General features: G+C 71.2%; 207 protein-coding genes, 1 tRNA gene, 1 pseudogene and 3 riboswitches (1 of these 212 only partly in view). Of the genes and pseudogenes, 127 read left to right on the top strand and 82 right to left on the bottom strand.

Annotated elements, in window-relative coordinates; all coding sequences use genetic code 11:
- A protein-coding gene (locus tag J2S22_RS12170; protein WP_272776707.1) for a cobalt-precorrin-5B (C(1))-methyltransferase crosses the window boundary here: on the top strand, positions 1–899 show its 3' portion. It extends 193 nt beyond the left edge of the window; 899 of the gene's 1092 nt are visible here — the last part of the coding sequence; its start codon lies off the left edge, out of view; the stop codon is at positions 897–899.
- Entirely contained in the window at positions 900–1703 is an 804-nt protein-coding gene (locus tag J2S22_RS12165) for a cobalt-precorrin-6A reductase (protein ID WP_272776708.1), read from the top strand.
- Here J2S22_RS12165 and cobJ read toward each other — a convergent pair.
- From cobJ to J2S22_RS12135, 6 genes are all read right to left on the bottom strand, one after another.
- Positions 1664–2446 (bottom strand): precorrin-3B C(17)-methyltransferase, encoded by a 783-nt coding sequence (cobJ, locus tag J2S22_RS12160; protein ID WP_272776709.1) that lies wholly within the window; start codon positions 2444–2446, stop codon positions 1664–1666. The two genes, J2S22_RS12165 and cobJ, sit on opposite strands and share 40 nt — an antisense overlap.
- On the bottom strand, positions 2443–3168 hold the full coding sequence (locus J2S22_RS12155) for a precorrin-2 C(20)-methyltransferase (protein WP_272776710.1): 726 nt from the start codon (positions 3166–3168) through the stop codon (positions 2443–2445). Before J2S22_RS12155 ends, cobJ begins: the two co-directional genes overlap by 4 nt.
- A gap of 157 nt (positions 3169–3325) precedes the next feature.
- Positions 3326–3952: a precorrin-8X methylmutase gene (locus J2S22_RS12150; protein WP_272776711.1), complete on the bottom strand. Its 627-nt coding sequence runs from the start codon at positions 3950–3952 to the stop codon at positions 3326–3328.
- A 145-nt stretch (positions 3953–4097) separates the two neighbouring features.
- On the bottom strand, positions 4098–7409 hold the full coding sequence (gene cobN / locus J2S22_RS12145) for a cobaltochelatase subunit CobN (protein WP_272776712.1): 3312 nt from the start codon (positions 7407–7409) through the stop codon (positions 4098–4100).
- 16 nt (positions 7410–7425) lie between these two features.
- Positions 7426–8466 carry a cobalamin biosynthesis protein CobW gene (gene cobW / locus J2S22_RS12140; protein WP_272776713.1) on the bottom strand — a complete coding sequence of 347 codons (1041 nt, stop codon included), beginning with the start codon at positions 8464–8466 and terminating at the stop codon, positions 7426–7428.
- Position 8467: 1 nt separating this feature from the next.
- Positions 8468–8896: a DUF1636 family protein gene (locus J2S22_RS12135; protein WP_272776714.1), complete on the bottom strand. Its 429-nt coding sequence runs from the start codon at positions 8894–8896 to the stop codon at positions 8468–8470.
- A 111-nt stretch (positions 8897–9007) separates the two neighbouring features.
- Positions 9008–9219: riboswitch (cobalamin riboswitch) on the bottom strand.
- A 121-nt stretch (positions 9220–9340) separates the two neighbouring features.
- Here J2S22_RS12135 and cobO point away from each other — a divergent pair.
- Entirely contained in the window at positions 9341–9949 is a 609-nt protein-coding gene (gene cobO / locus J2S22_RS12130) for a cob(I)yrinic acid a,c-diamide adenosyltransferase (RefSeq protein ID WP_272776715.1), read from the top strand.
- Between the two features lie 178 nt (positions 9950–10127).
- A complete protein-coding gene (locus J2S22_RS12125; RefSeq protein ID WP_272776716.1) occupies positions 10128–11618 on the top strand; it encodes a cobyric acid synthase in 1491 nt (496 codons plus the stop codon).
- 16 nt (positions 11619–11634) lie between these two features.
- Here the strand turns inward: J2S22_RS12125 and J2S22_RS12120 are convergent, their stop codons facing one another.
- From J2S22_RS12120 to J2S22_RS12110, 3 genes are read right to left on the bottom strand one after another with little or no spacing between them, the layout of a single operon-like run.
- The gene (locus J2S22_RS12120; RefSeq protein WP_272776718.1) at positions 11635–12243 is read right to left on the bottom strand and encodes a hypothetical protein; all 609 of its coding nucleotides are present in this window, start codon (positions 12241–12243) and stop codon (positions 11635–11637) included.
- Positions 12244–12247: 4 nt separating this feature from the next.
- Positions 12248–13000, bottom strand: a complete 753-nt coding sequence (locus J2S22_RS12115) for a CbtA family protein (RefSeq protein WP_272776719.1) — start codon at positions 12998–13000, stop codon at positions 12248–12250.
- 16 nt (positions 13001–13016) lie between these two features.
- On the bottom strand, positions 13017–13241 hold the full coding sequence (locus J2S22_RS12110) for a CbtB domain-containing protein (RefSeq protein WP_272776720.1): 225 nt from the start codon (positions 13239–13241) through the stop codon (positions 13017–13019).
- 62 nt (positions 13242–13303) lie between these two features.
- Positions 13304–13409: riboswitch (cobalamin riboswitch) on the bottom strand.
- A gap of 22 nt (positions 13410–13431) precedes the next feature.
- On the opposite strand from J2S22_RS12110, the gene J2S22_RS12105 reads away from it, so the two are divergent.
- A complete protein-coding gene (locus tag J2S22_RS12105; RefSeq protein ID WP_272776721.1) occupies positions 13432–13998 on the top strand; it encodes a histidine phosphatase family protein in 567 nt (188 codons plus the stop codon).
- A gap of 22 nt (positions 13999–14020) precedes the next feature.
- Complete coding sequence (gene cobD / locus J2S22_RS12100) at positions 14021–15061, top strand: threonine-phosphate decarboxylase CobD (RefSeq protein WP_272776722.1); 1041 nt, start codon at positions 14021–14023, stop codon at positions 15059–15061.
- Here the strand turns inward: cobD and tcuB are convergent.
- Both tcuB and tcuA read right to left on the bottom strand, forming a co-directional pair.
- Positions 15032–16153 carry a tricarballylate utilization 4Fe-4S protein TcuB gene (tcuB, locus tag J2S22_RS12095; protein WP_272776723.1) on the bottom strand — a complete coding sequence of 374 codons (1122 nt, stop codon included), beginning with the start codon at positions 16151–16153 and terminating at the stop codon, positions 15032–15034. The two genes, cobD and tcuB, sit on opposite strands and share 30 nt — an antisense overlap.
- A complete protein-coding gene (gene tcuA / locus J2S22_RS12090) occupies positions 16140–17477 on the bottom strand; it encodes an FAD-dependent tricarballylate dehydrogenase TcuA (RefSeq protein WP_272776724.1) in 1338 nt (445 codons plus the stop codon). Before tcuA ends, tcuB begins: the two co-directional genes overlap by 14 nt.
- 137 nt (positions 17478–17614) lie before the next feature.
- On the opposite strand from tcuA, the gene J2S22_RS12085 reads away from it, so the two are divergent.
- Positions 17615–18130 carry a bifunctional adenosylcobinamide kinase/adenosylcobinamide-phosphate guanylyltransferase gene (locus J2S22_RS12085; protein ID WP_272776725.1) on the top strand — a complete coding sequence of 172 codons (516 nt, stop codon included), beginning with the start codon at positions 17615–17617 and terminating at the stop codon, positions 18128–18130.
- A gap of 352 nt (positions 18131–18482) precedes the next feature.
- On the opposite strand, the gene J2S22_RS12080 is transcribed toward J2S22_RS12085, so the two are convergent.
- The 8 genes from J2S22_RS12080 to J2S22_RS12045 all read right to left on the bottom strand — a co-directional run bounded on the left by J2S22_RS12080 (position 18483) and on the right by J2S22_RS12045 (position 28365).
- A complete protein-coding gene (locus J2S22_RS12080) occupies positions 18483–20915 on the bottom strand; it encodes a TonB-dependent siderophore receptor (protein ID WP_272776726.1) in 2433 nt (810 codons plus the stop codon).
- Positions 20916–21020: 105 nt separating this feature from the next.
- A complete protein-coding gene (locus J2S22_RS12075) occupies positions 21021–21995 on the bottom strand; it encodes a FecR family protein (RefSeq protein ID WP_272776727.1) in 975 nt (324 codons plus the stop codon).
- Between the two features lie 85 nt (positions 21996–22080).
- On the bottom strand, positions 22081–22575 hold the full coding sequence (locus J2S22_RS12070) for an RNA polymerase sigma factor (RefSeq protein ID WP_272776728.1): 495 nt from the start codon (positions 22573–22575) through the stop codon (positions 22081–22083).
- A 178-nt stretch (positions 22576–22753) separates the two neighbouring features.
- Complete coding sequence (locus J2S22_RS12065) at positions 22754–23572, bottom strand: ABC transporter ATP-binding protein (protein ID WP_272776729.1); 819 nt, start codon at positions 23570–23572, stop codon at positions 22754–22756.
- Positions 23569–24561 carry a FecCD family ABC transporter permease gene (locus tag J2S22_RS12060; protein WP_272776730.1) on the bottom strand — a complete coding sequence of 331 codons (993 nt, stop codon included), beginning with the start codon at positions 24559–24561 and terminating at the stop codon, positions 23569–23571. The genes J2S22_RS12065 and J2S22_RS12060 overlap by 4 nt, the downstream gene beginning before the upstream one ends.
- Positions 24558–25454: an ABC transporter substrate-binding protein gene (locus J2S22_RS12055; protein ID WP_272776731.1), complete on the bottom strand. Its 897-nt coding sequence runs from the start codon at positions 25452–25454 to the stop codon at positions 24558–24560. The genes J2S22_RS12060 and J2S22_RS12055 overlap by 4 nt, the downstream gene beginning before the upstream one ends.
- A 23-nt stretch (positions 25455–25477) precedes the next feature.
- Positions 25478–27646: a TonB-dependent receptor gene (locus J2S22_RS12050; protein ID WP_272776732.1), complete on the bottom strand. Its 2169-nt coding sequence runs from the start codon at positions 27644–27646 to the stop codon at positions 25478–25480.
- Entirely contained in the window at positions 27643–28365 is a 723-nt protein-coding gene (locus J2S22_RS12045) for a hypothetical protein (RefSeq protein ID WP_272776733.1), read from the bottom strand. The genes J2S22_RS12050 and J2S22_RS12045 overlap by 4 nt, the downstream gene beginning before the upstream one ends.
- Positions 28366–28906: 541 nt before the next feature.
- Positions 28907–29102, bottom strand: a riboswitch (cobalamin riboswitch).
- A 177-nt stretch (positions 29103–29279) separates the two neighbouring features.
- On the opposite strand from J2S22_RS12045, the gene cbiE reads away from it, so the two are divergent.
- The 4 genes from cbiE (at position 29280) to J2S22_RS12025 (ending at position 33142) form a co-directional block, all read left to right on the top strand.
- Positions 29280–30527, top strand: coding sequence for a precorrin-6y C5,15-methyltransferase (decarboxylating) subunit CbiE (cbiE, locus tag J2S22_RS12040; protein WP_272776734.1), 1248 nt, complete (start codon positions 29280–29282; stop codon positions 30525–30527).
- Positions 30527–30907 (top strand): cobalamin biosynthesis protein, encoded by a 381-nt coding sequence (locus J2S22_RS12035; RefSeq protein ID WP_272776807.1) that lies wholly within the window; start codon positions 30527–30529, stop codon positions 30905–30907. Before cbiE ends, J2S22_RS12035 begins: the two co-directional genes overlap by 1 nt.
- Positions 30904–31665 (top strand): precorrin-4 C(11)-methyltransferase, encoded by a 762-nt coding sequence (cobM, locus tag J2S22_RS12030; RefSeq protein WP_272776735.1) that lies wholly within the window; start codon positions 30904–30906, stop codon positions 31663–31665. Before J2S22_RS12035 ends, cobM begins: the two co-directional genes overlap by 4 nt.
- Before the next feature lie 124 nt (positions 31666–31789).
- The gene (locus J2S22_RS12025) at positions 31790–33142 is read left to right on the top strand and encodes a cobyrinic acid a,c-diamide synthase CobB (RefSeq protein WP_272776736.1); all 1353 of its coding nucleotides are present in this window, start codon (positions 31790–31792) and stop codon (positions 33140–33142) included.
- 21 nt (positions 33143–33163) lie between these two features.
- Here the strand turns inward: J2S22_RS12025 and J2S22_RS12020 are convergent, their stop codons facing one another.
- From J2S22_RS12020 to J2S22_RS11990, 7 genes are all read right to left on the bottom strand, one after another.
- The gene (locus J2S22_RS12020; RefSeq protein WP_272776737.1) at positions 33164–33598 is read right to left on the bottom strand and encodes a BLUF domain-containing protein; all 435 of its coding nucleotides are present in this window, start codon (positions 33596–33598) and stop codon (positions 33164–33166) included.
- 113 nt (positions 33599–33711) lie between these two features.
- Positions 33712–34401, bottom strand: coding sequence for an ABC transporter ATP-binding protein (locus J2S22_RS12015; RefSeq protein ID WP_272776738.1), 690 nt, complete (start codon positions 34399–34401; stop codon positions 33712–33714).
- Between the two features lie 10 nt (positions 34402–34411).
- Positions 34412–35545: an ABC transporter permease gene (locus J2S22_RS12010; RefSeq protein ID WP_272776739.1), complete on the bottom strand. Its 1134-nt coding sequence runs from the start codon at positions 35543–35545 to the stop codon at positions 34412–34414.
- Positions 35542–36699, bottom strand: coding sequence for an efflux RND transporter periplasmic adaptor subunit (locus J2S22_RS12005; protein ID WP_272776740.1), 1158 nt, complete (start codon positions 36697–36699; stop codon positions 35542–35544). Before J2S22_RS12005 ends, J2S22_RS12010 begins: the two co-directional genes overlap by 4 nt.
- Before the next feature lie 12 nt (positions 36700–36711).
- Entirely contained in the window at positions 36712–39975 is a 3264-nt protein-coding gene (locus J2S22_RS12000) for an efflux RND transporter permease subunit (protein WP_272776808.1), read from the bottom strand.
- A gap of 20 nt (positions 39976–39995) precedes the next feature.
- Positions 39996–41144, bottom strand: a complete 1149-nt coding sequence (locus tag J2S22_RS11995; RefSeq protein WP_272776741.1) for an efflux RND transporter periplasmic adaptor subunit — start codon at positions 41142–41144, stop codon at positions 39996–39998.
- Positions 41141–41509, bottom strand: a complete 369-nt coding sequence (locus J2S22_RS11990) for an ArsR/SmtB family transcription factor (RefSeq protein ID WP_272776742.1) — start codon at positions 41507–41509, stop codon at positions 41141–41143. Before J2S22_RS11990 ends, J2S22_RS11995 begins: the two co-directional genes overlap by 4 nt.
- An 84-nt stretch (positions 41510–41593) precedes the next feature.
- On the opposite strand from J2S22_RS11990, the gene J2S22_RS11985 reads away from it, so the two are divergent.
- Positions 41594–41797, top strand: coding sequence for a YgaP family membrane protein (locus J2S22_RS11985; RefSeq protein WP_272776743.1), 204 nt, complete (start codon positions 41594–41596; stop codon positions 41795–41797).
- A gap of 103 nt (positions 41798–41900) precedes the next feature.
- Complete coding sequence (locus J2S22_RS11980; protein ID WP_111357509.1) at positions 41901–42251, top strand: carboxymuconolactone decarboxylase family protein; 351 nt, start codon at positions 41901–41903, stop codon at positions 42249–42251.
- Positions 42252–42384: 133 nt separating this feature from the next.
- Here J2S22_RS11980 and J2S22_RS11975 read toward each other — a convergent pair whose 3' ends face one another.
- A complete protein-coding gene (locus J2S22_RS11975; protein WP_272776744.1) occupies positions 42385–43572 on the bottom strand; it encodes a YbfB/YjiJ family MFS transporter in 1188 nt (395 codons plus the stop codon).
- A gap of 70 nt (positions 43573–43642) precedes the next feature.
- Positions 43643–44602, bottom strand: a complete 960-nt coding sequence (locus J2S22_RS11970) for a sulfurtransferase (protein ID WP_272776745.1) — start codon at positions 44600–44602, stop codon at positions 43643–43645.
- Between the two features lie 212 nt (positions 44603–44814).
- On the opposite strand from J2S22_RS11970, the gene petA reads away from it, so the two are divergent.
- Positions 44815–45348 (top strand): ubiquinol-cytochrome c reductase iron-sulfur subunit, encoded by a 534-nt coding sequence (gene petA, locus J2S22_RS11965; RefSeq protein WP_272776746.1) that lies wholly within the window; start codon positions 44815–44817, stop codon positions 45346–45348.
- 9 nt (positions 45349–45357) lie between these two features.
- On the top strand, positions 45358–45768 hold the full coding sequence (locus J2S22_RS11960) for a NifB/NifX family molybdenum-iron cluster-binding protein (RefSeq protein WP_272776747.1): 411 nt from the start codon (positions 45358–45360) through the stop codon (positions 45766–45768).
- Positions 45769–46081: 313 nt separating this feature from the next.
- On the opposite strand, the gene J2S22_RS11955 is transcribed toward J2S22_RS11960, so the two are convergent.
- Entirely contained in the window at positions 46082–46273 is a 192-nt protein-coding gene (locus J2S22_RS11955) for a YgaP family membrane protein (RefSeq protein WP_272776748.1), read from the bottom strand.
- Between the two features lie 196 nt (positions 46274–46469).
- The gene (locus J2S22_RS11950; RefSeq protein WP_272776749.1) at positions 46470–47147 is read right to left on the bottom strand and encodes a Crp/Fnr family transcriptional regulator; all 678 of its coding nucleotides are present in this window, start codon (positions 47145–47147) and stop codon (positions 46470–46472) included.
- 178 nt (positions 47148–47325) lie between these two features.
- On the opposite strand from J2S22_RS11950, the gene J2S22_RS11945 reads away from it, so the two are divergent.
- Positions 47326–47742, top strand: a complete 417-nt coding sequence (locus J2S22_RS11945) for a DUF3830 family protein (protein ID WP_272776750.1) — start codon at positions 47326–47328, stop codon at positions 47740–47742.
- Positions 47743–47805: 63 nt separating this feature from the next.
- Entirely contained in the window at positions 47806–48957 is a 1152-nt protein-coding gene (locus J2S22_RS11940) for an FAD-dependent oxidoreductase (RefSeq protein WP_272776751.1), read from the top strand.
- On the opposite strand, the gene J2S22_RS11935 is transcribed toward J2S22_RS11940, so the two are convergent.
- Positions 48911–49795 carry a TonB family protein gene (locus J2S22_RS11935; protein ID WP_272776752.1) on the bottom strand — a complete coding sequence of 295 codons (885 nt, stop codon included), beginning with the start codon at positions 49793–49795 and terminating at the stop codon, positions 48911–48913. The genes J2S22_RS11940 and J2S22_RS11935 overlap by 47 nt on opposite strands.
- Before the next feature lie 206 nt (positions 49796–50001).
- Here J2S22_RS11935 and J2S22_RS11930 point away from each other — a divergent pair, with 206 nt between their 5' ends.
- The 5 genes from J2S22_RS11930 to J2S22_RS11910 all read left to right on the top strand — a co-directional run bounded on the left by J2S22_RS11930 (position 50002) and on the right by J2S22_RS11910 (position 54073).
- Positions 50002–52185 carry a TonB-dependent receptor gene (locus tag J2S22_RS11930; RefSeq protein WP_272776753.1) on the top strand — a complete coding sequence of 728 codons (2184 nt, stop codon included), beginning with the start codon at positions 50002–50004 and terminating at the stop codon, positions 52183–52185.
- A 213-nt stretch (positions 52186–52398) separates the two neighbouring features.
- Positions 52399–52632 carry a hypothetical protein gene (locus tag J2S22_RS11925; RefSeq protein ID WP_272776754.1) on the top strand — a complete coding sequence of 78 codons (234 nt, stop codon included), beginning with the start codon at positions 52399–52401 and terminating at the stop codon, positions 52630–52632.
- A gap of 10 nt (positions 52633–52642) precedes the next feature.
- Positions 52643–52846: a hypothetical protein gene (locus tag J2S22_RS11920; protein ID WP_272776755.1), complete on the top strand. Its 204-nt coding sequence runs from the start codon at positions 52643–52645 to the stop codon at positions 52844–52846.
- Between the two features lie 196 nt (positions 52847–53042).
- Entirely contained in the window at positions 53043–53486 is a 444-nt protein-coding gene (locus tag J2S22_RS11915) for a response regulator (RefSeq protein WP_272776756.1), read from the top strand.
- 167 nt (positions 53487–53653) lie between these two features.
- The gene (locus J2S22_RS11910) at positions 53654–54073 is read left to right on the top strand and encodes a phosphate-starvation-inducible protein PsiE (protein WP_272776757.1); all 420 of its coding nucleotides are present in this window, start codon (positions 53654–53656) and stop codon (positions 54071–54073) included.
- A gap of 99 nt (positions 54074–54172) precedes the next feature.
- Here the strand turns inward: J2S22_RS11910 and J2S22_RS11905 are convergent, their stop codons facing one another.
- From J2S22_RS11905 to J2S22_RS11885, 5 genes are all read right to left on the bottom strand, one after another.
- Entirely contained in the window at positions 54173–54511 is a 339-nt protein-coding gene (locus tag J2S22_RS11905; RefSeq protein ID WP_272776758.1) for a hypothetical protein, read from the bottom strand.
- Positions 54512–54687: 176 nt separating this feature from the next.
- Complete coding sequence (locus J2S22_RS11900; RefSeq protein ID WP_272776759.1) at positions 54688–55146, bottom strand: hypothetical protein; 459 nt, start codon at positions 55144–55146, stop codon at positions 54688–54690.
- Positions 55147–55508: 362 nt separating this feature from the next.
- On the bottom strand, positions 55509–55775 hold the full coding sequence (locus J2S22_RS11895) for a hypothetical protein (RefSeq protein WP_272776760.1): 267 nt from the start codon (positions 55773–55775) through the stop codon (positions 55509–55511).
- Positions 55776–55886: 111 nt separating this feature from the next.
- Entirely contained in the window at positions 55887–57704 is a 1818-nt protein-coding gene (locus J2S22_RS11890; protein ID WP_272776761.1) for a thiamine pyrophosphate-binding protein, read from the bottom strand.
- Between the two features lie 75 nt (positions 57705–57779).
- On the bottom strand, positions 57780–59039 hold the full coding sequence (locus J2S22_RS11885) for a lytic murein transglycosylase (RefSeq protein ID WP_272776762.1): 1260 nt from the start codon (positions 59037–59039) through the stop codon (positions 57780–57782).
- 304 nt (positions 59040–59343) lie between these two features.
- Here J2S22_RS11885 and J2S22_RS11880 point away from each other — a divergent pair, with 304 nt between their 5' ends.
- Positions 59344–61323, top strand: a complete 1980-nt coding sequence (locus J2S22_RS11880; protein ID WP_272776763.1) for a methyl-accepting chemotaxis protein — start codon at positions 59344–59346, stop codon at positions 61321–61323.
- Positions 61324–61519: 196 nt separating this feature from the next.
- Here the strand turns inward: J2S22_RS11880 and J2S22_RS11875 are convergent, their stop codons facing one another.
- Positions 61520–61951, bottom strand: coding sequence for a CBS domain-containing protein (locus J2S22_RS11875; RefSeq protein WP_272776764.1), 432 nt, complete (start codon positions 61949–61951; stop codon positions 61520–61522).
- A gap of 250 nt (positions 61952–62201) precedes the next feature.
- Positions 62202–62936 carry a rhomboid family intramembrane serine protease gene (locus J2S22_RS11870; RefSeq protein WP_272776765.1) on the bottom strand — a complete coding sequence of 245 codons (735 nt, stop codon included), beginning with the start codon at positions 62934–62936 and terminating at the stop codon, positions 62202–62204.
- 393 nt (positions 62937–63329) lie between these two features.
- Here J2S22_RS11870 and J2S22_RS11865 point away from each other — a divergent pair, with 393 nt between their 5' ends.
- The gene (locus tag J2S22_RS11865) at positions 63330–63905 is read left to right on the top strand and encodes a PAS domain-containing protein (protein ID WP_272776766.1); all 576 of its coding nucleotides are present in this window, start codon (positions 63330–63332) and stop codon (positions 63903–63905) included.
- Here the strand turns inward: J2S22_RS11865 and J2S22_RS11860 are convergent, their stop codons facing one another.
- The gene (locus tag J2S22_RS11860; protein ID WP_272776767.1) at positions 63906–64667 is read right to left on the bottom strand and encodes a TetR/AcrR family transcriptional regulator; all 762 of its coding nucleotides are present in this window, start codon (positions 64665–64667) and stop codon (positions 63906–63908) included.
- 519 nt (positions 64668–65186) lie between these two features.
- Here J2S22_RS11860 and J2S22_RS11855 point away from each other — a divergent pair.
- On the top strand, positions 65187–65801 hold the full coding sequence (locus tag J2S22_RS11855; protein ID WP_272776768.1) for a PilZ domain-containing protein: 615 nt from the start codon (positions 65187–65189) through the stop codon (positions 65799–65801).
- A 587-nt stretch (positions 65802–66388) separates the two neighbouring features.
- On the top strand, positions 66389–67006 hold the full coding sequence (locus tag J2S22_RS11850) for a transglutaminase-like cysteine peptidase (RefSeq protein WP_272776769.1): 618 nt from the start codon (positions 66389–66391) through the stop codon (positions 67004–67006).
- 499 nt (positions 67007–67505) lie between these two features.
- Here J2S22_RS11850 and msrB read toward each other — a convergent pair whose 3' ends face one another.
- Positions 67506–67919, bottom strand: coding sequence for a peptide-methionine (R)-S-oxide reductase MsrB (gene msrB, locus J2S22_RS11845; protein WP_272776770.1), 414 nt, complete (start codon positions 67917–67919; stop codon positions 67506–67508).
- 233 nt (positions 67920–68152) lie between these two features.
- On the opposite strand from msrB, the gene J2S22_RS11840 reads away from it, so the two are divergent.
- On the top strand, positions 68153–69478 hold the full coding sequence (locus J2S22_RS11840; RefSeq protein WP_272776771.1) for a DUF2336 domain-containing protein: 1326 nt from the start codon (positions 68153–68155) through the stop codon (positions 69476–69478).
- Positions 69479–69662: 184 nt separating this feature from the next.
- On the opposite strand, the gene dctP is transcribed toward J2S22_RS11840, so the two are convergent.
- Positions 69663–70658, bottom strand: a complete 996-nt coding sequence (gene dctP / locus J2S22_RS11835) for a TRAP transporter substrate-binding protein DctP (RefSeq protein WP_272776772.1) — start codon at positions 70656–70658, stop codon at positions 69663–69665.
- A 172-nt stretch (positions 70659–70830) separates the two neighbouring features.
- Between dctP and J2S22_RS11830 the strand changes: the two genes are divergently transcribed.
- The 3 genes from J2S22_RS11830 to J2S22_RS11820 all read left to right on the top strand — a co-directional run bounded on the left by J2S22_RS11830 (position 70831) and on the right by J2S22_RS11820 (position 73496).
- Complete coding sequence (locus J2S22_RS11830; protein ID WP_272776773.1) at positions 70831–71781, top strand: LysR family transcriptional regulator; 951 nt, start codon at positions 70831–70833, stop codon at positions 71779–71781.
- 131 nt (positions 71782–71912) lie between these two features.
- The gene (locus J2S22_RS11825; RefSeq protein ID WP_272776774.1) at positions 71913–73004 is read left to right on the top strand and encodes a class I SAM-dependent methyltransferase; all 1092 of its coding nucleotides are present in this window, start codon (positions 71913–71915) and stop codon (positions 73002–73004) included.
- Positions 73005–73028: 24 nt separating this feature from the next.
- Positions 73029–73496: a nucleoside deaminase gene (locus J2S22_RS11820; RefSeq protein ID WP_272776775.1), complete on the top strand. Its 468-nt coding sequence runs from the start codon at positions 73029–73031 to the stop codon at positions 73494–73496.
- A 238-nt stretch (positions 73497–73734) separates the two neighbouring features.
- On the opposite strand, the gene J2S22_RS11815 is transcribed toward J2S22_RS11820, so the two are convergent.
- Genes J2S22_RS11815 through J2S22_RS11800 form a run of 4 tightly spaced genes read right to left on the bottom strand, consistent with a single transcriptional unit; the run spans position 73735 to position 77427 of the window.
- A complete protein-coding gene (locus J2S22_RS11815) occupies positions 73735–74901 on the bottom strand; it encodes an ABC transporter permease (RefSeq protein ID WP_370878203.1) in 1167 nt (388 codons plus the stop codon).
- The gene (locus J2S22_RS11810; RefSeq protein ID WP_272776776.1) at positions 74898–75866 is read right to left on the bottom strand and encodes an ABC transporter ATP-binding protein; all 969 of its coding nucleotides are present in this window, start codon (positions 75864–75866) and stop codon (positions 74898–74900) included. The genes J2S22_RS11815 and J2S22_RS11810 overlap by 4 nt, the downstream gene beginning before the upstream one ends.
- A complete protein-coding gene (locus J2S22_RS11805; protein ID WP_272776777.1) occupies positions 75863–76660 on the bottom strand; it encodes an HlyD family secretion protein in 798 nt (265 codons plus the stop codon). Before J2S22_RS11805 ends, J2S22_RS11810 begins: the two co-directional genes overlap by 4 nt.
- Entirely contained in the window at positions 76657–77427 is a 771-nt protein-coding gene (locus tag J2S22_RS11800; RefSeq protein WP_272776778.1) for a TetR/AcrR family transcriptional regulator, read from the bottom strand. The genes J2S22_RS11805 and J2S22_RS11800 overlap by 4 nt, the downstream gene beginning before the upstream one ends.
- Positions 77428–77649: 222 nt before the next feature.
- Here J2S22_RS11800 and J2S22_RS11795 point away from each other — a divergent pair, with 222 nt between their 5' ends.
- The gene (locus tag J2S22_RS11795; protein WP_272776780.1) at positions 77650–78507 is read left to right on the top strand and encodes a DUF1206 domain-containing protein; all 858 of its coding nucleotides are present in this window, start codon (positions 77650–77652) and stop codon (positions 78505–78507) included.
- Positions 78508–78520: 13 nt separating this feature from the next.
- On the opposite strand, the gene J2S22_RS11790 is transcribed toward J2S22_RS11795, so the two are convergent.
- On the bottom strand, positions 78521–80677 hold the full coding sequence (locus J2S22_RS11790) for a heavy metal translocating P-type ATPase (RefSeq protein ID WP_272776781.1): 2157 nt from the start codon (positions 80675–80677) through the stop codon (positions 78521–78523).
- Positions 80678–80740: 63 nt separating this feature from the next.
- On the opposite strand from J2S22_RS11790, the gene J2S22_RS11785 reads away from it, so the two are divergent.
- Positions 80741–81181, top strand: a complete 441-nt coding sequence (locus J2S22_RS11785; protein WP_272776782.1) for a MerR family transcriptional regulator — start codon at positions 80741–80743, stop codon at positions 81179–81181.
- A 195-nt stretch (positions 81182–81376) separates the two neighbouring features.
- On the opposite strand, the gene J2S22_RS11780 is transcribed toward J2S22_RS11785, so the two are convergent.
- A complete protein-coding gene (locus tag J2S22_RS11780; RefSeq protein WP_272776783.1) occupies positions 81377–82498 on the bottom strand; it encodes an LLM class flavin-dependent oxidoreductase in 1122 nt (373 codons plus the stop codon).
- A gap of 355 nt (positions 82499–82853) precedes the next feature.
- On the opposite strand from J2S22_RS11780, the gene J2S22_RS11775 reads away from it, so the two are divergent.
- The 6 genes from J2S22_RS11775 to J2S22_RS11750 all read left to right on the top strand — a co-directional run bounded on the left by J2S22_RS11775 (position 82854) and on the right by J2S22_RS11750 (position 89050).
- Entirely contained in the window at positions 82854–83816 is a 963-nt protein-coding gene (locus J2S22_RS11775; protein ID WP_272776784.1) for an AraC-like ligand-binding domain-containing protein, read from the top strand.
- Positions 83817–83966: 150 nt separating this feature from the next.
- Entirely contained in the window at positions 83967–84965 is a 999-nt protein-coding gene (locus J2S22_RS11770) for a sugar ABC transporter substrate-binding protein (RefSeq protein WP_272776785.1), read from the top strand.
- A 26-nt stretch (positions 84966–84991) separates the two neighbouring features.
- The gene (locus tag J2S22_RS11765) at positions 84992–86563 is read left to right on the top strand and encodes a sugar ABC transporter ATP-binding protein (protein WP_272776786.1); all 1572 of its coding nucleotides are present in this window, start codon (positions 84992–84994) and stop codon (positions 86561–86563) included.
- Positions 86550–87512: an ABC transporter permease gene (locus J2S22_RS11760; protein ID WP_272776787.1), complete on the top strand. Its 963-nt coding sequence runs from the start codon at positions 86550–86552 to the stop codon at positions 87510–87512. The genes J2S22_RS11765 and J2S22_RS11760 overlap by 14 nt, the downstream gene beginning before the upstream one ends.
- Complete coding sequence (locus tag J2S22_RS11755; protein ID WP_272776788.1) at positions 87509–88492, top strand: ABC transporter permease; 984 nt, start codon at positions 87509–87511, stop codon at positions 88490–88492. The genes J2S22_RS11760 and J2S22_RS11755 overlap by 4 nt, the downstream gene beginning before the upstream one ends.
- 21 nt (positions 88493–88513) lie before the next feature.
- Positions 88514–89050 carry an NAD(P)H-dependent oxidoreductase gene (locus J2S22_RS11750; protein ID WP_272776789.1) on the top strand — a complete coding sequence of 179 codons (537 nt, stop codon included), beginning with the start codon at positions 88514–88516 and terminating at the stop codon, positions 89048–89050.
- 162 nt (positions 89051–89212) lie between these two features.
- Here J2S22_RS11750 and J2S22_RS11745 read toward each other — a convergent pair whose 3' ends face one another.
- The 5 genes from J2S22_RS11745 to J2S22_RS11725 all read right to left on the bottom strand — a co-directional run bounded on the left by J2S22_RS11745 (position 89213) and on the right by J2S22_RS11725 (position 93786).
- The gene (locus tag J2S22_RS11745; RefSeq protein WP_272776790.1) at positions 89213–90337 is read right to left on the bottom strand and encodes an acyl-CoA dehydrogenase family protein; all 1125 of its coding nucleotides are present in this window, start codon (positions 90335–90337) and stop codon (positions 89213–89215) included.
- A complete protein-coding gene (locus J2S22_RS11740; protein ID WP_272776791.1) occupies positions 90334–90882 on the bottom strand; it encodes an OsmC family protein in 549 nt (182 codons plus the stop codon). Before J2S22_RS11740 ends, J2S22_RS11745 begins: the two co-directional genes overlap by 4 nt.
- Positions 90883–90944: 62 nt before the next feature.
- Positions 90945–91778 carry an ABC transporter permease gene (locus J2S22_RS11735; RefSeq protein ID WP_272776792.1) on the bottom strand — a complete coding sequence of 278 codons (834 nt, stop codon included), beginning with the start codon at positions 91776–91778 and terminating at the stop codon, positions 90945–90947.
- Complete coding sequence (locus J2S22_RS11730; RefSeq protein WP_272776793.1) at positions 91775–93022, bottom strand: ABC transporter substrate-binding protein; 1248 nt, start codon at positions 93020–93022, stop codon at positions 91775–91777. Before J2S22_RS11730 ends, J2S22_RS11735 begins: the two co-directional genes overlap by 4 nt.
- A gap of 41 nt (positions 93023–93063) precedes the next feature.
- Entirely contained in the window at positions 93064–93786 is a 723-nt protein-coding gene (locus J2S22_RS11725) for an ABC transporter ATP-binding protein (protein ID WP_272776794.1), read from the bottom strand.
- A 952-nt stretch (positions 93787–94738) separates the two neighbouring features.
- On the opposite strand from J2S22_RS11725, the gene J2S22_RS11720 reads away from it, so the two are divergent.
- Positions 94739–94915, top strand: a complete 177-nt coding sequence (locus J2S22_RS11720) for a hypothetical protein (RefSeq protein ID WP_272776795.1) — start codon at positions 94739–94741, stop codon at positions 94913–94915.
- 71 nt (positions 94916–94986) lie between these two features.
- Here J2S22_RS11720 and J2S22_RS11715 read toward each other — a convergent pair whose 3' ends face one another.
- The 3 genes from J2S22_RS11715 to J2S22_RS11705 form a co-directional block, all read right to left on the bottom strand.
- Positions 94987–97428: a tetratricopeptide repeat protein gene (locus tag J2S22_RS11715; protein ID WP_272776796.1), complete on the bottom strand. Its 2442-nt coding sequence runs from the start codon at positions 97426–97428 to the stop codon at positions 94987–94989.
- Position 97429: 1 nt separating this feature from the next.
- Positions 97430–98434 (bottom strand): HAD family hydrolase, encoded by a 1005-nt coding sequence (locus J2S22_RS11710; RefSeq protein WP_272776810.1) that lies wholly within the window; start codon positions 98432–98434, stop codon positions 97430–97432.
- 77 nt (positions 98435–98511) lie between these two features.
- Complete coding sequence (locus J2S22_RS11705; protein WP_272776797.1) at positions 98512–100137, bottom strand: arylsulfatase; 1626 nt, start codon at positions 100135–100137, stop codon at positions 98512–98514.
- Between the two features lie 1024 nt (positions 100138–101161).
- On the opposite strand from J2S22_RS11705, the gene J2S22_RS11690 reads away from it, so the two are divergent.
- Complete coding sequence (locus J2S22_RS11690) at positions 101162–102079, top strand: recombinase family protein (protein WP_272776812.1); 918 nt, start codon at positions 101162–101164, stop codon at positions 102077–102079.
- Here the strand turns inward: J2S22_RS11690 and J2S22_RS11685 are convergent.
- The 3 genes from J2S22_RS11685 to J2S22_RS11675 all read right to left on the bottom strand — a co-directional run bounded on the left by J2S22_RS11685 (position 102030) and on the right by J2S22_RS11675 (position 105030).
- Positions 102030–102106, bottom strand: a tRNA-Arg gene (locus tag J2S22_RS11685). The genes J2S22_RS11690 and J2S22_RS11685 overlap by 50 nt on opposite strands.
- Positions 102107–102249: 143 nt before the next feature.
- The gene (locus J2S22_RS11680; protein WP_272776798.1) at positions 102250–103566 is read right to left on the bottom strand and encodes a GGDEF domain-containing protein; all 1317 of its coding nucleotides are present in this window, start codon (positions 103564–103566) and stop codon (positions 102250–102252) included.
- 162 nt (positions 103567–103728) lie between these two features.
- On the bottom strand, positions 103729–105030 hold the full coding sequence (locus tag J2S22_RS11675) for a GGDEF domain-containing protein (RefSeq protein WP_272776799.1): 1302 nt from the start codon (positions 105028–105030) through the stop codon (positions 103729–103731).
- Between the two features lie 223 nt (positions 105031–105253).
- Here J2S22_RS11675 and J2S22_RS11670 point away from each other — a divergent pair, with 223 nt between their 5' ends.
- From J2S22_RS11670 to J2S22_RS11660, 3 genes are all read left to right on the top strand, one after another.
- On the top strand, positions 105254–106381 hold the full coding sequence (locus J2S22_RS11670; protein ID WP_272776800.1) for an S-(hydroxymethyl)glutathione dehydrogenase/class III alcohol dehydrogenase: 1128 nt from the start codon (positions 105254–105256) through the stop codon (positions 106379–106381).
- A gap of 210 nt (positions 106382–106591) precedes the next feature.
- Entirely contained in the window at positions 106592–106894 is a 303-nt protein-coding gene (locus J2S22_RS11665; RefSeq protein WP_272776801.1) for a hypothetical protein, read from the top strand.
- A 79-nt stretch (positions 106895–106973) separates the two neighbouring features.
- Positions 106974–107873 (top strand): NAD(P)/FAD-dependent oxidoreductase, encoded by a 900-nt coding sequence (locus J2S22_RS11660; RefSeq protein WP_272776802.1) that lies wholly within the window; start codon positions 106974–106976, stop codon positions 107871–107873.
- A 6-nt stretch (positions 107874–107879) separates the two neighbouring features.
- Here the strand turns inward: J2S22_RS11660 and J2S22_RS11655 are convergent, their stop codons facing one another.
- The gene (locus tag J2S22_RS11655) at positions 107880–109808 is read right to left on the bottom strand and encodes an FUSC family protein (RefSeq protein WP_307155829.1); all 1929 of its coding nucleotides are present in this window, start codon (positions 109806–109808) and stop codon (positions 107880–107882) included.
- A 239-nt stretch (positions 109809–110047) separates the two neighbouring features.
- Here J2S22_RS11655 and J2S22_RS11650 point away from each other — a divergent pair, with 239 nt between their 5' ends.
- From J2S22_RS11650 to J2S22_RS11620, 7 genes are all read left to right on the top strand, one after another.
- Positions 110048–110941 (top strand): LysR family transcriptional regulator, encoded by an 894-nt coding sequence (locus J2S22_RS11650; RefSeq protein WP_272777734.1) that lies wholly within the window; start codon positions 110048–110050, stop codon positions 110939–110941.
- 256 nt (positions 110942–111197) lie between these two features.
- On the top strand, positions 111198–111590 hold the full coding sequence (locus J2S22_RS11645; protein WP_272777735.1) for a UxaA family hydrolase: 393 nt from the start codon (positions 111198–111200) through the stop codon (positions 111588–111590).
- A 35-nt stretch (positions 111591–111625) separates the two neighbouring features.
- Positions 111626–112786, top strand: a complete 1161-nt coding sequence (locus J2S22_RS11640; protein ID WP_272777736.1) for a UxaA family hydrolase — start codon at positions 111626–111628, stop codon at positions 112784–112786.
- Positions 112787–112797: 11 nt separating this feature from the next.
- A complete protein-coding gene (locus J2S22_RS11635; protein WP_272777737.1) occupies positions 112798–114054 on the top strand; it encodes a nickel pincer cofactor-dependent isomerase, group 22 in 1257 nt (418 codons plus the stop codon).
- 298 nt (positions 114055–114352) lie between these two features.
- Complete coding sequence (locus J2S22_RS11630) at positions 114353–115660, top strand: MFS transporter (RefSeq protein ID WP_272777738.1); 1308 nt, start codon at positions 114353–114355, stop codon at positions 115658–115660.
- Between the two features lie 42 nt (positions 115661–115702).
- Positions 115703–116893 carry a mandelate racemase/muconate lactonizing enzyme family protein gene (locus J2S22_RS11625; RefSeq protein WP_272777739.1) on the top strand — a complete coding sequence of 397 codons (1191 nt, stop codon included), beginning with the start codon at positions 115703–115705 and terminating at the stop codon, positions 116891–116893.
- A gap of 318 nt (positions 116894–117211) precedes the next feature.
- Positions 117212–117535, top strand: coding sequence for a hypothetical protein (locus tag J2S22_RS11620; RefSeq protein ID WP_272777740.1), 324 nt, complete (start codon positions 117212–117214; stop codon positions 117533–117535).
- An 80-nt stretch (positions 117536–117615) separates the two neighbouring features.
- On the opposite strand, the gene J2S22_RS11615 is transcribed toward J2S22_RS11620, so the two are convergent.
- The 9 genes from J2S22_RS11615 to J2S22_RS11575 form a co-directional block, all read right to left on the bottom strand.
- Positions 117616–118002, bottom strand: coding sequence for a DUF5615 family PIN-like protein (locus J2S22_RS11615; RefSeq protein WP_272777741.1), 387 nt, complete (start codon positions 118000–118002; stop codon positions 117616–117618).
- Complete coding sequence (locus J2S22_RS11610) at positions 117990–118223, bottom strand: DUF433 domain-containing protein (protein WP_272777742.1); 234 nt, start codon at positions 118221–118223, stop codon at positions 117990–117992. Before J2S22_RS11610 ends, J2S22_RS11615 begins: the two co-directional genes overlap by 13 nt.
- Before the next feature lie 94 nt (positions 118224–118317).
- Complete coding sequence (locus tag J2S22_RS11605; RefSeq protein WP_272777743.1) at positions 118318–120006, bottom strand: peptide chain release factor 3; 1689 nt, start codon at positions 120004–120006, stop codon at positions 118318–118320.
- A gap of 296 nt (positions 120007–120302) precedes the next feature.
- Positions 120303–120836, bottom strand: coding sequence for an invasion associated locus B family protein (locus tag J2S22_RS11600; RefSeq protein ID WP_272777744.1), 534 nt, complete (start codon positions 120834–120836; stop codon positions 120303–120305).
- Between the two features lie 26 nt (positions 120837–120862).
- Positions 120863–122623: a ShlB/FhaC/HecB family hemolysin secretion/activation protein gene (locus J2S22_RS11595; protein WP_272777745.1), complete on the bottom strand. Its 1761-nt coding sequence runs from the start codon at positions 122621–122623 to the stop codon at positions 120863–120865.
- A 278-nt stretch (positions 122624–122901) separates the two neighbouring features.
- A complete protein-coding gene (locus tag J2S22_RS11590; protein ID WP_272777746.1) occupies positions 122902–127734 on the bottom strand; it encodes a S8 family serine peptidase in 4833 nt (1610 codons plus the stop codon).
- A gap of 238 nt (positions 127735–127972) precedes the next feature.
- A complete protein-coding gene (locus tag J2S22_RS11585; protein WP_272777747.1) occupies positions 127973–130204 on the bottom strand; it encodes a tetratricopeptide repeat protein in 2232 nt (743 codons plus the stop codon).
- Positions 130205–130379: 175 nt separating this feature from the next.
- Positions 130380–131276 carry a polyphosphate kinase 2 family protein gene (locus tag J2S22_RS11580; protein WP_272777748.1) on the bottom strand — a complete coding sequence of 299 codons (897 nt, stop codon included), beginning with the start codon at positions 131274–131276 and terminating at the stop codon, positions 130380–130382.
- Between the two features lie 129 nt (positions 131277–131405).
- Complete coding sequence (locus tag J2S22_RS11575; RefSeq protein ID WP_272777749.1) at positions 131406–132383, bottom strand: GDP-mannose 4,6-dehydratase; 978 nt, start codon at positions 132381–132383, stop codon at positions 131406–131408.
- Between the two features lie 455 nt (positions 132384–132838).
- Here J2S22_RS11575 and J2S22_RS11570 point away from each other — a divergent pair, with 455 nt between their 5' ends.
- The 41 genes from J2S22_RS11570 to J2S22_RS11370 all read left to right on the top strand — a co-directional run bounded on the left by J2S22_RS11570 (position 132839) and on the right by J2S22_RS11370 (position 170915).
- The gene (locus J2S22_RS11570) at positions 132839–133561 is read left to right on the top strand and encodes a response regulator (RefSeq protein WP_272777750.1); all 723 of its coding nucleotides are present in this window, start codon (positions 132839–132841) and stop codon (positions 133559–133561) included.
- Entirely contained in the window at positions 133558–135045 is a 1488-nt protein-coding gene (locus J2S22_RS11565) for an ATP-binding protein (protein WP_272777751.1), read from the top strand. Before J2S22_RS11570 ends, J2S22_RS11565 begins: the two co-directional genes overlap by 4 nt.
- Before the next feature lie 949 nt (positions 135046–135994).
- Positions 135995–136510: a 50S ribosomal protein L10 gene (gene rplJ / locus J2S22_RS11560; protein WP_272777752.1), complete on the top strand. Its 516-nt coding sequence runs from the start codon at positions 135995–135997 to the stop codon at positions 136508–136510.
- Between the two features lie 46 nt (positions 136511–136556).
- Complete coding sequence (gene rplL, locus J2S22_RS11555) at positions 136557–136931, top strand: 50S ribosomal protein L7/L12 (protein WP_272777753.1); 375 nt, start codon at positions 136557–136559, stop codon at positions 136929–136931.
- A gap of 239 nt (positions 136932–137170) precedes the next feature.
- Entirely contained in the window at positions 137171–141292 is a 4122-nt protein-coding gene (rpoB, locus tag J2S22_RS11550; protein WP_272777754.1) for a DNA-directed RNA polymerase subunit beta, read from the top strand.
- 172 nt (positions 141293–141464) lie between these two features.
- Complete coding sequence (gene rpoC / locus J2S22_RS11545) at positions 141465–145667, top strand: DNA-directed RNA polymerase subunit beta' (protein ID WP_272777755.1); 4203 nt, start codon at positions 141465–141467, stop codon at positions 145665–145667.
- 356 nt (positions 145668–146023) lie between these two features.
- A complete protein-coding gene (locus tag J2S22_RS11540) occupies positions 146024–147691 on the top strand; it encodes an alpha-amylase family glycosyl hydrolase (RefSeq protein WP_272777756.1) in 1668 nt (555 codons plus the stop codon).
- Between the two features lie 445 nt (positions 147692–148136).
- Positions 148137–148508 carry a 30S ribosomal protein S12 gene (rpsL, locus tag J2S22_RS11535; protein ID WP_008385443.1) on the top strand — a complete coding sequence of 124 codons (372 nt, stop codon included), beginning with the start codon at positions 148137–148139 and terminating at the stop codon, positions 148506–148508.
- 17 nt (positions 148509–148525) lie between these two features.
- Positions 148526–148996, top strand: a complete 471-nt coding sequence (gene rpsG / locus J2S22_RS11530) for a 30S ribosomal protein S7 (protein ID WP_272777757.1) — start codon at positions 148526–148528, stop codon at positions 148994–148996.
- 37 nt (positions 148997–149033) lie between these two features.
- Positions 149034–151106, top strand: a complete 2073-nt coding sequence (fusA, locus tag J2S22_RS11525) for an elongation factor G (RefSeq protein ID WP_272777758.1) — start codon at positions 149034–149036, stop codon at positions 151104–151106.
- Positions 151107–151169: 63 nt separating this feature from the next.
- A complete protein-coding gene (gene tuf, locus J2S22_RS11520) occupies positions 151170–152360 on the top strand; it encodes an elongation factor Tu (protein WP_272777759.1) in 1191 nt (396 codons plus the stop codon).
- A 106-nt stretch (positions 152361–152466) separates the two neighbouring features.
- Positions 152467–152775, top strand: coding sequence for a 30S ribosomal protein S10 (gene rpsJ / locus J2S22_RS11515; protein ID WP_008385434.1), 309 nt, complete (start codon positions 152467–152469; stop codon positions 152773–152775).
- A gap of 37 nt (positions 152776–152812) precedes the next feature.
- A complete protein-coding gene (gene rplC / locus J2S22_RS11510) occupies positions 152813–153556 on the top strand; it encodes a 50S ribosomal protein L3 (protein ID WP_272777760.1) in 744 nt (247 codons plus the stop codon).
- 1 nt (position 153557) lies between these two features.
- The gene (gene rplD / locus J2S22_RS11505) at positions 153558–154178 is read left to right on the top strand and encodes a 50S ribosomal protein L4 (protein WP_272777761.1); all 621 of its coding nucleotides are present in this window, start codon (positions 153558–153560) and stop codon (positions 154176–154178) included.
- The gene (locus J2S22_RS11500) at positions 154175–154474 is read left to right on the top strand and encodes a 50S ribosomal protein L23 (RefSeq protein ID WP_272777762.1); all 300 of its coding nucleotides are present in this window, start codon (positions 154175–154177) and stop codon (positions 154472–154474) included. The genes rplD and J2S22_RS11500 overlap by 4 nt, the downstream gene beginning before the upstream one ends.
- Before the next feature lie 10 nt (positions 154475–154484).
- A complete protein-coding gene (rplB, locus tag J2S22_RS11495; protein ID WP_272777763.1) occupies positions 154485–155321 on the top strand; it encodes a 50S ribosomal protein L2 in 837 nt (278 codons plus the stop codon).
- 11 nt (positions 155322–155332) lie between these two features.
- Positions 155333–155611 carry a 30S ribosomal protein S19 gene (gene rpsS, locus J2S22_RS11490; RefSeq protein WP_272777764.1) on the top strand — a complete coding sequence of 93 codons (279 nt, stop codon included), beginning with the start codon at positions 155333–155335 and terminating at the stop codon, positions 155609–155611.
- A gap of 16 nt (positions 155612–155627) precedes the next feature.
- The gene (rplV, locus tag J2S22_RS11485) at positions 155628–156011 is read left to right on the top strand and encodes a 50S ribosomal protein L22 (RefSeq protein ID WP_272777765.1); all 384 of its coding nucleotides are present in this window, start codon (positions 155628–155630) and stop codon (positions 156009–156011) included.
- An 11-nt stretch (positions 156012–156022) separates the two neighbouring features.
- On the top strand, positions 156023–156727 hold the full coding sequence (rpsC, locus tag J2S22_RS11480; RefSeq protein WP_272777766.1) for a 30S ribosomal protein S3: 705 nt from the start codon (positions 156023–156025) through the stop codon (positions 156725–156727).
- A 36-nt stretch (positions 156728–156763) separates the two neighbouring features.
- Positions 156764–157177, top strand: coding sequence for a 50S ribosomal protein L16 (rplP, locus tag J2S22_RS11475; RefSeq protein WP_272777767.1), 414 nt, complete (start codon positions 156764–156766; stop codon positions 157175–157177).
- Between the two features lie 14 nt (positions 157178–157191).
- Positions 157192–157398, top strand: coding sequence for a 50S ribosomal protein L29 (gene rpmC / locus J2S22_RS11470; RefSeq protein WP_272777768.1), 207 nt, complete (start codon positions 157192–157194; stop codon positions 157396–157398).
- A gap of 11 nt (positions 157399–157409) precedes the next feature.
- A complete protein-coding gene (gene rpsQ / locus J2S22_RS11465) occupies positions 157410–157655 on the top strand; it encodes a 30S ribosomal protein S17 (RefSeq protein WP_272777769.1) in 246 nt (81 codons plus the stop codon).
- Positions 157656–157694: 39 nt separating this feature from the next.
- A complete protein-coding gene (gene rplN / locus J2S22_RS11460; RefSeq protein ID WP_272777770.1) occupies positions 157695–158063 on the top strand; it encodes a 50S ribosomal protein L14 in 369 nt (122 codons plus the stop codon).
- Positions 158063–158380 carry a 50S ribosomal protein L24 gene (rplX, locus tag J2S22_RS11455; RefSeq protein ID WP_272777771.1) on the top strand — a complete coding sequence of 106 codons (318 nt, stop codon included), beginning with the start codon at positions 158063–158065 and terminating at the stop codon, positions 158378–158380. The genes rplN and rplX overlap by 1 nt, the downstream gene beginning before the upstream one ends.
- The gene (rplE, locus tag J2S22_RS11450) at positions 158373–159077 is read left to right on the top strand and encodes a 50S ribosomal protein L5 (protein ID WP_272777772.1); all 705 of its coding nucleotides are present in this window, start codon (positions 158373–158375) and stop codon (positions 159075–159077) included. The genes rplX and rplE overlap by 8 nt, the downstream gene beginning before the upstream one ends.
- A 44-nt stretch (positions 159078–159121) precedes the next feature.
- On the top strand, positions 159122–159427 hold the full coding sequence (gene rpsN / locus J2S22_RS11445; RefSeq protein ID WP_272777773.1) for a 30S ribosomal protein S14: 306 nt from the start codon (positions 159122–159124) through the stop codon (positions 159425–159427).
- A 13-nt stretch (positions 159428–159440) separates the two neighbouring features.
- A complete protein-coding gene (gene rpsH, locus J2S22_RS11440; protein WP_272777774.1) occupies positions 159441–159833 on the top strand; it encodes a 30S ribosomal protein S8 in 393 nt (130 codons plus the stop codon).
- A gap of 10 nt (positions 159834–159843) precedes the next feature.
- Positions 159844–160377, top strand: a complete 534-nt coding sequence (gene rplF / locus J2S22_RS11435) for a 50S ribosomal protein L6 (protein ID WP_272777775.1) — start codon at positions 159844–159846, stop codon at positions 160375–160377.
- Positions 160378–160388: 11 nt separating this feature from the next.
- A complete protein-coding gene (gene rplR / locus J2S22_RS11430) occupies positions 160389–160751 on the top strand; it encodes a 50S ribosomal protein L18 (RefSeq protein ID WP_272777776.1) in 363 nt (120 codons plus the stop codon).
- A 39-nt stretch (positions 160752–160790) separates the two neighbouring features.
- Entirely contained in the window at positions 160791–161345 is a 555-nt protein-coding gene (gene rpsE / locus J2S22_RS11425) for a 30S ribosomal protein S5 (protein WP_272777777.1), read from the top strand.
- Between the two features lie 17 nt (positions 161346–161362).
- Positions 161363–161554: a 50S ribosomal protein L30 gene (gene rpmD, locus J2S22_RS11420; protein WP_272777778.1), complete on the top strand. Its 192-nt coding sequence runs from the start codon at positions 161363–161365 to the stop codon at positions 161552–161554.
- A 97-nt stretch (positions 161555–161651) separates the two neighbouring features.
- Positions 161652–162140 carry a 50S ribosomal protein L15 gene (rplO, locus tag J2S22_RS11415; RefSeq protein ID WP_272777779.1) on the top strand — a complete coding sequence of 163 codons (489 nt, stop codon included), beginning with the start codon at positions 161652–161654 and terminating at the stop codon, positions 162138–162140.
- A gap of 62 nt (positions 162141–162202) precedes the next feature.
- On the top strand, positions 162203–163534 hold the full coding sequence (gene secY / locus J2S22_RS11410; RefSeq protein ID WP_272777780.1) for a preprotein translocase subunit SecY: 1332 nt from the start codon (positions 162203–162205) through the stop codon (positions 163532–163534).
- Complete coding sequence (locus J2S22_RS11405; RefSeq protein ID WP_307155828.1) at positions 163531–164157, top strand: adenylate kinase; 627 nt, start codon at positions 163531–163533, stop codon at positions 164155–164157. The genes secY and J2S22_RS11405 overlap by 4 nt, the downstream gene beginning before the upstream one ends.
- A 237-nt stretch (positions 164158–164394) precedes the next feature.
- Positions 164395–164763: a 30S ribosomal protein S13 gene (rpsM, locus tag J2S22_RS11400; RefSeq protein ID WP_272777781.1), complete on the top strand. Its 369-nt coding sequence runs from the start codon at positions 164395–164397 to the stop codon at positions 164761–164763.
- Positions 164764–164832: 69 nt separating this feature from the next.
- Positions 164833–165222 carry a 30S ribosomal protein S11 gene (rpsK, locus tag J2S22_RS11395; protein WP_111355850.1) on the top strand — a complete coding sequence of 130 codons (390 nt, stop codon included), beginning with the start codon at positions 164833–164835 and terminating at the stop codon, positions 165220–165222.
- A gap of 101 nt (positions 165223–165323) precedes the next feature.
- On the top strand, positions 165324–166361 hold the full coding sequence (locus J2S22_RS11390; protein ID WP_272777782.1) for a DNA-directed RNA polymerase subunit alpha: 1038 nt from the start codon (positions 165324–165326) through the stop codon (positions 166359–166361).
- Positions 166362–166489: 128 nt separating this feature from the next.
- Positions 166490–166909: a 50S ribosomal protein L17 gene (gene rplQ / locus J2S22_RS11385; RefSeq protein WP_272777783.1), complete on the top strand. Its 420-nt coding sequence runs from the start codon at positions 166490–166492 to the stop codon at positions 166907–166909.
- Between the two features lie 221 nt (positions 166910–167130).
- Complete coding sequence (locus tag J2S22_RS11380; RefSeq protein WP_272777784.1) at positions 167131–167982, top strand: c-type cytochrome; 852 nt, start codon at positions 167131–167133, stop codon at positions 167980–167982.
- Between the two features lie 159 nt (positions 167983–168141).
- Positions 168142–169542, top strand: coding sequence for a Do family serine endopeptidase (locus J2S22_RS11375; RefSeq protein WP_272777785.1), 1401 nt, complete (start codon positions 168142–168144; stop codon positions 169540–169542).
- A 41-nt stretch (positions 169543–169583) separates the two neighbouring features.
- Positions 169584–170915 carry a replication-associated recombination protein A gene (locus tag J2S22_RS11370; protein ID WP_272777786.1) on the top strand — a complete coding sequence of 444 codons (1332 nt, stop codon included), beginning with the start codon at positions 169584–169586 and terminating at the stop codon, positions 170913–170915.
- Here the strand turns inward: J2S22_RS11370 and J2S22_RS11365 are convergent.
- Complete coding sequence (locus tag J2S22_RS11365) at positions 170866–172083, bottom strand: winged helix-turn-helix domain-containing protein (RefSeq protein ID WP_272777787.1); 1218 nt, start codon at positions 172081–172083, stop codon at positions 170866–170868. The two genes, J2S22_RS11370 and J2S22_RS11365, sit on opposite strands and share 50 nt — an antisense overlap.
- 661 nt (positions 172084–172744) lie before the next feature.
- Here J2S22_RS11365 and J2S22_RS11360 point away from each other — a divergent pair.
- The 11 genes from J2S22_RS11360 to J2S22_RS11310 all read left to right on the top strand — a co-directional run bounded on the left by J2S22_RS11360 (position 172745) and on the right by J2S22_RS11310 (position 184781).
- Positions 172745–173926 carry an RluA family pseudouridine synthase gene (locus tag J2S22_RS11360; RefSeq protein WP_272777821.1) on the top strand — a complete coding sequence of 394 codons (1182 nt, stop codon included), beginning with the start codon at positions 172745–172747 and terminating at the stop codon, positions 173924–173926.
- A gap of 280 nt (positions 173927–174206) precedes the next feature.
- Entirely contained in the window at positions 174207–174422 is a 216-nt protein-coding gene (locus tag J2S22_RS11355) for a hypothetical protein (protein WP_272777788.1), read from the top strand.
- 139 nt (positions 174423–174561) lie between these two features.
- Positions 174562–175083: a YeeE/YedE thiosulfate transporter family protein gene (locus tag J2S22_RS11350; RefSeq protein WP_272777789.1), complete on the top strand. Its 522-nt coding sequence runs from the start codon at positions 174562–174564 to the stop codon at positions 175081–175083.
- A 33-nt stretch (positions 175084–175116) separates the two neighbouring features.
- A complete protein-coding gene (locus tag J2S22_RS11345; RefSeq protein ID WP_272777790.1) occupies positions 175117–175740 on the top strand; it encodes a YeeE/YedE thiosulfate transporter family protein in 624 nt (207 codons plus the stop codon).
- A 109-nt stretch (positions 175741–175849) separates the two neighbouring features.
- Complete coding sequence (locus tag J2S22_RS11340) at positions 175850–176902, top strand: HWE histidine kinase domain-containing protein (protein WP_272777791.1); 1053 nt, start codon at positions 175850–175852, stop codon at positions 176900–176902.
- Positions 176902–177294: a response regulator gene (locus J2S22_RS11335; protein WP_272777792.1), complete on the top strand. Its 393-nt coding sequence runs from the start codon at positions 176902–176904 to the stop codon at positions 177292–177294. Before J2S22_RS11340 ends, J2S22_RS11335 begins: the two co-directional genes overlap by 1 nt.
- A gap of 220 nt (positions 177295–177514) precedes the next feature.
- Positions 177515–180364, top strand: coding sequence for a bifunctional transaldolase/phosoglucose isomerase (locus tag J2S22_RS11330; RefSeq protein ID WP_272777793.1), 2850 nt, complete (start codon positions 177515–177517; stop codon positions 180362–180364).
- Between the two features lie 151 nt (positions 180365–180515).
- The gene (gene gnd / locus J2S22_RS11325) at positions 180516–181544 is read left to right on the top strand and encodes a phosphogluconate dehydrogenase (NAD(+)-dependent, decarboxylating) (RefSeq protein WP_272777822.1); all 1029 of its coding nucleotides are present in this window, start codon (positions 180516–180518) and stop codon (positions 181542–181544) included.
- Complete coding sequence (gene zwf / locus J2S22_RS11320; RefSeq protein ID WP_272777794.1) at positions 181541–183064, top strand: glucose-6-phosphate dehydrogenase; 1524 nt, start codon at positions 181541–181543, stop codon at positions 183062–183064. Before gnd ends, zwf begins: the two co-directional genes overlap by 4 nt.
- A gap of 338 nt (positions 183065–183402) precedes the next feature.
- Positions 183403–184149 carry a 6-phosphogluconolactonase gene (gene pgl / locus J2S22_RS11315; protein ID WP_272777795.1) on the top strand — a complete coding sequence of 249 codons (747 nt, stop codon included), beginning with the start codon at positions 183403–183405 and terminating at the stop codon, positions 184147–184149.
- Positions 184146–184781: an MBL fold metallo-hydrolase gene (locus J2S22_RS11310; protein WP_272777796.1), complete on the top strand. Its 636-nt coding sequence runs from the start codon at positions 184146–184148 to the stop codon at positions 184779–184781. The genes pgl and J2S22_RS11310 overlap by 4 nt, the downstream gene beginning before the upstream one ends.
- An 11-nt stretch (positions 184782–184792) precedes the next feature.
- On the opposite strand, the gene J2S22_RS11305 is transcribed toward J2S22_RS11310, so the two are convergent.
- Positions 184793–185404 carry a DedA family protein gene (locus J2S22_RS11305; RefSeq protein ID WP_272777797.1) on the bottom strand — a complete coding sequence of 204 codons (612 nt, stop codon included), beginning with the start codon at positions 185402–185404 and terminating at the stop codon, positions 184793–184795.
- Between the two features lie 186 nt (positions 185405–185590).
- Between J2S22_RS11305 and J2S22_RS11300 the strand changes: the two genes are divergently transcribed.
- The 3 genes from J2S22_RS11300 (at position 185591) to J2S22_RS11290 (ending at position 188725) form a co-directional block, all read left to right on the top strand.
- Positions 185591–186259: a protein-L-isoaspartate O-methyltransferase family protein gene (locus J2S22_RS11300; protein WP_272777798.1), complete on the top strand. Its 669-nt coding sequence runs from the start codon at positions 185591–185593 to the stop codon at positions 186257–186259.
- Between the two features lie 161 nt (positions 186260–186420).
- Positions 186421–187818 (top strand): TolC family outer membrane protein, encoded by a 1398-nt coding sequence (locus tag J2S22_RS11295; protein WP_272777799.1) that lies wholly within the window; start codon positions 186421–186423, stop codon positions 187816–187818.
- 172 nt (positions 187819–187990) lie between these two features.
- On the top strand, positions 187991–188725 hold the full coding sequence (locus J2S22_RS11290) for a PopZ family protein (RefSeq protein ID WP_272777800.1): 735 nt from the start codon (positions 187991–187993) through the stop codon (positions 188723–188725).
- Positions 188726–188743: 18 nt separating this feature from the next.
- On the opposite strand, the gene J2S22_RS11285 is transcribed toward J2S22_RS11290, so the two are convergent.
- The 4 genes from J2S22_RS11285 to J2S22_RS11270 all read right to left on the bottom strand — a co-directional run bounded on the left by J2S22_RS11285 (position 188744) and on the right by J2S22_RS11270 (position 193598).
- Complete coding sequence (locus J2S22_RS11285; protein ID WP_272777801.1) at positions 188744–189895, bottom strand: MFS transporter; 1152 nt, start codon at positions 189893–189895, stop codon at positions 188744–188746.
- A gap of 166 nt (positions 189896–190061) precedes the next feature.
- The gene (locus tag J2S22_RS11280) at positions 190062–191030 is read right to left on the bottom strand and encodes a tripartite tricarboxylate transporter substrate binding protein (RefSeq protein ID WP_272777802.1); all 969 of its coding nucleotides are present in this window, start codon (positions 191028–191030) and stop codon (positions 190062–190064) included.
- 91 nt (positions 191031–191121) lie between these two features.
- Positions 191122–192153, bottom strand: a complete 1032-nt coding sequence (locus J2S22_RS11275; RefSeq protein WP_272777803.1) for an NAD-dependent epimerase/dehydratase family protein — start codon at positions 192151–192153, stop codon at positions 191122–191124.
- Positions 192150–193598: an aldehyde dehydrogenase gene (locus J2S22_RS11270; protein ID WP_272777804.1), complete on the bottom strand. Its 1449-nt coding sequence runs from the start codon at positions 193596–193598 to the stop codon at positions 192150–192152. Before J2S22_RS11270 ends, J2S22_RS11275 begins: the two co-directional genes overlap by 4 nt.
- A 219-nt stretch (positions 193599–193817) precedes the next feature.
- Between J2S22_RS11270 and J2S22_RS11265 the strand changes: the two genes are divergently transcribed.
- From J2S22_RS11265 to J2S22_RS11250, 4 genes are all read left to right on the top strand, one after another.
- Positions 193818–194561, top strand: a complete 744-nt coding sequence (locus J2S22_RS11265) for a GntR family transcriptional regulator (protein WP_272777805.1) — start codon at positions 193818–193820, stop codon at positions 194559–194561.
- A 143-nt stretch (positions 194562–194704) separates the two neighbouring features.
- Complete coding sequence (locus J2S22_RS11260) at positions 194705–197470, top strand: valine--tRNA ligase (RefSeq protein WP_272777806.1); 2766 nt, start codon at positions 194705–194707, stop codon at positions 197468–197470.
- A gap of 361 nt (positions 197471–197831) precedes the next feature.
- Entirely contained in the window at positions 197832–198170 is a 339-nt protein-coding gene (locus tag J2S22_RS11255; protein ID WP_272777807.1) for a P-II family nitrogen regulator, read from the top strand.
- Between the two features lie 91 nt (positions 198171–198261).
- Positions 198262–198996 carry an NAD-dependent epimerase/dehydratase family protein gene (locus J2S22_RS11250; protein WP_272777808.1) on the top strand — a complete coding sequence of 245 codons (735 nt, stop codon included), beginning with the start codon at positions 198262–198264 and terminating at the stop codon, positions 198994–198996.
- 33 nt (positions 198997–199029) lie between these two features.
- Here J2S22_RS11250 and J2S22_RS11245 read toward each other — a convergent pair whose 3' ends face one another.
- Positions 199030–199635: a DNA-3-methyladenine glycosylase gene (locus tag J2S22_RS11245; protein WP_272777809.1), complete on the bottom strand. Its 606-nt coding sequence runs from the start codon at positions 199633–199635 to the stop codon at positions 199030–199032.
- Between the two features lie 335 nt (positions 199636–199970).
- On the opposite strand from J2S22_RS11245, the gene ilvD reads away from it, so the two are divergent.
- Positions 199971–201695 carry a dihydroxy-acid dehydratase gene (ilvD, locus tag J2S22_RS11240; protein WP_272777810.1) on the top strand — a complete coding sequence of 575 codons (1725 nt, stop codon included), beginning with the start codon at positions 199971–199973 and terminating at the stop codon, positions 201693–201695.
- Positions 201682–202575: a tetratricopeptide repeat protein gene (locus J2S22_RS11235; RefSeq protein ID WP_272777811.1), complete on the top strand. Its 894-nt coding sequence runs from the start codon at positions 201682–201684 to the stop codon at positions 202573–202575. Before ilvD ends, J2S22_RS11235 begins: the two co-directional genes overlap by 14 nt.
- 27 nt (positions 202576–202602) lie before the next feature.
- Here J2S22_RS11235 and J2S22_RS11230 read toward each other — a convergent pair whose 3' ends face one another.
- The 3 genes from J2S22_RS11230 to xth form a co-directional block, all read right to left on the bottom strand.
- Positions 202603–203010 (bottom strand): type II toxin-antitoxin system VapC family toxin, encoded by a 408-nt coding sequence (locus J2S22_RS11230; RefSeq protein ID WP_272777812.1) that lies wholly within the window; start codon positions 203008–203010, stop codon positions 202603–202605.
- Positions 203007–203249 (bottom strand): FitA-like ribbon-helix-helix domain-containing protein, encoded by a 243-nt coding sequence (locus J2S22_RS11225; protein WP_272777813.1) that lies wholly within the window; start codon positions 203247–203249, stop codon positions 203007–203009. The genes J2S22_RS11230 and J2S22_RS11225 overlap by 4 nt, the downstream gene beginning before the upstream one ends.
- An 82-nt stretch (positions 203250–203331) precedes the next feature.
- Entirely contained in the window at positions 203332–204126 is a 795-nt protein-coding gene (gene xth / locus J2S22_RS11220; protein ID WP_272777814.1) for an exodeoxyribonuclease III, read from the bottom strand.
- A gap of 286 nt (positions 204127–204412) precedes the next feature.
- Here xth and J2S22_RS11215 point away from each other — a divergent pair, with 286 nt between their 5' ends.
- Both J2S22_RS11215 and J2S22_RS11210 read left to right on the top strand, forming a co-directional pair.
- Positions 204413–205564, top strand: a complete 1152-nt coding sequence (locus J2S22_RS11215; RefSeq protein WP_272777815.1) for an efflux RND transporter periplasmic adaptor subunit — start codon at positions 204413–204415, stop codon at positions 205562–205564.
- Between the two features lie 73 nt (positions 205565–205637).
- A complete protein-coding gene (locus tag J2S22_RS11210; RefSeq protein ID WP_272777816.1) occupies positions 205638–208829 on the top strand; it encodes an efflux RND transporter permease subunit in 3192 nt (1063 codons plus the stop codon).
- Between the two features lie 73 nt (positions 208830–208902).
- Here the strand turns inward: J2S22_RS11210 and J2S22_RS11205 are convergent, their stop codons facing one another.
- On the bottom strand, positions 208903–209574 hold the full coding sequence (locus J2S22_RS11205; protein ID WP_272777823.1) for an SDR family oxidoreductase: 672 nt from the start codon (positions 209572–209574) through the stop codon (positions 208903–208905).
- Between J2S22_RS11205 and J2S22_RS11200 the strand changes: the two are divergent.
- The 3 genes and pseudogenes from J2S22_RS11200 to J2S22_RS11190 all read left to right on the top strand — a co-directional run.
- A pseudogene (locus J2S22_RS11200) lies at positions 209562–209822 on the top strand (winged helix-turn-helix transcriptional regulator); the annotation flags it as partial. The gene J2S22_RS11205 and the pseudogene J2S22_RS11200 sit on opposite strands and share 13 nt — an antisense overlap.
- A 68-nt stretch (positions 209823–209890) precedes the next feature.
- Positions 209891–210859, top strand: a complete 969-nt coding sequence (locus J2S22_RS11195; RefSeq protein ID WP_272777817.1) for a Bug family tripartite tricarboxylate transporter substrate binding protein — start codon at positions 209891–209893, stop codon at positions 210857–210859.
- Positions 210860–211109: 250 nt separating this feature from the next.
- Entirely contained in the window at positions 211110–212336 is a 1227-nt protein-coding gene (locus tag J2S22_RS11190) for a sensor domain-containing diguanylate cyclase (protein ID WP_272777818.1), read from the top strand.
- A gap of 33 nt (positions 212337–212369) precedes the next feature.
- Here J2S22_RS11190 and J2S22_RS11185 read toward each other — a convergent pair whose 3' ends face one another.
- Together J2S22_RS11185 and erpA are read right to left on the bottom strand one after the other, a co-directional pair.
- Positions 212370–213371: a Bug family tripartite tricarboxylate transporter substrate binding protein gene (locus J2S22_RS11185; protein ID WP_272777819.1), complete on the bottom strand. Its 1002-nt coding sequence runs from the start codon at positions 213369–213371 to the stop codon at positions 212370–212372.
- 223 nt (positions 213372–213594) lie between these two features.
- Entirely contained in the window at positions 213595–213936 is a 342-nt protein-coding gene (erpA, locus tag J2S22_RS11180) for an iron-sulfur cluster insertion protein ErpA (protein ID WP_272777820.1), read from the bottom strand.
- Positions 213937–214028: 92 nt separating this feature from the next.
- On the opposite strand from erpA, the gene J2S22_RS11175 reads away from it, so the two are divergent.
- The 11 genes from J2S22_RS11175 to surE all read left to right on the top strand — a co-directional run bounded on the left by J2S22_RS11175 (position 214029) and on the right by surE (position 227196).
- Positions 214029–215228 carry a deoxyguanosinetriphosphate triphosphohydrolase gene (locus J2S22_RS11175; RefSeq protein WP_272840410.1) on the top strand — a complete coding sequence of 400 codons (1200 nt, stop codon included), beginning with the start codon at positions 214029–214031 and terminating at the stop codon, positions 215226–215228.
- 39 nt (positions 215229–215267) lie between these two features.
- Positions 215268–217073, top strand: a complete 1806-nt coding sequence (gene argS / locus J2S22_RS11170) for an arginine--tRNA ligase (protein WP_272780696.1) — start codon at positions 215268–215270, stop codon at positions 217071–217073.
- Positions 217074–217249: 176 nt separating this feature from the next.
- Complete coding sequence (locus J2S22_RS11165) at positions 217250–219016, top strand: SPOR domain-containing protein (protein ID WP_272780697.1); 1767 nt, start codon at positions 217250–217252, stop codon at positions 219014–219016.
- A 253-nt stretch (positions 219017–219269) separates the two neighbouring features.
- Complete coding sequence (gene nagZ, locus J2S22_RS11160; protein ID WP_272780698.1) at positions 219270–220292, top strand: beta-N-acetylhexosaminidase; 1023 nt, start codon at positions 219270–219272, stop codon at positions 220290–220292.
- Between the two features lie 10 nt (positions 220293–220302).
- Positions 220303–221355 (top strand): segregation and condensation protein A, encoded by a 1053-nt coding sequence (locus J2S22_RS11155; protein WP_272780699.1) that lies wholly within the window; start codon positions 220303–220305, stop codon positions 221353–221355.
- A 67-nt stretch (positions 221356–221422) separates the two neighbouring features.
- A complete protein-coding gene (gene scpB / locus J2S22_RS11150; protein WP_370878201.1) occupies positions 221423–222511 on the top strand; it encodes an SMC-Scp complex subunit ScpB in 1089 nt (362 codons plus the stop codon).
- Positions 222512–222873: 362 nt separating this feature from the next.
- Complete coding sequence (locus J2S22_RS11145) at positions 222874–223122, top strand: twin-arginine translocase TatA/TatE family subunit (RefSeq protein ID WP_272780700.1); 249 nt, start codon at positions 222874–222876, stop codon at positions 223120–223122.
- Positions 223123–223306: 184 nt separating this feature from the next.
- Positions 223307–223915 (top strand): Sec-independent protein translocase protein TatB, encoded by a 609-nt coding sequence (gene tatB / locus J2S22_RS11140; RefSeq protein ID WP_272780701.1) that lies wholly within the window; start codon positions 223307–223309, stop codon positions 223913–223915.
- Positions 223912–224733 (top strand): twin-arginine translocase subunit TatC, encoded by an 822-nt coding sequence (tatC, locus tag J2S22_RS11135; RefSeq protein WP_272780702.1) that lies wholly within the window; start codon positions 223912–223914, stop codon positions 224731–224733. Before tatB ends, tatC begins: the two co-directional genes overlap by 4 nt.
- A gap of 122 nt (positions 224734–224855) precedes the next feature.
- Positions 224856–226235 (top strand): serine--tRNA ligase, encoded by a 1380-nt coding sequence (gene serS, locus J2S22_RS11130; RefSeq protein ID WP_272780703.1) that lies wholly within the window; start codon positions 224856–224858, stop codon positions 226233–226235.
- A gap of 178 nt (positions 226236–226413) precedes the next feature.
- The gene (gene surE, locus J2S22_RS11125) at positions 226414–227196 is read left to right on the top strand and encodes a 5'/3'-nucleotidase SurE (protein WP_272780704.1); all 783 of its coding nucleotides are present in this window, start codon (positions 226414–226416) and stop codon (positions 227194–227196) included.
- Between the two features lie 242 nt (positions 227197–227438).
- Here the strand turns inward: surE and J2S22_RS11120 are convergent, their stop codons facing one another.
- Complete coding sequence (locus J2S22_RS11120; RefSeq protein ID WP_272780705.1) at positions 227439–227825, bottom strand: response regulator; 387 nt, start codon at positions 227823–227825, stop codon at positions 227439–227441.
- Positions 227826–228192 lie beyond the last annotated feature (367 nt).

The raw sequence follows: 228192 nt of genomic DNA, 5'->3' as shown, positions 1-228192 counted from the left end.
TCGTCAAGGACGCCGGCGACGACCCTGACGTGACCCATGGCGCCGTGATCGTCGCGACGGTGCGGCCCGGCGCGCCGGGCAGCGGCGTGACGTTCCGGGCCGGGGAGGGGGTCGGCACCGTCACGCGGCCGGGCCTGCCGCTGCCGGTCGGCGAGCCGGCCATCAATCCGGTGCCGCGCGCGATGATCCGCACCGCGATCGCGGAGGTCTGCGGCGCCACCGGCGCATCGGCCGACGTCGTGGTCGAGATCGCGGTCCCGAACGGCGCCGCGCTGGCGCAAAAGACGCTCAATCCGCGGCTCGGCATCGTCGGCGGCCTGTCGATCCTCGGCACCACCGGGATCGTCGTGCCCTTCTCCTGCGCGGCCTGGATCCACGCGATCCATCGCGGCGTCGACGTCGCCCGCGCCGCCGGCCTCGATCACATCGCCGGCGTCACCGGCTCCACCTCGGAGGCGGCGATCGCGGCGCTCGACGGCCTGGCCGAGATCGCCCTGGTCGACATGGGCGACTTCGTCGGGGGCCTGCTGAAATACGTGCGCGTGCACCCGGTCGCCCGCGTCACCATCGCGGGCGGCTTCGCCAAGATGACCAAGCTCTCGCAGGGCCTGCTCGATCTGCACTCGCGCGCCGGCGAGGTCGATCTCGGCCACCTCGCGCGGCTCGCCGCCCAGGCCGGCGCGCCGGCCGCGCTGGTCGAGGCGATCCCGCGCGCCAACACGGCGCTCGAGGTGCTGCAGCGGACGCAGGCGGAGGGCGTCGACATCGGCGCCGTGGTGGCGGCCCGGGCCGTCGAGACCGCCGCGGCGCTCTTGCGCGGCACCGCGGTCGGCGTCGACGTCGCGGTGTTCGGCCGGACCGGCGCGCTGCTCGCCCGCACGCCGGTGACGAGGGGCTAGATGGCGGGACGTCGGCAGAAGGTCCTGGTCCTCGGCGGCACCACCGAGGCGCGGCGGCTCGCGGAGGCGCTGGCCGTCGCGCCGGAGGTCGACGCCGTCCTGTCCTATGCGGGGCGCACCGAGAGCCCGCTCGCCGTGCCGGTCCCCTGGCGGGTCGGCGGCTTCGGCGGCGTGCCGGGGCTCATCGACTATCTGCGCGCCGAACGGATCGACCGCGTCGTCGACGCCACGCATCCGTTCGCCGCGCAGATGAGCGCCAACGCGGTCGCAGCCTGCGCGGCGGCCGGCGTCCCCCTGGTCGCGCTGGAGCGGGCGCCGTGGCGGCCCGCGCCCGGCGACCGCTGGATCGAGGTCGACAGCCTGGAGGACGCCGTGGCCGCGGTCGGTGATGCGCCGCGGCGCGTCTTCCTCGGCATCGGCCGGCTGCATCTCGACGCCTTCGCGGCGCGGCCGCAGCACCACTATCTGGTGCGCCTGGTCGATGCCCCGCGGGACGCGCTGCCGCTGCCGAACGTCACCGTCGTGGTGGCGCGCGGGCCGTTCGACGTCGCCGGCGACCGTGCCCTGATGACCGAGCACGGCAGCGAGATGGTCGTCTCCAAGAACGCCGGCGGCACCGCGGCGGTGGCCAAGATCATCGCCGCGCGCGATCTCGGGCTGCCGGTCGTGATGGTTCGTCGGCCCGACATTCCCGCGCGGCCGAGCGTCCAGACCGTCGCGGCCGTCACGGCCTGGCTCGTCGGCGACACAGCCCCCGAAGACGGTCACGACGACGCCTCCGGCGGCGCCGAGCGCGGCGTGTAGACGAAGGCCGGCCCGTTTTTCCGCGCGACCAGCCGCGTCTGCGACGAGCCGACGATGACCAGGGTGCGCATGTCGGCGCGCGCCGGCACGGCCTCGCCGAGCCGCACCGTGTCGATGCGCTCGTGCGCCTCGCTCACCGCGGTGGCGAAGATCACGGGCGTCTCGGGCGCGCGGCTCGCGCGAAGAATCTCCAGCGCCCGGCCGAGCTGATGCGGCCGCGCCTTCGACACCGGATTGTAGAGCGCGATCACGAAGTCCGCCTCGGCGGCGAGCCGCAGGCGCTTCTCCACCAGGGCCCAGGGCTTCAGGTTGTCGGACAGGTTGACGGCGCAGAAGTCGTGGCCGAGCGGCGCGCCGGCGCGGGCCGCCGCCGCCGTCATGGCGGTGACGCCGGGCAGCACCCGCACGTCGAGCTCGCGCCAGGCGGGATCGCCGTGCTCGATCGCCTCGAACACGGCCGCCGCCATGGCGAACACGCCGGGATCGCCCGAGGAGACGACGGCGACACGGTGCCCGGCCGCCGCGAGCGACAGCGCATGGCGCGAGCGGTCGATCTCCTCGCGGTTGTCCGAGCCGTGCTTGGTGAGCCCCGGCCGGTCCGGCACCCGGGCGACATACGGGCCGTAGCCGATCAGGTCGGTGGCGGTCGCGAGCGCGTCCGTGACCTCGGGCGTGATCATCCGCGGGGCGCCGGGGCCCAGGCCCACGATGGTCACGGACCCTGCGGGTCGCTCGCCGCTCATGGCCGGCGTCCCTCGCCGTGCACCAGCACCATGGAGAAGTAGGGCGCCGCATCGTCCGGCTTGTCGGCGAGCCGCAGCACCGCCTCGCCCGGCATGGTGCCGCGCTCGACATAGACGGCGCGGTCGATCAGGCCGGCGGCCGTCAGGGCCCGCCGCACTTTTGGCAGGTTCTTGCCGAGCTTCATGATCACCAGCGCGTCGGCGCGGCCCATGCGGTCGGTGAGCGTCGCCTCGTCGAGCGTCGCCGGCAGCACGGTCAGGATGTCGTCGCCCCAGGTGATCGGCGCGCCGGTGGCGGTCCAGCAGCCCGCCATGCCCGGGATGCCCGGCACCACGACCACCGGCACGCGGCCGGCGAGGCGGGTGTGGAGATGCATGAACGAGCCGTAGAGGAACGGGTCGCCCTCGCACAGCACCACCACGTCGCGGCCGGCGTCGGTGTGCGCCGTCAGCCGGGCGACGCAGTCCCGATAGAAATCCTTCAGGGCGGCGTTGTAGGCCGGATCCGTGAAGGCGATCTCGGTCGTCACCGGGTATTCCATCGCGATCTCGATCGCGTCGGCCGCCAGGAGCCCGGCCGCGATGGTGCGCGCATTGCTGGTCCGCCCGGCCTTGCCGAAATAGGCGACCACGCCGGTCCCGCGGATCAGCCGGTCGGCCTTGACGCTGATCAGCTCGGGATCGCCGGGCCCCAGCCCGACGCCGTAGACGGTGGCGGTCATCGGCGATGCTCCCAGGCGACAGCGGCGCGAGACGCCCTCTCACCCCTCTCGCCGCTGTGCGGCGAGCCACCCTCTCCCCGCACACGGGGAGAGGGTGCCCAGGCGCCGCGCACCGGAACAGACCCGCGCATGACGGACAATGCGTTCGCGACCGCGCTCATTCGCGGTCGCTCGCCAGCGCGTTGACGGCGGCGGCCGTCATGGCGCTGCCGCCCTTGCGGCCGCGCACGATCATGCAGGGCACGCGGCCGTCGGCCAGCAGCGCCTCCTTGGACTCGGCGGCGCCGACGAAGCCGACCGGCATGCCGATGACGGCGGCCGGGGTCTCGGCCCCGTCGTCCAGCATCTCCAGCAGGCGGAACAGCGCCGTCGGCGCGTTGCCGATGGCGACGACCGAGCCGCCCAGCCGGTCGCGCCACAGTTCCATGGCCGCCGCGGTGCGGGTGGTGCCGAGCCTCTCGGCGAGCGCCGGAACGGCGGGGTCGGAGAGCGTGCAGATCACCGCGTTGTTCGCCGGAAGCCGGGCGCGGGTGATGCCGTGCGCCACCATCTGGGCATCGCAGAAGATCGGCGCGCCGGCGCGCAGCGCCGCGCGGGCGGCCGTGGCGGCGCCGGGCGAGAAGACCAGATCCGCCGCGATCTCCACCATGCCGCTCGCATGGATGACCCGCACCGCGACCGCCTCCTCGTCAGGCGCGAAGCGGGCGAGGTCGGCCTCGGCCCGGATGATGGAAAACGAGCGGCGATAGATCGCCGGGCCGTCCTTCTCGTAGACGAGGGTCATGCCTTGCCCTTTGTCGTCATTCCGGGACGCCGCGCAGCGGCGGACCCGGAATCCAGCTCGGAACGCGGAGGTCGTGGCTGGATTCCGGGTTCGGCACGTCGTGCCGCCCCGGAATGACCGGTGAAAGCCGAGATCACGTATCGTCTCATCGGTCGATGTCCGCGATGGCGTCCATGACGCTGTTGCGCCGGGTGGTCCAGTGGCCGGCCGCGACGAGCTGGCGGAAGCGGCGGCGCATCGCGGCGGCGGCGCGCGGGTTGGCCCGGTCGAGGAAGTCCCGCACCGCCTCGTCGCCGAGCGTCGCGTCGTAATAGAGATCGAAATGATGCGTCGGCACGGCGGCGGCGAGATGGGCGAACAGCGCCATCTGGTCGAGCGTCCAGGCGATCTCGGCGGCGCCGCGGAAGCCGTGGCGCATCTGGCCGGCGATCCAGTGCGGGTTCGTGGCCCGCGCCCGCACCACCCGGGCGATCTCCTCCGGCAGGGTGCGCATGCGCGGGCTTTCGGCCCGCGCCGAGTCGGCGTGATAGAGGGCCGGGGCCGCGCCCAGCGTCTTCGCGGCGGCCGCGAAGCCCGCCTCGTGCGCCGCGTAGTCGGGCGCCATCAGGAGGTCGGTCTCGGGCAGATCCTGGGTGTGGACGAAGGCGTCGGCCGCTGCCACCCGGGCTTCCAGGGCGTCGCGGGCGAACAGGCCGTCGTTCCGGCCGTAGGCGTGGGCGCTGCCGGCGAGCCACGCCTCGGCGGCGGCCGCCGCGGTCTCGGGCGTCAGCTCGTCGACCGTCTCGGCGACGCCGACCCCGTAGGCGCCGGGCGCCGGCCCGAACACCCGCGGGTCGCTGCGGCCGACGAACGGGTTCTCCTCGGCCGGCTCGTCGCGGGCCGCGAGCGCCGCCACGGCCTGCTCGAACAGCACCGGCAGGCCCGGGAACACGTCGCGGAACAGGCCGGAGATGCGCAGCGTCACGTCGATGCGCGGCCGGCCGAGTTTTGCCAACGTCAGCACCTCGAAGCCGGAGACGCGGTCCGAGGTGTGGTCCCACACCGGCACCACGCCGATCAGCCGCAGCGCCATGGCGAGCTCCTCGCCGGCGGTCCGCATGGTGGCGGAGCCCCACAGATCGACCACCACGGATCGCGGGTAGTCGCCGTGGTCCTGCAGATGGCGCGTGAGGAGGGCGTCGGCGAGGCGCTGCCCCTGATCGGCGGCAGCGCGGCTCGGCACGGCGCGCGGATCGACCGTGAACAGGTTGCGGCCGGTCGGCAGCACGTCGCGGCGGCCGCGCCAGGGAGAGCCTGCCGGCCCGGGCGGCACGGCCCGCCCGTCGAGCGCGGCCAGCAGGCTCGTCCGCTCCGATCCGGCGCAGACCTCGAACGGAACGTCGGCCGACAGGCCGGCGTCGTCCGGCACCACCGGCACGCGCCCGAACACGTGCAGCCCGTCGGAAAACTGCGACGCCTTCACGTCGCACACGAAGGCGTCGAGCTTCACCACGGCCTCGTGCGCCGGCGTCTCGGGCGAGATCCCGGTGTCGCGGTCGAGGCCGGTCTCCCTCGCGGCGGCGACGATGTCGCGGGCGAGCCGCTCGCGCCGGCGCGGGTCGAGCCCGTCGGCGCTGGAGTACTCGTCGAGCAGCCTCTCGACGGTGCGCAGCCCGTCCGGCACCGCGCTCTGCCGCTGCGGCGGCGTCATGTGGCCGATGGTGACGGCGCCGAGCCGGCGCTTCGCCGTCGCCGCCTCGCCGGGGTCGTTGACGATGAACGGGTAGACGACCGGCGTCGGCCCGAGCAGCGCGTCCGGCCAGCAGGCGCCCGACAGCGCCACCGATTTTCCCGGCAGCCATTCCAGCGTGCCGTGCGCGCCCATGTGGATCAGCGCGTCGATGCCGGCCACCTGCCGGAGCCACAGGTGGAAGGCGACGAAGCCGTGCCGCGGCGCCCGGCGCGCGTCGTGATACTCGGCGGCGCGCTCGGCCCGGCTGCCGCGCTCCGGCTGCGCCGCGACGATCACGCTGCCGCAGCGGATCGCCCGGAAACGGATGCGGCCGTCGCGCACAGACGGATCGTCGGCCGGCGCACCCCACTGGGCGGCGAGCGTCTCGCGCAGGGCCGAATCGAGGCGCGTCAGCGCCGCCTCGTAGTCGGCGAGCGGCCAGGCGATCTCCTCGGCCAGCAGGCGCTCGATCAGCGTCGCGTGGTCGATCGGCGCGTCGTCGATGTCATACCCGGCCGCGGCCAGCATCCCGAGGACCGCGACCGCGCTCTCCGGCGCGTCCAGCCCGACCGCATGGGCGATCTGGTCGTCGCGCCCCGGATAGGCCGACAGCACCAGCGCGAGTCTCCGGTCGCGGCGCGGCTTGCGGCGCAGCCGGACCAGCGCCAGCGCCCGCTCGGCGACGGCGGCGACGCGCTCGCCGTGCGGAGCGTGCACGACGCGGGCGAAGCCGAGATCGGGATCGGGCGGCTCCTGCGCCTTGAACGACACCACCCCGGAGAACACCCGGCCGTCCACCTCGGGCAGCACCACATGGATGGCGAGGTCGGCGGGCGAGAGGCCGCGGTCCGAGGTCTCCCACGCCTGCCGCGACGAGCCGGCGAGGGCCACCTGCAGCACCGGCGCATCGACCGCGTCGAACGGTCCGCCGTCGGCGTCGCGGGCCGAGAAGGCGGTGGCGTTGACGATCACGTCGGGCCGGATCACCGCGAGCTGCGCGCGCAGCCAGGCCCGCGTCTCCGGCTCCTTCAGGCTGCCGACGAAGACGCCGACCGGCGTCGTGCCCCGCGCCCTCAGCTCCGCCATCAGGGCGTCGACCGGCGCCGTGTCGGCCGCCGCCACGACGGCCCGGTAGAACACGACGAGGGCCCGCGGGGCGTCGCCCGCCGCCGGCTCGCCGACCGGGCAGGCGGAGAAGTCGCCCGGATGGAAGCCGTGGCGGGGCAGGGCGCGGACGCCGAGCACCGGCACGGCCCACAGGCCGGAGGCGAGCGCGAGCTGGGCCAGCGCCCCCTGCGCCGCTCGCGCACCGCCGGTGTCGCACAGCGCCTGCAGCCGGCGCAGCGTCGACACCGGCACGTTGGAGGCTTCGTCGAGCCGCGGGTCGGGGCGCCCGTCGCCCGGCACGACGGCGAGCGCGATGCCGTGGCGGTCGGCGGCGGCGCGCACCTGCTCGACGCCGTAGCGCCAGTAGTCGAGCCCGCCCAGCAGCCGGATCAGGATGCCGCGGGCGTGCGCGAGCGTCTTCTCGATGTAGAGATCGACCGAGAGCGGGTGCTGCAGCCGCGCCAGGTTGGCGAGGCGCAGGCTCGGCAGATCGTCGCGTCCGGCCCGCCAGCCGGCCGCGAAGGCGCCGAGGTCGCTGTCCGCGAACGACATGACGACGAGGTCGGCGGGCGCGTGGCCGAGATCCTCGGCCGTCGCCGCCTCCTCGAGGCCGTGCCGCTCGCGGAACAGGATGTGCATGGTCAGCCCGGCATGGTCAGCTCGGAACCACCTGCAGCACCGCCGTGACGGCGGCGTGGTCGAAGCCCTTCTGGCCGATGACGACGAGCCGCGAGACGCGCGGCTCGTCCACGGTCCAGGGCCGGTCGAACTGGGCCCGCACCCGCGTGCCGACGCCCTGCACGAGGAGCCGCATCGGCTTGCCGCGCACCGACACGTAGCCCTTGGCGCGCAGCACGCCGTGCTCGCGGGCGACGGCCTCCACCTTGGCCACCACCTCGGTGACGGTGGCGTGGTCCGGCAGCGTCACGACCACGGTCTCGAAGTCGTCGTGATCGTGCTCGCCGTGCTCCTCGTGATGGGTCGGCCGGGCGTCGAGATCGCTCTCGGCGGCGGCGCCGAGGCCGAGCACGACGCGCGGATCGACCCGGCCCTCCAGCGTCTCGATCACCGGGATCCGGCGCGGCGTCTCGGCCAGCACGGTCTCGCGCGCCTGGGCGAGGCCCTGGGCGTCGACGAGGTCGACCTTGTTGAGGATCACCAGATCGGCGCAGGCGACCTGGTCCTCGAACACCTCGCCGAGCGGGGTGTCGTGGTCGATGGTGTCGTCGGCGGCGCGCTGCGCCGCCACGGCCGCGAGGTCGGGCGCGAAGCGGCCGTCCGCCACCGCTTCGGCGTCGGCGACCGCGATGACGCCGTCGACCGTGATGCGGGTGCGCAGGTCCGGCCACTCGAAGGCCTTGAGCAGCGGCTTCGGCAGCGCCAGGCCCGAGGTCTCGATCAGGATGTGCTCAGGCGGCTGCGGCCGCGCCAGCAGGGCCGCGATGGTCGGCGCGAACTCGTCGGCCACGGTGCAGCACAGGCAGCCGTTGGTCAGCTCGACGATCGCGTCCTCCGGGCAGTTGGCGTCCGAGCAGCCCTTGAGGATGTCGCCGTCGACGCCGACGTCGCCGAACTCGTTGACCAGCACGGCGAGCCGCCGGCCCATCGGGTTCTCCAGCAGGTGGCGCACCAGGCTGGTCTTTCCGGAGCCGAGGAAGCCCGTGATGATGGTGACGGGGATCTTTTCCAGCGACATGTCAGGGCTCCTGCGTGGTGGCCAGCGGCGGGATGCGGGCGATCAGGCCCTTGCGGAGGATGTCGGGGCGCTCGCGCCAGGGCACGAGGCCGTCGGCGGTCGCGGCATAGCGGACGGCGCCGTCGAGAACGGCCTCCGCCGAGTCGGGGGCGAGGCCGCCGTACACATAGGTCCAGCGGTCCGGCCCGGCGAAGGCGACCGAGCAGGCGCGGTTGCAGTTCGACAGGCACTCGGCCGGGACGATCCGCACGGCCGCCGTGCCGGCGCGCTGCTGCGCCGCGACCAGCGCGTCGTGCAGGCGACGGCCGGAGCGCTCCTCCTCGTCGGCGGAAAGCCGACACAGGACGCAGACGAACAGGCTGGGGGGCGGGACCGCGCCGCACGACGCAGGCGGGGCGTGGGACGGGCCGGGGGCAGGAGAAGACGTCATGACTCGCTCGTCGACGGACCGGGGACGCGTGGCGTCTCCGGAGACGTGCGGCGAGCGGACCTGCACTCCGTTCGGCCGACATTCGCTCCGGAACACCCCGCCCGGAACGGCGTCAGAAGCAGGCGACGGCAGGTCTCCTGGCTCGCGGGTCGTTGCCGGCATCGCCTTCCCGGGTCGATACACCCAGTGGCCTCGATGCAGGCTCGCCGCTCACAGTTGCGGGGGCAGCTCCGGCTTCGCGTCGACCCGGAACACCCGAATCGCCGCCTCCGGCATTCCCTCTTGTCCGGCCTGCAAGGCGTTCCGCGGCATTGCGGAAACGTCCCGACAGGCGGGACACCGTCGGCCCGGGATCTGTGCGGCGTCGGCGCCGCCCTGTCAATCCGGCGGTTGCCCATCAGGGGCGCCTGTGGTCCTGTCGCGCCGACGACACCGAGGACCCGCATGACCGGCACGGACGACGAGACCGAACGCCATCGCCTCAAGATGCAGAAGCGCAAGGCCCTGCAGGACGCCGAGATCGCCTCCAAGTCGGTCGAGAAGGGCCTGCTGCTGGTCCACACCGGCACCGGCAAGGGCAAGTCGACGGCCGCCTTCGGGCTCGCCCTGCGGGTGCTGGGCCATGGCGGCAAGGTCGGCGTGGTGCAGTTCATCAAGAGCCGGCCGACCGGCGAGAAGACGGCGTTGGAGGCGTTCGGCGACCGGGTCGTCTGGCACACCGCCGGCGAGGGCTTCACCTGGGAGACGCAGGACAAGGCGCGCGACATCGCCGCCTGCCGGGCCGCCTGGGAGACCGCGACGACGCTGATGGACGACCCCGGCTTCGGGCTCGTGATTCTCGACGAGCTCAACATCGCGCTGCGCTACGACTACCTGCCCGTCGAGGAGGTGGTCGCGAGTCTCGCGGCGCGGCGACCGGGCCTGCACGTCGTCGTCACCGGCCGCAACGCCAAGCCGCCGCTCGTCGAGGCCGCCGACCTCGTCACCGACATGACGCTGGTGAAGCACCACTTCAAGGCCGGCGTGAAGACCCAGGCCGGCATCGAGTACTGAGCGTGGCGGGCGGCTCCTTCTGTCGTCGTTCCGGGGCGCGGAGAAGCCGCGAGCCCGGAATCCATACCCCCGGAGTCGGTGGCTCACGGCACACCGGGAGTATGGGGCCCGGGCTCGGCGCTGGCGCGCCGCCCCGGGACGACGAACGCCCGGACGACGCGTGCCGGGGCGCCCGCGCATGACCGCCCGCGCCCTCATGGTCCAGGGCACCGGCTCGGACGTCGGCAAGTCGCTGATCGTCGCCGGCCTGTGCCGGCTGCTCGCCGACCGCGGCCTGAGGGTCCTGCCGTTCAAGCCGCAGAACATGTCGAACAACGCGGCCGTGACGGCGGACGGCGGCGAGATCGGCCGCGCCCAGGCGCTGCAGGCGCGCGCCGCGCGGGTCGCCGCGTCCGTGCACATGAACCCGGTGCTCCTGAAGCCGCAGAGCGAGGTCGGCGCCCAGATCGTCGTGCAGGGCCGCGTCTTCGGCAACGCCCGCGCCAGGGACTACCAGTCGCGAAAGGCGGCGCTGCTGCCGCACGTGCTCGACAGCTTCGCGCGCTTGAAGTCCGCCGCCGACATCGTGCTGGTCGAAGGCGCGGGCTCGGCGTCGGAGGTGAATCTCCGGGCGAACGACATCGCCAACATGGGATTCGCCCGCGCCGCCGCGGTTCCGGTGGTGCTGATCGGCGACATCGACCGCGGCGGCGTCATCGCCAGCCTGTGCGGCACCGCCGCCGTCATCGATCCCGACGACGCGGCGCTGATCCGCGGCTTCCTGGTCAACAAGATGCGCGGCGACCCGACGCTGTTTTCGTCCGGCATGGACTTCGTCGCGCAGAAGACCGGATGGGCACCGCTCGGCCTGGTGCCGTTCTTCCGCGACGCCCACCGCCTGCCGGCGGAGGACGTCTTCGGCCTGGAGGTCGGATCCGCCGCGCCGCCATCGGAGAAGCGGGGACAGATCCGCATCGCCGTGCCGGTGCTGCCGTCGATCGCCAACTTCGACGACCTCGACCCGCTGCGTCTCGACCCCGCCGTCGACCTCGTGCTGCTGCGCAACGGCGCGCCGCTGCCGGCCGACACCGATCTCGTGATCCTGCCGGGCGCCAAGACGACCATCCGGGATCTGGCCGCGCTGCGCGCCGTGGGCTGGGACGCCGACATCGTCGCCCATGTCCGCCGAGGCGGCCGCGTGCTCGGCCTGTGCGGCGGATACCAGATGCTCGGACGCGAGATCGCCGATCCGGACGGCGTCGAGGGGCCGCCCGGCACGGCGCCGGGTCTCGGCCTGCTCGACGTGATCACGACGCTGACGGGGGAGAAATCACTCGTCGCCGTCACCGGCCGCACCGTCGCCGACGGCGTGCCGCTGTCGGGCTACGAGATGCACATGGGCCGCACCACGGGGCCCGGCACGGCACGGCCGCTGGTGCGGCTCGACGACGCGGCGGGCGGGCGCGACGACGGCGCCGTCTCGGCCGACGGCCGCGTCGCCGGCTCCTACGTCCATGGCTTCTTCGCCGACGATGCTCAGCGCGCCGCCTGGCTCGCCCGACTCGGCGCGCCGCCGGCGGAGCAGGGCGGGCTCGCCTACGAGGCGACGGTCGAGGCGACGCTCGACGCGCTCGCCGCGCATCTCGCGCGGCACATCGACGTGGAGACGATGCTGACCCTGGCTGCTTGAGCGCGCGCCGCGAGGCTCAGGCCTCGGGCCGCTCGCGACGTCGCAGGCGTGAGGCGAGCAGGCCGCCGCCCGCCATCGCGGCGAGCCCGCCGCCGAGCGCCAGGAGAGTCGGCGGATGGGCGGGCACCAGCGACCACTCCGGAAGGATCAGGTCGGCGGTGTTGTAGGGCTCGCCGCTGTAGACGCACATCGCCAGCGTCCCGTCGAGCAGCAGCGCGCGGTCGACCGTCTCGGCGAGCGCAATCACGTCCGGCGTGGCGTCGGGCCGCCCGCGCAAGTGGGCGAGCAGCGCCCGGGTCGCGGCCAGATAGGCGTGGGCGCAGCCGTTGAACGGGCTCGTCTCGTCGTCGAGCGTGCCCGGCATCACGCCCCACAGGCAGACGAGGAACTGCAGCTTCTCGTAGTTCAGCAGACGGCGGCCGGTCTCGTCGGACGGCCCGCGCTCGGCGAGCGCCAGGACCGCGGCGCGGTGCGTGTCGATCGCCGCCATCTGGCCATGCGACAAGGGCTCGATCCGCAGGCCGTCGGTGCGGCGCGCGCCGGAGGAATGGGCCAGCGCCGGCGGGGCGGCCAGGATCAGCAGGAGCGCGGCGACGACCCGCAGCAGAGTCCGCCGCTGCGCCATCCCGTCATCTCTCGATCGGCCGCCGCGCGGCGCTGCGCTCGGTCAGCGCCCCGAAGGCGAGGCCGAGGGCCGCCCACAATGCCGCCTGGGTGGCGAGCGAGGCGACCCGGAAGTCCCACAGGACCGCCGCCGGAAACGCCTCCGGCACCTCGCCGAGCGAGGGCAGGGCGTGCATCACCAGCGCCATCGCGGCCATGTAGGCACCGAGCCCGGCGAGTGCCGCGTTCCAGGCGCCGATCCGGGCGACGAGTCGCCGCCCGAGCCCGAGCGCCGCGACCGCGACCAGCACCGACATCCCGAGAAGGATGAAGTAGAGCGCGGTGCGCGGGCCGATCGTCTCGGCGCTGCCGACCGCCGGAGGCGCCGCCGGGTATTTGAGCTGCGGCACCAGCACCAGCACGACGAAGCCCGCGACGGCGAGCCACGCGGCCGCGGCCCGCGGTCCGGCGGCGCCGAGCCGTCCTTGCGCGAGCGCGAAGGCGAGCCCGAACAGCCCGCCCACCGCCGCGCCGAGCACGACGAGCCCGGTCATCAGCCCGACCGTGCTCTGCACGGTGCGGGAGAACACCTCGGCCGGCTCGGCGGCGGCGCCGGGCGCACCGGCCGCAGCAGCCGCTGCGGCGCCGTGCTCGGCATGCGCCTCGAATCCGATGGCGCGTTCGAGCGGCGGCTCGCCGATCAGCCAGGCGACCGCGAAAGCGACGACGGCCGCGAGGATGCCGCACAGCATCCCCCGGACCAGGAGAGTCCGGACCATGGCGGAGCCGGGCGGATCAGTGGCAGGGGAAGCCGAGGAGATGCCGGGCGTCGTGCACGAACTCGTGCACGACATTGCCGTCGAACAGCGCCAGCGCGCCCTGCTCGGCGCCGACGAACCATACGGCCAGCAGCGCGAGCAGACCGGCGAGCACGGCCCACGGGACGATCTCGCGCAGCGGGATCGCGGGCAGGGCGGGCACCGCGGCGGCGCCGGTGGACGGAATCACGACGTCGGACATGGCCTCTCTCCTGGGATGACGCGTCCCGTGCGAGCGTGTCGGTCGAGAGCTTCGGGGTCTGACTTCCGGCCCGTTCGAGGGCCGGTCACAGTGGCGCGACCGTGCCGGGCTTCCACCGGCTTCCCGTCTCTGACACAACGATGATGTACCCCGTACCGGGGCAAGTCAACGAGACCCGACGCTTCGACCCATGACGGCGCGCCTGATCCTGCTCTGCCATGCCGCGACGCCCGCCACCCGGGCGGCGCGCTTTCCGGCCGACGAGCTCGTCGAAGCCGGCGCGGCGGCATCGCTGCACGCCCTCGCGGCGCGGTTGCCCCAGCTCGATGCCGCGGTGTGTGGCCGGGAGCGGCGCTGCGGCGAGACGGCGGCGGGTCTCGGCCTCGACGCCCGGCCGGTCGCCGCGCTCGACGACTGGATGCTGGGCGGCTGGCGCGGCCGCGATCCCGGCGAGATCGTCGCGGGGGAACCGGAGGGCTTCGCCGCGTGGCGGTCCGATCCGGACGCGGCACCGCATGGCGGCGAGTCGCTGGCGATGCTGCTCGACCGCGTTCGGGCGTGGCTCGACGCCGGCCCGCCGCAGCGGCGATGCCTGGCCGTCACCCATCCGGCCGTGATGCGGGCCGCGATCGTGCACGTGCTCGGCGCGCCGGCGCTCTCGTTCTGGCGGGTCGACGCCGGGCCGCTCGCCTCGGCCGATCTGCGCCACGACGGCCGGCGCTGGGTCTTGCGGCCCGGCGGGCTCGATGGATTGTGACAGGCGGGTCGGAACATCTGACATGAGACTGCGAGACGAGATTCTGCGCGGGCACGGTGGGCGTGTCGACGAGGCCGAGCGGCTCTATCCGGAGGCGCCGACCCCCTGGGTCGACCTCTCGACCGGTGTCAGCCCGCACGGCTATCCGGTGCCGGCGGTCGATCCGGAGGCGTATCGGCGGCTGCCGCTCGGGCGCGACATCGCGGCGCTCGCCGAAGCGGCGGCGGCGGCCTACGGGCGGCCGGCCGGCACGGCGCTGATTCCGGTGGCGGGCAGCGAGACGGCGATCCGGCTGCTGCCGCTGATCCTCGGCCCGCGATTGCGGGTCGGCGTGGTGGGGCGCACCTACTCGTCGCACGCCGCCGCGTGGGAGGAGGCCGGCGCCGCGGTGCGGCCGCTGCCGGCGCTGCCCGACCCGGCGGGGCGCGATCTCGACGTCGCCGTGCTGGTCAATCCCAACAATCCCGACGGCGCGGCGGTGGCGCGCCCGGCTCTCGCGCGCTTCGCCGAGGAATGGACCGCGGCGGGGCGGAAGCTGATCGTCGACGAAGCCTTCGCCGACGTCGCCCCGGATCTGTCCCTGCTCGCGGCCGACCGGCTGCCGGACGGCGTGGTGGTGCTGCGGTCGCTGGGGAAGTTCTTCGGACTGGCCGGGCTGCGGGTCGGCTTCGTCGCGGTGGCGGAGCGCGCCGCGATGCCGTGGCGGCGCCGGCTCGGCGACTGGCCGGTGTCGGGGCCGGCCTGCGCGGTCGCGGCGGCGGCGCTGTCGGATGCCGACTGGATCGCGACGATGCGGGGGCGGCTCGCCGCCGAGCGGACGCGGCTCGAGGCGGTGCTGGCGGCGGGCGGCCTGCGCATCGTCGGCGGCACCGATCTGTTCGTGCTGGCCGAGGGCCCGGCCGGCATCGACCTCGTCGACCGCTTCGCCCGCGCCGGGATTCTCGTCCGCGGCTTCGCCCACACGCCGCACCGCTACCGGTTCGGCCTGCCGGCCGACGAGGCGGGGTGGGAGCGGCTCGACGCCGCCTGCCGCTCACTCGCCGCCGCTGCGGCGGGGCGGTGAGGCGATCCGGTCGATGGCGGCGCGCAGCAGCGCCGCCGCCCGGAACGGCGCGTGCAGCATCTTGCTCGCCGGCAGCACCAGGAAGAAGCCGGTGACCAGGCCGAGATGCAGCGTGAGCGCGAGGCCCATCAGCATCGTCTCGCGCAGCGCCAGCACGGCGAGGCCGCTCGCTGCGACGAGCCCGAGCAGGGTGAGAAACACGCGGTTGAGCCGCGTCTCGCCGGGTTCCGCCGGCGCCGGGTCGGCCCGCACCTCCAGCGCGAGGAGCCCGGCGATGCCGGCGAGCATCAGCACGCCGCCCGCCGTGCCGGAGAGCACCGGCAGGCTCCAGAAGCCGTAGGGTGCCCGCACCCCGGCGACGTGGTGCCAGAGCGCGGCCGACAGCGTCGACAGCACCGTCAGGGCGAAGCCCGCCACCATCGCGTGATGGGCGATGCGGCGCTCCTGCGACAGCCGCTCGCCGGCGTCGTTGCAGCCGTGCCCGCCGCCGCCGAGATTATTCAAGGTGACGATGTCCACCAGCGCCGGTCCCAGCGCCCGCCGGACGATCTTTCCAGGCACGGCCGGCGCGATGCTGCGCCAGAAGGCGAGCGTCGAGGCGGCGATCGACCCGACCGCCCACAGGAACGACAGCCCGGCCGCCGTCGTCATCGCGCCCCACGGCACCACACGGTAGAAGGCGCCGTCGCCGCGATGCACGCCGAACAGGATCCCGGACGGCACCGTGAGCAGCACGAGGAGCAGCGCCAGCAGGGTCACGCCGCCCGCCACGGCGGCCACCGCCCAGGCCCGCCGGCCGAAGCCCGCGGCGAGCCAGCGCGGCCGCGAAAAATCGGCGTAGGAGAGCCGGCGCGCCGCCGCCAGCGTCTGCGGGACGTTGACGGCGAAGGGATGTGGCGGGGCATACTGGCAGGCGTACCAGCAGCCGCGGCAGCCGTGGCACAGATTGGCGATGTGGGCGACGTCGGCGAGCGGGACCGTCGCCTTGCCGGCGATCGCCGGGAACACGGCGCAGACGCCGTCGCAATACATGCAGGCGCTGCACAGCCGCAGCACCCGCTCGGCCTCCTCGACGACCTCACGCGGCGGCACGGGCGGCCTCCTCGCCGGCGATCCGGCCGGTGACGGCGGCGAGCGTGACGCCCAGCCCGGCCAGATAGCCGTGCCGCAGCACGTTGGCGGCCATCGCGGTGCCGGCCGCGAACACGCGGGGCGCCACGCGGTCGCCGCGCAGGAGGACCCGCATGCGCGCATCCACGGCGACGCCGAAATGCGTGAAGGTGAGGCCGGGCAGCAGCGGCCAGGCGGCGAGCGGCAGCGCCGTCAGCGGCCGTACGGCGGGCTCGCGCCCGGCCGCCTCGGCGTTGAAGGCCCGCACCGTGGCGTCGAGCGCGGCGGGATCGAGCTCCAGCCGGCGGGCCAGCTCGGCGAGCGTCGGCGCCGCCACGGGCGGAAGCGCGGTCGGGCCGGCGCGCCGCAGCCCGTCCTGGTCGACGATCAGATAGGCGAGCTGGTCCGGGCAGGCGGCGATGCGCGCCCCCCACTGGGCGTAGTGGGTGCGCCGGGTGTCGGCGCGCTCGTCGGCGAGCCGCTTCGCCGTCCGGTCGACCACGATGCCGTGCGGAATGCCGGTGATGCGGGTGACGATGCCGCCGTCGAAGCGCGGCCCGCGCGCGTCGACGGCGACGATGTGGGCGCTCGCCGGATCGCCGACCGGCACGGCGCCGGCATCGAGCAGCAGGTCGAGGCCGCGGCCCGTGCAGTAGGGCGAGCCGCGCACCACCATGCGCTCCGCCGCCGCGCCGAAGTCGATGCGCAGCCGGGCGGGGTCGGCCTGGTAGCCGCCGGTGGCGACCACCACGGCCTTGGCGATCACCCGCGCGCCGGTGCCGGCCTGCGCGACCTCGGCCTCGCAGCCGTCGTCGCCGAAGCGCAGGGCCGTGAGCTCGGTGCCGCAGGCGATCGCGACGCCGAGCTGTCGCGCCGTCGCGTAGAGCGCGTTCACCATCGCCTTGCCGCCACCGAACAGGAAGGCGGTGCGGCGCGAATAGGGCAGCACGCCCTGGTCCAGCGCCTGCAGCAGGACGCCGTTCGCGATCAGCCACGGCGCGATCGTCGCCGAGGCGCGGATCAGCGTGCGGGCGAGCGGCTCGTCGGTGTCGCCGCCGGTGACGCGGACGAGATCGGCCCAGAACTCCTCGGGCCGGTAGCCGTCCGGCACGTAGCGGGCGGGGCCGTCATGGGCGATGCGGAAGTTGCGTGCGTGGCGGGTGTTGCCGCCGCGCAGCGCCGCCGGCGCCGCCTCGACGAGCCGCACCGACGCACCGGCGCGGCGGGCCGCGATGGCCGCGCACAGGCCGGCCGCGGCGCCGCCGGCGACCAGCACGTCGACCCGGGAGGTGGTCTCGTCGCTCATGATTCCCCAGCGGCAGCGCGGCGCCCTCATAGGTACGGCCGCGCGACCCTGTCAACGCGGCCGCCGGCGGGGCCGGCTTGCGCGGGAGCGCGCGGCGTGCATCAAGGGCCCGGGCGGTATGGTTCGGGGGGACGAGCGTGGGCGACCTGATCTTTCTCACCGGGCCGGTGCGCAGCGGCAAGAGCCGGCGCGCCGTCGACATCGCCATGGGGTTCGGCGACGCGGTGGTGTTCGTCGCCACCTACCGGCGCGATCCGGCCGATGCCGAGATGGCCGAGCGGGTGCGTCGCCATCAGGCGGAGCGGCCGGCGACCTGGCGGACCCTGGAGGCGCCCGACGGCATCGCCGACGCGCTCGCGGCGCTCGATCCGCCGCCCTCCGGCGTGGTGATCGACAGCCTGGTGCTGTGGCTCGCCGACCGCTTCGACCGCGACGCGGCGGCGCTCGACGAATGGAGCCGGGAGCTGGACAGGTTCCGGGCGATGCCGTGGCCGGTCGTCGTGATCGGCGACGAGATCGGCTGGAGCCCGGTGCCGATGGACGCGTCGCTGCGCCGCTTCCGCGACCTCGCCGGCTTCCTCGGCCAGCGCACCGCCGCCGCGGCGACCGAGGCCTGGCTGATGGTCGCCGGCTGCCCGGTGCGGCTGAAGTGACGGGGCGCGGCCCGGGCGCCGTTTCCGGTCCCCGCGTGAGCACGACGGGATGCTCACATCTCAGAAAGCTGAGCGGTTTCAGTGAGGGGCAAACACGCCGGCCGCCCTCTCCGCCCTCTCCGCCGTCGTCGCCGGGCTCGACCCGGCGACCCATCTCTCGGCGAGAGAGCGCTTTCAGGTGAAGGTGATGGATGCGCGGTCGAGCCTGCGCATGACGCTCCTTTGCGTGGCACGCGATGTGTGCATCCCGTAGCGCGTGAGCAGCCCGCCGAGCCGAGGGCTGGCGGGCATGCTCTCCGCGTCGAGAGGGCGTCGTCGCGTCCCGCCGCCGAATGCCGGCGGGGGAGGGCACCTACCAGCGATACTTCACGCCGCCCGTGACGGTGAGCGGCCGGCCCTGGTAGCAGTAGCCGGCATCACAGGTGATGTAGTCCTCGTCCAGCAGGTTCTGAAGGTTGACCTGCATGCTCCAGCCCTTCAGCTGCGGGCCGAGGTTGACGAGGTCGTAGCTCAGCTTGGCGTCCACGAGCGCATAGGCGCTGTTCTGGAAGGTGTTGAGCGCATTGCCCCAGGTGGAGCCGGTGTAGCGCACGCCCGCGCCGACCCCGAGGCCCGCCAGCACGGTGCCGGGCTGGAACTGGTAGTCCGCCCACACCGAGAACGAGTGTTGCGGCTGGCCGGACGGGGTGAGACCGATGGTCTCCGGATCGCCGGCCATGTTGGTGAGATCCAGATAGGCATAGGCGCCGCGCAGCTTCAGCCCGGCCCCGAGATTGGCCACCCCTTCCAGCTCGAAGCCGCGCCCGCGCACCTCGCCGGTCTGGACCTGGTAGACCGGGTTGGTCTCGTCGGTGACGAGCCCCTTGTCCTGGTCGATCTGGAACACCGAGGCGGCGACATAGCCGTCGAAGCCGGCGGGGGCGTACTTCACGCCGCCCTCGATCTGCCGGGCGGTGGTGGGCACGAAGCTGTTGCCGGAGATGTCGGTCCCGAGATTGGGCGCGAACGAGGTGGAATAGCTGACGTAAGGCGCGATGCCGTTGTCGAACCGATAGGTGAGACCGGCACGGCCGGTGAACGCCTTGTCGTCCAGATCCTGGGTGGTGCTGGTCAGCAGGTCGTCGTTCGTGGTCTCGACCCGGTCGTGCCGTCCGGTCAACGTCAGGATGAAGCCGCCGAACTTCGCCTGCTCCTGCACGTAGACCCCGAGCTGATTCTGCTTCTGACGAAAGCGCGAGGCGTTGAACTCCGGATCGTAGACCGGACCCAGCGCCTGCTCGAGCGTGTAGTTGTAGTCCGACGCCGTGCCGTAGCCGATGCCGCTGTCGAGGCCGAGGTGGGAATAGTCCACGCCCACCAGCAGCGTGTGCTCGACCGCTCCGGTGGCGAACTTCGCCTGCAGCTGATTGTCGACTACGAACGAATCCAGCTTGTCGTGGACATAGCCGCTGTACCGGCTGGCCGTGTTGGTCGCGGCGTCGAACGAGGTCTCGCCGGTGTAGCGCACCGAGGTGTCGGCGTAGCCGTAGCGCAGCTTCTGCCGAACCGTGATGCTGTTGTTGACGTCGTGCTCGGCCAGATAGCCGACCCGGTACTGCGTCTGCTTCAGGCTGTTGTAGTCGCCGGGGGTCTTGCTGAACGCATCGGCGCCGGAGCCGGTCCAGGCGTAGTAGGGAAGCGATGCCGGGGTCTCGTATTTCAGGTATTCGCCGAGAAAGGTGATGCGGGTGCTGTCGTTCGGCTTGTAGGTGAAGGCCGGGGCGACGAAGGCCGCGTCGTTGACGCCGCCGCCCAGAACGTTCGGCGAGCCCGCGTCCCGCAACAGTCCGGTGAGGCGGTAGAGCAGCGTGCCGTCCTTGTCCACCGGCCCGCCGGTGTCGAACTGGCCCTGCCAGAGGTCGTAATTTCCGGCCCGAACCTCGACCTCGCCGAAAGCCTTCTCGGTGGGGCGCTTGGAGGTGATGTCCACCAGCCCGCCGGGGGAACCGAGGCCGTAGAGCGCCGAGCTCGGGCCGCGCAGCACGGTGACGTTCTCGACGCCGTAGGGCTCGACCTTGAACACCGCCATGTTGGAGCCCGGCAGGCGCAGGCCGTCGCGGTAGATGCCGTTGTAGGTGGTGTCGAAGCCGCGGATCGTGAACGAGTCGTAGCGCGGATCGTAGCCGCTCTGGCCGGTGCGCACGCCCGGCGTGTAGGCGACCGCCTCGGTGAGCGTCTGGACGTTGCGGTCGTCCAGCTCCTGCCGGGTGACGACCGTGACCGACTGCGGCGTCTCGATCAGCGGAGTGTCGGTCTTGGTGCCGGCGGTGCTGGCGGTGGCGACGTAGCCGACCGTGCCGCTCGCCTGCACGTCGATGGGGTCGAGCGGGATGGTGCCGGGCGGGCCGCCGCCGTCGTGTCCGGCGCCGGCGGCACTGGGATCGACGATCGTCACCTGCCGTGGGGCGGTGAAGCGGTAGGCGAGCCCGGTCCCGGCCAGCATGCGGCCGAGCGCTTCCTGTGGGGTCAGCGTGCCGGAGACCGCCGAGGAGCGACGTCCACCGAGCTTGGCGGTGTCGTAGAACACCTGAATGCCGGCGCGCTGGGCGAAGATCAGCACGCCGCGGTTGAGGTCCTGTGCCGGAATGTCGAAGGCGATGCGGCCGGGCGTCGCCGTACCGACGCTCGCCGGCTGGGCCGGCGCGTGACCGGGGATCGCGACCGACGCCAGAAGCCCGGACAGCAGGCCGACCGCCAGCCCGGGCCGCCGCGTGGCGGCATCCGCCCTTTCCTTCGTCTCACGCATGTCCACCTCATCCCCCGTGTGCCGGCGCCATGCCCGGCGCCACGCTGCTCCCGGGGATGGAGACAACCGGGACGGCGAAACACCGTAAAAAAAGAGTCCGGAGGTTCAGTAGAGCACCGTGACCAGCGGCGGCAGCGAAGAGGCGTTCGCGCCCAGCTCGGCCGTGATGGTGCGAATGACGTCGTCGAGATCGCTGGTGGCGAACACGCCGCTGACCCGGCGCTGCGCGAGCTGGGTGCTGGCGACGACGATGCGGCCGCGCCGGTAGCGGTTGAGCTTGCGCACCACGTCCTGCAGCGGCACGGAGTCGAACACCAGCAGGCCGGTGCGCCACGCCGTGGCCTCGGCGACGTCGACGGTGTCGACCCGGCCGAACCCGTGGGACACGTCGTACTGCACGGTATGGCCGGGCGACAGCACGACCCGGTCGACCCCGCGCTCCGGGGTGTCGAGCGCGACCTCGATGCGATGCTCGACGGCGGTGACCCTGGCGCCGTCCGGCCGCTCCTCGACGAGGAACTGCGTACCGAGCGCGGTCGTCGTGCCGTGAGCGGCATCGACCACGAAGGGGCGGCGCTCTTTGCCGTCGCGCGGGGTGGCGTGGAAGAACGCCTCGCCCGAGAGCAGCGTCACCCGGCGCTCGTCTGCGCCGAAATGCAGGACGATGGCGCTGTCCGGTCCGAGCTCGACGAGGGAGCCGTCGGCGAGCGTCACCTGCCGGGTCTGGCCGGGCGCGGTGCGCCAGTCGGCGGTCAGGGCGATCCACGGGTCGCCGACGTGATAACGCAGGCTCAGCAGTCCGAGCACGAGGAGGGCGACGACGCCGGCGATTCCGGCACGGCCGACGGTCGTCTTGCGGGCGGGGCGCGGCACGGTGCGGAGCGGCCCGGGATCGTGCCGCAGCAGATCGAGGCTGCGCCACGCCCTGTGCGCCTCCTCGAACGCCGGCCGATGGTCTGGATGGGCCTCCAGCCAGTGCCGGAACGCCTCGCGCTCGCTGTCGTCGAGCGGCCGGCCGTCGAGGCGGGCGACCCACTCGGCGGCACGCCGGTCCGCGTCCGACGATCGATCCTCGTTCACGCCGCCACCATGCAACAGTCCGGACGCCTCCCTCGGGAAACGAAGACAACCGGCGGAGCCACGTCCCGTAACGGACCGGGTCGGTCTAGCGCGATCTGAGCCGCTGCGTCATGTGCTGGATCGCCATTGCCAGATGTTTCTGCACCGAGCTTTCCGAGATCGAGAGCGCGCTGGCGACCTCGGCATGGGTGAGGCCGTCGATGCGATTGAGCACGAAGATCTGCTGGGTGCGCAGCGGCAACTCGCCGACGAAGCGCTGGAGTCGCTCGAGCCGGAGCTTGGCGTCCGCGGCGTCTTCCGGCGTCGGCGCGTCGGCCGCGATGTCGCCGAACCATTCGGGCGGCACGCTGTCGGTGCGGCGCGTCGCCCTCTGCTTGTGATGGTTGAGCAGCAGGTGGCGGGCAATGGTGTAGAGATAGGCGCGGAAGTCCTGCACCCGGGCTTCGGGCCGCTCGATCACGCGCAGAAACGTGTCCTGCACGAGATCGGACGCCGTGTGCGCATCGCCGAGCCGGTGCCTGAGATATGTCCTCAGCTCGGGCCCATGGGCCGTGAACGCCATTTCCAGGTCGCCAGTCACCGTGCCGAAACCTCGTCCGCCGCGTGGGGAGACGCTCGATGGTCGATCGACCACGCTTAGGCGAGGATAAATAGCAATGCAATTTCAATAGTATGGATTAAATCTAAGGTGGCGGGCCGCTCGTTGCCCACGGCGCGTCTCCGGTTCCGGAAAACCAATTTCGCCGCCTGCGGTTGGTCTAGCGCGAGGACTCTGGTTCTGCGCCGTCGCGGCATGGCGCGGAGGGTGGGGACGTGGTCGCCTTCCGGGTCGGCGCGCCGGCCGCCTGCAGCAGGCGGCCGTGCTCGGTCGCGAGCCGCACGAACGCGACCCCGAAGGCGGCGTCGAGACGGCGGTCCTCGAACAGCGCGTCGGCCGGCGCGTCGGCGACGAGGCGGCCGCGATCGAGCAGCACGATGCGCTCGAAGCAGCGGAAGGCGAGGTCGAGGTCGTGCATGACGACGACGCACAGCCGCTCGCGGCCGCGCGCCGCCAGCATCTCCACCAGCGCCATGCGGTGGCGGATGTCGAGGCTGGCGCCCGGCTCGTCGGCGAGCAGGATCGGCGGATCGACCGCCAGCACCATGGCGAGCAGCACGCGCGCCCGCTCGCCGCCCGACAATGCCGACCACCGGCGGCGACGGAGCGTCACGAGATCGTTCGACTCGATCGCCGCGTCGATCGCCGTGATCGACGGGGCGCCGCCGCGCTCGACGCCGAGCCGCACCAGATCCGTCACGCTCAGATCCCAGTGCGGAGAAAAATGCTGCGGCACGTAGCCGAGCAGGCGTCCGCGCTCGCGCGCCGGGACGGCGGCCAGCGGCCGGTCGCCGAGCAGCACCGTGCCGGAGGTCGGCGCGGTCTGGCCGGCGAGGACGCGCAGCAGCGTCGACTTTCCGGCGCCGTTGGGGCCGACGATGGCGACGCTGCCGGTGTTCGGCAGGGCGAGGCTGGTCCCTGCGAGCAGGCGGGCGCCGCGCCGCTCCACCGTGACGTCGTCGGCGACGAGCGGGCTCATCGGCGCAGCTCGCGGGCCAGCAGGACGACGAAGAACGGACCGCCGGCCAGCGCCGTGACGAGGCCGAGCGGGATCTCGGCCGGCGGCAGCGCGGCGCGGGCGAGCGCGTCGGCGGCCGTCACCATGGCGGCGCCGGTCAGCGCCGCGGCCGGCAGCAGGGCGCGGTGCATCGGCCCGACCAGCCAGCGCGCCACGTGCGGCGCCGCGAGCCCGACGAAGGCGACGAGCCCGCTGAACGCCACCGCGATCGCCACCACGGCCGCTCCCGCCAACACGGCGACGTCGACGAAGCGCCGTACGTCCTGGCCGAAGCCCGCCGCCATGGTCTCGCCGAGGCCGAGCAGGTCGAGCCCGCGGGCGAGCGGCAGCGTGGCGACCACGCTCGCGACCGTCGCTGCGGCGAGGCCGGCCAGCACCGGCCAGGACGGTGTCTGCACGCCTCCGAGGATCCAGCTCAAGACCACCTGCAGGTTCACGGTGTCGTCGGACAGCGCCAGCATCAGGAAGGAGCGCAGCGCCCCCAGCACGGCGGCGACCGCGACGCCGGCGAGCAGCAGGCCGGCGGCGTCGATGGTGCCGGCGAGCCGCGCGATGGCCATCACGATCACGGTGGCGCCCCAGGCACCGAGAAACGCCAGCACGGCGAGAACGAGCGCCTGCGGCAGCCCGAGCGGCACCAGGAGCGCGACGCTCGCCCCGAGCGCGGCGCCGCCGGCCGAGCCGAGCAGATAGGGCTCCGCCAGCGGATTGCGGAACACGCCCTGGAAGATCGCGCCGCCGAGCCCGAGCAGCGCGCCGCAGCAGGCCGCGGCCAGCACCCGCGGCAGCCGCCAGTCGATCAGCAGTTTTGCACGGAGCGTGTCCGGCCCGGCGAGGGCGGAAACCAGATCTGCGGGGCTCGCCCAGTCGTGGCCGGCGCAGACGCCGAAGGCGATCAGCGCGACCAGCGCGAGCGACAGGATCAGCCACGGCTTCGCCGCCTCCGTCATCGGGCCGGGTCCGGATGCAACACGGCCGCGAGGCGCTCGATGCCGTCGACGGTGCGGGGGCCCGGAATCAGGAACTCGGCCCGTGGCACCGTGAAGGCGCGACCCGTCCTCACGGCGCGCATGTCGCGCCAGCCGGCGCGTGCGGACAATTCGGCCAGATCCTCGGCCCGGCCGGCGAACAAGAGCACGTCGGGATCGGCGCGCAGCACCGCCTCGGGCGAGACCTGCGAGAGCGTCGGCGACTGGTCCAGACCGAACCTCCCGCCGGCGAGCGCGACGGCGTCGGCCGTGTAGGTGTTCGGCCGCGCGACCAGCACGAGGCCGTTGCCGAGCCGGCCCGTGATCATGATCACGCGGGGCCGCGGCCGGTCGTTCAGCCGGTCCGTCACGCGCGAAATCCGCGCCTCCAGCCGCGCCGCCACCGCCTCGCCCGCGGCCGGCACGCCGGCGGCGCGGCCGAGCAGGCGGATGTTCGCCATGACCTCGGCGACGGTGCGCTGCATGAGCACCAGGACCGGCACGCCGATCCGCTCCATCGGGTCGACGAGCTGATGCGCCGCCTGGCGGGACGGCGTCACCACCACGAGATCGGGGTCTCGGGCCACCACGGCGTCGACCGAGAAGCCGAGCCGGCCGCCGACCAGCGGCCGGTCCAGGACCTCGGGCGGAAACCGCGTGTAGGCCTCGATGCCGACGATGCGGTCGGCGAGGCCGAGCGCCGCCACCATCTCGGTGTTGGAGGCGAAGATGGTGACGATGCGACGGGCCGGGCCGGGCAGCGTCACGGTCCGCCCGAACGCATCGGTCAGCACGATCGGCCCGGCCCGAGCCTGGCCGATGGTGGCCGGACCGATCGCAGCTGCGAGCGCCGCGAGGACGCCGAGCGTCAGCATCCCGCGACGCGTCGCCCGCCGCATCAGAACCGCGCCTGCAGGCCGACCAGCATCTCGCGGCCCGGCATCGAGGTCCCGCAGCCGCCGTTCTGCCATTTCGGGTTGGCGATGCAGGGATAGCTGTCGAGCGCGATGAAGATCGGGTTCTCGTTGACGTCGAACAGGTTGTTGATCGTCGCGAAGAGCTTCACGTTGGCCGTGAGGGCGATCTCGCCGCGCAGGTTCCACACCCAGAACGGATCCTTGCGGTAGGCCGTGGTGTTGCGCACCTGGCCGGCGAGCAGCAGATACTCCTCGCTCGCGTACCACATCGGGCCGCGCAGCACGCCGGCGACCTGGACCAGCCAGTCCTTCCACGGTCCGCCGGTCTGGCCGAACCGCGTGCCGACGGCGGCTTGGTACTCGTACATGCGGGTGACCTTGTCGGTCCCGGCGGCCGCCGACGCGCCCTCGTCCTGCATCTCGAAATTGTAGGCGCCGTTCGCCCACAGGCTCCATCGCCACGTCCCGGGATCGCGGTCGAGCACCTTGAACATGTCGGCGTCGGCCTGCAGCTCGACGCCGCGCACCCGGATGTCGCCCGGGTTGTTGATGTAGTCCGACGTGTTGGCGACGCCGCTGCGCGACCTCGTCGTGATGCGGTTCGAGATGGTGTTCTGGAACAGCGCGACGTCGACGCGCCAGCCGGTCCGCATGAAGGTGGTGCCGACCTCGTACTGCTCGGCGGTCTCCGGGGTCAGGTTCGGATTGCCGAAGGTGCGGCCGCCGCCGACCGCGGTGAAGTCGGCCGCGAGCTCGGAGGCGGTCGGTGCGCGGAATCCCGTCGAGGTGCCGACGCGCCACGACCACCAGTCGAGCATCTTCCAGGTGGCGCCGGCCGAGTAGGTGGTCGCCTGGTAGTCCGAGGTGCCGGTCTTCTGCGAGGCGAGGTTCGGGGTCGGATCGAACGAGGTCTGCCCCCAGGTCTGGCGCACGCCGCCGCGGATCACCACGCGATCGTCGAACAGCTTCTGGGAGTCCTCGGTATAGAAGGCCCACACGGCCTCGGTCTGGTTGTAGTCGTAGGGTGCGACCTGACCGGTCGAGGCGATCGGGCTGCCGGGGAGATAGACGCGGGTGCGGTCGGAGCGCAGCCAGCTGTTCTCCCAGTCGAGGCCGAGGATCAGCTCGTTGCCGGTCCACGGCGTGACGCGCGGCACGAAGCGGCTGCCGACGATGTCGAGATGGCGCTCGTTTCGGTCGCTCGCCGTGCCGACCACGGCGTTGCCGCCGCTGGCGATGGTCGGCGACGCCCAGTTGAAGACGTCGACGTCGGACACCGCGTAGGTCTGCAGCATCCAGCGCGCCCAGCCGTCCGGCACCTTGCCGTCCCAGACCACGTCGAGCGAGCGGTTCCAGCGGTCGTCCCGAGAGTAGATGTTGGCGGTCGAGCCGCGGAAGCCGGCGTCGTAGACGCCGTCGGTCCGCACGTTGATGTCGATGCGCTGGTTCGGGTCGATCTGCAGGCCGAAGGCGCCGGACGCACCGGCGCGCTTCCACGCGGTGTTCAGCTCCTTCGCCCCGCCGCCGACCCGGTAGTTGTCGCTCTTGCCGCCCGACAGGCCGACATACCAGTCGACCTGCTCGTAGACACCGCCGGTCTGTGCCTTGCCGCGCAGCTGGCCGAACGAGCCGCCGCTGGTCTCCAGGAGCGTCCCGGGCGCGGTGCGGCCCGTCTTCATGATGATGTTGATGACGCCGCCGATGTTCTGGCTGCCGTAGAGCACCGAGGCGGGGCCGCGCACCACCTCGATGCGCTCGACGTCGTTGGACGAGAGCTTCGACAGGTTGGCGGTGCCGGCACGCCGGCCGTTGATCAGCACCAGCACCTGGCCCTTGAAATCGCGGCCCTGGCCGTCGCTCGCCGCGCCGCGGATGTTGATCGAGGTCTGGGCCGGGGTCCACTCGCTGAAGAAGCCGACGGCGTTCTCGGCGAGCAGGTCCGTCACCGAGCGGGCCGCCGAGGTCTTGATCTTCTCCTGGTCGATGACCTGGATGGTCTCGGGGATCTGCTCGCGCGGTTCGGGGCGGCCCGTCGCCGTCACCACCATCTCGTCGAGCGTGACGTTCTGGGCCCGGGCGGTGTCGCCCGCGGCGGCGAGCGCGAGGGCGACGCCGGAGAGGAGGGCGGTGCCGTGGAGACGCCGGTTCATGCGACCCTCCACACCAGCACGGCCGACACCTTCTCCACCTGGAGCCGCGCACCGCGCGGCCCGTGGATCAGCTGCTCGTCGAGACGGGCGAGCAGGGCGGGGCGTCTGGGGTCGTCGGGAGGGAATCCGAGCCGGTCGGCCAGATGCGTCGCGACGGCGCCGAGGTCGTCGACCGGAAGCCGGAACGTCCACGACACGTGCTCGATCACGTCGGGCCGGCGGTCGGGACCGAGGCCGGCGAGCACCAGGTCGACGCCGGGCGTGACGTCCTCGCCGTGCCACTCCGGCGGCAGGCAGGCGGCGAGGCAAAGGCCGCGCGGCCCGTGCTGGGCCGGCACGATCCACACGATGGTCCGCCGGGCCCAGGCGCGGCAGCGGCCCAGGAAATCGGCGGGCGTGGTCAGGGTCGCCGGCATGTTGGCGGCCAGCACGGTGTCGCAGCCGCGCTCCGCCAGGGTCGCGTCCTGCCAGTCGCAGGGCTGGACCGCCGGGCCGTTCTCGATCGCCGCGAGGCGGGCCCGCATCACCGCGGCGGGCTCCACCGCGGTCCACGCCGCGGCGGGGTCGCGCAGCGCCCCGCCGAGCTGGCCGCCGCCGGCGCCGAGGTCGAGCAGGTCGCCGATGGCGGGGACATGGCGGCGGACCACCGGGGCCACCCGGGCCACGTAGTCGGAGGCGTCGATGCCGGCGGCGTAGAGTCCGAGCGGGTCGATGGGCATGGAATCGTGGTGACAGCGGTGCGAGTGGAGGGCGGTATGGCCGTCGTCGGCGGCCGTGCAGGCCGGGGCCGTCGGCGGGCAGCACGCCGGCCCGAGCCGCGCGCGCCGGCGGCCCCCGAGCGGAGCCGAGGTCAGTCCGAAATTCCGTGTCATGAGAGCCCCCGAAGCGGCCCTCCGCCCGAATGCGCGACCGCCGTCTGCATGCAATGTAATAACATTACATAATTGGAGCTTGTCAATCGCCGGCCGGTTGTGGCCGGTGCGAGCGCCGACGGCACGGGCGTCGAGGATGCGGGCGGCAGCGGCCCGGAACGCGATCGGGACGGCCGGACGCGGGCGCGCCGGCGGCGCGGCGATCACGTCCAGGGCGGGCGTTTCGGAACGGGCGGACAGGCTCCCGTCGGGGACGGGAGCGGCAGGGATCGAGGGCACGAGAGAATCCTCGCAGCGGGCGTGGCACGTCACCGCGAGGAAGGTCGCTCCGTCCGTGCGTGCACGTCCGGCTCGGCCACCATCGGTACACCCCGACCAACGGTTCCGCGTGTGACCACGGCTGACGGCAGGTCTCCTGGCTCGCGGGTCGCCGCCCTTCGTCGCCTTCCCGGGTGCGAGACCCCAGTGGACCAATGACGAAGGACTCGCCGCTCACAGTTGCGGGGGCAGCCACGGCATCCGGCTCGCGCCGTCACCGTGTTCCCTTTTCATCCCGTGAGGGAACCGTCGGCTCCACGTTAAGAATGGATTAATCCGGCTGTCAATTCGGGCCAGTGTGTTCTCGGTGGCGTGTTGCGCGGCGGGCACGGATCAGGCCCCGCCCGGCATTGACGCATCGCGCGGCGCGCCCGTATCAGTCCGCCCCGCACCGTGCAGGGTGCGACCGGCGGGCCGGCCCGGCCCGGACAGAGAGAGCGAACGTGAGCGCACAGCCTGCCGACCAGGTCTCGCCCGGCGCGCCGGTCCGCTGGCTGTCGCTGATCGGCATCGGCGAGGACGGCATCGCCGGGCTGACCGAAGCCGCCAGGGTGCTGGTGCGCTCGGCCGAGCTGGTGGTCGGCGGCGAGCGCCATCTGGCGCTGGCGGCCGAGCTGGTGCGCGGCCGCAGCCTCGCCTGGCCGCGACCCATGGCGCTGGCGTTTCCGGAGATCACGGCGCATCGCGGCCGGCCCGTGGTGGTGCTGGCGACCGGCGACCCGTTCCACTACGGAGTCGGGCGCATGCTGGCCGGCCTCGTGCCGGCGGACGAGATTCTCTCGCTGCCGCAGCCGTCGAGCTTCAGCCTCGCCGCCTCGCGGCTCGCCTGGTCGCTGCCGGACCTGACGCCGGTGACGCTGCACGGGCGGCCGCTCGCGACCGTCGTGCGGCATCTGCAGCCGGGCGCCCGAATCCTCGCGCTGTCATGGGACGAGACGACGCCGCGAAAGCTCGCGGAGCTTCTGGTGTCGCGCGGCCTCGGCGACAGCCGCATCCATGTGCTGGAGGCGCTCGGCGGCCCGCGGGAAAACGTCCGGCAGGCGGTGGCGAGGGATTTCGATCTCGGAAACATCGATCCGCTCAACCTGATCGGGCTCGAGGTGGTCGCGGCGGCGGACGCGACCGTGGTGCCGCTGGCGCCCGGGCTCGACGACGCGCTGTTCGAGCACGACGGCCAGCTCACCAAGCGCGACATCCGCGCCGTGACGCTCGCGGCGCTGGCGCCGCGCCAGGGCGAGCTGCTGTGGGATATCGGCCTCGGCGCCGGGTCGGTCGCGATCGAGTGGCTGCTGCGCCATCCCGCCATGCGGGCGATCGGCATCGAGGACCGCCCGGAGCGCGCCGCACGCGCGGCCCGCAACGCGGCGGCGCTCGGCACGCCGGATCTGCGCATCGTCGAAGGCCGCGCCCCGGCGGCGCTGAAAGACCTGCCGGCGCCCGACGCCGTGTTCGTCGGCGGCGGCTTCTCCGACGAGGGCGTGTTCGAGGCGGCGTGGGCGGCGCTGAGGCCGGGTGGCCGGCTGGTGGTCAATGCGGTGGCGCTGGAGACCGAGGCGCGGCTGTTCGCCCTGCATGCGACGCACGGCGGCGAGCTGGTGCGGCTGCAGGTGTCGCGCGCCGAGCCGGTCGGCACGATGACGGGCTGGCGGCCGGCCATGCCCGTGACCCAGTGGCGGGTGAGCAAGCCGTGATGGCCGCCGGGGTGGGATTTCGGCGCGGCGCCCCGTGTGGCGAGATTCTCGCGGCGGTGCGGCAGGCGTGCGAGGCCGCGGGCGTGGCTGTCGCGGCACTCGGTGCGCTCGCCACCGCGGACTTCAAGTCCGACGAGAGCGGCGTCCATGATGCGGCCGGCACGCTCGGCGTGCCGCTGGTCGCATGCCCGCGTGAAGACCTCGACCGGGTGAGCGACCGTATCCTCACCCGCTCGCACGCCGTCGCGGCGGCGGTCGGCGTGTCCTCGGTCGCCGAGGCCGCGGCGCTCGTCGCCGCCGGGCGGAACGCGCGCCTGCTCGGCCCGCGCGTCGCGGCCGGCACCGCGACTTGCGCCCTCGCCAGTGGAGACGGACCGTGACGATCCATTTCATCGGCGCCGGCCCGGGCGCGCCGGACCTGATCACGGTGCGGGGACGCGACCTGCTGGGGCGCTGCCCGGTCTGCCTCTATGCCGGCTCGCTGGTGCCGAAGGCGCTGCTCGATCATTGCCCGCCGGGCGCCCGCATCGTCGACACGGCGCCGCTGTCGCTCGACGAGATCGTGCAGGAGTTCGTCGCCGCCACCGAGGCCGGGCGGGACGTGGCGCGGCTGCATTCGGGCGACCTCTCGGTGTGGAGCGCGCTCGGCGAGCAGCTCCGCCGCCTCGACGCCCTGAACATCCCCTACACGGTGACGCCCGGCGTGCCGTCCTTCGCGGCCGCCGCCGCGGCGCTGGGGCGCGAGCTGACGCTGCCCGAGGTCGCCCAGTCGGTGGTGCTGACCCGCACCTCGGGCCGCGCCTCGGCGATGCCGGACAGCGAGAGCCTCGCCGCCTTCGCCGCCACCCGGGCGACGCTCGCCATCCACCTGTCGATCCATGTCCTGGACAGGCTCGTCGCCGAGCTGACGCCGTTCTACGGCGCCGACTGCCCGGTCGCGATCGTGTTCCGGGCGAGCTGGCCCGACGAGCGCATTCTTCGCGGGACGCTGTCCACCATCGTGGCGCAGGCGGCCGAAAGCCCGATGGAGCGCACCGCCCTGGTGCTGGTCGGCGCCGCGCTCGGTGCGGAGGCGTTTCGCGAGAGCGCCCTCTACAGCGTCGACTATCAGCGCCGGTTTCGCGGACGGGGCGAATGAGCGTGGATCAAGTCGGTCCTTCGGCGGTCATTCCGGGACGGCGCGGAGCGCCGGACCCGGAATCCAGCCGTGCGCTCGGACCATGTGGCTGGATTCCGGGTTCGCACCTGCGGTGCGCCCCGGAATGACGCCGCCCCCCTCATCCGAACAACCGACCGGGACGCCCGGCCTCCTCGTCGCGGCGCCGCGCTCGGGCTCGGGCAAGACGACGATCGCGCTCGCCCTGATGCGGGCGCTGCGCCGGCGGGGGCTCGCCGTGCAGCCGTTCAAGTGCGGGCCCGACTACATCGATCCGGCCTGGCACGCGGCCGCGGCCGGCCGCGACAGCGTCAATCTCGACTCCTGGGCGATGCGGCCGGCGCTGCTGCGCGGGCTCGTGGGCGCCGCCGGGCCGGGCGCCGAAATCGCCATCGTCGAGGGCGTGATGGGTCTGTTCGACGGCGTCGCGCAGCCCGGGCGGGCGGGCCGCGGCGCCTCGGCCGACATCGCCGCGCTGACCGGGTGGCCGGTGCTGCTCGTCCTCGACGTCGCCGGCCAGACCGAGACGGCGGCCGCGGTGGCGCTCGGCTGCGCCCGCTATCGCGCCGACGTGAGCATCGCCGGCGTGATCCTCAACCGCGTCGCCAGCGACCGCCACCTCGCGCTGGTCGCGCCGACGATCGAGCGGCTCGGCCTGCCGGTTCTGGGCGCGGTGTTCCGCGACGACCGCCTGGCGCTGCCCGAGCGGCACCTCGGCCTCGTGCAGGCGGTGGAGAATTCCGATCTCGACGCGCAGCTCGACCGCATCGCCGCGGTGGCGACGGCGCGGATCGATCTCGACGCCCTCGTCGCGGCGGCGCGGCCGGGCATGATCGCCGCGGGGGAGGGCGACGACGCCGGCCTGCCGCCGCCCGGCGGGCGCGTGGCGCTCGCCCGCGACGCCGCCTTCTCGTTCATGTATCCGCATCTGATCCAGGCGTGGCGGCGGGCCGGCGCCGCGGTCGTGCCGTTCTCGCCGCTCGCCGACGAGGCGCCCGATGCCGCGGCCGACGCCGTCTGGCTGCCCGGCGGCTATCCGGAGCTGCATGCCGGCCGGCTGGCGGCGGCCGAGACCTTCAGGTCCGGCATGCGCGCCGCGGCGGAGCGCGGGGCCAGGATCCACGGGGAGTGCGGGGGCTTCATGGTGCTGGGGCAGGGCCTCGTCGACGCCGACGGCACCCGTCACGCGATGCTGGACCTGCTCGGCCTCGAGACCTCGTTCGCGACGCGAAAGCTGCATCTCGGCTACCGGCGGGCGACGCTGCGCAGCGGCTGCGTCCTCGGTCCTGCCGGCGCGACCCTGTACGGCCACGAGTTCCACTACGCGACGACGCTCGCCTGTCCGGACGCGCCGCTCGCCGACTGCTGCGACGCGACCGGCGCATCGGTGCCCGAGAGCGGCGCCCGCCGCGGCACCGTCACCGGCACGTTCTTCCACGCGATCGACCGCGGCGCCTGACGGCGCCCGCCCGCGACGGCCTCACGGTGCGTCGTGGAAGATGCGGAACAGCTCCAGCGCCTTGTCGTTCGAGTGCCGGAAGCTCTCCGGGTCGAAGCTCGTCTCGCCGAGCCGGGCATGGCCCGGAAGGCGCGCCATCAGCGTGTCGTCGACGTTCTTGAAGCCCATCGCCCACTCGCCGAACATGCGCTCGGGGATCTCGCCCTCGGCGAGCGGCAGGATGGTGTGGTGCCGCTTGTCGCGCCGGATCTTGTCGTACAGCGCCCGCACCACCGCTTCGTCGCCCTCCAGCATCTGGATGAAGTGGCCGCTGCGGGTGTCCGGCGAGAAGCGATAGATCAGGAGCCCGGTGATGCCCTTGTCGGTGTTGCTGCGGCGGCTGAACGACAGCAGCGATTCGAGGTCGGCGGCCGCCATCGGGGTGGTCGCCTGGCTCACATAGATGACGTAGTGCATGGGGTCTCTCCTGACACTTGTTGTTGCCGATCGGGGATCGGAAGGGCGGGCCTCGCAAGTACGGCCCGGTGGCGCGGCTGGATCACCCGCGTCGCACCGGAACGGGCCGCGGCTCAGACCAGCAGCCCGTCGCGCAGCTCCAGGACGCGGTCGAAGCGGTCGACGATCTTGTCGTCGTGGGTGACGACGACGATGGCGGCCTCCTGCTCGAGCGCCACCTGGCGCAGCAGGTCCATCACCACCTGGGCGCGCTGCGAGTCGAGCGCCGCGGTCGGCTCGTCGGCCAGGATGATGCGCGGCCGGTTCGCGAGCGCCCGGGCGATGGCGACGCGCTGCGCCTCGCCGCCGGAGAGCTGGGACGGAAAGGCGTCGCGCCGGTGGCCGACGTCGAGATAGTCGAGCAGCTCGCCGGCGCGGCGGCGGGCGGTCCCGGCGGAGGCGCCGGCGAGCTGCAGCACCAGGGCGACATTGTCGGTCGAGGTGAGGAACGGCAGCAGGTTGTGGAACTGGAAGATGAAGCCGATCGTCTCCAGCCGCAGCCGGCGGAGATCGGGGCGCAGCCAGCGCCCTCCCGCATAGACCGCTGCGCCGGCGAGGGTCAGCTCGCCCTCCGACGGCGCCAGGATGCAGCCGACGATGTTGAGCACCGTGGTCTTGCCGGAGCCGCTCGGCCCGCGCAGCCCGACCACCTCGCCGGCGCCGATCTCGAACGACACGCCGCGCAGCGCGTCGACCCGCGCCGTGCCCTCGCCGTAGTGCTTCTTCACGTCGGCGAAGCGGATCAGGGGAGCGGCTTGGGTCATGTCCGGCTCCTCACCCGGCCAGCGCGGTGGCCGGGTCGACCTTGAGGGCGAGCCGGACCCCGAGCGTGCTGGCGAGCAGGCAGACGAGGAACACCACGGCGCCGAGCGCGAGGACGTCGGGCGCCTCGACCACCACGCGGCGCGGGAAGCTGTCCTTCATCGACACGATGAAGGCGACGCCGAACGTGAAGCCGATCGCCCCCATGGCCAGCGCCTGCTGCAGGATCAGGCCGACGATGGTGCGGTCGGGCGCCCCGATCAGCTTGAGGGTGGCGATCTCCTTGGTCTTGTCGATGGTCAGCGTGTAGATGATCAGCGCGATGATGACCGTCGAGACGATCAGCAGCAGCGTGGTGAACAGGCCGATCTGCCGGCGCGCCCGCTCGATCACCGAGCGGCTCAGCACCGTCTCCTGCTCCTCCTGGGTCAGCACCGCGAGATGCTTCCAGCGCCGCACGCCGTCGGCGACGCCGGCCACCGGCACGTCGGGATCGATCCGGGCGATGATGGCGTTGACGATGTCGCTCGACGCCTCGCCGCCGCCGCGGGCGAGCTCGCGGCGTGCCGCCGGCGGGGCGAGCTCGAACTGCAGCTTCTGCGAGTCGCGCAGCGTGATGAACACCACCGGATCGCCGCCCGACGACACCTGGCCGGCCGTGACGCCGACCACCCGGAACTCGCGGCGGCCGAGCTTCAGCCGGTCGCCGACCGTGAGCCCGGTCGAGCGGTCGACCACCACCTCGTAGCGGCTCTGGATGATCGGGCGTCCGTCGACCAGCCGGGTCGGCCCGCCCGGCCGGCCGGGCTCGTAGCCGATCACGTAGAGGCGCAGCTTGCCGGCGGCCGTCTCGGTCTCGACCGACTGGTAGGTCACGGCGCCGGCCTCGGTCACGCCGGCGACGCGGGCCACCGCCTCGCGGGTGTCGCCGGGCAGCCGCGAGGATTCGGCGAACGGGCCGCGCGAGTTGGTCTCGACCACCCAGAGGTCGACCTCGGGCGCCCGCGCCAGGGTCAGCGACTCGGCGATCAGGCCGCGATAGATGCCGAGCATCGACAGCACGATGGCGAGCAGCAGGCCGAGCCCCAGGCAGGTCAGCAGGAAGCGGCCGAGATTGTGGCGGATGTCGCGGACCGCGAGATTCATCCGCGCGGTCCTTCCACGGTGGCGGCGCGCCCCTCGCGGACGCCGGCGCCGACCACGGCCGGCACCACGGCGCCGGCCGGCAGGCCGTCGCGCAGCTCCACCCGGCCGTCGTGGCTGCGATGGCCGAAGCGCACCGGCACCTGCGCGAGCCGGCCGTCGCGCACTGTCCAGACGAGGCCGGTCTGGCCGTCGAACCGGGCGATCGCCTTCTCCGGCACCATCAGGGCGCGGGCGAGCCGCGCCTTGGTGACGAACACCTCGGCCTGCTCGCCGAGATGGAACTCCTTGGGGCAGTCGGCGCAGGAGACGTAGATGCGGCGCTCCTCGTTGACGCGGTCGCTCTCGATGCCGACCCGGGTCACGGTGCCGTGGAAGGTGGTCTGGGGCAAGGAGCGCAGGCGGATCTCGGCCGGCTGGCCGACCGCGATGCCGCCGGCGCGTGCCTCGTCCATGTAGGCGAGGATCCACACGGTCGCCGGATCGACCAGCGTGAACAGCGTCTCGCCGGCGCCCACCACGGCGCCGAGCTCCTTGGCGCGCGACACCACCAGGGCATCGAACGGTGCCTTCAGCTCGTGCTGGCCGAGCACCGCGAGATCCTGGGCGAGCTGGGCGCGGGCGTCGTCGAGCTTCGCGCGCGCGACGGCGATCTCGCTCTGCGTCACCAGGATGTCGGCGCCGGCGATCGCCTCGTTGGCCTGCGACTCCTCGGCCGCCTCCTGCGACACCGACTGGCGTTCGAGCAGCGACTGGCGGCGCCGGTTGGTCTGCATGCGCTGGCGGTGCGTCGCCTCCGCCTTGCGGGCGGCGGCCTCCGCCACCTTCAGGCCCGCCTCGGCGCTCGCCACCTGGGCACGCGCCTTGGCGACGCGGGCCTGCTGCTCGGCGGCGTCGATGGTGGCGAGCGTCTGGCCCGCCCGCACCAGGTCGCCGTGGTCGGCATCGAGCCGGTCGAGCGTGCCGGCGACCTTGAAGCCGGTCCGGCTCAGCACCCGCGCCTCCACGGTTCCGAGCCCGAACACGCGGATCGGGAGGTCGGTCTCCGGCTGGAGGGCCGTCACGGCCACCGGGCTGTTGCGGAGCCAGAAGGCTCCGCCGCCGGCGACCGCGGCGATGGCCGCCAGGGCGGCGGCGACAGGCACGAGACGACGCATCTGCGGTCTCCGTCAGGCACGAGCCTGTGTCGGGGCCGGGGAGGGCCCGTCGTCCGGGGCGGGGGCAGGACCGACCACGCGGTCGGCATCGCGCAGGACGACATAGATGGCGGGGATCACCAGGACGGTGAGCAGGGTGGACGAGGCGAGGCCGAACAGCAAGGAGATCGCGAGTCCCTGGAAGATCGGGTCGAGCAGGATGGTGGCGGCGCCGATCATGGCGGCGAGCGCGGTGAGCAGGATCGGCTTGAACCGCACCGCCCCGGCCTCCAGCAGCACCTCGCGCAGGGTCTTGCCGTGGCCGGCGCCGTGCCGGATGAAGTCGACCAGCAGGATCGAGTTGCGCACGATGATGCCGGCGAGCGCGATGAAGCCGATCATCGAGGTCGCCGTGAAGGCGGCGCCGAGCAGCCAGTGGCCGAGCACGATGCCGATCAGGGTGAGCGGGATCGGCGTCAGGATCACCAGCGGCAGCCGGAAGCTGCCGAACTGCACGACCACGAGGATGTAGATGCCGACCAGCGCGGCCCCGAACGCCGCCCCCATGTCGCGGAACGTGACATAGGTGATCTCCCACTCGCCGTCCCACAGCAGCGACGGCCGGCTCTCGTCGGCCGGCTGGCCGTGCAGCAGGACGACGGGCTTGGGCAGGCCCTTCCAGTCGTGCGCGTCGATGCGCTTGCCGACGTCGAGCATGCCGTAGATGGGGGCCTCGAAGGCGCCCGCGAGCTCCGCCTGGACCATGTCGGCGAAGCGGCCGTCACGGCGGAAGACCAGTGGCGAGCCGGCCTCCTCGGTGACCCGCACCACGTCGCCGAGCTCGACCCAGGCCTTGTTGCCCGGCACCGTGTTGGCCGGGATCGGGGTCGAGGCCAGCGCCTCCGACCAGGCGAGCCGCGTCTTCGGCAGCCGCACCGCGATCTCGATCGGGTTGCGGTCCTCGCCGCGGTGCGAGTAGCCGACCGTGGTGCCGCCGAGCAGCGCCTGCAGGGCGTCGTAGACGTCGCCCTGCTCGACGCCGAAGAACTCCAGCCGGTCCTGGTCGAGGGCGATGCGCAGGCGCGGCCGCGGCGCGCCGATCGAGTCGTCGATGTCGACCACGTAGGGCACCTCGGCGAACAGGCGCTTCATCTCCTGCGCCACGGCGCGGCGGGTGGCGGAATCCGGGCCGTAGATCTCGGCCAGCAGGGTCGCCAGCACGGGCGGGCCGGGCGGCACCTCGTTGACCTTCATGACGGCGCCCTTCGGCAGCGTCACCGTCTTCAGCTTCTCGCGCAGATCCAGCGCGATCGCGTGGCTCGGCCGCTTGCGGTCGTGGCGGGGGCTCAGGTTGATCTGCAGCTCGCCCAGCTCGGGCGATTCGCGGATGTAGGAGTGGCGCACCAGGCCGTTGAAGTTGAACGGGGCCGGGGTGCCGGCATAGGCCTGCAGATCGCGCACCTCGGGGATCGTCCGGGCCACCGCGGCGATCTCGAACAGGGTGCGCTCGGTGTCCTCCAGGCTCGCCCCCTCGATCAGGTCGAGCTGCACGGCGAGCTCGGACTTGTCGTCGAACGGCAGCAGCTTGACCGTGACGCTGCGGGTGGCGAACAGGCCGCACACCGCGACGGTCGCGAGGCCGACGCTCCCGAGGAAGATCCAGGCGTTGCGCCGGTTCCGCACCACCGGGCTGGCGAACGCCCGGTAGACGCGGCCGAGCCTGCCGCCGTCGTGGCCGTGCGCATGTCCCGCGACGGCGCCGCGGGGGGCCAGCTTCAGCATCAGCCAGGGCGCCACCACGACGGCGACGAAGAACGAGAACAGCATGGCGGCCGAGGCGTTGATCGGGATCGGCGCCATGTAGGGGCCCATCATGCCCGAGACGAACAGCATCGGCAGCAGCGCCGCGACCACCGTGAGGGTGGCGATCACGGTCGGGTTGCCGACCTCGGCGACCGCCTCGACGGCGGCGCGCTCGCGGTCGCGTCCGTCCGCCATGCCCCAGTGGCGGGCGATGTTCTCCACCATCACGATGGCGTCGTCGACCAGGATGCCGATCGCGAAGATGAGCGCGAACAGGCTGACCCGGTTGATGGTGTAGCCCATTAGGTTGGCGGCGAAGAGGGTGAGCAGGATGGTGGTCGGGATGACGATCGCGGTCACCAGCGCCTCGCGCCAGCCGATCGCCAGCGCGATCAGCACGACGATGGAGACGGTCGCCAGGCCGAGATGGAAGAACAGCTCGTCCGCCTTCTCGCTCGCCGTCTCGCCGTAGTCGCGCGTCACCGTGACGGTGACGTCGTCCGGGATCAGCCGCGTCCTGGCGTTGTCGAGCCGGGCCAGCAGGTCGGCCGAGACCGTGACGGCGTTGGCGCCAGCCCGCTTGGCGAAGGCGACGCTGACGGCCGGGGTGCGGGCCCAGTCCTTGCGGTCGGTGCCCGGCATGTCCATCCACACCCGCGATTCGCGCGGGCTCGGTCCGATCACCACCGAGGCGAGGTCGCGGACGTAGACGGGGCGATTGTCGCGCGTCGTCACCAGCAGCAGGCCGATGTCGGGCACGCCCATGAGGGTCTGGCCGGCCGCGACGGTGCGCATGCCGCCGCCGTCGCGGACGCTGCCGGCCATGAAGGAGCGGTTGGCGTTCTTCACCTTGCCGACCAGCTGCGACAGCGTCACGCCGTAGAGCGCGAGCTTCTCGGGGTCCGGCTCGACCCGGATCTGCTGCGGGTTGCCGCCCGCCATGTAGGTGAGGCCGACATCGTCGACCTTCATCAGCTCGGCGCGCAGCTTGTCGGCGAGCTCGTAGAGGTCCTTGTCGGTCCAGCGGTCGGCCGCCCCGGGCTTGGGGGCGAGCGTCAGCACCATGATGGCGACGTCGTTGATGCCGCGGCCGACCACCAGGGGCTCGGGAATGCCGGCCGGGATGCGGTCGTAGTTCGCCCGCAGCTTCTCGTGGACGCGAAGAATCGCGTCCTCGGACTTGGTGCCGACCAGGAAGCGCGCCATCACCATCACCCGGTCGTCCTGGGTCTGGCTGTAGACGTGCTCGACCCCGTCGATGCTCTTGACGATCGTCTCCAGCGGCTTGGTGACGAGCTCGACCGCGTCCGCCGCCTTGAGGCCGTCGGCGGTGACGTGGATGTCGACCATCGGCACGCTGATCTGCGGCTCTTCCTCGCGCGGAATCGACACCAGGGCCATCAGGCCGGCGACCAGCGACGCGATGAGGAACAAGGGCGTCAGCGGAGATCGGATCGTCGCGCGGGTCAGCCGGCCCGAAATGCCGAGATTCACGGAGTTGGTCACCGGCTCGCTCACGGCGTCACCAGCCGGTCGCCCGGGACCAGCCCGGAGAGGATCTCGATCGCCGCGGGCTCGCCCGGGCGCTGCACGGTGCGGCCGCGCTGCACCGGCACGTCGATGGTGCCGCCGTCGCGGGCGAGATGCACGTAGTCGATGCCGAAGCGGGTCGTGACGAACCGGGCCGGCACCGTCACGGCGCTCCGCTCGCCGGCCGACACCCACACGCGGATGCGCTCGCCGACGAAGTAGTCGCCGAGGCCCTCCACCGACGCGTCGGCGACGACCCGGCCGTCCTCGATCTGCGGATAGATCAGCCGCACCTTGCCAAACAGGGCCTCGCCCCGGCCGAGCGCCTCGCCGTCGATCCGCACCGGGTCGCCGATCTTCAGGAACTTGGCGTGGCGCTCGGGCACCCGCAGGCGCAGCACGAAGTTCGCCTCGGCGATCTGGGCGACGGTCTCACCGGCCAGGATCACGGTGCCGGGCAGCACCGGCACCTTGAGGACGCGGCCGGCCGTCGGCGCCAGGACGGTGCCCTCGGCGAGCTGCTGCTCGACCACCGAGCGCTCGGCCCGGCGCGACTTCAGCGAGTTGTCGGCGACGTTGAAGGCGGTGCGCACCTCGTCGAGGCGCGAGCGCGCCACCGTGCCCTTGTCGAACAGGCTCTGGGTGCGCTCGAGGTCGACGGTCGCCTGCGCCAGCTGGGCCTCCAGCCCGGCGATCTGGGCGTCGAGCGAGCGGGTCTGCAGCATCAGCTTGTCGTCGCCGACCGTCGCGATCGCCTGGCCCTGCTTCACCTCGTCGCCGTACTTCACCGCGAGCCGCACCACGGTGCCGCCGATGCGGGCGCGGGCCGGCACCACATTGGCGCTCTCGACGGTGGCGAACACGGCCTTCTCGTCGTGCACCGGCATCGCCGCGACCGTGACGGTGTCGGCGCGCGTCGCCGTCGTCGACACGCCGAGCAGGACCGACAGCACCACGGCCCGCACCACCGCCTTCTCCCTGTCGCCGAGGCGCGGCAGGCCGGGATCGGCGAGCCGCGGCACCGGCGCTCCGGCCGGGCGCTCGGGGCGCTGCGGCGGCGTCTGCGGCGCGGTCGGCCGGCGGCGGAACCGGCAGGAGCGGGGGGCGTCGGGCGCGATCCCGGGCGCGGTCATGGGGCGGTCCTTTTCACGGTACGGGCAGGCTTTCGGGCGGGGGCTGCGGAGGGGCCGGCGGGCACCGCCGCGCAGTAGATGCCGTGCAGGGCGGTGAGGAGGTCGCGGGCCGCGGGGCTCGCGATGGCGTACCAGACGGTCTGCCCGTCGCGGCGCGCCGTCACGAGCCCGTCCTTGCGCAGCAGGGTGAGGTGCTGGGACACGTTGGCGATGCGCATGCCGAGCGATTCGGCGAGCTCGCCGACCGAGCGCTCGCGCTCCAGCATGGCGCACACCATCATCAGCCGGTGCGGGCTCGCCAGGGCGCGCAGCAGCGTGCACGCCTCGGCGGCCGCGAACAGGGGATCGGCGTCTCGTTCTTTCATAGTTGCGAATATATGCAAAAGCAGATATGAACGCAACAGGCGATCGCGTCCCGCGGCGCCGGACCGAGATCAGGAGCTCTACCTATGACCATCGACCGTGCCGTGCTGGCCGTCGCCGGGACCATGGTTCTTCTCAGCGCCGCGCTCGCCGCCTTCGTCAGCCCGTGGTGGCTGCTGCTCACCGTTTTCGTCGGGGCCAATATGCTGCAGGCGGCGTTCACCGGCTTCTGTCCGGCCGCTATCGTGTTCAAGAAGGTTGGGATCCGGCCGGGCTGCGCGTTCGAGTGACCCGGCGGACGGCCGGGACGGCGGCTCCCGGCCGTGACCTGCGACCGGTCGTCATCCGACGGCCGGCGCCAGAATCGTTCAGAAAAGACTCAGGAGAACAATCGTGAAGACCAACTGGCCCGAACTGATGAAGGAGCTGGGCGTCAGCCTGAAGGACCTGCGCGGCGGCGCCCCCGACGTCATGAAGGGCTTCTCGGCGATGGCGCAGGCGGCGCTCGCCCCCAAGGCGCTCGACACCAAGACCAAGGAGCTGATCGCGCTGGCCATCGGCGTCGCCATCCGCTGCGACGACTGCATCGCCTTCCACGTCAAGGCGGCGATCGAGCAGGGCGCCACCAAGGAAGAGCTGATGGAGACGCTCGGCATGGCCGTCTACATGGGCGCCGGCCCGAGCGTCATGTACGCCTCGCACGCCGTCGAGGCCTGGGGCCAGATCGCGCCGAAGAAGGACTGAGGCCGGTCGCGGTCATTCCGGGGCGCGGGCCGAAGGCTCGCGAACCCGGAATCCAGAGACGATCTCGATGTGGATGGCTGGATTCCGGGTTCGCTGCTTCGCAGCGCCCCGGAATGAGCTGCCGGGGTTTCGCTCAGCCGCTGCGTCGCCGTCCCTCGAGGATCGCCGCCACCCGGTCGAGCAGGAGCGCCGTCGCGAAGGCGGCGGCGCCGAAGCCGAACAGGACGCGGTGGTCGCCCGTGTGGGCGAAGACCACCGAGAGCAGCCAGGCGCCGGCCGCCTGGCCGAGCGAGAACACCACGGTGCCGCGGCTCCAGGCCAGCTGCTGGCGGGCCGGATCGTGGAAGATCTCGCGCAGGCGCCCGAGCACCAGCGGCGCCGAGCCCGGCACATAGGCGCCGACCACGATGCTGGTGACGGCGAGGGCCAGCGGTCCGCTCGACACCAGCAGGATGCCGATCGCGCCGATCTGCAGGGTCAGCGCGAAGGCGAGCGCGCGGCCGAAGCCGATGCGGTCGGCGAGCGCCCCGAAGATCGCCGGCCCCACCGTGGCGCTCGCCCCGAACACGGCCCACCAGGTCGAGCCCGCCGTGATGCCGGCGCCCAGGCCGCGGGCGATGAAGTCGACCAGGAACACCATGTGGGGCACCAGGCCGGCGGCGATCACGCCGTAGACGACGATCAGCATCGTGGCGGACGGCGGCCACGGGCCGGCTGCGGCGGCGGCCGCCGCGCTCTCGCGGGGCGGCTGAACGTCGGTCGGCCAGCCGCGCCAGGTGGCGAGCGTCACGACGACGGCGAGGAGGCCGATCGCCGCCCAGGTCTCGCCGAGGCCGATCTTCAGCAGCTGCGGCACCAGCAGGCCGGAGCCGGCGATGCCGAGGCCGACGCCGGCGAAGATCAGCCCGCCGGCGAGGCCCCGCCGTGCCGGCGGTACCACCCGCAGGGCGGCCGGCGCCGCGATCACCATCAGGGCGCCGCCGGTGAGGCCGGAGACGAAGCGCCAGCCGACGAACCAGGCGAAGGGCAGGGGCGCCGCGCAGGCCACGAAGGTCGCGCCCGTCACCAGCATCAGGGTCGGGGCGGCGCGCGAGGCGCGCGCCGCGAGCCGGCGTCCGGCGAGGGCGCCGACCAGGTAGCCGCCGAGATTGGCGGCGCCCAGATAGGCGGCCTGGTCCGGCCCGAACCAGCCGGCCGCCACCACGGCGGGCAGCAGCGGCGTGTACGCGAAGCGCGCCAGCCCGACCCCGACGAACAGGGCGGCGAGCGCGGCCAGGATCGCCGGCCCGGAGCGCGGCGTGTCGGGGGGCTTCGAATCCATGCGGTCTCCGGCCGGCGGGACGGAGACTTTAGGGGAGTCGCGGCCGGAGGGAGAAACGGAATCCGCGTCGTCAGTGCACCGGCTGCTGGGCGGCCGGCAGCGGGCCGGTGGCGCAGCAGGTCTGCGGCCCGTCGCCGGTCGCGACCGGGGTGTCGGGCCGCGACGCCCACACCGACCAGGAGTGCTTGTACAGCCGCACCGTCTCGAAGCCGAGCTCCTTCAGCACCCCGAAGGTTTCGGAGGCGCGGCCGCCGGTCTGGCAGTAGACGATCGTCTCCTTGCGCGGGTCGAGCCCGGCATAGAGCCGGCGCAGCTCGACGCGCGGCTTCAGCGCCATGCCGCGGGTATCGGCCACCTGGCGGCGGACGAGCTTGGCGTTGGCGTCGGGATCGACCCAGTTCCATTCGTAGGGGATGCTCACGGCGCCCGGGATGTGGCCGCCGCGGGCCGCGCGGATGTCGCGCCCCGCATACTCGGCCGGCGTGCGGACGTCGACGATCTGCACGTCGGGCCGGCCGACGCGCGCCTTCAGCTCGTCGGTGGTGATCGACAGGCGCGGGTCGGGTGCGATCCGCACCGCGGCGGGCGTGCGCCGGCCGTCGCCGGTCTCGATGGCGCGGCCGGAGTCGTGCCAGCCTTCGATGCCGTCGTGGAACACGCTGACCTTGCGGGCGCCGAAATACTGCGCGGCCGCGAAGGCCGCGTAGGCGAGCGGGCTGCCGCGGTTGGCGTAGACGACGATCTCGCGGCCGAGGTCGAGCCCGGCGTCCGAGAAGGCGCGCTCGACCCGCATCAGCTCGTTGAACTCCTGGACGGTCGGAAGCCGCAGCGCGCGCTCCGTCTCGGCCACGGTCACGGCGCCGGGGAGGTGCGCCTGGCGGAACGATGTCGCGTCACGCGCGTCCCACACGATCGCCCCGCGGGCGATCGCCTCGGCCACCTGGGCCGCGTCGACGATCGGACCGGCGAACGCCTGGACGGAGAGAAGCAGCGATCCGGCGAGCGCCACGATCCGCAGAAGGGCTGGCACGACGCTTTCCCCCCGTGCTGTGGGACTGGTTGGCCGCACCTTGGGTCGGCCGCGCGAGGCGCGTCGTTGATCCAGATCAGCCGGCGACTCCGGCGCGCGGCTATGGGCCATAACGAAGTGTTGCGGTTGACGGAACATATGCACGTTATTACATAGCATGCATCACTCCGCATGATTTTCGGTGCTTCGCGCGCCGCACGAGGACTTGTGCCATGACCAGCATTGCAGCACCCGATCAGAGTCGTCGCGACTTCCTCTTTCTCGCCACCGGCGCGGTCGGTGCCATCGGGGTCGGCGCGGCCGCGTGGCCGCTGATCGCCCAGATGAATCCCGATCGCGAGACCATCGCCTCGGGCGTGCCGATCGAGGTCAGCCTGGCGCCGATCGCGGAAGGCCAGATCATCAGCCTCATCTGGCGCGGCAAGCCGATCTTCATCCGCCACCGCACCCCGGACGAGATCGCCAAGGAGGAGGCCACCAGGCTCTCCGACCTGATGGATCCGCAGTCCGACGCCGACCGCGTGAAGGCCGGCAAGGCGCAGTGGCTCGTCGTCTATGCGAGCTGCACGCATCTCGGCTGCATCCCGCTCGGCAAGCAGGGCGACTGGGGCGGCTGGTTCTGCCCGTGCCACGGCTCGCAGTACGACGCGTCCGGCCGCGTCCGTCACGGGCCGGCCGCGACCAATCTTCCGGTGCCGCCCTACGCCTTCGTGGACGACACCACCATCCGGATCGGCGAAGCGTGAGGTGACGAGATGCGTGTCGCGGTGGCGAGCGACGACTTCCAGAACGTGACGGGGCATGCCGGCAAGGCGAGCCGCTTCCTGGTGTTCGAGGCGGACGACGGCGTGCCGCCGCGCGAGGTCGCACGCCTCGACCTGCCCGGCGATCTCACCATCCACGAGTTTCGCTGCGACGGGCCGCACCCGCTCTTCCAGGTGAAGGCCGTGATCGCCGGCAGCGCCGGCGCCGGCTTCGTCCGGCGCCTCGCCGAGCACGGGGTGCAGGCGGTGCTCACGACGGAACGCGATCCGGCGACCGCGGTCGCCCGCTGGGCGGCCGGCACGCTCGCGGCCGCCGCCGCGCAGTGTCACGATCATGGTCACGACCACGACCACGACCACGGTCACGGCCGCGAGGGCGGCTGCAGCTGCGGCTGCGGCTGATCTGCGGGCTGGCCGTCTCCGGACCCCGGCGCGATGCATCGTGTCGGGGGCACCGGAGGTGTGTCGCGCGCGCGACAACCGTCACGTCCCGAGGGCACGCGGCACCGGCATCACGTCGCCGGTGGCAGGCGCGAGCCGTCCGACAGAGCACGGTGCGACGGTGTCGGACGCGACAGATCGAACAACGACCGCGCGAAAACGACAGTACGAAAATGACTGTGCAATAACGACTGTGCAAAAACGACAATCGCCGAACGGGGGGATGGACCCGTCCGGCGGTCGTGGGCGTCTCCGGTGATAGGCGCGGAGCCGATCAGCTCTTGGTGGCCGGGCAGGTGCTGATGCCGAACACCGTGTAGGCCGGGCAGTAGGCGACGGCCGCGGTGAACAGCGGCAGAAGGCCGATCCAGGCCCACACGGGCCCGCCGGTCAGCGCCCAGTAGACCAGGCCCAGTCCGACGATGGCGCGGATCGCGCGGTCCATCATTCCCATGTTCTTCGTCATGTCCTTGTCCCTCGCTCGGTTCGATGCAATTCGATGAGGCGGAGACGTAGGCGCATCGGCGCCTGTCGTCTGTGACGAAGTCACGGTGACGAGGGATCCCTTCGCCGTCACCGTGACAGCGATCTCTCCGATGGTGGCATTGTAGCGCAGCTCGGCGCGTGCCGTCGCGGTTTTTCGGACGGCTGCGACGAAACGATCACGCGTCGGCGTCGCCGGCGGCGCCGCGCAGGGAGGCGGCGTTCCTCACCTCGATGCGGTTGCGCGCCAGCGACACCCAACCGCGCCGCTCGAACGCCTTCAGATGGCGGCTCACCACCTCGCGGGCACTGCCGATCTCGGCGGCGAGCTGCTGATGCGTGATCGAGAGCGTGCCGCGGTCGGCGGCGAGCGCGAGCAGGCGGGCGGCGAGGCGGGATTCGATCGATTCGAAGGTGACGTTCTGAATCACCCGCATGAGGTCGGCCATCCGCTCCGCATGCGCCAGGAACACGAAGCCGCGGAAGCGCGGCGAGCGGCCCATCAGGTCGTCGAAGGTGGGGCCCGGCAGGGCGACGGCCTCGACCTCGGTCTCGGTCACCGCATAGGCGCTGTAGCGGTCGGCGGCGAGCAGCGCCATGGTGGTGAGGATGCAGATGCTGCCCGGACCGAGCCGGTAGAGCACGATCTCGTTGCCGTCCTGGTCGAGCTGGTAGACCCGCACGCTGCCGCGGGTGACGAACAGGAACGCCCCGCACGCCTGCTGCGGCTCGAACACCGTGGTGCCGGCCGGCAGGGCCGCCGCCGCGGCGCGCGTGGCCAGCATCCCGCGCTCCGCCTCCGGCAGACCGGCGAGCGGCGGGAACAGGGCCATCCAGGTGTCGCCGCGTGGGTTCATGCGAGGATCCTCGTCGTCCGGTCGAGGTCTACCAGTGCGGACCGGCCCGCCTCAAGCGCGGGCGGCGGCGGGGCTGGCATCGCGGCCCGAGGTCCGCTACCAAGCGGGACCCACGCGGCGCCGTCGGCGCACGCCCGACCTTCGACTTTTTCCAGCCTGCACGGATTCGAGCCCCCAGATGAGCGACCTCCTGAAGATCACTGCCGGTCCCTTCACGTTCGACGCGCGGTTCGAGCGCGCCGCCGCGCCCAAGACCTGCGCGGCGTTCGAGAGCCGCATGCCCTATGTCAGCAAGGTGGTGCATGTCCGCTGGAGCGGCGAGGGCGTGTGGATCCCGCTCGGCGACTACTCGTTCGGGGTCGACTACGAGAACCACACGAGCTTCCCGGCGCCGGGCCAGTTCATCCTCTATCCGGGCGGCCTCAGCGAGACCGAGATCCTGCTCGCCTATGGCGGCGTGCGTTTCGCCAGCAAGGTCGGCCAGCTCGCCGGCAACCACTTCGTCACCATCACGTCGAACCTCGACAAGCTGCCGGAGCTCGGCAAGCTCGCCCTGTGGGAGGGCGCCCAGCCGATCCGCTTCGAGAAGGCGTGAGGCGTCGCGACGAATTCTGATCCGGGCCGGGGTCGCGGCCGGCCGGCGTGCTAGGCTCGCGGCATGCCAGAGCCAGACGCCCGAGAGCCGCTCGACCTCGTGCTGGTCGGCGGCGGCCACGCCCATGTCCAGGTGCTCGGCGCCTTCGCGGCGCGACCGGAGCCCGGCGTCCGGCTGACCCTCGTCACCCGCGATCTCGCGACGCCCTATTCGGGCATGGTGCCGGGCGTCGTCGCCGGCCGCTACACGGCCGCGGAGGCGCATGTCGCGCTCGCTCCGCTCGCCGCGCGGGCCGGCGCCCGGCTGGTTCACGACAGTGCCGTCGGTCTCGACCGCGCCGCCCGGCGGGTCCGGCTCGCGGCCGGGCCGCCGCTCCCTTACGGGCTCGTCTCGCTCGACGTCGGCATCTGCCCCGATCTCGCGGCGATCGACGGCGCCGCCACCCACGCGATCGCCGTCAAGCCGATCGGCCGCCTGCTGGAGAAGGTCGAGGCGCTGCGGGAGCGCTGCCGGGGGCCGGGCAGGCCGCGGCGGATCGTCGTGGTCGGCGGCGGTGCCGGCGGGGTCGAGCTGATGCTCGCGCTGCGCGCCCGCCTCGTCGCCGACGCCGCCGAGGACGGCCGCGATCCGGGCCGGCTCGGCTTCGCCCTGGTGACCGCCGGGACGCTGCTCGCCACCCACAATGCGCGGGTGCAGGCGGCGCTGCGCCGGGCGCTCGCCGCGCACGGCGTCGTCCTCTACGAGCACTGGAGCGTCGCGGCGGTCCGGCAGGACGCGATCGTCGCCGACACCGGCGACCGCATCCCGGCCGACGCCGTGCTGGTGACGACCCACGCGGCGGCGCCGCGCTGGCTCGCCGACACCGGCCTCGCGCTCGACTCCGGCGGCTTCGTCGCGGTCGGGCCGACGCTCCAGTCGGTCGGCGACCCCGACGTCTTCGCGGCCGGCGACTGCGCCGCCCTGATGGAGACGCCGCGCGAGAAGGCCGGCGTCTACGCGGTGCGGGCCGGGCCGCCGCTCGCCGCCAACCTGCGGGCGCGGGCGCGCGGCGAGCCGCTGCGCCCATGGCGGCCGCAGCGCCGCCATCTGGCGCTGATCGCGACCGGCGACGGCCGGGCGGTCGCCTCGCGCGGCGCCTTCGCGGCGGAAGGCGCCTGGCTGTGGCGTCTCAAGGATTGGATCGACCGCCGCTGGATGCGCCGCTGGCCGCGGTGAAGCGGATCGGCACCACGAAGGACAGCGCCGCCGCGGCGAGCTCGGCCGGCGGCACCGGCAGCGGCGAGGCGCGGTCGAGCAGGGCGAGTGCCTCGGCGTCGAGCGCCGGCGAGCCCGAGCTCGTCGCGATCGACCGGCTGACGACCCGGCCATCGTGGTCGATCGTGAAGGCGACCCGGGCCGTGCCGGCGCGGCCGCGCGCCGCCGCCGGATAGCGCTTCTTCCGGTTCAGCTCGGCCAGCAGCAGGGTCTGCCAGCGGGTGACGACCGCCGGCGGCACCTGCGCCACGCTGCCGGGGGCGGCCGCGGCGGGCTTCGGGGCCGGCTGCGCGGCGCTCGGCGGTGCCGTGGCGGCCGGCGGCTCCTCGGCCGCGGGCGGCGGTGGCGGAGGAGGCGGGGGCGGCGGCCGGTCGGGCTCCGGGATGCCGTCCGGGTCGATCGGCTTCTCCGGCTCCGGCGGCTTCTCCGGCTGCGGCGGCGGCTCGATCGTCTCCGCCGGCGGGGTCTCGGCCGGCGGTTCCGGCGGCGGGTCGGGCGGGGTGACCTCGGCGGCGGGCGGGGGCTCGAGGGGCGGCGGCGTCTCGGCGGCCGATTCGGCGGTCGGGCCGGGGGCGAGGTCGGCCGGCGCCGCCTCGGGGGCCGCCGCGACGACGGCGAGCTCGATGACGATCACCGGGGCGCCGCCGTCCTCGGCCGGCGGGGGTGCCGCCGGACGCGCGAACAGGGCGCCGGCCACCGCCGCATGCAGGGCGATCGCGAGCAGGACGGCGGCGCGCCAGTGCGTCGTGTCGCCGGGCGCTGGAGCGGCCGGCTCGTCCCGTTGCGCAGTGAGGGTCATGGGAAAGCCGGACGCGCAGAAATGCCACCGGCGGGGCCGGCGGTCGGGGGTGTGTCGACTCGATCACAGCAGGGCGCCGATCGGCGCAGAGGCCGCACACTGCCGTTGACGAGCAGGGTCATGCCAAACGTAATAACATAACAAGTTCGATGCAGGGAACCCGGAAAATGAAGGTCGCTCGTCTCTGGCTCCTCGGAGCCGCCAGCATGCTCGTTCTCGGCGGCGAGGGCCTCGCACAGACGGCGGGCGACCTGCCCGCCGTCACGGTGGCACAGCCGAAGCCGCGGCCCAAGCCTGCCCCCACGGTGCGCGCGCGTCCCCGCCCGCGACCCGCGCCCGCGGCGACCGCGACCCCGGCCCCCGCGGCCGCGGTCGCGGCGCCCGCGGTGCCGTCCGGACCACGCTGGAACGAGCCGGTGACCACCGCCCTGCAGGGAACGCCGGCCGGCGTGCAGGCCACCTCGACCGGACCCGCCACCACGGCGACCGAGAGCCAGATCATCCGCGACCCGGCCGCCCAGCTCGGCGACGTGCTGTTCACCCGCCCCGGCGTCACCTCGACCACCTTCGCGCCCGGCGCCAGCCGGCCGGTGATCCGCGGCCTCGAATCGGTGCGGGTGCGGGTCCAGGAGAACGGCATCGGATCGCACGACGTGTCGGATCTCGGCGAGGACCACGGCGTGCCGATCGACCCCCTGGCGTCGAAGAAGATCGAGATCATCCGGGGCCCCGGCACGCTGCGCTACTCGTCGCAGGCGATCGGCGGCATCGCCAGCGCCTCCAACGACCGCATCCCCGACGTGCTCCCGCAGCAGGGCATCCACGGCGAGATCCGCGGCTCCGCCGCCACCGTGGACAAGAGCTACGACGGCGCCATCCTGCTCGACGCCGCCCACGGCAACACCGTGGTCCATGTGGACGCCTTCGGCCGCCGCGCGCTCGACTATCAGATCCCGGGCGGCGTTCAGCTCAACAGCAAGCTGAACAACAGCGGCGAGTCCGCGGGCGTCACGCGCTTTTTCGACAACGGCTTCGCCGGCTTCGCGATCCAGCACTACGAGAGCCTCTATCACGTCCCCGGCACCGAGAGCGCGGAGAACGACACGCGCATCAAGATGAACCAGACCAAGGTCACGGGCCGCGGCGAGTGGCGCATGGACGGCGGTCCGTTCGAGGCGTTCCGCTGGTGGGTCGGCGCCACCAACTACAAGCACGACGAGATCGGTCTCGGCGAGGACGGGGTGGACGCCGTCCGGGCGACCTTCGTCAACCGCCAGCAGGAGGCGCGGGCCGAGCTGGCCCACGTGCCGGTCGTGACCGGGCTCGGCCTGCTCACCGGCGTGATCGGTGCCGACACGGGCCATCGCGACATCGACAGCGCCGGCGAGGCGGGCGGACTGATCGGCCCGAGCACCACGAACCGGGCCGCCGCCTACGCGCTCGAGCAGCTCCGTTTCGCACCGACCTGGTCGGTCGTCGCGGCCGGTCGCATCGAGTACGTGAAGGTCGACGGCACTGCGACGACGTTCTCGGCGCTGCTGCCGCCCGCCGACATCACCTCGGCGGACACGTCGCGCGACTTCCTGCCGGTCAGCGTCAGCGCCGCGCTGGTGAAGGATCTGCCGTGGGACGTGACGGCGAGCCTGACGCTCGAGCACAAGGAGCGCGCGCCGGGACCGCTCGAGCTCTACGCCAAGGGCGCCCACGACGCCACCGGCACGTTCGAGATCGGCGACGCCAACCTGAAGAAGGAGAAGATGAACGCCGTCGAGCTCGGGTTCAAGAAGCAGACCGGCATGTGGCGCTTCGAGGCCAACGCCTACTGGCGCTATTTCGACGGCTACATCTTCCGTCAGTTCACCGGCAACCGCTGCGGCGAGGAGTTCGACACCTGCGGCGACCCGGACGGCGAGTTCCTGCAGGTCACCTACACCCAGCTCGACGCGGACTTCCGCGGCGTCGAGCTGTACTCGCAGGTCGACGTGGCGCAGCTCTTCGGCGGCATCGTCACGGTGGAGGGACAGTACGATTATCTGCGCGCCACCTTCACGGACGGCACCAACGTGCCGCGCATCCCGCCGATGCGGCTCGGCGGCGGCCTCTCGTGGCGCGACGCCAACTGGCTCGCCCGCGTCAACTTCATCCATGCCTTCGCCCAGGACGACCCCGGCGAGAACGAGACCGCCACGCCCGGCTACAACCAGCTCAAGGCGGAGCTGAGCTACACCGGCAAGATCCTCGATCCGCGCTCGCCCTTCACCGGCTTCACGGTCGGCGCGGTCGGCGACAATCTCCTGAACGACGACATCCGCAACAGCGTGTCGTTCCGCAAGGACGAGGTCCTGCTGCCGGGCCGCAGCTTTCGCGCCTTCGCCACGCTGCGGTTCTGATCCGCGGCGGGCGGCCGCCCCACGACCGCCGCCTTGTCATGCAAAGCGGGCGCGCGCCCCTGCGCGCCCGCCGGGAGGTAGGGCGTTCCTCCCGTCGCCGGTTAACCACTTCGCAATCCTACGAAGCGGGCTGATCCCGATTTTCGCCATACGAGGAGGATGATTCACTTCCGACCCTGATGCTGGTGGGTGGTTCGCGAAAGGACCAGGTCGATGTCGACCCCCGACGACACGATGTCATCGCCCGCGCTGTGCGCCGTCTGCGACGAAGCGCTGGCTCCGGTCGCCACCCCGTGTGCGGCGACGCGGCGGAAGACGGCGGCGCTTCTCGTCTGCCGCACCTGCGGAACCCGGCAGCCGCACCCGGCCGATCGGAGCGGCGCCTATTTCGACGTCGTGATGCGGGTGCGGGCGCATCGTCCGGCGCCGCGCCGCCGGGCCCACTGAGGAGCCGGCGATGGGCGGGCCCTGTCTCACGCTCGGTTTCGTTCCGCTGGTCCGCACCGTCTCGCGCGCCCGGGCGCGGTGGAGCGTGGTCGCGGCGCAGTGCCGGCGCAGCCTACTCTCGCTCGCCGACCCGTACCGGCCGGAGGCGCACTACATGCGCGGCCCGGGCCCCAAATGGCACGCCAAGCACGGCGGGACGGGGGCGCCGGGCTGATACGGCGGGGCGACGCGGCGGTGCGCCGCGGTCCGCTCCCCGCGGTGGTGGCGGCACGCCCCACGGAGGTATTCGCCCGAACATGTCTTTGTATTTCCGCGGATACTCTTTGTCGTCCGCGTCTACATTTCGTTTGCAACTGTACTGGTAAACGAGACAAGCGGACGTCGCCCGCCCGATTCGGAGGACACCCGTCTTGCCCGTTTCCGCCTGCCCGCCGAAGCCCGCGCCGCAACGTGCCCAGTCCAGGAGAACCGTCCTCGTCATCGACGACGACGCCACCACCCGCACCATCATCTGCCGGGTGGCCGACCGGGCCGGCCTCGCCGCGATCGGGGCCGCGACCGTGGAGGACGCGGAGCTCCTGCTCGGATCGCACGCCTTCGACCTGGTCACGCTCGACATCAATCTCGGCCCGCGCGGCGCGCACGACGTGCTCGATGCGCTCGCCAGGCTCGGCTTCGACAAACCCGTCCTGGTCGTCAGCGGCATGGACGAGGCGAGCGTCCGGGCCGTCGCCGAGACGGGTCGCAGCCGCGACCTCGATCTGCTCGCGCCGCTGACCAAGCCGATCGATCTCGCCGCCCTGCGTGCGCGCTTCGAGGCGGCCACCCCGCAGTCGATCGCGCGATCCGCGTAAGCCTCGCGATAGCGGCGGCGGCGCTTCGGCCGACGGCGTGGCGCCGCTGCGGCCTGCGACCGCGGGCGGGCTTGAGCCCGGGCTTCGTTCCGCTCCACCATGCGATACCGGCGGGCCGCGAGGTCCTCCGGATTTTCCGGCGTGGCCGCCAGCAAAGGCTGATCGATATGGTGAAGACGAATTTCCGCACCGGCCTGACCAGCCGGGTCATCCATCAGGTGGAGAACGCGTTCCTGCTCGGCATCGCATTCTTCACCGTGGTGGCGATGGCCCAGGAGGTCTACGCCCTCGTCCTCGGCATCAAGGTCGCGCTCGAGGACCTGCTCCTGATGTTCATCTATGTCGAGGTCCTCGCCATGGTCGGCGTCTATTACGACAGCAAGAAGATCCCGATCACGCTGCCGCTGTTCATCGCCATCACGGCGCTGGCGCGGCTGGTGATCCTGCAGGGCAAGGATCAGCCGCCCGTCAATCTGCTGTACGAGAGCGTCGCCATTCTGGTGCTGGCGGCGGCCTGCGTCGTCATCAACTACCGTCAGCCGCCCGAGCGGGCGGAGCGCAGCCGGGGCGGCGCCGAGCCGGAATAGCCCGCATATGACAGCGGGATGACGAAGGTCGCCGATTTTCGCACCGCACAGCGACCGGACGCCGCAACGGTACGGTGATCCCGGCCGTCGAGTCGCCCGCTATACTTCGCCGATTGAACGGTCGCCGGGATGATTGGGCTGGCTGCCCGGCGGCACTCTGCCGATGCGAACGATCGTCGCGTCCCGAAGGGGCGCGTGTCCCGATCGCGCACCGGTGACATGCGGCAGGAGGCCAACATGACGGAGTTGGACGACCGCGGCCGTCCGGTCGGGCGGCGCGAGTCGCGATCCGGGTCCGATCGGGCCGACGCCGTCGCAGCGCCCGGCGAGATCGATGGCGGTCGCGACGACCGCCGGTCGGAGGACCGGGCCGGCCTCGCGCGCGCGCTTCTCGATCTCGTGGTCGACGAGATCATCGGCCGGCTGAAGCGTCGCCATCCGGATCCGCCGGCGAGGGGCATGGAGCCGCGACGGCGGCGCGGCCGGAGCAGCGGCGAGGCGGCGCCGGCGTCGCCCGGCCGCCGCCTGCGTCGAATCGTCAAGCGCGTCGCCGCGAGCGCACGCCGGCGCGACGGGTTCTGACGCGACCGCGAGCGAACCGCGGGCCGTGCCGGTCAGGGCCGGTCGGGCCGGTCCGCCTCGCACGCGGCGGACGCCGACGGATCCGGCGGGACGTGCAGCGAGACCAGGAGCCGGCACACCGCGAGCAGCGACGAGGCGGCGACGTCGGGACGGCCGAAGTCGATCATCATCTGCGCCGTGACGATGCGCATCGGCACGTCGACCATGATGGTGACTCCGTCCGGCTCGCCCTTCAGGGCGAGGATGTGCGACTTGCCGAAACGATCCGCCAGCGCCGTGAACGCCTCGCGCAGTGCCGCGAGCGCGGCACGGGCCCGTGGGCGGTCGCGCTCGGCGATGGCGAGCAGGGCGGCGCGGTTGCGGGCCTCGGCGTCGCCGACCGCCGCGTTGTAGAGCGCGAGGTCGTCGGCGACCACGCCGCCGCCGGGCGCCGCGACGGCGGCCGCCACGGTCGCGGCCATGACGATCAGGGCAGTCGTGACTCGTCGCATGGCGCGGCTCGGTCTCGCATCGACGGGGATGTGCACCGGCGGCTCGCCCGGTGCGGCAGGCGACCCCCATCTTAGCGGCCTCGGGCCGCCGCCGTCCGGGCGAGCGGCGTCATGGTGAACGGAGCGCTATCGCGGCCGGAAGTCCCTCGCCATACTGGCCGCCGGTCGCGCGCGCCGCGGCCGCCACCCCCGTCCGATCCGCGCCTTCTGGCCCTATGGCGTAGAGGCCAACCGGACGACGCTCGACGCCTTCCTGCACCATCACCACACTCAGGGGCTGTCGTCGCGACGCCTGTCGGTCGACGAGCTGTTCCACCCGTCGACCTGGGCAACCTTCAAGTCCTGAGGCGAGACCCGCCGGATCACTCCGGCTTGCGCAGCTCGTCCTGCAGCCGGACGATCTCGGCGCCGATCATCTTGTAGAGGTGGCGCAGCGCGGCGAGCTTGGCCGCGCTGATGAAGCGCGTCTGTGAGTTGCGCGGATGGACCGGCCGTGGCTCGACGATGTCCAGCTCCGCGAGCGGCACCTGGAACTCGAACCACTGGGTGGCGGCGGTCAAATCCGGCCGGTCCGAGAAGCGCGCGTGGACCGCAGTTTCGGACACCAAGGTGGTGGCGACCAGTCCCATGGCGACCTCCCCTTCGAGGTTATTCTAACGCAACCGCGATAGTCCTCAAGGGTGAGCGTCGAAAACGGCGGACCGGCCGACGGCACGATCGCGCGCCGCCGGCCGGAGGCATTACGGCGCCCGGGTGAGCGCTGCCGCGACCGCCCCGTAGCCGGGCTCGACCCGCACGTCGACGACCACGACATCGCCGGCCCGCGCCGCCGCGACGGCCTGGGACAGCGTCGGGGCGAGGGCGTCGCCGCGCCGCACCGGGCCGAATCCGGTGGCGCCCTGCGCCCGCGCCATCGCGGCGAGGTCGATGTCGGGATCGTCGATGCGCTGGCCGATCCACTTGTTCTCGACCGGCCGGCCGCGCATCAGCGCGACCCGCTCCTGGTGGACCTCGTCGTTGTAGAAGGAGCGGTTGTTGGCGACGACGATCAGCAGCGGCAGCCGGTAGTGCACGGCGGTCCAGATCGCCGTCACGCCCATCAGGAAGTCGCCGTCACCGCACACCGCGACGGCCAGCCGGTCGGTGTCCTTCAGCGCCAGCGCCGCCCCGACCGCGAGCCCCGGTCCGGCGCCGAGGCCGCCGCCGCCGTCCGAGCCGAGGAAGTCGAGCGGATGGCGGAACGGCCACCACTGGCCCTGCCACGAGATGGTGGTGTGGGCGAGCGCCGCCGGCGCGTCGCCGAGCGCCGCCCGCAGCGTGCGGGCGAGGTTCTCCACCGAGATCGGTCCCTCGGCCGGCGCCGGCGCGCCGGCCGCGGGCGCCACGGGGGGCGCCAGCGCGGCCGCCGGCCTGGCGCGGTCGCCGAGCGCGGCGAGCAGCGCCGCCACGGTGGCATCCGGGTCGGCGGCGATCATCAGGTCGACGGGCGGCAGTCCCTGGTGGTCCATGCTCCAGCCGTTGTGGAGCTGGTGGTCGAGCGAGGCCTGGATCACGGTCGCGGCCGGCGGGGCGCCGAGGGCCTTCAGGGTGCCGGCGAGGTCGATCCAGTCGAGGCTCAGGATGACGTCGGCCTCGCGCATCGCCGCCGTCATCGCCTCGCCCGGGAAGGTCGCGGCCGGGAAGGCGTGCAGCGGGTGGTCGGTCGGAAAGGCGGCGGCGGCCTTCAGGTTGGTCGCGACCCGGGCCTGCAGCGCCTCGGCCAGGGCGACGCGGCGGTCCCAGGCGGCGAGGTCGCGGGAGACGCGGCCGGCGAGGATCAGCGGCCGCTCGGCCCTGGCGAGGAGCGCGGCGGCGCGCGCGACGGCGTCCGCCGGCGGCCCGGAGTCGATCGCCGGCACGAAGCGCGCCGTGTCGAGCGGGGGCAGGGGGGCCGGCAGCGGCGCCTCCTGCAGCTCGACGTCGAGCACCACGTAGGTCGGTGCCTTCGGGGTGCTGTTGGCGAGCCACCAGGCGCGCATCAGCGATTCCCGCGCCGCGGCCGGCGAGGACGGCTGGTCGTCCCACTTGGTGTAGTGACGCACCAGGGCGGCCTGGTCTCGCGCCGTGTGGATCCACTCGATCCACGGCCGGCGCCTGGCGGCGTCCATCGGGCCGGTGGCGCCGAGGATCAGCATCGGCATGCGGTCGCACCACGCGTTGAAGATGCCCATGGTGGCGTGCATCAGGCCGACATTGGAGTGCACCGCGACCGCCATGGCGCGGTCCGTCACCTTGGCCCAGCCGTGGGCGATCGCCACGGCCGACTCCTCGTGCAGGCAGAGCAGCATCTGCGGCGCCGCGTTGCCGAGATGGTTGACCAGGCTGTCGTGCAGGCCGCGATAGCTGGCGCCCGGGTTGAGGGCGATCCACGGAATGTCGAGGCTGCGCAGCATGTCGGCGACGACGTCGCTGCCGAACTGCGGGGCGTTGCTGCCGCCGCCGGCGGGGCGCTCGACGGCGGAAGGTCCGGCCTCTGCGGCCCGGGAGGCGGGCCGGCCGGAAACGTCATGGGAGGTCATCGATCGGGGGTCCTGCACTGAAGGGACGCCAAGCAAATCCGATCGCGTGACGCGGCGCAACAGAGCCGACGGTCCTCACCCGCCCTGGCGCAGGCGGGCCAGCACCTTCAGGCCGGCATAGCCGTCGACCTCCATCCCGGTCCTGCGCTGGAACGCCGCCACGGCCCGCATGGTGTCGCGGCCGACCCGGCCGTCGGTGCCGTCGGTGTCGAAGCCGGCGGCGGTGAGGCGGCGCTGGATCTCCTGCACCTCGGCCAGCGTCGGGGTGCGCTCGCCGCCCGGGAAGGGCTGGACGAGCGGTCCCCGGCCGCGCAGCCGGTCGGCCAGATGGACGATCGCCAGCGCGTAGGAGAAGGCCGGATTGTACGAGTAGATCGACTGGAAGTTCCGGCCGATCAGGAAGGCCGGGCCGCCGGCGACCGGCACGGCGAGCCGGACCTGGTGGCCGGGATGGGCGAAGGCGGCGCCGTCGGCCCGGGTCACCCCGAGCTCGGCCCACTTCGCATAGGACCGGTAGGTCTTGCGGTCGGCGAGGCGGCTGTTGAAGCCGGCCGGCAGCCGCGCCTCGCATCCCCACGCCTCGCCCTGCTGGTACTTGCCGCGCTGCAGCAGATAGCGGGCGGCGCCGGCGAGCGCGTCGTCGGGCCGGCCGAACGGCGAGATGCGTCCGTCGCCGTCGAAATCGACCCCCATGTTGAGCCACACCTCGGGCATCCACTGGGTGTGACCCATGGCGCCGGCCCACGAGCCGATCATCTCCTGCGGCGTGCCCCAGCCGCGGTCGACGATGACGAGGGCGTTGAGCAGCTCCTGTTCCCAGTAGGCGCGGCGGCGCGGCTCGCCCCAGGCGAGCGCCACCAGGGCCGGCAGCACCGGGCGCATGTACTTGCGATTGTCGATGACGTCGCCGTAGCTCGACTCGACCCCCCACAGCGCCAGCACGATGAAGCGGTCGACCCGGTACTCGCGCTCGATCCGCTCCAGCAGTGCCTTCTGCTCCACGGCGCGCTGCCGCCCGGTGATGATGCGCCAGTCGGAGACGCGCCGGTTCAGGTACTGCCAGAGCGCCTCCTGGAACTCCGGCTGGGCGCGCTGCAGGGCGTAGACGCTGGTGTCCGGCTTCAGGCCGGTCATCACCCGGTCCCAGGTCGCCTCCGAGATGCCGCGGCGCAGCGCCTTCGCCCTGAAGGCGGCGCGCCACTGCTCGAAGGACGGGCTCGCCGCGACGGCGGCGGCCGGGGCGGCCGCCACGGCCGCGAGACCGCCGACGCCGAGGAGAAGGCGGCGACGGGTCAGGGTGTCGGGTCCGGCACTCTTCGGGTCGTCAGGGCGCACGTGGTCCTCCCGGGCGATTCGAGGAAATCCTAAGGGGTTTCGGCGCGGTTGGGAGCGGGTCGTGAAAAAACGTCGAAAATCGCCGTGCGGCTAGCCCGAAAACGGTGGGGAAGCGGAAACCATCCGGCACGAATACGTCGAAACTCGCATTTCACGAGAATATTCGTGACGAGCTCGTGCAGCCTGAAGGTAATGAAATGCCGGCAAAATCACGTCGGCCACAGTGCGGCGGCTCTGCAACAACAGGTTTTTAACCCAGGCATGGGAGGACTAGTCCGTCGCAGTCGGAATACCGGGGCCAACCATGTCGCTTCCTTCCTTCCGCATGAGCCTTCAGCTGAAGATCGCGTCGATCGGCGCCGTGGGTCTGCTCGGCCTCTGTTTCGTCGGTGGATTCTATCTCCTCGGCGCGAGCACGCAGGAGCGCTACGAGCGCGCCGCCGACCGCGCGAGCGCCGTCGCCACGCTGGCGACCGGGGTCTCCGCCGCGATGTTCCAGGCCCGCGACGCCGAGAAGGAGTTCATGCTGACCGGCGACGAGATGCGGCTGAAGGATCACGAGCAGGCGGTCGCCAAGTTGCTCGCCGGCTTCAAGGACCTGCAGGGAAAGCTGGCCGAGATGGGCGAGGCCGATCTCGCCGAGAAGGCCGGCAAGGCGCGGGCCGGCATGGAGCGTTACGCCGGCCACTTCGCCACCGCGGTCGCCGCCAAGCGGACCATGGGCCTCTCCAACGACGGCGGCCTCGAAGGGGCGCTGCGCAACACGGTGCGGCAGATCGAGAACGAGCTCGACAAGTTCGACGACGCCCGTCTGGTCGCCGGCATCCATCCGGTGCGTCGCTACGAGCGCGAATACATGCTGCGCCAGGACGGCCTCTCGCAGACCAGCTTCAAGAAGGCGCTGGCGGCCTTCGTCAGCTCCTTCCAGTCGGCCGCGCTGCCGGCCTCGACCAAGAAGCAGATGCTCGATCGGCTGACCTCTTACGAGCGCGACTTCAACGAATGGATCAAGGCCGCCGAGGCGATCGAGCTGGCCACCACGCTGACCAAGGTCGAGTTCGGCAACGTCTCCCCGGTGGTCGACCAGATCAAGACCTCGCTCGACAAGCTCTATGACGACGCGACGGCCAAGAACGCCGAGGCGCGCGAGGACACCCGCCGGCAGATCCTGATCGCCATCGGCATCGCCTTCGTGGCGGTGGCCGCGATTGGCTTCCTGATCGGATCGAGCCTCGCCCGGCCCCTGAAGGCGATGACCAAGGCGATGCGCGAGCTCGCCGAGGGCCACATGGAAGTCGCCCTGCCGGGGCTCGGCCGTCGCGACGAGATCGGCGACATGGCCAAGGCGGTGGAGCGCTTCAAGGTCGTGGCGGTCGAGAAGGCGCGGCACGAGGCGGAGGAGCGCGAGGAGGCCTCGCGCGGCGCCGCCGCCGCCCGGAAGGTCGAGATGACCAAGCTCGCCGACGGCTTCGAGTCGGCGGTCGGCAACATCGTCGGGATGGTGTCGAGCGCGGCCAGCCAGCTCGAGGCGGAGGCGCGTCGCCTCACCGCGACGGCGGAGACCACCCAGCGCCTGTCCAACACGGTGGCGAGCGCCTCGACCCAGGCCTCGGCGAACGTCCAGACGGTCGCCTCCTCGGCCGAGGAGCTCGCCGCGTCGGTCGCCGAGATCGCCCGCCAGGTGCAGGAGTCGAGCACCATCGCGGCCCAGGCGGTCGAGCAGGCGGTGCGCACCGACACCCGCATCAACGAGCTGTCGCAGCTCGCCAACCGGATCGGCGACGTGGTCAAGTTCATCACCGCGATCGCCGAGCAGACCAACCTGCTCGCCCTCAACGCCACCATCGAGGCGGCGCGCGCCGGCGAGGCTGGCAAGGGCTTCGCGGTCGTCGCCCAGGAGGTCAAGGCGCTGGCCGCCCAGACGGCTAAGGCGACCGACGAGATCTCGGCCCAGATCAACGGCATGCAGGCGGCGACCGCGGACTCGGTCGCGGCCATCAAGGAGATCGGCCGCACCATCAACCGGGTGTCGGAGATCGCCGCCAACATCGCCGCCTCGGTCGAGCAGCAGGGGGCGGCAACCCAGGAGATCGCCCGCAACGTCCAGCAGGCGGCGCGCGGCACCACGGACGTCGCCAACAACATCGTCGACGTCAGCCGCGGCGCCAGCGAGACCGGGTCGTCGTCGGCCCAGGTGCTCACCGCCGCCAACTCGCTGACGCGCGAGAGCGAGCATCTCAAGACGGAGCTGCAGCAGTTCCTGAGCACCGTGCGGGCCGCCTGAGAGCGCCTCGGCACGTCCGATCACCAGGCCCCGGCGTCGGCGACGCCGGGGCTTTTTCGTGGGTCGGGGATCGCGCGGTCGGCCCGGCGCGGCGCGCCGATCCCGAACCGAACTCTCAGGGGACTTGGAATCCGAGCTCGCGGACCCGCGGTCCGCGCTCCCGAATGACGGTCACCGGGGCCTCCGGCAGCGCCCGTCACGCCGTGCGGATGTAGTCGCGCAGGGCGTTCGACTCCTGCTCCATCTGCTCGAGCCGCGACTTCACCACGTCGCCGATCGAGACGATGCCGACCAGGCGGTCCTGCTCGACGACCGGCACGTGGCGGAACTTGCCCTCGGTCATCTGCTGCATCAGCTCGCCGATGGTGTCCTGCTGGCCGCAGGTGACCACCTTGCGGGTCATGATCTCGGAGACCGGCGTGTCCAGCACGGCGGCGCCGTGCGTCGCGATCGCCTTGACGATGTCGCGCTCCGACACGATGCCGATGGTGCGGCCTTCGGTCCCGGTCACCACCGCGGCGCCGATCCCGCGCTCGGAGAGGAGCTTCGCGGCGGCCCCGACCGCCGCGGCGGGGTCGATGGTGACGACATCGGTGCCCTTGCGGGCGAGAATCGTCCTGACGGTCACGTCTGCCTCCCTGGCGCCCGCCTGTCGCGGCCGGCGCATCTGCCGTTGACCGGCCGCAGGGGCGGGGACTGGAGCGACAAGCCCGAAGGCCGCTCTCCGGTTCCCGGCGAACGCGACCGATGGGGTGATCATCCGCCGTTTCGGAGAGGCGGGCAAGGCGGCGCTGCACGGCAGGGCTGCAGGGTGGCGCCGTTCCGGCGGGACGGTGCCGGCCGGCAGTCCCGGCCGGCGGGTGCGGCCCGCTGCCGGATCAGTCGGCGGCGCGCGGCAGCGGCACCGGGTCGAACACCGGGAACAGCAGCAGTCCGGCGACGAATCCGCCGATATGGGCCTGCCAGGCGACCGGCTGGTCGACCCCGAGCATCCCGACGGAGCCCAGCCCGAACAGGATGTTGAGCCCGAACCAGACGATCAGGAAGCCGAGGATGCGGGGATCCTTCAGGGTCGCGGCGAGCGGGGCCGCCGGGACCAGATAGGCGGTGTGGTCGGTGTTGCGGAACACCCCGAGCGGCCCGCCGACCTGGAAGACGAAGCGCATCGCTGCCGCCATGAAGCCGGAGATCGCCGCCGAGGCTCCGATCATCGGCAGGAGCTCGCCGGCATGGGTCGCGAGGTGGAGCAGGGCGCCGGCGGCCGCCGTGGCGGCGAAGAAGGCGACGAAGCGGGCGGTGCCGAAGCGGCGCGCCACCGCGCTGCCGAAGGGCAGCAGCCACAGCACGTTGACGCCGAGATGGGTGAGGTCGCCGTGGAGGAAGGCGTAGGAGACGAAGGTCCAGATGTCGGCCGCGAGCCCGCCCGGCAGGGCGATGTCGATTCCCGGCAGCGGCGCGTAGCGGGCCGGGATGAAGGCGAACAGCAGCAGGAAGTCGACGTCCTGGGACGGCGTCAGCACCAGCTCGCGGAACGCGTGCACGAGGCCGAACGCAGCGATCAGGCCGGCGATCACGGTCGGCAGGTTGAGGATGGGCTCGGTGCGTCGCGACATGAAGTCCCTGGGTGGCCCGCTCTGATAGGACGTGCGTCCCGCCGCTGCAAGCGGGGCGCGCCGGGGGCTCCGAAGAATTTTCGTGTGAACAATGAGGACAACCGCCCAAGCTCTTCGCTGCACGTCGAAATGCCGCAGCCGAGCCGGCCGCGGCCGAGCCGCGCGGAGGCGCCACGGGTGGGGGAGCCGGGCCGTCCGGGCGCGTCGGCGGGCCGCCGACCGGGTCGGCGTTAACCTTGATCGGACGTAAACGCCCGGGCCGCAGCGGCAGCAGCTAAGAAAGGCACGGGGACTGCTGCGGGGGCCGAGTCGGGGCGGACACCAAAGGCGATCGTCCCGAGTCCGGACAGGTCGCCGGGGCTTGGCCCGCTGCGACCCAGCAGATCGAGCGCCATGAAGCACCCGTCGAGCCGCGAGCTGTTCCGTTACTGGACGACGCTGCGCGGCGTCCGGGCGGCGCCCGATCGCGACGAGCTCGACCCGGGCGCGCTGCGCAAGGTCCTCGGCGACAGCTTCGTCCTCACCTTCGATCCCGCCGGCGGGTATCCGTTCCGGCTCGCCGGCACCCGGCTGTGCGGGCTGTTCGGCCGCGAGCTCAAGCACGCGCCGTTCGTCGAGCTGTGGGACGGGGAGAGCCGGGCGCTGGTGCAGGCGCTGCTCGCCGGGGTCGCCGACGAGGCGGTCGGCATCGTCGCCGGCGCCGTCGGCCTCACCGCGTCGGAGCCGCCGCTGCCGCTCGAGCTGGTGCTGCTGCCGCTGGCCCACCGGACCTCGCTGCACGAGCGGCTGCTCGGGCTGCTGGCGCCCGTGCAGGTGCCGTACTGGCTGGGCATCGAGCCGGTGCGCGCCGTGCGGATCGGCACCTTCCGCAATCTCACCCCGGGCGGCGCGCCGAGCCTCGTGCCGGCGCCGGTGCCGGAGCGGCGGCGCCCGCGCCTCGTCGTCCTCGAGGGGGGCCGGGCGCCCTGATCAGACGGCCGGCGGCGGGACCGCGGACGGACCGGGCTCGTAATAGCGCAGGAACATCTCGACCGCGTGGCCCACGACGCGCGCGATCTCCGCCGCGCTCGGGGGGGCGTCGACACGCCGGTAGAGTCGCGGCCGCAGCAGGCCGGCCTGGCACAGCTCGCTGAACTGCCACGAGGCGAGAAGCGTGTCCTCCACGGCCAGGAGCCCGCGCCGGGTCATCCGCTCGAAGTAGTCGGCCAGGATCGAGATTCCGCACCCCGGCCCCTCGGTGAAGAAGCCGCGGCCGACCTCCGGCATCCGCTCCGTCACCCCGAGCACCACCCGCTGGACCCGCACCGCCCAGTCGGAGGTGAGCAGCGTCATGTAGGCGATGCCGAAGCGGGTGAGCGTGGCGCGGATGTCGGGACCGTCGTCGATCAGCGAGAACAGGTCCTCGATGTGCTTGTGGCGCTGGTCGGAGATCAGCGCGCAGAACAGCTCCTCCTTGTGCTCGAAATACACATAGAGGGTGCCCTTGGAGACGCCGGCCTCGCGGGCGATGTCGTTCATCGAGGCGGCGTCGAAGCCCATGGCCGAGAAGATCCGGGCCGCCCCCTCCAGGATCTGCCGCCGCTTCGCCGGATCGGTTCCGGCCGGCGGCCGGCCGCGCCGGACCTCGGGGCGCGCGGCGGCCGGGCTCGGGCAGCCCGGCGGGGACGGGGGGAGAGCCGGGTCGGTCGGGTGGCGCGTCGCCGTGGCCGCGCCGTGGGGATCCTCGCTCATGGTGTTCCTCGGGCCGCGCCGGTGCGTCCGGCGCATCGCCAAGCTGGCCGGCCCCGGCCGTGCGCCGGAACGGCGGGGCAGGGGCACGCATAGCTAAAAAACGAACCGAACGGTTCGGTTCTCTCTTGATATCCCGGCTCGGATCGGTTAGTCAATCGAACCGAACGGTTCGGTCATCTCCCTCTTCGACCGGCCGCCGGCGGACGCGGTGCTGTCGCCCCCCAGCTCCGGACGCGTCCGTCGGGCCTGCGTTGCGCGGGCGGACCCCATGCCTTCGGGGTCCGGCCTTGCCCGCGCCAGCGGCGGAGCGGCTGCCCGAGACGTCCCCCTCGGCGCCGCTCCGCTGCCCCCTTGGTTTCCCCTCGCCGTCCGCTCGTTCGATTCGACCCGCCCGCGGGGCGCGGCGCGTGCCGGCATCCTCCGCCCGGGCTACGACGGCGGTGCGGCCGGCCGCGTCCTCAAGGGCTCGTTAACGCTCCGCCCCTAAGGTCGGGGGACACGTTCGGGAGAATTCGATCGATGGCACTGGCGGAGCGCAAGGCGAGTCTCCGGGCGCTCGCCGACGAGCGGCGTCGGTTCCAGCGCGTCACGGTCAACCTCCTCGGCCGCTACATGCTGGCCGACCGGCGGGAGTATCCCTGCCAGGTCGTCAACATGTCGCCGGGCGGGCTCGCGATGATCGCGCCGGTCGCCGGCGCTCAAGGCGAGCGCGTCGTCGCCTATGTCGACCATGTCGGCCGGCTGGAGGGTGCGGTCACCCGCATCTTCCCGACCGGCTTCGCCATGACGTTCTCGGCGACACCGCGCAAGCGCGACAAGCTCGCCGCCCAGCTCACCTGGCTCGCCAACCGCGACATCCTCAACCTGCCCGAGGATCGCCGCCACGGCCGCTTCGTCCCGCACAATCCGTTCACCCACATCGTCATGCCGAACGGGCTGAACCTGCGGGTGCGCATCATCGACGCGTCGCTGTCCGGCGCGGCGGTCGCCACCGATCAGAAGCCGGCGATCGGCGCCCTGATCATGATCGGCAAGATCCAGGGCCGGGTGGTGCGCCATCTCGAGGAAGGCTTCGCGGTCGAGTTCACCCGGCTGCAGCATCCCGACTTCATCGAGGAAAGCCTGCACCCGTAGCGGTCCAGTCCGCCACGGTCGGAGCGGGAAGGCACCTGGGGTCCGCATACGGCCGGGCCCCGCGCACCGTCGCGGAGCAACCGCGGAAAGGCCATGCGCCGAGAGCCCGCGGCCCGAAGCGACGGATCGTGAGATTCCCGAGCTGCGCCCCGCCGGCACCGAAGCGCGTCTCGACGGCGACGGCCCGGGTGTGACGAGCGGGCTGCTCGCGGCCGGAACCGGTCGAATCCTCCACCTCTGGTAAACAAAGCGTGCCGCGCGGAGCGCCGCTCCGGCAGGCCGGCTGCATCGCGCCGCGCGGCAGAGGACCGCCCGCCGCGCCTCGCCGGGGCCGCGCCGTGGCGACGAGGCGAATGCGGCCGGGGTGGGGCAGGGCGGTCAACCCCTTGTATTGCCATCGCTTCTGCATCGATCGATAAAAATTGAATCAAATCCGAGTAGTTATGATTTTACGAGAAGTTTCGCTTCATTTGAATTGAATGAATAGAAGTATTGTCGCAGTATTGGATCGAGTTTAAACGATCGACTTAGCGGCAATTCAAAGGTTGTATGGGACATTCGACCCTGTGAGGACGGAGGGGTCGACAATGAAATGTCCCAGACGAGGTCTGGCTGCCGTATGGACCGCCGCTCTGGTCGGGGTCCTGGTCGGGCAGGCCGAAGCGCTCGACCGCCCTCTCTACGCCTCCGTGCACGACACGGCGCGTCCGCCGATCGGCTGGGTTTCGTTCTGCGCCGACCGGCCGCGCGACTGCGCCGCGGCCCCGTCCACCCCGCGCGACGTGGTGCTGTCGTCGCGGGCCTGGCGCGACCTGGTGCGCGTCAACCGGTGGGTCAACGAGACCATCAAGCCCCTGACCGACATGGATCACTGGGGCGTCGTCGAGAAGTGGTCCTATCCGGACGACGGCTACGGCGACTGCGAGGACTACGTGCTGCTGAAGCGGCGCATGCTGCTCGACGCCGGCTGGCCCCGCGAGGCGCTGCTGATCACGGTCGTGCGCGACCGCAAGGACGAGGGCCACGCGGTGCTGACCGTGAAGACCGACAAGGGCGAGTTCGTGCTCGACAACCAAGTCGACGAGATCCTCGCCTGGAACGACACCGGCTATCGCTTCGTGAAGCGCCAGGCGCAGTCGGACCCCAACACCTGGGTCGCGCTCGGCGACGGCCGCCCGGCGGTGTCGACCGCCGCGCCGCGGTAGTTCGAACCACGGGGATGCCCCCGTGAACCTGTCGCCCCCGGGCGACGACCAAGGATCAGGAGTTTCGCAGTCCGGTCACGTCCCCACCCCTCCCCGTCCCAGACCGGGTTGCGCGCGGCCGACCGTCCCCCAACGGTCGGCCGCACCCTTTTTCGGGCCTCGCGCGAGCGGGGCCCTTTTCTCGTGTGCCGTGCGGCCGACCGAGCGCACCGAGGATGCCGCCAAGTGACTGGCGTGATGGCTCCCGACCCAGAAATTCGGCGGCGCGGTTGCCGCGCTCCGAAACGGGACTCGTGTCCCGGGCGCGGCGCATCGCGCCGTGGCCCGTGACCCAGGGCGGTCGGACGGGGCGGCGCGAGGATTCCGTGCCGTGGCGCACGCGGCCCCTGCCCGGCGGCGCATCAGGTCTCCGACCTGACGCGCCTCGTCCGGGGCACTCAGCCGCGAGACGGGGAAGCCGTCTCGCCCCTCCGCGGGTGTCCCCCCGCCCATGTCAGACTCACTCCGCCTCGAAGGTCAGCGCGACGCCGTTGATGCAGTAGCGCAGGCCGGTGGGGGGCGGGCCGTCGGGGAAGACGTGGCCGAGATGGCTGCCGCAGCGGCTGCAGTGGACCTCGGTGCGCACCATGCCCCAGCTGCGGTCGGTGTCGGTCTCGACCGAGCCCGGCACCGGATCGTTGAAGCTCGGCCAGCCGGTGCCGCTCTCGAACTTGGTCTTGCCGACGAACAGTCGCTGGCCGCAGCCGGCGCACACGAAGGCGCCGGGGCGCTTCTCGTGCAGGAGCGAGCAGCTGCCGGGCGCTTCGGTGCCGTGCCGGCGCATCACCTGGTACTGCTCGGGGGTGAGCAGGCGGCGCCACTCCGCGTCGGTGCGGGTCACCGGGAAGGTCTTGGTGGCCGTCGGGGTATCCATCGGGGGTCTCCTGCGGGCGCCGGCGCGGCGCGACCGCCTTCATGTAGGGGCGCCGGCGCGGCTTCGCACCGGTCCGGCCGTTCTCGGCGGTGCGGCGGTGTTCGGCGCGGCACCGCCCCCGTGTGCCGCACATTGATACAAATCCTCCGCGTTCACTTTACGGAATGTCATGACCGTGATGGCAGGGTTGCATCGGTGGGGGTCGCAGTGGCGGTCCCGACGGGAGTGTGGCCATGACGCAGAACCGCCAGTACCCGCGTTACCTGACGCTCAAGATGGGTCAGATCACCGGCGAGGACCTCGTCCGCGACTGTGCGGTCCTCAACGTGTCGCGCGGCGGCGCCTGCGTCCTCGTCTCCGACATCGACAGCCTTCCGGAGACGTTCAGCCTGTCGTTCGACGGCGACACCCGCGAATGCGCCATCGCCTGGCGGGAGCGCCACCGGGTCGGCGTCGCCTTCACGGACGGCGAGCTCGACGAGAGCCTGCTGCCGGACCCGCAGGCGCTGCGCAGCGCCGAACGGGGCGACGACGTGCTGCGGGTCGCCGAGCTCTTCCTGCGCGGCGTCCACGCCTACACGGAGCAACAGCTCGAGCTGTTCGACACGGTGATGCACCACCTGCTCGACAACACCACCGACACCGCCATGGCGCAGCTCAGCCTGCGCATCGCGCCGGTGCAGCGGCCGCCCGTCAAGGTGATCCACCGGCTCGCCGAGGACGACGACATCACCGTGTCGGGTCCGGTGCTGGAGCGCTCGCCGATCCTGGCCGAGGATTTCCTGGTCCGCATCGCCCGCTCCAAGAGCCAGGGGCACCTCCTGGCGCTCGCCGGCCGCATCATGGTGCCCGAGAAGGTCACCGACGTGCTGGTCGAGCGCGGCGACACCGCGGTGACGCACCGCGTCGCCGCCAACGACGGCGCCCAGATCTCGCGCGGCGGCTTCCAGCGGCTCGCCGGCCGCGCCCGCCAGGACGAGGAGCTCGCCAAGCACATCGTCCATCGCCGCGAGCTGCCGGCCGACATGTTCGCGGCGCTGGTGCGGCTCGTCGCCGAGCCGGTGCGCCAGCAGCTGCTGCGCGATCCCGATCCGGACGTTCGGCGCCGCATGGCGCAGTGCATGATCCCGCCGGCCGAGACGGCCGAGGAGGAGGAGAAGCCGAACCGTGCCGTCTCGCGCACCCGGCCGACCGAGAAGGACCGCGAGGACAACACCGCCACGCTGCGCAGCCAGCTCGTCGCCGCCGCCCGCGACGGCCGGCTCGACGACACGACCGAGGCGCTCGCCCGGCTCACCCGTGTGCCCGCCGAGGCGGTGCGCAATCTGGTCCGGCTCGGCTTCGAGGACGGCGCCCTGGTGCTGTGCAAGGCCGCCGGGCTCGGCTGGCCGGATGCCAAGAGCGTGTTCACGGTGCTGATGACCCGCAACGCCCGGGTCGACTACAAGGCGGCGTTCGAGCGCTACATCACCGTCTCGGGCGACGCGACCGAACGTGCGGTGCGCTATCTCAAGGCCCGCAAGGCGCCGTCGACGACCGAGCTGCGCCGCATGCTCTGAGTCGACGGCTCGGCCGGAGCCGGTCGGCCGCACCGATCGGGCAGGGACATCGAACGAAGGGCCGCTGCCGCCGCAGCGGCCCTTCGCCCGTTCGGTCCGCCGCGTGCCGGGGACCAATCGCCGTCGCGGCCGGCTCGCGCCGGCCGACGGCCCGTGGCGGCCGGGAGAGGGCCGTCCGCCACCGTCATGGCGCCTGCGCCGCCATGATCTCCATCATCTCGGGGGCGAGCGCGCCGCGCGTCACCAGATCGTGCCACAGCGGATCGAGACGCCGTCGCAGGACGGTGGTGTCGAGCCGGACCGGGCCGGACGTCGCGCGGCTCGTCATCGCGGCGAGCTCGTGCCGCGCCGCGTCCTCGGCGACACGGGAATAGATGCGGCCGGCCGCGTCGGCCGCCGCCACCAGGACGGCCCGGTCGGCGGCCGGCAGCGCCGCCCACCGGCGCTCGCCGATCACCATCGGCCACAGCCGCGGCGCCAGGCCGGCCGTGGCGACGAACGGCGCCACCGCGGCGAACCGGGCGGCGCGCAGCTCGCCGAGCGGCAGCTCGGCCGCCTCGGCGGCCCTGCGCCGCAGCGCGAGATACGTCTCGCTCCACGGCAGCGCCATCGGAGCGGCACCCACGGCCCGCCAGCTCCGCTGGGCCAGATCGTCGGCCGCCACCCGGACGCGCAGGCCGGACAGGTCGTCCGCCGCGGTCAGCCGGCGGGTGGCGACGATGACGCGCACCGGCGCGTGCAGCCCGGTGAACGCCGTCGAGACCAGCCTGATGCCGTGCTCGCGCAGCCGGCGCTCGGCCCGCTGGAAGACCGGCCCGGCGAGGAAGCGGCGCAGCTGCGCTTCGTCCTGGAGCAGCCAGGGCAGCGACAGCGGCGCGAGCTCGGCGGGAGCGAGGTGCCGGAAGGTGGCGAGCGGGCCGGTGTAGAGGTCGATCGGGCCGGCCGCGAGGCCGTCGACCGGCGCGGCGAGGCCGCCGAGCTCGTCCTGCAGGCGCACCTCGATCCGCAGCCGGCCGGCCGAGCGCGCCGCGACCTCGTCCCGGAACACCGCGAGCGCCGCGGCCTCCGGCCCGCCCGGGCCGGCCGGCTCGCTCAGCCGCAGCACGGTCTCGCCGAGGGCCGGGCCGGCCGCGCAGGCGACGAGCGCCGCCAGCAGGCGGCCGATCAGGGTGGTCCGCATCTCCGTCCTCCTCTGGCCGGGAACGTGGGGTGCCGGGAGCGTGTCTCGCCGGCGCGTGTCCGGCCGTCGCCGTCGCGGACGACGACCGCACGACCAGACACTGGACGGTCCGATCCCGTCAAATTATCATTCTTGATCTGTTCTGATCATCCACGCTTATCGAGACGGTCCCGTGCTCGACGTCCGGCTCCTGCAGGCCTTCTACTGGGTGGCGCGGCTGGGCGGATTTCACCGCGCCGCGGCGCGGCTCAACGTGACCCAGCCGGCGGTGTCGCAGCGGGTCGTGCAGCTCGAACGCGAGCTCGGCGTGCAGCTGCTCGAACGCACCCGGCGCAGCGTCGCCTGCACCGAGCGGGGGCGCGATCTCCTCGCCCATGTCGAGCGGATGCTGGCGCTGCACGACGCCATGCACCACGCCATCGCGGCGCCCGAGGCCGTGCACGGGCTGATCCGGCTCGGCGTCGTCGAGACCATCGTCCACACTTGGCTGCAGGACTTCATGCGGCTGCTCGACGAGCGCCATCCGCGCCTCGTCCTGGAGATCGACGCCGGTGCCTCGCCCTCGCTGGAGGAGAAGCTGCACGCCGACGAGATCGACATCGGCTTCCTGCTGCTGCCGCTGAGCCATCCGGGTCTCGAGGTGCACGAGCTGTGCAGCTTTCCGATGGGCATGGTGGCGAGCCCGCGGCTGGGGCTGGGCGGCCGGCGCGTGCCGCTCGCCCGGGTGGCGGCGTACCCGCTCGCCACCTTCGCCCGCGGCGGCGAGATCCACGCGCGCGTCCGCGCCGTCTTCGCCGACATCGCCGATCTGCGCCTGCACGCCAGCGCCACGCTGGCGCCGATCGTCCGCATGGCGGTCGACGGTCTCGCGGTCGCCTGCGTGCCGCCGGCCGCGGTCGCCCGCGAGATCGCCGACGGCGAGCTCGAGGTGGTGCGCACCGGCGCGGTGCTGGCCGACCTGCGCTTCGCGGCATGCTGGCGGCCGACGCCGGAGCGCCGGCTGGTGCGCGCCGTCGCCGCCATCGCGGCCGAGGTGGCGCAGTCGCACCCGCCGGCGCCGGCCCGGCCGGTGCGCCGCCCGCGGGCGCGTGGCGCCGGCGCGCGGCGGCCGGAGCACCGCTGACGCGCGCGAGGGCAGCCTACGCGCGCGGGGGCAGCCTGCACGGCCCGGCGCCCCGCCGGATACCACAGGGCTTCCGGGCCGCCGCTGCGGCCTCCATATGCCTCGCGTGTCCCCGGTCCGGAGCCCCCCCGATGCCCGATCCCGTCACCGTCCTCGGCACCCGCGTCGCCTATGCGGCCCGCCAGCTGCCGCGTCTCGCCTGGTTCGCCGGCCACGGTGTCGTCATGCGCCGCCTGCAGGCGCAGGTGCGCCGCCGCGCACCGCCGCGCGATCGCGGCGGCGCCCCGCCGGTGGCCGGCCCGTCGCCCGGTCCGGCGTCGCTGCCGGGCAGCCGGCGCCTCTATGCCGACCTGGCGCGGCTGCTGCGGCAGGACCTCGCCAATGTCGAGGCGGGGATCTACCCGGTGCCGGACGACCACGACGGGTCGCTGCCGACCCTCCTGGAACGCTCCCGCCTGTTCTTCGCCGACCTGCCGGAGATCCATGCCCGCCGCGAGCGTAATGGCGTCCGCGACGTGCTCGCCGAGGCGCCGCGCCGCGGCCGGCCGGCCTACTACCTGCAGAACTTCCACTTCCAGTCGGGCGGCTGGATGACGGAGGAGTCGGCCGAGCGCTACGACACCCAGGTCGAGGTGCTGTTCAACGGCACCGCCAATGCGATGCGGCGCCAGGCGTTGCCGCCCCTGCACGAGGTGTTCGCCGGGCGTGACCAGCGCCGGCTCCGGCTGATCGACATCGGCTGCGGCACCGGCCGCTTCCTCGACTGCCTGAAGCAGGCGTGGCCGCGCCTGCCGGCGCTCGGCCTCGATCTCTCCGAGGCCTATGTGCGGCACGCGCAGCGCCATCTGCGACGCTGGCGCAAGGTCGCGGTGGCGGTCGGCAATGCCGAGGCGATCCCGGCGGCGGATGCGAGCGTCGACGCGGTGACCAGCGTCTTCATGATGCACGAGCTGCCGGCCAAGGTGCGCCGCGTCGTGATGGCCGAGTGCGCCCGGGTGCTGAGGCCGGGCGGCCGGCTGGTGCTGGTCGACTCGCTCCAGCGCGGCGACGACCCGGCCTATGACGGCCTGCTGGAGCGCTTCCCCCAGAACTATCACGAGCCGTATTATCGCGGGTACCTGGACGAGGACTTCTCCGCCATGGCGGCCGGCTGCGGGCTGGTTCCCGTGCGCGACGTGAACGCCTTCGTCTCCAAGGTGATGGTGTTCGACAAGGCGGGGTAGCCGGAGCGCCGGCGGGAGGGGGACGTGGACGAGCTCGACTTCATGCGGCGCGCCATCGCGCTGTCCAGGGACTCGGTCGCGACCGGCGGCGGGCCGTTCGGCGCCGTGGTGGTGCGCGACGGGGTGATCGTCGGCGAAGGCGCCAACCGCGTCGTCCCGGACGGCGACCCGACGGCCCATGCCGAGGTGGTGGCGATCCGCGACGCCTGCCGGCGGCTCGGCACCCACGTGCTCGACGGCGCCGTCGTCTACACGAGCTGCGAGCCGTGCCCGATGTGCCTTTCCGCGATCTGGTGGGCTCGCGTGAAAGAGATCGTCTACGCCAACGACCGCGCCGGCGCGGCGGCGATCGGCTTCGACGACCACGCGCTCTACGAGGAGGTCGCCCGCCCCCTGGAGGCGCGCGTCCTGCCGCTCCGCCGCCTCGCCGCCGAGGAGGCGGCCGAGGTGTTCCGGGCGTGGGAGGCGAAGGACGACAAGGTGCGGTACTGATACTGCTTCCGGGCGATCCGTTCGCCGTCATTCCGGGGCGCGGCGGAGCCGCGAACCCGGAATCCAGCGACAATCTCCGAGTTCTCGGCTGGAGTCCGGGTTCGGCGCGGAGCCTGTGCTCGGGCGGCGCAAAGCACCGACCCGAGTGCGCCCCCCGGAATGACCACCGAGCTGATCAGCCGAATGCGGTATGACTCACGGCCGGAACTGCGCTGCGAGCAAAGGAGGCGCAGCCCTCTCAATCCAGCGTCCGCCTGAACCGGGTCACCGCGATCGTCATCGCCACCAGCATCAGGACGACGAGGGAGAGCGTGTCGTAGCGCAGGTCCGCCAGCGTCGAGCCCTTGAGCATGATCGAGCGGACGATGCGCAGGTAGTGGGTGAGCGGCAGCGTCTCGCCGATCCACTGCGCCCATTGCGGCATGCCGGCGAACGGGAACAGGAAGCCGGACAGCAGCAGGTTGGGCAGAAAGTACATCATCGCCATCTGCATGGCCTGGAGCTGGTTCTGCGCCAGCGTCGAGAAGGTGTAGCCGACCGACAGGTTGGTCGCGATGAACAGCGTCGTCAGCACGGCGAGCAGGGCGAGGTTGCCGAAGATCGGCACGGCGAACAGGAGCGCCCCGGCGCCGACGATCAGCGAGCCCTGCAGGAAGCCGATCACCACGTAGGGCGCGATCTTGCCGAGCATGATCTCGACCGGCGTGATCGGCATGGCGAGCAGCGTCTCCATGGTGCCGCGCTCGGTCTCGCGGGTCACCGCGAGCGCCGTGAAGATCAGCATGGTGAGCGTCAGGATGGTGCCGAGCAGGCCCGGCACGATGTTGAGCTGGCTCACCGCGGCCGGATTGTAGCGGGCGTGCGCCCGCACCTCGAAGGGCGGCGACGTGGTGTCCGGGATCGCGCGGTCCCAGCGCAGCGCCGTGGTGGTGAGGGTGTTGAGCGCCGCCAGCGCCGAGCCCGAGCCGACCGGGTCGGTGGCGTCGGCCGCGACCAGCAGGGCGGGGCGGTCGCCGCGCCGCAGGTCGCGCTCGAAGTTCGCCGGGATCTCCACCCCGAACAGCACCGTGCCGGACTGCAGCAGCCGGTCGAACTCCTGCTCGTCGCGCGTCTGCTTCACGATGGTGAAGTACCGGGTGTTCTCCATCGCCCGCAGGATCGAGCGGCCGACGTCGCTGTTCTCCTGCAGCAGCACGGCGGTCGGCAGGTTGCGCGGCTGGGTGTTGATGGCGTAGCCGAACAGCAGGAGCTGCATCAGCGGAATCGTGATCATGGTGGCGAGCGACACCCGGTCCCGCCGCAGCTGCAGCACCTCCTTCAGGAGCATGGCGCCGATCCGGCGCAGGAACATGCGGGTGCGGCCCGGCTCGCGCCGCCGCGCCGGAGCGGGTGCGGTCCCGCTCATGACGGCCTCGCCGGCGCGGCGCCTCCTTGCGCGCGCCCCATCAGGTCGATGAACACGTCCTCGAGCGAGGGCTCGGCCGGCTCGAAGGTGAGGGCCGGGTCGGTCCGGAACTCGGCGATCACCGCGTCGACCTTGGCGCGGTCCGGCCCGGAGACGTGCAGGCTGGTGCCGAACGGCGCCACCATGGTGATGCCGTCGCGCTTCGACAGCGTCTCCGCGAGCGCCACCAGGTTCGGCCCGGACACGGTCCAGGTGGTGAGATGCGAGGCGGCGATCACCTCGCTCACGGTGCCCTGGGCGAGCAGGTCCCCATAGGCGATGTAGGCGATCTCGTGGCAGCGCTCGGCCTCGTCCATGTAGTGGGTCGACACCAGCACGGTGAGGCCCTGGGCGGCGAGCGCGTGGATCTCGTTCCAGAACTCGCGCCGGGCCTTGGGGTCGACGCCGGCGGTCGGCTCGTCGAGCAGCAGGAGCTGCGGGTCGGGCAGCGTGCAGGCGCCGAGCGCGAGGCGCTGCTTCCAGCCGCCCGACAGCGCCCCGGCGAGCTGCTCGGCGCGGCCCTCCAGCCCGAGGCGGGTGATCGCCTCGCGGGCCGCCGCGCGCGGGTCGGGCAGGCCGTAGACGCGGGCGACGAATTCCAGGTTCTCGCGCACCGAGAGGTCCTGGTAGAGGCTGAAGCGCTGCGTCATGTAGCCGACATGCCGCTTGATCTCGGCGGCGTCGGTGCGGATGTCGTAGCCGAGACAGGTGCCGCGGCCGGAATCGGGCGTCAGCAGCCCGCACAGCATGCGGATCGTCGTCGTCTTGCCGGAGCCGTTGGGGCCGAGGAAGCCGTAGATCAGCCCGCGCCGCACCTGCATGGTGAGGTTCTTCACCACCACGGTGTCGCCGAACGACTTCGTCAGTCCCTCCACGTCGATCGCGATCGAATGCGGGTCGTCGGCGGCCGGGGCGGGGATGGTCATCGCAACGCCCCCGTGGTCGCCGGCGGCGTCGCGGCGAGCGCGACGTCGACCGGCTGGCCGACGCGCAGCGCCTCGGGCCTGTCCGGGATCGCCTCGATCAGGAAGACGAGCTTGTCGCGCTCCTGGAGGCTGTAGATGACGGGCGGCGTGAACTCGGCCGAGCGCGCGATGAAGCTCACCTTCGCGGTGATGTCGCCGGCGCAGCCGTCGCAGCGCACCCGCACCGTGTCGCCGTAGGCGAGGCGCGGCAGCATCTCCTGCGGCACGTAGAAGCGGACCTTCAGGTTGCCGGGCGGCAGGATGGCGAGCACCGGCTTGCCGGCCGAGACCATCTCGCCGGGGCGGAAATAGACCTGCTGCACCGTGCCGGTCACCGGGCTCGCCAGCACCCGGCGGTCGAGATGCGTCTTGGCGGTGACGAGCCGCGCCCTGGCGGTGCGCAGCGCGGCTTCGGCCTCGTCGAAGGCCTTCTGGGTGCCGGTCTTGGTCTTCAGCAGCGTCTCGGCGCGGTCGTAGGCCTGCTGGGCATTCTCCAGCTGCGCCTCGTACATGTTCACCTCGGCGCGCTGCAGCGCGTCGTCGACCGTGAACAGCGGCGCCTTGGCCTCGACCTTGTCGCCCTCGCGCACCGACAGCGTCTCGACCCGGCCGGCCTCGTCGGGCCCGACGAAGATCAGGTTGGCTTCGATCCAGCCCTGATAAGTCTTCGGCGCGCCGTCGCAGGCGGCGAGGGCGGCCGCCAGGAGCGCCACGGCGCCGAGCCGCAGGAGGGGGCGGAGCAGGGGACCGGTCATGGCGTGGCTCCCGGACGCTCGGCTCCCGAGCGCTCGGCTCCCGAGCCGAACAGGACGTCGAGATGGGCACGCAGCAGCGTCTCCGGATCGAGCGGGGCGAAGCGGTCGAACAGGCTCGCCCAGACCACGGCCATGAGGCCCGGCGCGATGACGAGCTGGGGGAACTCGGCGAGCCGCGGGTGCACCTCGCCGCGCGCGGCGGCGCGGGCGAGCAGGCTCCGGATGGCCCCGAGCGCCGGCTCGACGACTTGGCGGTAGTGGAACTCGGCGACGCGCGGGAAGCGCGGCCCGTCGGACAGCACCAGCCGCAACACCCGACGCCGCTCGGTGCCCAGGACCTCCCTGGCGAACACGGCGAGGAGGCGCTCCAGCGCGGCACGCGGCGGCAGGCCCTGGGTCGACAGCGCCTTCAGGTCGGCGATCAGCGGGCCCATCATGGTCGTGATCAGCTCCTGGAACAGCGCCTCCTTGTCCTCGAAGTAGAGGTAGATGGTGCCCTTGGCGACGCCGGCCCGCTTCGCCACGTCGTCGAGCCGCGCCGCCGCGAAGCCGCGGTCGCTGAACTCGTCGAGGGCGGCCTTGAGGATCGCCTCGCGCCGCTGCGCGGCCTTCTCGGCGCGGGCGTCGCGCGGGTCGGGCGTGACCTCGGAACGGGTCGCTCGGGTGCCCGCAGGTACCGGAACGACGGGCCCGGCGGTTGCGGACACCGGGAGAGAGCGTTGCGAGGTCGCCGCGGCCGCGCGTCCCGGTTTCTTCGGAGCCGCCATCGGCATCTCCTATGACTGACCAGTCAGTCAATTACGCCTGCCGGACGTCGGCCGCAAGGGACTCGGTATTTGTCCGGAGCAGGTGCATTCGTCAGGAGCAGGTGCGGACCGGTCCGGCCCGACCCGGGGCAACAGCCCTGGCTCTCCGAGCCTGCGGCTCGCGCTCAGGAACAGCGTCGTGCACCTCGCGTTGTCCTCGCACCGCAGCCGTCGAGGACCGCCATGCAGGACCAATCCGCCGAGCGCCTTGCACGTCTGGGCTATGCGGCCCGGGGTGTCGTCTATCTGCTCGTCGGCGGCCTCGCCGTGATGGCCGCGCTCGGCCGCGGCGGCGAGACGACCGGCTCCAAGGGGGCGCTGCAGACGCTGCTGGAGCAGCCGCTCGGCACGGTGTGGCTGGCGATCGTCTCGGCCGGCCTCCTGTGCTTCGCCGCCTGGCGGGTGCTGCAGTCCGTCTTCGACGCCGACCATCTCGGGCGTGACCGCAAGGCGCTGCTGCGTCGTGCCGGCTGGGGGGTGTCGGCCGTCATGAACGCCGCGCTGGCGTTCAGCACCCTGGGCTGGGCGCTCGGCTATGCGGCCGGCGGCGGTGACGGCGAGGCGTCGGCGCGCGACTGGACGGCGTCGGTTCTCGCGGTGCCGCTGGGGCAGTGGCTGCTCGGCGCCGTGGGGCTGGGGATCGCCGCGGCCGGCATCGGTGTCGCCGTGAAGGCCTGGCGGAGCGACATCGACGAGGGCCTCGCCTGCGACGACGCCGCGGCCCGCTGGGTCGTGCCGCTCGGACGCGCCGGAATGACGGCGCGGGCCGTGGTGTTCGTTCTCATCGGCGTGTTCCTGGTGATCGCCGCCGTGACGGCCGACGCGCGCGATGCGCGCGGTCTCGCCGGTGCCCTGCGGACGCTCCAGGAGCAGCCCTACGGCTGGATCCTGCTCGCCGCGACGGCGCTCGGCCTGTTCGCCTTCGGGCTGTTCCAGTTCGCCGTGGCGCGCTACCGCCATATCGATGCCGGACGCGCGGAGCGCCTGTCCGAGCGGGTCGGGCGCGGCGCCCGCCGGGCGGTCGGCGCCGCCGGCGGCTGACGCCCGCCGGTCCTCACATCCGCCACGCCAAAAGCCGCATCGCGTTCGCCGTCACCAGCACGGTGGCGCCGGTGTCGGCGAGGATCGCCGGCCACAGTCCGGTGATCCCGGCGACGGTGGTGACCAGGAACACGGCCTTCAGGCCGAGCGCGATCCCGATGTTCTGGCGGATGTTGGCCATGGCGGCGCGCGACAGCGCGATCATCCGGGCGACGTCCATGACGCGGCCGTGCAGCACGGCGGCGTCGGCCGTCTCCAGCGCCACGTCGGTGCCGCCGCCCATGGCGATGCCGACGTCGGCGGCGGCGAGTGCCGGGGCGTCGTTGATGCCGTCGCCGACCTTAGCGACCGCATGGCCGTTCGCCTGCAGCTCGCGGACGATGCGCTGCTTGTCCTGCGGCAGGAGCCCGCCATGGGCGGCGATGCCGAGATCGGCCGCCACCGCGGCGGCCGTCGTCGGGTTGTCGCCGGTCAGCATGACCGGGGCGATGCCGGCGGTCTTCAGGGCGGCCAGCCCGGCCCTGGCGTCCGGGCGCGGCTCGTCGCGCATGGCGATCAGGCCGGCGACCGCGTCGCCGGCGAGCAGCACCGCCACGGTCTTGCCCTCGCGCTCGAAGGCGGCGACACGCTCTCGCTGCGCGTCCGTCAAGGTTGTGCGCGCCGCGGCGCTTCGGGCGGAGCCGAGGAACAGCGCCTCGCCGCCGAGCCGGCCGGTCACGCCCTCGCCGGGAACGGCCTTGAGCTCGGCGGCGGGCGGCACCGGTGCGCCGTCGGCCTTGGCCCGGGCCAGGATCGCCAGCGCCAGCGGATGGCTGGAGCCGGCCTCGAGCGCCGCCGCCATGGACAGCACCTGCCGCTCGCCGCGGCCGCAGGCGACGAGGTCGGTCACGCGCGGCCGTCCCTCGGTCAGCGTGCCGGTCTTGTCGAGCGCCGCATGGGTGACCTTGCCGAGCGTCTCCAGCACGGCGCCGCCCTTGACCAGCAGCCCGTGGCGGGCGCCGGCCGACAGGGCGGCCGCGATCGCCGCCGGGGTCGAGATCACCAGGGCGCAGGGACAGCCGATCAGCAGCAGGGCGAGCCCCTTGTAGATCCAGGCGTCCCAGGCGGCCCCGAGCAGCAGCGGCGGGACCAGCGCGACGGCGGCCGCGACCGCCACCACGGCCGGCGTGTACCAGCGCGAGAAGCGGTCGATGATGCGCTCGGTCGGCGCCTTGGCCTCCTGTGCCTCCTCGACCAGCCTCACCACGCGGGCGATGGTGTTGTCGGCGGCGGCCGCCGTCACCCGCACGCGCAGCACCGCGTCGGTCGCGATGGTGCCGGCGAACACGGTGTCGCCGGGCTTCTTCTGCGCCGGCAGGCTCTCGCCGGTGACCGGCGCCTCGTCGACGGCCGCGGTCCCGTCGACGACGACGCCGTCGGCGGCGATGCGGTCGCCCGGCCGCACCATGACGACGGCGCCGACCGCGAGGCTGTCGGCCGGCACCTCCTCGGTGCGGCCGCCGCGCTCGACCAGCGCGGTCTTCGGCACCAGGGCGGAGAGACCGCGGATGCTGGCGCGCGCCCGGCCGGCGGCGACGCCCTCCAGGAGCTCGCCGACCAGGAACAGGAACACCACCATGGCGGCCTCCTCGCCGGCGCCGATCGCGACGGCGCCGACCGCCGCGATGGTCATCAGCATCTCGATCGAGAACGGCGTGCCGGACCGCGCGGCGGCGACGGCGCGCCTGGCGATCGGCACGAGCCCGATCGCCAGCGCCGCCAGGAACGCCGCGGTCTCGACCGCCGGCACCAGCCGGCCGACCGCATAGGCGGCGGCGAGCGCGAGCCCGCAGGCGATGGTCAGCGCGGCCTTGCGGGTCCGCCACCACGGGCCGTCCTCGGCCGCGTGGGCGTGGCCATGGCCGTCGGCATGGCCGCTGTCCGGTCCCGGGGCGGCGTCGGCCGGGACGTCGAGCGGGGCGACGTCGTAGCCGAGCGCCGTCAGACTCGTCCGCAGGGCGCCCAGCGACGCCGCACCGGGCGGATGCGTCACCGTCATGGTGCCGGTGGCGACCGACACCGCCACGTCCGCGACCCCCGGCATCCGGCTCACCGCCGTCTGCACCTTGGCGGCGCAGCTGCCGCAGTCCATTCCGGTCACCCGATAGCGCGTCTCGACCACGTCCGACATCGAAGGCCCTTCCCAAGTCAGGGCCCCGTCCTACATCCTCTAGCGACTAGAGGAGCAAGGCCCATGACGGAGAAGAGCGCGGTCGAGGAGGCGGTGCCGATCGGCGAGGCGGCGAAGCGCAGCGGCGTGAAGGTGCCGACCATCCGCTACTACGAGCAGATCGGCCTGCTGGCGGCGCCGGCCCGCACCGAGGGGAACCGGCGGCTGTATACACGCACCGATCTGCGCCGGCTCGCCTTCGTCCGCCACGCCCGCGAGCTCGGCTTCGACGTCGAGGCGATCCGCACGCTGCTGTCGCTGCAGGACCATCCCGACCGGTCCTGCGCCTCCGCCGACGCCATCGCGCAGGCGCGGCTCGCCGAGGTGCGGGTCCGGATCGCCAAGCTGAAGGCGCTGGAGGCGGAGCTGACCCGCATGGTGGAGGAGTGCGCCTGCGGCCGGGTCGCCGAGTGCCGGGTGATCGAGATCCTCGCCGAGCCGCACCGCCACGGCACGCTGGCGTGAGCGAAGCGCAGCGTGCTCCGGTCAAGGCGTCTCGGGCCGCGGGCCCGATCCGCCGCAGAGCCGGGGCACGGGGCCGGCACCGGAAGCGCCAGCGCCGCACCGGCCGACCTTCTGGTCCGGTGCGGCGCCGAGCCGGCCCCGACGTGGATCACCTTCACGTGAGGCGAGGCGGAGCCCGCGCGGCAGCTCGCGGGGTCATCGCAGGCCGGCTTGAACCACGAGCGGGTAGGTCTGCTCCATGAACTCGCGCATGCCGGCCTGGTAGCGCGGCCACGACAGCAAAACGCCGTCGAGGCCCATCGCGGACAGCTGGCCGAGTCCGTCGACGATCTGCTCCTTCGTGCCGATCAGGGGGTAGCCGCTCCAACCGGCGATGAACCGCTGCTTCAGCTGCGACAACGCGCCGGGCGGGAAGGTCTTGGCGTTGATCTCCATGGTCTGGATCACGTTCTCCACCGCCTCCCAGTCACCGAGCTGGTCGACGTAGAGGTCGTGAAACGCCTGCGCTTCCTTTTCGGTCTCCGCCTGGACGCAATAGGCCAGGCTCCAGACGCCGATGTCGCGGCCGTACTCCTCGCGGGCCAGCGAGCGGTAACTATCGATCTGGGCCTTGCAGTCGTCGAACTTCCGCGACTTCAGGGCCAGGTAGACGAGATCGCAGTACTTGCTCGCGAAGTGCTTGCCGCGCTCCGATCCTCCGGCGTTCATGATGGCCGGATAGGGGCCCTGGATGGGTTTCGGCTGCAGGTAACCCTTCTTGATCTGATAATACTTCCCGTCGAAGTCGAACTCGTCGTCCTCGGTCCACAGGCGCTTGACGATCGTCAGCCACTCCTCGGCGCAGTCGTAGCGCTCGTCGTGATCCAGCATCGGCGCACCGAACATGTCGATCTCGGGCTTGTTCCAGCCGGTGACGATGTTCAGCGTGTACCGCCCCTCGGTGATGTGGTCGATGACGGCGGACTGCTTGGCCGCGGTGATCGGGTGGTGCATCGAGATGTGCGATGTCGCGAACACGCCCGACTTCGTCGTGCTGGCGCCGATGCCGGCTGCCCAGGCGTAGGTCTCGAACCCGGGACCCTGCGGATTGTTCTTGCCGCCGAACCCGCGCCATCGCGCCACCGGTACGATCGCCTCGAACTCCATCTGATCGGCGTAACGGGCGAGCTCGCGGGTGTTGGGCCACGTGATGTGCAGCCGGTCCTCGAGGGACGACATGACGCAGCCGCTGTCGAGATTGGTCTGAAAGGTGCCGAGCTTCAGCTTTCGGTCGTTGAAGGCGGGATTGGTCTCGAGCCGGCTTCTGGTGGCGTACATGTGCGATCCTCCCTGATGAGGATCGCCAGTGCTCAGGATCGGCGGGCGGAGGTCAACGTGGCGGCGGTGATCCTGCGCTGCCGCGATCGTCTTCCTGCGCGCGCAGAAACAAACGTCGGGCCGCGCGGGTCGTGCGCCCGGCACGGTCGTCGTCGTCCGCGGTGGGCGACGAGAAACGACGATCGACGCTGCGCGGTGCCATGGTAGGGGCGCCGAGAGTGCACGCAGCGTCCGCCGACGCCGCGCCGGCCTGTCTGCGGCTCATTGCAGGTTCCCCGTTCGCCCGTGTCGGGGTAGGCTCGATCCAACATCATCGAAAAGGGGCATCAAGCCCCGGGATGAAGGGGAGACCAAGGTGGCGGAATATCTGAGCTGCCAGGGATCGAGAGAGTCCCGGCAACGCTGGCAGAGTTTCATTTCCAGGCTGTTCGGGCCCGCCGACATCTCGATCGCGGACGAGAGGCGGTTCTTCGGCGACATCCGAAGCGCCTCGCTCGGCAGGCTCGCCATCACTCGCGTGCGCAGCAGCGACGAACTGGGGAGTCGCCGCAAGTCGCACCTGATCGGCGATACCGAGGAGCGGCTCCTCTTCGTGATGCTCCGGTCGGGCACGCTGAGCATTTCGCAGGGCAACCGCGAATGCGAACTCGAGCCGGGAACGTGCACGCTCTTCGATGCCAGCGCGCCCTACGACTACCGGCACCGCGTCCCGACCGAGGTCGTCAACATCTGCTTCCCGGCCGGACTCCTGTCCACGCGCCTGCGTGATCCACGCCGCTACATCGCGCGTCGTCTGGACGAGCAGCGGGGCCTCAACCGCATCCTGTCCGACTTCGTCGAATCGCTCTCGCGCGAGACCGACGCGATCCCGGCCCCCCTGGCAGACCGCCTGGCCGTGCAGATCACCGACATGATCGGCTCCATCCTGGAGAGCAGCCATCGGGAGCTGCATATCGAGGGATCGGCGGTTCAGTCCGCCGTCTACCGGCGCTGCATCGCCTTCATCGAGAGCAATCTCGCAGATCCGGATCTCGATCCGGAGAGCATCGCGGCGGCTTCGGGTATCTCGGTACGATACCTGCACAGCGTCTTCCGCGGCTCGGGCCAGACGGTCGGCGACTACGTCCGCAAGCGGCGTCTCACGCGATCCTACGAGGACTTGACGAGCGATCTCTGCCGCCGGATCGCGGTGAAGGAAATTGCCTATCGAAACGGGTTCCGCAATCCGGCGCACTTCGCCAACGCCTTCAAGCTCGAGTTCGCCGTCTCGCCGAGCGAGGTGCGGGCCGCGGCGACCCCGGCCACGGAGCAGGGGTAGGTCCACCTCGCGTGCGAGACCGTCGTGCGAGCGCATGACGGCTTGCGGTGGAGCGCACTGACCCCGCGGAAGGCTTGAAAACCCGCGGGAAGAACGTCCTCCTGATCGCCGCAGACCCGCGAAGACGGGCGAGGCTCACGGAGGACGGACATGCGCAAGGCTGGACTGGTCTGGTGTCTGCTGGCGATCCTGGCGGCCCTGGGAGCTCCGCAGCTCGCCGCCGCACAGGATCGAACCGCCAAGGGCAAGCGCGTCGCCATGTTCATGGGACCGACGCAGGACAAGTATCTCGGCGCCCTCAGCAAGGGCTTCGAGACCGCGGCCACCGCCATGGGCATGTCCGTGACGGTCTTCTCCAGCCCGTTCGATCCGGCGCTCCAGGGCCAGCAGATCGACGACGCCATCGCGCAGAAGTTCGATCTGTTCGTCGTGCAGACGATCAGCCAGAAGGCGATCGTACCGCCGCTGACGCGGGCCAAGGCGGCCGGCATTCCGGTCTTCCTGGTGGTCGTGCCGCTGGAGGCCTCCACGGCGAACGACGCGCTCTACGCGAGCTACATCGGATACGACGACGCGAAGCTCGGACAGCTGGCGGCGTCCTCGCTGGCGGAGGCGCTGAAGAGCGCGGGCCGGACCCAGGCCAGGATCGCCGTGATCGCCGGATCGATGGCCGAGGGCAAGGCCGTGATCCGCGAGCGGGCGTTCCGCGAGGAGATGACGAGGCACCCGGGCCTGCAGGTGGTCGTCACCGAGGACGTGAAATGGAATCCCGTCCAGGCGGAGCGCAGCACCGGGCAGTTGCTGGCCCGGTTCGCCGGCCAGGGAGGGCTCGACGGGCTTTACGGAATGAACGACAGCCTCGCCAACGGCGCGATCCAGGCCGCGGAGGCGGCCGGCGTCAAGATCGGGCCGGACAAGGGCGGCCTGATCGTCGTCGGCGGAAACTGTCAGGCGCCCGGGATCAAGAACATCCAGTCCGGCAAGATGGCGGCGACGGTGTTCGTGCTTCCCATCGAGGAGGGTAGGCGCGCAGCCGAGACCGCGAAGACGTATTTCGAAGGCGGCAAGGTGGAGCGTCGCGTGTTCCTTCCCACCGAGCCCGTCACCAGGGCCAATCTCGGCACGACCGCGCAGGCCTGCTCGTACTGACATCGAACGCGACCAGGCGCTGCGACATGCACATGATCGATCGGCGGCCGGAGGTGTCCCGCACCTCGCCTCCGCCCCGACTGACCGCGACGGGGATCTCCAAGCGGTTCGGCGCGGTCCGGGCCCTCTACGAGGTCGGCCTGACCGTGCAGCCGGGCGAGATCCACGCTCTGTGCGGCGAGAACGGGTCGGGAAAGAGCACGCTGGTGAAGATCCTCACCGGAACGCACCAGCCCGACACCGGGACCGTCGCGATCGACGGGAGGCCGGTCCAGATCTCGTCGCCGCAGTCGGCGGAGGCGAACGGGATCGCGATCGTGTCGCAGGAGCTGAGCCTCTGTCCGGACCTGACGGTGCTGGACAATATCTGGCTCGGGTCCGCGCGTGCGCCGCTGTTTCCCCGCAAGGCGCTGCTGGCGAGGGACGCCCAGCGGGCGCTCGACATGCTCGGCGCCTCGCATATCGGCCTGGACCAGCGGGTCTCCGGGCTGGAGATGGGCCAGAAGCAGCTCGTCGAGATCGCCCGGATGCTGGTGCGCGATGCGCGGCTGCTCATCCTCGACGAGCCGACGGCGACGCTCTCCGACCGCGACATCCACCGGCTCTTCGCGGCGCTCGCCGCGCTGCGCCGGGAGGGGCGATCGGTCATCTACATCACGCATCGCCTCGCCGAGGTGTTCGAGCTCTGCGATTCGGTGACCGTGCTGAGGAACGGCCGGCTCGTCGCGGCGCGGCCGGCCCGTGAGTTCGACCGGGAGTCACTGGTCGAATCCATGCTGGGACGGCCGCTGGCGGATCTGTATCCGTCCCACGCCTCGTCCCACGACGCTCCGGCGCTGGTGATCGAGAATCTCCGGGTGCCCGGCATCGTGAAGGCCTTCGACCTCGAGGTGCCGCGCCGGGCGATCACCTGCATCGTGGGGCAGATCGGGTCGGGTGCCCCCGAGGTGGTCCAGGCCCTGGCCGGCCTGATCTACAACGCCACCGGCTCCGTCCGCGTCGACGGACGGCGGCTGTCGCTCGGCTCGCCGCAGCGCGCGGCCGAGGCGGGAATCATGTACGTCTCCGGCGATCGCGCGCAGGAGGGCGTCTTTCTCGAGCTGCCGGTGCGGGACAATCTGACCGCGACGCGGCTCGGCGCGCTCTCCACGGCAGGGCTCCTGTCGCCCTTCCGGCTGCGACGTGTCGCGCGGGCACTGGCCGCCCATGTCGGGCTCCATTCCAGCCGGCTGCCATCGGCCGTCGCTCAGCTCAGTGGGGGCAACCAGCAGAAGGTGGCGTTCGGTCGCTGCGTCGACAATCGGCCGAACGGCATCCTGGCGATGATCGAGCCGACGCGGGGCGTCGACGTCGGTGCGCGCGCCGATCTCTACCGCATGATGCGTGAGTTCTGCGAGAGCGGCTACGCCATCGTGATGACCTGCACCGACCTGGAGGAGGTGCTCGGCCTCGCGGACTACGCCGTGACGATGTTCCGGGGCGCGCAGATCCGGCGGATCGATCGTGCGCATCTGAGCATCGAGCATCTCCTGTTGGACATCACTCACCCGGAAGAGCTCCCGACCGATGACGTTCGTGCGGCCCATGCCCGACATTAGAGACCAGCAGCGGACCATGGCGCTGCGCATCCCCGGCCTGCCGCATGCGGCCGTCCCCGCCGCCGTCCGGTCGGTGCTCGGCCTGGCGATGGTCGCCGCCGTCGCCGTCACGCCCGGCTTCTTCTCGTCCATCAACCTGCTCTCGCTGCTCACCTCGATGTCGCTCGTCGGCTGCGTCGCCGTCGCGATGACGTTCATAACGCTGAGCGGCAACATCGTCTCGTTCAGCCTCGGAGCGACGCTTTCGGCGACCACGATCGTGCTGATGGCGAGCCTGGATCACGGCCTCTGGCCGGCGGTCGGGCTCGCTCTGCTGTTCAGCATGGCGATCACCGGCGTTCAGGGCTGGATCGTCGGCTACTTCCGCGCCAACCCCGTGATCGTGAGCCTGGCGATGCTGTCGCTGATCTACGGCGTCGCCAACTGGGCGACCGGCGGGCGAGGCATCTACCCGACCGCGACCGAGCTCGACGTCTTCAAGGGACGGGTCGCCGGCCTGCCGATTCCGCTCCTCGCCTTCGCGGCGTCGGTGCTGCTGGCCCAGGGACTGCTCTCGCTGACGCGCATGGGCCGCCACGCGATCATGATAGGCGCCAACGAGCGCGCGGCGACGGCCGCCGGGATCGACGTTCCCGGCACCATCACCTGGGTCTATGTCGCGGCGGGGCTGTTCACCGGGATCGCCGCCGTGCTGATCGCGGCGAGGCACGCCTCGGGGGACATGGAGCACGGCATCGGCCTCGACTATGCGGCGATCAGCGCCGTGATCGTCGGCGGCAATGCCATCGAAGGCGGGCGCGGCTCCGCCTTGCGCACGGCGGGCGGCGTGCTGACGATCTCGATCGTGCAGGGCGTTCTGATCCTGTGGGGCTTCTCGACGTCGGCGCAGGCTCTGGCCGTCGGGCTGATCGTGCTGCTCATCCTTCTGCTGCATGGGAGGCGTTCGTGACGCCGATCTCCGCCGTCGCCCGGCCCTTCTGCGTGCTCCTGGCCGTGTTCGTCGCGTTCGCGCTGCTGGACGCCGAACAGGGGCGGTTCCTGAGCGTAGCGACCGCCTTCAGCGTCATGCAGCTCTTCGCGACGATCGGTCCCCTCGCGCTCGCCCTCGGCTTGGTCATGATCGCCGGAGAGTTCGACCTCTCGATCGGCGGAGCCATGAGCCTGGCCGGCTGCGTCGCGGTCCTGCTCGGCGCGGATCATCCGGCGCTGGGCATCGCCGCCGCCGTGCTGCTCGGCGCGCTGCTCGGCGCCGCGCAGGCGATCGCCATGGTGCGCACGGGGATCAGCTCGATCGGCGTCACGCTGGCCGGGCTGCTGATCTGCAGCGGCCTCGCCTACATGCTGACCGGGAACACGACCATCGGCTACGACCGGATCGAGGTCGCGACGGCCGTGAACGCGCCGATCCTCGGCGTGCTGTCGATGCGCAGTCTGACCGCCGTGGCGATCTTCGTGATCCTCGGCGCGGGGTTCGCGGTATCGCGGCTCGGGCGCGACCTCGTCGCGACCGGCAGCGGCCGGGCGGCGGCCCGGACGGCCGGTGTTCCGGTCGACCTGATGCTGATCGGTACCTTCGCCGTCTCGGGCATGCTGGTCGCGCTGTCCGGCTCGCTGTTGAGCTACGGGCTGGCGGCGGCGTCGCCGATCGCGCTCTCCGACGCGCTGGTGCCGGCCACGGTCGCGGCGATCATCGGCGGGGTCTCGTTGTCGGGCGGCAAGGGCTCCCCGGTCGGAATCGCCGGCGGCGCGCTGGTGTTCTGCCTGCTGCGGTCGGGACTCATCTCGCTCGGCGTGAAGCCGTACCTGCACGACATCGCCATCGGCGGGCTGCTGCTCACCGTCGCGTTCCTCGATGCACGGGGCCTCGAGGCGTCACTGTATCGTCTGGCACGGACCGGCGAGCGTGTGCTCGGCCGCGGGACGCGCTGACATCAACCCGGAGCTGTATCGATGTCCCGCATCGTCGCCTTCGTCGGCAACTACCAGCGACCCTCCAAGACGCGCAACCTCACCGAGTACGTCATGCGGCAGGTCGGGGCGCGTTACGGCGTGACCGGGCCGATCTACGATCTCCTCGACATCGTGACGCCGGCCGGGATCGCGCTGCAGCGCGACGACCTCTCGCCGGAGGCACAGGCGATCCTGAACGAGATCGAGGGCGCCAATGCGGTCGTGTTCGCCAGTCCCGTCTACAAGGGATCCTACTCCGGTATGTTCAAGCACGTCATCGACCTGCTGCGGCCCGACTGCCTGGCCCGCAAGCCGATCCTGATCGCCGCATCCGGGGGCGGCGATCGGCACGCGCTCGTCGTCGAGCACGCGATGCGTCCGCTGTTCGGCTTCTTCGCGGCCCACACGGTGGCGACGGCCGTCTACGCGTCGGAGCGGCACTTCGCCCAGGGAGAGCTGGTCGCGCCGGAGATCGTCGCCCGCGTCGACGCCGCCATCACGGATCTGGCGCCCTGGCTGGGGCGCGAGCAGCATTGACGATCGCCCGCGACGGCGCGCCGATCGTTGGAACGGCGCGGCCGGGGGGCGGCCGTGGGCCGGGCCGCCTCGAGACGGGACCCGTCGGGACCGGTGGGCGAAGCCTCGGCCGCGGCGTCGCGCGCCCGACCGCGACGCAGGATCGTCACGGCGGGGCGGGCCTCACGCCCCGCGCGAGAGCTCCGTCAGGATGTGCTTCACCGAGGGCGTGACGATGGCGACGAACTGTGCCTCGCGCTGGCGGCGATGCACCTCGGAGCGGCGCATGTAGCCGCGCGCGCCGAGCTGCAGCACGGCCGCCTGGGTGGCTTCGAGCGCCAGCCAGGAGCCTTCCAGCCGCGCCTTCAGGACGGCGAGGAACGCCTCGCGGCCGGGATCGTCGTGGTGGGCCGCGAGGGCGGCGGCCGTCTCGGCGAGCGCCTCGGCCCGCGCCTCGATGGTGTCGGCGTCGAGCGGCAGCACGGCGGCCGGCTTGTCGCCGAGGAGCCGGCTGTCCTTGCGCATCAGCGCCGCGGCGGCCCGCGCCGCCCCCAGCGCCATGCCGAACTGCAGCAGGACGAAGCCCTGGCGGATGGTCGGGACGAAGCGGGCGGCGTCCTCGGAGATCACCGCATCGTCCGGCACGAACACGTCGCGCAGCAGCACCGCATAGGTGCGGGTGCCTTCGAGCGCCAGGAACGGCCCGACCTCGACCAGCGACACGCCGGGCGTTGCGCAGTCGAACACCGCCATGATGCGGCCGTCGCCGTCCTCCACCGAAAAGATCGAGGCGAACAGATGGTCCGGCCCGAGATTGGAGACCCATGGCAGCCGGCCGGACACGCGCCAGCCGCCCGGCGCCCGCACGCCCGAGAAGGCCAGCCGGTCGAGGCGGGAGAACGTCTTCATCGGGTTCGACAGGCCGGTGCCGCCGAGCGTCCGGCCCGCCGCCACGGCGGCGAGCCAGGTCTGCCGCGGGGCCGGGTTCTCGGAGCGGGCCAGGTACCAGGCGAGGGCGTCCTGGCACCACATGCAGAAGGCGGTGGAGCCGCAGGCCGCCCCGGCCGTCGCCATGTCGGCGACGGCGGCGATCAAGCCGCCGGCCGGGTTCGCGCCGGTGTGGTGCGCATAGGCGCCGGCGGCACCGAGCTCGCGCATCACCGGCTCGGGGTAGAGCCCGTCCTCGTCGACGGCGCGGGCGAGCGGCGCGAGGCCGCCAGCCACGATCTCGGCGACGGAGCGGGGGGCGGCCGCCGGCGGGGCCGGCGCGGCGATCTCGATCTCCGTGCTCGCGACCCCCATGCTCATGCGCGCACGACCTCGACCGGGACCGGGTTCTTCACGGTGCCGAGCACCGGCGACCAGGCCGCCGCGTGGGCGATCACCTCCTCGATCTCGGCGTCGGTGGCGCCGTCGACGTCGAGATGCGCCTTGAGCCGGATCGCGGTGAGGCCGACCGGCTTGGGCGAGAGGTCGCCCGTGCCCCACACCGAGGTGATGTTGATGTCGCCCTCCAGCTCGACCGCGATGGCGCGGATGGTCCAGCCGCGGGCGACCGCGTTGGCCTGCAGGCCGACCGCGACGCAGGAGCCGAGCGCGGCGAGAAGCGCCTCGGTCGGGTTCGGCGCGGTGTCGTCGCCGAGCAGCCCCGGCGGCTCGTCGACGATGTGGGCGGCGAGATCCCGCACGTAGTTGAGGTGGCGGAAGCGCTTGCCCTCGGCGACGGTGCGCACCTTGACGGTGCGGACCGCCGACGGGTCGGACCGGCCCTTGTCGCCCAGCGCCTTCAGGCGCTCGGCGTCGATCGGCTCGAACGGAGCCGGCGTGGTCTTGACGGCGACGACGGTGCTCATCGGGGCTCCTCGTGGTGTCTTGCAGGGGGCTTGCAGGGCTGTCTTGCGGGTGAAGACGGCGGTCAGGCCGTCGGGGTCCAGCGGGCGCGGGCGAGCAGGGCGGCGGCCAGCGCGTCGAGGGCGAAGCCGATCAGGCCGATCAGCAGCACCAGGGCGGCGAGGCGGTCGTATTCGAGCGTGTCGCGCGCGTCGTTGATGGCGTAGCCGAGGCCGGAGGTCACGCCGAGGAACTCGGCCGGCACCAGCACGATCCAGGCGACGCCGAGGGCGAGCCGGAAGCCGGTGAGGATGTCGGGCGCGACCGCGCGCACGACGACGACCCGCACCAGCGCGAGGCCGTGGCCGCCGAGCGTGCGGCCGACCGCGATCCAGGCCGGATCGATGCGCTTCACGCCGGCCGCGGTGGCGAACACGACCGGCCAGATCGCCGCCGCCGCGATCAGGAACACGATGGCGCCGTTCCAGCTCGGGAAGGCGAGCACGGCGACCGGCATCCACGACAGCGGGCTGACCATCCGGAGGATCTGGAACGGCAGCTGCACGGCCCTTTCGAGCAGCGGCAGGAGCCCGAGCGCGATGCCGACCGGGATGCCGATCAGCGCGGCGACGAACAGCCCCTGCAGCACCCGCGACAGGCTGGGGGCGGCGGCCTTCCAGGCGTCGCCCGAGACGATCAGATCGGCGAAGGCGGCGAGCGCCGGCGCCGGTGCGAAGCCGGTGAACGCCGAGAGCCGCGGGTTGCCGGCGATGATCCAGCCGCCGACCCACCACAGGGCGAGCAGGCCGGCGATGCCGGCCGCCGGCGGCGCCGCCCAGCGCAGATAGAAGCCGAGCTGGTCGAGCGACAGCCCGGCGCGACGCCAGCGGCTGCGCTCCTCCGCGATCGTGATGGTCACAGCGTCAGCACCTCTTCGCGGACGAACGGGCTCGCGCGGTCGACGCTGGCGTCCTCGATCCAGCCCGGATGCTTCTTCAGCGCCGCCTCGACGAAGCGGAGATCGTAGAGGTCCTTCGCCACGAACTCCGGATCGAGCGCCTTCAGGAACGCGGTGTCGCCTTCCACCACGGTCTGCTGCATCGCCTGGACGATCAGCTTCGTCGCCGACGGGTAGGGCCACGGCTGGAAGTCGATGCGGCCCGACTTCCAGTCGCGGTGACGGACCGCGCCCGACTCGTCGTAGGCGGGGCCGTAGTCGGTCATCGCCTTCAGCACCACCTCGCCCGGCACCGGCAGGTAGCCCTTGCCGTCCTTGGAGATGAGCTTCGCCACCTCGGCCTTGTTCTTGGAGGCGAAGACCTGCGCGGCGACGATCGCGTCGGTGATCTTCTGGGTCCAGGCCGGGCGCTCCTGCGTGTCGCGCTCGTGCACGGCGACGACGCAGCAGGGGTGGTTCTTCCAGATGTCGCCGGTGAAGCGCAGCATGCGGGCGCCGACCTTGAGCTCGCCGAGCGCGTTGAACGGCTCGGCGACGATGTAGCCGTCGATCTTGCGCGCCGCGAGCGCGGCCGGCATCTCGGGCGGCGGCAGGATCTGCAGCGCCACCTCGCCGGGCGCCACGGGCGCGCCGTCCGGCTTGATCACCGGCGTGAGCCCGACCTGCCGCAGGCCGAACTGCAGCACCACGTTGTGCATCGAGTACCAGAACGGCACGGCGATGCGGGTGCCGCCCAGATCCTTGAACTCGCGGACCGTGGTGTGGCTGCCGACGACGAGGCCGGAGCCGTTGGTGTGGGCCCAGGCGAGCAGCTTCACCGGGAACTTGTTGTTGTAGCGCATCCACACCGGGATGGGCTTGAGGAAGTGGACGACGTTGAAGCGGCCGGCCGCGAAGCCCTCGACCAGCGCCGACCAGCTGCGCACCGGCGTCGGCGGCTCGACCTTCAGGCCCTCGGCCTCGAACAGGCCCTGCGCATGCGCGACCAGCAGCGCCGCCGCGTCGGTGATCGGCAGGTAGCCGATGCGCACCACCTCGTCCGTGGAGGCGTGCGCCGTGCCGGCGATGCCGGACGCGGCCAGCATCGCGCCGAGCCCGCCGCGCGCCAGCGCGTCGAGCGTGGCGCGGCGGGTCCAGTCGGCCCGGACCCAGTCGTGGGAGAGGGCGAGCGGCGGATCGGCGCTCGCGTCGTCGTCGTCGTGCATCGGGGGCTCCGGTCCGGGTGGTCGTTCGGGGGATGGTCGCGTCACGCCGCGTCGAGGCGAGCGGCCACCCGGCCGCGCGTCGCCTCGTCGATGCCGTTCTCGATCGCGAGATCCTCGGCCACCCGGCCCGGATGGCCGGACAGCAGCACGGCCCGCGTGCACAGGGCTTCGGCATCCGCCAGGTCGTGACTCACGAGGATCAGGGTGGTGCCGGCGTCGGTGGCGAGCCGCAGCACGTCGGCCCGCAGCGCCGCCCGGGTGCCCATGTCGAGCGCCGAGAAGGGCTCGTCGAGCAGCAGCACGTCCGGCTTCGGGGCGAGGGCGCGGGCGAGCGCCACGCGCTGCTGCTGGCCGCCGGACAGCTCGGTCGGTCGCGCGTCGCCGCGATCGCCGAGCCCGATCTGGGCGAGCAGCGTGTTGACGCGCATCCGCGCGAGGTCGGGATCGCGCCGCGCCAGGCCGGAGAAGCGCAGGCCGAGCTCGACGTTCTGCCGCACCGTCGCCCACGGCAGCAGGGCCGGCCGCTGCAGCATCATGGTGACGCCGGGCAGGGGAGCGTCGACCCGGCGTCCGCCGATCGTGACGACGCCGTCGCTCGGCTTCGCCAGTCCGGCGACGATCTGCAGGAGCGTGGACTTGCCGGCGCCCGAGGCACCGAGGAGCGCGACGCGTTCGCCGGCCGCGACCGTCAGATCGATGCCGTCGAGAACCAGGCGACGGCCGTAACGGTGCGACAGCCCGGCGATGGTGACTGGAAGAGACACGGGGGTTCTCCGTTCGGTCACGTGACTATCGGGACGCCGACGTGATCTAGCAAGAGAAGTGCCATGCCTTCTCGCGGCGGAAACGATCGGCTTCTTCTCTCGCCGCACCGGGTCGGAGAAGGCCCGTTCTGTTCGAGATATCCCGATGTGTCGTCGTGAGAAATCAGCAGCGCTCGCGGTCCCGGCCGCGGCCGGCTGCGACCCCGGACCAGCCGTCGCGCCGCCGACGGCTTGGGCGAACAGCCTTCTCCGCGATCACGGCTCCGGGGCACAGGATGCTCGTTTCGGCGCCAACTTCGACATCCCGTTCCGTTGATTATCGCCCCGGTTCGGCGATCTTTCTCGACATCGGCGGCGCTCGCCGATCGCGGGATTTGACGGAGCAGCTTGCGGCCGCGCACCAACCGCTAAAGCGCCACGAAGGCATTCGCGGGCTCCGGACCGCTCAGAGCCTCGCCGCCGGTGCGACGCCGCGCCGGACCGCACGCCACCCGGCCCTGCACGGCGCGGCTGCGTCGCGCGGGCTTCGGGTCTCGCCGGACCCGTTCGGTCGCAAGGAGGTGGTCGGCGCATGGGACGGAACCGCGCCCGAGCCCGACCGGGGGAGCGCTTCAGGACGACCGTTGTCGGCACAAGGCTTTGAATGAGCTGGCGGGCCACGGTCGATGAAGATGGGCATCATTCGTTCGCCCTCGCGCTATGAGACAATGCTGGCTACGACGTCGGAACCGTCGTTTGTGCCCACCGTTGTCCGATCATTCTCCGAACTCCGCGAGCGACTGTTTCCTGTAACTGCAGATTTGCGCGGACAAGCCTCTCGCGCTCGAGCGCCGCCGTGAGCACCGCCACGCGACCCCGCCGGTCGCCGTCACGCTGCCGCCCTCGTCACCGCGCACGACATCCCGGTCCACCCCATGGCCTCGAGCCAACGAGGCCCTCACGGAGAACGAGGATGATCGACATCGATCCGTTGCAGAGCCGCGCCGAGGCCCTCGGCCTCAATAGTCCGCTGATCCACCGGTCGCCCGCCGAAGCCCACGAATGGGTCCGAAACCCGAGGGCTGGGAGGAGCAGGAACGCGCGTGCCGCGACGATCGATGCGACGAGGTCGTCCGCCGACGCCGCATAGTCCCGTCCCGGGCGCCCGAAAGCGGCGACGGCGCATCGAGATCGTATTCGTCCGCCTCGGCTCCGAGCCGACTATCTCGGGCCCCCCCGCATTTGCCTGACGAATGCCCGCACGCTCGGATCGTCCGGCTCGAGGGCGGCCAGTGTCTCGGCGTAGTGCAGGGCGTCGTCGCGGGCGCCGGCGTCGCGCGAGAAGGCTGCGAGCCCGGACAGCGTCTCGCGGTCATGAGGATGCCGCGCCAGCGACTCCCGGAGCGTCGCGAGCGCCTTCGCGCGATCGGTCGCGGAGAGCGCGACGGCGTAGACATAGGCCATCCGTGGATCGTCGGGCGCGAGATCGGCGGCGCGTTTCAGCGCATCGATGGCTTCGGCGCGCCGGTTGGCGCGCACGAGCCACAACCCCAGCGCGTGATGCGGCGACGCGGCGTTCGGCTGCCTCTCGATCATCCCGCGCAGCAGAGGTTCCGCCTCGGCGTCGCGTCCGAGCGCGCGAAGGAGGTCGGCGAGCGTGACCGCGGCGGGCACGAAGGACGGATCGAGCGTCAGCGCCGCCGTCAGCTCCGATTCGGCCTCCGCCGGGCGGCCGACATCCATGAGCAGCAGCCCGAGATTGTGGTGCGCTTCCGGTCGGTCGGCGTTGCTGCGCAGGGAGGCGACATATTCCTCGATGCCACGATCGCGCTGCTTCTGCTCGTCGGCGCTCATCAGCGCCGCCGGCAGGCCGGCGACCTGGCGCGCCGCTTCGAGCCGCACGTCGCGGACGGGGTCGTCGAGCAAAGACAGCACGTCGCGGCGCGCCCGCGTCGGTGCGCCGGTGTAGGCTGCGGCCGCGGCGCGTCTGACCAGGGGATCGGAATCGCGCAGCAGCATGCGCACGGCGGCGAGCGCGGCCGGATCGGCGATACGGTCCAGCCGCGCCAGCGCGCTCGCCCGCGCGATCGCGGGATGCGACCGATCCTGCGCCAGCGCGAGCAGCGACGCCCGCGCGCCAGGCGCGCCACGCGAGCCGGCGTGCAGCACGTCGCCGAACCGAATGAACCCGGGCCTCGGCGCGCCGTGCCACGCCCTGATCTGCTTGGCCGCCCATTGCGAGGTCTTGTCGGCGTGGCAGGCCGTGCAGGCGTCGGGCGTTCCCAGGGCGGCGCTCTGATCGGGACGCGGAATCCGGAAGCCGTGGTCACGGCGCGGATCGACGACCATGTAGGTCCGCGCCGGCATGTGGCAGGCCACGCATTGCGCCGCGGTCGAGCCCTGCCGGTGCCGGTGGTGACTGGCCGACTCGAACCTCTCCGGTGCATGGCACTGCACGCAGACGGCATTCCCGCTCGCGCGCAGCGTCAGGCTGTGCGGGTCGTGACAGTCGCTGCAGGTCACGCCCGCGGCGAACATCTTGCTCTGCAGAAACGAGCCGTACTCGTAGACCTCGTCGCGACTCTGCCCGTCGGGAAAGTACAGTCCTTCGTCCAGCAGCGCGACGCGGTGGCTGTCGCCGATCGGTGCGCCCGGCTCGATCGTCGCCCAGATCGGCGCGCGCCGCGCATGGCAGAGCGCGCAGGTCTCTATCTCGCGAGTCGTCTGGCGCGGCTTGCTGCGGGCGGCGCTGCCGGTCCGCGGATCGATCGCCCACGTGACGCCGCGCCGCTCGTCGAGACGAATCATCAGGCCCTTGGCCTGCGCATCGATCGCCTCCCAACCCGGCTCGCGCTTCGCCCAGGCGACATGCCGTGCGCCGGGGCCGTGGCAGGACTCGCAGGACACGTCGATCGCGGAGAAGGTGGTCGCGTAGGTCTTCGATCCGGGATCGTAATTGCGGCGCAGACCAGTGGAATGGCATTCCGCGCACATGTAGTTCCAGTTCTGCTGCAGGCCGGTCCAGTGCAGGGGATCGCGATGGTCGACCTTTTCGCCCGGATGGAGATGAAACCAGCGTCGGCCGCCCTGCTCCTTCGCGCGCGAATCCCAGGCGATCGATAGCGCCTGCAATCGTCCGCCCGGCAACGCGATCAGATACTGCTGCAGCGGCTCGACCCCGAACGTGAACGTGATCTCGTAGTCCTGGAGGTCGCCGGCCGGCCCATCGGTGCGCACGAAATACTTGCCGTCACGCCGGAAAAAAACACTGGTCACGTCACCATAAGTGAAGCGCGCGTCGTTGAAGTCGCCGAGCACCGTCGACTCGCTCGCATGCGCCATCGCGCGGGCATGGTCGGAGGACGTCCACGCAGCGGCCTCGCCGGCATGGCACGCGCGGCAGACCGACTCGCCGACATGGGCCGGCCCGCCGGTCGCCGCAGCCGCGGGCGTCGGTTCGGCGCGCACCGCCAGCCAGGAACGAGGCCCGTCTCGCCGAGCCGGGCCGACATGCGTCGCAATCAGGAGGAGCGTCAGGGCGACGCCGAGCAGCCCGGCCAGCGCCGGCTCGACTCCGGCGCGATACCGCGAGGCCGGCCTCCGGCCGACATCGCCGGTCGGCCGCGTGGCGGACGGAGCCTCACCGCTGCACCGCCGGTCCATGTCACTGCGGCTCGAACGCGAACACCCGCTTCCAATCCCGCTTCATGTCGATCACCGTCCAGCCCTTCGCCCGCGCTTCGTCGAGCGCCTTGTCGAGCCGTCCGACCGCCGAGTCCCGATCATAGGCCCATTCGCGCTCGGCGTCGGTGTGATGCACGAGGCCCATGAAGCGCGGCCCGTCGCCTGCCGCGGTCCATTGCAGCATCTGCAGGTCGCCGTCGGAATTGCCGAAGGCGAAGATCGGGCGCCGGCCGATGAACTTGTGGATCCCGACCGGCTTGCCCGCCTTGTCGTCGACGAAATCGATCTTGTCCTCGCGCACCAGCACGGGCTTGCCGTTCTCGACGTCGAACCGCGTCACGATCGAGGAGCCGATCACCTGCTCGGGCGGCACGCCGTAGACGCGATCGGTCCACACGCGCATGAACTCGATGCCGCCGCCCGACACGATATACGTCTTGAAGCCGTTCGCCCGCAGGAGCGCGAGCAGCTCGAGCATCGGCCGATAGGCGAGCTCGGTGTAGGGGCGCTCGAACCGCGGATGCCGCGCGGCGGCGATCCAGTCGGCGACCGTCTCGCCGAACGCCTCTGTCGTGACGCCCGTATGCGTGGCCATGATCAGCTCGACGAGGCCTTTCTCGCCGGACGCCGCGAGCGTGTCGACATCACCCTCGATCGCCGCCTTGAAAGGCTGCTTCACCTTCCATTCCGGATTCTGCGCGGCGAGCGCCCGCACCCTGTCGATCGCGAACATGAACTGGAAATAGACCGGCTTTTCCGCCCACAGCGTGCCGTCATTGTCGAACACGGCGACACGCTCTGCAGGGGCGACATGGTCCGCGCTGCCTGGAGTCGTCGCACGAGCGACGAAGTCGACGATCGCAGCCTTCGCCGTGCCATCGGTCCAGGATGGCAGCGGGTCCGCTTGCGCAAGAGCACAGCCGAGCGAAAGCGCAGCCAGCAGCGCGACGCCCGCGGCCACGATGATCGAGAACGCCTGTTTCATGCCATGCGCCGACAAGCCGTATCCCGCCGCATCGCTCGACGGGCGGGGACCGGATCCGATCCCCGCCCGCCACGTCCTCAATTTCCGCTCGCGCCGCTGCGGAGCTGCTCCTCGATCTTGCTGAGGTTGAACGCGCCGGGCGACTGGCTCGGCGGGAAGTCCTTCATGGTCAGCAGGAACTGCGTCGCCAGGGTCTGGATCGGCACCAGCGCGAACGCGCGGTCGATCATCCAGTCATTGTAGGTGTTGGAGTTTTGTTGCGCTTTCTCGAACGGGTCGCGCCGCAAGTTGAACAGAAGCGGGACCCGCAGCTCGACGAAAGGCTCGCGCCATACGCCGAACGCGACCCCGCGGTTCTCCAGGAACACGACCTTCCAGTCGTCGTGACGGGCGGCGACGATCTGGCCTTCGTCATTGACGTACCAGAACTCCCGGCGTGGCGACTGCTTCGCTTTCCCGGCGAGGTAGTCGTTCATGTCGTAGCCGTCGATATAAAAGCGGTACTGCCGGCCGGCGAACGCGTCGCCCTTCTTGAGACGGTCCTTCAGGTCGGGCATGCCGGCCGCTGCCAGGAAGGTCGGCATCCAATCCTCGTGCGCGACGATGCCGTTCAGCGTGACTCCCGCCTGCCATTTGCCTGGCCAGCGCGCGAAAGCCGGGACGCGATAGGCACCCTCCCAGTTGGAGTTCTTCTCGCTGCGGAACGGCGTGTTGCCGGCGTCCGGCCAGGTGTTGAAATGCGGACCATTATCGGTCGAGTAATAGACGACCGTGTTGTTGGCGATGCCGAGGTCGTCGAGCTTCTCCAGCAGCGCGCCGACGTGACGGTCGTGCTCGACCATGCCGTCGCCATATTCGTCCTGTCCGGAAGCACCGCGGCTCTCCGCTTTCAAATGCGTGCGGAAATGCATGCGCGTTGCGTTCCACCACACGAAGAACGGCTTGCCCTCCTTGTGCTGGCGGTCGATGAAGTCGAGCGCCGCCGCGAGTGTCTCCTCGTCCACCGTCTCCATGCGCTTGCGGGTGAGCGGACCAGTGTCTTCGATGGTCTGGCCGCCCTTGCCGTCCGCTTTGGTCTTCAGCACGCCGCGCGGCCCGAACTTTTTCCGGAATTCCGGATCCTTCGGATAGTCCGGGTTCTCCGGCTCCTCCTCGGCGTTGAGGTGATAGAGGTTGCCGAAGAACTCGTCGAACCCGTGCATCGTCGGCAGATGTTCGTCGCGATCGCCGAAGTGGTTCTTGCCGAACTGGCCGGTGGCGTAGCCTTGCGCCTTGAGCAGCGCGGCGATGGTGGGATCGCTCTTCTGCCAGCCTTCCTTGGCGCCCGGCAAGCCGACCTTCGTCATGCCGGTGCGCACCGGCACGGCGCCGCCGATGAAAGCGGCGCGCCCCGCGGTACAGCTCTGCTGGCCGTAGTAGTCGGTGAAGGCTATGCCTTCTTTCGCGATACGGTCGATGTTCGGCGTCTGATAGCCCATCATGCCACGGTTGTTGTGACTGATGTTCCAGGTCCCGATGTCGTCGCCCCAGATGACGAGAATGTTCGGCCGCTGCTGTTGGGCCTGCGGCAGTTGTTGCTGCGCCTGCGGCTGTTGGAGCCGCTGTTGCGGGGCCGGCTGCTGCGCCGATGCGCCGCCTATGGTCGACGAGAGAGTCAACAACGTCGTCGCTGCCGTCGCCAAGCGCCACAGATTTCCGCTCATGCGCACACTCCCCGCTTCGCGTCTCGCCCGGGCCACTGCCGAAGCTCGGTGCAGGGTCATCGAAACACCGCTGGATTGCAATCATGGACGCGCCCGGAGCCGCGAGCCTCCGACGTCGGACTCGATCAACTCTGTGTGTTGCGCTGTCGCGACCCCATCGAGTCAGTATTAGCCGGAGCAGGGAAATCGCCGTTCTGGCCCCACCTTCTGCGAGGGGCGTGAGGACGGAGTCCATCGATCCTGAAGATCTGAGTCTGAATCGGAGATCGGCTCGTGTTTGAAGTCGACCCTATGCTCGAGCCTGCGGGGACGGTTCATCGGATCGAGGTGATCTCCGGAAAGAGATGGCGGCGGTCTTCGGCGAACACATCGAGATCGAGCCGCGTGTTCCAGGATACGCGCTGCCGCCGTCTCGAAGGAGAATCCTCGCTTGTTTCTGCACCGGGTCTCCAGCGGAAACCCGCGATCGCAGACTTCCAAACACGGTCAGGAGAGCGCCGATGTCATCGATCACCATCGCGAGGTGCGCCGATGTGAGCGCGTCGGGCCGTCGATCCCCGCCATCTCCGGCCGCACGAAGCCTCCCTGGTCTATCCGTTTGGTGATCAGGCAAAGGACGTTCCCGTCCCAGAACGGGATCGTCCGCACCAATGCCGTCTCGTCGCGGAAAGCAAAGAGATGACCGGAGAACGGGTCCTGCGTCAGGCGGTCTTTCCGCGACCAGTTCCAGCTCGAGTTCCACGTCCGCCGGCTCGCGAAGAACGGTGTGCGGCTGATCTCCGTCACCCAGGAGCTCGGCGACGATCCGATGAGCAACATGATCCGGCAGATCATGACGCTGCTCGACGAGTGCCAGTCCAAGGAGAACGCCAAGCACACGCCGCGGGGGACGACGGAGAACGCGCGCCAAGGGTTCTGGAACGGGTCGCGACCGCCGATCGGCTACCGCATCGCCGAGACCGGCGAGCGGTGAGGCAAACGGACCGAGAAGACTTTGGACATCGACCCCATCCGGGCCGAAACCGTGCGGCTGATCTTCCGCCTCGCCGGCGAGGGTGACGGCAACTCCGGGCCGATGGGGGTGAAGTCGATCACCAACCACCCGAACGCCGCCGGCATCCTGACCCGCGACGGCGTTCGCCGGGGCATCGCGGCGGTCCACCAGGTGCTGACCCGCACGACCGATGTCGGCCGGCACCGGTTCAACGCCAAGTTCCGGAAGACGCGCGAGCGCAAGCCGGAGACCGATGTCGTGGAAATGGTCGTGCCGCCGATCATTGACCCGGCAGACTTCGAGGCCGTTCAGACCCTGCTCGAAACTCGCAGCCCGGCCCTGACGGCGCCGCGGAAGCCCGACACCCTCGTCGCCGACCACATCGAGCGCCGGCTTTTGCAGCCCGTCCGCCTCGAAGCGATCCTGGCGACGGTGCTCGACCGCCGGGAGGAGCGGGCGGAACGTCGGGCCGCCCACATCGCCGCGCTGCGCAAGTGCGCGGCCGAGGCCGAGGCGAAGCTCGGCCGCCTTTACGACGCGATCGAAAGCGGCATCGCCGTCCTGACCGACCCGCTGTTGGAGGATCGAATCGCCGAACTCGAGGCCGTCCGCGACCAAGCCCGCCTCGACGCGGAGCGGGCCGAGGAAGCCGCTTCCCGCGCGGGGCCTGTCATCAACCCCGCCGGCACTCGCGACCTTCGCCAGGCAGGCCCGCAGGCGCGTGCGGACCGAGAGCGGAGGCTCCCGCCGCGACTATGTCCGCGCGTTCGCGCGGCGCGTCGAGGGCGACGCGAAGGACGTTCGGATCATGGGGTCGAAAAGCGAACTGCTGCGCACCCTGGTCGCCGTCGCAGGCGGGAAAACGGCGGGTTTTGGCGTTCCCAGCCTTGTACCGAAATGGCGCGCTCGGAGAGATTCGAACTCCCGACCCTCAGATTCGAAGTCTGATGCTCTATCCGGCTGAGCTACGAGCGCGTGGTTCCGGGGCGGTCCTGCCGGGCGCGGCGCCGTCCGGGAGGACGGGTCGGCCGGGCGGGGCCGCCGACCGGGCAGGGCCGGCCGGGAACCGGCCCCTTATAGACGATCGGCGGGAAAAATCGACCCGCCTGTGCGAGCGGTCAGGCGACGGCGGATTCGTCGCGGCGGCCCGGGTCGGCGGCGTCGCCGCCGTGCGGCCGGGCGCCGGGGGCCGCCCGGGCGTCGTCGCGCCGCATCCCCGCGCCCCACGGGGGCTGCGCCGCCGGGTGGTCGGCGGCCGGGCCGGACAGGGCCCCGGCCTTCAGGGCGCCCACCGATTCGACCCGGTTGCGGCCGTTCGCCTTGGCCCGGTAGAGGGCCCGGTCGGCGGCGCCCATCAGGGCCGCGAGGCTGCCGCCGACATCCACCGTGGTCGCCACCCCGATGCTGACCGTCGATGTCGGGCGCACCGCGCCGAGATCGAGCCGGCACTGCTCGAACTCGAGGCGGATCCGGTCCGCCACCGCGGCCGCCTCGGCCGGCGTCGCGCCGGGCAGCAGGCAGGCGAACTCCTCGCCGCCGGTGCGGCCGAGCACGTCGGTCGGCCGCAGCACGCGGGCCGCGGTGTCGCAGAAGGCGCACAGCACCCGGTCGCCCGCCTGGTGGCCGAAGGTGTCGTTGACGTGCTTGAACTTGTCGATGTCGATCATCAGCAGCGCGGCGGTGTCGCCGTCGGCCAGCCCGCGGCGCAGGATGCGCTCGCCGCGCTCGAAGAAGGCCCGCCGGTTGGCCACCCCGGTGAGCGGATCGACCAGTGCGGTGCGCTTGTGCTCGAGCACCAGCCGCTCCTTCGACATCGCCATCACCAGGAAGGCGAGCGAGAAGGAGAACAGCACCAGTCCGGCGGCGCCGAGCGGCACCAGGGTCGCCGTGAACGAGTTCTCGGGCGCCGGGAACACCAGCTTCTCGGCGAGCGGGATGCGGATCAGCACGCCGCCGGCCTGCAGCAGCAGGATGAAGATGGTCGGCCAGCGCGACACCAGCTCCGGATTCTTCGGCCGCGCATATTCCGCGGCGGTCAGCAGCAGGTAGGAGGAGATCAGCGTCGCCGACACCCGGATGCGCAGCGGCATGTCGGTCCAGTAGAAGTCGAACTGGCACGCCACCATCCAGGCGAGAGAGACGACGAGCAGCACCGCGATCCGGGGCCGCCGCCCCTCGAAGGTGCGGGCGCCGGTCCACAGCATGCCGTAGCCGAACAGCTGGACGGCGTTGCCGATCACGATCGAGATCTCGTCCGGGATGACGCCGCGCAGCACCACCAGCCCGGTGCCGCCGACGACCAGCAGCAGCCCGCCGCCCCACCAGGCGAGCGTCGCCGACGACCGGTCCTGCAGCCAGCCGAACAGCAGCATCAGCCCGCTGATCGCCGCGGCGAAGGCAGTCACGGCAAAGAGAGTGGGCTGATCAATGTGCATGAACGATCCGGTCGCGCCGCGCATGTTGCACAGCGAGGTGCATCCGTTCTAGCCGATTCCGATGAGAGCCCCGTTTTCGGTTGACTAAAACTTGCCGGCCTGGGTGCAACGTTTCGTCAACCATGCGGGCGGACCGGCTCAGCCATGCGAGGCGCCGGCCGGTCACGAGGCCGGCGCGGCGGAGCCGCGGGTCCTGCGTTCGGCCGCCTGGGCGGGCGTCCGGTGCGCGGTCGCCCCGTCGGGCCGGTCGTCGGCCGTGTCGCCGGGGCCGGCCGCGATGCGGCTCCTGCGGCGGAGGGCGACGAGCGCCGATTCCTCGTCCGGGCTCCACTCCACCCGGTTGCGGCCGTTCGCCTTGGCCGCGTAGAGGGCCCGGTCGGCGTTCCCCATCAGGGCGGTGAGCCGGCGGCCGGACGTCAGGGTGGTCGCCGCGCCGATGCTCACCGTCAGCCCGTCCTTGAATCCGTGGCGGCGGCTCTGCGCCGCGAACCGCACCCGGATCCGATCCGCCACCTGCACGGCCTCGAGGATGGAGGCGCCCGGCAGCAGGCAGGCGAACTCCTCGCCGCCGGTGCGGGCGAACAGGTCGGTGGGGCGCAGCAGGCCGTCCGTGGTGGTACAGAAGAACCGCAGCACGGCGTCGCCGGCGTCGTGGCCGAGCGTGTCGTTGATGCGCTTGAACAGGTCGAGGTCGATCATCAGCAGCGCGGTCGAACAGCCTTCGCCTGCGGCCCGGGTGAGAAGGCGCTCGCCGTGTTCGACGAAGGCGCGGCGGTTGGCGATGCCGGTCAGCGGATCGACGAGCGCGTCGTGCCGGAGCTGCAGCTCGAGCCGCTCCTTCACCATCGTGATGACCAGGAAGGCCATGCAGACGCCGTGCAGGAGCAGGGCGCCGACCCCGAGCGAGATCAGGACGCCCGCGTCCTCGGAGACGACCGGATAGACCAGCCGCTCGGCCAGGGGGAGGCGCAGGAGGTAGAGCAGCGCCTGGACCAGCATCAGCGCGATCACGGCCCAGCGCGACACCGGACGCGGCGGGCGGCCCCGCCAGTACTCCCACGGAATCAGCAGCGCGTAGACCAGGCCGATCGTCGCGAAGACCCGGATGCGCAGCACCGGCGTGCCGTAGAACGCCTCGCTCTGGCACAGCGCCACCCACACGATGGCCCCGAGGAGGGCCGCCCCGAGACGCGGGCGACGGCCCTCGAAGGCGCGGGCGCCGCACCACATCATGCCCAAGGCGGCGAGCCAGAGCGCGTTGCCGCCGACGATCGCCGCCGTGTCCGGAACGCTCCCGTGCAGGGCGATCAGGACGCCGCCGGTGACCTGGACGAGCGTGCCGCCGCCCCACCAGGCGAGCGTCGTCGCGTTGCGGTTCTGCAGCCAGGAGGCGAGCAGCATCAGGCCACTGACCGCAGTGGCGAAGGCGGCGACGGCATAGAGGGTCGGCAGGTCGATACGCATGGAAATCTGCCGGACACGGGCCGCGGCGGCGCTGCGGCGTGGCTGAAGGGTAGCCCATTCCGGTGAAAAGAGGGTTTTCTGAGGCCGAGGCGGAGCGACACGGTTTTTGGTTACCGAATCGTGGGCGGTCCGGGGTGGCCGGGCGCTCCCCGCCGGCTGGCCCGGCCCCGGGCGGCCCTGTATAGCTCGCCGGTCGGGTGCACGATTCGAAGGAGCGACACGGATGGACGTGAAGGCGGCAGTGGCGTTCGCGGCGGGCAAGCCGCTCACCGTGACGACGGTCCAGCTCGAGGGACCGCGCGACGGCGAGGTGCTGGTCGAGATCATGGCGACCGGCATCTGCCACACCGACGAGTTCACGCTCTCAGGCGCCGATCCGGAGGGCCTTTTCCCGGCCATTCTCGGCCACGAGGGCGCCGGCGTCGTGCGCGAGGTCGGCGCGGGCGTCACCTCGGTGAAGCCGGGCGACCACGTCATCCCGCTCTACACGCCCGAGTGCCGGCAGTGCCCCTCCTGCCTGTCGCGCAAGACCAACCTGTGCACGGCGATCCGCTCGACCCAGGGGCAGGGGCTGATGCCCGACGGCACCTCGCGCTTCTCGTTCGAGGGCCGGCCGATCCACCACTACATGGGCTGCTCGACCTTCGCCAACTTCACCGTGCTGCCCGAGATCGCGGTGGCGAAGATCCGCGAGGACGCGCCCTTCGACAAGGTCTGCTACATCGGCTGCGGCGTGACCACCGGCATCGGCGCGGTGATCAACACGGCCAAGGTCGAGCCGGGATCGACCGCGGTGGTGTTCGGGCTCGGCGGCATCGGCCTCAACGTCATCCAGGGCCTGCGCCTCGTCGGCGCCGACATGATCATCGGGGTCGACCTCAACAACGACAAGAAGGCGTGGGGCGAGCGCTTCGGCATGACGCACTTCGTCAATCCGAAGGAGATCGGTGGCGACCTCGTCCCGTATCTGGTGAACCTCACCAAGCGCGGGGCCGACCAGATCGGCGGCGCCGACTACACGTTCGACTGCACCGGCAACGTCACGGTGATGCGCCAGGCGCTGGAGTGCTGCCATCGCGGCTGGGGCGTCTCGGTGGTGATCGGCGTCGCCCCGGCCGGCGCCGAGATCCAGACGCGGCCGTTCCAGCTCGTCACCGGGCGGGTGTGGAAGGGCTCGGCCTTCGGCGGCGCCCGCGGCCGCACCGACGTGCCGCGGATCGTCGACTGGTACATGCAGGGCAAGATCGAGATCGACCCGATGATCACCCACACGATGCCGCTCGACGACATCAATGCCGGCTTCGACCTCATGCATGCGGGGAAGTCGATCCGCAGCGTGGTGGTGTACTGAGCCTTGCCGGTCGTCCCCGGGGGCGGCCCGCCAGGGCCGCGCCCGGGAGGCATCCTCCCCGTCCGTCGTGAGCCGGCGGCGCCGGAAGAGGCCGAACTTCGGTCCTGCAGTCTTCCCGCCCGCTTTTACCGTCCCTTACGAATTGCGTGAGATCATCGCCATGGCCGCGACCTCGGCCATCGCCCCGGCCTGCGGCGCCGGAGGCGTGCCATGACCCCTCAGTTCACCACCGACCCGTTCAGGCGCTTTCTCGACATCGCCGGCCTCGGGCTGCGGGCCCAGGCCGTGATCGCGATGCGCACCGTGCTGCTCGCCGGCGGCGGGCCGGCGGCGATCCGCGAGGCGCACCGGATGGTCGCCGAGAAGGTGGTCGCCGGGCTGGAGGCCGAGGCGGCCGCCATGCGGGCGCTGCTCGGCGGCGGCACCTTCGACGACGCGGCCGAGCAGGCGCTGGTGCCGGTGCGGCGCTGCGTCGAGGACAATGTCCGCCGCCTGACCCGTCCGCCGTACTGACGCCTGCACGACCGACGCCCGAACGACTGGCGGCGCCCGGCGTTGCCCTGCGGGAGCGCGGGCGGACGGGCGAGGCATCATGGCGGACGAGACGGCGGATTGCGTGATCGTCGGCGGCGGGCCGGCCGGGCTCACCGCGGCGATCTATCTGGCCCGCTTCCGCCGCAGCGTCGTGCTCTACGACGCCGGCGCCAGCCGGGCGGCGCTGATCCCGGAATCGCACAACTATCCGGGCTTCGCCGGCATCGCCGGGCCCGCCCTGCTGATGCGGCTGCGCGAGCAGGCCGAGCGCTACGGCGCCGACCTGCGCCACGGCGAGGTCGGGCGCCTGGTGCGGCCCGACGGGGTGTTCGAGGCGACCGTGGACGGCACGACCGTGCGGGCCCGCGCCGCCGTGATCGCCACCGGCATCGTCGACGACAGCCCGGACCTGCCCGCCCTGCAGGCGCTGGTGAAGGCGGCGCGGGTGCGCTACTGCCCGATCTGCGACGCCTACGAGGCGACCGACCGGTCGATCGGCGTCGTCGGCCCGGTCCGCCGCGCCGTCGCCAAGGCGCTGTTCCTGCGCACCTTCAGCCGCGCCGTCACGGTGCTGCCGCTCGATGCCGGCCGGCTCCCCGCGGCCGAGGCGGAGGACGCGGCCGCCGCCGGCCTGGCGATCGCGCCCGGCCCGGTCCGCGACCTGGTCCCGGCCGGCGACGGGATCGTCGCCACCGCGGCGGACGGCTCGCGCCGCGCCGTCGACGTGCTCTATCCGGCGATGGGGGCGCAGGCGCGCTCGGATCTCGCGCTGGCGCTGGGGGCCGACGCCACCGACGGCGGCTGCCTCACCGCCGACGGCAAGCAGCGGACCTCGGTGCCGATGCTGTTCGCGGCCGGCGACGTGACCACCGACCTGCACCAGATCAGCGTCGCCACCGGCCATGCCGCGATCGCCGCGACTGCGATCCACAACGCGCTGGCGCGGAACTTCCGCTGAGGCGGCTCAGGCCGGTGCCCCGAACCGGAACAGCGTCGCTCCGGCCCGCAGGGCGTCCGCGGCAGCGCCGGCGGCGCGGGCGAGGGCGAGGTCGTCGCGGGTGTCGGCGAGCGGGCCGATCCGCTCGGCCACCGCCAGCGGATCCTCCGAGAATCCGGCCAGCATGGTCAGCGCGCTTTCGGCGCGCGCGCGCATGGCGGGTGTCCGGCTGTCGTCGCGGGCGAGGCCGTGCAGGTCGATGACGGCGTGGCCGAGATTGAGGGCGGCGAGCAGGCCGCGCGGGGCGGCCTCGCCGAGGTCGCCGGCCCGGCGCAGATGCAGGAGGAGGCGCAGCATGCGGCGCGAGGCGTGCGGATCCCAGCCGGCCCGGGCGCCCGGCGCGGCGCGCGCGACCAGCGCCGCGACGTCGGACCGGATGGCGCGCGCCGCCTCGGCGGCGTGCTTCTCCGAGCGGCGCGGCATCAGCAGATGGCCGCCGCTGGCGAGGCCGGCGGCGACCACCAGGGCGAGGGAGTCGACCAGCACGGCCGGCGCACCGGCGGCCGGCAGGCCGGCCTGGCTCGCCAGCAGGAAGCACATGTTGAAGTCGAGCGCCGGGATCGCGGTCCTGGGGCTCGCGCGCAGGAGCGACCCGAAGAGGATGAACGGGAGCACCGAGGCGAGCACGGCCGGGACGGTCGGCACGACCGGCTGGACCGCCAGCCGATAGAGGATCGCGGCGAGCACGCCGGCGACGACCCCGCCGAACAGGAGCGGCGCGATCTTCTGGGGGGCCGGCATCGAGCCGAGCACCATGGAGAAGATGCAGATGCCGAGCGCGGTCAGCTCGGCCGCCGGGAAGCCGGTCGCCCAGCCGAGCAGGCCGGCCGCGAAGGTCGCCGAGCCGGCGGCGAGCCCGGTGTCGCGGGCCAGCCCCCAGTCGCGCCAGGGGGCGAGATAGCGCGCCTTGCGGCCGAACGAGGTGGCGTCCGCCGTTCCCGGCTCGGCGAACAGGGCCCGGTCGGCGGCGACGATCTGGTTCAGGGCGGCGGCGAGACGGCGCATCTCGGGCGGAGCGGCGAGGAGGTCGCCCTGCACGGGCGCCGGCGGCGGGCCGTCGCCGGGCGCCGCCCGCAGGCGCTCCGCCGCCGCCCGCAGCTGCGCCGCCACCCCGGCCGGCACCGGGTCGCCGCGCCGGATGCGGGCGCCGGCGCCGCGGCCGGCCGCCATGATCTCGATCGCCCCGGCGACCAGCGCGTTCACGTGACGCAGCCGCCGATAGCCCTCGACCGAGCCGGCCGACACCATCACGGCGAGCGCGTCGACGTCGGCGATCTCGCCCAGCACGGCGCGCTCGTCGGCCTGAGACGGCACGCCGGCCGTGCCCTCGGCCGCCGCGGCGGCGAACCCCACCGCATCGGCGGCGAGCTTGCGGGCGCGCCGGTAGAAGGCGTCGCGCCGCGAGCCGGGCGTGATCAGCCCCATCACCAGCGTCACCACCAGGACGCCGATGAAGGTGCATTCGACGCGGGCGACGGCGATCTCGGTCGCGTGCTGCGGCGCCAGCACCGAGGGCAGCACCACGACGGCCGCCGTCATGCCGACCATGAAGGCCCCGTAGGAATGGACCCCGCGCAGGATGTGGGTGAGGCCGGCCCCGACCGCGACCACGCAGGCGAGCAGCGCGAGCTCGACCACCGGATGCCCGGCCCGCACGACGGCGAAGCCGAGCGCGGCGCCGAGCGCGGTGCCGACCAGGCGATAGAAGGCGCGCTCGATCAGCAGGCCGCGCGACGCCTGCGCCACCACGAAGACCGGCATGGCGGCCCAGTAGGCGTTCTGGATGTGGAGGCTCGCCGCGATCGCGAAGGCGAGCCAGGCCGAGCCGGCGAGCCCGGCGGCATGGAGGAGGGCGGCGCGGTCGAGTCCCGACCAGCGCATCAGGGTCGCGAGCATGTGGGGTCCGGGGGTGGGTCAGCCGTATTGCTGCACCGCAACAAACTGGATCCGCCGGGGCGAGAACGCAAGTCCCCTCGGCGCGCGGGTGTCCGGCCGCTCCCGGCTGCCGCCGGATCGCCGCCCATGCAGGTGTCTCCACGGATAAACACGCCAGGGAGAGTCGCCTAGATTGGCCGCCCTCCCTCGCAGCCGTCGATCAGAACTTCCCCTGGGCTGCGCCGCGTCGCGAGTGCTGCATGAACATCTCCTATCGGCAGCTGGTGGCATTCCTCACCGTCGTCAACCTGCAGAGCTTCACGGCCGCGGCCGGGGTGCTGCACCTGACGCAGGGCGCCGTCAGCGCCCTGATCAAGGAGCTCGAGGACCAGTCGGGGTTCAAGCTCTTCGATCGCACCTCGCGTTCGGTGCGCCTGTCCAGCGCGGGCGAGGAGTTCCTTCCCTACGCGCTGCGCGCCGTCGAGCACTTCCGGGCCGCCCAGCGCTTCTGCGAGGATCTGCGCGAGCACCGCTCCGGCCAGGTGCGGGTCGCCGGCGCGCCGCTCATCGCGTGCACGCTGCTGCCGCGCATGATCTCCGCCTTCTCGCAGTCCTATCCGAACGTGACCGTCACCCCGATCGACGTGCCGATGGCCGAGCTGCAGGCGAGGGTGCGACGGGGCGATGCCGATTTCGGCCTCGGGCCGCAACGTGGGATCGATCCGGAGCTGACGGCCGACACGCTGTTCACGACGCCGGTGTCGGTCGTCTGCCGCCCGGATCACCCGTGCAACGGACGGACGACGACCTGGAAGGAGCTGCAGCGTCTCCCGGTCATCACCGTCGGCCAGGAGCACATGGACTATCACGCCATGGAGTTCGGCAGCAGCTTCACGGTGTCGCTGCTCGTCAATCACGTCGCCACCGCGCTCGGGCTCGCGGCGGTCGGGCGCGGGCTCGTGCTGTCGGGGCCGTACGTGTCGCAGCTCGCCTCGGCCTACGGGCTGGTGGTGTGCCCGCTGGTCGAGCCGGTCCTGCATCGCAAGATGATGATCTACGAGCACGCGAGCCGCGACCTGTCGCCGGCGGCGGCCGCCTTCAAGCAGTTCCTCAAGGATTACGTCGGCGCGAACGATCCGAATGCGGTTCATTGACCGCACACGTCGCGTCCTCGCCGCTCTGGGCCTCGTGCACCGCCGCGCCTGCATCGGCGCGCCCGTGATCCATTGGCCGTCCTATTCGATCGATCATCAATATTCGTTTCTCTTCGTTGATCGCCTTCGGGCATCATCGATCCACCCCCTTCGATGATCGTCGTGTCGGGACGCCGAGGCTCGACAGCGCGAGAAGGCCCGTCTTACGCCGGTTTCGACCGCGTCGCCGGTGCGGCGTCGCGGCGACGTCTTCTCCGTGCACGTCTCGCCGGTCCCGATGCGACGGCACAGCACCGCGTCGGCCCTCGCCGATGCCGAGCGTCGGCGGCCGCGCGGACCGACCGAATGGAGACGTGCGATGCAACGACACGCCATCGCGATCAAGATCCAGGACAACGTCGCGACGGCGCTGCGCCGTCTCGAAAAGGGCGAGACCGCGGAAGTCGGAGTCGGCGATCGGATCGTGTCGATCGTGCTGCGCGACGCGGTGGAGTTCGGACACAAGTTCGCCCTGCGCGACATCGCGCGGGGCGACGACATCGTCAAGTACGGCGAGGTCATCGGCCGGGCGACCGCGGACATTCCCGCGGGCGCGCACGCGCATGTGCAGAACATCGAGAGTCTGCGCGGCCGCGGCGACCTGGACTGACGGCCGGTCACGCCGCGCTCGGAAAGGATCACGACATGGACTTCATGGGGTACCGGCGGCCGGACGGCCGCGTCGGGACACGCAACTACGTCGGCGTGCTGTCGACGGTGGTGTGCGCCAACGAGGTGGCCGACGACATCGCCCGCCAGGTCGACGGCGCCGTCAGCTTCACCCATCATCAGGGCTGCTGCCAGACGCCGATCGACATCGCGCGCGTCACCGACACGCTCGTCGGGCTGGGCTCGAACCCGAACCTCGCCGCCGTGCTGCTCGTCAGCCTGGGCTGCGAGAGCACGGCGGTCGACGCCGTCGTCGCGCGTCTGCGCGGCACCGGCAAGCCGGTGGAGGTGATCGGGCTTCAGGACATCGGCGGCGCCGCGCGCACCCGGGCCGAGGGCGTGCTGATCGTCCAGGACATGGTCGCGCAGGCCTCGAAGCTCAGGCCGGAGCCGTGCGGGATCGAGCACATCGTGCTCGGCATGAAGTGCGGCAGCTCGGACACGACCCAAGGGCTGTCGGCGACGCCGACCATCGGGGTCGCGTCGGACACGATCGTGGCGGCCGGCGGCATCTCGATCCTCGGCGAGATCACCGAGTTCATCGGCGCCGAGCACATCGTCGCCCGGCACGCGGCGACGCCCGAGGTGGCGGCGCAGATTCTCTCCCTGGTCGACCGGATGGAGACGCGGGCCAAGGCGGTCGGGTGCGACATGCGCGGTGGCCAGCCGACCGGCGGCAACATCAAGGGCGGCCTGACGACCATCGAGGAGAAGTCGCTGGGCGCCATCGCCAAGGGCGGCACGGCGCCGATCCGGGCCGTCTACGAGTACGGGCAGCGGCCGGACGTGAAGGGACTCGTGGTGATGGATTCGCCGGGCCGCGAGCCGGAGATCCTCACCGGGCTCGCGGCGGCCGGCTGCAACGTCATCGTGTTCGCCACCGGTCGCGGCGCCCCGCAGGGATTTCCGTTCGTCCCGGTGATCAAGCTCACCGGCAACGAGCGCACCTGGACGCATCTGCGCGATCACATCGACATGTCGGTCGCCGGGATCATCGACGGGACGGAAAGCCTGCCGGCGGCCGGACAGCGGCTGGTCGAGCGTATTCTGGCGGTCGCCTCCGGCGAGCGCACCCGCGCCGAGATCACCGGCTACTCGCGCGCCATGGACATCTACGTCACCGGCCCGGTGATCTGAGGACGACGACTGTGGATTATCCGAAACTGGTGCGCATCTCCCAGCGTCTGGACGAGACGCGGGTCGCCGACATCGGCGCGACCGTGGCGGCCGAGATGCAGAGGATCGGGCTCGCCGGCCGCATCCGGGCCGGCGCCCGGGTGGCGATCACGGCCGGAAGCCGCGGCATCAAGGACATGACGGAGGTCCTGCGGGCCTGCGTCGCCGAGGTGAAGGCGGTCGGCGCCGTGCCGGTCGTCGTGCCGGCGATGGGCAGCCACGGCGGCGCGACCGCCGAGGGCCAGGCCGACATGCTGAGAGGACTCGGGGTGACCGAGGCGACGGTCGGAGCGCCGATCGTCTCCTCCATGGAGGTGGTCGACCTCGGCAGGACGGCGGACGGAGTCCCGGTCCTGTTCAGCCGCGACGCCATGGCGTGTGATCACGTCATCGTCGTCAACCGCATCAAGCCGCACACCGAGTTCAACGGGCGGATCGAGAGCGGCCTGGTCAAGATGATGGTGATCGGGCTCGGCAAGCATCGCGGCGCGATCGAGGCGCATCGCTGGGCCGTGCGGTACGGCTACGAGCGGACCCTCGTATCGGTCGCCCGCGTGATGCTCGAAAAGGCGCCGATCGCGCTCGGCATCGGCATCGTCGAGAACGGTCTCGGCCGGGCCGCCTGCATCCGGGCGGTCGCCCCGGACCGACTCGTCGAGGACGAGATGGAGCTCCTGGAGCACGCCAAGCGCACCTGTCCGCATCTGCCGTTCGACCGCCTCGACATCCTCGTGGTCGACGAGAGCGGCAAGGAGGTCAGCGGCTCCGGCATGGACACCAAGGTCGTCGGCCGCATCATGAACGTCTACGAGGCGCCGCTCGAGCATCCGCACATCACCCGGATCGTGCTGCGCGACCTCACCGAGACGTCGCACGGCAACGGCCTCGGCATCGGGCTCGCCGATTTCATCACCCGGCGGGTCGTCGACAAGCTCGATCGTGCCGCGACGCGCGTGAACTGCATCACGGCCGTCACGCCGGAGAAGGGGCGGCTGCCGATCGTCGGCGACACCGACCGGGCGGCCATCGACTACGCCTTCGCATCCGCCGGTCCGGTCACGGCCGAGGACGTGCGGCTCTGCTGGATTCGCAACACCGCCACGATGGACACCATGGTCGTGTCGACGGCGCTGCTCGACGAGGTCGCCGCCCGTCCGGGCCTCGCCGTGACGTCGGATCCGTTCGACATGGCCTTCGGACCGGAGGGCGACCTCCTGCGTCCCGCGTGAGAACGGGACGCCGGGACCGACGAGCCGCGCGCCGGCGTGACGCCCGGCGCGCGGCCGCGCCGTGTCTGCTCCGATCCGGCGCGCGGCGCACGTCGCACCGCGCGCGAGACGGCGCGTGCGCGCGCGACGAGACGGCCGCGGCCCGCCGATCCAATAGCCGCGTTATTAGGCGGATCATGATTATTCGTTTCTCACGTCGCATCGATCTGCCGCATCATTCACGCACCCCCTCATCTTCGCGACCGTCGTCCGGGACCGTGCGGCCCTGCGACGTGCGGTCGTCAACGAGGTGACCCCAATGTCGCATTTGGATACGTCTTCCAGCGGCGTCGCCGAGGCGGCGGAACGGCCGACCAAGACGCGGTTCGTTCTACTCGCGTGCCTGTTCATCGGAATCTTCATCGCCTATCTCGATCGCGTCAACGTGTCGGTTCTCGCCGCCAACGACACGTTCCTGACCGAGATGGGAATCAAGGGCATGCCGGTGCAGATCGGCATGATGATGTCGGTCTTCCTGGCGGCCTACGGCGTCTCCAACGTCGTGCTCAGCCCGATCGGCGACTATCTCGGGCCGCGCAAGGCGATGCTGCTGTGCATCCTGCTGTGGAACGTCTCGCTGCTCATCGGCGGCCTGGCGACGGTCTTCACGACGTTTCTCGTCAGCCGCGTCATTCTCGGCATCGGCGAGGGCACGTACTACCCGCTGCAGAGCCTGTTCGTGAAGAACTGGTTCCCGACGCAGGAGCGCGGCCGCGCCAACGCGACGTGGATCATCGGTCAGTCGCTCTCGCCGGCCATCGCGATGCCGCTGTTCACCTACGTGATCGGCGCCTTCGGCTGGCGGGAGAGCTTCCACCTGTGCTTCGTGCTGGGTCTCATCCCGCTGTTCATCCTGTGGCGCTACACCGCCGACACGCCGCGTGATCACAAGCGGATCAACAAGCTCGAGCTCGACCACATCGAGAGCGGGCAGGTGGCCGAGCGGCAGAAGGACGCCGCCGCCGGCAGCGACAAGCTCAGCCTGTTCGACCGCATTAAGCCGTTCGTGTTCAGCTACCGGTTCTGGCTGCTCGCCCTCTGGTACATCTGCCTGCAGTTCATGTACTGGGGCCTGGTGTCCTGGCTGCCCGTGTATCTGAAGACCGCACGCGGCTTCTCGTGGACCGAGATGGGATGGCTGGCCTCGCTGCCGTTCGTCTTCGGCATCCTCTTCAAGGCCGTGACCGGCTGGCTGATCGACCGCATCGGCCGCAACGCGCCGATCCTGTGCGGATCGATGCTGGTGTCCGGCATCTGCCTGTATGTCGGCGCCACGGCGCCGGACAAGTACGTCGCCGCCGTACTGCTCTCGCTCGCCACCGGTGTCTGCTCGATGGGCACGCCTGCCGCGTGGACGCTGCTGCAGAGCCTGGTGCCCGGAAAGTCGATGTCCACGGCGGGCGGCACGATGAACGGCATCGCCAACGGCCTGTCGGCCCTGTCGCCGGCCCTGATCGGCCTCTTCGTCGCGATGACGGGCGGCTACACGGGCGGCCTGATCTGCCTCGCCGTCGTCGCCGGCGTCGCCACCGTGTCCTCGGGCGTCCTGGCCGCCCAGAGGTACTGACGCGCACCGTCCGCGTCGCGAACCATTCGGAAGGAGACTGTCATGAAGATCACGAGCATCGACATCATCGATGTGGCCAACGACTTCCAGTCGGCGTCCAGCAAGTGGCGGCCGGTCTGCGTGCGCGTCAACACCGACGAGGGCATCTCCGGCTTCGGCGAGGTGGGTCTCGCCTACGGGGTCGGCGCCTCGGCCGGCTTCGGCATGGCCAAGGATCTGGCCGGCCTGCTGATCGGCATGAACCCGATGGACACCGAGGCCATCTGGGAGAAGATGTTCAAGAAGACGTTCTGGGGGCAGGGCGGCGGCACCGTGGTGTTCGCCGGCATGAGCGGCCTCGACATCGCCTGCTGGGACATCCGCGGCAAGGCGCTGAACGTTCCGCTCTACGTCCTGCTCGGCGGCAAGTCGCGCAGCCAGATCCGCACCTATGCGAGCCAGCTGCAGTTCGGCTGGGGGACCGGCAGCGACAAGTCTATGCTGATCGAGCCCGAGCATTACGCCGAGGCGGCCAGGATCGCGGTCGCCGAGGGCTTCGACGCGCTCAAGGTCGACACCGTCGCGATGGACGAGAAGGGCAACTGGAACAAGCGCTATCTCACCGGCCCGCTGCCCGACAAGGTGCTGCGGCTCGGCTACGACCGGCTCGTCGCCATGCGCGAGGCGGTCGGCCGCGACGTCGACATCATCGTCGAGATGCACGCCTTCACCGATACCATCTCGGCGATCCAGTTCGGCAAGATGATCGAGCCGCTCGGCGTCTTCTACTACGAGGAGCCGGTGATGCCGCTCAATCCCAAGCAGATGAAGAAGGTGGCGGACGCCGTGGCGGTGCCGATCGCGGCGGGCGAGCGCATCTACACCCGCTGGGGCTACCGGCCCTTCCTGGAGGACGGGTCGATCGACGTCATCCAGCCCGACATCTGCGTCGCCGGCGGCATCTCGGAGACCAAGAAGATCTGCGACATGGCGCATGTCTACGACGCCACCGTGCAGATCCACGTGTGCGGCGGCCCGATCTCCACGGCGGCGGCGCTGCACATGGAGGCGGCGATCCCCAACTTCGTCATCCACGAGCTGCACCGCTACGCGCTCCTGGAGCCGAACACCCGCACCTGCAAGTACGACTACAAGCCGAAGAACGGCATGTACGAGGTGCCGGAGCTGCCCGGCCTCGGCCAGGAGCTGACCGAGGAGACCATCAAGGCCTCGGTGGTCGAGACGGTGAAGTGAGCCGGTGACCTGATTCGCGGTCGCCGCGGCCCGTGACCCGGTGGACGGCGGTGCGGCGGAGGCCACGCCGCCCGCTCCCGGGCGAGGCCGCGGCACGCACCGCCGGCGCCGCGGATTTCCGCGCGGTGCCGGCGGTCGCGTCGGTCGCCCGCGGGATCCCGGCGGGGCGGCACGCGAGGGGTATCGGGTATAAAGGCGTGGATCGCCCATAACCGCGGGCGATCTGCCTCAAAAAGCATCGAAGAGTTGAAATAGGGGGTATAGGTCTTATATTTTCGTGCGGCGTGACATGCATGCCGTGACAGAAGGCACATTGCGATGACCATCAATGTCTCGCTCGAGGCTCTGATCGAGCTGTGCAGGCTGACCGACCGGCGGCCGCTCCTCGCCCGGGCGATCGCCAACACCGAGCCGCCGGGAGACGTTTTGCTCAATTATTCCGTTGTTTACGCCCTGTGGCCCGATCCGGGCGAGCCGGGCGGCCATGGGCTGATGATGGTCGAAGGCTTCGACCGCTACGTGCCGGGCGCCATGGAGGACGTCGGGGTCTTCCTGTGCCGCGACCGCGCCGAGGCCGCCGCCTGGTTCGATCTCGCACATCCCGCAAAAACTGAGAGTAAGGTCCAGGCGATTGCCGCATAAACCTCGTCGCGGCGCGCACAGGTGTCGTGAAAGGGTTTCACGAAAGGGCTGCGGGGCGGGCCGGCTGCTTGTCCGCACCGTCAGCCGTCGTCCGCGATGCGAGTGATCGGGAGAGGACGGACGCGAACGCGGGACTGCTCGATCACAGCCACACAGCCCCGGCGGAGGTCGGCGTCGAGCCCCGACAGATTTGCGGGCAGCAGAGCGGCCTGACGTTCGGCTCGACGGTCGGTGCCCCTTCGGAACAAGATCACCGACGGCAGCGCATGGGGATACGAGGCCAGGAGCGTTCCGAAATCCGTGTCGGCCGATATCAGGATGCGGTCTTGCCTCGCAGCCTCCGCCAAGACCCGCTCGTCGCTCGCCGCCTGCAGCCCGATATCGCGAACATGGACGGCGTCGTGCCCGGCCGCCCGAAGATGCGCGACCAGCGCCGGAGACGGTGCATTGTCGATCAGGAATCGCACGCGGGGACGAGCGGCAGCTCCCGCTCCCGCAGCGCCTCGGCGGCGAACCGGAGCGCTGCGGCGATGTCATCCGGCTCGAGGTCGGGGAGGGCGTCGAGGACTTCGGCCCAGGTCATTCCGTCGGCCAGCATTCCGACCACCGTGGCAGCCGGGATGCGCAGCCCGCGAATGCACGGAACGCCGCCCATCTGGGCCGGATCGATCGTGATGCGTGTCGTCATGACGGTCTCGTCGGGCACTGCGTAGTGTCGCGCCTTCACGGCCATGGCGCAACGATGTCGTCGGACCGTGGCCCCGGAGACGGTGACGGCGCCGTCACGCCCCCTTCTGGGTCTCCTTCACGTCCGTGAAGGCGATGCCGGGGGCGCGGTCGCGGGTGTAGCCGAGATAGAACTCGTTGCGGGCGAGATAGACGAGGTCGCCGTCCAGGTCCTCGGCGATGCCGGAGCGGTTCGCCGCCACGAAGGTGTCCAGCGCCGCCTTGTCGTCGGACGCGATCCAGCGGGCGAGCTGGAACTCGGCCGGCTCGAACTCCACCGGCAGGCCGTACTCGGCGGCGAGCCGCGCCTTCAGCACGTCGAGCTGCAGCGGGCCGACGACGCCGACCAGGGCCGGCGAGCCGTCGGTCGGGCGAAACACCTGGACGACGCCTTCCTCGGCGAGCTCCTGCAGGGCCTGCTTGAGCTTCTTGGCCTTCATGGCGTCGGACAGGCGCACGCGCCGCAGGATCTCGGGCGCGAAGCTCGGCACGCCGACGAAGGTGATGTCGCGGCCCTCGGTCAGCGTGTCGCCGATGCGCAGCGTGCCGTGGTTGGGGATGCCGACCACGTCGCCGGCGAACGCCTCGTCGGCGAGCGAGCGGTCCTGGGCGAAGAAGAAGTGCGGCGTCGACAGCGTCACCGGCTTGCCGGTGCGCACCAGCTTCGCCTTCATGCCGCGCACCAGCTTGCCGGAGCACAGCCGGGCGAAGGCGATGCGGTCGCGGTGGTTCGGATCCATGTTCGCCTGGATCTTGAACACGAAGGCCGACATGCGCGGATCGGCGGCGTCGATCGGCCCGGCGTCGGAGTTCTGCGCCCGCGGCGGCGGCGCGAAGCGGTGCAGGCCGTCGAGCAGGTCGCGCACGCCGAAATTCTTCAGCGCGCTGCCGAAATAGACCGGGGTGAGATGCCCCTCCAGGAACGAGCCGAGGTCGAAGCGCGGGCAGGCCTCGGTGACCAGCTCCATCTCGGCCGCGATCGCGTCGGCGTCGAGGGTCGCGTTCAGCGCGGCGATCTCGCTCATCTCCATCGCGACGGGGGGGCCGGAATCGTCCTTGGCGTCGAGGAGCCGCACGCCGCCGCGCTCGATGTCGAAGGTGCCGACGAAGTCGCGGCCGCGGCCGATCGGCCAGGTCATCGGCGTGGTGTCGAGCGCCAGCGTCTTCTCGATCTCGTCGAGGATCTCGAAGGGATCGCGGCTCTCGCGGTCCATCTTGTTGATGAAGGTGACGATCGGGATGTCGCGCAGCCGGCACACCTCGAACAGCTTGCGGGTGCGCGCCTCGATGCCCTTGGCCGCGTCGATCACCATCACGGCGGAATCGACGGCCGTGAGGGTCCGGTAGGTGTCCTCGGAAAAGTCCTCGTGGCCGGGCGTGTCGAGCAGGTTGAACACCCGGTCGCGGTAGTCGAACGTCATCACCGAGGTGACCACCGAGATGCCGCGCTCGCGCTCGATCGACATCCAGTCCGAGCGGGTGTCGCGCCGGTTCTTCTTGGCCTTGACCTCGCCGGCCAGGTTGATGGCGCCGCCGAACAGCAGGAGCTTCTCGGTCAGCGTCGTCTTGCCGGCGTCCGGGTGGGAGATGATGGCGAAGGTCCGCCGGCGCTCGACCTCGCTCGCCAGCGGCGAGGAGGCCGCCGGCGACGCGGCGGCGGCCGCGCCGTCGGGCGCGGGCAGGGCGGACGAATCGGCGGCGGGCTCGGCGAGGGCCGGGTCCAGATCACGGAGCGGCTGGGTCATGCCGCGGATGTGGCAGGGAATTGATGCAGGGGCAAGGGGGAGGGGCGGTCCCGTGTTCCGCGCGCGGGGTGCGATGATCGGTCGGCTCGGCTCTTCCCTCTCCCCTCGCGGGTCGCGCGCTTGCGCGACAAGAGGGTGGCTCGCCGCGCAGCGGCGAGACGGGTGAGGGGGGCCTCCACAAGCTCTGAGCTCGTGGCGCGCCCCCTCACCCGCCCTCGCTTTGCGAGGGCACCCTCTCCCGCGAGGGGAGAGGGACGAAGAGCCGTGCCCTCGGCCCGCCGGTGCCGGGATCCCTCCTACTGCTTCGCCAGGGCCTCGAGCGCCTGGGAGAAGCCCTTGAGCGAGATCGCGATTCCGACGTCGCGCTGGATCGCGTCCTTGTATTCGAGGCGGATCGGCTCGGCGCGCGCGCGCAGGCGGCGCAGCACGTCGTCCGGGAGGTCGGCGTCGGCGAAGCAGCCGCCCGGCAGGCAGCGCCGGAAGCCGAGCGTCACCGGCGGCTGCTTGTCGTCGAGCACCAGCCGCGGCGCGGCGGCGAGCCAGACATTGACCGGCAGCTGGACGACCAGCTTGAGCGGGGCGGTCTTGGCGGCGCGGCCGATCGCCACCTGCGACACCGGCCCGGGCTGGCCCTGCGGCTGCTGCGCCTGGAACACCTCGCAGGTCTTCTGCTGCGATCCCGCCGGGGTCTCGCAGCGGACCGTCCAGTCCTCGTAGGTGGCGGTGGTGCGGCTCGGCGTCTGGGCGAGCGCCGGGACCGCGGCGGCAGCGAGCAGCACGGCGGCGAGGCGGGACAGGGCAGGCAGGGCAAGGGACATGGCAGGGGGCATGGGCGGTCCGATCGGAGGTCGGGACGTCAGTAGGTGGCGGTCACGCGCGCATGGATGCGCCACGAGCCGGCCGGCGTGTGCGGGCCGTCGGTGAGGGCGTATCCGGCGGCGAGATTGGCCCGGAACGGGCCGATCTGCTCGTCGAGGCCGGCGCCGACCGAGGCGAGCGTCGTGTCGATGCCGTAGAAGATGTCGCGGCCCCAGCCGACGTCGGAGAACAGGTAGGGCACCAGCCTGTCGTTCAGCCACGGCAGCTTCAGCGCCTCGCCGAAGCTGTAGCCGGGCAGGTAGAGCGTGTTGCGCGAGATCACGGCCTGGTCGACGGTGCGATCCTCGGTCATGTAGCCGCGCACCGTGAAGGCGCCGCCGAGCGAGATGCGCTCGGTGTCGGGCAGCGGCTCGCCCGAGATCAGGCCGAACAGCTCGTTGGTGAGGACGAAGTCCCTGGGCAGCGGCGTCGTGTGGACGTAGGCGACGGTCGCGTAGGCGTAGTGGATGTCGTCCACCCGGCCGTTGGAATAGAGGCTCCAGGCCCGCGAGGTGTTGTCGGGCAGCATGTGGCCCGGATTGACCTTCACCCGCACGTCGAGGTCGTTGACGCCCACCGGATCGCGGAACCGGCCGGCCCAGCCGCCGACCATCTGGAACACGTCGACGCCGAAATCGGCCACCGGCACGCCGACGAAGAACAGCTCGCGGGTCTGGTGCTTGGTATCGACGCCGAGCAGCAGGTCGCCGAACGCCCAGGGCAGCACGTTCTGCACGGCGCTGCGGTGCAGCGCCGAGAACTCGGTCGTCCGGGTGCGGTAGCGCAGATAGAGGTTCGGCTGCTCGTTGGTCTGGATATAGTTGCCGATCAGCTCGAGGCTGGCCCGCGCCCAGAGCGGCACGATCACCCGGCCGGCGTGGCTCTGGTACTTGGCGAGGTCGGAGTCGTTGATCGGGTGACCGTCGTCGATCCACCAGTCGCGGCTGCCGGTGGCCTGGTAGGAGGCGAGGACCTCGCCCGGCAGCGCGGCGCTCACCCCGGCGAACCAGCGGTCGCGGCTGGTCAGCAGCGTGCCGGTGTTGGCGTAGCCGACATAGGCCTGCCAGGGCCGCGGCTGCTCGGTGGTGCGCAGCGTCAGGTCCGCCTCGGCGAGGTCGCGGCCCGGGCCGAACACCGCCTCGACGCGGCGGAACGGGTTGCGGTTGAGCCAGTCGAGGTCGGTCTCCAGCTGGCGGCTGTCGATCGGGGCGCCCGGCGTCACCCGCACCCGGGTGCGCACATGGTCCGTGCCGGCCCGCTCCGCCCCGGTCACCGAGACGCGGCCGGTCTTGTACTCGATCACCCGCACCTGCAGGGCGCCGCCGGTGATCTCCTGCGGCGGGATGGTCACCGAGACGAAGGCGCGGCCGGCATCCTTGTAGACACCCGAGATGGCGGCCTGCACCTCGGCGATCAGCTTGCGGCTGATCGGCCGGCCGAGGAACGCCGCGAGGCGGGTGCGCAGGGCGGCCGGGTCGACCGCCGGGATGCGCTCGACGTCGACCCCGGTGCGGCGCGGGGCCGCGAGCGGCGTGTCCTTGGCGCCGAGCAGCACGATGCCCGAGAGGGTGGCGCCGAGCGGGGTGTCGTCCTCGCCCTTCAGGAGGTCGGGCGTGATGAAGCCGATCGACGGGGTCCGCTGCGGCGGGGCCGGGGGCAGGTTGCGCTCGACATACTGGGCGGCGGCCGGCCCGGCGGCGAGGAGGCCGGCGAGCAGGGCAGCGAGCGTGGCCGGCGCATGGCCGGGCCGGACGCGCACCGAGGTCCGCCGCCGGGTCTCGGCCCGCGACGGATCGTGCGCCGGCGGTCCGCCGGCTCGCGCTCCTGTCCCCTCACACATTCACGCCTGCCCCTGCACCCCGAACGCTGTAAAACGCCTTCTGTCAGTCGCGGCCGGGACTTGCCCCCGGCTCTTCGAGTCTTCTCGCAGCCTGCCGCCGCGTCGCCGCGGCGGTCTCGAAACGCCCCGCCGCGTCACCGCAGCGGTCCCAAACACCCCGCTGCGTCACCGCAGCGGATTCGACACAGGCCGCTGCGTCACCGCAGCGGCATGGCCGGCATCACGCCCGGCCGGATCGGCGCCGGCGCCGCGGTCGCCGGCATGATGCCGCCGAGCGAGCGGACCGGATCGACCAGCCCGGCGCCGACCTGCACGTCGCGGCCCGGCCCGAGCGGCTTGGCCGTGCGGGTCAGCAGGCTGCGCACGTCCGCCGGCGTCAGGCTCGGCCGCGCCTCGATCAGCAGGGCGGCGATGCCGCTCACATGGGCGGCCGCCACCGAGGTGCCGGTGGTCAGCTGGTAGCCGCCGCCCGGCGAGGGCACCAGCACGTCGACGCCGGGCGCCGCCACGGCGATGTGCTTGCCGCGGTTCGCCTGGGCGAACGGCTTGTCGTCGGTGTCGGTGGCCGAGACGGCGATCACGTTGGGGTCGGCCGCCGGGTAGAGGGGCGGCGACTTCGGCCCCGCATTGCCGGCGGCGGCGATCAGCACGATGCCCTTCCTGGCCGCCGCCTCGAGCAGGCGCTCGGTCATCAGGTCGCGCGGCCCGGCGAAGCTCATGTTGATGATCCGCGGGTTCCTGGCGATCGCCCAGTCCAGGCCCTTGAGCACCTGGGTGGTGGTCGCCTCGGCGCTCTTGTCGGTCTCCGAGAAGGCCCGGACGGCGAGCAGCCGCACGCCTGGCGCGACGCCGAGCAGGCGGTAGCGCGACGCGATGGCGCCGGCCATGCCGGTGCCGTGGGTGTGGGGGCGGCTCGGGCTGCCGGTGGCGTCGAAGCGCTCCGCTGCGACCCCCTGCAGGTCGGGATGGCGCAGGTCGATCTCGGAATCGATCACCGCGACCGTGACGTTGGCGCCGCGCACCCGCTTGTGGAGGTCGCCGAGATGGAGCTTCTGGATGACGTACTGGGCCGGATCGCCGGTCGGCAGCGTGGTGCGGGCGGCGAGGTCGCTGGCGAGATCGCTGGTGCCGGAGGCGGCCGGCTCAGGTCCACCCGCCGCAGGAGCATCGCCGCCGGACGCGGCACCCGCGTCCGGAGCGGGCGCAGGGGCGGGCTGCGCCCCCTGGGCGAGGCCGTAGACGTAGTTCGGCTGCGCCGAGGAGACGATGCGGTTCTGCTCCAGCCGGCGGATCAGGGCACGGATGTCCTGGCCCGGCTTTAGCCGGAACCGGTAGAGGGTGCGCCCGGTCAGCCCGATGGTCTCGGCCGCGACGATCTCGACGCCGAGCTCCTTGGCGATCGCGTCCACCTGCTCGCGCGTCACGCTGGCCGGGATCTGCAGCACGATCTCGTTGGGGACGAAGCGGGTCTCGTTCAGCGGCGGCACGCCGCTGAAGCGCTGCTCGCTCAGCGACCGGTCGAGCCCCGGGCCGGGCGGCGGGCCGGCGCCCGGATTGCCGCCCTGTCCGCCACCGCCCTGACCACCCCCTTGGCCGCCGCCGTTGCCGCCGCTCTCGGTCACGGCCGGGGGCGGGGTGACGTTGCTCTGGTCGGTGCTCGGCGGCCCGAAGCCGGTGTTGCCCGGCGTCAGCGAGACCTGGTTCACCAGCTGGCCCGGATCGTAGATCGCCGGATCGGAGGGAACGTAGGGCGGCGGCCCGAACAGGTACGGATAGCTCTGCCCGGGGACCGTCTGCCACACGTCGGGATCGAAGCCCGCCGGCAGCCCCTGGGTGAGCTGCGCCGTGGTGAGCCCGACGCCGGCCGCGCTGGTGCTCTGCCCGCTGGTCTGGGTGTTCCAGTAGGAGCTTTCGACCTGACCGGTGACGAGCTCGCTCGGTCCGTCGCCGGTCACCTCGGCGCTGTTGACGCCGATCAGGCCGCCGGCGATGCCGCCTGCCCCGGTCGTCACCCGGCCGGTCGAGTACGTCTGCTCGACGTACCCCGCATTGGTCCCCACCAGGCCGCCGGCGATCGCCGTGCCGGTGCCGGTGACGGCGCCGGTCGCGTAGGACTGCAGAATCGTGCCGCCGCCGTCGTAGTAGCTCGGCAGGTTGGTGCCGACGAGGCCGCCGATCGAGGTGCCGCTGTCGCCGAAGACGGCGCCGGTCGCGTAGGACTCAATGATGCTGCCGGAGTCGTTGAGGCCCACGAGCCCGCCGGCGGTGCCGTACTCGCCGGTGGTCGAGACCGCGCCGGTCGCCGAGACCCGGTAGAGCGAGCCTTCGTTCTCGCCGACCGCGCCGCCGACGGCACTGCCGGCGCCGCCCGCCACGGTGCCGGTCGCGATCGCATAGCCGAGGAGGCCGTCGTTTCTGCCGATCAGGCCGCCGACGCGCGAGTCCGGGCCTGCCGTGACGTTGCCGAACGCCCCGCTTCCCACGATGGTGCCGCCACCCTCGTAGGGGCCGGTCGTGTAGGCATAGGAGTTGTAGCCGGCGAGGCCGCCGGTCGACGAGTATTCAGCGCCCGTCACTGCGCCATAGGCGCGGGAGTCGTAGATCGAGGCGTAGTTGTAGCCGACCAGGCCGCCGTAATTGCCGCTCCAGGCGTCCGGGCCTGCCGTGATGGTGCCGCGCGCCTCCGACGAGGCGATCGTGCCCTCGTTGCGACCGACGAGGCCGCCGACATTGGTGTTCCAGCCGTTGCTCGTGATCGCCGTGTCTGCGCTCGACAGGACGATCCAGCCGTAATTCTCGCCGACCAGGCCGCCGACGCTGGCGTAGTAGGCGGATTCGCCGACCGTGACCGTTCCCTGGACGTGCACGTTGTAGACCGTGCCGCTGTTGGTCGCTGCCAGGATGCCGGCCGCGTAGTCGTCCGTCGTGATCTGCGCGCCGGCGAGCTTCAGGTTCTGGACCAGGCCGAGGAGGCCGATCTCCGAGAACAGGCCCATGCTCGTCGTGCCGACGCCCAGGTTGGAGATCGTGTGGGTGATCCGGTTGCCGTTCGCGGCCGTGAGTCCGCCCCACCCGTCGAGCGTTCCCTCGAACTTGCCCGCGATGCCGGCGAAGCCGGTGGCGTCGATGTCGCGGCCGAGCGCGTAGGTGCCGGCGAGCGAGTCCACGCTGTCGTCGATCCGCGCCAGATCGGCGGCGCTGTTCACCAGCATGTAGCTGGTCAGCTGCGGCACCTGCAGCGTCGGGTTCGTCACAACGTTCGACGAGAAGTCGGTCGGGTTGCTGTAGTCGGTGGTGCTGTAATAGATCGAGACGAGGCCGGTGCTGCCGGAGAAGTCGATCACGGCGGGCAGCTGGATGGCGTTCGGGGTCTGTGTGTCGGGCGGGACGAACGTCACCGTCCCGGTCCCCGTGCCGGTATTGTCCGCGCGCAGCACGAGGCTGCCGCCGCCCGAGTTCGAGATCACCACGCTCGGCTCGAACACGATGTGGCGATAGGCGCTGAGCGTCAGCGTCGCATTGCTGCTCCAGGCGAGGGTCACGCCTTCCTTGACGACGATGTCGCCGTCGCCGGTGCCCGCCGTGGTCTCCTGGACGACGTTGGTGCCGGCGTTCAGGCTCGCGACGATCGTGTTGGCGACGCTCTGGGTGATGTCGAGGTGGTCCGGATCCAGCAGCCAGGTGCCGCCCTGGCCGGCATCGATCGACGCGCCCTCGATCAGCAGGGTCTTGCCCGAGGTCTCGACGAAGCCGCCGCCGGCCGTGCCGGTGGCCGAGAGCGTGCCGGCGACCGTGGTCGTGCCCTCCGACCACACGACGATGTTGCCGCCCTTGCCGGCGCTGCCGTCGGCCCGGATCGTCGCCCCGGCCTCGACCGTCACCTGGTCGGCGTTGCGCACCGGCTTGTCGAAATATTTCGTCGTGCCGGTGCCGCCGGCGCGGTCGCCGCCGACCAGCACGGTGCCGCCCGCCGTGCCCGAGGCGTCGAGCAGGGCGCCGCTGGCGAGCGTCACGGTGCCGCCCGTCACCACGATGCGGCCGCCGGCGCCGGTGGTGCCGGAGGCGTCGAGCGCCGCCGCGATCGTCACGGCGTCGGCCTCGATCAGGATGTCGCCGCCCGACGTGGTGCTGGTGGTCGTCGTCTTGCCGCGGACCGTGGTGGTCTTCGTCGTGGTGCGACGCGCCTCCATGCGCTGCGTCGCCGTCACCGAGCCGCCCTCGGCGGTGAGGAAGATGCGGCCGCCCTTGCTGGCGATGCCGGTCGCCTTGATCACCCCGTCGGTGTTGCCGGCGAGCGCGTAGACGCTGCCGCCGTTGGCGCGCAGCTCGACGTCGGCCGCCTTGATGGTGCCGCGGTTGACCACCTTGCCGTCGCCGCCCGGCAGCTTGACCTGAACCTTGCCGTTGCCGAGCGCGCCGTCGCTCAGCACCACCTCGCGGCCCGAGGCCATCGCGGCGGTGCCCTGCGGCGCCTCGATGGTGCCGTCGTTCTGCACCGTGCGGGCGATCAGCACGACGTCGCCGGTCGACGAGCCGATGCGGCCGAGATTGACCACCGCCGCCGTCGAGGCGCCGTCGAACGTCATCGTGCCGCGGGCCAGGAACTCCTGGTCCTTCACGTCGAGCGTCGAGGCGACGAAGCTGCCGCCGGTCTGGATCACCCCGCTCGCGCCGACCGCGATGCCGGCCTGGTTGACCAGGAAGACACTGCCGGTCGCCGACAGGAGCCCGTTGATGGTCGAGGGCACGTTGCCGGTGACGCGGTTGAGGGTGGCGCCGCTGCCGTTGTTGAAGCTCACCGAATTGCCGGCGCCGATCGAGAAGGTCGACCAGTTGATGATGCCGGTCTGGCTCGACTGGTCGATGATCAGGCTGGACCCGTTCGGCTGGGTGATGCCGATCGTCCCGCTCGTCACCGTGCCGCCGGTCGGCAGCGACTGGCCGAGGGCGGCCACCGGCAGCCACGCGGCTACGGCCGCGGCCGCGGCCAGCGCGAGGAGCGGAGCAGAGCGGGCGGTCCGTCGGGTCATCCGGTCATCCTGACAGCGGTCTGTTCGGCGGCGGAGACGCCCGCCCAGCTCCGGGACGCCATCCGGGCCGGGAAAGTAGCAGACAGGAATTCGGCCGAACAAGGAATGTGGCGCGGAAACATTGAGCAACATCGACATTTCGCCCGCGCCGTGGCGGAATTGCCGCAACGTTGCTGCATTGCAACAGCGGGTCGGTCAAGCGCTCGGCCGACCCGCTGGGACGATCCGGAAAGCGCCCTCAACGGGCCAGCACCACGTCGCCGATCAGGGAGGAATGGTCCCACGGGAGCTGGCGCTGGCGGGTCGCGGACCACACGTCGGCCCGCACCCGCTTCATCACGGCACCGATCTCCAGTCCGGGCGTGCCGATGTGCTTGAGCAGGGCGGTGGTGAACGGGCTGTTGCGGCCCTCGCCGTCCAGGGCGACGTTCTTCGGCTGGGTGGCGTAGACGATCATGGTGCCGACCGCGCTCTGGATCGCGGCGAGCCCCGAGCCGACCGCGGTCGAGCGGGTGCCGAGCGAGGCGGCGAGCGAGCGGGCCAGCGGGTTGTCGCGGCAGGCGTCGAGGAACACCAGGTTGACGCGGCGGTCGCTCTCCATCTGGGCCAGCACGTCGTCCACCGTGATGGTGTCGAGGGCGAGGTCGCCGGGGCGCTCCAGCTTGGCGTCGACCGGCACCAGGTAGTTCTTGTCGGCGACCTGCAGGCCGTGTCCCGCATAGAAGAACAGGGCGAGGTCGGCGCGGTCGAGCTTCTTGCCGAACTCGCGGATCCGCCCCTCCATGCCGTACTTGTCGAGGTCGACGCCTTCGACCACGTCGAAGCCGAGGCCGCGCAGCGAGCGGGCGACGTCGCGGGCGTCGTTGCCCGGATTGGGCAGCGGCGTGGCGTGGCGGTAGGCGCCGTTGCCGATCACCAGGGCGACGCGGCTGCCGCGGCCCGCGGGCGGCTCGGCGGCGGCGGGCGGCGGCGGGGGTGGCGCCACCACGGCCGCGGCGGCCGGAGGCGACGGGGTCGCGGCAGGGAGCGCAGCCGGCGGCGTAGCCGGCCGGGCGGTCTGGCTCGGGGCAGGGGTCGCCGGGCCCCCGGCCTCGATGGCGGCGAGGTGCTGTCGGGCGGTCTGCAGGGCCGCCGGGCCGCTCAGATAGGTGCGGGCCGGCGCCGCGAGCGCCGCCCTGAAGTCGTCGCGGGCGCGCGAGACGTCGCCGCGCGCCTCGAAGGCGAGGCCGCGGCTCACCAGCGCCGGCATCAGCACGGGATCGAGGCGCAGCGCCTCGCCGAGATCGACCAGCGCGCGGTCGAGATCGCCCTTCAGCCGCCACGCCTCGCCGCGATTGCCGTGAACGGCCGCGTCGCGCGGCGCCAGCCGGATCGACTCGTCGAAATCCGCGATGGCGCGGTCGAGGTCGCCGCGCTGGCGCAGCGCGTAGCCGCGCGAGTTGTAGCTTCCGGCGTCGCGCGGCGCGAGCCGGATCGCCTCGTCGAGGTCGGCGACGGCACGGTCCCAGTCGCTGCGGGAGACGTGCACGCGGGCGCGGTTCTGCCACGCCGCCGTGTAGCGCGGATCGAGGCGGATCGCCTCGTCGTAGTCGCGCAGCGCGCGGTCCGGATCGTTGCGGCTGCGGTAGGCGTTGCCGCGATAGCTGAAGGTGCTGGCGCGCGGCTCGTGGCGGATCGCCTCGTCGTAGTCGGCGATGGCGCGGTCCCAGTCCGACTTGTTGTAGTAGGTGTGGCCGCGGTTGATCAGCGCCGTGACGTAGTTCGGCTGCAGCCGCAGCGCCTCGCCGAGGTCGCGCAGCGCCCTGTCGTAGTCGTTCTTGTTGCGGTACGCGTTGCCGCGATTGTTGAAGTAGACGGCGTTCTTCGGCGACAGCCGGATCGCCTCGTCGTAGTCGGCGATGGCGCGGTCCCAGTTGCGCTGGTCGAAGAACACGTTGCCGCGGGCGTTGAAGTAGTCGCCGCCGCCGGGCTTGAGGCGGATCGCCTCGTCGTAGTCGCGCAGCGCCTTGTCGTGCTCGCCCTTCTTGCGCCAGGCGTTGGCCCGGTTGCCATAGGCGATGGCGTTCTTCGGATCGAGACGCAGCGCCTCGTCGTAGTCGCGGATCGCCCGGTCCGGATTGCCGGTGGCGTTGAAGGCGAAGCCGCGATTGTTGAACGCGGTCGAGTTGGTCGGGTCGGCCCGCAGCGCCTCGTCGAGATCCTTGATGGCGAGGCTGTGCTGACCCTTCTCGTTGTAGACATAGGCACGGTTGTTGTAGGCGGACGACCGGTCGCGGGCCGACATCCGCTTGCCGTGGCGCTCGATGATGCGGGTGCAGCCGGTGATCCGGTTGTCGAGATCGCCGCTGCGGCAGGCGTTCCATTCCTTCTGGCTCTGCGCCTGCGCGGGCGAGGAGCCGACGAGCCCGGCGGCCGGGACGGCGAGCGCCGCGGCACCGAGGACGGAGAGAATCGCGAGAAGCCGACGCATCGGACGCTCCGGGGAGATCGTGCTGTCGCCGCGGGCCTTTCGACCGCCCGCCCGGGCATGTTCCCGCAACCGGCCGGGCGGTTTCAAGTCCCGGCGGCCTTTGGTGTCGCGACGATCCACTCCGGTTCGATTGTTTTTCCGGTTTCGGCGCCGGCCGCGGCTCGGCCGCCGTGGTTCAGCCGTCGTGGTTCTCCCGGGCCAGCGCGGCCCTGGCCTTGAGGAGGGCGGCGCGCTCGGACTTCGACAGGGTCGGGAAGGCGAGGTCGAGGCTGTCCATCGCCTCGACGACGGCGGCGACGATGACCAGCCGGGCGAACCACTTGTTGTCCGAGGGCACGACGAACCAGGGGGCGTGCTCGGCCGCGGTGGCCCGGATCATGTCCTCGTAGGCCCGCATGTACTCCTTCCAGTGCGCCCGCTCGGCGAGGTCGGCGCCGGAGAACTTCCAGTTCTTCTCCGCCTCGTCGAGGCGCTCGAGGAAGCGGCGCTTCTGCTCCCTCTTGGAGACGTGCAGGAAGAACTTGAGGATCAGGGTGCCGTTGCGGGCGAGATAGCGCTCGTGCGCGGCGATGTCCTCGTAGCGCTCCTCGAAGATCGACTTGGTGACGAGCGACGGCGGCAGCTTCTGGCGGGCCAGCACCGACTCGTGGACGCGGGCGACCAGCACCTCCTCGTAGTAGGAGCGGTTGAAGATGCCGATGCGGCCGCGCTCGGGCAGGTGGAGGGCGCAGCGCCACAGATAGTCGTGGTCGAGCTCCAGCGCCGAGGGCTGCTTGAACGACGTCACCTGGCAGCCCTGCGGGTTGACGCCCGACATGACGTGCTTGATGGCGCCGTCCTTGCCGGCGGCGTCCATGGCCTGGAAGATCAGCAGCACCGACCAGCGGTCCTGGGCGTAGAGCTTCTCCTGCATCTCGGAGAGGCGGGTGACCCCGGCCGCGATGTGGAGCTTGGCCTCCTCCTTCTCGATGTCGAGCCCGCTGGTGTCGTCGGGCGCGATGCTCGACAGCTTGAACTTGCGGCCCTTGGTGATGCGGTAGGGGGCGATCAGCTCGGCGGCCTTCATGGGCATGCCAGGACACTCCGGAGATTGGCGGGCGCGGCCGACGCGGCCGGCGCGCCAGCATAGGCCGACACCGCTTTAGAGGTGGTGACTCTTTCGCGGGCGGGGAATCGGTGCGGCGGCTGCCGCGGGTCGCCGTCAGGCGCCGGCCGGGGCGGGCGGGCGCAGCGCCTCGGCGAGCCGGCCGACCAGCTCCGGCATGCGGGTCGCGGCGACCCAGCCGAGCGTTTCGCGCGCCCGGGCGGGCCGGCCGACCGACACGGCGATGTCGGACGGACGCATATGCTCGGGGGTCGACACGACGTGCCTCTCCCAGTCGAGCCCGAAGGCCGCGAAGGCGGCGGCCGCGAACTCGCGCAGCGTCGCCGCCCGGCCGGTGGCGACCACCAGATCCTCGGGCCGCTCGGCGCGCAGCATCAGCCGCATGGCGTCGACATGCTCGGCCGCCCAGCCCCAGTCGCGGGTGACGTCCAGGTTGCCGAGCCGCAGCGGCCCCGCCGTCTCGCCGGCGGCGATGCGGGCGGCGCCGCGGACGATCTTCTGGGTGACGAAGCGCTCCGGGCGCAGCGGCGATTCGTGGTTGAACAGGATGGCCGTCACCGCGAACAGGCCGTAGCTCTCGCGATAGGTGGCGACGGTCCACTGGGCCGCCGCCTTGGCGACCGCGTAGGGGCTGTGCGGGCGGACCGGCGTCGTCTCGTCGGCGCCCTCCGGCCCGGTCTCGCCGAAGCACTCGCCCGAGCCGGCGTTGCAGAAGCGGATCGGCGCCCCGGTCTCGCGAATGGCATCGAGCAGGCCGACGGTGGCGCCCAGGATGCTGTCGATGGTCTCGCGCGGCGCCGCGAAGGACTGGCCGACCGAGCTCTGGGCCGAGAGATTGTAGACCTCGTCCGGCCGCACGGCGTCGAGGAGGCGCCGCACCGCGGCCGAGTCCTCGGGCCGGCAGCCGTGCACCCGGACCCGGTCGCGGATGCCGAGCCGGCCCAGATTCTCGAACGGGTTCGCCGCGGGATCGCGCGAGGTGCCGTGCACCACGGTGCCCTCGGCGAGCAGGCGCTCGGCGAGCAGGCTGCCGTCCTGGCCGGAGACGCCGACGATCAGCGCGGTGCGGCTCATGCGCCGCGCTCCGTCCGGCGGACAGGCGACCGGACCCGCGCCGCCGGACCGGCGGCGGGGTCGGCTCGGACGGCGGATCGGACCGGGGCGGCGACCATGACTCTGCTCTGTGCGAAGGGTGGCGCCGGGTCTTAACAGACGCCCCGCGTCGCGAACAGCACGGCGACCGGCGATGCCGGTCGGCGACGCCGCTCCGGCGAGACCGGAGCCGGCGCGGGCGGGCGCGGCAGACGCAGGCCTGCTACCGCATCGTGGGAAATGCGCCGGTAGAAATGCAAGTCGAGCCGGTGTATCGGTGCGGCGGAAATGGTCCCTCCGTACGTTCAACGAAGTGTTGAGCAAGCGCTCAAGCTTGTTTCCATGTGTTTCGAGGCGGGTTCAAGAAACACACGGAAACAAAAACACCGCCCGAACCCGGCCGCGTGCTCACGCCGGCCGGTCAGCAAGGACCCGAAATGACCGAATCTCCGCACATTCTGGTGGTCGAGGACGACCAGGAGATCAGCCGGCTCGTGGCCCGCTATCTCCGTGCCAACGAGTGCCGGGTGTCGCTCGCCGGCGACGGCCGCGAGATGGACCGGGTGATGGGAGCGAGCCGGATCGATCTCGTCGTGCTCGACCTGATGCTGCCCGGCGAGGACGGGCTCAGCCTGTGCCGCCGCCTGCGTTCCGGCTCCAACGTCCCGGTGATCATCCTCAGCGCCCGCGGCGAGGAGGTCGACCGCATCGTCGGGCTCGAGATGGGGGCCGACGACTATCTGGCCAAGCCGTTCAACCCGCGCGAGCTGCTGGCGCGGGTGCGGGCCGTCCTGCGGCGCAGCGCCTCGACGCTGCGCGGTCCCGCCGGCCGGCGGCCGCGGGTGCTTACCTTCCTGGGCTGGCGGCTCGACTGCGGCCTCGCCAAGCTGACCAACCCGGACGGTGGCGCCGTCGCCATCACGGGCGGCGAGTTCGATCTCCTGCAGGCGCTGTGCGAGCATCCCGGTCGGGTGCTGTCGCGCGACCAGCTCCTCGACCTCACCCAGGGACGCAGCGCCGGCGCCTTCGAGCGCTCGATCGACGTGCTGATCAGCCGGCTGCGGCGCAAGATCGAGAGCGATCCGCACCACCCCGAGATCATCCGCACCGTCCGGTCCGGCGGCTACGTGTTCACGCCCGAGGTCGCCGTCGCCTCATGAGGTCGCGCCTCGGCCGGCTGTTCCCGCTGCGGATCAGCGCCCAGATCGCCGTGCTGGTGATCGCCTCGCTCCTGGCGATCCACGCGGTGCTGACCGTCTCGTTCTTCCTGGCGGACCGCTACGACCGCCGCGAGCGGGAGGATCTGCCGGCCCAGCTCGCCGCGGTGGTGCGGCTCGCCGAGGTCGACCCGGCGCGGCGGGCCGATCTCGTCGCCGACGCCGCCGCGGCGTTTCCGCGCCTGAAGCCGGTGCTGCATCCGCCCGGCACCGCCACGCCGGCCGTCACGCCGGTCGCCGGGGCACCGCCGCCGCCCGCCGATCATGATCTCGCCCGCGTCCTGCCGCCCGGCACGGCCGTGAGCGTCGTCGCCCCGGCCGGACCGGACCGGCCCGACCGGGTCGCCGTCCGGCTGCGCGACGGGGCGGTGCTGGAGGCCGACGTCGCGCCGCGGCCGCGGCCGCTGCTCGGCGGCCCGCTGATCGTCTCGATCCTGATCCTGGCCAGCCTCACCACGGTGCTGGGCTGGTGGGCGGCGCTCGCGCTGACCCGGCCGCTGCGCGCCTTCGCGACCGCGGCCGAGGCCTTCCGGCCCGACGGGGAGATCATGCTGCTGCCCGAAAGGGGGCCGCATGAGATCCGCATCGCGGCCAGGGCCCTCAATCAGATGCGGGCGCGCGTTAAAGCGATGGTCGAAGAGCGCTCGCGGATGCTGGCGGCGGTCGGCCACGACCTGCGCACGCCGATCACCCGGCTGCGCCTGCGCAGCGAGTTCATCGACGACGACACCCTGCGGGTCCAGGCGCTCGCCGATCTCGACCAGATGCGCGCCATGGTCGAGTCGCTCCTGGTGTTCATGCGGGAGGGGCAGTCGGCCCGCGCCGCGGTGCGGGTCGACCTCACCGCCAGCCTGACCACGGTGTGCGACCAGTTCGCCGACCTCGGTCACGACGTCTCCTATGCGGGGCCCGAGCACGCCGTGGTCATGGGCCATCCGGACGAGCTGCAGCGGGCCGTCACCAACCTGGTCGACAATGCCGTGCGCTATGCGGGCGGCGCGCGGGTGCGGCTCGGGGTCGAGGCGGACCGGGTGGTGATCGACGTCGCCGACGACGGCCCCGGCATCCCGGACTCCGACAAGGCGGCGATGCTGCGGCCCTTCGCCCGTGGCGAGTCCGCCCGCAGCATGGACGGGACGACCGGTTTCGGGCTCGGCCTGTCGATCGCCCAGGTGGTGGCGGGCGCCCATGGCGGGACGCTCGAGCTGCTCGACGTCGTGCCGCACGGCCTCCTGGCCCGGATCGTCCTGCCGGGCACCGCGGTCGTGCCGGTCCGGCCCGCCGGCGGTCCTGACGGCGAGGCCCTGGATGGAGACGCCGCGGACGGGGAGCTCCAGGACGTGGAGGTTCGGGCCGGCGAGGCCGCGGACCGGCCCGGGGAAGCCGCCACCGCGACAGCGGGCGAGCAGGCCGAAACACGGACGTAACAATTCGACCGACTTCGGAAAGACCCCCACAAGAGCGGGCGTGCTAATCCGCTGGACAGACGTTCTCCGAGCTTCCCGTGGCCACGCGCGGGTGCTGCGAGTCCGGCCTCCGCCGCCTGCTCCGGCGGGGGCCGGCTCGTCGCGTTCCGGCCGGACGCGTCCGCGCCCGCTCGTCCGGGTGACGATGGTGCTTCACGTCGATCCGTCGATGCCCGTGCACGAGACCGGCGATAGCGGCGCCCGGAAGCCGGCCCGCGTGCCGCCCCGGGCCGCGGCGGCGGCGTCCGGACGGGGGCGGAGAGCACCCCCGTACTGGCCCTCATGCTTTATACATAAAGGCATGCTATGCAGGGACGGTCGCCGACCCTGTCCGATCGGGGTCGCCCGCGTGCGGGGCGCCGGGTGGTGCCCGCGTGAAGCCAGCCTTTGTCCACCGGAACGTCCCGATTCCGACGGAAGCGGGCGAGGGGGCTTGGCAAACCGCATCCGACTCGTTAAATAGCCCCCACGGGCGTGCCGGCCCTTTGTCGGCGCGCCCTTGCGTGTTCTCGGAAAATCTGGCGGTTCAGGACTCTGTTCCTTTTGGGCATCCGGCGGGATCGATCTGAAGGGACCAGGGGCTCGGTCTGCCAACTCTCCGCGGCACGCGGCCGTTCCGGTGGAACGGTCGGTCCTGTCCGAGACTGCAGGTGCTTCTGCCCGAGCGTCGTCGCAAAGGCAAAAGCTTAATTCCTTCTGCCAAGGGCCTGCACAGACGGGGAAGATCGGTTTCGGGGGAGACCCCGTACGGTTCCGACTCGGGTTTGTCCCGGCGGCGCGTCCGCGCGCTCTCGGGGGACAGGGCAAGAAGCGCCGTCCGGTTCCGGTGTCGCGAGACGCGGGAGCGGGGCGGTCGACGCAACCGGTGGCTCCAGCTCGCTTCGGAGCCGCCAACCAGAGAGAGCAAGACGTGGATCGAGCGGCAAAGAAAGAGCTCGTCACGACGCTGAACGAGGTCTTCAAGGCCTCCAACGTCGTGGTCGTGGCTCACTATGCCGGCCTGAGCGTCGCCCAGATGCAGAACCTGCGCAAGCAGGCCAAGCAGGCTGGCGCGTCCGTGAAGGTCGCCAAGAACCGTCTCGCCAAGATCGCTCTTGACGGCACCGACGCGGCGGTCGTCGCGCCCCTGCTCAAGGGGCCGACCGTGCTCACCTATTCGGGTGATCCGATCGCCGCGCCCAAGGTCGTCTCCGACTTCGCCAAGGCCAACGACAAGTTCGTGATCCTCGGCGGGGCGATGGGGAAGACCGCCCTGAACCCGGACAGCGTGAAGGCGCTCGCCTCGCTGCCGTCCCTCGACGAGTTGCGCGCGAAGATCGTCGGCCTCATCCAGGCCCCGGCGACCAAGGTGGCCCAGCTGGTCAACGCCCCCGCGGGCAAGCTCGCACGGGTGGTTCAGGCCTATGCCGACAAGAGCGAGGCGTGAGGCTCGCTAACCCGAACGTGTCGAAATCGAAAAAGGACTGACTGCAATGGCTGATCTGCAGAAGATCGTTGACGACCTGTCGAGCCTCACCGTGCTCGAGGCGGCCGAGCTCGCCAAGCTGCTCGAGGAGAAGTGGGGCGTGTCCGCCGCCGCCGCCGTGGCCGTCGCGGCCGGGCCGGCCGCCGCCGCCGCCGCTCCGGTCGAGGAGAAGACCGAGTTCAACGTGATCCTGGCCGCCGCCGGCGACAAGAAGATCGAGGTCATCAAGGAGGTGCGCGCGCTCACCGGGCTCGGCCTCAAGGAGGCCAAGGATCTGGTCGAGGGCGCCCCGAAGCCGGTCAAGGAAGGCGTCAACAAGGACGAGGCCGAGAAGATCAAGGCGACCCTCGAGAAGGTGGGCGCCAAGGTCGAACTCAAGTAATCGTGAGCTTTGTCAATCGATTCCGTTCCTATATTGCGGAATCGACGCCGTCCTCCGGGGCGGAAGTGATTGCGCGGTCCGGGCACGCCCGGATCGCCTGACCTGGACGGCGGGCGCGCGACCGCGCTGCGAGACGCGTCGCGAAGAGCCCACCGGCATGCCGCTTCCGGCAGCGCTCGCGAGAGCCCCCGGAAGCCCCCCGCGGTCATTTCGGCCGGCGGAGGAAGCGAGAGGCCACGATGGCAGAGACGTTCACCGGTCGCAAACGGGTTCGGAAGTTCTTCGGGAAAATCCAGGAAGTGGCTGAGATGCCGAACCTCATCGAGGTTCAGAAGGCGTCCTACGACCAGTTTCTGCTGATCCAGGAACCGAAAGGCGGGCGGCCGGACGAAGGGCTGCAGGCCGTCTTCAAGTCGGTGTTCCCGATCTCAGACTTCTCGAACACGGCGCAGCTCGAGTTCGTGCGCTACGAGTTCGAGCCGCCGAAATACGACGTCGACGAGTGCCGCCAGCGCGGCATGACCTATGCCGCGCCCCTCAAGGTGACGCTGCGGCTCATCGTGTTCGACGTCGACGAGGAGACCGGGGCCAAGTCGGTCAAGGACATCAAGGAGCAGGATGTCTACATGGGCGACATCCCGCTCATGACCAACAACGGCACCTTCATCGTCAACGGCACCGAGCGCGTCATCGTCTCGCAGATGCACCGCTCGCCGGGCGTGTTCTTCGACCACGACAAGGGCAAGACCCATTCGTCGGGCAAGCTCCTGTTCGCCGCCCGCATCATCCCGTATCGCGGCTCCTGGCTCGACATCGAGTTCGACGCCAAGGACATCGTCTATGCGCGCATCGACCGGCGCCGGAAGATCCCGGTGACGTCGCTCTTGTACGCGCTCGGCATGGACGGCGAGGAGATCCTCAACACTTTCTACAGCCAGATCGTCTACAAGAAGACCAAGGACGGCTGGCGCGTGCCCTTCGACGCCAACCGGCTCAAGGGCTACAAGGCGATCAACGACCTGGTCGACGCCGACACCGGCAAGGTGGTGGTCGAGGCCGGCAAGAAGATCACGGTGCGTCAGGCGCGTCTGCTCCAGGAGAAGGGGCTCAAGGCGCTGCGCATGACCGACGAGGAGCTGATCGGCCACTACATCGCCGAGGACCTCGTCAACGCCAACACGGGCGAGATCTACGTCGAGGCGGGCGAGGAGGTCACCGAGAAGACCCTGAAGCTCCTGGCCGACGTCGGCTACAAGGAGATCCCGGTCCTCGACATCGACCACGTCAACATCGGCGCCTACATCCGCAACACGCTCAGCGTCGACAAGAACATGCGGCGCGAGGACGCCCTGTTCGACATCTACCGGGTGATGCGGCCGGGCGAGCCGCCGACGCTGGACACCGCGCAGGCGATGTTCCAGTCGCTGTTCTTCGACTCGGAGCGCTACGACCTCTCGGCCGTCGGCCGCGTGAAGATGAACATGCGCCTCGACCTGCAGTGCCCCGACACCATCCGGGTGCTGCGCAAGGACGACATCCTCGGCGTCATCCGCACGCTGGTCGACCTGCGCGACGGCAAGGGCCAGATCGACGACATCGACCATCTCGGCAACCGCCGGGTGCGCTCGGTCGGCGAGCTGATGGAGAACCAGTACCGCATCGGCCTCCTGCGCATGGAGCGCGCCATCAAGGAGCGGATGTCGTCGGTCGACATCGGCACCGTGATGCCGCAGGACCTGATCAACGCCAAGCCGGCGGCGGCCGCGGTGCGCGAGTTCTTCGGCTCGTCGCAGCTGTCGCAGTTCATGGACCAGACCAATCCGCTGTCGGAGATCACCCACAAGCGGCGCCTGTCGGCGCTCGGCCCGGGCGGCCTGACCCGCGAGCGCGCCGGCTTCGAGGTGCGCGACGTGCACCCGACGCATTACGGCCGCATCTGCCCGATCGAGACGCCGGAAGGCCCGAACATCGGCCTGATCAACTCGCTCGCCACCTATGCGCGGGTGAACAAGTACGGCTTCGTCGAGACGCCCTACCGGCGCGTCAAGGACGGCCGGGTCAGCGACGAGGTGATCTACCTGTCGGCCATGGAGGAGGGGCGCTACTACGTCGCCCAGGCCAACCAGCCGGTCGACGCCGACGGCAAGTTCACCGAGGATCTGATCGTCTGCCGGCACGCCGGCGACGTGCTGATGATCTCGCCGGACCGCGTCGACTACATGGACGTGTCGCCGAAGCAGCTCGTCTCGGTCGCCGCGGCGCTCATCCCGTTCCTGGAGAACGACGACGCCAACCGCGCCTTGATGGGCTCGAACATGCAGCGTCAGGCGGTGCCGCTGGTGCGGGCCGAGGCGCCGTTCGTCGGCACCGGCATGGAGGGCGTGGTCGCCCGTGACTCGGGGGCCGCCATCGCGGCGCGCCGCACCGGCGTCATCGACCAGGTCGACGCCACCCGTATCGTGGTGCGCGCCACCGAGGATCTCGACCCCACCAAGTCGGGCGTCGACATCTACCGGCTGCAGAAGTTCCAGCGCTCGAACCAGAACACCTGCATCAACCAGCGTCCGCTGGTGAAGGTGGGCGACTCGGTGGCCAAGGGCGACATCATCGCCGACGGTCCGTCGACCGAGCTCGGCGAGCTGGCGCTCGGCCGCAACGTCCTCGTCGCGTTCATGCCGTGGAACGGCTACAACTTCGAGGACTCGATCCTGCTCTCCGAGCGGATCGTCAAGGACGACGTCTTCACCTCGATCCACATCGAGGAGTTCGAGGTGATGGCCCGCGACACCAAGCTCGGGCCGGAGGAGATCACGCGCGACATCCCGAACGTCTCGGAAGAGGCGCTCAAGAATCTCGACGAGGCCGGCATCGTCTACATCGGCGCCGAGGTGCACGCGGGCGACATCCTGGTCGGCAAGATCACGCCGAAGGGCGAGAGCCCGATGACGCCGGAGGAGAAGCTCCTGCGCGCCATCTTCGGCGAGAAGGCCTCCGACGTGCGCGACACCTCGCTGCGGGTGCCGCCGGGCGTCCAGGGCACGGTCGTCGAGGTGCGGGTGTTCAACCGGCACGGCGTCGAGAAGGACGAGCGCGCGCTCGCCATCGAGCGCGAGGAGATCGAGCGGCTCGCCAAGGACCGCGACGACGAGCAGGCGATCCTGGACCGCAACGTCTACGGCCGCCTCGCCGAGATGCTCGACGGCAAGACCGCGATCGCCGGCCCGAAGGGCTTCAAGAAGGACCAGAAGATCACCCGCGCGTCGCTCGACGAGTATCCGCGGTCGCAGTGGTGGCTGTTCGCCACCGCCAACGACAAGCTGATGAGCGAGATCGAGGCGATCCGGAAGTCCTACGAGGAGAGCAAGAAGGGCCTGGAGCAGCGCTTCCTCGACAAGGTCGAGAAGCTGCAGCGCGGCGACGAGCTGCCGCCCGGCGTGATGAAGATGGTCAAGGTCTTCGTCGCCGTGAAGCGCAAGATCCAGCCGGGCGACAAGATGGCCGGCCGCCACGGCAACAAGGGCGTGGTGTCGAAGATCGTGCCGTCCGAGGACATGCCGTTCCTCGGCGACGGGCAGCCGGTCGACATCGTGCTCAACCCGCTCGGCGTGCCGAGCCGCATGAACGTCGGGCAGATCCTCGAGACGCATCTCGGCTGGGCCTGCGCCGGCCTCGGCAAGCGCATCGGCGAGGCGATCGACGCCTACTACGCCCGGACGGATCTGAAGCCGCTGAAGGACACCCTCGACAAGGTGTACGGCGACGATCCGACCATCCAGTCGCTGGGCGAGGGCGAGCTCGTCGAGCTCGGCACCAACCTGCGCAAGGGCGTGCCGATCGCCACTCCGGTGTTCGACGGTGCCAAGGAGCAGGACATCGAGTCCATGCTGGATCTCGCCGGGCTCGACCATTCGGGCCAGGTGACGCTGTTCGACGGCCGGACCGGCGAGCAGTTCGACCGCAAGGTGACGGTGGGCTACATCTACATGCTGAAGCTCCACCATCTGGTCGACGACAAGATCCACGCCCGCTCGATCGGCCCGTACTCGCTCGTCACCCAGCAGCCGCTGGGCGGCAAGGCGCAGTTCGGCGGCCAGCGCTTCGGCGAAATGGAGGTGTGGGCGCTCGAGGCCTACGGCGCCGCCTACACGCTGCAGGAGATGCTCACCGTGAAGTCGGACGACGTCGCCGGCCGCACCAAGGCCTACGAGTCGATCGTGCGCGGCGACGACACCTTCGAGGCGGGCATCCCGGAGTCGTTCAACGTGCTGGTGAAGGAGATGCGGTCGCTCGGCCTCAACGTCGACCTGCACAACTCCAAGAACCTGCGCGGCCCGAACGACACGGCGGAGGCGGCCGAGTAGACGACGACCGGGCCGGGCACGTCCCGGCCCACCCGACGCCGCGGCGGAGACGCCGCGGCCGGGTCGCGCCCGTGTGGCCTCACTCGCGAGCCCGAGGCCATCGGCGGATTTCACGGAACGACACGGCTGCGGGAACGGTCGGCGGTCGAACCCACCAAGTGTGGAGACAGCGATGAATCAAGAGGTCATGAATCTTTTCGGGCCGCAGGTGCCGGCCCAGGTGTTCGACCAGATCCGCATCTCGATCGCGAGCCCGGAAAAGATTCTGTCCTGGTCCTACGGCGAGATCAAGAAGCCGGAGACCATCAACTACCGGACCTTCAAGCCGGAGCGCGACGGCCTGTTCTGCGCCCGCATCTTCGGTCCGATCAAGGACTACGAGTGCTTGTGCGGCAAGTACAAGCGCATGAAGTACAAGGGCATCATCTGCGAGAAGTGCGGCGTCGAGGTGACGCTGTCGCGGGTGCGGCGCGAGCGGATGGGCCACATCGAGCTCGCCGCGCCGGTGGCGCACATCTGGTTCCTGAAGTCGCTGCCGAGCCGCATCGGCCTGCTGCTCGACATGACGCTGAAGGACCTCGAGCGGATCCTGTACTTCGAGTACTACGTCGTGCTCGAGCCCGGCCTGACGCCGCTGCAGAACCGCCAGCTCCTCTCCGAGGAGGAGTATCTGCGGGCCCAGGACGAGTACGGGGCCGACAGCTTCACGGCGATGATCGGCGCCGAGGCGATCCGCGAGCTGCTCAAGGGCATCGACCTCGAGAAGCTCGCCATGGATCTGCGCAAGGAGATCGCCGAGTCGACCTCCGAGCTGAAGCCGAAGAAGCTCGCCAAGCGCCTCAAGCTGATCGAGGCCTTCATCCAGTCCGGCAACAAGCCGGAGTGGATGATCCTGACCGTCGTGCCGGTGATCCCGCCGGATCTGCGACCGCTGGTGCCGCTCGACGGCGGCCGCTTCGCGACCTCCGACCTCAACGACCTGTACCGCCGCGTCATCAACCGCAACAACCGCCTCAAGCGGCTGATCGAGCTGCGCGCCCCCGACATCATCATCCGCAACGAGAAGCGGATGCTGCAGGAGGCCGTCGACGCGCTGTTCGACAACGGCCGGCGCGGCCGCGTCATCACCGGCGCCAACAAGCGCCCGCTGAAGTCTCTCGCGGACATGCTGAAGGGCAAGCAGGGCCGGTTCCGCCAGAACCTGCTCGGCAAGCGCGTCGACTACTCGGGCCGCTCGGTGATCGTCGTCGGTCCTGAGCTCAAGCTGCACCAGTGCGGCCTGCCCAAGAAGATGGCGCTCGAGCTGTTCAAGCCGTTCATCTACTCGCGGCTCGACGCCAAGGGTCTGTCGACCACGGTCAAGCAGGCCAAGAAGCTGGTCGAGAAGGAGAAGCCCGAGGTCTGGGACATCCTGGACGAGGTCATCCGCGAGCACCCGGTGCTGCTCAACCGTGCGCCCACCCTGCACCGCCTCGGCATCCAGGCGTTCGAGCCGGTGCTGATCGAGGGCAAGGCGATCCAGCTGCATCCGCTCGTCTGCGCGGCGTTCAACGCCGACTTCGACGGCGACCAGATGGCGGTCCACGTGCCGCTGTCGCTCGAGTCGCAGCTCGAGGCGCGCGTGCTGATGATGTCGACCAACAACATCCTGCACCCCGCCAACGGCTCGCCGATCATCGTGCCGTCGCAGGACATCGTGCTCGGCCTCTACTATCTGTCGCTCGTCCGCGAGAACGAGCCGGGGCAGGGCAAGGCGTTCTCCAACCTCGCCGAGATCGAGCACGCGCTCGGCGAGCGCGCCATCACGCTGCACACCAAGATCAAGTACCGCTGGGTCGGGCTCGACGAGAACGGCGTCGAGGTCCGCCGGATCTACGACACCACCCCGGGCCGCGTGATCCTCGGCCAGGTGCTGCCGCGCCACAAGAAGGTCCCCTTCGACGTCGTCAACAAGCTGATGACGAAGAAGGAGATCTCCAACATGATCGACACGGTCTACCGGCACTGCGGCCAGAAGGAGACCGTGATCTTCTGCGACCGCATCATGGCGGCCGGCTTCCACCACGCCTTCAAGGCCGGCATCTCGTTCGGCAAGGACGACATGGTGGTGCCGAAGAAGAAGTGGGACATCGTCGAGAAGACCCGCACCGAGGCGAAGGACTTCGAGCAGCAGTTCCTCGAGGGCCTGATCACCCAGGGCGAGAAGTACAACAAGGTCGTCGATGCCTGGTCGAAGTGCACCGAGCAGATCGCCGACGAGATGATGCGCGAGATCTCGGCGGTCCGGAAGGACGAGACCACCGGGCGCGAGGTGCCGATCAACTCGATCTACATGATGGCCCACTCGGGAGCGCGCGGTTCGCCCGCCCAGATGCGCCAGCTCGCCGGCATGCGCGGCCTGATGGCCAAGCCGTCGGGCGAGATCATCGAGAGCCCGATCATCTCGAACTTCAAGGAAGGCCTCTCGGTTCTCGAGTACTTCAACTCGACCCACGGCGCCCGCAAGGGCCTCGCCGACACGGCGCTGAAGACCGCCAACTCGGGCTACCTGACGCGGCGTCTGGTCGACGTGGCGCAGGACTGCATCATCACGACCGACGACTGCGGCACGACCGGCGGCATCAAGGTGCGGGCGATCATCGACTCCGGCACGGTCGTCGCGTCGCTGGCCTCCCGCATCCTCGGCCGCACCGTGGCCGAGGACGTGCGCGACCCGGCGTCCGGGGACCTGATCGTCCCGCGCAACACGCTCCTCGACGAGCGTGACGTCGACCGCATCGTGACGGCGGGCGTGCAGGAGCTGAAGATCCGCTCCGTGCTGACCTGCGAGACGACCTCGGGCGTGTGCGGGGCCTGCTACGGGCGCGATCTCGCCCGCGGCACCCCGGTCAACATGGGCGAGGCGGTCGGCGTCATCGCGGCGCAGTCGATCGGCGAGCCGGGCACCCAGCTCACGATGCGCACGTTCCACATCGGCGGTGCGGCCCAGATCTCGGAGCAGTCCTTCATCGAGTCGAACTTCGAAGGCACGATCCGGATCAAGAACCGCAGCCTGCAGCGGAACTCGGACGGCGAGCTGATCGCCATGGCCCGCAACATGGCGGTGATCGTGGTCGACCAGGACGGCACCGAGCGCGCCGTCCACCGCATCCAGTACGGCTCGCGCCTGAAGGTCGACGAGGGCGACAAGATCAAGCGCGGCCAGCGCATCGCCGAGTGGGATCCCTACACCCGGCCGATCCTGACCGAGGCGGAGGGCACCATCGGCTTCGAGGACCTGGTCGAAGGCCAGTCGATGTCCGAGACGCTCGACGAGTCGACCGGCATCGCCAAGCGCGTCGTCATCGACTGGCGCGCCCAGGGCGGGGCCGGCCGCGGCGCCGACCTGCGGCCCGCCATCGTCATCAAGGACGACGAGGGCAAGGTGATGAAGCTGGCCCGCGGCGGCGACGCCCGCTACCAGCTCGCGGTCGACTGCATCCTCTCGGTCGATCCCGGCACCAAGGTGAAGGCCGGCGACGCCATCGCGCGCATGCCGACCGAGAGCGCCAAGACCCGCGACATCACCGGCGGTCTGCCGCGGGTGGCGGAGCTGTTCGAGGCGCGGCGTCCGAAGGAGGCGGCGGTCATCGCCGAGATCTCGGGCACGGTGCGGTTCGGGCGCGACTACAAGAACAAGCGCCGGCTCACCATCGAGCCGAACGAGAAGGACGTGGAGCCGCGCGAGTACCTGATCCCGAAGGGCAAGCACGTCCATCTGCAGGACGGCGACCTCATCGAGAAGGGCGACTACATCGTCGAGGGCAATCCCGCCCCGCACGACATCCTCGCCGTCAAGGGCGTCGAGGAGCTGGCGGCCTATCTGGTCAACGAGATCCAGGAGGTCTACCGGCTGCAGGGCGTGCAGATCAACGACAAGCACATCGAGGTGATCGTCCGCCAGATGCTGCAGAAGGTCGAGGTGGACGACTCGGGCGAGACCGACCTGATCCAGGGCGAGCAGATCGACTGGGTCGAGTTCGACGAGGTCAACGCCCGGGCCCGCGAGGAGGGCAAGAAGGAGGCGAAGGCGCATCCGGTCCTGCTCGGCATCACCAAGGCCTCGCTGCAGACGCGGTCCTTCATCTCGGCGGCGTCGTTCCAGGAGACCACCCGCGTGCTCACCGAGGCGGCGGTCGCCGGCAAGGCGGACACGCTGGACGGCCTCAAGGAGAACGTCATCGTCGGCCGCCTCATCCCGGCCGGCACCGGCGCCCAGATGAACGTGCTGCGCGAGATCGCCACCAAGCGGGACTCGCTCATCCTCGAGGAGCGCGAGAAGGTCCAGTCCGACAAGCCGCCGGAGCAGCCGGCGGCCCTGCCCGCCGCCGAGTGACGGCCGGGCAGGGGCACAGGGCCCCTCCAGGGGAACCGAGTGCCCCGCACGACAACCAAGGCCGCCCGGCGACGGGCGGCCTTTCTCTATCCCTGTGTGCCGTGTGGGCCGGGAGCCGGTCGCGGGCGGGCCGGGGAGCCGGGCGAGGCCCGGGGCCGCCGGGTACGAGGCGTCGCCACGGGACGAGGCCCGTAGACGCGGCCCTCCCGTAGGCGCGGCCCTGTGGCGGAGCCCGGCGCGCCGGCGGCGGGCGGCCGGCGTCCGCCGCTGCGCTGCCCTGCAAAAAATCGGCGAACCCCTTCGCGCCGCAGGCGTTCGTCTACCGGTAATGCCGACGGACGAAGAGGGGGCCCGCCATGGACGCTGTGGCCGCGGCGACGACACCGAGGACGACGCCCGCGGAGGCCGCAGGCCCCGCCGGGGAGCCGGCGGCGACCTGGTGGCAGACCGGGATTCTCTATCAGATCTATCCCCGCTCGTTTCAGGACTCGAACGGCGACGGGGTCGGCGATCTCGCCGGCATCCTGGCGCGGCTGCCGCACCTGGTCGAGCTCGGGGTCGACGCCCTGTGGCTGTCGCCGATCTATCCGTCGCCGATGGCCGACTTCGGCTACGACATCTCCGACTACACCGGCATCGATCCGGTGTTCGGCACCCTGGACGACCTCGATGCCCTGCTCGCGGCGGCGCACGCGCACGGCCTCAAGGTGCTGCTCGACCTGGTGCCGAACCACACCTCCGACCGCCACCCGTGGTTCGAGGAGAGCCGGTCGTCGCGCGACAACCCGAAGCGCGACTGGTACATCTGGCATGACCCGGCGCCCGACGGCGGGCCGCCGACCAACTGGCTGTCCGAGTTCGGCGGCAGCGCCTGGGAGCTCGACCCGGGCACCGGCCAGTACTACTACCACGCCTTCCTGGACAAGCAGCCGGACCTCAACTGGCGCAACCCCGCCGTGCGCAGCGCCATGTACGACGTCATGCGGTTCTGGCTGGGCCGCGGCGTCGACGGCTTCCGGGTCGACGTCATCTGGCACCTGATCAAGGACGACCAGTTCCGCGACAACCCGCCGAACCCGGACTGGCACCCCGGCCGTCCGCCGGTCGAATCGGTGGTGCCGGTCTACACGGCCGACCGCCCCGAGGTGCACGAGGTGATCGCCGAGATGCGGCGCGTCGTCGAGGAGTTCGACAGCCGGGTGCTGATCGGCGAGATCTACCTGCCGATCGAGCGGCTGGTCACCTATTACGGAACCGACCTCTCCGGGGCCCATCTGCCGTTCAATTTTGCGCTACTCAATGCCCCGTGGGAGGCGCGGCGAATCGCGCGGCTGATCGACGAGTACGAATCGGCGCTGCCGCCCGGCGGCTGGCCGAACTGGGTGCTGGGGAATCACGACCGCCCGCGCGTCGGCAGCCGAATCGGCCGCGAGCAGCTGCGCGTCGCCGCCATGCTGCTGCTCACCCTGCGCGGCACCCCCACCATCTATTACGGCGAGGAGATCGGAATGGTCGACGTCGCCATTCCGCCCGACCGGATCCGCGATCCGTTCGAGAAGAACGTGCCGGGAATCGGCGTCGGCCGCGACGGCTGCCGCACCCCGATGCAGTGGGACCGGGGCGAGTCGGCCGGCTTCTCGACGGCCGAGCCGTGGCTGCCGACGGCCCCCGATGCGGGGCAGGAAAACGTACTGAATCAGAGAGGTGACGTCGGCTCGCTGCTCAACCTCTACCGCCGTCTGATCGCCCTGCGGCGGACCCGGCCGGTGCTCGGCCGGGGCAGCTACGAGCCGATCGCGGCGAGCGGCGATCTCATCGTCTACGTGCGCAGCCTGGGGCGCGACCGCGTCATGGTGGCGCTCAACCTGGGCGCCGAGCCGGTGAGTCTCACGGTGCGCGGGGCGGTGTCGAACGGGCGAATCCTCGTCTCCGCGCTGGGCGACCGCGACGGCGAGGAGGTCACGGGCGAAATATACTTGCGCAGCCACGAGGGCGCCGTGATCGGACTGGACGCTGCGGCCTGATCCCGCGACCGGACCGAAAAACCGCGTGCGGGCGCGGCCGTTAACGCTTGACTTCACTGGGCCCGGCCGTTAAAACCCGCCCACTTTTCGGCAGGCGGTGAGCTTCGCTGATCGGAACGGCTCGTCCCTCGCAATCGACATGCGGTGCCTTCGGCACCCGGTCGCCCGCGGGACACTCCAGCCTCGACGATTGATGCTCAAACGCTGCCTCTGACACACGAATGTCAGGCTTGGTGTACACGAACGCGGGGCGGTGACGCCGCGCGGTCCTCTGTCGATGGGGCGCCATCCTCGCGAGGGATCGGCGCGCCGGGCGTTTTCGCGCGTGAGCGTGGAGCCGCACGACAATTCGGCGCGGGCGGGCGCGCCCCGTTAATCGGGGCAACCCGCAGGGCGGGGTGACCCGCGAAGTCGGGGAAACCCGCAGGGAGACTGAAGGCGAGCGATGCCGACGATCAATCAGCTGATCCGAAATCCGCGCGTCCCGCAGCGGGCGCGCAAGAAGGTCCCGGCCCTGCAGCAGAGCCCGCAGAAGCGGGGCGTGTGCACGCGCGTCTACACGACGACGCCGAAGAAGCCGAACTCGGCCCTCCGCAAGGTGGCGAAGGTTCGTCTCACCAACGGCTTCGAGGTGATCGGCTACATTCCGGGCGAGGGCCACAACCTGCAGGAGCACTCGGTCGTCATGATCCGCGGCGGCCGCGTCAAGGACCTTCCGGGCGTGCGCTACCACATCCTGCGCGGCGTGCTCGACACCCAGGGCGTCAAGAACCGCAAGCAGCGTCGTTCGAAGTACGGCGCGAAGCGTCCGAAGTAAGATCGGGAGAACACGACATGTCCCGTCGTCACCGTGCCGACAAGCGCGAAATCCTCCCGGATCCCAAGTTCGGGAACGTGGTCGTCACCAAGTTCATGAACTCGATCATGTACGCCGGCAAGAAGTCGGCCGCCGAGGCGATCGTGTACGGCGCCTTCGACATCATCGAGGGCAAGACCAAGACCAACCCGCTGTCGGTCTTCCAGTCGGCGCTCGACAACGTAATGCCGGCCATCGAGGTCCGCTCGCGGCGCGTCGGCGGCGCCACCTACCAGGTGCCGGTCGAGGTCCGCACCGACCGCCGTCAGGCGCTCGGCATCCGCTGGCTGATCTCGGCGGCGCGCGATCGCAACGAGAAGACCATGACCGAGCGGCTCTCGGCCGAGCTGCTCGACGCCTCGAACAACCGCGGCAACGCGGTGAAGAAGCGCGAGGACACGCACCGCATGGCGGAAGCGAACCGCGCGTTCTCGCACTACCGCTGGTGATGCGGGCGAACCGTAAGAGACACTGAAGGAGACCCCTGTGGCCCGCCAGCACCCGATCGAGGACTACCGCAACTTCGGCATCATGGCTCACATCGATGCCGGGAAGACCACGACTACGGAGCGGATCCTCTACTACACCGGCAAGAGCCACAAGATCGGCGAGGTCCACGAGGGCGCCGCCACGATGGACTGGATGGAGCAGGAGCAGGAGCGCGGCATCACGATCACGTCGGCCGCGACGACCGCCTTCTGGCGGGGCAAGCGCCTGAACATCATCGACACGCCCGGGCACGTCGACTTCACCATCGAGGTCGAGCGCTCGCTGCGCGTGCTCGACGGCGCGGTATGCGTGCTCGACTCCAACCAGGGCGTCGAGCCGCAGACCGAGACGGTCTGGCGCCAGGGCGACAAGTACAAGGTTCCGCGGATCGTCTTCTGCAACAAGATGGACAAGATCGGGGCCGACTTCTTCAAGTGCCTCGAGGACATCAAGACCCGCCTCGGCGCCAAGCCGGTGGCCATCCAGCTGCCGATCGGCGCGGAGAGCCAGTTCAAGGGCCTGATCGACCTCATCCGCATGGTCGGCGTGGTGTGGGACGACGAGGCGCTCGGCGCCAACTACAAGGACATCGAGATCCCGGCCGACCTGCTCGACCAGGCGAAGGAGTACCGCGAGCAGATGATCGAGGCCGCCGTCGAGCTCGACGACGACGTGATGACGGCCTACCTCGAGGGCAACGAGCCCGACGAGGCGACGCTGCGCCGGCTGATCCGGAAGGCGGTCGTCACCGGCGCCTTCTACCCGGTGCTGTGCGGCTCGGCCTTCAAGAACAAGGGCGTGCAGCCGCTGCTCGACGCCGTCGTCGACTTCCTGCCGTCGCCGATCGACGTGCCGGCCATCAAGGGCATCGACCCGAAGGGCAACGAGGTCGTCCGCAATCCGAAGGACGGCGAGCCGCTCGCCGCGCTCGCCTTCAAGATCATGGACGACCCCTTCGTCGGCACCATCACGTTCTGCCGCATCTATTCCGGAATCCTGCAGAGCGGCACCGGCGTCATCAACTCCACGCGCGAGCGCAAGGAGCGCATCGGCCGCATGCTGCTGATGCACGCCAACAACCGCGAGGACATCAAGGAGGCCTACGCGGGCGACATCGTCGCGCTGGCCGGCCTCAAGGAGGCCCGCACCGGCGACACGCTGTGCGACCCGAACAACCAGGTCATCCTCGAGAAGATGGAGTTCCCCGATCCGGTCATCGAGATCGCGATCGAGCCGAAGTCGAAGGCCGACCAGGAGAAGCTCGGCGTGGCCCTGGCCAAGCTCGCGGCCGAGGACCCGTCCTTCCGCGTGTCGACCGACCAGGAGTCCGGCCAGACCATCCTGAAGGGGATGGGCGAGCTCCACCTCGACATCAAGGTCGACATCCTCAAGCGCACCTACAAGGTGGAAGCCAACATCGGCGCCCCGCAGGTGGCCTATCGCGAGAAGATCACCAAGCCGGTCACGGTCGAGTACGTGCACAAGAAGCAGACCGGCGGCTCCGGCCAGTTCGCCGGCGTCAAGATCCAGGTCGAGCCGACCGAGCCGGGCTCCGGCTTCGCGTTCGAGAACGCGATCATCGGCGGCGCGGTGCCGAAGGAGTACATCCCGGGCGTCGAGAAGGGCCTCAACTCGGTCCTCGGCTCCGGCGTGCTCGCCGGCTTCCCGGTGGTCGACCTCAAGGTGTCGCTGGTCGACGGCAAGTTCCACGACGTCGACTCGTCGGCGCTCGCGTTCGAGATCGCGTCGCGCGCCGCGCTGCGCGAAGCCCTGCAGAAGGGCGGGTCGGTGCTGCTCGAGCCGATCATGAAGGTCGAGGTCGTGACGCCCGAGGATTACACGGGCTCGGTCATCGGGGATCTGAATTCCCGCCGCGGCCAAATCCAGGGCCAGGACATGCGTGGCAACGCCAACGTCGTGAACGCGATGGTGCCGCTCGCCAACATGTTCGGCTACGTCAACACCCTGCGGTCGATGTCGCAGGGACGTGCCACTTTCACCATGCAGTTCGACCACTACGAGCAAGTCCCGAACAACGTGGCACAGGAGGTCCAGGCCAAGTACGCCTGACGGCGACAGCCTGACCGCCACGACCGCAACGAAAGAGACGTCTAGAGGCAACGGAGAGTCCCGATGGCCAAAGAGAAGTTCGAACGTAACAAGCCGCACTGCAACATCGGCACGATTGGACACGTTGATCACGGCAAGACGACGCTGACCGCCGCGATCACGAAGGTCCTCGCCGAGACGGGCGGCGCGACGTTCACGGCCTACGACCAGATCGACAAGGCTCCGGAAGAGAAGGCGCGCGGCATCACCATCTCGACCGCGCACGTCGAGTACCAGACCCAGAAGCGCCATTACGCGCACGTCGACTGCCCCGGGCACGCCGACTACGTGAAGAACATGATCACCGGCGCGGCCCAGATGGACGGCGCGATCCTGGTCGTGTCGGCCGCCGACGGCCCGATGCCGCAGACCCGCGAGCACATCCTGCTCGCCCGCCAGGTCGGCGTTCCGGCGCTGGTCGTGTTCATGAACAAGGTCGACATGGTCGACGATCCGGAGCTGCTCGAGCTCGTCGAGCTCGAGGTCCGCGAGCTCCTCTCCAAGTACAATTTCCCGGGCGACAAGATCCCGATCATCAAGGGCTCGGCCCTGATGGCCCTCGAGGGCAAGGACGAGAAGCTCGGCAAGAACGCGATCCTCGAGCTGATGGCTGCGGTCGACGAGTACATCCCGCAGCCGGATCGTCCGAAGGACCAGCCCTTCCTGATGCCGGTCGAGGACGTGTTCTCGATCTCCGGCCGCGGCACCGTGGTGACCGGCCGTATCGAGCGCGGCATCATCAAGGTCGGCGAGGAAGTCGAGATCGTCGGCATCAAGCCGACCGTGAAGACCACCGTCACCGGCGTCGAGATGTTCCGCAAGCTGCTCGACCAGGGCGAGGCGGGCGACAACGTCGGCTGCCTGCTGCGCGGCACCAAGCGCGAGGACGTCGAGCGCGGCCAGGTGCTGTGCAAGCCGGGCTCGGTGAAGCCGCACACCAAGTTCAAGGCCGAGGCCTACATCCTCACCAAGGAGGAGGGCGGTCGTCACACGCCGTTCTTCACCAACTACCGCCCGCAGTTCTACTTCCGCACGACCGACGTGACCGGCGTCGTTCACCTGCCGGAAGGCACCGAGATGGTGATGCCGGGCGACAACATCGCCATGGAAGTGCACCTGATCGTGCCGATCGCCATGGAAGAGAAGCTGCGCTTCGCCATCCGCGAGGGTGGCCGCACGGTCGGCGCCGGCGTCGTCGCCAGCATCATCGAGTGAGCGGCGAATAGCGAATGGGGAGTAGCGACTGGCTCGCTACTCGCTACTCGCTACTCACTATTCGCCACTTGCAGTCGCTACTCGCGCCTATCGAGGCAGAGAGACAATGAACGGCCAGAACATCAGAATTCGCCTCAAGGCGTTCGATCACCGTATTCTCGACGCCTCGACGCGCGAGATCGTGGCGACGGCCAAGCGGACGGGCGCGCAGGTGCGCGGGCCGATCCCGCTGCCGACCAAGATCGAGAAGTTCACCGTCAATCGCTCGCCACACGTCGACAAGAAGAGCCGCGAGCAGTTCGAGATGCGCACCCACAAGCGGTTGCTCGACATCGTCGATCCGACTCCGCAGACCGTCGACGCCTTGATGAAGCTCGACCTCGCCGCCGGCGTGGACGTCGAGATCAAGCTCTAAGGCGCCGCACGGCAGAGCGCAGAAAAGGACGAGAACGATGCGTTCCGGTGTGATCGCACAAAAGGTCGGGATGACCCGCGTCTACACGGATGCGGGGGAGCACGTGCCCGTCACGGTGCTCAGGCTCGCGAACTGTCAGGTCGTGGCTCACCGCACCAAGGAAAAGAACGGCTACGTCGCCATGCAACTCGGCTCGGGCACCCGCAAGCCGAAGAACGTGACGAAGGCCGAGCGCGGCCACTTCGCCGTGGCGAAGGTCGAGCCGAAGCGCGAGGTGGTCGAGTTCCGCGTGAACGACGACGCGCTGATCCCGGTCGGCGCCGAGATCACGGCGGACCACTTCGTGGTCGGCCAGTTCGTCGACGTCACCGGCACCTCGATCGGCAAGGGCTTCGCCGGACCGATGAAGCGGTGGAACTTCGGCGGCCTGCGCGCGTCGCACGGCGTGTCGATCTCGCACCGTTCGCACGGTTCGACCGGCGGCCGTCAGGATCCCGGCAAGACCTTCAAGAACAAGAAGATGGCCGGCCATCTCGGCGTCGAGCGGGTCACCACCCTGAACCTCAAGGTGGTGCAGACCGACGTCGCCCGCGGCCTCATCCTGGTCGAGGGGGCGGTGCCGGGCGGCAAGGGCGGCTGGATCACGGTGCGCGACGCCGTGAAGAAGTCGCTGCCGAAGGACGCGCCGCGTCCGGGCAAGTTCCGCCTGCCGGCCGGCGACGGCGCGGCGAGCGACGCTGCCCCGGCGGCCGAGGCGTCCACGCCGGGCGAGGGAGCGTAAGATGGAATTCAAGGTCACCACCCTCGACGGCGAGACGTCGGGCTCGATCGAGCTCTCGGCCGAGATCTTCGGCCTGGAGCCGCGCGCCGACCTCATCCAGCGCTGCATCGTCTGGCAGCTGTCGCGTCGTCAGCGCGGCACCCACGCGGTCAAGAACCGCGCGGAGATCTGGCGGACCGGCAAGAAGATGTACAAGCAGAAGGGCACCGGCAGTGCCCGCCACGGCTCGGCCCGCGTGCCGCAGTTCCGGGGCGGCGGCCGCGCCTTCGGTCCGCAGGTCCGCAGCCACGCGATCGAGCTGCCCAAGAAGGTGCGGGCGCTCGCGCTGCGGCACGCCCTCTCGGCCAAGGCCAAGGACGGCGGCATCGTGGTGCTCGACCGGGCGGCGCTCGACGACGGCAAGACCAAGACGCTGAAGGCCCGGTTCGCGAAGCTCGGCGTGCAGAACGCGCTGATCATCGACGGCGCCGAGCTGGAGACCAAGTTCACGCTCGCGGCCCGGAACATTCCGAACATCGACGTGCTGCCGGTGCAGGGCATCAACGTCTACGACATCCTGCGTCGGAACACGCTCGTGCTGACGCGGGCCGCGGTCGATGCGCTGGAGGCGCGCTTCAAATGAGCACCAGGGACCCGCGCCACTACGACGTGATCGTCAACCCGATCATCACCGAGAAGGCGACCGTCGCGTCGGAGCACAACCAGGTGCTCTTCAACGTGCGCAAGACGGCGACCAAGCCGCAGATCAAGGACGCGGTGGAGAAGCTGTTCGACGTCAAGGTGAAGTCGGTCAACACGCTGATCCGCAAGGGCAAGCTGCGCCGCTTCCGGGGCGTCAAGGGCGAGACCTCGGACGTCAAGAAGGCGATCGTGACCCTCGAGGAGGGCCACCGGATCGACGTGACCACCGGGCTCTGAGGAAACGGCGATGGCACTCAAGACTTTCAAGCCGACGACCCCGGGCCAGCGCCAGCTCGTCCTGGTCGATCGTTCGGCGCTCTACAAGGGCAAGCCGGTCAAGGCGCTCACCGTGGGCAAGAGCTCCTCGGGCGGGCGCAACAACACCGGCCGCACCACGGTGCGGTTCCGCGGCGGCGGCCACAAGCAGTCGCTGCGCCTCGTCGACTTCAAGCGCGCGAAGCACGACCAGCCGGCGACCGTCGAGCGGATCGAGTACGATCCGGGCCGCTCGGCCTTCATCGCGCTGATCAAGTACCAGGACGGCGAGCTCGCCTACATCCTGGCGCCGCAGCGTCTCGGCCCCGGCGACACGGTCGTCTCCGGCGAGAAGGTCGACGTGAAGCCCGGCAACGCGATGCCGCTGGCCTCGATGCCGATCGGCACGATCGTGCACAACGTCGAGCTCAAGATCGGCAAGGGCGGGCAGATCGCGCGCTCGGCCGGCACCTACACGCAGATCGTCGGTCGCGACCGCGACTACGTCATCCTGCGCATGAACTCGGGAGAGCAGCGCCTGGTCCACGGCCGCTGCATGGCGACCGTCGGGGCGGTGTCCAACCCCGACCACATGAACACCTCGATCGGCAAGGCGGGACGGTCCCGCTGGCTCGGTCAGCGTCCGCACAATCGTGGCGTGACGATGAATCCGGTCGATCATCCGCACGGCGGCGGCGAAGGCCGCACCTCGGGCGGGCGGCATCCGGTGACTCCGTGGGGTTTCCCGACCAAGGGCAAGAAGACCCGGAAGAACAAGAGCACCACGAAGTTCATCGTTTCGAGCCGCCACGCGCGGAAGAAGAAGTAAGGAAGCACGAGATGGCGCGCTCCGTCTGGAAAGGCCCGTTCGTCGACGGCTATCTGCTCAAGAAGGCGGAAGCCGCCCGCTCGTCCGGCCGGCACGACGTGATCAAGATCTGGTCCCGGCGGTCGACGATTCTGCCGCAGTTCGTCGGGCTCACCTTCGGGGTCCACAACGGCCACAAGCACGTCCCGGTGCTGGTGACCGAGGAGATGGTCGGGCACAAGTTCGGCGAGTTCTCGCCGACCCGCACCTTCCACGGCCACTCCGGCGACAAGAAAGCCAAGCGGGCGTGAGCCGAGGAAACGAGAGATGAGCAAGACAGCACGTCCGCGGAGCCTCGCCGACAACGAGGCCAAGGCGGTCGCCCGGATGCTCCGGGTCTCGCCGCAGAAGCTCAACCTGGTCGCGCAGCTCATTCGCGGCAAGAAGGTGCAGACTGCGCTGGCGGACCTCGAGTTCTCCCGCAAGCGCATCGCGCGCGACGTCCGCAAGTGCCTGCAGTCGGCGATCGCCAACGCCGAGAACAACCACGATCTCGACATCGACGATCTCGTGGTGGCGCAGGCGCATGTCGGCAAGGCGCTGGTGATCAAGCGCTTCGTTCCGCGCGGCCGCGGCCGGTCGGGCAAGATCATGAAGCCGTTCTCGCACCTGACGATCGTCGTTCGTCAGGTCGAAGCCGCCGCATCGTAAGGAGAGGCCCCATGGGTCAGAAGGTCAATCCGATCGGGCTTCGCCTCGGGATCAACCGTACCTGGGACTCGCGCTGGTTCGCCGGCAAGAACGAGTACGGCAAGCTGATGCACGAGGACATGGCGATCCGCTCGGAGCTGCTCAAGCAGCTCAAGCAGGCGGCGGTCTCGCGCATCGTCATCGAGCGTCCGCACAAGAAGTGCCGCGTCACCATCCACTCGGCCCGGCCGGGCGTGGTGATCGGCAAGAAGGGCGCCGACATCGAGAAGCTCCGCCGCAAGGTGGCGGCGCTGACCAACTCGGACGTCGTGCTCAACATCGTCGAGATCCGCAAGCCGGAGCTCGACGCCCAGCTGGTCGCCGAGTCGATCGCCCAGCAGCTCGAGCGCCGCGTCGCGTTCCGCCGCGCCATGAAGCGCGCCGTGCAGTCGGCGATGCGCCTCGGCGCCGAGGGCATCCGCATCAACTGCTCCGGCCGGCTCGGCGGCGCCGAGATCGCCCGCATGGAGTGGTACCGCGAGGGCCGGGTGCCGCTGCACACGCTGCGCGCCGACGTCGACTACGGCGTCGCGACCGCGTTCACGACCTACGGCACCTGCGGCGTGAAGGTGTGGATCTTCAAGGGCGAGATCCTCGAGCACGATCCGATGGCGCAGGACAAGCGCGCGGCCGAGAGCGATGCGGGCGGCGGCCGTCCGCGGCGCGACGCGGCCTGACGCGCGGTCGCATAAGGACAAGAAAGGCGACGATCCATGCTGCAACCAGCGCGCACGAAGTTCCGCAAGGCGCACAAGGGACGCATCAAAGGTGTTGCGACCAGCGGCACGACCCTGGCCTTCGGCCAGTTCGGCCTGAAGGCGATGGCGCCGGAGCGGATCACGGCCCGCCAGATCGAGGCGGCCCGACGCGCGATGACGCGCCACATGAAGCGTGCCGGGCGGGTGTGGATCCGCATCTACCCGGACGTTCCGATCTCGAAGAAGCCGCTCGAGGTGCGTATGGGCTCCGGCAAGGGCGCCCCCGAGTACTGGGTGGCGCGCGTGAAGCCGGGCCGCATCCTGTTCGAGGTCGACGGCGTCACCAGCGAGGTCGCCCGCGAGGCGCTGACGCTGGCGGCCGCCAAGCTGCCGATCAAGACGCGCTTCATCGAGCGCATCGCCGAGTAGGGAGCGGAAACGCCATGGCCAAGATCGACGACTTCCGCACCATGACGGTCGACCAGCTCGACGACGAGCTGCTGCGCCTGAAGAAGGAGCAGTTCAACCTGCGCTTCCAGAAGGCGACGGGTCAGCTCGAGAACACCTCGCGGGTGCGGCAGGTCCGCCGCGACATCGCCCGGGTCAAGACGGTGGCGCAGACCAAGCGCGCAGCCGCCGGTACGAAGTAAGGAGAACGACGATGCCGAAGCGCATGCTGCAGGGTGTCGTGGTGGGCGACAAGCAGGACAAGACCGTCATCGTGCGGGTCGAGCGTCGTTTCACTCACCCGGTGATGAAGAAGACCGTCCGGCGCTCGAAGAAGTACCACGCGCACGACGAGACGAACCAGTACGCCGTGGGCGACACCGTGTGGATCGAGGAGCATCGTCCGATCTCCAAGCTGAAGCGGTGGGCTGTCGTCCAGGGCGAGAAGCGCGCGAAGTAAGCTCGCGCTGCAACACGAAAGAACAAGAGGCGGCTCATCATGATCCAGATGCAGACCAATCTCGACGTGGCGGACAATTCCGGCGCGCGCCGTGTCATGTGCATCAAGGTGCTGGGCGGCTCCAAGCGCAAGTACGCGACCATCGGGGACGTCATCGTGGTGTCCGTGAAGGAGGCGATCCCGCGCGGCCGCGTGAAGAAGGGCGACGTCATGAAGGCGGTCGTCGTCCGTGTGGCGAAGGACATTCGCCGTCCCGACGGTTCGGCGATCCGGTTCGACCGGAACGCCGCCGTGCTGATCAACGCCCAGATGGAGCCGGTCGGCACGCGCATCTTCGGCCCGGTGCCGCGCGAGCTGCGCGCCAAGAACCACATGAAGATCATTTCGCTCGCCCCGGAGGTCCTGTGATGGCTGCGAAGATCCGCAAGGGCGACAAGGTCGTCGTTCTCACCGGACGCGACAAGGGCCGCACCGGCGAGGTGATCGAGGTCCGCCCGACCGAGAACCGCGCCCTGGTGCGCGGCGTCAACATGGTCAAGCGTCACCAGCGCCAGTCCGCCCAGCAGGAGGGCGGCATCATCTCGAAAGAGGCGCCGGTGCATCTGTCCAACCTGGCGGTCGCCGATCCGAAGGACGGCAAGCCGACCCGCATCGGGTTCAAGATTCTGGCGGACGGCAAGAAGGTCCGCGTCGCCAAGCGTTCGGGAGCCGAGATCAATGGCTGAGGACAAGAAGGACGCCAAGAAGGGCGCCAAGCCGGACACGGGTGCGAAGGGCGCGAAGTCCGCGGCCCCGAACCCGAAGGCCGAGAAGGCCGCCGCCAAGGCCGCGAAGGCCACGGCTCCGAAGGGCGCCGTCGGCGCGGTGGAGGCGTTCAAGGGCCCGTCGCGCCTGCGCGTCCAGTACGACCAGGTGGTCAAGAAGAAGCTGACCGAGGAATTCGGTTACAAGAACCAGTTCCAGGTGCCGAAGATCACCAAGATCGTGATCAACATGGGCGTCGGCGAGGGCGTCAACGACCGCAAGAAGGTCGAGCAGGCGGCCGCCGACCTGGCGATGATCTCGGGCCAGCGGCCGGTCATCACCAAGGCGCGCAAGTCGATCGCGACCTTCAAGGTCCGCGAGGGCCAGGCGATCGGTTGCAAGGTCACGCTGCGCAAGGACCGGATGTACGAGTTCGTCGACCGGCTGATCAACATCGCGCTGCCGCGCGTCCGCGACTTCCGCGGGCTCAATCCGAAGAGCTTCGACGGCGGCGGCAACTACACGCTCGGGGTCAAGGAGCACATCATCTTCCCCGAGATCGACTACGACAAGGTCGCCGAGGTGTGGGGCATGGACATCACGGTCTGCACCACGGCGCGCAGCGACGCGGAGGGCCGTGCCCTCCTGGCCGCTTTCAATTTCCCGTTCCGGCAGTGAGAAGGGCCGAGCGTCCGTCTCAGACGCGGAGTTAGGAGCAGCGAATGGCGAAGAAGAGCTCTGTCGAGAAGAACGAGCACCGGCGCAAGCTCGTCGCCCAGCAGGCCGCGAAGCGCGCGCGCCTGAAGGCCGACGCCAACGACAAGTCCAAGCCGATGGAGGAGCGCTTCGCCGCGACCCTCAAGCTCGCGGAGATGCCGCGCAACGGCTCGAAGACCCGCATCCGCAACCGCTGCGAGGTGACGGGCCGTCCGCGCGCCTACTACCGCAAGCTGAAGATGAGCCGTATCGCGCTGCGCGAGCTCGGCTCCAAGGGCCTGATCCCGGGCCTCCTCAAGTCGAGCTGGTGAGGAGGGCGTCGCCATGAACGATCCGATCGGCGATATGATCACACGCATCCGCAACGCGCAGCTGCGCGCCAAGTCGCGGGTCTCGACCCCCGGCTCGAAGCTGCGGGCGAGCGTGCTCGAGGTCCTCAAGAGCGAGGGCTACATCCGCGACTTCTCGACCACCGAGCACGCCGACGGCCGCACGGAGTTCGAGATCGAGCTGAAGTATTTCGACGGCACCCCGGTGATCCGCGAGATCGCCCGCGTGTCGAAGCCCGGGCGGCGCGTCTACGCCTCGGTGAAGGCGCTGCCGCGGGTCAACAACGGCCTCGGCGTCGCCATCGTCTCGACCCCGAAGGGCGTCATGGCCGACCACGCCGCGCGCGACGCGAACGTGGGCGGCGAGATCCTCTGCACCGTGTTCTAAGGGAGCCGGCATGTCTCGCATCGGCAAGAAGGCGGTGCCGGTTCCGTCCGGAGTCACCGCCAACATCGACGGGCAGACCGTCAAGGCCAAGGGGCCCAAGGGCGCGCTGCAGCTCGTGCTTCCCGACGACATCGTCGTGAAGATGGAGCAGGGCGCCGTGAAGGTCGATCCGCGCAACGAGACCAAGCGGGCGCGCTCCATGTGGGGCACCTCGCGCACGCTGGTGTCGAACCTGTTCACCGGCGTCAGCAAGGGTTTCGAGCAGAAGCTCGAGATCGTCGGCGTCGGCTACCGTGCCGCCGTGCAGGGCAAGAACCTGCAGGTCGCGCTCGGCTTCAGCCACGACGTGATCTACCCGATCCCCGAGGGGATCGCGATCGCGACGCCGAAGCCCACCGAGGTGGTGATCTCCGGGATCGACAAGCAGAAGGTCGGTCAGGTCGCCGCCGAGATCCGGGCGTTCCGTCCGCCGGAGCCCTACAAGGGCAAGGGCGTCAAGTACGCCGGCGAGTACATCTTCCGCAAGGAAGGCAAGAAGAAATAGCGGAGCGCACGATGACCAGGCTCAATATCAAGACGGCACGGCGCACCAGCCGGGTCCGCCGGGCCATCAAGGCGGCAGCCGGCGACCGGCTGCGGCTCTCGGTGTTCCGTTCGTCGCAGCACATCTACGCCCAGGTCATCGACGACCTGAAGGGCGTGACGGTGGCGGCCGCCTCGACGCTCGAGAAGGACCTCCGGTCCAGCCTCAAGACCGGGGCCGACAAGGACGCGGCCAAGGTCGTCGGCAAGCTGATCGCCGAGCGGGCGGTCGCCAAGGGCGTCAAGGACGTGGTCTTCGACCGCGGCGGCTACATCTATCACGGCCGCGTCAAGGCGCTGGCCGACGGCGCCCGCGAGGGCGGGCTGAATTTCTAAGGGCGATGACGGGCGATCGCCCGAGGGAGATGGTTTCTCATGGCACGTGAACACGGACGCGACCGCGAGGAGCGGGACAGCGAGTTCACCGACAAGCTGGTCCACATCAACCGCGTCGCCAAGGTGGTGAAGGGCGGCCGGCGCTTCGGCTTCGCGGCGCTGGTGGTGGTCGGCGACCAGAAGGGCCGGGTCGGCTTCGGCCACGGCAAGGCCCGCGAGGTGCCGGAGGCGATCCGCAAGGCGACCGACGCGGCCAAGCGCGGCCTCATCCGGGTGCCGCTGCGCGAGGGCCGGACCCTGCACCACGACGTGGCGGGCCGCCACGGCGCCGGCAAGGTCTATCTGCGCGCCGCGCCGGCCGGCACCGGCATCATCGCGGGCGGCCCGATGCGCGCCGTCTTCGAGACGCTGGGCATGCAGGACGTGGTGGCGAAGTCGCTCGGCTCGTCGAACCCGTACAACATGGTGCGGGCGACCTTCGACGCCCTGAAGCACCAGGATTCGCCGCGCTCGGTCGCGGCCCGGCGCAACATCAAGGTGTCCGCCCTGCAGTCCCGTCGTCGCGAAGGCGCCGACGAGACGGTCAGCGACTGACGGCCGGGAGAGCGAGCATGGCGAGCGATACCAAGACCCTCAAGGTCCAGCAGACCGGCAGCCCGATCCGCCGGCGGCACGACCAGCGCGAGACCCTGATCGGCCTCGGCCTCAACCGCATCGGCCGCGTGTCGGAGCTCGAGGACACGCCGTCGGTCCGCGGGATGATCAGCAAGGTGCACCACCTGGTCCGGGTGGTCGAAGAGTGAGACTGGTCGCGGCCGGGCATCGTCCCGGCCGGTCGGGCTGCCCGGCGAGGGCGCCGTGATCGACCCGCGCGACCCCCGAAGAGACCGAGGAACTGTCATGAAGCTCAACGAGATCGCCGACAAGCCCGGCGCCCGCAAGTCGCGCATGCGCGTCGGCCGCGGCATCGGCTCCGGCAAGGGCAAGACCGGCGGCCGCGGCGGCAAGGGCCAGACCGCCCGCACCGGCGTCGCCATCAAGGGGTTCGAGGGCGGCCAGATGCCGCTGCATCGGCGCCTGCCGAAGCGCGGCTTTAACAACATCTTCGCCCTGACCCTGAACGAGGTGAATCTCGGCCGGGTTCAGCAGGCGGTCGACAAGGGCCGGCTCGATCCGGCCGCCGTGGTCGACGTCGACGCGCTGGTCAAGGCCGGGGTGCTGCGCCGCGCGCGCGACGGCGTCCGCCTGCTCGGCAACGGCGAGCTGACCAGCAAGCTGCAGTTCGAGGTCTACGGGGCGTCGGCCTCGGCGGTCGCGGCGGTCGAGAAGCTCGGCGGCAGCGTGAAGGTTCTGGCGCCTCGCAAAGAGGCGGGCGAACAGGTCGGCTGATCCCTATATAGCGGGAACGCCGGCCGGGCGACGCCGCCGGGAGCGGCAACCGGAGCCTCGACATGGTTTCTGCAGCAGAGCAACTGGCAGCCAATCTCAACTTCTCGGCCCTCGCCAAGGCCGAGGAGCTCAAGAAGCGTATCTGGTTCACGCTCGGGGCGCTGCTGGTCTACCGGCTCGGCACCTACATCCCGCTGCCGGGCATCGACCCCGGCCAGTGGGAGCAGATCTTCCGCACGCAGGCGGGCGGAATCCTCGGCATGTTCAACATGTTCGCGGGCGGCGGCATCCACCGGATGGCGATCTTCGCCCTCAACATCATGCCGTACATCTCGGCCTCGATCATCATCCAGCTGCTGACCACGGTCTCGCCGACGCTGGAGAACCTCAAGAAGGAAGGCGAGCAGGGCCGCAAGGTCATCAACCAGTACACCCGCTATCTCACCGTCGTGCTGTCGGTCTTCCAGGCCTACGGCATCTCGGTCGGGCTGGAGGGGGCGGGCTCGGTGGTCACCGATCCGGGCTGGTTCTTCCGCATCTCCACGGTCATCACCCTGACCGGCGGCACCATGTTCCTGATGTGGCTCGGCGAGCAGATCACGGCGCGCGGCATCGGCAACGGCATCTCGCTGATCATCCTGGCCGGCATCGTGGCGGAGCTGCCCGGGGCGCTGGTCGGCATGTTCGAGCTCGGCCGCCAGGGCGCCCTGTCGACCGGCGTGATCCTGCTGATCATGGTCATGGCGGTGGTGGTCATCGGCTTCATCGTGTTCATGGAGCGGGCCCAGCGCCGGCTGCTGATCCAGTATCCCAAGCGCCAGGTCGGCAACCGCATGTTCGAGGGCCAGACCTCGCACCTGCCGCTGAAGCTCAACACCTCGGGCGTCATTCCGCCGATCTTCGCCTCGTCGCTGCTGCTGCTGCCGACCACGGTCGCCAACCTCAACGCGGGGCAGGGGCCGGAGTGGCTGAACATCATCACGACGCAGCTCGGCCACGGCCGTCCGCTGTTCCTGGTGCTCTATATCGGCCTGATCGTGTTCTTCGCCTTCTTCTACACGGCCATCGTGTTCAACCCGACCGAGACGGCCGACAACCTGAAGAAGCACGGCGGCTTCATCCCGGGCATCCGTCCGGGCGAGCGGACCGCCGAGTACATCGACCACGTGCTGTCGCGCATCACCGTGGTCGGCGCCGCCTATCTGGCGGTGGTCTGCCTGATCCCGGAGATCCTGATCTCCTACGCCGCGGTGCCGTTCTACTTCGGCGGCACCTCGCTCCTGATCGTGGTCAGCGTCACCATGGACACGGTCGCGCAGATCCAGGGCTATCTGCTGGCCCACCAGTACGAGGGCCTGATCAAGAAGTCCAAGCTGAGAGGTCGACGTCGATGAGACTGATCCTTCTCGGACCGCCGGGCGCCGGCAAGGGCACCCAGGCCCAGCACCTGGTCCAGGCCTGGTCGATCGTCCAGCTCTCGACCGGGGACATGCTGCGGGCCGCCGTCAAGGCCGGCACCCCGGTCGGGCTGAAGGCCAAGGACATCATGGCGCGCGGCGAGCTCGTCCCGGACGCCGTGGTGGTCGCCATCGTGGCCGACCGGATCAGCGAGCCGGACGCCGCCAACGGCTTCATCCTCGACGGCTTCCCGCGGACGGTTCCGCAGGCCGAGGCACTGGAGACGATGCTGGCCGAGAAGGGCCTGTCGCTCGACGCCGTGGTCGAGCTCAAGGTCGACGAGAAGGCGCTGCTCGACCGGGTCGAGAAGCGGGTGCGCGAGATGACGGCCCGGGGCGAGCCCCTGCGGGCCGACGACAATGCCGAGGCCCTCAAGACCCGGCTGGAGGCCTACCGGTCCCAGACGGCGCCGCTCGCGGCGTACTACGAGGGCAAGGGAAAGTTGCGGACGATCGACGGCATGGCGCCCATCGCGGACGTCAGCCGGGCGATCGACGCGGTGCTGAAGGCAGCAGTCGGGGACAGCCGATCCACCCCGGCGGCGGTAAGCCAAGGCTGACCGGGACGGTCCGGACCGGCATCGGCCGGCCGGGCAGGCCCGGGCAGGCGCCGGCAGGGCGCGCAGAGGTTGACGGGTTCCCTCGGAATCCGTACATACTGCGTTCCCAGTCGGAAGAACTCATGGACGGCGCCGCGCCCCGGAGGTCGGGGAATGGCGTCGTTTTCGCGCTTATCGGCGGCGCGGAGACCGATTCGTTTTAACCGGCCTGAGCCGGGGGAAGAAGGAGCTGCGGCCTTGGCCCGTATCGCTGGCGTCAACATTCCGACCAATAAGCGCGTGCTCATTGGTCTGCAGTACATCCACGGGATCGGGGCCGCGAAGGCCCAGGAGATCGTCGAGAAGGTCGGGATCCCGGTCGAGCGCCGCGTGTCGCAGCTGACCGACAACGAGGTGCTGCAGATCCGCGAGGTGATCGACCGCGACTACCTCGTCGAGGGCGATCTGCGGCGCGAGGTCTCCATGAACATCAAGCGGCTGATGGATCTCGGCTGCTACCGCGGCCTGCGCCACCGGCGCGGCCTGCCGGTGCGCGGCCAGCGCACCCACACCAATGCGCGGACCCGCAAGGGCCCGGCGAAGCCGATCGCCGGCAAGAAGAAGTAAGCGAGAGCCGCAGGCCTCAGGGATACTTGACGGGCCGGGCGCGCCAGCCTGGCCGCAGAAGGGTCGACAATGGGAAAAGAAGCCACCCGCGTCCGCCGCCGCGAGCGCAAGAACATCGCCTCCGGCGTCGCGCACGTGAACGCGTCGTTCAACAACACGATGATCACCATCACGGACGCTCAGGGCAACGCGATCGCGTGGTCGTCGGCCGGCACGATGGGCTTCAAGGGCTCGCGCAAGTCGACCCCCTACGCGGCCCAGATCGCCGCCGAGGATTGCGCCCGCAAGGCCCAGGAGCACGGCATGCGGACCCTCGAGGTCGAGGTCGCCGGCCCCGGCTCGGGCCGCGAGTCGGCGCTCCGTGCGCTGCAGTCGGCCGGGTTCACCATCACGTCGATCCGCGACGTGACGCCGATCCCGCACAACGGCTGCCGGCCGCGCAAGCGTCGGCGCGTCTGACGGATTCATCGCTCCGGCGGACCGTTGCGGTCCGTCGCCGCCATTTTCGTCCCGCGGGCGGAGCGGGACGCGCGGCGTAAATTCCCCCGCGCCACCTACCGATGGGTGATGACGTGACAATTCAGAAGAACTGGCAAGAGCTGATCCGGCCGAACAAGCTGCAGATCACCCCGGGCGCCGATCCCAAGCGCCTGGCGACCGTGGTGGCCGAGCCGCTCGAGCGCGGCTTCGGACTGACGCTCGGCAACGCGCTGCGCCGGATCCTGCTGTCGTCCCTGCAGGGGGCGAGCGTGCAGTCCGTGCACATCGACGGCGTGCTGCACGAGTTCTCCTCGATCGCCGGCGTGCGCGAGGACGTCACCGACATCGTGCTGAACATCAAGGACATCGCCATCAAGATGCAGGGCGAAGGCCCGAAGCGCATGGTGGTGAAGAAGCAGGGCCCGGCGGTCGTCACCGCCGGCGACATCCAGACCGTCGGCGACGTGGTGATCCTCAACCCCGAGCTGATCCTCTGCCACCTCGACGAGGGCGCCGAGATCCGCATGGAGTTCACGGTCAACACCGGCAAGGGCTACGTGCCGGCCGAGCGCAACCGGCCGGAGGACGCGCCGATCGGCCTCATCCCGGTCGACAGCCTGTACTCGCCGGTCAAGAAGGTCTCCTACAAGGTCGAGAACACCCGCGAGGGCCAGATCCTCGACTACGACAAGCTCACCATGTCGATCGAGACCAACGGCGCCGTGAGCCCGGAGGACGCGCTCGCCTACGCGGCGCGCATCCTGCAGGATCAGCTCAACGTCTTCGTCAACTTCGAGGAGCCGAAGCGGGCCGAGCAGCCGATGCTGCTGGCCGACGACCTCGGCGGCATCCCGCCGGCCTTCCTCAAGAAGGTCGACGAGCTTGAGCTGTCGGTGCGCTCCGCCAACTGCCTGAAGAACGACAACATCGTCTATATCGGCGACCTCGTTCAGAAGACCGAGGCGGAGATGCTGCGGACGCCGAACTTCGGCCGCAAGTCGCTCAACGAGATCAAGGAGGTGCTGGCGCAGATGGGCCTGCATCTCGGCATGGAAGTGCCCGGCTGGCCGCCCGAGAACATCGAGGAGCTCGCCAAGCGCTTCGAGGATCACTACTGAGGCCGTCATTCCGGGGCGCGCCGGCAGGCGCGAACCCGGAATCAAGCCCCAGGCGCCTAGATATGTGACTGGATTCCGGATCGCCGCTGCGCGGCGTCCGGAATGACCGACAGGAAGAGGATACGACCATGCGCCACGGCTCCGCCCACCGGAAGCTCAACCGCACCTCCGAGCATCGGCGCGCCATGTTCGCCAACATGGCGGCGGCGCTGATCAAGCACGAGCAGATCGTCACCACCCTGCCGAAGGCGAAGGACCTGCGTCCGATCGTCGAGAAGCTGGTGACGCTCGGCAAGCGCGGCGACCTGCACGCCCGCCGCCAGGCGATCGCCGAGCTGCGTGACGTCGCCATGGTCAAGAAGCTCTTCGACGTGCTCGGCCCGCGCTACAAGGACCGCCAGGGCGGCTACACCCGCGTCCTCAAGGCCGGCTTCCGCTACGGCGATTCGGCTCCGGTCGGCGTGATCGAGTTCGTCGATCGCGACGTCACCGCCAAGGGCAAGGATTCGGGCCCGACCGCCGAGGGCGGCGAGGCCGAGGCGGCCTGATCGCCGCACGGCGCGCTTGCGGGCGCGCCGGTCCCGTCGACTCGTTTCGCTCAGAGAGACGCGCCCGGACCCGGTCCGTGGCGCGTTTGTCGTCCGTGGGCGGCCGCGCCGGCGCGCGGCGCCCGTCGCGGATCCGCCCTTGTGGACGCCGGCGGAGGAATATTCGAACGTCTCTCCCATAAGCCGCACAAATCGACCATAGCGGAACAGGGGAGAAGACGATGCTCGGACGGACGGCCGGCCTGGCGCTGGCGGCGATGGTGATCGGTACGGCCTGCGCACAGGCGCAGCCCCAGACGGCGGTGGAGCGCGGCGCCTACCTGGTCGAGACCGTGATGACCTGCCACAACTGCCACACGCCGATCGGCCCGAACGGGCCCGACATGGCGCGGGCGTTCAGCGGCGGGACACCGGTCTTCGACACGCCGGCCTTCCGGGTGCGCGGCTCCAACATCACCCCGGACCGCACCAACGGCATCGGCGCCTGGAGCGACGCCGAGATCGAGAAGGCGCTGCGCGAGGGCGTGCGGCCGAACGGCATCCCGCTCGCGCCGCCGATGCCCACCGGGTTCTACGGCGTGCTGACCCCGGCCGATGCGCGCGCGATCGTCGTCTATCTGCGGAGCCTGAAGTCCTCGCCCACCAAGGTCGAGGCGCCGGTCTACCGGGCGGCGTTCGAACGCGAGGCCTTTCCGGGAGCCGAGAAGCCGGCCGATCCGGCCTCGCTCGCCGACAAGGTGAAGCTCGGCGAGTATCTGGTGACCATCGCCCACTGCATGGAGTGCCACACGCCGCGCGACAGGGGGCGGCTGGACTTCTCGGCCGTCGGGACCGGGCGGCAGGAGTTCAAGGGCCCGTGGGGCGTCGCCGTCTCGCGCAACATCACGTCCCACCCGGAGAAGGGGCTCGGCGCGTGGAGCGACGCCGAGATCAAGCGCGCCATCACCCACGGCATCTCGCGCGACGGCACCCGGCTCAAGCCGCCGATGGGCTACGGGATGTACGCCCGGATGACCCAGGCCGACCTCGACGCCATGGTGGCCTATCTGCGCACCCTGCCGCCCCGCGAGTAGTCGGCGTCCGGTGGAAGCGGTCTTCGCGCCGCCGCGCGATGCCCGACCCGGCCGACCCGGGCGGGCGGGCGGCGGCGGGCGACGCATCGAGGTGCGCGGCCCTTCATTTGAGCGGTTCGAGGCTCTATGGTTCGCGGGCTTTCGACGAGGAGTCGCGCCATGCCGTCTTTCGTGCGTCCGGGCCTGGGGTTGGCCGCCGTTCTTCTGGCCGCGTTCGCGGCCATGCCGGCCGCGGCCCAGAACACCCGGGTTCCGTCCTCGACCGAGGAGATGAAGCTGTCCTTCTCGTCGGTGGTGAAGCGTGTCACCCCGTCGGTCGTGAACGTCTACGCGGCCCGCATCGTCGAGAACCGGCATCCGCTGATGGACGACCCGGTGTTCCGCCGCTTCTTCGGCGGCCGCCCGCAGGAGCAGGTGCAGCGCTCGCTCGGCTCCGGCGTGATCGTCGATCCGAGCGGCCTCGTGATGACCAACAACCACGTCATCGAGAACATGGACCAGGTGAAGGTCTCGCTCGCCGACAAGCGCGAGTTCGAGGCCGAGATCGTGCTGAAGGACGCACGCTCCGACCTGGCGGTGCTGCGGCTCAAGGACGCCGGCGAGCAGTTCCCGGCGATCTCGTTCGGCGATTCCGACGGTCTCGCGGTCGGCGACCTGGTGCTCGCCATCGGCAACCCGTTCGGCGTCGGCCAGACCGTGACGCACGGCATCGTCTCGGCGGTCGCCCGCACCCAGGTCGGCATCACCGACTACCAGTTCTTCATCCAGACCGACGCCGCGATCAATCCGGGCAACTCGGGCGGCGCGCTGGTCGACCTGTCGGGGCGGCTGATCGGCGTCAACACGGCGATCTTCTCACGCTCCGGCGGCTCGCAGGGCATCGGCTTCGCGATTCCCGCCAACATGGTGCGGGTGGTCCTCGCCTCGGCGCAGGGCGGGTCGAGCGTGGTGCGTCGGCCCTGGCTCGGCGCCAAGCTGCAGGCCGTCACGGCGGAGATCTCCGAGGCGTTCGGGCTCAAGCGGCCGGCCGGCGCGCTGGTCGGCACCGTGGTGGCGAAGAGCCCGGCGGACCGCGCGGGCCTGCGCACCGGCGACCTGATCGTCGCCATCGACGGCACCGAGGTCGACGACCCCAACGCCTTCGACTACCGCTTCGCCATGAAGGCGACGGGCGGCCAGACCCAGCTCGGCGTGCTGCGCAGCGGTCGCGAGATCCGGGTCGCCATTCCGCTCGAGAACGTGCCCGACGGGCCGCGCGACGAGCGCCTCATCCGGACCCGCTCGCCGTTCCAGGGCGTCAAGGCGGCGAACCTCTCGCCGGCGCTGGCCGAGGAGTTGCGCCTCGACGTCACGCTGCAGGGATGCGCCGTGGTCGAGGTGCAGGAGAACTCGACCGCGCGCGGCCTCGGCTTCCGCAAGGGCGACGTGGTGATCGCGATCAACGGCGAGAAGATCGTCTCCAGCCGCGACCTCGAGCGGGCCGCCGGCCAGCAGTTCCGGCTGTGGCGCATCACCATCCTGCGCGACGGCAAGCCGATCTCGGTGGTGTTCGGCGGATAAACGGCGACCGCGACCGGCGCTCGTCCGGTCGGGAAGAGCACATGGCCCCCCGCGCCAAGAAGCCCGAGTCCCCCTCGCTGTTCGCGGCCGCCGGCCTCGAGCACGACGCGCCGCGTCCGCTCGCCGACAAGCTGCGGCCGCAGAGCCTTGCCGAGGTGGTCGGGCAGGACCACCTGCTCGGGCCCGACGGCGCGCTGACCCGGATGATCGAGACGCGCTCGCTCGGCTCGCTGGTGTTCTGGGGGCCGCCCGGCACCGGCAAGACCACGGTGGCGCGCCTGCTGGCGCACGCGACCGACCTGGAGTTCGTCCAGATCTCGGCCGTGTTCTCGGGCGTCGCCGATCTGAAGAAGGTGTTCGACGCCGCCCGTGAGCGGCGCGAGACGGGGCAGGGGACGCTGCTGTTCGTCGACGAGGTGCATCGCTTCAATCGCGCCCAGCAGGACTCCTTCCTGCCCGTGATGGAGGACGGCACAGTCGTGCTGGTCGGCGCGACCACCGAGAATCCGAGCTTCGAGCTCAACGCCGCGCTTCTGTCGCGCGCCCGCGTGCTGGTGTTCCGCTCGCTCGATCCCGCCGCGATCGAGAAGCTTCTCGCCCGCGCCGAGGCCGTGGAGGGTCGCACGCTGCCGCTCGACGAGGAGGCACGCGCCGCGCTGGTGCGCATGGCCGACGGCGACGGCCGCGCCTCGCTGACGCTCGCCGAGGAGGTGTGGCGCGCCGCCCGCGCCGGCGAGGTGTTCGACGTCGCGACCCTGCAGGAGATCGTGCAGCGGCGCGCCCCGATCTACGACAAGATCCAGGACGGCCACTACAACCTGATCTCGGCCCTGCACAAGGCGGTGCGCGGCTCCGATCCGGACGCCGCGCTCTACTGGTTCTGCCGCATGGTCGACGCCGGCGAGGATCCGCTCTTCCTCGCCCGCCGCATCGTCCGCATGGCCGTGGAGGACATCGGGCTCGCCGATCCGCAGGCGCTGGTCGTCGCCAACGCCGCCAAGGACGCCTACGACTTCCTCGGCAGCCCGGAGGGCGAGCTCGCCATCGCCAATGCCGTGATCTACGTCGCCACGGCGCCGAAGTCGAACGCCGCCTACAAGGCCTACGGCGCCGCCATGCGCTCCGCCAAGCAGGGCGGCTCGCTGCTGCCGCCCAAGCACATCCTCAACGCGCCGACCAAGCTGATGCAGCAGGAAGGCTACGCGGCCGGCTACCAGTACGACCACGACGCGCCGGACGCCTTCTCGGGCCAGGACTACTTCCCCGAGGCGCTCGGGCGGCAGAGCTTCTACCGCCCGGTCGAGCGCGGCTTCGAGCGCGAGATCAGGAAGCGCCTGGAGTGGTGGGCGAAGCTACGGAAGGAGCGGGGCTGACCTCCGGCTCCTCGCGGGCGAGCTGGAAGCGCTCGAACCGGTGCAGCTCCTCCTCGATCCGGCGCTTGTGCGCCCGCGCCGTGCCGCGACCGACCCAGGTCCATCGCTGCACCAGGAGCCTGCCGGCCTGCCGGTCGGTCTTGAGGTCGATCGCGGCGACCACGGCGTCGTCGACCAGCACCGGCAGCGCGAAGTAGCCGAGCACGCGCTTCTCCTTCGGCACGTAGGCCTCGAACCGGTGCTCGTAGCCGAAGAACAGCGTCAGCCGCCGGCGCTGGATCACCAGCGGATCGAACGGCGACAGCAGGTGCACGGTCGGCTCGGCCCCGTCCGGCGCGGCTTCGAGCGTGTCGGGGCGGGCCCAGTGCTCGACCTTTTCGGCGCCGGCGAGCACGACCGGCACCAGCTCCTTCCGGCGCAGACGCGTCTCGATCAGGCGCCGCACCGCCGGCTTGCTCGCGGCGTCGAGATGGCACACCGAATCGAGGCTGACGACACCTTGCGTGCGCAGGGCGCGGTCGAGCCGGTAGGCGAGCGTGTCCCGCTCCGAGGCGGGGCGCGGCAGCCGGTCCCGGCCGAAATGGCGGTCCATCAGCTCGTAGGTCTTCAGCATCCCGGTGCGGGCCGCGATGGTCACCAGGCCGGAATAGAAGGCGATCTGCAGCGCGCGCTTGGACGGCTTGCGGCTCGCCCACGGATGGATCTTGTCCACCAGCACGTCGTCGTCGATGTCGCGGATCGTCAGCGGCCCCTCGCTGCGCAGCCGGGCGAGGATCCTGCGGATGTCCTGCGGGGTCGCGCTGCCGAACCATCCGCCCGGCGACGCCCGATGCCGCTTCATCGCGGCGGTGAAGAACCGCATGTCGCGGGTCGGGACGTAGGACAGCGCGTGCGTCCAGTACTCGAACACGCTCCTGTCGACGCTCTGCGCCTGCTGCAGGTGGGCGCGCCGGTAGTCCGGGATGCGGGTGTAGAGGATGTGATGATGGCAGCGCTCGATCACGTTGATCGTGTCGATCTGCACATAGCCGAGATGCTCGACGGCGAGGCGCGTCGCCGCGGCGTCGCCGCCGAACGGGGTTCGGCGGTCGAGGCGCTGGGCGGCGAGCCAGAGGCGCCGCGCCCGGGGGATGTCGAGGGTCGCGACCGGGAGGATACGGGGGCGCATCGTGGCGATCTTAGCGCCGGCGGGCCGACGAGACGAGGGGCTGTGCCGGCCCGGGCGGCCTGCGCCGGTCCGGCGCCGGCGGTCGGTCGGATATTCCGGCGCTTGCTCACGGCGCGGAAATTCGCGACACCAGCGTCCAACAGCAAGGCATCGTCGCCTCGGGTCTCGGCATCGGTCCGGCCCGAGCGGTCGCGAGGTTGTCCGGGCGGCGCCGCTCGCGTCCCCGCATTCACCCGATCCGAGGTAGAACATGGCACGAGGAAGCGGTGGGCCGCGGCAGCCCGGCGGCGGACGACGGATCTCCGGCCCGCGCGATCACGACCGTGCCGGCCGGCCCGGCCGCGCCGAGCCGGGACGTGGCCGCGCAGGCGGCCCGGGAAAGGTCTCCGGCGGCAAGTTCGCCGGGGCGCCGGGCGACAAGCCGAAGGGCGCCCGCGGGGCGAAGCGGCCCGGCGGAGCGGGGTTCGGCGGCAAGCGGGCGACGGGCGAGCCGGGCCGCGGGCCGCGCCGGGATCGCGACGAGGCGCAGGGCGGCCGCGTCTACGGCCAGTTCCGCCGCGACGACCGTCCGCGCACCGGCCGCAACAAGGACGAGCGGGCGCCCGACCGGCGCTTCGTCAAGACCGGCAAGCAGCGCCGCCTCGTCGAGGGCGACGAGCCGATCGGTGACGAGTCGGCCCGGGAGGCTCCGGTTCGTGAGGACCGGGCCCGCGGCGCGCAGGCCCGCGGAGACCGTCCGCGGCCCGGACCGGCGCGGCCGGACCGCGCCGGCAGCGACCGCGCGCGGCCGCGCGCCGCCGCGGCACCCGGGCGCGAGCCCGAGGTCGAGGCCGACACGGCCGCGCCGCCGCCGACCGCCGTCCAGACCGTCACGGTGACGGACGACGAGAACGGCATGCGGGTCGACCGCTTCTTCGAGGCGCGCTTCCCGGGCCTGTCCTTCAGTCACATCCAGCGCATCGTCCGCAAGGGCGAGGTGCGGGTGAACGGCAAGCGGGTCGACACCAAGGACCGGCTCGAGGCCGGGCAGGCGGTGCGGGTGCCGCCGCTGCGGCTCGACGCGCCGAAGACCGCCGGCGGCTCCGAAGCCGAGGAGAAGACGCGGGCGTTCCTGAAGTCCATCACGCTGTTCGAGGACGCCGACGTGATGGTCCTCGACAAGCCGTTCGGGCTCGCCGTGCAGGGCGGCTCGGGCACCACGCGCCATGTCGACGGGATGCTGGACGCCCTGCGCGACGCCAAGGGCCAGCGGCCGCGGCTCGTCCACCGCCTCGACAAGGACACGGCCGGCTGCCTGCTGATCGCCAAGACCCGCTTCGCCGCCTCGACGCTCGCCAAGAGCTTCCGGTCGCGCGAGGCCCGCAAGGTCTACTGGGCGCTGGTCGCCGGCGTGCCGAAGCCGCGGCAGGGGCGCATCTCGACCTTCCTGGCCAAGGAGGAGCGCGAGGACGAGAGCTACATGCGGATCGCCAAGCACGGCGAGGAGGGCGCGACTCACGCCGTCACCTACTACGCCGTGGTCGAGACGGCGGCCCACCAGCTCGCCTGGCTGTCGCTCAAGCCGGTCACCGGGCGCACCCATCAGCTGCGCGCCCACATGGCGCATATCGGTCATCCGATCGTCGGCGATCCGAAATACTTCTCGATCGAGAACTGGCAGCTGCCGGGCGGAATTCAGAACCGGCTGCACCTGATGGCGCGCCGCCTGGTGATCCCGCATCCGCGCCAGGGGGTCATCGACGTCACCGCGCCGCTGCCCCAGCACATGCTGCAATCCTTCAATCTGCTGGGCTTCGACGCGACCCGCTACGATCCGATCGAGGACGCCCCGGACGAGGACTGAAGCGGACGGCCGCCGGGGTCCGGGCAGGCGCGGCGGCGATCGCCGCGACCTGCGTTCGCGACCACGACCGTTGCGGCGCGTGATGATCGATCATGCAATCGCGTTGCGTGGTCTTACGAATCGCGTTCGAACGGATTAACGAACCATTGACGACCCGGTAACGTGGTCGCTGCCGGTCCTCGGGCGTGTCGAGACGTTGTGAGGCGTTGCCCGCGCCGGCTCCCGGACAATCTGCGACGGTGGGGCGCGCGCATGCTCATGCGCGCGTGGGGAGATGATCATGCGCGGTTCGACGATGCGCGATTCCAGAATGGATTCGGCCGAGACCGGGGAGGGCATCGAGGGTGCGACGGTGGCGCGTGTCACGCTCGCGGTCGGGCGCCTGCGCGTCTCGACCGAGACCCGCGACGCCGCCGGCGCGCATCTGCGCCTCGGCCGCTCGCCGACCGACGGTCTCGACCGCAGCCTCGGCGTCCGGCTGCCGCCGTCGCCCTGACGGGCAGCGCGGCCGGTGGGCCGCCGGCCGCCGTCCCGCGATCGGCCCCGGCGCGGCGGGCTATTGATTTCGTAAATGCGAATATGACAAAGTGTCCGGGCGGCGCACGGCCTGCGCCTTGGCTCCCCCGGAGGCGTTCATGATCTCGCTCACCGACCGCGCCTGGTCGCCCTATGTCGCCGGAGTGCTCATCGGCCTCCTGCAGATCCCGGCCTTCCTGCTGATCGACACGGCGCTCGGCGCCTCGTCCTCCTTCGTCACGGTCGGCGGCACGATCGCCGGCTGGATCGACCCGTCGATCCTGACGATCGACTACGTCGCCAAGCACGTCACCGCGACGGCCAAGAACTGGTGGCAGGTCGCGCTCGTCGTCGGCGTCGCCATCGGCGCCTTCCTGTCGGCCCTCCTGTCCGGCTCGCTGCGCCGCAGCGTGTCGCCGATCTGGGCGCGGGCGCTCGGCACGTCCTCGCGCAGCGTGCGCTACGCCGTCGCCTTCGTGGCGGGCTTCCTGATGCTGTTCGGCGCCCGGCTCGCCGACGGCTGCACCTCGGGCCACGGGCTCTCCGGCGTCGCCCAGCTCGGCGTCGGCTCCACCGTGGCGGTCGCCGCCATGTTCGTCGGCGGCATCGCCACCGCGATGCTGCTGATGCGCCGCATCTGATCCGTCCGGACGATCCGAGAGAAGGAGTTCGCCATGTCGCTGTTCGTCGCCGTCCCGGTCGGTCTCGCCATGGGCATCGTGTTCGGCTTCCTGCTCGAGAAGGGCCGGGTGTTCGAGCCCGGCATCATCGTCGGGCAGATGCAGATGCGCACCTTCATCATGCTCAAGATGTTCCTCACCGCGGTCGCCACCGGTGCCGTGGTGCTGGCGGTCCTCAACGGCCTCGGCATCGTCAAGCTGCAGCCCAAGGCGGCGCTCTACGCGGCCGACGTGGTCGGCGGCCTGATCCTGGGCACCGGCATCGCCCTCGCCGGCGCCTGCCCGGGCACGACGCTGGCCCAGATCGGCGCCGGCTATCGCGACGCCATCTTCACGCTGATCGGCGGTCTCGCCGGCGCGGTGGCGTTCTCCTATGCCGAGCCGTGGCTGAAGACGACCTTCCTGGGGCAGGGGCAGGGCAAGATCACCTTCTCGGACCTGCTCGGCATTCCCTACTGGTCGGGCGCGCTGGCGCTGGCGGCCGTGCTGGCGGCCGTGCTGGTCGGGCTCGAATGGTGGCGGCCGTGGCGCAGCGAGATCGGCCGCGAGGCCGACGGCGATCTCGGCGCGCCGCCCTCGGAGCGCCCGGCCGGCCCGCGCATCGTTCCCGCCGAATGAGACTAGTCCGCGTGGAGCGGTGTCTCGGTGGGTGGAACCATTCGCCGCGTGGCGCGTTGGGAGCGCGATCGCATTTTCGCCAGGATTGCGCCCCCGTGAAGGTCACCCCATGGATGCCGCTTTGACGTCCGCCGCCGCCGGCGGCGGCACGACCTGTATCGCGTCCGGAAAGTTGAATTCCTGGAAGGAGATGCTCGACGCGCTGCCGGTCGCGGCCTATCTCTGCGACGTCGCCGGCGTGATCGTTCACTGCAACCGGCGGGCGGCCGAGATGTGGGGCCGCTCGCCGCGTGTCGCCGACGACGCGCCGGCCGTCTGGCCGCCGCGCCCGGTCCGCGACACCGATCCGGCCCGCCACCATCTCGGCCTCGTCGACACGCCGGTCGGCCAGTTCATGCGGACCGGCCAGCCGGTGCGCGACCGCGAGATCGTGCTGGAGCGCTCCGACGGCGGCCGCGCCATCGTGCTCGCCAACATCGAGCCGATCACCGGCGACGACGGCGCCGTGCTGGGGGCGGTCGGCTGCTTCCAGGACATCACCGAACGCAAGCGCGCCGACCACCAGCAGCGCACGCTGCTCAACGAGCTCAACCACCGCGTCAAGAACACGCTGGCCACCGTCCAGTCCTTCGCCGATCACACCATCCGCAAATGCGGCCTCTCGCGCCAGGTGCAGGAGGATTTCGAGGGCCGGCTCGTCGCGCTCAGCCGGGCGCACGACCAGCTCACCCGCGGCCGGTGGGAACCGATCGACCTCGCGACCATCATCGAGAGCGCCGTGGAACCGAGCTGCGGCGGCCGCCCCGACCGGCTCCGGGTCGGTGGCGACACCATCCGGCTCGGCGCCCAGGCGTCGCTCACGCTCTCGCTGGTGTTCCACGAGCTCGCCGCCAACGCTGCGAAATACGGCGCGCTCTCGGTTCCCGCCGGCCAGGTGGCCGTGACCTGGACGGTCGAGGACCGCGGCGAGGTGCCGACCGTGCGGGTGGTCTGGGAGGAGCAGGGCGGGCCCCCCGTGACGGCGCCGGAGCATGCCGGCTTCGGCTGCCGGCTGGTCCGCCACGGGCTCGCCCGGCAGCTGCACGGGACCGCCGTGCTTGACTGGGCTTCCGCCGGGCTGCGATGTACAATGGACATTCCATTGTCGTCGACGCCGGGCTGATGTCGGACGAAAGCGCAGACGCGTCTCTGCCGAACCTCGATCGTCTGAACGTCCTCATCGTCGAGGACGAGGCGATCATTTCGTTCCTCATCGAGGACATGCTGCGCGAGCTCGGCTGCAACGTCGTGCGCAACGTCGCCTGCCTGGAGGACGCCTTCGCGGCGCTCGACCAGGACCGTCCCGACGTCGCCGTGCTCGACGTCAATCTCGACGGCGTCGAGGTCTATCCGGTCGCCGAGCGGCTGCGCGAGCGCGGCATCCCTTTCGTCTTCACCACCGGCTACGGGGTCGACGGCCTGTCGCCCGCCTGGGCCGACCGGCCCGTCGTGCAGAAGCCGTTCCGTTCGGAAAGTCTCGCCCGGGCGCTCGAGGCGGTGCTGGCCGGGCCGTGATCGTCCGCACCGCCGCGTCCCGTCCGTCGCATCCCGGCCACAGGGCCGAGATACCGGTCCGAGCTGCCGGTCCGGCGATCCACGGCGGCCGTCGCGCCGGGATCGTTGTGGGCTCCGCCCGAAGGTCTAAGATCGAACCGACTCCGCGCCGGCCCGGCGCCGGCGGACCCCGGTCCGCCCGCGCTCCCCGGCCGGCCACCCGTAACCGTGGATCAGGACTATGTCTTCACTGAAAGCGCTGCACGCCCAGGGCCAGGCCGTGTGGCTCGACTTCGTCGCCCGCGGCTTCGTCGAGAAGGGCGATCTCGCCCGCCTGGTGGCGGAGGACGGGATCCGCGGCGTCACCTCCAATCCGGCGATCTTCGAGAAGGCGATCGCCGGCTCGGACGAGTACGACGACGCCATCCGGGCCGCCCTCGCGCAGGGCGACCGCAGCGTGATCGACCTCTACGAGAGCCTCGCCGTCGTCGACATCCGCAAGGCGGCCGACGTGCTGCGCCCGGTCTTCGACGAGACCGGCGGCGCCGACGGCTTCGTCAGCCTCGAGGTGTCGCCCTATCTGGCGCTCGACACCGAGGCGACGGTGGCCGAGGCGCGGCGCCTGTGGGCCGACGTCGACCGGCCGAACCTGATGGTCAAGGTGCCGGGCACGGCGCCGGGCGTCCCGGCGGTGCGCACGCTGATCGGCGAGGGCATCAACGTCAACGTGACGCTCCTGTTCGCGCGCCGCGTCTACGAGGAGGTCGCCGAGGCCTACATCGCCGGGCTGGAGGACCTCGCCGCCAGGGGCGGCGACGTGTCGAAGGTGGCGAGCGTCGCGAGCTTCTTCGTCAGCCGCATCGACACCGCGGTCGACGCGCTGCTGGCGGAGAAGGCCGCCGCCGCCAACGACCCCGAGGAGAAGTCGCGGATCGAGGAGCTGCTCGGCGAGATCGCCATCGCCAACGCCAAGCTCGCCTATCGCAGCTACAAGCTGATGATCGAGGGCGACCGGTGGAAGGCGCTCGCCGCCAAGGGCGCCCGGCCGCAGCGGCTCCTGTGGGCGTCGACCGGCACCAAGAACAAGGCCTACAGCGACGTGCTCTATGTCGACGAGCTGATCGGCCCCGACACCGTCAACACGGTGCCGCCGGCGACGCTCGACGCCTTCCGGGACCATGGCACGCCCGCCGCGACGCTCGAACGGAGCGTCGACGAGGCGGAGGCGGCCCTCGCCACGCTGGACCGCATCGGCATCTCGCTCGACGCCGTCACCGACCAGCTCGTCACCGAGGGCGTCACGCTGTTCGCCGACGCCGCCGACAAGCTCCTCGCCGCCGTCGCGCTGAAGCGCGCCACGGTGCTGGGCGACCGCATGAACCGCCAGACGATCGCGGCCGAGGCCGACCTCGCCAAGGCGGTCTCGGCCGCGGCCGAGACGTGGCGGGCGAACGGCACGATCCGTCGCCTGTGGGCGAAGGACGCGAGCGTCTGGACGAACGCCGACGAGGCGAAGTGGCTCGGCTGGCTGACCAGCACGGCCGACGGCCGGCAGAAGCTCGCCGACTACCAGGCCTTCGCGGCCGACGTGAAGGCGGCCGGCTTCACCGACGTGCTGCTGCTCGGCATGGGCGGATCGAGCCTCGGCCCCGAGGTGCTGGCCGAGACCTTCGGGCCGCAGCCGGGATTCCCGAAGCTGCGCATCCTCGACTCCACCGACCCGGCGCAGGTGCGGGCGACCGAGGCGGCCGTGACGCTCGCCACCACGCTGATCATTGTGTCGAGCAAGTCGGGCTCGACCACCGAGCCGAACGTGATGCTCGCCTACTTCTTCGACCGGCTGAAGCAGACGGTCGGCGACAGGGCCGGCAGCCACGTGGTCGCGGTCACGGATCCGGGCTCGTCGCTGGAGAAGGTGGCGCAGCGCGACGGCTTCCGACGGATCTTCCACGGCGAGCCGACCATCGGCGGCCGCTACTCGGTGCTGTCGCCGTTCGGGCTGGTGCCCGCCGCCGCGGCCGGCATCGACGTCGCGGCGTTCCTCGATTCGGCCGACGTGATGGTGCACGCCTGCGGGCCCGACGTGCCGCCGGCCGCCAATCCGGGCGTCCAGCTCGGCCTGCTGCTCGGCCTCGCCGCCCGGGCCGGCCGCGACAAGATGACGATGCTGGCCTCGCCGGCACTCGCCGACTTCGGCGCCTGGACCGAGCAGCTCGTCGCCGAATCGACCGGCAAGAACGGCAAGGCGATCATCCCGGTCGACGGCGAGCCGCTGGCCTCGCCGTCCCACTACGGCAGCGACCGCGTCTTCGTCGACTTGCGGCTCGTCTCCGACGCCGCCTCGCCGCACGACGCCGAGATCCGGGCGCTGGAGCAGGCCGGCCACCCGATCGTCCGCATCGTGCTGCGCGACCGTGCCGAGATCGCCCAGGAGTTCTTCCGTTTCGAGATCGCCACCGCGGTCGCCGGCGCCGTGCTGGGCATCAACCCGTTCGACCAGCCCGACGTCGAGGCGTCGAAGATCAAGACCCGCGAGCTCACCGCCGCCTTCGAGGCGGCCGGCCGGCTGCCGGCCGAGACGCCGGTGGCGTCGAGCGGGTCGTTCGACGTCTTCACCGATCCGAAGAACGCCGAGGCGCTGCGCGCCATGGGCGCCGACGCCGATCCGGCGAGCTGGCTGAAGGCCCATTTCTCGCGGGTGAAGCCCGGCGACTACGTCGCGCTGCTCGCCTATCTGTGCCGCAGCCCGGCCCATGTCGGCACGCTGCAGACGATGCGGCTCGCCGTGCGGGCCCGCCGGAAGGTCGCCACCTGCGTCGGCTTCGGGCCGCGCTTCCTGCACTCCACCGGCCAGGCCTACAAGGGCGGCCCGGACACCGGCGTCGTGCTGCAGATCACGGCGGACGACCATCCGGACCTGCCGATCCCGGGGCAGAGCGCCAGCTTCGGCATCGTCAAGGCGGCGCAGGCGCGTGGCGACTTCGGCGTGCTCGCCGAGCGCGGCCGCCGGGCGCTGCGCATCCACATCAAGACCGACGTGACGGCCGGCCTCGCCTCGCTGGCCGCGGCGGTCGACAAGGCGCTGAGCTGAAGCCACGGCTCTACGCTTCGTCGTTCCGGGGCGCGGACCAGAGGTCCGCGAACCCGGAATCCAGCGGCACGCTCGGCATTCGTGGTTGGATTCCGGGTTCGCTGCGCCGCAGCGCCCCGCAACGACCAGCCTGATGGAGAAGGAGAACACGATGCAGATCGGGATGATCGGGCTCGGACGGATGGGCGGCAACATCGTGCGCCGCCTGATGCGGGACGGCCACACGGCGGCCGTCTGGGATCGCGACGCGCGCGCCGTCTCGGCGCTGGTGACCGACGGCGCCGTCGGCGCCACCGACATCGAGGATCTGCTGAAGAAGCTCGAGGCGCCGCGCGTCGTCTGGGTGATGCTCCCGGCCGGCCCGATCACCGAGAGCACCATCGAGACGCTGTCGGGGCTGCTCGCCGCCGGCGACATCGTCATCGACGGCGGCAACACCTTCTGGAAGGACGACATCCGCCGCGCCCGCTGGCTCAAGCAGCGCGGCGTCCACTATGTCGACGTCGGCACCTCGGGCGGCGTCTGGGGCCTCGAACGCGGCTACTGCATGATGATCGGCGGCGAGAAGGAGGTGGTGAAGCGGCTCGATCCGATCTTCGCCACCCTGGCTCCGGGCGCCGGCGACATCCCGGCGACGCCGCAGCGGGGGGGCCGCGACACGCGGCCGGAGCGCGGCTACCTGCACGCCGGGCCGAGCGGCGCCGGACATTTCGTCAAGATGATCCACAACGGCATCGAGTACGGCCTGATGCAGGCCTATGCCGAGGGCTTCGACATCCTCAAGAACGCCGGCAGCGAGGCGCTGCCCAAGGAGGAGCGCTTCAACTTCGACCTCACCGACATCGCCGAGACGTGGCGGCGCGGCAGCGTGATCACCTCGTGGCTGCTCGACCTCACCGCCGCGGCGCTCACCCGCGATGCCGAGCTCGGCGACTACACGGGCTATGTCGAGGACTCGGGCGAGGGGCGGTGGACCATCATGGCGGCCGTGGACGAGGCGGTGCCGGCCGACGTGCTGTCGGCGGCCCTCTATGCCCGCTTCAGATCACGACGCGATCACACCTTCGGCGAGAAGATCCTCTCGGCGATGCGGCAGGGCTTCGGCGGCCATATCGAGCCCAAGGCCCTCGCGACGGCTCCCCTCGCCGCGGCTCCCCTCGCGCCGAAGGCCGAGGCGTGACGGCCAAGAACGGCGCACGGATCGTTCCCCCGGCGGATCCGTGCTGCTTCGTGGTGTTCGGCGCGTCCGGCGACCTGACCCACCGGCTCCTGGTGCCGGCCCTCTACAATCTCGCCGCGACGGGCCTGCTGCCCGAGGCGTTCTCCATCGTCGGCGTCGCCCGCGGCGAGATGACCACAGAGGCGTTCTGCGCCGGGCTGCGCGACGCGCTGGGGAAGTTCGCCACCCGCAAGGTCGAGCCGGACGTGGTCGAGCGTCTGCTCGCCTGCGTCACCTATGTCCAGGGCGGCCCCGAGGACGACGCGTCGTTCGACCGGCTGGGCGAGCGGCTGCGGCAGATCGAGGCGCGCCGCGGCACCCGCGGCAACCGGCTCTTCTATCTCGCCACGCCGCCGACCGCCTTCGCGCCGATCGCCCGCGCGCTCGGCCGCACCGGGCTCGCCGCCGAGGAGAACGGCGCCTGGCGGCGCCTCATCGTCGAGAAGCCGTTCGGCACCGACCTGGCCTCGGCGCAGGCGCTCAACCGCGAGCTCCTCGCGGTGTTCGAGGAGCACCAGATCTTCCGCATCGACCACTATCTCGGCAAGGAGACGGTGCAGAACATCATGGTGATGCGGTTCGCCAACGGCCTGTTCGAGCCGATCTGGAACCGCGACCACATCGACCAGGTGCAGATCACGGTGGCCGAGACGCTGCCGGTCGGCCGGCGCGGAAAATTCTACGACGCCACCGGCGCGCTGCGCGACATGGTGCCCAACCATCTGTTCCAGCTCCTGTCGCTGGTCGCGATGGAGCCGCCGTCGCGGTTCGACGCCCGCTCGGTGCGCGGCGCCAAGGCCGCCGTGCTCGACGAGATCAAGATCGACACCGCGGAGGAGGCGCTGCGCCGCTCGGTGCGCGGCCAGTACCTCGCCGGCCGGGTCGGCCGGGAGGACATCCCGGACTATCGCGCCACCCCGGACGTGCCGCCCGGGAGCGCCACCGAGACCTACGTGGCGCTCGGCCTGACGATCGACAACTGGCGCTGGGCCGGCGTGCCCTTCTTCCTGCGCACCGGCAAGGCGCTGTGCGCCCGGCGCAGCGAGATCGCGATCAAGTTCAAGCAGGCGCCGTTGTCGATGTTCCGCCACATGCCGGTCGAGCATCTGGCCGAGAACTTCCTCACCGTCGGGATCGCGCCGGAGGAGGGGATCGCGCTGCAGTTCAACGCCAAGGTCCCGGGCCCGTCGGTCGCCATCGACGGGGTCGACATGACGTTCCGCTACAAGGACCACTTCGAGGCGGCGCCGTCGACCGGCTACGAGACGCTGATCTACGACTGCATGATCGGCGACGCGATCCTGTTCCAGCGGGCCGACGGGGTGGAGGCCGGCTGGCGCGCCGTGCAGCCCTTCCTCGACGCCTGGGCGCAGGCCGGCTCCGACGGGCTCGCCTTCTACAAGGCCGGCACCGACGGACCCGAGGAGGCCCACCAGCTGATCGGCGACCACGGCCGCCGCTGGCGCCCGATCTGCGGATAACGATGGGCTGCTCGATTGTGCCGGGCATATCGGGAGTCTGTTCGCCGGGGCTCACCCTCTCCCTGTCCCTCCCCCACCAGGGGGGAGGGACCGCTGGAGCCGCGGGCTCAGAAGTTCAAATGATCGGTTTGATCTCCTACCGATCCGTCGTCAGATGCTTTGTTATCAGATGATCCATTATCAATCAGGGCGTCCTCAGGAGAGCGTGTGGCCATGACTGATGGCGCAGCCGCGAGACCCAGCCGGCTCCCTCCCCCCTCGTGGGGGAGGGCTTCGCGCCATGCGCGACGGGAGGGGGGTGGCCCAGGGCGAGCGCGCCGCGGTTCGGACGCGCACTCATGACAGCGCGGGATTTCACCATATTCGAAACCCGCGACGCGCTCGTCGCCGCCGCCGCCGGGCGCATCGCGGCCATCCTCGCGACCGTCGGGCCGCGCGGCGCCGTCTGCCTCACCGGCGGGTCCACCATCGGGCCCGTCCATCGGGCGCTCGCGGCGCCGCCGCTGCGCGACAAAATCCCGGTCGACCGCCTCGACTGGTTCTTCGGCGACGAGCGCTTCGTGCCGGCCGGGCACGAGCTGAGCAACGCCGCCCAGGCCCGGGCGACCCTGCTGGAGCCGCTCGGCGTGCCGGCCGAGCGCATCCATGCGGTGCCGACCGCGGCGGCGACGCCGCAGGCGGCGGCCGACGCCTATGCCCGCACGCTCGCCGCCTGGTACGGGGCCGGCCGGCTCGATCCGTCGCGGCCGCTGTTCGACCTCGTCCTGCTCGGCATGGGGGCGGACGGCCACGTCGCCTCGCTGTTTCCCGGGCAGCCCGGGGTGGAGGAGACGGAGCGCTGGGTGGTCGGCGTCGACGAGGCCGGGCATCCGCCGCACGTGGCGCGCGTGAGTCTCACCCTGCAGGCGCTTGCGTCGAGCCGCGCCTTGCTGTTCATCGTCGCCGGATCCGACAAGCGTCCGGCGCTCTCGCGCGTCCTTTCGGGCGACGATCTGCCCGCCGCGCGGGTCCGGTCGATGGGACCGGTCGTGTGGCTCGTCGATCGTGCCGCCGCGCCGGAGAGACCGAGCAAGGACCGTTCATGACCCGCGCCCGTGCCGCCATCGTTCCCGTCACGCCGTTCCAGCAGAACTGCACGCTGCTGTGGTGCGACACGACCAGGACGGGCGTCGTCGTCGATCCCGGCGGCGAGCTGCACGCCATCGAGGACGCGATCGCCAAGGCCGGCATCGCGGTCGAGGGCATCTGGCTCACCCACGGCCACATCGACCATGCCGGCGGCGCCGCCGAGCTCAGGGAGCGCCTCGGCGTGCCGGTCACCGGCCCGCACCGCGACGACACCTTCCTGCTGGAGCGCCTCGCCGAGACCGGCCGCGGCTACGGCATCCCGGCCCGCGACCTGGTGCCGGACCGCTGGCTCGACGAGGGCGACACCGTGTCGGTCGGCGAGCTGACGCTCGACATCCTGCACTGTCCCGGCCACTCGCCCGGCAGCGTCGCCTTCGTGGATCGCAGCCAGGGTTTCGCCCTGGTCGGCGACGTGCTCTTCCGCGGCTCGATCGGCCGCACCGACCTGCCGGGCGGCGACTACGACACCCTGATCCGCTCGATCACCGAGAAGATCCTGCCGCTCGGCGACGACGTCGCCTTCGTCTGCGGGCACGGGCCGACCTCGACCATCGGGCACGAGCGGCAGACGAACCCGTTCCTGCGCTGAACCGGGCCGCGTCAGCCCGCCCGGCGTCGCCACCAGACGGCGCCGGCCGCCGCGGCGACGAGCGCGACGACGACGACGAGGGCGGGCCGGAAGCGCCGGGCCGCGGCCAGCAGCGCCGCGGCGTGCTCGCCGACCAGCCAGCCGAGCGTCATCCAGAGCCCGACCCACAGCGCCGCACCGATCGCGTTGAAGACGAGGAACCGCCGCCACTCCATCGCCAGCGTGCCGGCGACGATGCCGTTGAGCTGGCGCAGGACGGCGAAGAACCGCGCCCCCGCCACGGTCAGCGGGCCCCAGCGCGCGAACACCGCCTCGACCCTGGCGAGCCGCGCCGCGTCGAGCCCGACCCGTCCGCCGAAGCGCAGCACCAGCGCCCGCCCACCCCGGCGCCCGATCAGGTAGCCGATGTTGTCGCCGAGGACGGCACCGATCCACGCCCCCAGCATCAGGGTCGGCAGGGACAGCTCGCCGCGGCCGGCCAGCGCCGCGGCGAACAGCAGCATCGATTCCCCGGGCAGCGGCATCCCGAACGATTCGAGCAGGATGATCACCGAGACGGCGCCGGCCCCGTAGCTTCGGATCAGCGGTTCCAGCGCCGCCACCAGATCGGCCAGCCAAGTCATGCGCGCTCCATGGTCGATCGGTCCAGCATGACCGAATCGCAGGCGCCGGGCGACCGGGCCTCGCCGGCGACGGTTCCGCCGGGGAGGGGCGGGCGAGCAGGGCAGGGTCGCCTTGCCTTTTGCGGGGCCGTGTTCCACAACACCGGCCATCCGCGTCCGGCCGGGGACGCAAGCGGAGCCGCGCCCATGGATTTCGCTGCCGCACGCCGCAAGATGGTCGACAACCAGGTGCGCCCCAACGGCGTCACCGATCGTCGCCTGATCGACGCCCTCCTCGATGTGCCGCGCGAGCACTACGTCCCGGCCGCCAAGGCGGCGCTCGCCTACATGGACGGCGACCTGCCGGTCGCGCCGGTCGCCCACGGCAAGCCCGACCGCTGCCTGATCAAGCCGATGGTGCTGGCCCGGATGATCCAGGCCCTGGAGCTGGCGGAGACCGACCGGGTGCTCGACCTGGCCTGCGGCACCGGCTACTCGACCGCGGTGCTGGCGCGTCTCGTCACCGAGGTGGTGGGGCTCGAGGAGACCCCGGCGCTCGCCGAATCGGCCGGCCGGCTGCTCGCCTCCGCCGGCGTCGCCAACGCCCGCGTGGTCGCCGGGCCGCTCGAGGCGGGCTGGCCGGAGGCCGCGCCCTACGATGCGATCCTGGTCAACGGGACGGTCGATTCCGTGCCGCCGGCGCTGCTCGCCCAGCTCGCCGAGGGCGGACGCCTGATCGCGGTCGTCGCCACCAAGGTTCCGGGCGAGGCGATTCTCTATCGTTCGGTGAACCGGGAGCCGAGCGGCATCCCCGTGTTCGACGCCAGCATCCCGGCGCTGCCCGCCTTCGCGAAGCCGCCGGCCTTTGTTTTCTGAAGTAAATTCAAACTAGCCGGGCTGTGGCGCGAATGCGCCACCGGGCATCTTTTTTCCCGCCGGGGTTTCCACGGCGGGACTCGGTTTTTATTGTGTACCCACCATGGCGTCGTGTCGGCGGCGTGGCTCGTTTCAGGTGTTCCAGGAAGTCGGGGTAGACCATGGCAGGGGCGACGACCAATCGGCAGAGGCTCGCCGCAGCGGTGCTCGCCACGGCAGTGGCCGGGGCCGCCGGCGCGACCCTGGCCGATACGCTGCCGGGCGCGCTGTCCCAGGCCTACCAGAACAACCCGCAGCTCAACTCCCAGCGCGCCATCGTCCGGGCGACCGACGAGAACGTTCCGACCGCGCTGTCCGGCTACCGGCCGAGCGTCTCGGCCACCGCCAGCGTCGGCCAGACCTGGACCAAGTACGACGGCGTCAGCAGCGGCCAGGCCTATTCGCTCGAGGACACGTTCATGCCGCGCTCGGTCGGCCTGACCGGCACGCAGACGCTGTTCAACGGCTACCAGACCGGCAACCGGGTCCGCCAGGCGGAGGGCCAGGTGTCGGCGGCGCGCGAGACGCTGCGGCTGATCGAGCAGAACGTCCTGCTCAACGCCGCCACGGCCTACATGAACCTGCTGCGCGACACCGCGATCCTCGACCTGCAGCGGCGCAACGTCGAGGTGCTGCAGGAGCAGCTGCGCCAGACCCGCGACCGCTTCGCGGTCGGCGAGGTGACGCGCACCGACGTCGCCCAGTCCGAGTCGCGCCTCGCCGCCGGCCGCTCGCAGGTCTCGGCGGCCGAATCGAACTACACGGCCTCGAAGGCGACCTACCGGCAGGTGATCGGGGTCGAGCCCGGCAAGCTCGCGGCGGCCACTCCGGTCGACCGGCTGTCGCCGCGGGTGCTGCCGGCCGCCATCGACAGCGGCCGCACCCAGAACCCGAACGTCACCGCGGCGATGTTCGGCATCGACGTGCAGGCCCTGCAGGTCAGGATCAACGAGGGCGCCCTTCTGCCGACCCTGACCGCACAGGCGAGCCTGCAGCGGGCCTGGGACTCGAGCCCGACCGTCAACAATCAGACGACCGCCTCGGTGGTCGGCCAGCTCACGGTGCCGCTCTACCAGGGCGGCGCCAACTACGCCCAGATCCGCTCCGCCAAGGAGACGCTCGGGCAGAAGCGGCTCGACCTGGAGACGGCGCGCGACCAGGCCCAGGCGAACGTCGTGCAGGCCTGGGGCCAGCTCGATGCCGCCAAGGCCCAGATCGAGGCGACCCAGGCGCAGGTCTCGGCGGCCGAGATCGCGCTCAACGGCGTGCGCGAGGAGGCGCGGGTGGGTCAGCGCACCACGCTCGACGTCCTCAACGCCCAGCAGGAGCTCGTCAACGCCCGCGTCGCCCTGGTGACGGCGCAGCGTGACCGTGTGGTGGCCTCCTATACGCTGCTGGCGGCGGTCGGTCGGCTGTCGCCCGTGGTGCTCGGGCTGCCGACCTCGATCTACGATCCGGTCACCCATTATCATCAGGTGCGCGACGCCTGGGCCGGCACCCGCACCCCGGACGGACGCTGACTCCGCGGGAGCATGCGGGCTATGCATCGAGGCCGCGAGCTGGGCGTAATGTCGTTGGATTGCTTGCACATGGCCGTACGGGCTTCATACTGCGAACCAAGCTCCGGGACGATGATTCGTCCCCTCTGATCGTCGGCTCGACCGGGAGCGACCGGGAACGGGAACGGATCGCATGAACCAACCGGCAAAGGCGCAAGAGCCGTCGATGGAAGAGATCCTGGCGTCGATTCGCCGGATCATCGCCGACGACGACACCGGCAAGCCCGCCGCCAAGGCGGAGGCGAAGCCGGCTCCGGTCGCGGCCGTCGCACCGCCGCCGCCCGCACCGGCGCCGGCCGCACCCGTGAAGGCGCCCGACGCGACCAACAGCCAGGACGACATCGACGCGCTGTTCGCGACCTTCGATTCCACGCCCGAGGAGGAGCCGGCTCCGCCGGAGCCCGAGCCGGAACCGGAGCCCGCGCCGGTCGCAGTCGCCCCGCCGCCACCACCGCCTCCGCCGCCCGCGCCGGCTCCGGCTCCGAAGCCGGCCGCCGCCAAGCCGCCCGCCGAGGAGATCCTCGATCTCACCGAGGACATGCGCACCGCGGCGCCCGGCCTGCGCAAGGTCGACGGGCATCCCGACGTGGTGTTCAGCGAGCGGTCCGGCTGGGACGATCTGCCGGAGCGGCCGGCGCGCGAGCGCGACGACCGGCCGCTGATGTCCTCGGCCACCTCGGCCGCGGTCGATTCCGCCTTCAACGCGCTCGCCCAGACCGTGCTGGTGCAGAACGCCCGCACCCTCGAGGATCTGGTCCGCGAGATGCTGCGGCCGATGCTCAAGGCCTGGCTCGACGACAATCTCCCGCAGATGGTCGAGCGGCTGGTCCGCGCCGAGATCGAGCGAGTCTCGCGCGGCCAGCGCTGACCCGCCGCGCCGCCCCGATCAGACGGCGCTCGCGCGCTGGCGCAGCTTCGCGGCGAACCACAGCCCGACCAGCGGCAGCAGCACCGCCGCCGCCAGGAACACCGGCGGCGCCCCCCAGCCGTCGATGACCGGCGCGAACAGCGCGACGCCGAGCGGCTGCCCCAGGAACAGCGACGCCGAGAACAGCGCCACGCCGGTGCCGCGCGCCTCCGGCGACATCTGCGTCGCGTTGGTCTGCAGGGTGTTGTGCAGCATGTAGAAGCCGAGCCCGGTGAGGGTGACGCCGATCGGCGCGAACCACCAGCTCGGCGCCAGCGCCAGCGTCGCGTAGGCGACCCCGAGCGTGGCGCCGCCGGCGATCGCCAGCCCGGTCTGGCCGAGTCGCCCGACCAGCACCTTCACGGACGCCGCGTAGATCAGCCCGCCGAGCCCGAAGGTGCCGATCACCACGCCGACCATGGTGAAGCTCAGGCCGAAGCGGCCGTGCAGGTCGGCCCCGACATAGGCGAGCGCCCCGAACATCAGCGCCCCCTCGACGAACACGATCAGCATCAGGGTGCGGGCCCAGCGGTTGCGCAGCACGATGCGATAGCCCTCGATCATGCCGATCGCCGGCCCGCCGCCGCCCTGGCCGCGGGTGAGCGGATTGCGGCGCAGCTCGGTGGCGAGCGCCAGCGCCGCCAGCATGAAGATGCCGCCCAGCACCAGGAACACGGCGCGCCAGCCGAGCGCGTCGCCGACGATGCCGCCGGCGGCCTGACCGAACAGCTGGCCCATCACCTGGCCCGAGAGATAGCGGCCGAGCACCTGCTGGCGGCGCTCGTACGGCACCGTGTCGCCGATATAGGCCATGCCGAGCGGGATGATGCAGGCGGCGGTGAGCCCGCAGGCGAGGCGGACCAGCGTGAGCCCGGCGAGCGTGGTGGCGAGCGCGCAGGCGAGCACCAGCAGCGAGGCCAGCGCCGCCGCCGCCGTGATCATGCGGTACTTGCCGACCCGGTCGCCGAGCGGCCCGACGACGAGCTGCATGGAGCCGTGGACGAGCAGATAGGACGACACCACCACGGAGGCGGCGCCGACCGTCACGGCGAAGTCGGCGGCGATCTGCGGCAGCACCGAGTCGGCGGCCCGCACCTGCGCCTGGCTGGCGAAGGCGGCGAACGACAGCACGACGATCGGACGCGTGACGGAGGGAGGCGGGGCGGCCGGCGGCGCGGCGGACGGGGAAGCGGCGGGCGAGGGCGTGGGCGGGGGGATGGGCACGTGCGGGGGTCGGGTCCTGGCGAGCCCGCAGCTTACACCATCCCGGCGCGCCCTCCAGGCCCGTCGCCGCGGTTCAGCTGCTCGACCACGGATGGCTCTGCCACAGCGTCCTGAACCGGGCGTCGGCGGCGGCGATGCCGTCCCGCCACGCCGGACCGGGCCGGTACGCCGCCTCGGTGTACTGCTGCTCGATCCGGGCCAGGAAGTCGGGCGTCTCGAACACCTTGGCGACCGCCCTGGCGAGCCGCTCGGCGATCCTCGGGTCGAGGCCGCGCGGCGCCACGAGGCCGCGCTCCGAGCCCATCTCGATGCCGATCTCCAGCTCGCGGAAGGTCGGCACGCCCGGGGCGAAGCGCGAGCGCGTCGCGCCGGCCTGGGCGACGATGCGCAGATTGGCGCCCTGCGGCACCGCCTCGCCGACGTTCAGGCCGGCGACGTCGACGTGCTTGCCGACCAGCGCGGTGGCGAGCGGGCCGGCCCCCCGGAAGGCGATGTGGTTGAGCTTCGTGCCGGTGGCGTCCTCGAACAGCACCAGAGCGAGGTGGTCGTCGGTGCCGACGCCGGTCGACCCGAAGGTGATCTGGCCGGGCCGCGCCTTGGCCGCCTTGACCAGATCCTCGACCGTGCGGATCGGGCTGTCCGGCGCGACGCTGAACGCCGAGGAGTCCGCCACCAGGTTGGCGACGAGGTGGAAGTCGTCGAGCCTGTACTGCGCCTTGCGCTCGATCGGGATGGTGACGAAGCCCGGCATGTTGGTGATGCCGAGCGTGTGGCCGTCGGGCTCGGCGCGCGCCACCTGGGCCAGCGCGATCTCGCCCGAGGCGCCGGGCTTGTTGACGACCAGCACCGAGCCGCCGAGCTCGGTCTCCAGGAACTTGGCGAAGGTGCGGGCCGTGATGTCGGTTCCGCCGCCCGGCGCGAAGCCGACATAGAGCTCGATCGGCCGGCTCGGATAGGTCTGCGCCCGCAGCACCGCGGGGGCCGCGAGGCTCAGGCCGGCCGCCGCCAGCAGGGTTCGTCGGGTGAAGGCGTGAGTCGTCATGGGCGGTCCTCCCGGGCCGGTGTCGCGTGTCGCATGTCGCGTCGTGTTCTCGTGGGCGCCGGGCCTGCGTCCGGCGCGGATGCAGCGTCCGCTACTCGGCGGCCGCCGCCGGCGCGCCCGCCTGGTCGCGCCAGGCGAGGAGACGCCGCAGCCCCTCGCGCATGCCGACCTCCGGACGCCAGCCGATGGCGCGCTCCGCCGCGGCATGGTCGATCCGGAAGGCGCCGCCGGAGGTGAGCCGCACCTTGCCGGCCTCCGGCGCGACGTGCTCGGGGCGAAGCGACGTGCCGGTCAGCTCGCACACCAGCTCGACGAGCTGCAGCGTGGTGACCGGCTCGGGCCCCGACACGTTGACGGCGACGTCGCTGGCGTCGGCCTCGAACGCCATCGCATTGGCCCGCGCGAGGTCGCCGACATAGACGAAGTGCTTGGTCTCGGCGCCGTCGCCGATCACCCGCGGCCGCAGGCCCGCCTTGATGCGGTCGTGCGTCTCGACGATGTAGAGCGCGTTGGCGGCGCGGTAGTGCTGGCGCTCGCCGTAGACGGTCGAGTAGCGCAGCACCACGTAGTCGAGCCCGCGCTTCTGGTGGGCCTGCCGGCAGAGCTGCTCGCCGACGATCTTCGAGGCGCCGTAGAGAATGGCCGCGGGCGGCGCGCCGGCGGCGTGGAACGGCGTGTCCTCGACGAGGTCGCCGGCGACGCCGGGACCGTAGCCGTAGACGGCGTTCGACGAGGCGAAGACGAGCTTCCCGACGCCGCGCACCACGCACGCCTCGATCACGTTCTGGGCGCCGCGGACGTTGACGTCGAGGCCGGCCCAGGGATCGCGGTCCATCGAGATCGTCATCATGGCGGCGAGATGCAGCACGCCGTCGACGCCCTCGGTGGCGGCGAGCAGGTCCGGCAGCCGCATCACGTCGCCGGAGACGATCGTCACCCGCTGATCGTCGACGAGATGCCGGACGGCGTCGCGCGAACCGAAGGAGAAGTTGTCGAACAGCACGACCCGGCCGGCGCCGCGCGCCAGCAGCAGGTCCGCCGTGGTGGAGCCGACCAGGCTGGCGCCGCCGACGATCAGGAAGCGCCGGCCGTCGATCGGCAGGGCAGCGGAGCGCGCGCTCATCGGGCGATCCCGAACGGCGCGTCGTGGAGGCCGAAATACATGGTCTTCACCTGTCCGTAGAGCCGCAGCCCGTCGGTTCCCTTCTCGCGGCCGAGGCCGGAGTCCTTGAAGCCGCCGAACGGCGACGAGATGCTCGATTGCTTGTAGGTGTTGATCCAGACCGAGCCGGCCTCGAGCGCCCGGCCGATCCGCCACGCCCGCTTGAAGCTCTCGGTCCAGATCCCGCAGGCGAGCCCGTAGGGCGTGCCGTTGGCCATGGCGATCAGCTCCGCCTCGTCGCGGAACGGCAGCGCCACCAGCACCGGGCCGAAGATCTCCTCCTGGCAGAGCCGCGCGGTCGCCGGGAGGCACTCGATCACGGTCGGCGCGTAGTAGGCGCCGACGTCGAAGACGCCGCCGCGCGGCACCGTGCCGCCGGCGAGCACGCGGCCGCCCTCGCGCAGACCCTCGGCGACGTGGCGGGCGACCTTGTCGCGATGCCGGAAGGAGGCGAGGGGGCCGACCTCGACGGCCGGATCGTCGGGCGCGGCCACGCGGGCCGCGGCGGCGCGCGCCGCGACGCCGTCGACCACCGCGCGGTAGACGCCCGCCTCGACGAACAGGCGCGAGCCGGCGACGCAGCTCTGGCCCGACGAGCCGAAGATGCCGGAGGCGACGGCGGCGATCGCGTGGTCGAGATCGGCGTCGGCGAACACGATGTGGGGCGACTTGCCGCCGAGCTCGAGCGCCGCCGGCACCAGGCGGGCGCCGGCGACCCGGGCGATCGCCCGGCCCGTGTCGGTGCCGCCCGTGAACGAGATCATCCGCACGCCCGGATGTGCGACGAGCGCGGCGCCGATCGCCTCGCCGGTGCCCTGCGCGATCTGGAGCTGGTCCTCGGGCAGGCCGGCCTCGCGGCAGATGCGGGCGAGCTCGGGGGCGAGCAGCGGGGTGTCCTCGGACGGCTTGAGGATCACGGCGTTGCCGGCGGCGAGCGCCGGCGCCACCTTCTGGGCCTCGTTCATGATCGGCGAGTTCCACGGCGTGATCGCCAGCACGATGCCGAACGGCTCCAGCACCGTCATCGAGACGTAGTCGCCGCGCGGCGGCGTCACCTCGGTCTCGTGGGTCTCGATCACGCCGGCGTAGTAGCGGAAGGCCCCGGCGGCGGCGTCCACCATGGCCCGGCACTCGGCCAGCGGCTTGCCGTTGTCGCGCATCTGCAGCCGCGCCAGCGGCTCCTTCTCGGCGAGCAGGCGGCGCGCCACCTCGTGCAGCACGGCGGCCTTCCGGTCCGGCCGCAGCCGCGCCCAGCCGGAGCGGCGGAACGCCGCCTCGGCCCGCGCCACCAGCGCGTCGACCTCGGCGGCGCGGGTCGGCGGGACCACCCCGACCGGCTCGCCGGTCGCCGGGTCGATGCTGACGAGCTCGTCCGGGCGCGCCGCGATCTCGGGCTTAGCGTTCATCGTCTCACCATTGCCGAGGGCCTTGCAGAATTCGTCAGTCCGGGGCGCGCCGAAGGCGCGAACCCGGAATCCAGCGGCGAACTCCACATCCTGGGGTGGATTCCGGGTTCGGCGCTACGCGCCGCCCCGGAATGACCGGGTCATGCAAAGCCCTCTTGCTGCAGGACCGATGGCGGCAGTCTATGGTGGCGCGCGCGCCGGGAAAGCACCTCGATGCCGATGAGATTATCGATAATGCCGCGCGGCCCGGAGGAGGGCGCGCCGGCGGCCGAGTCCGCCTATTTCGCCCTGCCGGGCGCCGACAGGCCGGTGTCGCCGCCGGTCGCCGCGGTCATCGCGGCCCTGGAGGCCGACATCATCCGGGGCCGCATCCTGCCGCGCGGGCGGCTCATCGAAGACCATCTGATGGAGGACTACGGGGTCAAGCGGCACGTCGTGCGGGCCGCGCTCGACGAGCTGGAGCGGCTCGGCGTGGTGGTGAAGCCGCGCCATCGCGGCGCCGAGCTGCGCCGCTTCGAGGCCGACGAGATCGCCCGCCTGTACGACATGCGCGAGGTGCTGCACCGGGCGGCGGTCCGCCGGATGGGGACGGTGACGCCGGAACGGCTCGCCGAGGTCGAGCGCTGGCGCGCCCGCCACGCCGCCGCAGCCGCCACCGGCGACGTCGTCGCGGTCCACCGCACCAACATGATGTTCCACCAGGGGCTCTTCGCGCTCTGCGACAACCCCTTCATTTCCAACGCGATCCGCCTGCACGACTGGCTCAGCTTCCCGATCCGGGCCTACGGGGTGGCCGATGCCGAGGCGCTCGCCCGCGCCTGCGCCGAGCATGTCGAGATGGTCCGCCTGCTCGGCGAGGGCCGGCTCGACCGGCTGGAGGAGCTCGCCGTCGCCCACATGGCGCCGGCCCGACGCATCTACGAGGGCAAGTTCGTCGCCCTGCCGGCCCGGCCCGCCGGCTGACCGTCGCCGGCGTCCGCGGCGTTGACAGCGGCGGGTGCGGGGGGTTTGGTGGCGCCCGCTGTCTTTCCGAGCGGACCGCGATCCTTCCCGAAGCCCTTGCCGGTGTTCGGGTTCGTGCTCCGCCGCGTCGAGAATCCGGACCCATGATCGAGAAAACCTACCAGCCTGCCGCCATCGAGGACCGCATCTCGGCCGCCTGGGAGGCGGCGCAGGCGTTCCGGGCCGGACGGCCGGAGCGCCAGGGCGCCGCCCCGTACTGCCTCGTCATTCCGCCGCCCAACGTCACCGGCTCGCTCCACATGGGGCACGCGCTGAACAACACCCTGCAGGACGTGCTGGTGCGGTTCGAGCGCATGCGCGGCAAGGACGTGCTCTGGCAGCCCGGGACCGACCATGCCGGCATCGCCACCCAGATGGTGGTCGAGCGCCAGCTGATGCAGCGCCAGGAGCCGTCGCGCCGCGACATGGGCCGCGAGGCGTTCCTGGAGCGGGTCTGGGCCTGGAAGGCCGAGTCGGGCGGCACCATCGTCAACCAGCTCCGGCGCCTCGGCGCCTCGTGCGACTGGTCGCGCGAGCGCTTCACCATGGACGAGGGCCTGTCGCGCGCCGTCCTCAAGGTGTTCGTGAAGCTCTACGACGACGGGCTGATCTACAAGGACAAGCGGCTGGTCAACTGGGACCCCAAGCTGCTGACCGCCATCTCGGATCTCGAGGTGCAGCAGGTCGAGATCAAGGGCCATCTCTGGCACATCCGCTACCCGGTCGAGGGCACCGACGAGACCATCACGGTCGCGACCACCCGGCCGGAGACCATGCTGGGCGACACCGCCGTCGCCGTGCATCCCGACGACGAGCGCTACACCCACCTGGTCGGCCGGCACGTGATCCTGCCGCTGGTCGGCCGCCGCATCCCGATCGTCGCCGACACCTACTCGGACCCGGAGAAGGGCACGGGCGCCGTCAAGATCACCCCGGCGCACGACTTCAACGACTTCGAGGTGGGCCGCCGGCACCACCTGCCGCTGGTCAACGTGCTCGACACCGAGGGCCGGCTCGACCTCGCCGAGAACGCCGCCTTCCTGGAGGGCGTGCCGGTCACGGCGGCGCTGCAGGAGACCGTCGCGCTGCACGGCCTCGACCGCTTCGAGGCGCGCAAGAAGATCGTCGAGCGGCTGGAGGCCGAGGGGCTGCTCGAGAAGATCGAGCCGCACACCCACATGGTGCCGCACGGCGACCGCTCCGGCGTCGTCATCGAGCCGTTCCTGACCGACCAGTGGTACGTCAACGCCAAGGCGCTGGCGGTGCGCGCCATCGAGGCGGTGCGCGACGGCGACACGGTGTTCGTGCCGAAGACCTGGGAGAAGACCTATTTCGAGTGGATGGAGAACATCCAGCCCTGGTGCATCTCCCGCCAGCTGTGGTGGGGCCACCAGATCCCGGCCTGGTACGGGCCGGACGGCAAGGTGTTCGTCGCCGAGACCGAGGAGGAGGCCGTCTCCCGGGCGCTGGCCTACTACGCCGAGACCGAGGCCATCACGCCCATGGAAGGGCACGACATGGCGCTCGACCCGGAGAGCCGGACGCCGTTCCTGATCCGCGACGAGGACGTGCTCGACACCTGGTTCTCCTCGGCGCTGTGGCCGTTCTCGACGCTCGGCTGGCCGGACCAGACGCCGGAGCTCGCCCGCTACTACCCGACGAGCGTGCTCGTCACCGGCTTCGACATCATTTTCTTCTGGGTCGCCAGGATGATGATGATGGGACTTCACTTCCAGGACGAGGTCCCGTTCAAGACCGTCTACATCCACGCGCTGGTCCGCGACGAGCGCGGCCAGAAGATGTCGAAGTCCAAGGGCAACGTCATCGACCCGCTGGAGCTGATCGACCAGTACGGGGCCGACGCGCTGCGCTTCACGCTCGCCGCCATGGCGGCGCAGGGCCGCGACATCAAGCTGGCGAAGTCCCGGGTCGAGGGCTACCGCAACTTCGCGACCAAGCTGTGGAACGCCTGCCGGTTCGCCGAGCTGAACGGCTGCGCCACGGTGCCAGGCTTCGATCCGCGCGGCGCCCGCGAGACGCTGAACAAGTGGATCGGCCACGAGCTCGCCCGCGCCGTCGCCGACACCACCGAGGCGATCGAGGCCTACAAGTTCAACGAGGCGGCGGGCGCCGTCTACCGCTTCGTCTGGAACGTCTACTGCGACTGGTACCTGGAGCTCGCCAAGCCGGTGCTGCTCGGTGCCGACGGGCCGGCCAAGGACGAGACGCGCGCCATGGTGGCCCATGTCCGCGACGAGATCCTGAAGCTGCTGCACCCGTTCATGCCGTTCGTCACCGAGGAGCTGTGGGCCGTCACGGCCGAGGGCGGGGCGCCCCGCGACGGGCTGCTGGCGCTCGCCCCGTGGCCGGCCGCCGCCGGACTGGAGAACCCCGAGGCGGAGGCCGAGATCGGTTGGGTGATCGACCTCGTCGGGGCGATTCGCTCGGTGCGGGCCGAGATGAACGTGCCGCCGGCGACCCAGCTGCCGCTGGTGCTGACCGGCACGGCGGCGAGCTTCGCCCGGGCGCAGCGCTGGTCCGACGTGATCGAGCGGCTCGCCCGCCTGAAGGGCATCAGCCACGCCGAGGCGGCGCCGAAGGGGGCCGTCCAGCTCGTCGTGCGCGGCGAGGTGGCGGCGATCCCGCTCGCCGGGGTGATCGACATCGCCGCCGAGCGGGCCCGGCTGACCAAGGAGAAGGCCAAGGCCGAGGCCGATATCGCCCGGGTCGACAACAAGCTCGCCAATGCCGACTTCCTGGCCCGCGCCCCCGAGGAGGTGGTCGAGGGCGAGCGCGAGAAGCGCGACGAGGCGGTCGCCCGCCGCGCCAAGATCCTGGAAGCCCTGGAGCGGCTGAAAGACGCCGGCTGAGGCGTCTGCCTTTCGGGGTCGCCAGAGCATTCGCCGTCATTCCGGGGCGCGGACCGCAGGTCCGCGAACCCGGAATCCAGCGGCGAATCCGGTCTGTGTGGCTGGATTCCGGGTTCGCGCCTTCGGCGCGCCCCGGAATGACCGAGACCGCTATCAGGGCCGCGGTATCAGGGCCGCGCGATCGCCCGCCGGTGCATGGCAGCAAACCAGCCGACTCCGGGATTTTCCGCTTATTTCACAGCCCGGCTTGCCGGTATCGTGTTCCATCGACACGCCTTCGGACCGCCGCGCCCGTTGCGGGCGCAGGGACATCGTTCCGTCTGCTCGGCGTCCGACCCCGATTTTCTGGAGTGCCGTACCCATGAAGCTCGTCACCGCCGTCATCAAACCCTTCAAGCTCGACGATGTCCGCGACGCCCTCTCGGCGGCCGGCGCCCAGGGCATGACCGTCACCGAGGTCAAGGGCTACGGCCGCCAGCGCGGCCACAAGGAGGTCTATCGCGGCGCCGAGTACACGGTGTCGTTCCTGCCGAAGATCCGGCTCGACGTGGTGGTCGACGACGACCGGGTCGAGCGGGTGATCGAGACGATCCGCGGCGCCGCCCGCACCGACCACATCGGCGACGGCAAGATCTTCGTCACCCCGGTCGAGCGCGCGCTGCGCATCCGCACCGGCGAGGTCGACGTCGACGCCCTGTGACGGGCCGCCGACCGGCGGGAGGGAACCCGGCCGCGCCTCCGGCACTTCGACGATCGCCCGCCGCGGATCGCCGGCGGGCATCGGAGGCGCCATGCGCATCTTCCTCGCCGGAGCGACCGGCGTGATCGGCCGGCGGCTGGTGCCGCTGCTGATCCGCGACGGTCACGAGGTCACCGGAACGACCCGCCTGCCGGACAAGGCGGCGGCGCTCGAACGCGCCGGCGTCCGGACGGCCGTGGTCGACGTGTTCGACGGCCCGGCCCTCGCCGCGGCGGTCGCGGCGGCGCGTCCCGACGTGGTCGTCCACCAGCTCACCGACCTGCCGGATCTCCTCGATGCCGAGGGCCTGAACGAGGCGCTCGCGCGCAACGCCCGCATCCGGGTGGAGGGGACCTGCAATCTCGTCGCGGCGCTGCAGGCCGCGGGTGTGCGGCGCCTCGTCGCCCAGAGCATCGCCTTCGCCTATGCGGACGGGCCGCGGCCCTGCGCCGAGGGGGCGCCTCTGGCCTCGACCGAGACCGGCCCCCAGGCCGTGACGGCGCGCGGCGTCCACGCGCTCGAGGAGCTCGTCACCGAGATGCCGGGCTTCGACGGCGTCGTGCTCCGCTACGGCCGGCTCTACGGGCCCGGCACCTGGGCCGAGGCCGCCGCCGGGCCCGCACCCCTGCATGTCGACGCCGCGGCCGAGGCGGCGCGGCTGGCGATCACCCGCGGCGCGCCCGGCATCTACAACATCGCCGAGGAGGACGGCGAGGTCGCCATCGACAAGGCGCGCGCCGAGCTCGGCTTCGATCCCGCCTTCCGGATCGGCGACGTGGCGGGGTGACCGGCCGTGGCGTGACCGGCCCGGCCGCCGCCGTCACGCCGGCCGGAACGGCCGGCTGAGGAAGGGCGAGCCCTTCAGCCCGTAGCGCCACGGCTTCTCGGCCGCCTTGGTGATGCCGATTCGCGGGCCGGCGACGATCTCGGGCGTGCCGGGACGGGCGATTAGCGTGAAGGGCGGCGCGTCGAGCGGGGCGCCGTCGAGCGCCCGGGTGATGCCGAGCGCCTGGCAGAGCCGCCCCGGGCCGGAGCACAGCAGCCGCTCGTCGGCGACGCCGCGGCGCGCCCGCATCGCGTCCAGCCCGGCGGTCGGGGCGAGGGCGCGGATCAGCACGGCGCTCGCCGAGCCCTCCGGCTCGCACACCGCGTTGACGCACCAGTGGATGCCGTAGGAGCGGTAGACATAGGCGAATCCGGGCGGCCCGAACATCACGGCGTTGCGCGGAGTGCGGCCGATGTAGCTGTGCGCCGCCGGATCGGTGTGGTGATAGGCCTCGACCTCGACGATGACGCCGCCGACGCCGTCGACCAGCAGCGTCGCCCCGATCAGCTCGGGCGCCACGGCATGGACGCTGCGGTCGAAGAAGCCGCGGTCGAGCGCGGCCGGGGCGGGACGACGACGAGGCGGGGCGGGACGCGGCATGGTGAAGAAAAGCTCGCCGGAATCGGTGGTTTCGTCACGCGGCCTTTGACGGTCCGGCGACCGGTCTGGTGCACTGTGCGCCGGGGCGACGGGGTCTTCCGGCAGGTCTGAAGGAACGACGGACGATCGCGCGCCGCAAGCCGTCCGTGCGTTCCCGACCACAGCGTGTGTCGTTGCCGCAACAGGGGATCAACATTTCCGTGACCGGGCCTGTGGCAGGCCCAAACGCCTATTTTCCGCCACACGCCTCCATGATTTCGAATGGGTCCAGATCGCGTTTCTCGGCGCCCGAACGTGCCGATCGGCGATGGTCTCGACAGGGGACACGACGCGCGATGGACGCCAGGACGGACCTCAAGAGCAGGCTGCCCAGCCGGCACGTGACCGAAGGTCCCGAGCGCGCGCCGCATCGGTCCTACTACTACGCCATGGGCCTCACCAAGCAGCAGATCCACCAGCCCTTCGTCGGGGTGGCGAGCTGCTGGAACGAGGCGGCGCCCTGCAACATCGCGCTGATGCGCCAGGCCCAGGCGGTGAAGAAGGGCGTCGCGGCGAACGGCGGCACGCCGCGCGAGTTCTGCACCATCACGGTCACCGACGGCATCGCCATGGGCCACGAGGGCATGAAGTCCTCGCTGCCGTCCCGCGAGGTGATCGCCGATTCGGTCGAGCTGACGATCCGGGGCCACGCCTACGACGCCCTGGTCGGGCTCGCCGGCTGCGACAAGTCGCTCCCCGGCATGATGATGGCCATGTGCCGGCTGAACGTGCCGTCGATCTTCATCTATGGCGGCTCGATCCTGCCCGGCACCTTCAAGGGCCAGCCCGTCACCGTGCAGGACGTGTTCGAGGCGGTCGGCCGGCATTCGGTCGGCGACCTCTCCGACGGCGACCTCGACGAGCTCGAGCAGGTCGCCTGCCCGTCGGCCGGCGCCTGCGGGGCGCAGTTCACGGCCAACACCATGGCGACCGTCTCGGAGGCGATCGGCCTCGCGCTGCCGTACTCGGCCGGCGCGCCGGCGCCCTACGAGATCCGCGACCGCTTCTGCATGACGGCCGGCGAGCAGATCGTCGAGCTGATCCGCCGCAACATCAGGCCTCGCGACATCGTGACCCGCGAAGCGCTCGAAAACGCCGCCGCGGCGGTTGCGGCGACGGGCGGTTCGACCAATGCTGCTCTGCATCTTCCGGCGATCGCCCACGAGTGCGGCATCGCCTTCGATCTGTTCGATGTGTCCGACGTGTTCAAGCGTACGCCGTATATTGCAGACCTCAAGCCGGGCGGCCGTTACGTCGCCAAGGACCTGTTCGAGGTCGGCGGCATCCCGCTCATCCTCAAGACCCTCCTGGACCACGGCTTCCTGCACGGCGACTGCATGACCGTGACGGGCCGCACCATGGCCCAGAACCTCGCCAACGTGGCCTGGAACAAGGCCCAGGACGTGGTCCGTCCGGCCAACCGGCCGCTGCTGGCGACCGGCGGCGTGGTCGGCCTCAAGGGCAACCTCGCCCCCGAAGGCGCGATCGTGAAGATCGCCGGGCTGGAGAGCCTGACCTTCACGGGCCCGGCCCGCTGCTTCGACGGCGAGGAGGCCTGCTTCGAGGCGGTGAAGAAGCGCCGCTACAAGGACGGCGACGTTCTGGTGATCCGCCAGGAAGGGCCGCAGGGCGGCCCCGGCATGCGCGAGATGCTGGCGACCACGGCGGCCCTCTACGGCCAGGGCACCGGCGGCAAGGTGGCGCTGATCACCGACGGCCGCTTCTCGGGCGCCACCCGCGGCTTCTGCGTCGGCCATGTCGGTCCGGAGGCGGCGGTCGGCGGACCGATCGGCCTGCTGCGCGACGGCGACATCATCGAGATCGACGCCGAGGCCGGCACCCTGAACGTGAAGCTCTCGAAGGCGGAACTCGACGCCCGGCGCGCCGCGTTCAAGCCGAAGCGGACGACGGCGACGTCGGGTTACCTTTGGAAATACGCCCAGCAGGTGGGATCGGCGCGCACCGGCGCCGTCACCCATCCGGGCGCCGTGGCCGAGAAGAAGTGCTATGCGGACGTCTAGTCGCGTTGGGATCCTGGTCGCACTGGGCCTCGCCGTCGGGCTGGGCAGCGCGGTGGCGTTCGACGGCGCCCGCGGCCCGGTGCGCGTCGCGCCGGCCGTGAGCGTCGATCTCTTCCCGCGCGGCGCCGCCGCGGTGATGTCGCCGGACCGGCTGCAGGGGCCGCCGACCCTGCGCAATCTGACGCCCGTCGAGGCGTTCCGCTCGGGCGCCCAGGCGCTGCGCGCCGGCGACACCAAGGCCGGCGTCTCCTCGCTCGAATACGCCGCGGCGAGCGGCCACCCGATCGCCCAGTGGAAGCTCGGCCGCATGTATGCCGAGGGCGACGGCGTCCAGCAGGACGACGTGCGCGCCTTCGAGTATTTCCGCGAGGTCGCCGACGCCCATGCCGACGAGAGCCCCGGCACGCCGCGCGCCCGCTTCGTCGCCAACGCCTTCGTGGCGCTCGGCAACTACTATCTGGACGGCATCCCGAGCTCGACCGTGAAAGCGGACCCGGACCGGGCCCGCGAGATGTTCACCTACGCGGCGTCCTATTTCGGCGACCCGGACGCCCAGTACCATCTCGGCCGCATGTATCTCGAGGGGCACGGCGGCGTGAAGGACGCCCGCCAGGCTGCCCGCTGGCTGCAGCTCGCCGCCAACAAGGGCCAGTATCAGGCCCAGGCGATGCTCGGCGCCATGCTGTTCAAGGGCGAGGCGGTGCCGCGGCAGGGCGCCAAGGGCCTGATGTGGCTGACGCTGGCGCGCGACGCCGCGACCCCGCAGGAGGCCTGGATCACCGACATGCACGCCGCCGCCTTCAAGACCGCCACCGACGAGGAGCGGGCGACCGCGCTCTCCTTCCTGGAGCGCTGGCTGCGCGGCGGCCGCCGGGAGTAAGGGGCGGGGCCGCGGGATTCCGCCCCTTTACCCGACCGGGTTCAACAGGTCCGAATAGGACGTGCCGGCACACCGGCGGGCCAGACGCACGTCCAAGGTCGCCAGCCGGCAGCGCCGCGACTCCGCCAGCGCCAGGTAGAAGCAGTCGTAGACCGGGTGGCCGAGATCGAGCGCGATCTCCAGCGCGCGGTCGCGGAGGTCGACCCCGGATACGATCTCCTCGACGAACTGCCCCACGTGAGCCACGGCATCTCTGACGACGTGGCGATCGAAACCATTGAACTGCACGAGTTTCCAACCGGCATTGTCGATCTCGGCCATGATCAGGTCGGGGGCGATCAGTCGGTCGGAGCGAAGCGCAGCCTCCGAGCGCTCCGAGTTTCCGAGGTCGAACAACCAGGGAACCACGACGCTCGCATCGACGACGAGGGTCAAGGGAGAAACTCGTCGTCGCGACCGGAGCGGATGGCCGCATGGACGTCGAAATCGTCCAGCTTCGGAGAGCGGGCGCGTAAGCGGCGAGACAATTCGATCTTGTGGTCTGGCGTCAACGGCGCGGCCGCCGCGAGGATATCGCGCGCTTCCTGCTCGACGGAGCGTCCGCGGAGATCCGCTCGCGTCCGAAGCTGATCGAGCACCTTGTCGTCGATGTTGCGCAGCAGCAGATCGCCCATCTCGCCCTCCGGTCGCCGGGCGGCCGAAACTTAGCAGAAAACGCACGCTCGATCAGCCCGGCCCGCCGACGGCGATGCCGGCTCACGCCGCCTCCAGGGCGAGGTCGCACCACACCGGGACGTGGTCGGAGGGCTTGTCCCAGCCGCGCACGTGCTTGTCGATGCCGGCCGCGGCGAGCCGGTCGGCTGCCTGCGGCGACAGCAGCAGGTGGTCGATTCGCAGGCCCATGTTCTTCTGCCAGCACCCGGCCTGGTAGTCCCAGAACGTGTAGAGTCCGGCCGCGTCGGAGCCGGCCCGGATCGCGTCGGTGAAGCCGAGCGCCGTCAGGCCCGCGAACTTGTCCCGCGTCTGCGGCAGGAACAGCGCGTCGCTGCTCCAGGCGTCCGGGTTGGGCACGTCGCGGGCGGCCGGCAGCACGTTGTAGTCGCCGGCCATGACGAACGGCTCCTCCAGGGCGAGGCGGTCGGCCGCATAGGCGGCGAGGCGGTCCATCCAGCGCAGCTTGTAGGGGTACTTCTCGGTCCCGACCGGATTGCCGTTGGGCAGGTACAGGCAGGCGATCCGCACCGCGCCGCCGCCCTCCGTCGAGACGACGCCTTCGAGAAAGCGGGCGTGATCGTCCTCCGGCTCGCCCGGCAGGCCCGGCGTCACCTCGTCGAACGGCCGGCGCGACAGGAGCGCCACGCCGTTGAAGGTCTTCTGGCCGTGTACGGCGACATTGTACCCGGCGGCCTCGATCGGCTCGCGCGGGAACGCCTCGTCGACGCACTTGGTTTCCTGCAGGCAGACGATGTCGGGCTGACGTTCCTGCAGCCAGGACAGCAGATGATCGAGCCGCTGCTTCACCGAGTTCACGTTCCAGGTGGCGATCCGCATCGCTCGTTCTCCTGCGTCCGAGGTCGTCCGCGTCCGAGCCGTCCGCTCGCGACGCCTTGTCCCTATTACAATTTCGCAATCATCATACCGGATTGCTGCGCCCTTTTTTGCGGTATGCTAATTGCTAGCGGGTGAGAATGTCGAACGTCGACGGCCACTCGTTCGAGGACCCCCATGGCCTCCCTCACGCCGCGAGCCTCGGATCGACGGGCCGTCGTCTCGGTGCAACGCGACGCGAGACGGCGCTCGGCCGCCGCGGCGCGCCGCCACTGAACACGGACTGACCATGATCCGACGTCGCGCGCTCTGGGTGATCGTGGCCGTCCTGGCGCTCGCGGGCAGTGCGTTCGCGGTGCAGTGGCTCGGCGCCGAGAAGAACGGTGCCCGGCCGGCCCGCACGGCGACGGTGCCGCGCGCCGTCGCGGTGGAGACCGGCACGGCGACCCGCAAGAAGGCGCCGGTGACCATCGAGGCGCTCGGCTCGGTGACGCCGCTCGCCAGCGTCGCGGTGCGCACCCGCATCGACAGCGAGATCGTCGGCATCCATTTCGAGGACGGCGCCGTGGTGAAGAAGGGCGACCTCCTGGTCACCCTCGACGGCCGGGCGCTCGAGGCGCAGATCCGCCAGGCCGAGGCGCAGCTCGCCCGCGACAAGGCCCAGCTCGAAGGCGCCGAGCGCGATCTGCGGCGCTACACCGAGCTGGTCGCCCGCGCCGCCACGCCGCAGACCAATCTCGACAACGCCAAGACCCAGGCCGACGTCTACCGGGCCGCGATCCTGGCGAGCCAGGCGACCATCGACCACCTCAAGGTGCAGCTCGGCTACACCAGCATCCGGGCGCCGATCTCTGGCCGCATCAGCCAGGCCAACGTGAAGGTCGGCAACCTGGTGCGCACCGGCGAGGCGACGCCGATCGCCACCATCAACCAGATGGCGCCCGTCTACGTCTCGTTCACGGTGCCGCAGCGGGCGCTGCCGCAGATCCGTGCCGCCATGACCAACGAGGATTCGGCCGTCGAGGCCGTCGTCCCGGGCGAGAGCCGCCGCGCCCACGGCCAGGTCGCCATGGTGGAGAACGCGGTCGATTCGGCGACCGGCATGGCGACCATCCGGGCCGTGATGCCGAACCAGGACGAGATCCTGTGGCCCGGCACCCTGGTCACGGCCAAGCTGACGCTGCGCATCGAGGATGCCGTCACGGTGCCGGCGACGGCCGTGCAGGTGAGCCAGCAGGGCAGCTTCGTCTACGTGGTGAAGGACGGCGTCGCCCGGGTGCAGCCGGTGACGGTGCTGCGCTCCGTCGGGCCGGAGACCGTGGTCGAGACCGGCCTCTCCGGCGGCGAGCAGGTGGTGACGGCCGGCCATCTGCAGCTCACCGACGGCGTCAGGGTGACGGTCCGCACGCCGCAGGACCGCCAGCGCAAGGCCGGAGCGTGAGCCCGGAGACGAGCCCGCGGCGCCGCCGCCGCGCCCGCGCCGCCGACCGGCGGCCCGCCAGGAGACGGACGCCGTGAGCATCTCGGAAACCTGCATCCGCCGTCCGGTGCTGACGACGCTGATCACCGCGTCGATGATCGTGTTCGGCATCTTCGCCTACCGGCTGCTCGCCGTCGCGGCGCTCCCGACCGTCGACTATCCGACCATCTCGATCACCGCGACGCTGCCGGGCGCCAGCCCCGAGACGATGGCGGCCTCGGTCGCCTCGCCGATCGAGCGCCAGCTTTCGACCATCTCGGGCATCTCGTCGATGACCTCGATGTCGTCGCTCGGGACCACGCAGATCACCATCCAGTTCGACCTCGGCCGCGACATCGACGGGGCGGCGCTCGACGTGCAGACGGCGCTCTCTGTGGCGCAGCGGCGGCTGCCGGTCGAGATGACGACCCCGCCGAGCTTCCGCAAGGTCAATCCCGGCGACTTCCCGATCCTCTACATCAGCCTCGTCTCGCCGACCCTGCCACTCTCCACCATCAACGACTACGGCGAGATCACGCTCGCCCAGCAGATCTCCCAGATTCCCGGCGTCGCCCAGGTGCTGGTCTACGGTGCCCAGCGTTTCGCCGTGCGGGTGCAGGTCGATCCGGTCGCCGCGGCGGCCCGCAACATCTCGCTCGAAGACATCCGCAACGTCGTCTCGAAGACCAACTCGAACACCCCGGTCGGCACCATCTCGGGCACCGAGCAGAACATCACGCTGACCGCCACGGCCGCGATGACCCGGGCGGCCGAGTACCGCAAGGTGGTGGTGGCGTTCCGCAACGGCACGCCGGTCAAGCTCGCGGACGTGGCGCGGGTCGTCGACTCGGTCGAGAACGACCGCATCGCCAGCTACTTCAACAACGAGCGGGCGATCGTGCTGGCGATCCAGCGGCAGCCCGCCGCCAACACGGTCGCCGTGGTCGACGCGGTGCGCGAGCGGCTGCCGGGCTACCGGGCCCAGATCCCGGCGGCGATCCGGATGGAGGTCCTGAACGACCGCTCGGTGTCGATCCGCGAGGCCGTCTACGACGTGCAGGAGACGCTGGCCATCGCCATCGGCCTGGTCGTCCTGGTGATCTTCCTGTTCCTGCGCACCCTGCCGGCGACCCTCATCCCGGCGCTGGCCGTGCCGATCTCGCTGATCGGCACCTTCGCGGTGATGTACGCGCTCGGCTTCTCGATCAACAACATGACCATGCTGGCCCTGACCCTGTCGGTCGGCTTCGTGGTCGACGACGCGATCGTCATGCTCGAGAACATCGTGCGCCACATCGAGGGCGGCATGCGGCCGTTCGAGGCGGCCCTCAAGGGCGCCCGCGAGATCGGCTTCACCATCGTGTCGATCACGTTCTCGCTGATCGCCGTGTTCATCCCGGTGCTCCTGATGGGCGGCTTGGTCGGCCGCGTCTTCCGCGAGTTCGCCGTGACGATCGCGGTGGCGATCCTGATCTCGGGCTTCGTCTCGCTCACCCTGACGCCGATGCTGTGCGCCCGCGTGCTGCGCGGTCATCACGGGAACGAGAAGCAGAACCCGGTGCTGCGCCTGTTCGAGCGCGGCTTCGCCGGCATGCTGCGCGGCTACGAGGTGACACTCGATCTCGTCCTGCGCAACAAGCCGGTGGTGCTCGTCGCGACGCTCGCCACCATGATCGGCACCGTCTGGCTCTACATCGTCATCCCCAAGGGCTTCTTCCCGATCGAGGACACCGGCTTCATCTCGGCGACCGTCGAGGGCCCGGCCGACATCTCGTTCAAGGCGATGTCGGAGCGCCAGCGCGCCATCGCCGAGATCGTCCGCAGCGATCCGGCCGTCGCCTACGTCAACTCGACGGTCGGCGTCGGCGGGCCGAACCCGACGCCGAACTACGGCCGCATGTTCATCGCCCTCAAGCCCAAGAAGGAGCGCGGCGAGAACGCCACCGCGGTGATCCAGCGGCTGCGCCGCGAGACCGGCAAGGTCGTCGGCATGGCGACCTATTTCCAGAACGTCCAGAACATCAACATCACGGGCCGCATCTCCAAGAGCGAGTTCCAGTACACGCTGCAGTCGAGCGACACCGAGGCGCTGTACCGCGCCGCGCCGGAGCTGCGAGAGAAGATCGCCACGCTGCCCGGGCTGCGCGACGTCACCACCGATCTCTACATCTCCAACCCGCAGATGACCGTCGAGATCGACCGCGAGCGCGCCGCCTTCTACGGCATCTCGGTCGAGCAGGTGCGCCAGGAGCTGTTCAACGCCTTCGGCACCCGCCAGGTCGCCACCATCTACACGCCGTCGAACGACTACCAGGTGATCCTGGAGAGCCTGCCCGAGTTCCAGGCCGATCCGTCCGGGCTCGAGCGCATCTTCCTGAAGACCAACACCACGGGCGCGGCCGGCAGCACGATCACGCCGGGCGGCGGCGTCACCGGCAACACGGCGGCGAACGGCCCGTCGATCCCGCTCTCCGCCGTCACCCGCATCGTGCGGACGGTCGGGCCCCTGCAGGTCAACCACCAGGGCCAGCAGCCGGCCGTGACCATCTCGTTCAACCTGGCGCCCGGCTTCTCGCTCGGTCAGGCGGTCGACGCCATCCGCGAGATCGAGCGCGAGTCGAACCTGCCGGCTTCGATCGCCACCGGCTTCCAGGGCTCCGCCCAGGTGTTCCAGGATTCGCTGCGCGGGCAGGGCGTGCTGGTGCTGGCCGCGATCTTCGCCGCCTACGTGGTGCTCGGGATTCTCTACGAGAGCTTCATCCACCCGGTGACCATCATCTCGGGCCTGCCGTCGGCCGGCGTCGGCGCGCTCCTGATCCTGATGGCCTTCGACATGGAGCTGTCGGTGATCGCCATGATCGGCATCGTGATGCTGGTCGGCATCGTCAAGAAGAACGCCATCATGATGATCGACTTCGCGATCGAGCGCCGGCGGGTCGGGCTCGGCGCCGAGGCGGCGATGCGCGAAGCCTGCCTCCTGCGCTTCCGCCCGATCATGATGACCACCTTCGCGGCGATCTTCGGAGCGCTGCCGATCGCGCTCGGCACCGGCGCGGGGGCCGAGTTGCGCCAGCCGCTCGGCATCGCCGTGGTCGGCGGCCTCGCCTTCTCGCAGCTTCTCACCCTCTACATCACGCCGGTGATCTACATCTATCTCGACCGCGTCGACCGCCGCCTGAAGAAGCGCCTGGAGCCGCAGCTCCAGACCGTGGGCGAGGGCGAGCGGGCGCCGGTGGCGGCGGAGTAGCGGGGCGGAGCAGCGGGGAGGGAGCCGCGCGACCGCGCCGCGCGGTGGCGACGGCTGCGGCCGACGGGCCGTCTCAGCGTGCCGGCTCGGGCACCCGCGGCGCGTTCCGCGTCCTGAAGAGCGTGTCGTAGTCGCCGCGCGCCTCGGCGAAGCGCAGCGGCTTCACCCGCTCGACCAGCACCTCGGTCTCCCCCGCCTCGATGAGCGCCATCGTCTCGGCGATGTAGTCGGCGAGCGGCATGGCGGCCGGATCGGTGGCCTGCTGCGCCCCCATCAGCTCGGTCTGCACATAGGGCGGCACGATCTCGATCACCTCGACCGCCGTGGCCCGCAGCTGGAAGCGCAGCGACTGCGTGTAGGAATGGATCGCCGCCTTGGTGGCGCAGTAGGTCGGCGCCATCGCCCGCGGCACGAAGGCGAGACCGGACGACACCGTCATCACGGTGGCGCGCGGCTTCTTCAGGAGAAACGGCAGCAGCGCCGCGGTGAGGCGGATCTGGCCGAGCAGGTTGGTGACGACCGTCGCTTCCGCCGTGCCGACGTCCTCGGGCGCCGCCAGGATGTCCTCGATCTTCATCATGCCGGCATTGTTGATCACCACGTCGAGGTCGGGATGGCGCGCCGTGACCTCGGCCGCGAAGGCCCTGATCGCGGCCGGGTCGTCGATGTCCAGGGGGATCGAGGCCATGCCCGGATTGGCGGCCGTCGTGGCGTCGAGCGGCTCCTGCCGGCGGACCGGTGCGATTCACCCGGCTCGGCGAGCTGATCGGCGGGATCAGCCAGAAGATGCTGACCAACACGCTGCGCCGCATGGAGGCTGACGGGCTGGTGCGGCGCACGGTGTTTCCCGTGATCCCGCCGCGGGTCGAGTACGAGCTCACCGATCTCGGCCGCAGCCTCGGCGCCGCATTTTGCGGCGTCTGGACATGGGCCGAGCAGCACCGCGACGCCGTCATGGCGGCCCGCGCGGCGTTCGCCGCGCGCACCGGCTGAGGCGCGGCCCGGCCGGCCCTGGCATGCATATTGCTCCGTGCCTCGTCCTGGAATCGGGAGACAACAGGATGAGACTGCACGCGATCGTCGTCGCCGCATGGGCCGGCCTGCTGGCCGCGACCGTGGCGGCCGGAGCCGAGGAGTGGCCGGCCAAGCCGGTTCGGGTGGTCATCCCGTTCGGGGCGGGAAGCGCCACCGACGTCGTGCCGCGGGTCGTGCTGGATCAGTTCACCGCCCAGACGGGGCAGCCCTTCGTGGTCGAGAACCGCGGCGGCGCCGGCGGCACCATCGGCACCTCCGCGGTCGCCAAGGCCGAGGCCGACGGCTACACGCTGCTCGCCACCTCCTCGGCCTACACGATCACGCCGGCCCTCTATTCGAAGCTGAGCTACGACGTGCTGACCGACTTCGTGCCGCTCGGCGTCATCGGCAGCGTGCCGAACGTGCTGATCGTCGCGCCGTCGGCCGGCCTGAACACGGTGCAGGACTTCGTCGCCGCCGCCAAGGCGAAGCCGGGCGAGTTCACCTTCGCCTCGGTCGGCATCGGCTCGGCCGTCCACCTCTCGGCAGAGCGCTTCCGCGCCAGCGCCGGCTACGAGGCCGTGCACATCCCGTTCAAGGGCGGCGCCGAGGCGCTGACCGAGGTGATCGCCGGCCGCGTCACCTATTACTTCTGCCCGATCTCGACGGCGCTGCCGCACATCAAGGCGGGCCGCCTGAAGGCGCTGGCCGTGTCGAGCCCGACCCGCGCCGCCGCGCTGCCCGACGTGCCGACCACGCTCGAAGCCGGCTACCCGAACTCCGACTACACGGTATGGATCGGCTTCTTCGCCCCGGCCAAGACCGATCCGGCGATCGTCGCGGCCTTCGACCGCGAGCTCGGCAAGGCGCTGGCGAGCCCGGTCCTCAAGGAGAAGCTGACCCAGATCGGCGTCGAGCCGATGGCGGTGACGCCGGCCCAGTTCGCCGTGCAGGTGCAGAAGGAGGTCGGCACCTACGCCGCCTTCGCCAAGGCGATCGGCATGAAGGTCAACTGACACGCGCCTAGGTCTGCCGCGACACCCGGTCGGCGCCCGCCCGGCGGCGGCGCCGCGCTGCCGCCGTCGCCGCCGCGTCGGCTGTGGCCGGCGTTGACGGCGACCGCCCGGTTGCGCACACTCTGGACGTTTAGCCTTCGAGGAGTAGTTCTTCCTTAAATCTCGTCCCCGATCCTGGGATGTGACGCGGATCTCCTCGCGTCGCCCCGGCTCATACCGAGCAGTCGGGCCGAACAGTCGGAGGGACCCGATGCCCGCCGAGACGACCGCCGCTGCGGTCGAAACCCGCGTCGCGCAGTGCACCGACTGGGTGCGTCGGCTGCGTCGCGGCTGCGCGGTGCCGCGGCTCGCGCAGGAGGCCGGCGATCCGCTCGCGGCGCTGGCCCGCGAGCTCGACCTGCTGGCCGCGCAGATCAGCCGCCGCGAGAAGGAGTTCGAGCGGCTGTTCGACGTCGTCCACATGGTCGACCAGGGGGTCGGTCTCGACGACGTGCTCAACCGCATCTTCGACTGGTTCGTCGACATCATCCCGTACGACCGGATCGGCTGCGCCTTCCTCACCGCCGACGGCACCCACCTGACCGCCCACTGGGCGCGCTCGGTGCTCGGCCCGGTGCAGATTTCGTCCGGCTACTCGCAGCCGATCGGCGGCAGCAGCCTCGGCGCCGTTCTGCTCCGCGGCGAGCCGCGCATCCTCAACGATCTCGAGCAGTACCTGGCCGACCACCCGGACTCCGACTCGACCCGGCGGATCGTGCGCGAGGGTGGCCGCTCCAGCTTCACCTGCCCGCTGATCGTCGGCGAGCGCCCGATCGGCGTCCTGTTCTTCACCAGCCGCGAGACGAACACCTATCGCGAGGTCCACCAGGCGATCTTCCGCCAGATCGCCGCGCAGGTCTCGATCGTCATCGAGAAGAGCCGCCTCTATCAGGACATCGTCGACCACAACCGGCGCCTGCAGGAGGAGCGGGGGCGGCTCGCCGAGCAGGCGATCCGGGATCCGCTCACCGGCGCGCTGAACCGCGGCGCCATCATGCACGGGCTCGAGGAGGCGCTGTGCGCCGCCGGCTGCTGCGGCGACACGGTCGGCATCGTCATGGCCGACATCGACCACTTCAAGGCGATCAACGACGAATGCGGCCATGCGGCTGGCGACGCCGCCCTCGAGGAGTTCACCCGGCGGATCGGCTCGGCGCTGCGCGAGCACGACCTGATCGGCCGCTACGGCGGCGAGGAGTTCCTGCTGGTGCTGCCGGGGACCGGCGGCGAGGCGGTCCGCGCCGTCGCCGAGCGGCTGCGGCGCGCCGTCGCGAGCACGCCGTTCGATCTCGGCGGTCCGATCCGCACCGTCACGGCGAGCTTCGGGGTGGTGGCGGCGCAGCCGTGCGACGGGTCGGCCGCCACGCTGGTCGCCGCCGCGGACCGGGCCCTCTACGTCGCCAAGAACGGCGGACGCGACAAGGTGGTGGTCGGCTGAGCCTCGCCAGCTACGGCCGGCCCGCCGCCGGTGTCAGCGCGGCAGCGAGTCGATCCGCAGCGCGCCGGTCGCCGCGAGCAGGCGGCTCCATTTGGCGAGATCGGCATCGATGAAGGCCGCGAAGGCGGCCGGCGTGGACGGCTGCGCCGTGGCGCCGAGGCTCGCCAGGCGGCCGCGGATCTCCGGACGGCCGAGCAGGGCCGCGACGTCGGCGGCGATGCCCGCGACGGTCCGGGCGGGCGTGCCGCGTGGCGCCAGGAGGCCGAACCAGCCGACCGAGGCGAAGCCCGGCAGCCCGGACTCGGCGACGGTCGGCACGTCCGGAAACGACGGCGAGCGCTCCGGTCCGGTGGTCGCGACGGCGACCAGCCGGCCGGCCGCGATCGAGTCGCGCACCGTCTGGGGCGGGCCGAACAGCAGGTCGATGCGGCCGGCGAGCAGCTCCTCGATCGCCGCGCCGGTGCCGAGCAGCGGCACGTGCTGGAGCTCGACCTCCGCCTCCTTCTCGAACAGCACGGCGGTGAGATGCGAGGCGGCGCCGGATCCGGAGGAGCCGTAGCGCAGCGGTCGCCCCTCGGCCTGGCGGGCGCGGGCGAGGCCGATCAGCTCGGCGATCGTGCGGGCCGGCACGGCCGGATGCAGCGTCACCACATAGGGCGGGGCGGCGACCAGCACGACGGGGACGAACTGGTCGGTCACCCGGTAGCTGGCCGGCAGCCGTCCGTCGGCGCCGCTCGCCGCCGCCATCAGGGTGCCGGTCGAGCCCATCAGCAGGGTGCCGCCGTCCGGGGCGGCCCGCATCACGGCCCGCGCCGCGATCCCGCCGGCCGCCCCCGGCATGTTCTCGACCGTGACGGGCCGGCGCCACTGGCGCTCCAGCTCGCCGGCGATCAGCCGGGCCAGGATGTCGGTGCCGCCGCTGCCGACCGCCGGAATGACGATGCGGACCGGCGCGTCGCTGGTGCCCGCGGTCCGGCCGAGCGCGACCAGGGTCGCGCCCGCGAGGGCAGAGCAGGCGAGCCGCCGGGTGATCATGCACGGAACGGGGGTTGGGCATCGTGGGGCACGATGCCATGGTTGCGATCCTGTGAACCCGGATCTAGGGAAAGATCCGCCAAAATCGGGTAAAACTGGCCGAAAACGTCCCTGCGAATTCGCGACATCAGCGCTGCGTCGGATGCAGCACGGCCGCACGCACGCCTCCACGGGCACGCGCGGCGGTTCGCATGCGTGGACGGGACGCGCCTGCCGGGCGCCGTCAGATCGAGAAGCTGGTGCCGCAGCCGCAGGAGGCGGTGGCCACCGGGTTGCGGATCTTGAAGGCGGCGCCGATCAGGTCGTCGACGAAGTCGATCTGGGCGCCGGCCATGTACTGCTGCGACACCGGGTCGATCAGCACGGTGGCGCCGTCGCGCGCGAGCACGAGATCGTCCGCCGCCTTCTGCCGGTCGAGGTCGAACTTGTACTGGAAGCCCGAGCAGCCGCCGCCTTCGACGCTGACGCGCAGCATTGCGCCGGCCGGCTCGGCGGCGAGGATCTCGCCGATGCGCCGCACCGCGCTGTCCGTGAGGGTGATGTCCGTGAGGCTGACGTCGGTCATCGCGAGGCCCTTCGAATTGCGTGCTCCGGCCCAAAACAGGTAAGTGCTGCCCGGACGCCGGTCAATGCGGCGGGCGACGGGGCGAGGCCTTCATGGCGGTTCAGGAAGCATGCGGGCTCATGCCCTATGCGGCCGATGCGGCGGCGAGCCGGGGGCGGCTCCATCCGGAGCCGCCGAGCCCGGGCCGCAGCGCCTTCCGGCGCGACTGCGACCGGGTGATCCATTCGACCGCGTTCCGCCGGCTCGCCCACAAGACCCAGGTGTTCGTCTATCACGAGGGCGATCACTTCCGCACCCGGCTGACCCACACGCTCGAGGTCACCCAGGTGGCGCGCTCGATCGCCCGCCAACTCGGCCTCGACGAGGATCTGGCCGAGGCCTGCGCGCTCGCCCACGATCTCGGCCATCCGCCGTTCGGCCACGCCGGCGAGCGGGCGCTCGACCGCTGCCTCGCCGGCCATGGCGGCTTCGACCACAACGCCCAGACGCTCGCCGTGGTGACCCGCCTGGAGCGCCGCTATCCCGGCTTCGACGGACTCAACCTGACGTGGGAGACGCTGGAAGGGCTGGTGAAGCACAACGGCCCGCTCACCCGACGATCGGCGGATTTGTGCAGTGCAGAACAGAATCTGGCGCACACCATCCGGGACTATATTGCACTGCACAATCTGGATCTCTGGAGCTTTCCGAGCCTGGAGGCCCAGGTCGGCGCCATCGCGGACGACATCGCCTACGATGCCCACGACATGGACGACGGGCTCCGGGCCGGCCTGTTCGGCCTCGACGAGCTGTCGCAGGTCGAAATTGTTGCGCACATCGTGGGGGATGTTTGTGCAGAGCACAAAAATCTCGATCCGGCCCGGCTCGTCCACGAGCTGATTCGCCGCCTGATCACCCAGATGATCGTCGACGTGGTGGCCGAGACCCGCCGCCGCGTCGCCGCGCAGAGCCCCCGGTCGGTGGCGGACGTCCGGGCCGCCGAATCACCGCTGGTTGCATTCTCGGCCGGCATGGCGGCCGCCGACAAGGCCATCAAGGGGTTCCTGTGGACCCACATGTACCGGCATCCGCGGGTCATGCAGGTGATGACCGCGGCCGAGGGCGTGCTGGTCGACCTGTTCGGCCGCTATGCCGAGGCCCCGGACAGCCTGCCGGCCGAGTGGCGGCACGACCTGCCGGACGACGCGGGCGCCCGGGCTCGCCGCATCGCCGACTTCATCGCCGGCATGACCGATCGCTATGCCCTGATCGAGCATCGCCACCTCTTTGACTCGACGCCGCAATTGCGTTAGTGGCGCGGCCGGCGCCGGCGCCCCGGGACACGAACCAAAATGCTTGAAAAGACGAAAGAAACCAGCCACGTCTTCGCGGCCGTCCTGGCCCGGGTGCAGGCCGCGCTCGATGGTCTCGTCCGCGACGGGGCGCTGCCGGCCGGGCTCGACCGCGGCCGCGTGCTGGTGGAGCCGCCGCGCGACCCGAGCCACGGCGACCTCGCCACCAACGCCGCCATGGTGCTGGCGAAGGACGCCGGGACGAAGCCGCGCGACCTCGCCGAGGCGATCGCCGAGAGGCTCCGCGCCGACGACTGGATCGCCACCGTCGCCATCGCCGGGCCCGGCTTCATCAACCTGACCCTGAAGCCGGACGTCTGGCGCGGCGCGCTCGCCGCCGTCCTCGCCGCCGGCACGAACTATGCTCGCGGCGTGCCGGGCGGGGCGCCCGTCAATGTCGAGTACGTCTCGGCCAACCCGACCGGGCCCATGCATGTCGGCCACTGCCGTGGCGCCGTGTTCGGCGACGCGCTCGCCAACCTGCTCGCCTTCGCGGGCCGGCCGGTGACGCGCGAGTACTACATCAACGATGCCGGCGCCCAGGTCGACGTGCTCGGCCGCTCGGCCTTTCTGCGCTACCGCGAGGCGCTGGGCGAGGACATCGGCGCCATCCCGGACGGTCTCTATCCGGGCGACTATCTGGTGCCGGTCGGCAAGGCGCTCGCCCGGCGCTACGGCCCGGACCTGAAGGACAAGCCGGAGTCCGAGTGGCTGCCGATCGCCCGCCGCACCGCCATCGACATGATGATGGCGATGATCCGCGATGATCTCGCCGCCCTCAATGTCCGCCACGACGTGTTCTTCTCGGAGCGCTCGCTGATCGAGGGCGAGACCGACCGGGTCGGCGCCACCATCGCGGCGCTGCGGGCCGAGGGGAAGGTCTACGAGGGCCGGCTGCCGCCGCCCAAGGGGGCGCCGCCGGAGGACTGGGAGGACCGCGAGCAGACCCTGTTCCGCGCCACCGAGTTCGGCGACGACATCGACCGGCCGCTGAAGAAGTCGGACGGCTCCTACACGTATTTCGCCTCCGACATCGCCTACCACAAGAGCAAGGTCGAGCGCGGCTTCGACGACCTGATCGACGTGTGGGGCGCCGACCACGGCGGCTACGTCAAGCGCATGCAGGCGGCCGTCAAGGCGGTGAGCGACGGCCGCGCCGCGCTCGACGTCAAGATCGTCCAGCTCGTGAAGCTGCTGCGGGCCGGGCAGCCGGTGAAGATGTCCAAGCGGGCCGGGGACTTCGTGACACTTCGTGAAGTGGTGGACGAGGTCGGCCGCGACGCCGTGCGGTTCATGATGCTGTACCGCAAGAACGACGCCGTGCTCGACTTCGACCTCGCCAAGGTGATCGAGCAGTCGCGCGACAACCCGGTGTTCTACGTCCAGTACGGCCACGCCCGCGGCAAGTCGATCTTCCGCAACGCCCGCGAGGTCGTGCCGGAGATGCCGGAGGACTGGAAAGGGCCCGCCGTGCTCGCGCTGTGGCTCGCCTCGGCGCCGCTGGAGCGCCTGGTCGATCCGGGCGAGATCGGCCTGATGCGCACCATCGCCCAGTTCCCGCGCCTGATCGAGGCGGCGGCGGCGGCGCACGAGCCGCACCGCATTGCCTTCTACCTCTACGACCTGGCCAGCGACTTCCATGCCCAATACACGCGCGGGGGCAAGGACTCGCCACATTTACGTTTCATTATCCAGGATGATCCACAACTGACGTTGGCCCGTCTCGCGCTGGTTCAAGGTGTGATCACGGTGCTCTCCGTGGGGCTTGGTCTGCTCGGGGTCGAAGCGCCTGACGAGATGCGGTGACCCTCGCCGGCGCGGTACCGGACCAGCGGTGATAAGGCCGCGTCCGACTGTACAAGAGTGGCGCCGCGACCGGTGGGCTGGCTGGCATGGCGGATGACCGTAATCGTCGAACCGACGGGGCTGGCGCGGCAGCGGCACGGGGCACGCCTCGCACCGATCCCGCGACCGATCCGTTGGTGGAGCTCGCGCGCCTGATCGGCCAGAACGATCCGGTCGCCTACGAGCCGACGAGCCGCGTCGCGCGGATGCGCGACGGCGTCGCACGCGACGGCGCGCCCCGCGACGGGGTGGAGAGCCGCATCGAGCGCGGCCCGGCGCCGCCGCTCCGGCGCGAGCCCGCGCCCCGCCTGCCCGAAGCGCGCGCCAGCGATCTGCGCACCACCGAGTCCCGCGCCGCCGACCGCTACGGCGAGCCCGATCTTGGCCAAGCGCCGTCCGGCTACTCCGAGCCGCGCTTCGGCCGCGGTGCGGCGGACGAGAGCTCCGGCGCCCGCGGCTGGGCGCCGCGCTACGCCGGCCAGTCGCCGGACTCCGACGACCGCTATCCCGACCAGCGCTACGACGGCTACACCGAGCCGCCGGCGCCGCGCGGGGCGGCCGCCGATCCGCGCCGCATCGACCCGCCCGCCTGGCTGACCGCCCGCGCGCCCGACGTGCCGCCGGAGCCGCGCCCCGCCGACACCGGCTGGCGTGCCGCGCGCAGCCGCGATCCGGTGCCGCCGCCCGCACCGGAGACGGCCTGGGAGCCGGACCAGGGCTCCGCCCAGCCGGGCGCCGGCCGTTCGACCTACGGTGATCCGGCCTATCACGAGCAGGGCCACGACGCGCAGGGCTACGACCCGCAGAGCTATCGCGACCAGGGCTACGTCGATCCCCACGGTGCGCCGCTCGATTCGCGCTACGCCGCGGCGGAGCCGATGTTCCCGTCGCACGCCGAGCCGCTGGCGATGCGCCGCGAGGACGCGCTGGAATACGATCCGCGCTACGCGCCGGCCGCCGACGGGGCGTTCGAGACCGGCGAGTACTACGATCCCGAGCGCGCCCGCGACCCCTACGGCACCGCCGCCGAGGACCGCTACGCCGCCGGCGGCTACGCCCCGGCCGCGCCGCCGAAGTCGCGCGGGCGCGGCTTCACGATCGCCGCCGCCATCATGGCGCTCGCCGTCGTCGGCACCGCCGGCGCCTATGGCTGGCGCAGCCTCAAGGGCGGCAACGTCCGCGAGTCGGGCCCGCCCGTGATCCGGGCCGACACCGCGCCCAAGAAGATCGCCTCGGCGACCCAGGGCGGCGACAAGCAGATCTACGAGCGCGTCGGCGGCCAGAACGAGCGGCTGGTGCCGCGCGAGGAGCAGCCGGTGGCGATCCGCGACGCCGCGGCCGACGCCACCGCCAATCTCCCGTCCGCCAATCTCCCGTCCGCCAATCTGCCGCCCGCCGTGGCGGCGCCCGCCACCGTGCCGTCGGCCCAGCCCGGCGAGCCGAAGAAGATCCGCACCGTGACGATCCGGCCGGAGAACGAGTCCGGCAGCCGTCCGCCGGCGGCGACGCCGGTGGCACCGGCGGCCGCCGCTGCCCGTCCGGCCGCCCCGTCCGGCAACGCGCCGATGTCGATCACGCCCCAGGCCGCTCCGGCGGCGCCCCGTCCGGCGCCGCAGACTGCCATGCTGGCGCCGCAGCCGAGCCCGGCCGCCGCCGGCAACTACGTGGTCCAGCTCTCCGCCCAGAAGACCCCCGAGGAGGCCCGCGCCTCGTTCCGGGTCATGCAGGCGAAGTATCCGTCGGTGCTGTCCGACCGCCAGGTCCTGGTCAAGAGGAAGGATCTCGGCGCCAAGGGCATCTATTACGGCAGCCAGGTCGGCCCGTTCGCCAGCCGCGAGGAGGCGATCCGCCTGTGCGAGAGCCTGAAGGCGGCCGGCGGCAACTGCCTGGTCCAGAAGAACTGAGCCGGGCCCGGCAACGCCGCCGCGTCATGCCCGGCCGCGTGCCGGTCCCTCCCGCCGCCAAGGCCGGTCCGCCGGCAACGAGGGCCATGGCCGCACGAGCCCGGCGTGGGGCAGGGGGATCCGCGGCCGGCGGCCCGATCCTGCGAGCCGTGCTTTCGCCGCATGCGGCAGGGAGAACGCCCGACGGGGGATAACTGTCCCCGGGCGGCGCGCGTGCTTTGACCTCGGCGCCCGGGACCGGGATAACGGCGCCATGACGGCTCGTGCGTTCATCACCGGGGTGGCCGGACCGCGCCTGACCGACGCCGAGCGGCAGTTCGTCCGCGCGGCTCGGCCGTGGGGGCTCATCCTGTTCAAGCGGAACATCGACAACCCTGCGCAGGTCTCTGCGCTGGTTGACGACTTTCGCGATGCAGCCGGCGCCGAAGCGGCCGTGCTGGTGGACCAGGAGGGCGGCCGGGTGCAGCGCCTCGGGCCGCCGCACTGGCCGGCCTATCCGGCCGGCGCCGTCTACGGCGCGCTCCATGCCCGCGATCCCGCGGCCGGGCTCGCCGCCGCCCGGCTGGGTGGCCGCCTGATCGCCGCCGACCTCGCCGCGCTCGGCATCACGGTCGACTGCCTGCCGCTCGCCGACGTGCCGGCCCCCGAGGGCGACCCCGTCATCGGCGACCGCGCCTACGGGGTGACGGCCGCGGCCGTCGCGGCGGTCGCCGCGGCGATCGCCGACGGCCTGATGGCGGGCGGCGTCCTGCCGGTGGTCAAGCATCTGCCCGGCCACGGCCGCGCCGCCTGCGACAGCCACAAGGCCCTGCCGGTGGTGCGGGCCGACCGGGCGGCCCTGGAGGCGACCGACTTCGCCGCGTTCCGGCCGCTCGCCCGCCTGCCGCTCGGCATGACGGCGCATGTCGTCTACACGGCGATCGATCCGGAGCGCCCGGCGACCCTGTCGCCGGCCGTCGTCGCCGAGGTGATTCGCGGCGCGATCGGCTTCTCGGGCGCCCTGATGACCGACGACCTGTCGATGGGGGCGCTGTCCGGCAGCATCGCGGAGCGCACCCGCGCGGCGCTCGCCGCCGGCTGCGATCTGGCCTTGCATTGCAACGGCAATCTCGCGGAGATGGAAGAGGTTGCCGCCGAAAGTCCGGTGCTCGCGGGGGCCGCGGCGGCCCGCTGCGCGGCGGCCCTGGCGGCCCGCCCGGCACCCGACGCGGCCGACCTCGCCGAGGCGCGGGCTGCGTTTTCCCGTATGATCGCCGCATCTTCAGCCGCTGGGTGACGCGAGCCCCATGACCGACGACTCCGGCATCGACCCGACCGGCGCCCCGCCGCCCGGCCCGGACCCCGCCACCGACGGCGCGGCCGATCCCGCCGTGCCGGCGGTTCCGGACGTTCCGGCGGAAGCCGCGGCCGGGCAGGACACGGCAGCGGACGCTGCGGCCGGGCAGGGCCCGGCGGCGGAGACCGCCGCCGGCGAGGGCGCCGCGGCCCAGCCCGCGGCGGAGACGCCGGCGCAGTATCCGCAGGAGGTGGTCGAGGTCGACCGGGCCGCCGACGAGCCGGCCCTGATCGTCGACGTCGAGGGCTTCGAGGGTCCGCTCGACCTCCTGCTCGCGCTCGCCCGCCAGCAGAAGGTCGACCTCCACAAGATCTCGATCCTGGCGCTCGCCGAGCAGTATCTCGCCTTCGTCGAGGAGGCGCGGCGGCTGCGGCTCGAGCTCGCCGCCGACTATCTGGTGATGGCGGCGTGGCTCGCCTACCTGAAATCGCGCCTGCTGCTGCCGGCCGGCAGCGAGCCGGAAGGGGTGAGCGCCACCGACATGGCCGCCGCCCTGGCACTGCGCCTGAAGCGGCTGGAGGCGATCCGCGACGCCGCCGCCAAGCTGATGAGCCGGCCGCAGCTCGGCCGCGAGGTGTTCGGCCGCGGCGATCCCGAGCCGATCGAGGAGATCAAGCGGCCGGAATGGTCGGCGACCCTCTACGACCTCCTGTCCGCCTACGCTTCGCAGCGGCAGCGCCAGGCGCTCGCCCATGTGCGGATGAAGAAGCGCAACGTCTGGTCGCTGGCCGAGGCGCGCTCGATCCTGCAGCGCCTGCTCGGCACCGTCGCGTCCGAGGAGTGGAGCGTTCTCGACGGGTTCCTGGTCTCCTACGCGGTCGAGCCGTCGATGCGGCCGACCGTCTACGCCTCCAGCCTCGCCGCCCTGCTGGAGCTGGTGCGCGAAGGCGTGATGGATGTCCATCAGCCCACCGCATTCGCGCCCATCTATGTGCGCAAGCACACGACCGTGCCCGACGACTCGCCGCTGCCGCCGTCCGCGGCGAGCGAGCCGGTCCAATGACGACGAGGGGATGCCCGACATGAGCCGCGACGGATGGCGGATAGCGAAATTGGCCGAAGAGGCGACCATGGTCCCCGAGAACGAAGCCGCCCACGGGGAGGCTCGCGAGCCGGTCGCACCGGACACCGCGCACGCGCGCGACGAGGCCGCCGCCCCCGGGGTCGGCGAGTCCGATGCTGCCGAATTTGATGCCGCGGAGTCCGAAGCCGCGGAGTCCGCGCCCGTCGAGGCCGACGTCACCGCGCCGGAGATGCCGGAGGCCGACGGCGCCGCGCTCGTCGCCGACGCGACGATCGAGGCGGAGCCCGAGATGGCCGTCGAGGCCGTGACGGAGGCCGCGGACGAGGCGGATGCCGCCGGCGACCAGGCGGAGGCGGACGAGGCCGATCAGCCGGTCGAGGCGCTGGCCGCCGCGGAGGCGAATCCGGCCGCCGACGACGCGGCGGGGCCGGAGGCCCGGCCCGACGAGCTGCGCCTGCTGGAGGCGCTGCTGTTCGCCGCGTCCGAGCCGGTCGAGGAGAAGGCGCTGGCCAAGCGGATGCCGTCCGGCGCCGACATCCATTCCGGCCTCAAGCGGCTGCAGCTCGAATACGCGCCGCGCGGCGTCAACCTGGTGCGCCTCGGCACCAAGTGGGCGTTCCGCACGGCGAACGACCTCGCCTGGCTGCTCACCCACGAGGCCTCCGAGCCGAAGAAGCTGTCGCGCGCCGCGGTCGAGACCCTCGCCATCATCGCCTATCACCAGCCGGTGACGCGGGCCGAGATCGAGGAGATCCGCGGCGTCGCGGTCGCCAAGGGCACCATCGACGTGCTCCTGGAGACCGGCTGGATCCGGCCGCGCGGCCGCCGCAAGGCGCCGGGCCGGCCCGTCACCTACGGCACCACCGACCAGTTCCTCTCGCATTTCGGCCTGGAGCAGCTCAACGACCTGCCGGGGCTCGACGAGCTGAAGGGCGCCGGCCTGTTCGACGGCCAGCTGCCGTCCGGCTTCGGCGTGCCGAATCCCTCCGACGACCCGGCGCTGCGCGAGGACGAGGATCCGCTCGACGCGGTCGAGCTCGATCTCGGCCTCGCCCCGCGGGTCGAGGAGCCGCCCGCCGGCGAGGCCGCCCCCGATGCGCCGCCCGAGACGCCGGTGCGCGAGGAGGGGGACTGAGTTGCCGTGGGCGACTGCGCGGCCTGAGGGTTGAAGCGGCTTCCGCGTGTCTCGGCCGCTTGTCCCGGACGAGGCGCATCGGGTCGGAGACCTGATGCGCCGCAGGGCCCGGGGCCCGGGGGCGGCACGGCAGGGCGCCTCGGACCGCCTCGTTCGACCGCCCTGGGGCCCGGGTCACGGCCTGAAGCGCCGCGCCCGGGACACGAGGCCATCCGGGTGCGCGGCAGCGGCATCAACTCTCTTCAACGGCGTGCGCAATCGACGCGCGGGCGGTTCTTGTTTTTGACCGACCGTCCGCCTAGGTTCACGACAAAACCGAAGGCGAGCCCGAAAACGCGGCCCGTCGGTTGGAGGGTATTCCGATGGGTTCCATGAGCATCTGGCACTGGATCATCGTTCTCGGCGTGGTCCTGCTGCTGTTCGGCCGCGGCAAGATCTCCGAGATGATGGGCGACGTCGCCCAGGGCATCAAGGCGTTCAAGAAGGGCATGGCGGAGGACGACACCGCCAAGGCCGAGCCCGTGAAGCCGGCCGAGCCGGTGAAGACCATCGACCACCAGTCGGCCCAGTCCGTCCAGCAGCCCCAGACCGAGACCCACAAGGCCGGCTGATCCTCGCCCCCCGCGCCGGCCGGCGGCCCGGGCCAGCGGTCCCGGCGCGCGCGGGCGGCCGTATCGGTGCCCGACCCTTGAACCCGCGGTCGTTCTGCGGCAAACCGCTGGACGTCGCGCCGGCGCATGGCCGGCCATTGCGGGGCCCGCGCCTCTCGGGGACGGCGGCACCGTCGGAGCCAAGATGTTCGATATCGGGTGGAGCGAGCTCCTGCTCATCGGTGTGGTCGCGCTGATCGCGATCGGGCCGAAGGAGCTGCCGGGCGTGCTGCGCGCCGTCGGGCAATGGACCGGGAAGATGCGCCGCATGGCGGCCGAGTTCCAGGGCCAGTTCCAGGAGGCGCTGCGCGAGGCCGAGATGGCCGACCTGAAGAAGCAGGTCGACGAGCTCAACGACGCGGCCCGCAGCCTCACGACCTACGATCCGCTCGCCGACACGCCGAAGCCCGCGGCCGCGACGCCGGCGATCGACACGACCTCCGAGACCCCCGCGGCCCTGCCGGCCCCCGAGGGCGTGGCGCCCGCGCCCGAGCCCACCATCCACGCGCCCGAGACCGCGACGCCCGAGACCGCATCGCCCGAGAGCGTGACGCCCGCGTCCGGGCCGCCGCCCGCCGCGGCGCCCAGCACCGAGCCGGTCGCCGGCGCCGCCGCCGCGCCGGCCGAGCTGCCGTCCGCGCCGCCGGCCCGGCCTGTGGCGCCCGAGCCCGTCGCGGCCGCGCCCGAGCCGGTCGGCGCGCCGCCGGCGACGCCCGCGGACGAGGGCGCACCGACAGGGAACCGCCCGGCATGACCCACGAGGACATCGAGGCGACCAAGGCGCCGCTGATGGACCACCTGATCGAGCTGCGGTCGCGGCTCATCAAGTCGCTCATCGCCTTCGCGGTCATGTTCATCCTCTGCTTCGCCTTCGCCAAGCAGATCTACAACGTGCTGGTGTGGCCCTTCGTGTGGGTCGCCGGCCCCGAGAACTCGAAATTCATCTATACGGCGCTGCTGGAGTACTTCGTCACCCAGCTCAAGCTCGCGATGTTCGGCGCGGTGTTCCTCGCCTTCCCGGTGATCGCGACGCAGATCTACATGTTCGTCGCGCCCGGCCTCTACCGCCACGAGCGCAACGCGTTCCTGCCCTATCTTGTGGCAACGCCGATCTTCTTCCTGCTCGGCGCCATGGTCGTCTACTTCCTGGTGATGCCGATGCTGGTGCGCTTCTCGCTCGGCATGCAGCAGCTCGGCGGCGGCCAGACCGCGGACATCGCGCTGCTGCCGAAGGTCGGCGAGTATCTCGGCCTGATGATGAGCCTGGTGCTCGCCTTCGGGGTGGCGTTCCAGCTCCCCGTGATCCTCACGCTGCTCGGGCGCATCGGTATCGTCGATTCCGCGATGCTCAAGGCCAAGCGCCGTTACTTCATCGTCGGTGCCTTCGTCATCGCCGCCGTGCTCACCCCGCCCGACGTGATCTCCCAGCTCTCGCTCGCCGTCCCGCTGATGATCCTCTACGAGGCCGCGATCCATTCGGTCCGCTTCGTCGAGAAGAAGGCGCAGGACGAGGCCGCGAAGGCCGCGGCCGACGCGGCCCCACCGCCGGCCGCCTCGACCCCGACGGGCTGATCTTTCGGGGCCGCCGGTCCCGTCCCGCCCAAGGCCGCACCGTCGCCGCGCGTTCGTGACGATGGTGCTATAAAGGCCCATCGATTCCGCCACGTCCGCGACACGCCGCTAGAGCTCAAGTCATGCATGACATCAAATGGATCCGCGAAAATCCATCGGCCTTCGACGAAGCGCTCAAGCGCCGTGGTCTCTCCGGTCAGGCACAGAACCTAATTTCTATCGATGAGCACCGGCGGGCCATTATCCGAGTGAAAGAGGGGTGCCTTTCTCGGCGAAAGGAGGCGTCCGCGAAGATCGCAGATGCAATGAAACGAAAAGATCAGGCACTCGCTGAATCCTTGATGGCGGAGGTGGCGGACCTAAAAGCTTCGATCTCTCGGCTCGAAGCGGAAGAGGCCGAGGCTGAAGGTCGACTCAATCGGCTCTTGCTTGAGATACCGAATCTGCCGCTGAAAGAAGTGCCCAACGGCGCCGACGAGCACGGCAATGTCGAGCATCACAAGTTCGGCGCCCCGCCGGTGCTGACCTTCACGCCGCGCCAGCACTTCGAGCTTGGCGAAGGCCTCAAGCAGATGGACTTCGAGGCGGCGTCTCGAATGTCGGGCGCGCGCTTCGTGGTGCTGAAGAGCAAGCTCGCCCGGCTGGAGCGCGCGCTCGCCCAGTTCATGCTCGATCTCCACACGACCGAGCACGGCTACACCGAGGTCTCACCGCCGCTGCTGGTGCGTGACGACGCCATGTTCGGCACGGCGCAGCTGCCGAAGTTTTTCGACGATCAGTTCGCGGCCCTCTCGGGTGAGGGGCTCAAATCCGTGGCGCGAGGGGCAGAGCCTGTTTCGCTTGATCCCAATGAAGAAAAACCGTTGGAGTATTTGGGCCTTGCCGCCAACCGTCGCTGGCTCATTCCGACGGCCGAGGTGCCGCTGACCAATCTGGTGCGTGAGCAGATTTTGAATGAGACCGAGCTGCCGCTGCGGCTGACCGCCGGCACCTACTGCTTCCGCGCGGAAGCGGGCGCGGCCGGGCGGGACACCCGCGGTATGATCCGCCAGCACCAGTTCTACAAGGTCGAGCTGGTATCCATTACGACTCCCGAAGAAAGCAAAAACGAGCACGAGCGTATGCTGTCCTGCGCTGAGGAGGTGCTGCGTCGGCTCGGCCTGCACTACCGTGTCATCACCCTGTGCACCGGCGACATGGGCTTCGCGTCGCAGAAGACCTACGACATCGAGGTGTGGCTCCCGGGGCAGGGGATGTTCCGCGAGATCTCGTCCTGCTCAGTATGCGGCGACTTCCAGGCGCGCCGCATGAGCGCGCGCTATCGCACCGCCGAGGGCCGCGCCGTGCGGCCGGTCCACACCCTCAACGGCTCGGGCGTCGCCGTCGGCCGCGCCATGATCGCCGTGATGGAGAACTACCAGCAGGCCGACGGCGCGATCGCCGTCCCCGACGTGCTGCAGCCCTACATGGGCGGGCTGAAGGTCATCGAGGCGACGGCGTGACGACAGCCGTTCCGCCCTCGCCATTTGCCGCGGTCATTCCGGGGCGCGGGCCGAAGGCTCGCGAACCCGGACTCCAGCGGCAGGCTCCTGCTTCGTGGCTGGATTCCGGGTTCGCGCTTTCAGCGCGCCCCGGAATGACGGCTGGCGGACAGGAGCCGTACCGGAGCAGACGATACTGATGCGCATCCTGGTCACCAACGACGACGGCATCCACGCGCCGGGGCTCGACGTCTGCGTCGAGATCGCCCGCGCCCTCTCCGACGACGTCTGGATCGTCGCCCCCGAGTTCGACCAGTCGGGCGTCTCGCACTCGCTGTCGCTCAACGATCCGTTGCGGCTGCGCGCCATCGGGGACCGGCGCTTCGCCGTGAAGGGCACGCCGACCGACTGCGTGATCATGGGGGTGCGCCACGTCGTCGAGGGCAAGCGGCCGGACCTCGTGCTGTCGGGCGTCAACCGCGGCTCCAACGTCGCCGAGGACGTCACCTATTCCGGCACGATCGCGGGCGCCATCGAGGGCACCATCCTCGGCATCCCGTCGATCGCGCTGTCGCAGTCCTACGGGGCGGAGAGCCGCCAGCTCCCGCACTGGGACACCGGGCTGAAGCACGCGCCCGCGCTGATCCGCAGGGTGATCGACACCGGCATCCCGCGCGACGTGCTGATCAACATCAACTTCCCGGACTGCCGGCCGGACGACGTGAAGGGCATCGCGGTGTCGAGCCAGGGCAAGCGCGACATCGACTGGCTGCGCATCGATCCGCGCTACGACGGCCGCGGCAACCCGTATTTCTGGATCGCCTTCGACCGGGTGAAGCGCAAGGAGCCGTCGCGCGGCACCGACCTCGCCGGCCTCGCCGAGAAGCGCATCACCGTCACGCCGCTCCGCCTCGACATGACCGACGAGCCGTTCATGACGACGCTGGCCCAGGTGTTTTCGCGGGACGCGGGCGGCGAATAGCGAGTGGCGAATAGCGGGTGGCGACCAGCGCCAAGGCGCCCGCGAGGATGGTCATTCCGGGGCGGCGCGCAGCGCCGAACCCGGAATCCAGCCGTGAAGTCGGAGTCTGCCGCTGGATTCCGGGTTCGCGGCTTCGCCGCGCCCCGGAATGACTGCCCGCGTGGCTCACGCCGAATAAAAACGGGGCGCCGAAGCGCCCCGTGATGTCCATTCGCTATTCGCTATTCGCTGCTCGCCCGCCCTCACGCCACCGCGGCGCGGTCGAAGGCCTGCGAGAGGATGCGGCTGAGGTTTTCCTGCTGGAAGGGCTTCTGCAGGGTGGGGCGGTTCATGAACTTCTCGGGGAGGCCGCGCTCGCCGTAGCCGGTGGCGAACACGAAGGGCACGCCGCGCTCCTCCAGGATCTCGGCCACCGGGCTGACGGTCTGGCCGTTGAGGTTGACGTCGAGGATCGCCAGGTCGAACGCGCCGGCCTTGGCGAGCTTGACCGCGTCGTCGATCCGGCCCACCGCTCCGGCGATGGTGTATCCGAGGTCCCCGAGCATGTCCTCGAGCAGCATCCGGATCATGATCTCGTCCTCGACGACGAGGATGTTCTTCGAATCGGCGGCTCCGTCGGCCTTGTCCATCTGTGCTCCGTCCCTGTCCTGCCCGTCCGCGGCATGCGCGAAACATGTCGACGGAATGCCCGGTCCGGCCTGCGCCGGACTCGTCCCGCCGGCTGCCGGCGCGGCAGCACCGCCAGCGCGCGGAAGCGTACCGAACGGCGACCCGGACGAGCAAACCCCACGAACAATCCGCACGCGTCGATTTGGTTCCGGATGGCCGTCGAAATTCGTAACCTGCACGGGCTAGCGCCGAGCCTATGGTTGCTACGGCCCGAATGGGGCAAATTGGCGATGAGGCAGGGCAAGAACTCGACTTCATGCCGCGAGGCGGATTTGCGCGCGGGTGACGGCGGAATTTCGGGCGAATCCGATCCCGGAGCGAGTCAGG

This window comes from Rhodoplanes tepidamans (assembly GCF_030813915.1).
GTDB lineage: Bacteria > Pseudomonadota > Alphaproteobacteria > Rhizobiales > Xanthobacteraceae > Rhodoplanes > Rhodoplanes tepidamans.
Note: the sequence above shows the minus strand (reverse complement) of the source record. Positions and strands in the feature narration are given on the sequence as shown.

Excerpts from the sequence above, each read along its gene's own strand:
- tuf (WP_272777759.1), top strand. The coding sequence starts at position 151,170 with ATGGCCAAAGAGAAGTTCGAACGTAACAAGCCGCACTGCAACATCGGC.
- J2S22_RS11155 (WP_272780699.1), top strand. The coding sequence starts at position 220,303 with ATGACCGACGACTCCGGCATCGACCCGACCGGCGCCCCGCCGCCCGGC.
- J2S22_RS11265 (WP_272777805.1), top strand. The coding sequence starts at position 193,818 with ATGAGATTATCGATAATGCCGCGCGGCCCGGAGGAGGGCGCGCCGGCG.
- J2S22_RS12060 (WP_272776730.1), bottom strand. The coding sequence starts at position 24,561 with ATGACGGAGGCGGCGAAGCCGTGGCTGATCCTGTCGCTCGCGCTGGTC.
- tatC (WP_272780702.1), top strand. The coding sequence starts at position 223,912 with ATGACCCACGAGGACATCGAGGCGACCAAGGCGCCGCTGATGGACCAC.
- rpsQ (WP_272777769.1), top strand. The coding sequence starts at position 157,410 with ATGCCGAAGCGCATGCTGCAGGGTGTCGTGGTGGGCGACAAGCAGGAC.
- J2S22_RS11625 (WP_272777739.1), top strand. The coding sequence starts at position 115,703 with ATGAAGATCACGAGCATCGACATCATCGATGTGGCCAACGACTTCCAG.
- rpsG (WP_272777757.1), top strand. The coding sequence starts at position 148,526 with ATGTCCCGTCGTCACCGTGCCGACAAGCGCGAAATCCTCCCGGATCCC.
- pgl (WP_272777795.1), top strand. The coding sequence starts at position 183,403 with ATGACAGCGCGGGATTTCACCATATTCGAAACCCGCGACGCGCTCGTC.
- J2S22_RS12080 (WP_272776726.1), bottom strand. The coding sequence starts at position 20,915 with ATGCGTGAGACGAAGGAAAGGGCGGATGCCGCCACGCGGCGGCCCGGG.
- J2S22_RS11860 (WP_272776767.1), bottom strand. The coding sequence starts at position 64,667 with ATGAGCGAGGATCCCCACGGCGCGGCCACGGCGACGCGCCACCCGACC.
- rpsJ (WP_008385434.1), top strand. The coding sequence starts at position 152,467 with ATGAACGGCCAGAACATCAGAATTCGCCTCAAGGCGTTCGATCACCGT.
- serS (WP_272780703.1), top strand. The coding sequence starts at position 224,856 with ATGCATGACATCAAATGGATCCGCGAAAATCCATCGGCCTTCGACGAA.
- surE (WP_272780704.1), top strand. The coding sequence starts at position 226,414 with ATGCGCATCCTGGTCACCAACGACGACGGCATCCACGCGCCGGGGCTC.
- J2S22_RS12045 (WP_272776733.1), bottom strand. The coding sequence starts at position 28,365 with ATGCCCATCGACCCGCTCGGACTCTACGCCGCCGGCATCGACGCCTCC.
- J2S22_RS11950 (WP_272776749.1), bottom strand. The coding sequence starts at position 47,147 with ATGAACCCACGCGGCGACACCTGGATGGCCCTGTTCCCGCCGCTCGCC.
- J2S22_RS11405 (WP_307155828.1), top strand. The coding sequence starts at position 163,531 with ATGAGACTGATCCTTCTCGGACCGCCGGGCGCCGGCAAGGGCACCCAG.
- rpmD (WP_272777778.1), top strand. The coding sequence starts at position 161,363 with ATGGCGAGCGATACCAAGACCCTCAAGGTCCAGCAGACCGGCAGCCCG.
- cobD (WP_272776722.1), top strand. The coding sequence starts at position 14,021 with ATGAGACTGCGAGACGAGATTCTGCGCGGGCACGGTGGGCGTGTCGAC.
- J2S22_RS11815 (WP_370878203.1), bottom strand. The coding sequence starts at position 74,901 with ATGAGCGGGACCGCACCCGCTCCGGCGCGGCGGCGCGAGCCGGGCCGC.
- erpA (WP_272777820.1), bottom strand. The coding sequence starts at position 213,936 with ATGACCGACGTCAGCCTCACGGACATCACCCTCACGGACAGCGCGGTG.
- J2S22_RS11145 (WP_272780700.1), top strand. The coding sequence starts at position 222,874 with ATGGGTTCCATGAGCATCTGGCACTGGATCATCGTTCTCGGCGTGGTC.
- rplN (WP_272777770.1), top strand. The coding sequence starts at position 157,695 with ATGATCCAGATGCAGACCAATCTCGACGTGGCGGACAATTCCGGCGCG.
- J2S22_RS11380 (WP_272777784.1), top strand. The coding sequence starts at position 167,131 with ATGCTCGGACGGACGGCCGGCCTGGCGCTGGCGGCGATGGTGATCGGT.
- J2S22_RS11940 (WP_272776751.1), top strand. The coding sequence starts at position 47,806 with ATGCCAGAGCCAGACGCCCGAGAGCCGCTCGACCTCGTGCTGGTCGGC.
- J2S22_RS11605 (WP_272777743.1), bottom strand. The coding sequence starts at position 120,006 with ATGACCCAGCCGCTCCGTGATCTGGACCCGGCCCTCGCCGAGCCCGCC.
- J2S22_RS12110 (WP_272776720.1), bottom strand. The coding sequence starts at position 13,241 with ATGTCCGACGTCGTGATTCCGTCCACCGGCGCCGCCGCGGTGCCCGCC.
- J2S22_RS11825 (WP_272776774.1), top strand. The coding sequence starts at position 71,913 with ATGCCCGATCCCGTCACCGTCCTCGGCACCCGCGTCGCCTATGCGGCC.
- J2S22_RS11960 (WP_272776747.1), top strand. The coding sequence starts at position 45,358 with ATGCGTGTCGCGGTGGCGAGCGACGACTTCCAGAACGTGACGGGGCAT.
- J2S22_RS11235 (WP_272777811.1), top strand. The coding sequence starts at position 201,682 with ATGCGGACGTCTAGTCGCGTTGGGATCCTGGTCGCACTGGGCCTCGCC.
- J2S22_RS11890 (WP_272776761.1), bottom strand. The coding sequence starts at position 57,704 with ATGACCTCCCATGACGTTTCCGGCCGGCCCGCCTCCCGGGCCGCAGAG.
- J2S22_RS11370 (WP_272777786.1), top strand. The coding sequence starts at position 169,584 with ATGGCCCCCCGCGCCAAGAAGCCCGAGTCCCCCTCGCTGTTCGCGGCC.
- J2S22_RS11925 (WP_272776754.1), top strand. The coding sequence starts at position 52,399 with ATGTCGACCCCCGACGACACGATGTCATCGCCCGCGCTGTGCGCCGTC.
- J2S22_RS11250 (WP_272777808.1), top strand. The coding sequence starts at position 198,262 with ATGCGCATCTTCCTCGCCGGAGCGACCGGCGTGATCGGCCGGCGGCTG.
- rplR (WP_272777776.1), top strand. The coding sequence starts at position 160,389 with ATGACCAGGCTCAATATCAAGACGGCACGGCGCACCAGCCGGGTCCGC.
- J2S22_RS12010 (WP_272776739.1), bottom strand. The coding sequence starts at position 35,545 with ATGAATCTCGCGGTCCGCGACATCCGCCACAATCTCGGCCGCTTCCTG.
- J2S22_RS11760 (WP_272776787.1), top strand. The coding sequence starts at position 86,550 with ATGCCCGACATTAGAGACCAGCAGCGGACCATGGCGCTGCGCATCCCC.
- J2S22_RS11275 (WP_272777803.1), bottom strand. The coding sequence starts at position 192,153 with ATGAGCGCGCGCTCCGCTGCCCTGCCGATCGACGGCCGGCGCTTCCTG.
- petA (WP_272776746.1), top strand. The coding sequence starts at position 44,815 with ATGACCAGCATTGCAGCACCCGATCAGAGTCGTCGCGACTTCCTCTTT.
- J2S22_RS11215 (WP_272777815.1), top strand. The coding sequence starts at position 204,413 with ATGATCCGACGTCGCGCGCTCTGGGTGATCGTGGCCGTCCTGGCGCTC.
- J2S22_RS11175 (WP_272840410.1), top strand. The coding sequence starts at position 214,029 with ATGGCGGTTCAGGAAGCATGCGGGCTCATGCCCTATGCGGCCGATGCG.
- J2S22_RS11675 (WP_272776799.1), bottom strand. The coding sequence starts at position 105,030 with ATGCGTATCGACCTGCCGACCCTCTATGCCGTCGCCGCCTTCGCCACT.
- J2S22_RS12125 (WP_272776716.1), top strand. The coding sequence starts at position 10,128 with ATGACCGCCCGCGCCCTCATGGTCCAGGGCACCGGCTCGGACGTCGGC.
- J2S22_RS11310 (WP_272777796.1), top strand. The coding sequence starts at position 184,146 with ATGACCCGCGCCCGTGCCGCCATCGTTCCCGTCACGCCGTTCCAGCAG.
- J2S22_RS11985 (WP_272776743.1), top strand. The coding sequence starts at position 41,594 with ATGACCATCGACCGTGCCGTGCTGGCCGTCGCCGGGACCATGGTTCTT.
- cobW (WP_272776713.1), bottom strand. The coding sequence starts at position 8,466 with ATGTCGCTGGAAAAGATCCCCGTCACCATCATCACGGGCTTCCTCGGC.
- argS (WP_272780696.1), top strand. The coding sequence starts at position 215,268 with ATGCTTGAAAAGACGAAAGAAACCAGCCACGTCTTCGCGGCCGTCCTG.
- J2S22_RS12005 (WP_272776740.1), bottom strand. The coding sequence starts at position 36,699 with ATGCGTCGTCTCGTGCCTGTCGCCGCCGCCCTGGCGGCCATCGCCGCG.
- rplF (WP_272777775.1), top strand. The coding sequence starts at position 159,844 with ATGTCTCGCATCGGCAAGAAGGCGGTGCCGGTTCCGTCCGGAGTCACC.
- J2S22_RS11945 (WP_272776750.1), top strand. The coding sequence starts at position 47,326 with ATGAGCGACCTCCTGAAGATCACTGCCGGTCCCTTCACGTTCGACGCG.
- J2S22_RS11680 (WP_272776798.1), bottom strand. The coding sequence starts at position 103,566 with ATGCACATTGATCAGCCCACTCTCTTTGCCGTGACTGCCTTCGCCGCG.
- scpB (WP_370878201.1), top strand. The coding sequence starts at position 221,423 with ATGGTCCCCGAGAACGAAGCCGCCCACGGGGAGGCTCGCGAGCCGGTC.
- J2S22_RS11850 (WP_272776769.1), top strand. The coding sequence starts at position 66,389 with ATGAAATGTCCCAGACGAGGTCTGGCTGCCGTATGGACCGCCGCTCTG.
- J2S22_RS11640 (WP_272777736.1), top strand. The coding sequence starts at position 111,626 with ATGGACTTCATGGGGTACCGGCGGCCGGACGGCCGCGTCGGGACACGC.
- rpsN (WP_272777773.1), top strand. The coding sequence starts at position 159,122 with ATGGCGAAGAAGAGCTCTGTCGAGAAGAACGAGCACCGGCGCAAGCTC.
- J2S22_RS11290 (WP_272777800.1), top strand. The coding sequence starts at position 187,991 with ATGAACCAACCGGCAAAGGCGCAAGAGCCGTCGATGGAAGAGATCCTG.
- J2S22_RS11840 (WP_272776771.1), top strand. The coding sequence starts at position 68,153 with ATGACGCAGAACCGCCAGTACCCGCGTTACCTGACGCTCAAGATGGGT.
- J2S22_RS11650 (WP_272777734.1), top strand. The coding sequence starts at position 110,048 with ATGAACATCTCCTATCGGCAGCTGGTGGCATTCCTCACCGTCGTCAAC.
- J2S22_RS11930 (WP_272776753.1), top strand. The coding sequence starts at position 50,002 with ATGCTCGTTCTCGGCGGCGAGGGCCTCGCACAGACGGCGGGCGACCTG.
- J2S22_RS11935 (WP_272776752.1), bottom strand. The coding sequence starts at position 49,795 with ATGACCCTCACTGCGCAACGGGACGAGCCGGCCGCTCCAGCGCCCGGC.
- J2S22_RS11565 (WP_272777751.1), top strand. The coding sequence starts at position 133,558 with ATGAGGTCGCGCCTCGGCCGGCTGTTCCCGCTGCGGATCAGCGCCCAG.
- J2S22_RS11995 (WP_272776741.1), bottom strand. The coding sequence starts at position 41,144 with ATGACCGCGCCCGGGATCGCGCCCGACGCCCCCCGCTCCTGCCGGTTC.
- rpsE (WP_272777777.1), top strand. The coding sequence starts at position 160,791 with ATGGCACGTGAACACGGACGCGACCGCGAGGAGCGGGACAGCGAGTTC.
- J2S22_RS11610 (WP_272777742.1), bottom strand. The coding sequence starts at position 118,223 with ATGACGACACGCATCACGATCGATCCGGCCCAGATGGGCGGCGTTCCG.
- rpsH (WP_272777774.1), top strand. The coding sequence starts at position 159,441 with ATGAACGATCCGATCGGCGATATGATCACACGCATCCGCAACGCGCAG.
- rplO (WP_272777779.1), top strand. The coding sequence starts at position 161,652 with ATGAAGCTCAACGAGATCGCCGACAAGCCCGGCGCCCGCAAGTCGCGC.
- J2S22_RS12065 (WP_272776729.1), bottom strand. The coding sequence starts at position 23,572 with ATGAGCCCGCTCGTCGCCGACGACGTCACGGTGGAGCGGCGCGGCGCC.
- J2S22_RS11340 (WP_272777791.1), top strand. The coding sequence starts at position 175,850 with ATGGATGCCGCTTTGACGTCCGCCGCCGCCGGCGGCGGCACGACCTGT.
- J2S22_RS11730 (WP_272776793.1), bottom strand. The coding sequence starts at position 93,022 with ATGCACGACGACGACGACGCGAGCGCCGATCCGCCGCTCGCCCTCTCC.
- J2S22_RS11910 (WP_272776757.1), top strand. The coding sequence starts at position 53,654 with ATGGTGAAGACGAATTTCCGCACCGGCCTGACCAGCCGGGTCATCCAT.
- J2S22_RS11295 (WP_272777799.1), top strand. The coding sequence starts at position 186,421 with ATGGCAGGGGCGACGACCAATCGGCAGAGGCTCGCCGCAGCGGTGCTC.
- rplL (WP_272777753.1), top strand. The coding sequence starts at position 136,557 with ATGGCTGATCTGCAGAAGATCGTTGACGACCTGTCGAGCCTCACCGTG.
- rplB (WP_272777763.1), top strand. The coding sequence starts at position 154,485 with ATGGCACTCAAGACTTTCAAGCCGACGACCCCGGGCCAGCGCCAGCTC.
- secY (WP_272777780.1), top strand. The coding sequence starts at position 162,203 with ATGGTTTCTGCAGCAGAGCAACTGGCAGCCAATCTCAACTTCTCGGCC.
- J2S22_RS11350 (WP_272777789.1), top strand. The coding sequence starts at position 174,562 with ATGATCTCGCTCACCGACCGCGCCTGGTCGCCCTATGTCGCCGGAGTG.
- J2S22_RS11630 (WP_272777738.1), top strand. The coding sequence starts at position 114,353 with ATGTCGCATTTGGATACGTCTTCCAGCGGCGTCGCCGAGGCGGCGGAA.
- J2S22_RS11190 (WP_272777818.1), top strand. The coding sequence starts at position 211,110 with ATGCCCGCCGAGACGACCGCCGCTGCGGTCGAAACCCGCGTCGCGCAG.
- J2S22_RS11665 (WP_272776801.1), top strand. The coding sequence starts at position 106,592 with ATGACCCCTCAGTTCACCACCGACCCGTTCAGGCGCTTTCTCGACATC.
- J2S22_RS11540 (WP_272777756.1), top strand. The coding sequence starts at position 146,024 with ATGGACGCTGTGGCCGCGGCGACGACACCGAGGACGACGCCCGCGGAG.
- J2S22_RS11620 (WP_272777740.1), top strand. The coding sequence starts at position 117,212 with ATGACCATCAATGTCTCGCTCGAGGCTCTGATCGAGCTGTGCAGGCTG.
- dctP (WP_272776772.1), bottom strand. The coding sequence starts at position 70,658 with ATGCGGACCACCCTGATCGGCCGCCTGCTGGCGGCGCTCGTCGCCTGC.
- J2S22_RS11870 (WP_272776765.1), bottom strand. The coding sequence starts at position 62,936 with ATGTCGCGACGCACCGAGCCCATCCTCAACCTGCCGACCGTGATCGCC.
- rpmC (WP_272777768.1), top strand. The coding sequence starts at position 157,192 with ATGGCCAAGATCGACGACTTCCGCACCATGACGGTCGACCAGCTCGAC.
- J2S22_RS11655 (WP_307155829.1), bottom strand. The coding sequence starts at position 109,808 with ATGCTCGCGACCCTGATGCGCTGGTCGGGACTCGACCGCGCCGCCCTC.
- rplP (WP_272777767.1), top strand. The coding sequence starts at position 156,764 with ATGCTGCAACCAGCGCGCACGAAGTTCCGCAAGGCGCACAAGGGACGC.
- J2S22_RS11590 (WP_272777746.1), bottom strand. The coding sequence starts at position 127,734 with ATGACCCGACGGACCGCCCGCTCTGCTCCGCTCCTCGCGCTGGCCGCG.
- rplQ (WP_272777783.1), top strand. The coding sequence starts at position 166,490 with ATGCGCCACGGCTCCGCCCACCGGAAGCTCAACCGCACCTCCGAGCAT.
- J2S22_RS11660 (WP_272776802.1), top strand. The coding sequence starts at position 106,974 with ATGGCGGACGAGACGGCGGATTGCGTGATCGTCGGCGGCGGGCCGGCC.
- ilvD (WP_272777810.1), top strand. The coding sequence starts at position 199,971 with ATGGACGCCAGGACGGACCTCAAGAGCAGGCTGCCCAGCCGGCACGTG.
- J2S22_RS12055 (WP_272776731.1), bottom strand. The coding sequence starts at position 25,454 with ATGCTGACGCTCGGCGTCCTCGCGGCGCTCGCAGCTGCGATCGGTCCG.
- J2S22_RS11335 (WP_272777792.1), top strand. The coding sequence starts at position 176,902 with ATGTCGGACGAAAGCGCAGACGCGTCTCTGCCGAACCTCGATCGTCTG.
- J2S22_RS11975 (WP_272776744.1), bottom strand. The coding sequence starts at position 43,572 with ATGGATTCGAAGCCCCCCGACACGCCGCGCTCCGGGCCGGCGATCCTG.
- cobO (WP_272776715.1), top strand. The coding sequence starts at position 9,341 with ATGACCGGCACGGACGACGAGACCGAACGCCATCGCCTCAAGATGCAG.
- J2S22_RS12050 (WP_272776732.1), bottom strand. The coding sequence starts at position 27,646 with ATGAACCGGCGTCTCCACGGCACCGCCCTCCTCTCCGGCGTCGCCCTC.
- xth (WP_272777814.1), bottom strand. The coding sequence starts at position 204,126 with ATGCGGATCGCCACCTGGAACGTGAACTCGGTGAAGCAGCGGCTCGAT.
- J2S22_RS11575 (WP_272777749.1), bottom strand. The coding sequence starts at position 132,383 with ATGAGCCGCACCGCGCTGATCGTCGGCGTCTCCGGCCAGGACGGCAGC.
- J2S22_RS11300 (WP_272777798.1), top strand. The coding sequence starts at position 185,591 with ATGGATTTCGCTGCCGCACGCCGCAAGATGGTCGACAACCAGGTGCGC.
- J2S22_RS11330 (WP_272777793.1), top strand. The coding sequence starts at position 177,515 with ATGTCTTCACTGAAAGCGCTGCACGCCCAGGGCCAGGCCGTGTGGCTC.
- J2S22_RS11805 (WP_272776777.1), bottom strand. The coding sequence starts at position 76,660 with ATGACCGGTCCCCTGCTCCGCCCCCTCCTGCGGCTCGGCGCCGTGGCG.
- J2S22_RS12120 (WP_272776718.1), bottom strand. The coding sequence starts at position 12,243 with ATGGCGCAGCGGCGGACTCTGCTGCGGGTCGTCGCCGCGCTCCTGCTG.
- nagZ (WP_272780698.1), top strand. The coding sequence starts at position 219,270 with ATGACGGCTCGTGCGTTCATCACCGGGGTGGCCGGACCGCGCCTGACC.
- J2S22_RS11120 (WP_272780705.1), bottom strand. The coding sequence starts at position 227,825 with ATGGACAAGGCCGACGGAGCCGCCGATTCGAAGAACATCCTCGTCGTC.
- tatB (WP_272780701.1), top strand. The coding sequence starts at position 223,307 with ATGTTCGATATCGGGTGGAGCGAGCTCCTGCTCATCGGTGTGGTCGCG.
- J2S22_RS12150 (WP_272776711.1), bottom strand. The coding sequence starts at position 3,952 with ATGACCCTCGTCTACGAGAAGGACGGCCCGGCGATCTATCGCCGCTCG.
- rpsK (WP_111355850.1), top strand. The coding sequence starts at position 164,833 with ATGGGAAAAGAAGCCACCCGCGTCCGCCGCCGCGAGCGCAAGAACATC.
- J2S22_RS11365 (WP_272777787.1), bottom strand. The coding sequence starts at position 172,083 with ATGCGCCCCCGTATCCTCCCGGTCGCGACCCTCGACATCCCCCGGGCG.
- J2S22_RS11270 (WP_272777804.1), bottom strand. The coding sequence starts at position 193,598 with ATGAACGCTAAGCCCGAGATCGCGGCGCGCCCGGACGAGCTCGTCAGC.
- rpsC (WP_272777766.1), top strand. The coding sequence starts at position 156,023 with ATGGGTCAGAAGGTCAATCCGATCGGGCTTCGCCTCGGGATCAACCGT.
- tcuA (WP_272776724.1), bottom strand. The coding sequence starts at position 17,477 with ATGAGCGACGAGACCACCTCCCGGGTCGACGTGCTGGTCGCCGGCGGC.
- J2S22_RS11810 (WP_272776776.1), bottom strand. The coding sequence starts at position 75,866 with ATGACCATCCCCGCCCCGGCCGCCGACGACCCGCATTCGATCGCGATC.
- J2S22_RS12115 (WP_272776719.1), bottom strand. The coding sequence starts at position 13,000 with ATGGTCCGGACTCTCCTGGTCCGGGGGATGCTGTGCGGCATCCTCGCG.
- J2S22_RS12165 (WP_272776708.1), top strand. The coding sequence starts at position 900 with ATGGCGGGACGTCGGCAGAAGGTCCTGGTCCTCGGCGGCACCACCGAG.
- cobJ (WP_272776709.1), bottom strand. The coding sequence starts at position 2,446 with ATGAGCGGCGAGCGACCCGCAGGGTCCGTGACCATCGTGGGCCTGGGC.
- rpsL (WP_008385443.1), top strand. The coding sequence starts at position 148,137 with ATGCCGACGATCAATCAGCTGATCCGAAATCCGCGCGTCCCGCAGCGG.
- J2S22_RS11355 (WP_272777788.1), top strand. The coding sequence starts at position 174,207 with ATGCGCGGTTCGACGATGCGCGATTCCAGAATGGATTCGGCCGAGACC.
- J2S22_RS11785 (WP_272776782.1), top strand. The coding sequence starts at position 80,741 with ATGACGGAGAAGAGCGCGGTCGAGGAGGCGGTGCCGATCGGCGAGGCG.
- J2S22_RS11990 (WP_272776742.1), bottom strand. The coding sequence starts at position 41,509 with ATGAAAGAACGAGACGCCGATCCCCTGTTCGCGGCCGCCGAGGCGTGC.
- J2S22_RS11865 (WP_272776766.1), top strand. The coding sequence starts at position 63,330 with ATGAAGCACCCGTCGAGCCGCGAGCTGTTCCGTTACTGGACGACGCTG.
- J2S22_RS11920 (WP_272776755.1), top strand. The coding sequence starts at position 52,643 with ATGGGCGGGCCCTGTCTCACGCTCGGTTTCGTTCCGCTGGTCCGCACC.
- J2S22_RS11745 (WP_272776790.1), bottom strand. The coding sequence starts at position 90,337 with ATGAGCATGGGGGTCGCGAGCACGGAGATCGAGATCGCCGCGCCGGCC.
- J2S22_RS12020 (WP_272776737.1), bottom strand. The coding sequence starts at position 33,598 with ATGCACTACGTCATCTATGTGAGCCAGGCGACCACCCCGATGGCGGCC.
- rplX (WP_272777771.1), top strand. The coding sequence starts at position 158,063 with ATGGCTGCGAAGATCCGCAAGGGCGACAAGGTCGTCGTTCTCACCGGA.
- J2S22_RS11740 (WP_272776791.1), bottom strand. The coding sequence starts at position 90,882 with ATGAGCACCGTCGTCGCCGTCAAGACCACGCCGGCTCCGTTCGAGCCG.
- J2S22_RS11780 (WP_272776783.1), bottom strand. The coding sequence starts at position 82,498 with ATGTACGCCACCAGAAGCCGGCTCGAGACCAATCCCGCCTTCAACGAC.
- J2S22_RS11185 (WP_272777819.1), bottom strand. The coding sequence starts at position 213,371 with ATGATCACCCGGCGGCTCGCCTGCTCTGCCCTCGCGGGCGCGACCCTG.
- J2S22_RS11800 (WP_272776778.1), bottom strand. The coding sequence starts at position 77,427 with ATGGCGGCTCCGAAGAAACCGGGACGCGCGGCCGCGGCGACCTCGCAA.
- J2S22_RS12155 (WP_272776710.1), bottom strand. The coding sequence starts at position 3,168 with ATGACCGCCACCGTCTACGGCGTCGGGCTGGGGCCCGGCGATCCCGAG.
- J2S22_RS11895 (WP_272776760.1), bottom strand. The coding sequence starts at position 55,775 with ATGGGACTGGTCGCCACCACCTTGGTGTCCGAAACTGCGGTCCACGCG.
- J2S22_RS11255 (WP_272777807.1), top strand. The coding sequence starts at position 197,832 with ATGAAGCTCGTCACCGCCGTCATCAAACCCTTCAAGCTCGACGATGTC.
- rpoC (WP_272777755.1), top strand. The coding sequence starts at position 141,465 with ATGAATCAAGAGGTCATGAATCTTTTCGGGCCGCAGGTGCCGGCCCAG.
- J2S22_RS11955 (WP_272776748.1), bottom strand. The coding sequence starts at position 46,273 with ATGACGAAGAACATGGGAATGATGGACCGCGCGATCCGCGCCATCGTC.
- gnd (WP_272777822.1), top strand. The coding sequence starts at position 180,516 with ATGCAGATCGGGATGATCGGGCTCGGACGGATGGGCGGCAACATCGTG.
- J2S22_RS12105 (WP_272776721.1), top strand. The coding sequence starts at position 13,432 with ATGACGGCGCGCCTGATCCTGCTCTGCCATGCCGCGACGCCCGCCACC.
- J2S22_RS12035 (WP_272776807.1), top strand. The coding sequence starts at position 30,527 with ATGGCCGCCGGGGTGGGATTTCGGCGCGGCGCCCCGTGTGGCGAGATT.
- rpsS (WP_272777764.1), top strand. The coding sequence starts at position 155,333 with ATGGCGCGCTCCGTCTGGAAAGGCCCGTTCGTCGACGGCTATCTGCTC.
- J2S22_RS11345 (WP_272777790.1), top strand. The coding sequence starts at position 175,117 with ATGTCGCTGTTCGTCGCCGTCCCGGTCGGTCTCGCCATGGGCATCGTG.
- J2S22_RS11305 (WP_272777797.1), bottom strand. The coding sequence starts at position 185,404 with ATGACTTGGCTGGCCGATCTGGTGGCGGCGCTGGAACCGCTGATCCGA.
- J2S22_RS11905 (WP_272776758.1), bottom strand. The coding sequence starts at position 54,511 with ATGGCGACGCTTCAGCCGGCCGATGATCTCGTCGACCACGAGATCGAG.
- J2S22_RS11225 (WP_272777813.1), bottom strand. The coding sequence starts at position 203,249 with ATGGGCGATCTGCTGCTGCGCAACATCGACGACAAGGTGCTCGATCAG.
- J2S22_RS11390 (WP_272777782.1), top strand. The coding sequence starts at position 165,324 with ATGGGTGATGACGTGACAATTCAGAAGAACTGGCAAGAGCTGATCCGG.
- J2S22_RS11195 (WP_272777817.1), top strand. The coding sequence starts at position 209,891 with ATGAGACTGCACGCGATCGTCGTCGCCGCATGGGCCGGCCTGCTGGCC.
- J2S22_RS12135 (WP_272776714.1), bottom strand. The coding sequence starts at position 8,896 with ATGACGTCTTCTCCTGCCCCCGGCCCGTCCCACGCCCCGCCTGCGTCG.
- J2S22_RS12025 (WP_272776736.1), top strand. The coding sequence starts at position 31,790 with ATGACGCCGCCCCCCTCATCCGAACAACCGACCGGGACGCCCGGCCTC.
- J2S22_RS11900 (WP_272776759.1), bottom strand. The coding sequence starts at position 55,146 with ATGCGACGAGTCACGACTGCCCTGATCGTCATGGCCGCGACCGTGGCG.
- J2S22_RS11670 (WP_272776800.1), top strand. The coding sequence starts at position 105,254 with ATGGACGTGAAGGCGGCAGTGGCGTTCGCGGCGGGCAAGCCGCTCACC.
- J2S22_RS11585 (WP_272777747.1), bottom strand. The coding sequence starts at position 130,204 with ATGCGTCGGCTTCTCGCGATTCTCTCCGTCCTCGGTGCCGCGGCGCTC.
- msrB (WP_272776770.1), bottom strand. The coding sequence starts at position 67,919 with ATGGATACCCCGACGGCCACCAAGACCTTCCCGGTGACCCGCACCGAC.
- J2S22_RS11715 (WP_272776796.1), bottom strand. The coding sequence starts at position 97,428 with ATGGACCGGCGGTGCAGCGGTGAGGCTCCGTCCGCCACGCGGCCGACC.
- J2S22_RS11705 (WP_272776797.1), bottom strand. The coding sequence starts at position 100,137 with ATGAGCGGAAATCTGTGGCGCTTGGCGACGGCAGCGACGACGTTGTTG.
- J2S22_RS11500 (WP_272777762.1), top strand. The coding sequence starts at position 154,175 with ATGAGCACCAGGGACCCGCGCCACTACGACGTGATCGTCAACCCGATC.
- J2S22_RS11710 (WP_272776810.1), bottom strand. The coding sequence starts at position 98,434 with ATGAAACAGGCGTTCTCGATCATCGTGGCCGCGGGCGTCGCGCTGCTG.
- J2S22_RS11720 (WP_272776795.1), top strand. The coding sequence starts at position 94,739 with ATGATCGACATCGATCCGTTGCAGAGCCGCGCCGAGGCCCTCGGCCTC.
- J2S22_RS11765 (WP_272776786.1), top strand. The coding sequence starts at position 84,992 with ATGCACATGATCGATCGGCGGCCGGAGGTGTCCCGCACCTCGCCTCCG.
- J2S22_RS11770 (WP_272776785.1), top strand. The coding sequence starts at position 83,967 with ATGCGCAAGGCTGGACTGGTCTGGTGTCTGCTGGCGATCCTGGCGGCC.
- rpoB (WP_272777754.1), top strand. The coding sequence starts at position 137,171 with ATGGCAGAGACGTTCACCGGTCGCAAACGGGTTCGGAAGTTCTTCGGG.
- J2S22_RS11600 (WP_272777744.1), bottom strand. The coding sequence starts at position 120,836 with ATGCCCCCTGCCATGTCCCTTGCCCTGCCTGCCCTGTCCCGCCTCGCC.
- J2S22_RS11280 (WP_272777802.1), bottom strand. The coding sequence starts at position 191,030 with ATGACGACTCACGCCTTCACCCGACGAACCCTGCTGGCGGCGGCCGGC.
- J2S22_RS11790 (WP_272776781.1), bottom strand. The coding sequence starts at position 80,677 with ATGTCGGACGTGGTCGAGACGCGCTATCGGGTGACCGGAATGGACTGC.
- J2S22_RS11375 (WP_272777785.1), top strand. The coding sequence starts at position 168,142 with ATGCCGTCTTTCGTGCGTCCGGGCCTGGGGTTGGCCGCCGTTCTTCTG.
- rplV (WP_272777765.1), top strand. The coding sequence starts at position 155,628 with ATGAGCAAGACAGCACGTCCGCGGAGCCTCGCCGACAACGAGGCCAAG.
- rplD (WP_272777761.1), top strand. The coding sequence starts at position 153,558 with ATGGAATTCAAGGTCACCACCCTCGACGGCGAGACGTCGGGCTCGATC.
- J2S22_RS11750 (WP_272776789.1), top strand. The coding sequence starts at position 88,514 with ATGTCCCGCATCGTCGCCTTCGTCGGCAACTACCAGCGACCCTCCAAG.
- J2S22_RS12015 (WP_272776738.1), bottom strand. The coding sequence starts at position 34,401 with ATGACCCAAGCCGCTCCCCTGATCCGCTTCGCCGACGTGAAGAAGCAC.
- J2S22_RS11245 (WP_272777809.1), bottom strand. The coding sequence starts at position 199,635 with ATGCCGCGTCCCGCCCCGCCTCGTCGTCGTCCCGCCCCGGCCGCGCTC.
- rplE (WP_272777772.1), top strand. The coding sequence starts at position 158,373 with ATGGCTGAGGACAAGAAGGACGCCAAGAAGGGCGCCAAGCCGGACACG.
- cobN (WP_272776712.1), bottom strand. The coding sequence starts at position 7,409 with ATGCACATCCTGTTCCGCGAGCGGCACGGCCTCGAGGAGGCGGCGACG.
- rplC (WP_272777760.1), top strand. The coding sequence starts at position 152,813 with ATGCGTTCCGGTGTGATCGCACAAAAGGTCGGGATGACCCGCGTCTAC.
- J2S22_RS11855 (WP_272776768.1), top strand. The coding sequence starts at position 65,187 with ATGGCACTGGCGGAGCGCAAGGCGAGTCTCCGGGCGCTCGCCGACGAG.
- J2S22_RS11795 (WP_272776780.1), top strand. The coding sequence starts at position 77,650 with ATGCAGGACCAATCCGCCGAGCGCCTTGCACGTCTGGGCTATGCGGCC.
- J2S22_RS11570 (WP_272777750.1), top strand. The coding sequence starts at position 132,839 with ATGACCGAATCTCCGCACATTCTGGTGGTCGAGGACGACCAGGAGATC.
- J2S22_RS11260 (WP_272777806.1), top strand. The coding sequence starts at position 194,705 with ATGATCGAGAAAACCTACCAGCCTGCCGCCATCGAGGACCGCATCTCG.
- J2S22_RS11880 (WP_272776763.1), top strand. The coding sequence starts at position 59,344 with ATGTCGCTTCCTTCCTTCCGCATGAGCCTTCAGCTGAAGATCGCGTCG.
- J2S22_RS11580 (WP_272777748.1), bottom strand. The coding sequence starts at position 131,276 with ATGCCCATGAAGGCCGCCGAGCTGATCGCCCCCTACCGCATCACCAAG.